The sequence below is a fragment of the Bradyrhizobium mercantei genome, assembly GCF_001982635.1.
In the GTDB taxonomy this organism is placed as follows: domain Bacteria; phylum Pseudomonadota; class Alphaproteobacteria; order Rhizobiales; family Xanthobacteraceae; genus Bradyrhizobium; species Bradyrhizobium mercantei.
This window is the reverse complement of record NZ_MKFI01000001.1, coordinates 1-228343: the sequence shown is the minus strand read 5'-3', so window position 1 is coordinate 228343 and position 228343 is coordinate 1. Positions and strand designations below refer to the sequence as shown.

Genomic DNA, 228343 nt, shown 5'->3' with positions numbered 1-228343 from the left:
GATCGCCACCGGCATCCTGTCGCTGGTCGGCGTCGCGGCCGTGATCAACTGGTTGATCGGCTTCGGCAAGCTCGAAGGCGTCGACTACACCGGCATGGCGCTGTTCGAGTGCGGCGTGGTCGGCCTCGTCGTCACCGGCCTGATCATCTGGATCACCGAGTACTACACCGGCACCGATTATCGCCCGGTGAAGTCGATCGCGGCGGCCTCCGTCACCGGTCACGGCACCAACGTGATCCAGGGCCTTGCGGTCTCGATGGAAGCGACCGCGCTGCCCGCGATCGTGATCATCGCCGGCATCCTGGTCACCTACAGCCTGGCCGGCCTGTTCGGCATCGCGATCGCGACTGCCACCATGCTGGCGCTGGCCGGCATGATCGTCGCGCTCGACGCCTTCGGCCCGGTCACCGACAACGCCGGCGGCATCGCCGAAATGGCGGGGCTGCCGAAGGAGGTGCGCAAGTCGACCGACGCGCTCGACGCGGTCGGCAACACCACCAAGGCGGTGACCAAGGGCTACGCGATCGGCTCAGCCGGTCTCGGCGCGCTGGTGCTGTTTGCGGCCTATAATCAGGACCTCAAATTCTTCATCAGCGACGCCAACGCCCATGCCTACTTCAAGGGCGTCAACCCGGACTTCTCCCTGAACAATCCTTACGTCGTGGTCGGCCTGCTGTTCGGCGGCCTGCTGCCGTATCTGTTCGGTGCGATGGGCATGACCGCGGTCGGCCGTGCAGCGGGCGCGATCGTCGAGGAGGTGCGTCGTCAGTTCCGCGAGAAGCCCGGCATCATGCAGGGCACCGACAAGCCGGACTACGGCAAGGCGGTCGACCTGCTGACGCGGGCGGCGATCAAGGAAATGATCATCCCCTCGCTGCTGCCGGTGCTGTCGCCGATCGTGGTCTACTTCCTGATCTACTTCATCGCGGGCGGCGGTGCGGTCGGCAAGTCGGCGGCGTTCTCCGCAGTCGGCGCCATGCTGCTCGGCGTCATCGTCACTGGCCTGTTCGTCGCGATCTCGATGACCTCGGGCGGCGGGGCGTGGGACAACGCCAAAAAGTACATCGAGGACGGCCATTATGGCGGCAAGGGCTCTGACGCCCACAAGTCCGCGGTGACCGGAGACACCGTCGGCGATCCCTACAAGGACACGGCGGGCCCGGCGGTGAACCCGATGATCAAGATCACCAACATCGTGGCGCTGCTGCTGTTGGCGATCCTGGCGCACTGAGCCGCGCGATAGGACTGAAACGAAACCCCCGCGGTGAGCGCCGCGGGGGTTTTGCTTTAGGGGGCGCGAAATATCGCAACGTCATTGCGAGCGGAGCGAAGCAATCCACCTCTCCACAAGCGGAGACATGGATTGCTTCGTCGCTGTCGCTCCTCGCAATGACGGTGGGCGCGCCGACGATATGCGACTAGAACCAGACGCGAACAACACGGAGATCAATCGATGTCGCTCTCATCCGCACGCAACTATGCGCTCCGCGCCTCCAAGTCGCAGGACCAGAAGGAGGCCATCGAGCTACTCTCGAAGGCGATCATGGAGCTGGCGATGTCGATTGAGGCAACCGACGCCAAGGTCAAGAAGATCAACAAGTCGTCGTAGCGTTGGTCGCAGCGCGCCGCAGATCGATTGTGACGACGGCCGTCACTTGACCTCCATCTGCAAGCCTTCCTTCTCGATGATGGCGGCGAACTTCTTCGTCTCGGCATCGACGAATTCGGAGAATTGCTGCGGCGTGCCGTAGTCGGCGCGCGCGCCCATGCCACTGATGTTCTTCCTGACGTCGTCGCGCTCCAGCATCGCCTTGATCTGGCGGTTCAGCTCGTCGACCACGGGCGCGGGCGCGGTCTTCGGCAGGAACACGCCGAACCAGGAGGCGACGTCGAACTTGGCGAGCTCCGGCGCGCCTTCGCGCATGGTCGGGAGGTTGGGCGCGAAGTCACTGCGGTCGGTCGTGGTGACGCAGAGCCCGTTCAGCTTGCCGTCCTGCACCTGCGGCAGCGACGGATAGAGATTGTCGAACAGGATCTGGATGTCACCGGCGAGCCCGGCCTGCAGTGCAGGGCCGGCACCGCGGAACGGCACATGCGTCATCTTCAGTCCGGTGAGTTGCAGGAACCAGGCGCCGGTGAGGTGAGGGCTCTGTCCGGTGCCGGACGAGCCGTAGGTCAGCTTGTCGGGGTTCTTCTTCAGATAGGCGATCAATTCGGGGATCGACTTGATGCCGGTCGATGGATGCGCCGAGACGATGTTCGGGATCCGGATCATGTTGGAGACCGCCTGCAACTGGTCGGCCTTGTAGGTCAGGTTGCGGAAGATGCTGTAGGCGATCGCGTTGGGGCCGGGATTGCCGATCAGGATGGTGTGGCCGTCGCCCTTGGCGCGTGTGACCTCAGCCGTGCCGATGGTGCCGCCGGCGCCGGAGCGATTCTCCACCACCACCGACTGGCCCCAGAGCGGCTGCAAATGTGCCGCCAGCAGCCGCCCCATGACGTCTGTCGATCCGCCGGCCGCCGCCGGCACGATGATCCGCACCGTCTCGGTCGGCCGCCAGTCGCCGGCCCCTAAGCTGGCGCGCGGCAGGATCGACGCAGCCGCCAATGCGGCTGTGCCCGACAATACCGTACGACGGGAAAATCTCTTGGCTCTCACGCGCTTACCCCCTGCTCAGGCTCTTGTTTGCGAGCGAGCCTAGGGGACCGCTTGCCCGTCGGGCAAGCGCGACAACTTGGCGCAGTTTCTTTCGCACTAAAAGCGCGATGCCTTGCGCGCGCTAGTTGAAGCTCAGCAGCTTGAAGAGCGGTGTCAGGTAGGACATTTCCTGGCCCGACGTCGGCGTGGTGCGGCTGACGAAGTCGAAGATCTTGCCGTCCTTCAGACCGTAATTGGCGAGCCGGCGCACCTGGCGGTTCTTGTCGAAATAGACCGCGATGACGCGCTGGTCGATCACCCGCTGATTCATGAAGGCGACCGGGCGCGAGGTCCGCTGCGAGATGTAATAGAACACCTCACCGTCCAGCGTTGCGACCGTTGAGGGTGTGCCGAGCACGATCAGCACCTGGTCCTGGCTCGCGCCGATCGGAATCTGCTCGAGCGCCCCGTCGGGCAGGATGTAGCCCTTCTGGAATTGTTCACCGGTGCAGCCGCCGAGTGCGGCGGTGCACACGAGGCCAACGACCGCGATGGCGCGGAAGCGCGAAAAGAACCCGCGCGCGGAAGCCGCGCGAGACTGTCTTGGAAGGGTGTGGTTCATCGGCGGATCTGATCCGTCCTCTTGCATCGGCCGGGGCATTGACGTACCGGGCAGCTCAATGGATTGCAATAATGCCGAGCTCCAACGGGCGACCCCTCAACAGGCGTCCCCGGGGGACCGGCAGCCGGAACCCGTCATGCTTTGGCCGTTCAATCACTTCAGAAAACCCCGGGTGCCCGCGCGCAGCACCATTGAGACCATCTATGGCATGATCGTGACGCAGGCGCGAGAACCGTTATTTTACCGTGACTTGAGCGTTCCGGACACGGTTAATGGCCGTTTTGACCTGCTTCTGATGCATCTGTGGCTGGTGCTGCGGCGACTCAAATCCGCACAGGGCGGCGCGGAGCTGTCGCAGGCGCTGTTCGATCATTTCTGCATCGATATGGACGACAATCTCCGCGAAATGGGGGTCGGCGACCTCACGGTGCCGAAGCGCATGCAGGCGTTCGGCGAGGCCTTCTACGGCCGCACCGCAGCCTATGATCTGGCGCTGACCGACGGCGAGGAGGCCTTGGCCCAGTCATTCTGCAAGAACATCCTCAATGGCCAGAACATCGACAAGGCCCGCGAGCTCGCCACCTATGCAAGGGAGGCGATGGCCGAGCTGGCGCGCGCCGATCTCGCGGCGCTGACCAAGGGCGCGTGGCGCTTTCCGGTGCCGCAGGCTGCGGGGAGTGCGGCATGAGCGGCGGCGGCACAGGACGGGGCGATGCAGTGCGCGACCCCTGGCGCGTGCTGATCAACGTCGCGCAAATCCCGGAGACCGGCCTGCATCGCGAAATCACCGCCGATGAGGCGGCGCGCAAGGCGATGGCCGAAGTCGCGGAGCTGCGCGACGTCATCTCCGCGCAGGCCGAGTTCGATCTGCAGCCCAAGCGCGACGGCAGCTACCACGTCACTGGCCGGGTCCGGGCAAGGATCGGGCAGACCTGCGTCGTGACGCTCGATCCGATCGAGAACGAGATCGACGAGCCGATCGATGTGGTGTTCGCGCCGCCCGAGCAGATCCCGCAAATGGCCGACCTGGTCGACGACGCCGAGGAGAGCGATGAGGAAACGCCGGACCCGCCGGAGCCGATCGTCGGCGGCTTCATCGATATCGGCCGGCTCGCCACCGATGCGCTGTTTCTCGGCATAGACCCCTATCCGCGCAAGGTGGATGCGGTCTTTGAGCGGGAGGTTGAAGCGCCTGATCCGGAAAATCATCCGTTTGCGGCGCTGAAGGCGCTGAAGGAAAAGCCTGACGGCAAGAAGCCCAAGAAGGGCAATTGAGGGGAGCTCTCGTCACATTTGCGGGGATGGCTCGCCTGCACCCCTGTGCGAACGGTGTCGGTGGCCACTTCAAATAAGTGTCACAATGCATTGAAATACAATGAATTTCCTGTATATTTTGATGTATTGCGTGACGGTTCGGCCACTGCCTCGTTTGTGGTCAAGAGGTTGTGTCGGACCGCGGACACGCTATTGTCGCGGCCCGGCCGGGACGCGAGTTGGTGTTCCGCCGCGCGCCGTTGACGGCGGTGACTTCAAGCTCGCGGTCTTCGTCTGAAGGGCTGTGGGAGAGCAGGCTTCCGGGACGTTCATGCCTCAAAAGGTTCGAATCGCGCTTGACGCCATGGGGGGCGATGTCGGCGCTTCCGTCGTCATTCCCGGCGCTGCGATTTCGTTGAGCCGTCATCCCGACAGTGAATTCCTGCTGGTCGGTGACCGTGCTCAGATCGAGCCGGAGCTCGCCAAGCATCCGGCGCTGAAGGCGGTATCGAAGGTGATCCATACCGACGTCGCGGTGAAGGGCGACGAGAAGCCGAGCCAGGCGCTGCGGCGGACCCGCCGGGCCTCGTCGATGTGGCTTGCGATCGACGCCGTGAAGCACGGCGAGGCCGACGTCGCGGTCTCCGCCGGCAATACCGGCGCGCTGATGGCGATGGGCGGCATCAATCTGCGGACGCTGCCCGGCGTCGACCGTCCGGCGCTCGCAGCGGTGTGGCCGACGCTGCGCGGCGACTCCGTCGTGCTCGACCTCGGCGCCACGATCGGGGGCGATGCCCGCCACCTGACGACGCTGGCCGTGATGGGCAGCGCCATGGCGAGCGTGCTGTTCAACCTCGAGCGGCCGACCGTCGGCCTGCTCAATATCGGGTCCGAGGAGATCAAGGGCCATGACGAGATCCGCGAGGCGGCCGGAATGCTCCGGGCGATGAACTCGACCCAGTTCAACTATATCGGCTTCGTCGAGGGCGACGGCATCGGCAAGGGGCTCGCCGACGTCATCGTGTCGGAAGGTTTCTGCGGCAACATTGCGCTCAAGGCCGCCGAGGGAACCGCGCGCCAGATGTTCGCGCTGTTGCGCGAGGCCATGTCGTCGAGCTGGCTGGCGCGGATCGGCTATTTGCTGGCCCGCGGCGCATTCCAGAAGCTGCGCGACAAGCTCGATCCCAACAAGGGCAATGGCGGCGTGCTGCTCGGCCTGAAGGGCGTCGTGGTCAAGAGCCACGGCGGCGCCAGCGCGGAAGGCTTTGCCTATGCGGTCGATGTTGGCTATGAGATGGCCCACTTCGATCTCCTCACCAAGATCAATCAGATGCTTAATCGCGACGGCAGTGCGCTGGTAAAGGCGCAGACCGCGCAGGAGGCTGTCTCGTGACTGCGATACGTTCGGTAGTGCTCGGCTGCGGCTCCTATCTGCCGGAGCGGGTTTTGACCAATGCCGAACTGGCCAGCCGGATCGACACGTCGGACGACTGGATCGTGCAGCGCACCGGCATCAGCGAGCGCCACATCGCCGCCGATGACGAGTTCACCTCGCATCTCGCGATCAACGCGGCGCGCGCCGCGCTCGCCGATGCCAAGATCGACGCGCAGTCGATCGACCTGATCGTGCTCGCGACCTCGACGCCGGACAACACCTTTCCGGCGACCGCGGTCGCGGTCCAGCACGGGCTCGGCATCAACCACGGCGTCGCCTTCGACCTGCAGGCGGTGTGCTCCGGCTTCGTCTTCGCGCTGACCACGGCGGACAATTTCCTGCGCGCCGGCCATCACAAGCGGGCGCTGGTGATCGGTGCCGAAACCTTCTCGCGCATCCTCGACTGGAACGACCGCGGCACCTGCGTGCTGTTCGGGGACGGCGCCGGCGCCGTCGTGCTGGAGGCGCAGCCGCAGTCCGGCACGACCGACGATCGCGGCGTGCTGACGACGCATCTGCGCTCCGACGGGCGCCACAAGTCGAAGCTGTTCGTCGATGGCGGTCCCGGCTCGACCCGGACGGTCGGCCATCTGCGGATGGAGGGCCGCGAGGTGTTCAAGCACGCCGTCGGCATGATCACCGACGTGATCGTCGATGCGTTCAACGCCACCGGCTTCACCGCCGAGGACATCAACTGGTTCATTCCGCACCAGGCCAACAAGCGAATCATCGATGCGTCGGCCCACAAGCTGCATATTGCGCCGCAGAAGGTGGTCCTGACGGTCGACAAGCACGGCAACACCTCGGCGGCCTCGATCCCGCTGGCGCTGGCGGTCGCCGTCAAGGATGGCCGCGTCAAGAAGGGCGATCTGGTGCTGTTCGAGGCGATGGGCGGCGGCTTCACCTGGGGCTCGGCGCTCGTGCGCTGGTAGCGCGTCGCCAAACAGTGCTGAAAGGTTGCTGGTATCTTTCCGGCGTCCAGATGCTGGTCGCTGTTGACCATTGCGCGCTAAGCTTTTAATTTCAGTCAAGAAATTGTTCGCCGAGAGTGCGGGGCAGGCGATGACCACGGGAACCGGAAAAACAGTTACGCGTGTCGATTTGTGTGAGGCGGTCTACCAAAAGGTGGGTCTGTCGCGCACCGAATCGTCGGCGTTTGTCGAGTTGGTGCTGAAGGAGATCACCGATTGCCTGGAAAAGGGCGAGACGGTGAAGCTGTCCTCGTTCGGCTCCTTCATGGTGCGCAAGAAGGGCCAGCGTATCGGCCGTAATCCGAAGACCGGCACCGAGGTGCCGATCTCGCCACGGCGTGTGATGGTGTTCAAGCCGTCGGCGATCCTGAAGCAGCGGATCAATGGCCACGTCGTCACCAACGGCGATGGCAGCAAGGCCGACTAAAGCGCGGTCGCGCTTTAGCTTGTTGTTTGAGCATGATCTTTTCGGAAAGCCGCTTCGCACTTTTCCGGGTCATGCTGTAGCGCGTTTTCAAGCGAAGTGGATACCCGGTTCGCGTGAAGAAAACGCGCCAAAACCAGCATCTGGAGCCCCGTTCCCATTCAATCGGAACGGACGAGGCTCCAGGCATTGAAGCCAGAGGAGCGGGCATTTGGACAAGGCGCCGGATGCGTTCCGTACCATCAGTGAAGTCGCAGACGAACTCGATATTCCCCAGCATGTGCTGAGGTTCTGGGAAACGCGCTTCGCACAGATCAAGCCGATGAAGCGCAGCGGCGGCCGCCGCTATTATCGCCCCGACGACGTCGACCTGCTCAAGGGCATCCGCCGGCTGCTCTACGGCGAGGGCTACACCATCCGCGGCGTGCAGCGGATCCTGAAAGAGCATGGCATCAAGTCGGTGCAGGGCATCGCCGACCAGACCGCGGCTGTCTCGTTCGGCGCGGTCGAGGAGGCGGTCGGCAACAGCATGGCCGAGCCCGATGATCTCGAGAGCAATGACGGCCTGGATTTCGACGGCGAGGAGGGCGACGGCGACGAGCAGGGCATCGACTACCGATTCGTCGATCCCGACGAGGATCCGATCCTGTCGACCTACAAGGCGCACGCCCAGCCGGGCAAGCCCCAGCCGGGCAAGGCGTCCGCTGCGGCGCCGGCGGTGCGGCCCTCCGTTCCATCGGCGGATCGCGAGCGGCTCGAACGCGCGCTGCAGGAGCTGGTGGCCTGCCGCCAGATGATCGACGCGGCGATGAAGGACGGCTGAGGCAAGGACCGGCCCGGCAGACCTGTCGAGGCAACCTGCCATCGGAACCAGCGTCCGGATTGCAGCCCTCAAAGGCCTGCTTTGCCTTGCGCGAACGCAGGATCGCAGCTAATGGAACGGCATCGGAGCGTGGCGCAGCCCGGTTAGCGCACTAGTCTGGGAGACTAGGGGTCGGAGGTTCAAATCCTCTCGCTCCGACCATCAGTTGGCCGGATTTCAGGGCATCCGGATTTCGGCAAGCGTAACGGATCGAGCAGCGTCTCCGCTGCTGATTTACCTCTCGCATCTGCACCCTTCAACGCCTCTGCGTCACCCGCCGCGGCGGCGATTTTCCAATTCTGCCGGCCGCGCGCACTTCAAGGAACTTCCGGCTCGTCGCGGCGCGCCGTGCGAACACGGCGGTAGTTCTACGGATTTGCTGGGCGTGCGCCGGATCAAGCCATTCCGACTGCCGAATCAAGGCTTTGGCGCCCGAATTTCTGCGAGGGCAGCAACCTTTGCTCCTGCGCGATGCGCGCGTGAGCGCCAGCCTCAATAGCTGGTTAACGATGACCGCGCATCCTCCGCCCGAACCTTCGGCGTCCGCGAGGCGGGACGTCGAGATCGGCTTCGATAGAGCGGTTGAAACGAGCGATGACATCCACAACCGGATTGCAGAGGGATCAGGACAGCGGGTCGCCGGCGCCCTACAGCACGCCGCCAACGCCCGTCGTCCTCCCCGATGAATCGATTGAGGCGCAGGCCGCGGTGAGCGGCTCCGGCTCGGGCGGCGTAGGTTCTGTCGTCGCGGAGACCTCCGGCGGGCTGACGATCAACCTGATCTTCGACGCCGCCGCGATGGCGGCGCCAGCCAGCTTCCGAGCAGGAGTCGAGCAGGCGGCAGCGCTTTTGAGTGCAGCGATCTCCGACAAGATCACGCTCAACTTCAACGTGGATTACAGCGGCACGGGTGGCGGCGCTGCAGCCGGTCCCGACAATGGACAGTGGCTCAGCTATTCGACGGTCAGGGCTGACCTGGTGAACAATGCGTCGGCGGGCGACAAGACCTTCAACGCGCTGCCGACCGGAACGTCGATCCAAGGTCAGTCTTCGGTTGCGGTGTGGAACGCGCAACTCAAGCTCTGGGGCGTGATCGGCGCGAACGACACGACGACCGACGACGGTAGTCTGACCTTTGCCACCGACATCAGTCCCGGCCTTCTGGTTGGCGTCGCGCTTCACGAACTCACCCACGCCATGGGCCGCGTGCCGTACGGACCACAACCGGATATTTTCGATTTCGACCGCTTCACCAGTACCGGCGTCCGATTGTTATCGGACAGTATTCCGACATCCGCGGCCTATTTCTCCCTGAACGAAGGCAGCACGAAGCTCGCGGACTACGGCCAGAACTCGGATCCGAGCGACTTCCTCAACAGCGGCGTGCAGGGTGCAAACGATCCCTTCAACGAATATTACACCGACAGCACGTTGCAGAAACTCACATCGATTGATCTGCAGCAGCTCGATGCCCTGGGGTTTCACCTGGTGGCAACATCGGCGCCGACGGTCGTCCAGACCACCAATATTGCGAGCCAGCTTGCGAATGGTCAGATCGACGTCTTGCAATACGGCTCCGGCAATCTGACCGGCTCTTCGCTCACTCCCCAGAGCTTCTGGAAAGTCCTTGGCGATGTTGATTTCGACTCGACCGGCAGCAGTCAATTCGTCACGCAGTCAAATGGCCAGGTCGACCTGCTTTGGTTTTCCGGAGGCAAGCTGTCTGCATCGCTCCTGCTTGCGGGCAGCTATTCGGACATCAAGGGCGCAGGTTTTTTCAGCGGACAGGCGAACCCCGGCTTCGTGACTCAGGTGAATGGCCAGATCGACTTTCTATGGTTCAATTCGTCAGGCCACCTGACCGCGAGCTATCTTACCAACCAATCGTTTTGGAATGTCGTCGCAGTTGGGGACGTCAATGGTGACGGCCATTCCGACGTGATCACCCAATCCGCCGCCGGCCAAATCGACATTCTGTACTTCGATCAAGGCAAGCTGATTGGGAGCAATCTGTTGCCGGGAAGCTACGATCCCGTTCATGACGTCAAGAGCATGACAGCCGGAGTAGCGGAACTAATAACCCAGAACAGCGCCGGTCAGGTCACCGAACTCGCGTTCGATGGCAATCACGTCACCCAGGTCGTGCCGGCTGGATATTCCGGGACTGCGTTGGTTCAAGCGGGCGCGGCATCCGATCAGTTCTTTGCCTCGGCCGCGCAGGTCCATGTGGTTCCCTCGGACCCGGCTCCGAATGCCGCAGCACTGGCGGTCTTCGACGGCACGACGTTGAATCTGCAACAGCCAGCCACGTTCAGCGGCCAGATGATCGGGTTCAGCGGAGATGGCGGTCAGGGGGCCGACAAGATCGACTTGCACGGCATCGATTTCAACACCGTCCATTCCAGCTTCGACGATACCTCCGGCGTGCTGTCAGTGAGCGATGGCTCGAGTATCGCCACGCTGCATTTCCTCGGAGGGTATGCGCAAGACAATTTCCAGTTCGCCAGTGACGGGAACGGAGGAACATTGGTTGTCGCGGCGGCGTCGGGTCAAGCCGGCAACCAGATCTCCAATGCGGCGGCGCAGGACACGTTCGTGTTCGCCGAAAACTTCGGCCAAGTCACACTCGCGAACTTCTCGCCCGCGACCGATACGCTGCATTTCAGCAAGAGCGTCTTTGCGGATCTCAACGCCCTGGTTGCCGCCACCCATGACGACGCGTCGGGCAACGCGGTCATCACCGATGCTGCCCATGACACGATCACGCTCCAGCATGTCACGACGGCGCAGTTGCTCGCGCACCAGAGCAGCTTCCAGATCGTCTAGAATCACACCCCCGAGTGCAAACGCGGTCCGGCGAGCCGCGTGCAGCGTCTGCTCCAGGGTTCCAGTTCGCCTCGTCCGGGCGGGGACCGAACGCGGTCGTTGTTTCAGGCCTCGGCTTCCATCGCGACGATCAGGCACGCCTTCTCGAGGCGGTTGGTGAGCATCGCCAGCTTGCCGGTGAACTCGGCCAGCTCCTGCTCGCTGAACTCCTCGAAGACGGTTTTCTTGAACGCCTTGTGCTGCTCGGCAAGGCCCGCCAGGTGCTTTCGGGTCTTGTCGGTCAGCGACAGGCGGACCACGCGCGCGTCGGCCGGAGAGGGTGCGCGCCGCAGCAGTTCCTTCTGCTCGAGCAGCTTGGACTGGGTGGTCACGAACGACGGATCGACGTGCAGCAGCTTCGACACCACGTTGATCGGCACCCCGTCATCCTTGTCGAGATCGGAGATCGCGATGAGAATCATCCATTGCGGACCGCTGACGCCAAGCGCCTTGCCCCAGAACTGACGGACCCGTTCCAAATGCGAATTGATGGACGAAATCTCGAGCGTGAATCGCTTGATGATGTCGAGATGTTCGATGGCGCGTTGGCGCGTCGTATCCTTCCTTGTCACTGACACAGCTTTCCTCTTCCCCAGGTGCCGACTCAGCTTTGCGCTGATTTATTTCTTGTTTCCCGCACCGCAGCGGTATTTTTCCCGTAAGCCATCAACGAACGCAAGTGAACGTAAAGTAATTATAACGGTCGTGTGACGATTAGACTATTTGGGGTGTGACAAGTTTTGCCCTGTGGGTAAAGGGCTTACGGGCAGCGTTGCCGGCGGGCCACAGTGTGGCCGCATTCGCATTCCTGACTTTATAAACTATTTTGATTGGCGAACTTGCCAATGCATATTGAACCCGGCGGTAGGGGAATCTCGATCGTCCCGTTGCGGTGATCGTTCAAGTCCGTCGCACACCACAGATTGATCTGAGGGTGCGGGGTTTGGGGAAAACGGTCTTGGACAATGCGGGAGGATCACGGGGCGCTCGCGGCCTCGGACTCTCCGCATATGAGCAACTTGGAGGTTTAATATGAATTCGGTGAAGAGCCTTATCCTGGGCTCGGCGGCTGCGCTGGTCGCGGTCGGCGGGGCGCAGGCGGCCGATCTTCCTGTCAAGGCCAAAGCGGTCGAGTACGTGAAGATCTGCTCACTTTATGGTCCGGGCTTCTACTACATCCCGGGTACCGATACCTGTATCAAGCTGGGCGGCTACCTGCGTGCTGACGTCGTCGTGAACGGCAACAGCGTGTACGGCCCGAACATCAACGGCGCCAGCGGTGCCAACAACCGTTTCACCAACGGCTACACTTGGCGTTCGCGTGAAGACTTCAACATCGATACGCGCACCGCGACCGAGTACGGCGTGGTCCGCACCTATTTCGACGCGGTGTTCACTTGGACCTCTGACACCTACGCCGGCCAGGGCAACGGCTCGACCATCTACTCGGCGATCGGTACCGCTTCGGCGCCGAACAACGCCAATGCCGGTGCAGTCGCGGCTGGTACCGTCGGCGTCTACTACGCCTTCATCCAGTTCGCCGGCTTCACCATGGGTAAGGCGGTCTCGCAGTTCGCTGCTCCCTGGAACGGTTATCCGGGCAACAACTACGACGGTCTCGTCGGTGGCGTGAACACCACCAACGGCATCAACCAGTTCACCTACACCGCGCAGTTCGGCAACGGCGTGTCGCTGGCTCTGTCGGCGCAGGACCAGGTTGCGTACATGCAGGCTGGCGTGAACAACCTCGCGGTTGGTGGTGCGTACGGTTCGAGCGACTACGCCGGCACGATCGCGCCGGACTTCGTCGCCGCGCTGAAGGTCGACCAGGCTTGGGGTATCTTCCAGGCGTCGGTCGCCGCGCATGACAACCACGCTGCCTACTACGGCGGCACCGAGTTGACCGGTCATCCCGACGACAAGTGGGGTTGGGCTGGTGCACTGGCCCTGTCGATCAAGAACATCCCGACCGGACCCGGTGACACCATCAACATCCAGGGCGTCTACACCGACGGTGCGACCCGCTACAACATCCAGGAACTGGCCAGCCAGGCCAGCTCGGTCGCCATCTACGGTGGCTCGAGCCTGCCGGGCGTCTATGGCAGCGTTGGCTTCGGCACGGCACCCGACACGGTGTTCGGTCTGAACGGTCAGCAGCAGTCGATCAAGACCTGGGGCTTCCGCGGTGCGTACACCCACAACTGGGATCCCTACTGGAACACCGGTATCTACGGTGCGTTCGCGTCGGTCATGTACAACGACACGGCTAAGTCGCTCATCTGCGGCGTTGGCGGCGTCGGTGGCACGTTCCGCACTGCCTTCGGTGGCGGCGCTGGCGTGACCAACTGCAACCCCGACTACAACATCTCGCAGATCGGCGTGATCACCCGTTGGACCCCGGTCAAGAACCTGACCTTCTCGGCCGACGTGACCTACGTCCACCTCGATCAGAAGTATGCCGGCACGATCACCACTTCGTCGGCTTCTATCGGCAAGCCGACCGCGACCTACGAGCTGAAGGATCAGGACACCGTCCAGATGCTCTTCCGCGCTCAGCGCAACTGGTAATACCGGTTGATCTGATCAAGATCCAAGAGAACCCCGGCAGGCAACTGCCGGGGTTTTTCTTTGGCAGAAATCAGTCGAAGAGGATGGGGGCGATTTCGTGCGAGGTGGATGCCGGTCGGCGTGACGACAACGCGTCATCGGATGCGAACGGCTGCCGCTGCGTCATTTCGGTCCACGCGAAGCGCGAAGACGAGCCATGCGATTCATTCGTCTGCAAACTTATTTACTTACCTGATCTACTAAACTATATACGGCGAAGCCAACACATTGCATGATGGCCCTTAGCTTGCTGCTAAGCCTCCCAAACCTCCGGCAATGCCCTGCCGGAGGTTTTTGATTCAAGGTCCGGAGCCTGCGCCGGTGCGCGAGACGCGCGGTCATCACGAATTGCCGCCCGCAGGCGGGCTCACACCGTCGAGTCGATTCGAGGCCGTCAAGATTTGACGGAATCAATCCGCAGTGCATTCTCGTCATTCATGGGACGCTTCAAGAACAGCCGCCTGGCTCGGATGAGCAGCGGCCATTATTGCTTGATACGGGATCTCGGGCTGGTGAAGGGCGGCAAGGGATTGCGGCACCATGAGGTGGTCGTCGACTTCTCGTGGCGCGGCCTGCTGAAGCTCGCCGTGAGCGTCTGCACCGGCGTCCTGCGACGGCGTGCGCCGGTGCGCATCGAGACCGCCGAGTAGCACCGGACCAAGCCTGCGACGCAAGCCTTACGTTCGCGAACAGGCGTTCGGGTTGGCTCGGCACCGTCACAGCCCACACGCGGCAACAGCGCGCTCTTCAACATCGCGGATCAGCGTGATCCGTCTGCACCGGCGCCGTCGCCCCGCTTCGACGCCGTGACCGCAGCGGCAAGAGACGCGGTCGACATTCCAGCCGCGATCGCCATCAGCGTTGTCGCGACCAATCTGTTCAGGACGTTCACGATCATCGTCTCCGATTGTCGATGTCGGATTGTTCGCTGTGCGGAATGAATTCGTTACGCCACCTGCGGCTCACTTGCGCGTGAGGAGTGGGCGCCGTTGCTGCGCGATAATTCGGTGATGTAGAGTGCCGCAGCCAAGCGGTTGGGACTGCGATCCATGTCCAACCGAAACGAAGAAGAAGCAGGGAAGGAACGGATCTCAGATGAAGGATTTTGCCGGAAAGATTGCCGTCATCACCGGTGGCGGCACGGGCATGGGCCGCGAGCTCGCACGGCAGCTCGTTGCCGAGGGATGCAATGTCGCGATGTGCGACGTCTCGGCCGAGGCGATGGCGGAGACCAAGCGGCTGTGCGAAGTCGAGAAGCTGCCGCAGGGCCTGCGCATCACCACTCACGTTGCCGACGTTTCGATCGAGGATCACTACAAGCGCTTCCGCGACGAACTGATCGAGCAGCAGGCGACCGACAAGATCCACCTGCTGTTCAACAATGCCGGCATCGGCGGTGGCGGCAGCCTGTTCACCAACACGCGCGAGCAGTGGGAGCGCACCTTCAACATCTGTTGGGGCGGCGTCTATCTCGGCGTCCGCACCTTCCTGCCGCTGCTGGTGAAGGCGGATGAAGCGCATATCGTCAACACCTCGAGCGTCAACGGCTTCTGGGCCTCGGTCGGCCTCGGCGTGTCGCACACCGCCTACAGCGCCGCGAAATTCGCCGTGAAGGGATTCACCGAGGCGATGATCAACGATCTCCGGCTCAACGCACCGCATGTGAAGTGCTCGGTCGTGATGCCCGGCCACATCGGCACCTCGATCGTGTCGAACTCGCGCAAGGTGCAGAACGGCGCCGATCAGCTCAATCCCGACGAGCTCAAGCAGGCGCGCCAGCGCCTGCAAGGGCAGGGCATCGACGTCGCCAAGATGTCGGATGCCGACATCCAGCAGCTCGCCCTCGATCGCGCCCGCATCTTCCACGACGAGGCGCCGACCACGGCTGCTGCCGCCGCCAAGATCATCCTCGACGGCGTGAAGGCCGATCGCTGGCGCATCCTGGTCGGCGACGATGCCCATCTGCTCGACGAGCACGTGCGCAAAGCGCCGGAACGGGCCTATACGCCCGAGTTCTATCAGGACATCGTGGCGGCGACCGGTTGGAAGGTCGGCTGATCACGCAGGAGCCGTCATGCTGAGGAGCGCGGAACGCGCGTCTCCAAGTATGCACGGCCCGGCTAGCGGCCGTCGATCCTTCGAGACGGCCGCGTTGCGGCCTCCTCAGGATGACGGGATCGGCGCTTCCAGTGTTGCTACTAAGCTACCCTCGCATCGCACGCTGGCGCGAACCGGCCTGATAGGCGAGGCGGTAATGCCCTGAGCAGTAGGGCATGCCGCCGAGCGGTGTGTTGCCGCAGAAGCAGAAATCATCGGCGCCCGGGCTGCTGATCGGCCAGCGGCAGCGCTGCTCGCTCAATTCGAACAGCGAGCAGCTGTTGGCGCTGACGATCGGCGTATCCTCGGGCTCTTGTTCGTAGACCGCTTGCAGCAAGCGAAGTTGCTGCTTTGCGGTCGCTCGTTGCGCGGCGTGCGCAGCGGATTTCTTGCGCCGGGCCCGGCGTTCGTCCGGCGTCGTGCGCGTGAGGTTCAGCCGCGACAGCTTGCCGATCACCGCATTGCGGCTGACGCCGATATTGACGGCGATGTCACGGCAGGAGAGGCCGGCTTCAAAATAGATCTTGAGTTGGTCGACGCGCTCCGGCGTCCAGGTCTCTTGGTTGACAATCATCTGACGGTTCCACGTTCTGTGTTGAACCGCCGCGCCGACGCGCGCGCCCCTTAAGTCTTGAGCATGATCTTCTCGGAAAACCGGTCTCCACTTTTCCGGATCATGCTCTTAGGGCGTGCGTCCGTTGTCGCGGATTGCAAGCAACCCGTCCTTGATGGCGAGTCGAATGCCTTCCTCGATCAGTGTCCGTGCAACGCCCGGGACGCTCGTGCCGTGGGTGCCCTGTCTCACCAGCTTCTCGAGATAACCAATGGTCGAGAGCGCCAGCGTGACCGGGACGCGGTCGGTTTCGGCCTTTTCCGTAGCCATGAAGAAACGCTTAACCCTGAACGCTTGTACTGAAAAGTATCTATTTAGAGTCTATTTAGGAATGATGCAGTCCGTCAAGCCGGGGACTGCAAAATGCGAGCGCCGCGCCGGAGGTCAATTCCGGCGCGGCGTCGCGGATAGATTATTTAGGTATATGAATGGGTTATGGTCGTAGCTCGACCTTGACCGGGAACTTCTTGAGAAGCCGCTCAGCCGTTTCCGCCTTGTCCGGAGGCGCTTTCACACTCAGGTACAGGCCGCGGGACGGATCGGTGATGGCGTCGACACTGACTTCGCCGGACAACCCCTCCAGCGCGAGCAGCTCGCGCGCGGCCTCGCCGGCGGCGATCTCGCGCAGCTTCGGCTTGAAGATCTTGCCGACCGGCGTGACCGGCATCTCCGGAATGACTTGCACCACGCGCGGGCGCGCCGGTGGCTCCAGAATGTTGTCCTGCACGAAGGCCGCGAGTGCCTGCGGATCGATCTGGACGCCGGGCTGTGCCGAGACGAACAGCATCGGCACTTCGCCCGCGTAGGTGTCTGGACGGCCGACGGCTGCGGCAAGCGCCACGCCCGGAAACGCCAGCGCAGCGTCCTCGATCGCGCGCGGGTCGATGTTGTGGCCGCCGCGGATGATGACGTCCTTGGCGCGGCCCATGATGTACACGAAGCCGTCGGCGTCGATCCGGCAGATGTCGCCGGTGCGCAGCCAGCCGTCGCGGAACGCTTCCTCGGTCTGCTTTTTGTCGACGTAGCCGGCGAACACCTGAGGCCCGCGCGTCAACAGTTCGCCGACCGGCGACGGCCACGGCCCGGTATGCAGTCTGCCGCCGTCGAGGATCGCAAGCTCGACCAGCGGATTGCGGGTGCCGACGCTCTCGGCGCGCGGCTTCACGCCGTGCACGTCATGGGTGATGGCGCCGGCGAGCTCGGTCATGCCGTAGAGTTGCTGGATGCAGACGCCGCCCCAGGTCGCAAGATAACGCCGCTCGATTTCCGGCGGGCAGATCGAGGCGCCGGTGGCGGTGACGCGCAGGCTCGAAATGTCGCTGTCGGCGACCGGGACGTCGGCCAACGCCCCGAGGATCGTCGGCACGTTGCCGGCGATGTTGATGCGGTATTGCTCGATGATCTGCCAGAAGTTTCGGACCAGCGCCGGATCGCGCGCACCGGCGGGGCCGGGGATGACCATTGTCGTGCCGGCCGCCAGGCAATTGGCCGTGGTGCAGAACAGGCCGCCGACATGGAACAGCGGCATCGTGATCATCGCGCGTTCGCCGCGGTGGAAATCGAGCGCCATGCGCGACGAGACGGTGGAGGCGACCATCGCGCGGTTGGTGAGCCGCGCCACCTTGGGATGACCTGTGGTGCCGCCGGTCGGCAGCATCACCGCGACACGGTCGGCCTCGCTCGTATCCCTGGACTTGCCGTAGTCGTCGCGCCAGGCGGGATCCGGGTGCAGCACTTGGCCGTCGAACGAAATGCTGCCGTCGAGCGGCACGATCACGATGCGCTTGAGCGACGGCACCTCGCGCTGCAGCCCCTCGACCCTCTCATAGAGCCCGCCCGGTGTGCCCGGCGGCGGCGCCAACAACAGTTTTGCGTTGATCGCATTGAGCTGGGCCACGATCGCATCGCGCGTGAACAGCAGATTGAGCGGTTCGGCGACGCCGCAGGCGGCCGCGCCGAAGATCGCCACCACGGTCGCCGGACAGGCCGGCAGCAGGATCGCCACTGCGTCATCCTTGCCGATGCCCTGGCCGCGAAAGTAGGTCTCGGCCGCCTTGATGGTGCCCATCAGCTGATCGTTCGAGAGCACGACCGGGTTCGGATCGAGCGGCGAGCGCAGATAGATCGCGGCTTCGGCGTCCGGCGCGGCCTGTGAGCCGCGGGCAATGAGATCGAGGATGCGCGGGCAGGCGGCGAGCGTCTCCTGCATCTCCTTGTCGCGCGCAGCCTCGTCGGCCGGCGAAAGCCTGTCCTTCAGCATATCCATCCCCGTCCATTTTTGTTCGTTGGGGCGGAGATTGTACCGAGCCGCGCTTGCGGAACACAAGTGCGGCTTATCGACCGCCGGTCAGCCGTGGACGACCGATTTGGCGATCATGCAGTGAATGCCCTTGGAGCCGTTGACCGTCTGCGTCACGCGCAGGTCGGCGGCCAGGCTGCACAGCGTGTAGGCGTCCTCGCGCGACAGATTGCGCTTCTCGCCGAGCAGCACGATCATGTCGCGCAGCGCCCGCACCACGCACTGGTCGAGATCGGGATCCATCGCCATGGTCATGTAGTGGTCCGCGGTCTCGGCGCGCGGATAGGCAAGCTTGAGATCCTTGCGCAGGGCGAGGCGGAAGCGGCCGGTGAGCGCAGTCTCGATCGCGGTGACGCAGACCTCGCCGTCGCCCTGCACGCCATGGCCGTCGCCGCAGGAGAACAGCGCGCCCGGTACGAACACCGGCAAATAGAGCTTGGCGCCGGCGCCGAGTTCCTTGTTGTCGAGGTTGCCGCCCATCGCGCGCGGGATCAGCGAGGAGATGCGGCCCCAGGCCGGCGGCGGCGAGACGCCCATCACGCCGAAGAACGGCTTCAGCGGCAAGTCGAGCCCCCAGGGCATGCGGCCGACCATGCGGGCGCGATCGAGCGGGATGTTGAGGATGCGGGTCTCGTGGAAATCGTCGGGCAGGGTGCCGGACAGCGGCTTGATCAGATTGTAACCCCAGTCCTGGCGAAGCTGGACGTCGAGGATATCGACCTCGAGCACGTCGCCGGGCTCGGCGCCGGCAACTGCGATCGGGCCGGTCAGGATGTGCCCGGGCACCATCCGCTCGCTCTTCGCATGGATGTCGTCGAGCTCGGGCGGGACATGGAATTTGCTGCGGTCGGGCACCACGTCGGCGCCGCCGCTGACGGTCTCGATCGTGACCTCGTCGCCACTGGCGACGGTGAGAACCGGCTTCAGCTTGGCTTCAAAGAAGCCCCAATGGCAGGTTTCGGGACTGGACTTCAGGTGATGATGGGTCATGTGACGTCTTTTGATTGGTTTCCCAGCAGCGTATGACGCTGTAGCAGAACTTCGCAGAGGCTTCCCTTGTTTTTTGTGCTCTCCAAGACGCTCGGCATCATGCTGCTGCCGGTTAATTTCCTGATCGGTCTCGGCGTGTTCGGCGGCGTGCTGTTGCTGACGCGGTTTGCCCGTCTCGGCCGCAGGTTGATGGTGGCCGCGCTGCTGCTGCTCGCGATCTGCGGCTTCTCGCCGCTCGGTAATGTCCTGATCGCCACACTGGAGCAGCGCTTCCCGCCATGGGATGCCTCGCGCGGCGCGCCCGACGGCATCATCGTGCTCGGCGGCTCGATCGATGCAGACCTTTCGGTCGCGCATGGCACGCCGGTGGTGCGCAGCGCGGCCGATCGCGTCATCGCGGCGGCCGCGCTCGCGCGCAGATATCCGAACGCGCGGCTCGTGTTCACCGGCGGCAGCGCCAACCTGATCTCGAACGATGCGCGCGAAGCCGACTATGCCGCCGAGATGTTCGAGAGTCTCGGGATTCCTAAATCGCGATTGACCATCGAACGGCGCTCGCGCAACACGGTGGAGAACGCCGAGTTCTCCAAGGCGCTGGTCGATCCGAAGCCGGGCGAGCGCTGGCTGCTCGTCACGTCGGCCTATCACATGCCGCGCTCGGTCGGGCTGTTCCGCAAGGCGGGATTCAATGTCGAGGCCTATCCGGTCGATTGGCGCGTCGGCGACGTGTTCAGCCCTGTGACGCTTGCGATCGAGGGCCTGTCGCGCACCGATCTCGGCACACGGGAGTGGATCGGGCTGGTGGCCTATCATCTGGCCTGCAAGACCGATGATCTGCTGCCGGGGCCGGCGCCGCGCTGAGGCGTAAGGCACTTGTCGCGTCGTCCGACCATTCCGGCTAACATGGGTGCAACAGGCGGCGCCAAGCCGCGACCACGGGAGTTCACGCCATGCAACAGCAGACACCGCCGGAACAGTTCGACCTCGGCGCGATCGTTTCCGATCTGAACAACCTGCTGCGGCTGAAGACCACGGTCATCGGCATCAAGATGTTCGCCCGCGTCGAGGAGATGGAGGCGATCCCGAAGATCCGCCGCCCGTCGGCGGTGCACACCACGGATCAGATCGTCAGCATGGCCTCGCGGCTCGGCTGGACCGTCGGCATCACCGGCGACGATCTGGTCGGCGCGCAATGCCGCGCGGTGATCGGTCTCGCACCACAGGACGAGAAGTGGCTGGCCGGCGAGAACTATGTCGGCGTCTGGCACGGCACGGCAGAAGACGCGCGCAAGCGCCAGGAGGCGCTCGACGTGGTGCCTTACGGCCAGTACCAGGCGATGGCGGTGAGCCCTTTGACCAGCGGCCGCCTCAATCCGCCCGACATCTGCCTCGTCTATGCGACGCCGGGCCAGATGATCATCCTGATCAACGGGCTCCAGTACACCGGCTACAAGAAGTTCGAGTGGGGCGTGGTCGGCGAAACCGCCTGCGCCGACTCGTGGGGGCGGGCGCTGAAGACCGGCGAGCCGAGCCTGTCGCTGCCGTGCTTCGCCGAGCGCCGTTATGGCGGCGTGCCCGACGAGGAGATGCTGATGGCGCTGCCGCCGGCCTATCTGGTGAAGGCGATCGCGGGCATGAAGCAGCTCGCCAAGAACGGCCTGCGCTACCCGATCGCGCCCTACGGCATCCAGGCCGACGTGCGCGCCGGCATGGGCGTATCCTACAAGAAGTAGGGGCCAGCGTCATTGCGAGGAGCGATAGCGACGATGCAATCCATCGCTCCGCACGCGCGGTGAAATGGATTGCTTCGCTTCGCTCGCAATGACAAAACGGGGCAATTTCGTTGTGTGGGAGCCTGATCCATGTCCTCGTCGAAACTCGATATCGTCGTCTACGGTGCGACCGGCTTCACCGGACAGCTGGTCGCCGAATATCTCGCGGCGCATTATGGCGACGGCAGCCTGAAATGGGCGATGGCCGGGCGCAGCAAGGACAAGCTCGCCTCGGTCCGTGACGCGATCGGCGCACCTGCCGATACGCCTTTGATCGTCGCCGATGCCAGCGATGCTGCATCGCTGAAGGCGATGCTGGCGCAGACCAAGTCCGTGATTTCGACGGTCGGTCCGTATCAGCTCTACGGCAACGAGCTGATCGCGGCCTGCGTGGAAAGCGGCACCGACTATTTCGATCTCTGCGGCGAGCCGGTCTGGATGCGGCAGATGATCGACAAGCACGAGGCGGCCGCAAAAGCCAGCGGCGCGCGCATCGTGTTCTCCTGCGGCTTCGACTCGGTGCCGTTCGAGCTTGGCGCCTTTTTCGTCCAGGAGGAGGCCAAGCGCGTGTTCGGCGCGCCGGCGCCGCGCGTCAAGGGCCGGGTGCGCGACATGCGCGGCACGCTGTCGGGCGGCACCGCGGCGAGCGCCAAGGCGACCTTCGATGCGGTCGCCAAGGACCTCAGCCTGGTTGCGATCCTCAACAATCCCTTCGCGCTGACGCCGGGCTTCGAGGGAGCGAAGCAGCCGCGCGGCAGCAAGCCGGCCTATGAGGAGGACCTGCACTCCTGGACCGCGCCGTTCATGATGGCGCTGATCAACACCCGCAACGTCCACCGCTCCAACATGCTGATGGGTTTTCCGTACGGGAAGGACTTCGTCTACGACGAGATGGTCCTGACCGGTCCGGGCGAGAAGGGCGAGGCCAATGCCAAGAAGGTGATGGCGCTGAATTCCGAGAAGACCGGTCCCAGCGCGCCGAAGCCCGGCGAGGGGCCGTCAAAGGAAGAGCGCGAGAACGGCCGCTACGATCTGCTCTATCTCGCGGTGGCGCCCGACGGCCGCATGGTCCGCGCCGGCATCAAGGGCGATCGTGATCCCGGCTACGGCTCAACCTCGAAGATGATCTCGGAATGCGCGATCTGCCTGTTGCGCGATACGCCCGACGTCGCCGCCGGCTTCTGGACGCCGGGAGCTGCGATGCAGGGTAGACTGATCAAGCGCCTGGTCGATCACGCCGGGCTCACCTTCGAGGTCGAGAAGTAGCTTTTCGCAGCCTTCCTCGGTGTCATCGCCCGGCTCGCCGCCTCCGCTAAAGCTTCGGCGCGCCGGGATGCGTGGCCACGTCGAAGCCTTGGCGAAGACGGGACCGGGCGATCCAGTATTCCAGAGACTGTTGTGCTTGAGCCGATAGGCCGCGGCGTACTGGATGCCCCGCTTTCGCGGGGCATGACAGTTCGGGCTACGCCGCCGCCCGCGGATTGTACGCGTACATAAAGTCCATGCCCTTGGACGACACCGGCAGCAGCAGCTTCAGCATGTGATCGCGCAGCCAGGCGCCGGTCGGGCTGAACTCTCGCTTGCTGTTACCGTTGCGGCGGGCGATCGCCACGATCTTCTCGGCGCGCGGGCGCCGCTCGTGCTCGAAGGCCTGAAACGTCATGCCGAGCTCCTGGCCGTCGCGCATCATGATGCCGAGCCGCAGCGCATCCTCCAGCGCGAGCGACGCGCCCTGGCCGGCATGCGGACTGGTGGCGTGTGCGGCGTCGCCGATCAGGAGCGTGCGCTTGCGCGACCAGGTCGGCAACGTCGCGACGTCGAGCGTGTCGGTCACCACGATGTTCTCGGCGGCCTCGATGATCTCGGGGATCGGCGCGTGCCAGCCGGCGTGGAAGTCACGCAGGTGCTGCTTGATCGCGTCCTGGCTTTGCAGGCGATAGGCGGCCGCGGTCATGCCGTGCGACGGCTGCGTGCTCCACCACATCGCACCCGTGTCCGGATCGGGGCTGCACAGCCCGTAGCCGAAGAAGCCGCTCTGCCCGAACGTGGTCTCGACCTTCCGGCCGATCGGCAGACGCTCGATCATGGCCCGCGGCACGAAGCCGCCGAAGCCGATCAGGCCGGTGTCGAACGGCGTCGGCCCGTCCGGGATCACGTGCCGCCGCACCGCCGAATGCACGCCGTCGGCGCCGATCACGAAATCGCCCTCGGCGGTGGTGCCGTCGTTGAAATAGGCAATGACCGGCTGGTCGCCGCGGTCCTCGATCTTCACCAGCTTCTTCTCGAAGAACACCGAGACGTTGGAGCCCCAGGCCTTGTCGATCAGCGTCTCGTTCAACGTCGCGCGGCACATGTTCACGGCAGGCTGTCCGAAGCGCTGCTGCATGTTCTGATTGAGCGAGCCGAGCTTCTTGCCGCCCTGCGAATAGAAGTCGAAGGATTCGGCGATCGAGCCATTGCGGATCAGTTCGTCGGCGAGGCCAAGCTCGGCCAGCACGTGCATGCCGTTGGGCGCGATCTGCAGGCCGCCGCCGATCCCGGTGGAATAGGGCCAGGCTTCATAGAGTTCGGCCTCGATGCCGGCGCGGGTCAGGAACATCGCGGTCACGGGACCTGCGATGCCGGCGCCAATGATCAGAGCTTTACGGGGACGTGAGGTCATGCCTTGCTCCATGCATCCGTGTGGGCTACGAAAGGTTAGTTGCTAATTATCTTAGCATATAAGATATTAGGCGAGTAAGATATAGGAGCCGCTTTGTCAAGTGCGAAGTCGCGCGATGCGCTGATGCAGGAACTCGAGGAGGCGATGCGCCGGTCGTCCGCGCAGGGCGTGATGTACGGCCAAGCCGTTGCGGAAGTTGCCGGAATCTCCAATTCCGACATGGAGTGCATGGACATCCTGCTGCTCGAAGGGCGGGTCACCGCCGGCCGTCTCGCCGAGGTAACCGGGCTGACCACAGGCGCCATCACGGGCGTGGTCGACAGGATGGAGAAGGCGGGTTACGTGCGCCGCGAGCGGGACGAGAGCGACCGCCGCAAGGTCTTCATCTCGGTGATCGAGGAAAAGGCCGCCGAGATCGGCAAGTTCTACGTGCCGATGCAGGAGGCGATGCTCAAGGTCTGGAGCGGCTACACCGAAGACGAGTTGCGGCTGCTGCTGCGCTTCGCCAATGACGGTTACAAGGGTGTGCTGGAGGCGACCAACGCGCTGAAGAGCGTGATCGACACGCCGCCCGAGCAGCGCGCCAAGCTCAAGATGCCGCCGAAGGCTCGCCGATGACTTCGGGCGAGGCCGCGCGGAAGCGCTCGGCCGCCGCGTACATGCCCCACATCGTGCCCAGCATCATCCAGAAATGCCGCCAATGGTCGGTATCGATGATGAAGCTCTCCCCGACGAAGCCGAGGAACGCCGAGAACACCGCGAGATAGCCGCGCTGCCAGGGCACGCGCGTGTACACGTAACGGAAGCCGATGATCGCGGTGACGAACACCAGCGCCGGATAGCACACCCCCGAGATCCAGCCGCCCGACATGAAGGCGTTGAGGTAGGAGTTGTGGGTGTCCTCGGGGAAGTAGGTGTGGAATTGCAGCGGCCCGATGCCGAACGGCAATTCCAGGGCCATCTGTGCGCCGAGGATGTGGCGGCCGAAGCGGCCGAAGCGGCCCTCGTCATAGCTCTGGTCGAAGCTCGCGCGCTGCTTGAACATGTCGGCGACCGAGCCGATCGAGAGCAGCACCGCGATCAGCGCCACGGCCAGGATCGCCGCGATCAGCGTCATCACGATGATGCGCGAGCGCTGCGCCTGCGAGCGGCTGGTGAACACCATCAGCGCCAGCATGAAGGCCGCGGTGATCACGAGGCCGCCCCAGGCGGCGCGGGAGAACGACAGCAGGATCGCCAGCGAGATGATGCCGAAGGCGATCGCATTGCGGAACGCCTTGCCGAAGCGGTCGGAGACCACGCTTTGCAGCGTGAACAGCGCCGGCAGGATCAGGAACGCGCCGAGCACGTTGGGATCCTTGAAGGTGCCGCGGGCGCGATCATACAGCGTCAGGAGATCGTAGCCGCCGGGCACCAGGTGGAAATAGCCGGCGATGCCCGCGAGCGAGGCGATCATGGCGCCGACGATCAGGCCGCGGCGCAGCATGTCGAGGCGGGCGTCGGTGTCCTCCGACATCACCATCGCGAAGAAGATGACGGTGATGGCCATGTACCAGGAGGTCAGGATCCAGTTCACCACCTCCGGCTTGTCGAGGAACGGCACCGCGCCGATGCTGTAGCCGACATTGAGCACGATCAGCGTGAACAGCAGCGGCATGAACACCAGCCGCATGCGCAGGCCGGTGGCGAAGAACAGCACGCAGGCGGTCAGCGTGACCAGTTCGTACGGGCTCGGTTCGATGAACACGATGGCGCCGGACGCGCCCGCCAGCCACACCAGCGCGCGCTGCAGCGCCAGCACGCCCGACGGTGCTGATGTCAGCGAATGGGACGTCCCGGCTGTCGCCGCATAGGCCATCGGATACTCACGCAACTCGGTACAAACACACGATAGACACTTCGTCATTGCGGGGAGTGAAGCGACGAAGCAATCCATCTATCCCGCGCTGCGACATGGATTGCTTCGCTGCGCTCGCAATGACAGCAGCGGACTCGGCTCTCAGTACGCGTTCTCGTTCTTGGTCAGCAGCGCGAGCGGCGTCTTGAGCAGGATGTAAAGGTCGAACAGCACCGACCAGTTCTCGATGTAATAGAGGTCGAACTCGACCCGCTTCTGGATCTTCTCGTCGGTGTCGACCTCGCCGCGCCAGCCGTTGATCTGGGCCCAGCCGGTGATGCCGGGCTTGACGCGGTGACGGGCGAAGTAACCGTCGACGGCCTCGTCGAACAGCTGGTTTTGCAGCTTGCCCTGCACGGCGTGCGGGCGCGGGCCGACCAGGGAGAGATTGCCCTTCAGCACCACATTGAACAGCTGCGGCAATTCGTCGAGCGAGGACTTTCGGATGAAGCGGCCGACGCGGGTGACGCGCGGATCGTTTTTGGTCACCACCTTGGAGGCGGTGGGATCGGCCTGGTGGTGGTAGAGCGAGCGGAATTTGTAGACGTCGATCCGCTCATTGTTGAAGCCGAAGCGCTTCTGGCGGAACAGCACCGGGCCGGGGCTGTCGAGCTTCACCGCGAGCGCCACCAGTCCCAGCACCGGCAGTGCGGCGAGCAAAGCGAGACCGCCGACCACGCGGTCGAACAGCCATTTCAGCACCAGATCCCAGTCGGTGATCGGCGCCTCGAACATGTCCAGCGTCGGCACCTTGCCGACATAGGAATAGGAGCGGGGATGGAAGCGCAGCTTGTTGGTATGGGCAGACAGGCGGATGTCGACCGGCAGCACCCAGAGCTTCTTCAGCATGCCCAGGATGCGGGCCTCCGCCGAGATCGGCAGCGCGAACAGCACGAGGTCGACGCGGGTGCGGCGGGCAAACTCGACAATGTCGTCGACCTTGCCGAGCTTCGGTGAGCCGGCGCAGGTGTCGATGGCGCGGTCGTCGTTGCGGTCGTCGAACACGCCGAGCAAATGGATGTCGGAATCATCCTCGGCTTTCAGCGCCTCGATCAGCTGTTCGCCGTTCTGGTCGGCGCCGACGATGATGGTGCGGCGGTCGAGCCGGCCGTCATGCGCCCAGGCGCGCACCATCGAGCGCAGCGCCAGCCGTTCGGCGATCAGCACCACCAGGCCGACACAGAAGAAGGACGACAGCCAGACCCGTGAGACTTCGCCGCCGAGCTTGACCAGGAACGAGACCCCGATGAACAGCAGGAACACAAAGGCCCATGACGAGATCATCCGCGTCATCTGGCGGAGCTGGCCGCGGAAGATCTGGACCTGATAGATGTCCGCGGCCTGGAAGCAGACCACTGCCACGGCCGACATGCCGAGGATGGATGAGATATATCCCCAATGGATGCTGCCGCCCGCGAGCGGCCTGACATAGGCGAGATAGAGCCCGACGCCGACCAAGCTGAGCAGCACGAAATCGGCGAGGCGAACCACGCCGGCGATCACGACCGGCGAGTAGGCGCCGCGAACTTTCTGATTGGTGACGGCGAGCGCGGCCGGCGACAGGCGGCGGCGGCGTTCGACCTGCGGCTGACCGGCCGTTGCAGACGTAGCCGCATTCAGCATCGAGCGTGCGTTAAACGGTTCCACGAGTCCACGTCCATTCCTGCGCATGCAGATGGGCATCCGCGCACAGCAGCGAAATTCCCCTGGACGTGACTTAAGGGGACAAATCGGAAGAAACGGTTACGTGTGCAAGAAGTGGTTAACGTTTGGCAAATGCGTCGCGATAGCCGGCCAGCACGCCCTCGACCATCGCGTTCTGCGAGAAATGCTCGGAAATCCGCTCGCGCAATTTCCCGGCGCGCGCCGCGGTCGCCGCGGGATTGTCGAGCGCGGCCTTGATGGCGTCGGCCATCGCCGCGGCATTGCTGGGCGCGAACAGCGCGTCGGTGTGGGTATCGAAGATCTCCGGGATGCCGCCGACATTGGCGGCGATCATCGGAACGCCGGCCGCGCCCGCCTCGATCACGACATAGGGCATCGAATCGCCGCGCGAGGGAACCACCAAGAGGCTGCCCTTGGAGAAGCCGAAGCGCGCCTTGACGTGACCGATGAAGCGGACGGCATCGCCGAGCGACAGCCGCTTCACCTGCTCCTTGAGCCGCTCGAACTCCTCGCCGTCGCCGCCGAGCGTCAGCGTCACCGGCTTGCCGTCGGCGCGCAGCTTGGCGACCGCGTCGATCAGGAGATCAGCGCCCTTGATGCGGCGGAACTCGCCGACATAGGCCACGTCGGTGGCGTCGTCGGCCTTGGGGACAGGTTCGAATTCCTCCGACGTGACCCCGTTGAACACGCAGCGCACGAGGCCTGCGGGCTTGCCCACGGTACGCTGATAGGTGTCGCGGGCAAAGGCGCTCTCGAACAGGAACAGGTCGGTGCTGTTCATCAGCGTGCGCTCGAGCTGGCTGTAGAAGCGGCCCTTCCAGGTGTCGAGCGGGTAGTGCAGGGAGCCGCCATGCGGCGTGTAGACCCGGATCACCTTGTTCGAGCGCCGCCGCAGCCGGACATACGCCCCCGCCTTGGCGCCATGGCCGTGCACGACATCGGGATTCAGCTTGCGGATCAGGCCGGCGATATGAGCCCAGACCATGAAGTCGGCGAAGCGCGGTTCGCGGCGAATGGCCACCCGGTGGACGCCGAGCTTGAGACGCGGCTCGATCTCGGCCAGCACCGCGTCGGCGCGCGCGCCGCCGGTCAGGCTGTCGGCGACGATGCCGACATGATGGCCGCGCTCGATCTGGCCGTTGGCGACATCGAGGATGTGGCGAATGATGCCGCCGACCGGAGCACGGACGACATGCAGGATGCGGAGCGGTTGGTCCTGATTTTGATCCTGCGCCATCGGTCAGAACCAGCGTTCGCCGACGAACACGGTGTCGCCGGGACCGATCGGGGTGCCCAGGGGCGCGATGAAGCGGCCCGCGCCGGACGCATCGGTGTGGGTGAGGGTGACCTGGTCGCGCTTGGCGCGCGGCGAGAAGCCACCGGCGATCGCCACTGCGCTCTCGACCGTCATGTTGGGCACATAGGGATATTGGCCGGGAGCCTGGACTTCACCGAGGATGAAGAACGGCCGGTAGGCCTCGATCTCGACCGCCACCGAAGGCTCGCGGATGAAGCCGTTGCGCAGCCGCGCGGTGATCTCGGCCGCAAGCCCGGCAGGCGTCCGGCCACGCGCCGGCACCGAGCCGATCAGCGGCATCGTGATCGCGCCGGCGGCGTCGATCGCATAGGAGTTGGTCAGGCCTTCCTGGCCATAGACCACGACGCGAAGCTTGTCGCCGGGGCCGAGATTATAGGCCTCGCGCGGCGGCGCGGGCTCGGCATAGGCGATCGGCCCGGCAAAGGAGGGTTGCCCATAGGCCATCGAATCGAGGGCCGGGTCGCCGCCGACCGGCGACGTCCGTCCCATGCAGCCCGACAGCGCGAGCGCAGCAATCAGACAAACGAGGGGAGCGCGCAGATCGCGCATGTGAGGAATCCCGCGACAATATCGGCCCCGATTAACGGCACTCATGGTTAACAAAGCATGACGGATCGGGTGGTGGCGGTCATGTCCGTCAACCGCGCCGATTAACCCAGCAGCAACCTTAATGGACTGTAATCGCCGCCATTGAAGTGGAATCGCGGCGTCCGCGGGAGTTCGTTATGCGTTTTGCATTCTGGCGTAGAGGCGAGGAAAAGGCCGTCGTGCAACGGGCGTTGCCGAAGTCTGCGCCCGTCGCCGACGAAGCTGTTGTGAAGCCGGCAGCGCCGAAACCCGCTTCCGAAAAGCCGGCGCGTCCAGCCGAGGCGGCGGATCTCGATCTGCATGTGCTCGGCCGCGCACTGGCGCGCAAGCGCGGCTGGATCATCGTGCCGACCGTGCTGGTGTTTGCCTTGTCGCTTGCCGCCGTCAACGTCGTCACGCCGCGTTACAAGTCGGAAGCGCGAATCCTGATCGACAATCGCGAGAACGCCTTCCTGCGCCCGAACGGCGAGCGCGATCTCGAGCGCAGCTCGCTCGACGCCGAGGCCGTGACGAGCCAGGTGCAGCTTCTGCTGTCGCGCGATCTCGCGCGTGACATCATCAAGAAGAACAAGCTCGCCGAACGTCCGGAGTTCGATCCGGTGCTACGCGGCTTTTCACCGTTGAAGTCGCTGCTGGCGCTGTTCGGCATCGGCCGTGACCCGTTCAGCCTGACGCCGGAAGAGCGGGTGCTCGATTCCTATTACGAGCGGTTCCAGGCCTACGCGGTCGACAAGTCGCGCGTCATGGTGATCGAATTCCAGTCGGAGGATCCCGAGCTTGCGGCACGCGTCGCCAACTCGATCGCCGACGGCTATCTCGTGCTGCAGCAGGCTGCGCGGCAGGACCAGGCCAAGTCCGCCAGCACATGGCTGCTCGGCGAGATCGACAAGCTGCGCACCAAGGTCGCGGACGCGGATTCGCGCGTCGAGGAATTCCGCTCGAAGTCGAGCCTGTTCGTCGGCACCAACAACATCCCGCTGTCGAATCAGCAGATGGGTGAATTGAACACCCAGCTCAACAATGCCCGCGCGCTGAAGGCGGATGCGGAGACCAAGGCGCGGCTGATCCGCGAGATGCTTCAGGGCGGCAAGCCGATCGAGGCTTCGGAAGTGCTCAATTCCGAGTTGATCCGGAGACTCGCCGAGCAGCGCGGCACGTTGCGCGCCCAGCTCGCCGAGCAGTCGTCGACCTTGCTCGACAACCATCCGCGCATCAAGGAATTGAAGGCGCAGATATCAGATCTCGACCGCCAATTGCGCGAGGAGGCGGGCAAGATCTCGCGCTCGCTCGATAACGACGCTCGTGTTGCCGATGGCCGCGTGCAGGCACTGCAGGCGAGCCTCGACCAGTCGAAGAAGCAGGCGTCGTCGAGCAACAGCCAGGACGTGCAGCTGCGCGGCCTGGAGCGTGAAGCCAAGGCGCAGCGCGACCTGCTCGAAGCCTATCTTGCGAAGTATCGCGAGGCGACGGCGCGCGAGAATATCGAGGCCGCGCCGACCGACGGCCGCATCATCTCGCGTGCCACGGTTTCCAACACGCCGGCCTACCCGAAGAAGCTGCCGATCGTGCTGATCGCGACGCTGGCGACGCTGCTGCTGTCATCCGGCATCATCATCACCGGTGAGCTGCTGCGGATCTCCGCGCCCGGCGCGGTGGGCCGTGCCTTCGCGCCGGCGGCTGCCGTCATCAGGCGCCGCGAGCCGGTCATGGAAACCGCAGCCATGGACGAGCCGGCACTGACGCTGCCGCCCGAACCCGCGCTCGCATCGCCGCTCGCACCCAGCCTGCCGCCGCAGCCTGAGCTGCCGCTGGGACCCGCAGTTGCGCAGGAGCCCGTCATCAGCGAGCCGCCGCAGCCTGCGCCCGCTGAGGCAGTCGACGAGATCGAAGAGGTCGCCGAACGCCTGGTCACAGCCGGCCCCGCCGCCCACAAGGTCACGGTCCTCGGCCCCGCCACCGGCGAGAGTGTCACGTGGACCGCGTTGACGCTCGCCCGTCTGATGGCGCGCCAGGCCAAGGTCGTGGTGGTCGATCTCGTCGCGTCCTCGCCGGTGCTGACGGCGGCGACCGTCGATCCCGCAGCACCCGGTCTCGCCGAATTGATGCAGGGCGAAGCGACGTTCGCGCAGATCATCACCAAGGATCGGCAGTCGCGGGTTCAGATCGTCAGCGCCGGACGCCCGGGCTTCGATCGCTCGCATCTGCAGTCGCCGCGGCTGGTGCTTGCGATCGACGCGCTGCTTCGGGTGTATGACCATGTGCTGCTCGACGCCGGCTCGGCCGTCGACCTGCCGGCCGAACTCTTGACGGCGAAGGCGCAGGCCGTCGTCGTGCCGGACGCCGCCATGGCGCAGGATGCCCGCCGTTCGATGGTCGATCAGCTCAGGGCCGTCGGCTTCTCCGAAGTGACGATGCTGAGCAAGCCGTGCGCGCCGTCGGAGACGGTCGCGCGGGGGCCGCGGGTGGTGGCGGCCTGAACCTGGTCACTGGAGCGCGACATAATTCATCGCGCTCCAGCTCTTCGTTTCCGCATGATCTTGTCGGAAACCGCTCCGCACTTTTCCGGATCGTGCTCTAGTGCGCCATCATCGGCTCGCGCATCGATCGCTCCAGGACCGGATCAATTCGCAGCCTGATCGTGACGAGGGCGCCGATCAATCCGACGACCGCGAGCAGCAGCAGGCCCGCGGTGAACCCACCGGTCAGATCCTTCAGATAACCCATCGCGAACGGGCCGGCGAAGCCTGAGAGATTGCCGAGCGAGTTGATCGCGGCAATGCCGGCCGCGGCGGAAGCACCGTTCAGGATGCTGGCCGGCATCGGCCAGAACATCGGCGGCACCGCCGACACGCCGATCTGCGCGAGGCAGAGCAGGCCGATGATCAGCACGGGACTGGAGACCAGTCCGGCAAGGCCGATGCCGACGGCGGCGAGCGTCAGTGCACCGGCGACATGGTATCGCCGCTCGCCGGTCTTGTCGGAATGGCGGCCGAGCAGCACCATGCCGACCGCGCCGAACACGAAGGGCAGGGCCGCGATCAGGCCGGTCTGGGTGTCGGTGACGCCAAACGCCTTGATGATGGTCGGCAGGAAGAACGCGACGCCGTAGCTCGCCGCGTTGAGGCAGAAGTAGACGAGGGCGCAGGCGAGGACCCGCGAGTCCGTGAGCGACTGCAAGACCGAGATGTGCTCCACGGCTTCCTTCTTCTGCCGCTCAATCTCGAGCGTGTTCTGGACCCATTTGATCTCGTCGGGCTGCAGCCAGCTCGCCTGACGCGGGAAGTCGGGCAGCATCGCCAGCACAGCGAAGCCGACCAGCACAGAGGGCAGCGCCTCGCAGATGAACAGCCACTGCCATCCCGTCAGACCGGCCCCCGACAAATTGAGCAGCAGGCCCGAGATCGGAGCCCCGATGATGCTCGAGATCGGGATCGCGAGCATGAACAGGCTGATGACGCGGGCGCGATAGATCGTCGGGAACCAGAGCGTCAGATAGAAGATGATTCCGGGGAAGAAGCCGGCCTCGCATGCGCCGAGCAGCAGGCGCAGGAAGTAGAAGATCCATTCGCTCGAGATGCCGCTCGCCGCGGACATCTGCGGGATGAACGCGAATGCCGCCGAGACGACGCCCCAGCTGATCATGATGCGGGCGATCCAGCGCCGCGCGCCGAACCGTTCCAGCAGGATGTTGGAGGGCACTTCGAAGAAGAAGTAGCCGACGAAGAACAGGCCCGCGCCGAGCCCGTAGGCGGCTTCGCTGAGGCCGAGCGCCGTGTTCATGTGCAGCTTGGCGAAGCCGACATTGACGCGGTCGAGATAGGCCACGAAGTAGCACAGGATGAGGAACGGAATCAGCCGCCGCATCATCTTCCCGATCGCGCGCTTCTCGACATCGTCGCTCATCGTTCCCATCCCTTCTGGCTTTTCGATTTGGCGCACGGTCACCGCGCTGTCCGGCGTGGTACATTGTACACCCGCAGCGGTCCGTCGCTCCGTCCTTGCAAGTCTGCTTGCAAGCCTTGCGTTCATTGTTGTGTAATTGACGGCCGCGTGACTAATGGCATTTGGGAATGGAGCCACGGCGAAACTGTCATGATGCACCGCGGTATGGCGGCGGGAACCCGAGTGTTTTCAGCGAGGTGGGTACCGGGTCGCGTGTAGAAGACGCGTCGAGACAAGAAGCTGGAGTTCTGTTCGTTCCGATTGAATCGGATCGGACGGCTCTTGCCGGGGCAGGATGGTGACGGGCCGTGATCAATAATCTGAAATTGCGCCAGTTGCGCCTGCTGGTCGCGCTCGACAGCGAGCGCAAGCTGCAGCTCGCCGCCGAGCGCCTCAACATCACCCAGTCTGCGGCATCCAAGATGCTGGCCGAGATCGAGGCGGTGGCGCGGGTTCCGTTGTTCGAACGGACCGCGCGCGGCGTCGAGCCGACGGCCTACGGCTCGATCCTGATCCGGGGCGGCCGCAGCGTGCTGGCCGACCTCGACCGGGTCACCAATGAATTCGCCGGTTACCGGTCCGGCGAGCTCGGCACCGTCTCGGTCGGAACGGTCGCCAAGCCCAGCATCGACCTCGTCGTCGATGTCATGCAGTATCTCGGCGAGAAGCTGCACCGGGTGAACATTTCGCTCGATGTCAGCACCAGCCCGCCGCTGGTTGCGCGTCTGCTCGCGCTCGAGCTCGACTTCGTCGTTGCGCGAATTCCCGTTGGCGTCGATCCCGGGCAGTTCGACTATCACGAGATCGGCGCCGAACAGGCCGGCCTGCTGGTTCGCGCCGAGCATCCGCTGGCCGGTCTCGACAGCGTCAATCTGGAAGACACCGTCGACCTGCAATGGATCGCGCAGCCGCGGGAATCCTTCATGCGCCAAGGGCTCGAGCGCCTGTTCCACAGCCGGGGCATTGCGCCGCCGCAGCGCATCATCAACACCGAGTCTTTCTTCGCGTCGCTCGGAATTGCGGCGGGGATCGACGCCGTCGTGCCGGTCCCGATGCTGGTGTTCGATCTGGTCGATCCGCAGCGCTTCAAGATGCTGCGCATCCGCGATCAGTTGATGCTCGAGAGCTACGGGCTGATCAAGCTGCGCAAGCGCGCACTGTCGCCGGCCGCGATGCTGGTGTTCGATGCGATGATGCGGTTTGGCGCAGCGAGCGGCCGCCCGGCGGCGGATGGCCCGCCCGCGTAACGTCGCCCGCGGTCGTTCTCAGCGGAACATGCTGCGCAGGTTCTGCGCGATCTCGAACAGCGCCGGATTCTGCTTCACGGCGCGCTTGGCGCGGCTGATCGCCGACAGCGCGCCGGCCGCTGGCTTGCCGCGCAGGCTTAGCGGAATGAAGCTGTCGACGATCACCTCGTCGTCCTTGCAGAACAGCCGCTTGTATTCGTCCGAGCCGATGCCGAGATCGAGCGCGCGGTAGTCCTCAGCCGCATGACGATCGATGATGTCGCGCATCAGGATCAGGCCGGGGCTGTGCTTGGAATTGGCCGACATCGTGTAGGTGTTGAACATCATCGAGAAGCGATGACCGTCGGATACGCCGGCGAAGATCGCGATCACTTCCTCGTCGCACTCCAGCGCGTGGATGTCGATCGCATAGCCCTTGCCGTCGGCGCGCGGCGCGAGGCAGGCGCTGCGGATGAATTGCTCGACGCCAGGCTCGGCGAACACGTTCGGCAGCTTCTGCTCGGCCATGCGCTGCGGCTTGACGCGGAAGAACCAGTCGAGCAGGCGACAGACGTCGGCGCTCTCGGCCGCGACGTGATAGCGGTAGCCGGGCAGCGCCTGCAGCTTGCGCTCCTTGCCCTTGAGACGGCGGCGGAACGAATTGCTGACCAGCGCCGCGGGCGCCATGCCGGGCTCGATGACAAGCAGCGGGCAGTCGTTGACCGAGGGCTGGTGCGGCAGCAATGCCAGCGGATTCGGCAGGTCCTGCCAGCGCAGCGGCTGCTGACACAGCACGAGCGCGTCGACGCGCGAGCGCTCCGCGATCGAGCCGGTCAGGGCCGCGATATCGGCCTCGGTTGCGTTGGCTGCGAAATCCTTGTCGCACAGCGCCATGTTGAAGGTCGCGTGCTTGCCGCCCATGAAGCTCGCGCAGGTCGCGCCCAGGCGGGATTCGACGGCGAGCGGCAACAGCAGCAGCGGCCGGCGTTCGCCGTCATGGGCGACGATGATGAAGGGCCGCAGGCCCTCGCGCTCGCCGACCTGGCTCTGCCAGCTGGCGAGAAAATCGAAGCGCTGATAGGGCGTGTAGCTGTGTTGCGGCGTCTCGAGGCTGCGCCACGTCGCCTCGGCCGCAGTGAGATCATGAAAGATGTCGACGCCGGCAACGCGGATTGCGTTCGGCCACGTTCGCGTCCCGGCCGTCTGGCCTTCGATTGCCGCCGCCATGGTCATCTCGGAACCCAAAATTTTTTAAGGTATTAATTTACAGTTCTCGGCTGCGGCCGACCTTCGCAGGGAAACGTCAACAGAGTAATAACAATGGTCCGGCGGGGGCTTGGCGGTGTGGGAACCGCCCGGACGGGACAAGGACGGGTAGGGGATTTTGGCGCCGGATAACCGGATTTTGCGGCGGGCGAAAGCGGAGCTCGCGTATTTCAGCGGCGCGTTCAGGCTGCGTGAGCGGGAGGCCGGTGGCGCCGGGGCGATCCTGCGCTTCGCGCGCGTTCGTCCGGCGCAGAGGGCGCGATTTCAGCCGCTGAAGTCGCAGGAGATCACACCGGCGTTCCTCGATCGCACGATCCGTGCGCTGAAGCGCTGGAACTACGACATCGTCGGGATCGACGAAGCCTGCCGCCGCGCGGTGACCATGCCCGGGCGCCGGCGCTTTGCCTGCCTGACCTTCGACGGCGCCAGCAAGGACATCGTCACGCAGGCCTATCCCGTGCTCTCAAGGCATGGCGTGCCCTTCACGCTCTACCTGCCGACGGCTTTCCCGGATGGCGTGGGCGTGGCGTGGTGGCTGGCGCTGGAAGACATCATCGCGCGCGAGACCCGCATCAGCCTGGTGGTCGACGGCAGGGAACGGCACTTCGCGATTTCAACCCTGTCGGACAAATACGAGCTGTTCGATTTCCTGTCCGGCTGGCTGCGCAAGCTGCCGCCGCCGGATCTGTTGTATGCGGTGAACGATCTCGGCCGACGCTATGCCGCCGATGCGGCGCAGCTGTCACGCAGCGCCTCGCTCGACTGGGCGGATCTGGCGAAGCTTGCCGCCGATCCGAACGTGACGTTCGGCAGCGCCACCGTGAACCACCCGGCGCTGTCGAGCCTCAGGGACGCCGCCGCGCAGCGCGAGATGGCGATGGGAAGGGCGGTGGTCGAGAGCGCGTTGCGGCGGCCGGTCAAGCATTTCGCGTACCCCTTCGGCGACCGCGACGCGTTCAGTCGCCCTCATGTGGTGATGGCCGAAGAGGCGGGCTTCGCCAGCGCGGTGTCGACCATTAGCGGGGTCGTCGAGGCGCAGGGGCGCACCAATCTGCACGCGCTGCCGCGCATCGCATGGGACGGCCGCGTTCGGTCGCTGCGAATGATGCGGGTGCTGCTGTCGGGCGTGATGTTCGCGCCGGTGCGGCCAACGCCGCACGCGCGACCAGAGCGGGATTTGGGTTAGGCGCGGTCGGGCCGCGACATCCAGGAGACGATCGGCATCGCCGGCAGCACCCAGCCGAGCCCCGCGACGACGTAGAAGATCGCCTGCAACAGCCCGGAATTGGCGAGCCACGGCGTCTGGGCCACCGTCATGCCGAGCAGCGACCACACCACCACCAGGATGAGCAGGAAGATGGTTCCGAGCAGTTTGCGGGTGCGTATGGCCATGGCGGATATGTGCAACTCGTGATCCAGAGCGTCTTCAGCGGCGCTTGCGCCGCGGGCGCGGCGGACTATAAGGGGCCCGAAAATCCAATCAAGTCAGGGCGAAATGGCCGGTATCTCCGCAAAGACATCGCAGCTCCGCGCCGTCCGGGTATGGCTGATCGCGGTTGCTGCCCTGATCGCGCTGATGGTGCTGGTCGGCGGCGCCACGCGGCTCACCGAGTCCGGCCTGTCGATCGTCGAATGGAAGCCGGTGACCGGCGCGTTGCCGCCGCTGACCGAGGCGCAATGGACGCAGGCCTTCGAAGGCTATCAGAAGATTCCGCAATATCGCGAGCTCAACGCCGGGATGACGCTCGCCGAGTTCAAGACGATCTTCTGGTGGGAGTGGAGCCATCGCCTGCTCGGCCGGGTGATCGGCGCCGCCTACCTGCTGCCGTTCCTGTATTTTCTGTGGCGCGGCGCGGTGAGCGGTGAGCTCGGGCGGCGGCTGTGGGTGATCTTCGGCCTCGGCGCGCTGCAGGGCGGCGTCGGCTGGTGGATGGTGGCGTCCGGCCTCTCCGAGCGCGTCGAGGTGTCGCAGTATCGGCTGGCGACGCATCTGGTGCTGGCGCTGCTGATCTTCGCCGCGATCGTCTGGACGCTGCGGCGCCTGACCGACCGCCCGTCCGTGATCGCGCCTCTCAGGCTCAAGATCACCAGCGCGGTGCTGCTCATGCTGACCTTCGTGCAGCTCTATTTCGGCGCGCTGGTCGCGGGCCTACGCGCGGGCAGGGTCTACAACACCTGGCCGGAGATCGACGGCGGCTTGATCCCGTCGGCCGACCGGCTGTGGTTCGAGACGCCGTGGTGGCGCAATCTGTTCGACAACACGCTGACGGTGCAGTTCGAGCATCGCATGACCGCGTATCTCTTGTTCGCGCTGGCGATCGCGCATGCGATCGATGCGGTGCGCGCACGTGCCGGCGGCGCTGTCATCGCAGGCGCCTGGTGGCTGGTTGCGGCGATCACGCTGCAGGCGACGCTCGGCATCCTGACGCTGCTGCATCAGGTGCCGATCGATCTCGCACTGACCCACCAGGCGGTCGCGATCGTCGTGCTGACGCTCGCGGTGCTGCAGGCCGAGCGCTTCGCCGCGCGCCGCACCGAACGGGACCAGCCGACCCTGGTTGCGGTCGGCCAGCCCGGTTGATTCCTCAACCCGGTTGATTGATCAACCTCTTTGATCGATCACGACAGATAGTCGAGCCCGATATCGAGCGCGGCCGAGCTGTGGGTGATCCAGCCGACCGAGATCAGGTCGACGCCGGTGGCGGCAATCGCCGCGGCGGTCGCAGCCGTGATGCGGCCGGAGGCTTCGGTGATCGCCTTGCCGCGCGCCATCTGAACCGCCTGGCCGAGCTGCTCGGTCGTCATGTTGTCGAGCAGCACCGCGTCGACGCCGAGCGCCAGCGCTTCCTCGAGCTGCGACAGCGTGTCGACCTCGACCTCGATCTTGACCATATGGCCGGCATTGGCCTTGGCGCGCTCGATCGCGGTGCGGATGCCGCCGGCGAGCGCGATATGGTTGTCCTTGATCAGCATCGCATCGTCGAGCCCGAAACGGTGATTGCCGCCGCCGCCGGCACGCACCGCATATTTCTCCAGCGCCCGCAGTCCGGGCGTAGTCTTGCGGATGTCGACGATTTGTGCGCGCGTGCCCGCGACCGCTTTCACCAGCGTGGCGGTCGCGGTCGCGACGCCGCTCAGATGGCAGAGGAAGTTGAGTGCGGTGCGCTCCGCGGTGAGCAGGCTGCGCGCCGGGCCGTCGATGATCGCGATGACTTCGTCGGGCTCGACCGTGCTGCCGTCGGGCCGCTCGGCGCGCAGCTCGATCGTTGGCGAAACCATCTGGAACGCGGTGCGCGCGACGTCGAGGCCTGCGATCACGCCAGGCTGTCGCGCCCGCATCACCAGCCGCGCCTGCTGGCCGGCCGGGACGATCGCGTCTGCCGTGATATCGCCGGCGCGGCCGAGATCCTCGCGCAGGGCGGTCTGCACGATCGGCTCGTAGAGCAGCGGCAACAGGGGATTGAGGGTCATGATAGGGCACTCCTGGCTGAAAGCTCGGATTCAACGATGTCGCGCGCGGCGGCGAGCGCCTCGGCACGGGTGAGCGAGGACGGTTCCGCCGACAAGGCGGTGTGCGGGAAATCAGTGCGGAAATGACCGCCCCGGCTTTCCTCACGCCTGTATGCGGAAACCGCGATCATCAGTCCGACCAGCGCCGGATCGGACACCGCGCTCTGGCTCCGCGCGAGCGGGTAGAGGCTGCGGATCGCGCGAGCGATGCCGTCGCGATCGCGCAGGACGCCGAGCCCCTGGGTGAGGATCGGACGCACGGCTGAAGGATCGGAAGCCTGAGGCATCGTGTCGTCGCGCAGCATCGCGCGCGGACCGGCGCTGACGCCTTCGATGCTCTCGGCGACCCAGCGTGCGCAGACGATCGCTTCCATCAGCGAGTTGCTGGCGAGCCGGTTGGCGCCGTGCAAGCCGGTGCGCGCTGCTTCGCCGCAGGCCCACAGGCCCTGCACCGTGCTGCGGCCGTAGCCGTCAACCGCGATGCCGCCCATGTGGTAGTGAACCGCGGGGCGGATCGGGATCGGATCACGGGCAGGATCGATGCCCGCCATCTTGCAGAACGCAGAGATTACGGGATAGCGCCGCGCGAAATCTGCGCCCGGATGCTTGCGCGCGTCGAGGAAGGTGCGATGCCCCGCGGCACGGTGACGCCACACCGCGCGTGCGACGATATCGCGCGGCGCGAGCTCGGCGCCGGGCTGATCGGCCATGAAGCGTTGGCCGGTCTCGTCGATCAGGAATGCGCCGTCGCCGCGGATCGCCTCGGTCAGCAGCGGCATCGGCCGCGACGGCCCGTCGAAGGCGGTCGGATGAAACTGGACGAACTCGATGTCCGACAGTTTGGCGCCGGCATCTGCGGCGAGCGCGAGCCCCTGGCCGAAACAGCCGCCCGGATTGGTGCTGTCGGCGAACAGCCCGCCGATGCCGCCGGTCGCGATCACGACGCGGTTGGTTGAGATCGTGAGCCGGCCGCGGTCGCTGGCTGCAAGCACGCCCCGGACCGCATTGTCCTCGACCAGCAGCCGGCGCGCCTCGACGCCTTCCAGCAGGGTGATCGATGGCGTCTTGCGGACCGCGGCGATCAGCGCGCGCATGATCTCGCGGCCGGTGCCGTCGCCGGTGGCGTGCACGATGCGATTGCAGCGATGCGCGGCCTCGAGCCCGAGGCGCCAGCTGCCGTCGGCGTGCCGGTCGAAAGCAACGCCGAGCTCGGCGAGATGCTCCACGGCGGCGGGCGCCGCGTGCACGATCCGGGATGCTGCCGCCGCATCGCAGAGGCCGGCGCCGGCCGCGAGCGTGTCGGCGAGATGGAGCGCAGGGCTGTCGTCAGCGCCAACAGGCGCGGCGAGGCCACCCTGCGCCCACATGCTGGAGGCTTCGGCGCCGAGCGGCGACTTCGACAGCAGCACGACCGGCTCGGGCGCGAGTTGCAGCGCGGTCATCAGCCCCGCGGCGCCGCCGCCGATGATGACCGGGCGGCCGTTGAGATCGGAGAGATCGATATTCATATCGCCAGCATCCTTTCCACGCTCTTGCGTGCGCGCTCGGCGATCGCAGGGTCGATCGTGACCTCGTGCTGGTTGGTCTCCAGCGCGTGGCGGATGTTCTTCAGCGTGATCCGCTTCATGTGCGGGCAGAGATTGCAGGGACGGACGAAGTCGACGTCGGGATTCCGTGCCGCGATGTTGTCGCTCATCGAGCATTCCGTCAGCAGCACGACACGCGGCGGACGCTTGGTCTCGACGAATGTCTGCATCGCAGCCGTCGACCCCGCAAAGTCCGATTCGGCGACGACGTCAGGCGGGCATTCGGGATGCGCCAGGATGGTGACGTCGGGATAATTTTCGCGCAGCTGGCGCACGTCATCGGCCGTGAACAGCTCGTGCACCTCGCAATGGCCCTTCCAGGCAATGATCTTCTTGCTGGTCTGCTTGGCGATATTCTGCGCCAGATATTCGTCCGGCAGCATGATGACGCGCTCGGCGTCGAGTGATTCAACCACCTTCAGCGCATTGCCCGAGGTGCAGCAGATGTCGGACTCCGCTTTGACCGCGGTTGAGGTGTTGACATAGGCGACGACCGGCGCGTCCGGGTAGCGCGCACGCATCAGGCGCACATCCTCCGCCGTGATGGAATCCGCCAGCGAGCAGCCGGCCTTCAGGTCGGGGATCAGGACGGTCTTGGCCGGATTGAGCAGCTTCGCCGTCTCCGCCATGAAGTGTACGCCGGCAAGCACGATGACGTCGGCGTCGACCTTGGTCGCTTCACGCGCGAGCAGGAGGCTGTCGCCGACGATGTCGGCGACGCCGTGGAATATCTCCGGCGTCTGGTAATTGTGCGCGAGCACCACCGCATTGCGGCGGCGCTTCAGCTCCAGGATCGCGTCGACGTCCTCGGCGAAGGTCGCCCATTCGAACGGCGGGATGACGCGTTTGACGCGCTCATAGAGCGGCGCGGTGCGGGTGAGCAGATCGGTATCGAGCAAGGCCATTTATACTCTCCATGAGCATAAGATGGCTTATACTTATCCTGAGCATAAGGCGTGTCAAGTGCGCGAAAGCGGAAGCTTGGTGCCGGCGACGGCCCGTTCGGCCAGCACGGCATGGCGGAAGCGGAACAGCTTGGCCGGCCGTCCGACGGTATCGGCGGCCATTGCGCCAGTCTCTTCAACGAGTTCCTGCTGCTCGATGAGGCGGCGGAAGTTCTGCTTGTGGACCAGCCGGCCTGCGAGTGCCTCAACACTGCGTTGCAGTTGCAGCAGGGTGAACTCGGCCGGCATCAGCTCGAATACCACCGGACGGTATTTGATCTTGGCGCGCAACCGCGCGATCCCGGTCGCCAGAATGCGGCGGTGATCCGCGGTCATCGGCTTGCCCGGCACGACCGGGGCCTCGCGACCGCGCGAGTGGTTGGCTTCCGGGATCAGCGAGGCCTCCCAGAGCAGCTCGTAGCGCTGCAACACCAGTTCTTCGTTCCAGTCGCGATCGTCGAGGCCGAAGGTGATCGCGCAGCGCTGCCAGCGTTCGCGTTGCAGCGTCGGTGATGACGCTGCCTTCGCCCATGCCTTCAGTTTCGGCGCGATCGACCTGGCAATGAAGCCAGGCGCACCGGCGCGATGATCCTCCCAGGGGAAGTAGTCGTACCAGCCGGACCAATGCGCCTCGAAACCTTCACCGACCTTGTCCTCGCGGGTCAGGCCGAGATAGCTGATCGAGACGCTGTGCGGCGACTTGGCGTCGCCGGACCGGCCGCGGTCGGCGAAGGTGTAGAGCTGCTCGACATAGCCGAGCGGATGGCCGGTCTGCGCCTCGACCCAGGCCCGCAGCGCGGTCTGCAGCGAGCGGTGGGTGAACTCGAACGGGCCGCTCGGCAGCGCGGAGCCGCCGGCGATGGTCATGATCTTTGGCGCGCCGTCGGTGACGGCGACCAGCACCGCGACGAGATCGGCGGTGACGGCATTTCCCGAAGCCGGTGCGCTGGATTTCTGCGGCGATCTGGCCACGCGATCGTCCCGGGCTAGCAGTAACCGTAGACGCCGCAGGCGTAGGGCAGGCGGTCCCAATAGGTCACATAGGCGCCGCCGTAATACGGGCCGAGATAGCTGTAGGAGCGATGGTCGCCGTAATAGCCCGGCAGCGCCGCCGATCCCGGCAGCAGTGGCTCGCCGGGCGGGAACACGATGTACGGCTCGGAATTGAGCGGGATCACCTCGGGCTCGACGACCACGAGCTGGCGGCCGCGCCGCACATAGGTCGGCGCTGTGATGGTGGTGCGGTAGACGTAGTGCCGGCGCGGCAGGCCCGCCGGCAGCTGGCGCGCAGCCTTCACGGTGGCGCTCTTCGGAGGGACGGGGCCGTCGGCAGCATCAGCAGGCGACATCGCAAACAGTGCGATCGCGAGCGGCAATATCCAGCGCAGCATCAATGGTCTCCCGAATCATCCGGAGCCTATCACTGCCACTTTAAGCCGGATTGAACGTTAACGAGAGGCCCGTCGGTATTAAGCGTTAACGGGGCCCGGCGCTTTGGACAAGTGGCCGGAGCGGTGCGGCCGCGCCGCTCCGGAACCAACCAACGCGGGATCAGGCGCGCAGCGCCTGGTCGAGGTCGGCGATCAGGTCTTCCTTGTCCTCGATGCCGATCGAGAGCCGCACCACCTCGGGCGCCGCGCCCGACTTCACCTTGGCGGCGTCGTCGAGCTGGCTGTGGGTGGTCGAGGCCGGGTGGATCACCAGCGAGCGGGTATCGCCGACATTGGCGAGATGCGAGAACAGCTTCAGGTTTGACACCAGATTGACGCCCGCGTCATAGCCGCCCTTGAGGCTGAAGGTGAACACCGCACCGGCGCCCTTCGGCGCATACTTGCGCTGCAGGGCGTTGTACCTGTCGCCGGGCAGGCCGGCATAGTTCACCGCCGAGACGGCGGGGTGGGTGGAGAGGAATTCCGCCACCGCCTTGGCGTTGTCGCAGTGCTTCTGCATGCGCAGCGGCAGCGTCTCGATGCCGGTGAGGATCATGAAGGCGTTGAACGGCGACAGCGCAGGGCCGAGGTCGCGCAGGCCGAGCACGCGGCAGGCGATCGCGAAGGCGAAATTGCCGAACGTCTCCTGGATCCGGATGCCGTGATATTCCGGTCGTGGCTCGCTCAGCATCGGATATTTGTTGTCCTTCGACCAGTCGAAGGTGCCGGCGTCGACGATGATGCCGCCGAGCGAGTTGCCGTGACCGCCGAGGAACTTGGTCAGCGAGTGCACGACGATGTCGGCACCGTGGTCGATCGGCTTGATCAGATAGGGCGAGGCCAGCGTGTTGTCGACGATCAGCGGCACGCCGGCCTTGCGCGCGACAGCCGCGATCGCCTCGATGTCGGTGATGCTGCCGGCGGGGTTGGCGATCGACTCGATGAAGATCGCCTTGGTGTGCGGCGTCACCGCGCGCTCGAAGCTTTCGATCTCGTCAGGATCGGCCCAGGCCACATTCCAGCCGAACGCCTTGAAGGCGTGGGTGAACTGGTTGATCGAGCCGCCGTACAGCTTGCGCGCGGCAATGATCTCGTCGCCGGGCTTCAGGAGCTGTTGCAGCACGACGAGCTGCGCGGCATGGCCGGAGGCAACGGCGAGTGCCGCGGTGCCGCCTTCGAGGGCCGCGACGCGCTCCTCGAGCACGGCGTTGGTCGGATTGCCGATGCGGGTGTAGATGTTGCCGAATGCTTGCAGGCCGAACAGTGAGGCAGCATGGTCGGCGTCGTTGAAGACGAATGACGTGGTCTGGTAGATCGGCGTCGCCCGCGCGCCGGTGGTGGGATCAGGCTGTGCGCCCGCATGCACGGCGAGGGTGGAAAATCCCGGAAGGCGATCGGTCATTCTCTGTATCCTGTTGTGGCCTGGTCGAAACGCGCGGCATGCTGATGGCGGCGGCGCCCGCCGTCAAGCCGCGTTGGTGCGCGCGCCGTGGTTTGAAACGGGCATGCTGCGCTTGACCGGATGATCGCGGCGAATATTCCGCTGAAACGTCAGGGCGTCTCGGTTTTGTTTTTCGCAGCGCGGTCGGATGCCGCAGTCTGGCCGCCGCCAAAGCTCGTGCGGTTGAGTGACAGCCGCATGCCCTGGGTCGGGATCGGCGCGCGCTTGGAGCTCAGGGTGCGCGAATTGACGCCCATCCAGGAGATCTCCGACGAGAGCCGGCCATACTCGATCTTCGGGCAGCGGTTCATCACCACCTTGAGGCCGGCGGCTTCCGCCTTCTCGGCCGCGGCATCGTCGCGTGCGCCAAGCTGCATCCAGATCACCTTCGGCAGCGGCGACAATTTCAGCGCTTCCTCGACGACGGGCAGGATGTGGCTCGAATTGCGGAAAATGTCGATCATGTCGATCGGGCGGCCGATGTCCGCAAGCGAAGCGACGAACGGCTTGCCCATCAGCTCCTTGCCGACATGGCCGGGATTGACCGGGATCATGTCGTAGCCGCGCTGCGCCAGATATTTGAAGGCAAAATAGCTCGGCCGCACGTTGACCGGCGAGGCGCCGACCATCGCGATCGATTTGACGTTGTTCAGGATGCTGCGGATGTAATTGTCGTCGTAGGCGTCGTGGTTCATTTTGCTCTTACTTATCTTGCCACTTCGGATCGCGTTTCTCGATGAAGGCGCCGATGCCTTCCTCGGCGTCGCGCGCCATCATGTTTTCGGTCATCACCTCCGCGGCGAAGCGGTAGGCGTCCGCGAGGTTCATCTCGGCCTGGCGATAGAACGCCTCCTTGCCGAGCTTGACGGTGTAGGCCGACTTCAGCGCGACCTTCTCGGCCAGCGCGATCGCGGCGTCGCGTTCGGTGCCTGCTGATACCACGCGGTTGACGAGACCGATGCTCTGCGCTGTTGCCGCGGAGACCGGTTCACCGGTCAGCAGCATCTCCATCGCCTGCTTGCGCGGCACGTTGCGCGACAACGCCACCATCGGCGTCGAGCAGAACAGTCCTATGTCGACGCCCGGCGTCGCAAACGCGGCCGCATCGGAGGCGACCGCGAGGTCGCAGCTTGCGACGAGCTGGCAGCCGGCTGCGGTCGCGATGCCCTGGACGGATGCGACCACCGGCTTCGGCAGGTGGACGATCGCCTGCATCATCGCGCTGCAGGCGTTCATGATCTGCGCAAAATAGGCCCGGCCGCGGTCGGCGTCGGTACGGCGTGCGGTCAGCTCCTTGAGATCGTGGCCGGCGCAGAACGCAGGCCCATTGGCGGCGAGCACAACGGCACGGATGCGCTTGTCAGCGCCGATATCGTTGAGCGCCGCGTGCAGCTCGCCGATCAGGCCCTCGGAGAGGCTGTTGCGCGCCGCCGGACGATTGAGCGTCAGCAGCGCGATACTGCCGACGGTCTCGCGCAGCAGGATCGGCTGCTGTTGCAGCGCTTCGGCACGGGCGGCTTGGGCGGACATGATGAAATTCCTCTATCGCGTCTGTGACAATTTAATGTAACAGGCAGGCTGAAGCGAGGGCAGGGACCGCATGGCGATTGCGAAAATGAGCGTGGCTGAGCTGGAGGAGTTCCTGCGCAAGGAATTTCCCCAGGCGTTCACCCACGACGACATCCGGATCGAAAGCGCCGACGGCGAGACGGCCCTGCTGCGCCAGCGCTTCAGCGAGCGCATGTTGCGCCCGGGCGGCACGGTGTCCGGACCGACCCTGATGGGGCTGGCGGATTTCGCGATGTATGTGGTGCTGCTGTCGGCGATCGGGCCGATCGGGCTTGCGGTCACCACCAACCTCAACATCAATTTCCTGCGCAAGGGCCAGCCGGGGCAGGACGTGCTCGCGGTGGCCAAGCTGCTCAAGCTCGGCAAGCGGCTTGCGGTCGGCGAGGTGAACCTGCTGTCCGGCACCTCGCCCGATCCGATCGCCCATGTCACGGCGACCTATTCCATTCCAAATCAATAGCGTTTTGTGAGGTATTATTGCACCATAATTACAAGTCATTGTTTCGGCTGATGTAATTACGCTGCGTCGACGTTGACGTGCGGCCGCGGCTTCTCTAGAAACCCACCCAGTTCGGCGCATACGGCGCCGATTTCTTTTTCACGGATTTCACACATGAGCACGTTCTCGGCCAAGCCCGCCGAAGTGACGAAGAAGTGGGTCGTGATCGACGCCAAGGGTCTGGTCGTCGGTCGTCTCGCCACCCTCGTCGCGATGCGCCTGCGCGGCAAACACCTGCCGACCTACACCCCGCATGTCGATTGCGGTGACAACGTCATCATCGTCAACGCCGCGCATGTGGTGCTGACCGGCCGCAAGCGCGACCAGAAGACCTATTACAAGCACACCGGCTTCATCGGTGGCATCAAGGAGCGCACCGCGAAGCAGATCCTCGAGGGTCGCTTCCCCGAGCGCGTCGTCGAGAAGGCGATCGAGCGCATGATCCCGCGCGGTCCGCTCGGCCGTATGCAGATGGGCAATCTGCGCGTCTATCCCGGTGCCGATCATCCGCATGAGGCCCAGAGCCCCGAGAAGGTCGATATCGCTTCCCTGAATCGCAAGAACACGAGGGCCGCATAATGTCCGATACGTTGCAGTCCCTCGATCAGCTTTCGCAGGTCAAGCCGGCGGCGCCCGATGCGCCGAAGTACGTCAAGAAGGTCGACAAGTACAACCGCGCTTACGCCACCGGCAAGCGCAAGGACGCGGTCGCCCGCGTCTGGGTCAAGCCCGGCTCGGGCAAGATCTCGGTCAACACCCGCGAGTTCGAAGTCTACTTCGCCCGCCCGGTGCTGCGCATGATGATCCAGCAGCCGCTGGTCGCTGCCGCCCGTAACGGCCAGTACGACGTGATCTGCACCGTCGCCGGCGGCGGTCTGTCCGGCCAGGCCGGTGCTGTCCGTCACGGCATCTCGAAGGCGCTGACCAATTTCGAGCCCGAGCTGCGCAGCGTCCTCAAGAAGGGCGGCTTCCTGACCCGCGACAGCCGCGCGGTCGAGCGCAAGAAGTACGGCAAGGCGAAGGCCCGCAAGTCCTTCCAGTTCTCGAAGCGCTAATTCGAGTTCTAAAATTCGCGGCAATTGCCGCGAGCATCGAGTTGCAGAGGGCGCCGCGAGGCGCCCTTTTTGCTGCGCTGAGCGGGGCGTGCTTCAGCGCGAATTAACGCAGTTTTTCATGAAAACTTGCGTGTGCGTGCAAACGAAATTGGAACTCGGGCCTTCTAGCGTGCGGGCTCGCACTGGCGCTGCATCACCGTATTTAATTGCGCCTGCGAACGTTGCATCACACCGGGCTGGGGTGACTTTATGTCGTTCGATCCATCGACGCTTTATTTGTTCGCCACCATGGTCGCGGGCATGCTCGGCGCCATGCTCTGGTTGTTCGGCAGGCAGGAGAAGATTGCCGCGCTGAAATGGTGGGGCACCGCCTATCTGCTCGGCGCGGCCTCGGTCGCACTCTGGACCGTCGGCAGCTCGACGCTCGATCCGATGGTCCTCTTGGGCCTCAATGCGATCGGCTTTGCTGCCTGCGGCATGGTCTGGAATGCCTCGCGGATTTTCCATGGCCGCAAGGCCAATCTGCCGGGCCTCGTGCTCGGGCCGATCGCGTGGATCGGTGCGGTGATGACGGTGGAGGATCCGGCGATGCGTCTGACCGTCGGCGCCGGGATCGTTGCGATCTATGCCGCGCTGACCGCCTCCGAGCTGTGGAGCGAGCGTCGCCGCGCGATGCAGCGGCGCTGGATCGCGATCGTGATCCCGGTCGCCCATGGCTGCGTCCTGATGCTGCCGATCCTGGTCGGCGACCTGCTGCGGCTGAACGGCCAGAATTTCATCAGCAGCTTCTGGGTCACGCTGTTCTCGATCGAGCTCGTGCTGTACGCGATCGGCACGGTGTTCGTGATCTTCATGATGGTGTCGGACCGCGCGGTGGCGGTGCACAAGACCGCTGCATCGATCGATCCGTTGAGCGGCATGCTCAATCGGCGCGGCTTCACCGAGGCCTGCATGCGGGTAATCGAGCGCGAGGCCACCGCCGGCCGGCCGGTCACCGTGATGATCTTCGATATCGATCACTTCAAGTCGATCAACGACCGCTTCGGTCATCCCGCGGGTGACGAGATCCTGAAGCTGTTCTCCGCTGTGGTGGTCAACAGTCTCAGGATCAGCGATCTGTCGGGCCGGATCGGCGGCGAGGAGTTCGCGGCGCTGCTGCCGTGCTCGCTGGAGGAAGGCGTGCTGGTCGCCGAGCGCGTGCGCGAGGCCTTCGAGAACAGCAACATCACCTGCGAGGACGGTGCGGTCGACACCACCGTCAGCATCGGCGTCGCCGGCGGTCCCGCCGGGACCGAGCTCGAGGTGCTGCTGGCCTCGGCCGACACCGCGCTCTACCAGGCCAAGCGCGGCGGTCGCAACCGCGTCGAGGCGGCGGAGGAATTGCCGCTCTCGCTGGAGAACTGGCGGCGCAAGACCGCGGGCCTGCCGGCCTCGGCGCGGCAGAAGCCGGTGACCGCCCGGGCTTGAGCGCGGTAACGACTGGTTAACCATTCGATCCGATGCTTTCGGGCATGGAGTCGATCCGTACCCGCAACCTGCAATCAGCCCTGATGTCGCTCGAAGCCGACGCGGTTTCGGCGCGCAGCGGCTTCGCCTGCCTGTTCTCGGACTCGCATGAATACGAGACCGCGCTGATCGCCGAACGGCGTGCGCAAGGGCGATACGAACCGCCGAGGAGCCGCTGGCCGGTCGTGATGCTGCTCGGCGTGATGCTGATGGTTGTCGGCTCGGTCCTGCTGTTGAACTGAACGGCTGCAATTTCGGCGGAGGAGGCGCCCGCGCGGGCGCCTTTTGCTTTTGTACCGGCTGGGCTAGAGACGGGGCCTTCACAAGGGAGGCCCAAGCCCCATGATCACGGAAATCGCACAGATCGACGTCAAGCCCGGCAGCGAGAAGGATTTTGAGGCGGCGGTGGCCAAGGCGCGCCCGCTGTTCCTGCGCGCCAAGGGCGGCAAGGGGTTCGAGCTGCACCGCTCGATCGAGAAGCCGTCGCGCTACCGGCTGGTGGCGAAGTGGGAGACGCTGGAGAACCACACCGTCGATTTCCGCGGCTCGGAGGATTTCACCGCCTGGCGCGCACTGGTCGGTCCGTATTTCGCGGCGGCCCCCGAGGTCGAGCACACCGAGACCGTGCTGACCACCTGAGGCTTGTTTAGGCTGCCTTTGCAGGCGCTTGGTTCACCGCCTTGAAGTGATCGATCATCACCTTGGCGATCGCCATCAGCGGCAGCGCCAGCGCCAGCCCCCAGATGCCGAACACGACGCCGAGCAGGATCTGGAACGCGAACAGCGTCGCCGGCGGGATGTCGAGCGCCTGACGCTGGATGATCGGCGTCAGCACGTAGCTTTCCAGCGCGTGGACGCCGAGGAACAGGACGAAGGCCGACAGCGCCGCGATCCACCCCGTCGCGAGGCTCGCCAGCACCACGATCAGCCCGCCGAGGATCGCGCCGACCGTCGGGATGAAGGCGAGCAGGCCGGCCTGGATGCCGAGAATGAACGAGCTCGGAATGCCGATGATGGCAAGGCCGATCCAGGTGACGAGGAACACCGCGGTCATGGTGATGATCTGCGCGATCAGCCAGCGCTCCAGCGTCTCGCCGATGCGGTCGACGATGATGGTCGCCTGCGCGTGCCATTTGGCCGGCGCGATGAACAGCAGCCCGGCGCGGTAGATGCTCGGCTGCGCCGCGAAGGCGAGCCCGAGAAACAGCACGATGAAGAAGTTGCCGACCACGCTGACGGTGCCGAGCAGCACCTTCAGCGTCTGGCTGATGATGGCGCCGCCGCTGGAGGCCAGCGCGCCGGCGCCGGGGATGCCATGCGATTGCGACGTTGACGGTGACGTCGTTGTGGGGGCCACGGCGGTGCCTTCGCCCTTTGCCTCGCCGGCGGCATTGGTGAAATCGAGATAGCTGGTGTCGACACCGTGCTGCTCGAGGAAGTCCTTGACGCTGCCGAGCTGCGATTTGATCGTGTTGCTCAGCACCGTGGCCTGCTGCGCGATGGTGGTGCCGCCGAGGAACACGATGCCGGACAGCAGTCCGGCCATCGCCAGGCAGACGATCGCAAGCCGCAACGCGTGAGGCAGCCCGGTCAGCCGGCCGAGCAGGGTGGTCATGGCGTTGAGGGCGACCCCGAGCAGCATGCCCGCGAACAGCAGGAACAGGGTCGCGGCAAATTGCCAGGCGAACATCAACAGGGCGGCGAACAGCACGATGCCGATGCCGCCGACGGCGATCGCCCACGCCAGGTCGTTGCGGGCCTGCAGGCGATTGTCTGCCGAATCTGTCACGGGTGATTCCCCCTTCGCGACGGTGTCCGGAGCAGTCTTTGGCGAAAATCCCGCCGGGATCAAGCTGCCGGGACCGTGCCGGTTTGCCGCTGAGGCGCCGATGGCGCCGCCATGGCACCCTGAATTGGCACCCGGCATGACCGCCGGCCATCTGGCCCGATTTGGGGGCTCCCGGGGCAGCGAATCTGTGCAGGACTGCAAGCCCCCCTGTGCAGATATAGACGGTTGATCCGGCGGGAACTCGAAGGCATGATCCTCTCCGCAACGTCGCAAACTTAGAAGAATCATTGCGCGAGACTTCAATAATGAGACGGCCCGTGGTCGGCGTGATCGGAAACGCCCATCGCATCGAAAATCGTTTCACAGTCCAGATGGTCGGGGAGCGCAACCTTCGCGCGGTTGCCGAGGTCTCGGGTGCGGTCCCCCTGATGTTCGCGGGCAGCCCCGAAATCACCGAGGTCGGCGCCCTGCTCGACGTGGTCGACGGCGTCGTGCTGACCGGGGCCCGGGCCAACGTTCATCCGACCCGCTTCAACACCGAACCTTGCGCCGCGCACGAGCCCTATGACATCCACCGCGACGACGTCGCGCTGGCGCTGTCGGAGGCCTGCGTCGCGCGCGGCGTGCCGATCTTCGGCATCTGCCGCGGTCTGCAGGAGATGAACGTCGCGTTCGGCGGCTCGCTGCATCCGGAGATCCGCGAGATTCCGGGCCGCATGAACCACCGGATGCCGCGGCTCGAGAACGGCGAGATCCATCCCGATCCGACCGTCGTGTTCGCCGACCGTCACGATGTCGCGCTGACGCCGGGCGGCGCGTTCGCAAAAATCCTTGGCTGCGAGACCATTCGCGTCAATTCGCTGCACGGGCAAGGCATCCTCGAGCCCGGCGAGCGCGTCGTGATCGAGGGCATCGCCGAGGACGGCACCATCGAGGCGATCCGCATTGCGGACGCCCCCGGCTTTGCGCTCGGCGTGCAGTGGCATGCCGAATATGATCCGCAGCGCAATCCGATCAACCGCGCGCTGTTCGAGGCCTTCGGCGACGCGCTGCGCGAGCGGCGGCGGGCGGCGTAGGGGGCGAACACCGCTGTCGTCCCTGCGAAAGCAGGGACCCATGCTCCGCGGCGGATGTTGTGAATGGGACTCGTCGTTCCGTCGCCACGCAACAAGCAGCTTAGGTGGTTGTGGGTCCGATGGCTACGCCGACCTTGCGACCCATCAAGCTGCGCATTTTCTCTTTAGCTATCGCGGAGCGACCATAACTCGCATCAACGCGCCGACCATGGCCATGGCGACGGTTGCGGGTTGTTGGCGCGCGGCCGCGCCGGGGGCGGCGCCGGCTTGCGCGTCTGGGCGACACTGCTCGACGGCCGCGGGCGCGGTATTGGCGGGCGTGGTATTGCTATGTCCGGGGTTGCCGTTGCTTGTTCAGGACTCACCTTCGGCTGTTCGGAGCTCACCTTTGGCTCTTCGGGCGCCACCTTTGGCACTGACGTGTTGGCAATGACACCGGCCAGTTGCTCCTGGCTTGCGTTGAGCCGGTCGGTGATCGCCTGGCTTTCGCGCGCCATCTGAGTCTGGCTTGCCTTGATCTGGTCGATGACAGCGTTGTTGCGCGTCAATTCCGCCTGACTCGCCTTGAGTTGGCTTGCTACGTCTTCATTGTCGCGGACCAATTGTTGTTGCCTCGCCTCAAGCTGTACGACCGCTTGCCTCAAGGCGGCGAGATCGCGCGCCATCGACGCGAGCTGCTGAGCCGGGTCGGACGAAGGTGCAGCGGCAGTCGGCGCAGCGTCCTTCGGTGTAGCGTCTTTCGGCGTGGTTTGCGCAACAGGTGAGGGGCCGGCGGGAGCCACCATCGGCGTCTCACCGGATGACGACCACCACCAGGCAGCGCCACCAATGGATGCTGCCAACAGAGAAACGATAACAGCAAGGTGGCGCCAATCGGCCAATCGATGAAACGTTGCCGGCCGCGCGCGAAACGCTTTCACGCCGGTCGGCGGGCCCGAAGGACTGAGTTCAGCTTCGCGCGCGAAATTCGAAAGCTGCTCTTCCAAGCTCGCGAGCCGCCCCTTCACGACCTCGTCGTCCAGCATGGAATCCATTTTGTGCTCCGCATCAAATGCGCCTCGCCCGCCATGAGAGCGGATCCGCTCTTCGGCGAGCTAACATTCAACGGCACGCAGGTGGGGTATTTGCAGCCTACCCGAAAATGAGCGTGCAGCCTGCACGTCACATCGGCTTTTTCCTATCAGCTCACACCTCCGGAACTGTCCGGGATTTTGGCCGAGATCTTGTTGGACCGCAATGATACGGGGTGGCTGCGCTTGAAGCGATGGCAGCGCTGCCTCCGGCCTATGCACCCCGCGGGCCCGAGAATCGGGGTCTGGTTCGGCGTCGTCAGGACAGCGCGACGGTCCGGTTCCGGACGGCGGCATTGAGAGCGCCGCCAAGCGCCAGAGAGACTGGGCCGGCCCCGCGGATGCGGGCATCGGGCACGCGCCGAAACTGTTCTTTCTCCGTACTAATACGGATACGAAAGTGGCGGATTGGGGCGCCGGACTCGGCTAAGCAACAGGGGCTAGCCACCGGATATTTTGCCCCGGCGCCGACGATCCTTTCCGATACTGATTTTCCTTTTCCATTTTCCGGTGCTGCCGACACGATGAGTTGGTCGTGATGAATTTGTCGGGCCGTCTGGCGATGGGAATGATGCTTCCCGTCGTCGCGCTGCTGTTTGCGCTGGGCTTCATCCATGGCGTCACCTGGCCGGGCGTTGCGCTCGCGGGCGGCGCGGTTGTGGTGGTGTTGATGACGGCTGAGCTGATTGCGAGATCGCTGTCCGGGAAGCCCGCCCAGCTGGTGCGGGCGGCGGAGGCGCTGTCGCGCGGCCAGCAGATGCCGATGGTGGTGGGGGGCAACGACGAGACGGCCCAGCTTTCCGCGACGCTTGCCGAGCTGTCGGCGCAACTGGGCAGCCGGCAGCATTTGCTGGAGAAGACCGTCGAGAGCATCCGCGATCCGGTGGTGGTCGCCGATGAGCACGGGATGGTCGTCATCGTCAACGCTGCGGCGCGGCGGCTGTACGGTGTCGAGCCCGGGTTTGACACCATCAGCGGCGTTCGCAGGTTCCAGAACTATTATGCCGACGGCACCACCGTGATGCCGATCCCCGACACGCCGATGGCGCGGGCGCTGCGCGGCCATGACGTCGACGATTTCGAGCTGATCGTAAAGCCCGACGGGCCGGAACCGGCTGTCTACCTCGTCGCCAACGCCCGGCCGCTGCGCGACGATGCCGGCAATCTGCGCGGCGCGGTCGCCGTGCTGCACGACGTCACCGCGCAACGGCGGGCGCATCAGGCGCTGGTCGAGAGCGAGCAGGTGGCGCAGGCGATCATCAGGACGGCGCTCGACGCCTTCGTCCAGACCGATCAGGACGGCATCATCCTCGACTGGAGCCCGCAGGCCGAGGCGCTGACCGGCTGGACGCGCTCGGAGGCGGTCGGCTATCGCGTGGTCGAGCTGGTATTCCCGGAGGAGCTCCGCGTCGCGCATCGCCAGCGCATCACCCGCTTCCTGCAGGAGGCCGGGGGCGGCGGCGGCATGGGCATGCGCTATGAAACCGCCTCCGTGCATCGCGACGGCCACCGGTTCCATGTCGAGGTGTCGCTCAATGCGCTGCGCCGCGGCGATGGCTGGATCATCAATTCCTTTGTCAGGGACGTCACCCAGCGCCGGATCGCCGAGGAGCAGCTGATCCAGGCGCAGAAGACGGAATCGCTCGGGCGGTTGACCGGCGGCATCGCACACGACTTCAACAACATGCTGACCGTGATCACCGGCACGATCGAGATCCTCGCCGACGGGGTCAAGGACAACCCGCAGCTCGCCGCGATCGCCAAGCTGATCAGCGATGCCGCGGATCGCGGCGCGCAGCTCACCTCGAGCCTTTTGGCCTTCGCGCGCAAGCAGCCGTTGCAGCCCGCCGAGACCGACGTCAATGACCTGGTCGGCGAGGTGGTGCGGCTGTTGTCGCAGACGCTGGGTTCGCAGACCGAGATCAGGACGGAGCTTGCCCGCAGCGCCTGGCTCGCCTTTGTCGACCGTAGCCAGCTCGGCGCGGCTCTGGTCAATCTTGGCATCAATGCGCGCGACGCCATGCCTGACGGCGGCACGCTGACGTTTGCGACCCGCAACATCCAGCTCGGGATTCCCGATGCGGTGGCGCATGGCGTCGAGCGCGCCGGCGACCATCTCGTGATCGAGGTGACCGACACCGGGACCGGGATTTCGCCGGCACATCTGGAGAAGATATTCGATCCGTTCTTCTCCACCAAGGAGGTCGGGCAGGGCACCGGGCTCGGGCTCAGCATGGTGTTCGGTTTCGTCAAGCAGAGCGGCGGCGGCATCGAGGTCAGGAGCGAGCAGGGGCGCGGCACCACATTCAGGATCTATCTGCCCAAGGCGGACGGCATCACGCAGCGCGCGGCCGAGGAGGACGATCTGCCGGTCAGGGGCGGCGACGAGACCATCCTCTGCGTCGAGGATGACCCTACGATCCGCGACTACGTCACCGGCCAGCTCGAAAGCCTCGGCTACAAGGTGCTGGTCGCGGCAAACGCGGATGCCGCGCTCGCGATCGTTGGCAGCGGCACCGCGTTCGATCTCCTGTTCACCGACATCGTGATGCCCGGCAGCATGAACGGCCGGCAATTGGCGGATACGCTGATGGCGGGACGGCCGTCGCTGCGGGTGCTGTTCACCTCGGGCTACAGCGACGGCGCGCTGCCGGCCCAGCAGGGACGTAGCGGTCATGGCATTCCGCTGCTGACCAAACCCTATCGGCGCGGCGAGCTGGCGCGGATGCTGCGGCGCTGCCTTGATCTTCAGGTCGATTTCCAGGGCGATCCGGTTCCGCAGCCATACTCCGTGCAGCCCGATCTCGAACGTTTCCTGCGCGAGAATCCCCCGGAAAAAAGCTAGGTTCGGGACGCGCTGACCGGCGCGACGGGCGTGGTGATCATCCCGCACCGCGATCCACAACAGCTGCGCAGCCGGCAAGCCCGCCGGGGAGAAGCCTGCAATGACCATCACGATTACCGCCTTCGAGCGGTCGCCCGACGGCGGCAAGGGACTGGCACGGGATACGCGGGTTCGATGGGCGCTTGAAGAGGTTGAGCAACCCTACGCGGTTCGCCTCCTTTCGTTTGCTGCGATGAAGGAGCCCGAGCATCTGGCGCTGCATCCGTTCGGCCAGATACCGACCTATCAAGAGGACGGTCTCGCTCTGTTCGAGACGGGTGCAATCGTGCTCCACCTCGCCGAGCGCCATGCCGGCTTGTTGCCTGATGACGCGCATGCCCGGGCGCGCGCGATTTCGTGGATGTTCGCTGCACTCAACACGGTTGAGCCGCCAATCCTCGAATTCGTAACTGCATGGTTGTTCGAGCGCGACAAGCCGTGGCACGAGGCACGCCTGCCACTGGTCAAGGATCGCGTCCGGCAGCGACTGGACCAGCTGTCGGTGCGTCTGGGCGGGGCCGATTGGCTCGATGGTGCATTCAGCGCGGGCGACCTGATGATGGTGTCGGTGCTGCTCCGGCTGAAGCCTTCGGGCATGCTCGAGGGGCATCCAGTCCTGGCTGCCTACGTCGCCCGCGGCGAAGCGCGGCCCGCGTACAAGCGGGCCTTCGCGGCTCAGTTGGCGGTCAATAATCCGCAAGCTGCCGGCTGATTGAGGGCAGCCCGTAGGATGATGGGTAAGCGATGCGAAACCCATCAACTTTTCGGCCGCGGCTCGTACCTTTGAGGATTGGATGATGGGTCGCGGCGTACCTGAATTCACGACAAAGGGGTGGCTAATGGGCGCAAGCCTTTTTGCATTCTTGCCGTTCGTAGCTGCAGTATTGCAGAGCCATCCGCTCGTTTAAGAATCCACCGGGCTCGCGTGCTGCCTGGACGCAATTCCGATAGCGCGCATCGCAATCGCATGACGCGGGGAGCTGAACTAGTTCTATCGAGGGCGATGGCGATGGCGATGGCGGGCCGTCTTTAGCAAGCGTAGAGCTGGTGGCGATCCCTAGCGGTGCAGAAATTACGACGAAAGCAATTGCAAGGCTCCGCGTCTTTGTCATGGTGAGTTCCTCAAATTTTCGCTAACCACTCATGTGGCATTGGCCAACAAACATCTGCTGCAACGAAGGTCATGACGGGCGGCTCTTGACTGTGAAGCGCGTCGCCTTCGCCGCTGCCCTCTCTTTCAGTTGTTGCATCCCTCTTGGGGCTTGCCTGGTCTGCAAGCTATGCGTCGCAGCTCCGTCACGAGATAGGTTCCGGCATCCTTCGAGGCTGCCTCCGGCGACATGCCGCCGCGTATTTTCTCGACTGTCTTACGAGCGACCTCGGTACAGATCGTCGCGACTGACTCATGAGCTACGCGAAACGGTAGCTTAGCTGCCATTTGCTCGCAGCCCTGTTCCATGGAAGCTTGGGCGGCGGCGACCGCTTCTTCATCGGCGCGGACGGCCGATAGGTTGACAACGAAGCCCATACACGACGCGGCTATTACGACAATGAGCTTCATTGAATGATCCCCGCAATCCGAAACCGGGTTACCCATAAAGCGGTTGTAGAATTGTATCATACCCTATTTGGGGTAGAACACGTTGTCCAGTTGCCCGACACAGGACGAGCGGAGACAAGACACCCGCCGAGGCCGGTAACATTGGCAGAAACCTTCAGCAAACTTTCCTGCTGCCCTCGCTGCGATCGTCAGGCATTCACAGATTGGCTCAACCGGACGATGAATTCCGCGGCATTGATGGAACGCCTCTTGAACAACTGAAATCTTTAAGTCAGCTTGCTTCGAACGGAAGATGTCTGCCGGAGATATGCCGGAGACCGGTCGACATGCGATGTCGCCGAGGTCATTACCGCAAAACCGATGCATGCCGAACATGGCCCAACCACACGACCACTTCGATGATCGGCTGTCGGGCCTGATCGACCATCTCTACGATGCCGCAATCGATGGTCGACTGTGGGCCGGGCTCGCCCCGAAAATCGCAGAAGCCTTCGACTCCCGCAGCGCGGTCCTGAAGTTGCACAATGGGCCGGATGTGCATCTGCTCGAATGCACGGAGAACATGATGGTACCGGACAGTCGCCGCGGGTGGGCGGAAGACTGGCACCGGCGGGATCTATGGCTACAACGAACCATTCCGTATGGACTGTCGACGATCGTGACCGACCATGACCTCGTGACCCCAGAGGAGCAGCTCAAAAGCGGCTTCTACCAGGAATGGCTGCGCGAGCTCGACATCTTCCATGTCGTCGGCACCGCTTTTTCCGCTGGGGACGACGCGATCGGCGTTCTCGGGATTCATCGCCCGAAAGGAGCGCAGCCCTACACGCGCGCTGATCAGCACAAGGCCACCATTTTCCTGCCACACCTTCGGCGCGCCCTTCAACTTGGCCGGCGCCTGTCCTCCATCGGGCATGCGGCGGCGTTGGCAACGCTGGATCGCCTGCATACAGGCGTGCTGGTCGTGGACCAGTCCTGCCGCGTTCTCCACGCCAATCCTATGGCCGAGGGCATCCTGCGTGTCGAAACAGTTGTCGGCATTCTGTCCGGTCGGCTGCACATCCGCTCGCCGGTCGTTCACGAGCAGCTTATCCATCTCGTCCGTGCCTGCATCAGGACGGCAGCCGGTCGGCCGGAGCAGCCGAAGACAGCTATGGCGATTCCTCGCGCGGATCGACTGCCCCTAACGCTGTCGGCTGCGCCGTTGCGTCCAACCGGTATCTTTTCCGCGTCCACCCCTTTTGCACTTGTTTTTCTAAGCGATCCGGAATTCCCGGCCATTTCGACCACCTGCTTGCGCGATTTGTTCGGCCTCACACGGACAGAAGCAGCCATCGCGGCCGACCTCGGCCGCGGCCTCTCGCTGGAACAAATCGCCGCCCGGCGGCGCATTGCGCTCCAGACTGCGCGCGCACACCTCAAGCAAATTTTCGTAAAGACAGACACCAACCGGCAAGCGGAGCTGACGGCACTTGTCACGCGTAGCGTGGCCGCTTTCCGGCCACAGCAGCCATCGTCGTCAGGTGGCTAGTGGAATAATGCGAACGCTCGCTGTGAACCGAGGGTCAAAGCCAAGTGCCGGGCATTACCAGCCGCAAGCCCTCGCGCAATGCGCGGTGAAGCTGGGTACGCGACGCTTCGTCGCCGCGAAAATTTTGGGTCGTCAGAGACACTTTCGGTTGCGATGAAGCTGGAAACAGGTGCCCGAATGTCCATGTCCCGTGACGACGATCTTAGGCAGAATTTTGCTACCGATGATCCTGCCCGGGATTTGGAGCGGTCATGCTACGCCGTCACTGACTCGCTCACTTATGATGAAAACGCCTTGTTCTTGTGTTTTAAAATCGAAACCATTGCCCAACTTCGCGGCGTGAAGGATTTCGACGCGCAAAAATTCGGCGTGGCGCTGTTCGAATGTTTCCGGCAGCCGGATATCAGAGATGAAATAGAAAGTTTGCAGTCGAGCCAGAAGCAGATTGCCATCGTTCGGGCTGAAAATCGGGAAACCGGCGTAGAGCCGCCGGATGCCATGACGGCAAAAATTCCCGCCTTTATTAGGCAAGGTCTGGCGAGACTCAGCTTATGCCTCGACCTCGTCTCTCAACGTCCTTCCTTGAGCCGGTTGCTTGATGACGAGTTTACCGGAGATTTGCACTGATGTTGCCGGCTCGGCGTGGTCGCCAGCCGCCGTCCGCCCGATGGGCGAACGGCGACCGTCCTTCCATTCCTCAAGCTGCCGGCGGCACCCCTGCTGGCGAGCCGGTCCGGAGCAGTGCCGGCAGCCGACCGGTTCCAGCGAGACGCCGCTGGGCGACTTCAGCCGAGGACGCCTTCGCGAACCGCCTCAAGCGCGGCGAAACTCATCAACTTTTCGGCTGCAGGGAGAGATGATGGGTATCGCTTCCGCCTTCGCTCTTCGAGCTACGGCGGACAAGTCGGTCCACCCACCCTACTGACTACAATCGGTTCGGCGAAGGAGAGCAGAGCGGTGCAGGATCACATCAAGATCGCGATCTTCGACGGCCACAATGACGCGGCCCAGCACCTCGTCGAGTACCGGGAAGATGGACGGGATTTCCTGGTGCGTTCGGAGGAAGGCCACCTCGATCTGCCGCGCGCCCGGGAAGGCGGCATGGTTGGCGGCCTGTTCGCGATGTACGCCAAGGCAGAACATCCGCGACAAGGCGATTTTTCGCGAACCGCCGATGGATACGAGGTGCGTCTCGCAGAGCCGATCGATGCGGCCTATGCGCGCCGCACGATCGATGCCCAGCTGAGCGGGCTGGAAGCCATGGTGGCCCGTGCCGGCGGAACAATCCGGTGGGCGACGACCGTGGAAGCGATCGCGGCCGCACGGCGGGACGCTGTGTTTGCGATCGTGCTGCACCTCGAGGGCGCCGAAGCGATCGACGCCGACCTCGATGGGCTGGCGCGGCTCTACGCCCGCGGGTTGCGTTCGCTCGGCCCGGTGTGGAGCCGGCCCAACATCTTCGGCCATGGCGTGCCGTTCGCCTATCCGCGCTCCCCGGACACCGGTCCCGGCCTGACCGACGCCGGGAAGGCGCTTGTGAAAGCCTGCAACGAACTCGGAATCATGGTCGACGCCGCCCATCTCAACGAGCGCGGCTTCTGGGATCTGGCGGCGATCAGCACCGCGCCCATCGTGGTCACCCACGCCTGCGCGCATGCGATATGTCCTGCGACCCGCAACCTGACCGACCGGCAGCTCGACGCCGTCAAGGCATCGGGCGGCGTCGTCGGTTTCAATTTCAGTGTGTCCGAGGTGCGCCCTGACGGGCACCGTGATCCGGACGCCCCGATCGAGACGGTCGCCAGCCATCTCGGCTACCTGGTCGAGCGGATGGGTGACGATCACGTCGCGCTGGGATCCGATTTCGATGGTGCGGTGATGCCGCGTCCGCTGAGGGACGCAAGCCATCTGCAGAATTTGATCCAGGCGTTGCGGGTGCGCGGCTTCGATGACGCCACGCTGCGCAAGATCGCTTTCGACAACTGGATGCGGGTGTTGCGCCAAAGCTGGCGGTCGTAGGATTGGTATCGCTTCGCTCCACCCACGCTCCGCGCTATCATCGCTCCCGCAACAATGGCGCGGCCGGTCAACGGCCCGATTTCAGGGAGTAGATGGATGCAGGACCGCAAATGGTCGAGGCGCGACTGGCTGAAGGTGACGGCGGCGACCGCGGCCGGCATGGCGTTCGCCGAACCGCTGCGCGCGGCGGCGCCGCCGGCGGAAGCCGTGACGCCGGAGCTGATCGCCGCGGCGAAGAAAGAGGGCAAGATCTCGTTCTACAGCGCGCTGGAGCTGAACACGGCCGAGCGCCTGGCGCGCGACTTCGAGCAGAAATATCCGGGCATCAGCGTTCGCGTCGAACGCTCCGGCGCCGAACGCATCTTCCAGCGCATCGCGCAGGAGCAGGGCAGCGGTATCCACGCCGTCGACGTCGCCAACTCGACCGATCCGGCGCATTACCTCGACTGGAAGAAGAACGACTGGCTCGCGGCCTACATCCCGGAAGACGTCGCAAAACATTTTCCGACCGACCAGATCGATCCTGACGGCACCTCGGCGACATCCTGCGCCTGGTTCGAGGTGATCGGCTACAACACCGAGCAGGTGAAGCGCGAGGAGGCGCCGAAGAGCTACGCCGATCTGCTCGATCCCAAGTGGCGCGGCAAGATCGTCAAGGGCCATCCGAGCTACTCCGGCGCGATCATGACTGCGACCTTCGTGCTGGCGCGCGATCTCGGCTGGCCGTATCTGGAGAAGCTTTCGCAGCAGCGGGTGATGCAGGTGCAATCGGCGGCCGATCCGCCGAAGAAGATCCTGCTCGGTGAGCGCGCCGTGATGGCCGACGGCAACGACTACAACCTCGTGCTCGCCAAGGATCAGGGCAAGCCGGTCGAGGTGGTCTATCCAGCCGAAGGTGCGCCGCTGATCATCGTGCCGAGCGGCATCTTCAAGAGCGCACCGAACCCGAATGCGGCGCGGCTGTTCCAGAGCTATTTCTTCAGCGCTGAAACCCAACAGATGCTGGCGGACGAATTCGCGCACCGCTCGTTCCACGGCAAGGTGATGGAGAAGGCCGGCCACGTGCCGCTCGACAAGCTGAAGATGCTGAAGGCCGATCCAGCCCAGGTGCAGGCACAGTCCGAGGAAATCAAGGCGCGCTACGCCAAGCTGTTCAGGGTGTAGGCGTTCGCCGAGTTAAGCCAATAGCGTCAATGCGAGCGAAGCGAAGCAATCCATCTCTCCGCGTGTGCGGATGCATGGATTGCTTCGTCGCGTCAGCGTCACTGGCCAGTGACGCATGCATCGCGAGCTCCTCGCAACAACGGGTTAGTGCTCGGACATCTTGGGCGGCGCGGCGAGCGGCTGAGGCTGGCTACCCTCCGACTTCCGCGCTGAGCAAGGGTCCGAACAGCTCCCATCTCTCGCCTTTCAGTCTTCTGAGCTGCATCTGCTTGATCGGCGCGAAATCGATTGAACTGGTGTTCATCGTGATTCCAGGCAACAGGTTGCTGGTCCGGAAGGCCTTCAGGTTGGCGGCTTGTTTCATCACGTTCGCTCGGGTGAGGTCGTCGCCACACTGCTTCAGCACCTGAACCAGCGTCTGGGCGGCATTGTAGCCTGTCATCACCAGGCTGTCGGCCCGATTGGCTTCCGGGAAATATTTGGAGAGATACTCGTCGAACGCCTTCATGCCGGGATCGTTCTTCCATTGCGGATCGAGCGGATCCATCAGGTAGGCGACTGAAATGATGTCTTGTGCATTCTCGAAGCCGGCCGGCTGGATCACGGCGCCGATCGAGGAGCCGACCGAGTTCAGGATGTGCAGCGGCTTCCAGCCGATCTCGGCCGCCTTCTTGATGGCCTGCGCGGCGAATTTCGGCGTGGCGATGTTGACGAAGACATCGGCATTCAGCGATTTCATCTTGACGATATGCGTGTCGATGGTCGGCTCGGCCACCTCATACGCGTCCTCGGTCACGATCATCGCCGCTGCCTTGTCGCCGAGACCGTCCTTCAGGCCCTTGAGATAGTCCTTGCCGTAGTCGTCGTTCTGGTAGAGCACCGCGATCCTGCCCGCCGGCTTTTCCTTCAGGATGTGTTTGGCGTAGATCCGTCCCTCGGCCTGATAGCTGGGCTGCCAGCCCATGGTCCACGGAAAACTCTGCGGATCGTTCCACTTGGTCGCGCCGGTCTGGATGAATAGCTGCGGCACCTTCTTCGTGTTCATGTACTTCTGAATGGCGCTGTTCGAGGCGGTGCCGAGCGCGGCGAAGATCAGCAAGACCTCGTCGCCTTCGACCAGCTTGCGCGCCTGCTCGACCGTTTTCGGCGGGCTGTAGCTGTCGTCGTATGTAATGAAATTGATCTTGCGGCCGTTGATCCCGCCTTCGGCATTGACCTTGCGGAAATAGGCTGCCTGGGCCCGGCCGTTGGTGCCGTAGGCCGACGCGGGGCCGCTGTAGGGCATGATATTGCCGATCTTGATTTCAGTATCGGTTGCACCGGTGTCGTATTTCTTCTGGGCAAAGGCGCTGTCCGCACAGACAGCGAGAATGATGATGGCGGTCGAAAGCGCCGCCATTCGTCGTGCGACGAAAGACATCTCGTTTCTCCCCATGCACAAATGAATGTGTCTGCTTTTATCGCAGGCCGCTTCCGGGTCCTTACGATCAGTGAACACCCGACCTCAGATGTTGTCGATTCCGAATTTCGCGCCTTGCGTGCGATGTCGCGCCACCCCGCCGGGTTTGTCAGCGTTACTGACCGTAGTCTTCCGGAAATCCCACTACGCTGCGTGCATCGTGCGCTGCGCGCGGTAGGCTTGCGGCGACAACAGCGTCAGCTTGCGGAAGGCCTTTCGAAAGCTGCTCTCGTCCTCGTAGCCGGTGGCGCGGGCGATCGCCTTGATCGGCTGCGCCGTCGTCTCCAGCAGCGTGCGGGCGTGCTCGACACGGCGCCGCATGATGAAGGCCTGCGGCGGCTCGTGGGTCAATTCACGGAAGCGGCGGTTCAGCGTGCGTTCGCTCAGGCCCAGCGCGTGCGCGAGACCGCGCACGGTGATCGGCGCCTTGCCGGTGCGGCGCACCAGCATGTCCGCCTTGATCAGCAGCGGATCCTGTCCGAGCATGTAGCCGAGCGGCATGAAGATCGCCTGCGTGCGCTGCGCGGTGTCGATCACGGCATAATCGGCGCAGACTTTCGCGACCTCCGCGCCCTCGACGAGCTCGATCAGCCGCAGCAAGAGATCGACCCATGACATCGGGCCGGCGGCGCAGACCAGGCGATCGGCCTGCGTGATGACGGCGTCGCTGGCGAGATCGATCCTGGGATGGCGGCGGCGCAGTTCGCTTTGCAGCCACCAGGTGATGGTGGCGCGGCGGCCGTCGAGCAGGCCGGCATTGGCGAGCAGCAGCACGCCGCTGCAGAAGGCGCCGATCAGCCGGCCGCTGGCATGTTGCTGGCGCAGCCAGGCGCCGGCGCGGTCGTATTGCGGCTGCAGACGCTCGGCGGTCAGATGATCGACCAGGCTGCCCGGCACGATGATCGCGTCAAATGCCGTCCGCTTGCTCACGGCGCCATCGACGGCGAGCAACTTTCCGCCGCCGGCGCGCACCGCCTTGCCATCGAGTGAGAGCGTTTGCCAGCTGAACCGCGCCTTGCCGCCGCGCAGCGCCATCACATGGTTGCCGAGCGTGAGGATGTCGGCAATGCCGGCGACCGCCGATTGCATGCAGCCTTCCAGCGCGAGGATCGCGAGCTTCATGAGACCTCCGGAGTTTGCCGTCATCCTATCCGATCGGCGAAGATCGGCGGTGGCAGATATTGCCCGATCTCTGTCTGATCGGCCACTGCCTGTTCGCGGCTCGCCGGTCCATCTTCGCTCCGTTGTCACACCCTCAGCAATGGAGAGAGACCATGCCTTACGTCACCATTTCCACCGTCCGCGGCATTTTCGATGTTGCGCAGAAGAAGGCGCTGCTCGAGCGCGTCACCGACCTCATGGTCGAGGTCGAAGGCCAGGGCGACCCGGACTTCCGGAGGAACGTCTGGGTCAAGATCGAGGAGGGCGAGCCGGCGAGCTGGTCGGTCGGCGGCATGATGCCGACGCCGGACATGATCGCGGGCAAGTTCGGGGCGCTCGATGCCGGCGGCCGGCGGGTCGCGAAGGTGAAGGCGTAACCGAGGCTTTCACCACATCGTCATTGCGAGCGAAGCGAAGCAATCCATCTCTCCGCAGGCGCGGACGCATGGATTGCTTCGTCGCTTCGCTCCTCGCAATGACGGATACCTCCAAAAACAAAAGGCGCTTCCGGTGGAAGCGCCTTTCGCATTTCGTCAGTGCTGCAAAGCTTACAGCGAGTAGTACATCTCGAACTCGACCGGATGCGGGGTCATTTCGAAACGCGCGACCTCGGTCATCTTCAGCTCGATATAGGCGTCGATGAAGTCGTCGTCGAACACGCCGCCGTTCTTGAGGAACGCGCGATCCTTGTCGAGGCTCTCGAGCGCCTCGCGCAGCGAGCCGCAGACGGTCGGGATCTGCTTCAGCTCTTCCTTCGGCAGGTCGTAGAGGTCCTTGTCCATCGCCGGACCCGGATCGATCTTGTTCTTGATGCCGTCGAGGCCGGCCATCAGCATCGCGGCGAAGCCGAGATAGGGGTTGGCCATCGGGTCGGGGAAACGCACCTCGACGCGCTTGGCCTTCGGGTTCGCGGTGTAGGGGATGCGGCAGGCCGCCGAACGGTTGCGCGCGGAGTAGGCGAGCAGCACCGGGGCCTCATAGCCCGGGACCAGACGCTTGTAGGAATTGGTCGACGGGTTGGTGAAGGCGTTGATCGCCTTGGCGTGCTTGATGACACCGCCGATGTAGTGCAGGCAGGTCTCCGACAGGTCGGCATACTTGTTGCCGGCGAAGGTCGGCTTGCCGTCCTTCCAGATCGACTGGTGGACGTGCATGCCCGAGCCGTTGTCGCCATAGACCGGCTTCGGCATGAAGGTGGCGGTCTTGCCGTAGATGTGCGCGACCTGGTGGATGCAGTACTTGTAGATCTGCATATGGTCGGCCATCAGCGTCAGCGTGTCGAACTTCATGCCGAGCTCGTGCTGGGCAGAGGCGACTTCATGGTGATGCTTCTCGACCTTGACGCCCATCTTGGCCATCGCGCCGAGCATCTCGGAGCGCATGTCCTGCACCGAGTCCTGCGGCGGCACCGGGAAGTAGCCGGCCTTGGTGCGGATGCGGTGACCGAGGTTGCCGCCCTCATATTCGGTCGAGGAGTTGATCGGCAGCTCGGAGGAGTCGAGGCGGAAGCCGGTGTTGTAGGGGTCGGCGGAGTAGCGCACGTCGTCGAACACGAAGAACTCGGCCTCGGGGCCGACGAACACGGTGTCGCCCACGCCCATCGACTTCACCATCGCCTCGGCCTTCTTGGCGATGCCGCGGGGGTCGCGGTTGTAGGGCTCGCCGGTGGTCGGCTCGAGCACGTCGCAGGTGATGACCATGGTGGTCTCGGCGAAGAACGGGTCGATCGTCGCGGTCACCGGGTCGGGCATCAGGCACATGTCGGATTCATTGATCGCCTTCCAGCCGGCGATCGACGAGCCGTCGAACATCGTTCCCTCGGCGAAGATGTCATCGTCGATCATGCTGACGTCGAAGGTGACGTGCTGCCACTTGCCGCGCGGATCGGTGAAGCGCAGGTCGACGTATTTGACGTCGTTGTCCTTGATCGATTTCAGGACGTCTTTGGCGGTCTTCATGAATACCCCTTATGATGTGCGGGTCGGTTTCCAGCGGAGAGCGACGTTATTCCCGCTTTTGGCGAGTTCGTGTGACTACTCAAACGAAATCAGGCTGCCGAAGCAGCCTTTTTTCTCTTTTGCCGTCAGAAATTCCGGATAGCACCGCCCTTAAATAGCGTCCAGCCCGGATTCGCCGGTCCGGATGCGGATGGCTTCCTCGATGTTGGAGACGAAGATCTTGCCGTCGCCGATCCGCCCGGTCTGGGCCGCGCGGCGGATCGCGTCGATCGCCTTCTCGACCAGGTCGTCGCCGATCACGATCTCGATCTTCACCTTGGGCAGGAAGTCGACGATGTATTCCGCACCGCGATAGAGCTCGGCGTGGCCCTTCTGGCGGCCAAATCCCTTGGCCTCGGTGACGGTGATGCCTTGCAGTCCGACTTCCTGGAGCGCTTCTTTCACCTCGTCGAGCTTGAAGGGCTTGATGATGGCTTCAATCTTCTTCACTGAGCGCCTCCCGGGCATTGCAGATTGCAGGGTCGAGTTCGATGCGCGTGGGGCGCAGTCTGGTTGGTCTTAAGCCTTCCGGCCGGTGGCCGGAAACACGCGCAATGGTCGCATCGAGCGGCCTTGTGCACGGCTTCCTCAAAAGCAGGGTCTATGCCAAGTTGTTAAGGTCCCCGATTTCGGAATGTTATCAGCCTTTTAACAGGCAATCGGCTGATATCGAACCACATGGGCTATGATATCCAAGCCCAACAAATAGGCAAATAGATCAATCTATATGCAAACGGCCAGTAGAAACCCTGCGAACGTCACAGGAATTGCCTCTCGAAAAGGCGAAGCGATTGAGGATTCGGCATGGACGTTCTGACCACCACCGAGATGGAGCGTGCCGACCGGCTGACCATCGCCGCCGGCACGCCGGGCTTCGCGCTGATGATGAGCGCCGGCCAGGCCGTCGCGGAAGCGGCGATGGACCTGGTCGAGGAGGGTCCGATCGTCGTGGTCGCCGGCCGCGGCAGCAATGGCGGTGACGGCTTTGTCGCCGCCGCCGAGCTCGCCGCGCGGGGCCGCGAGGTCTCGGTGATCCTGCTCTGCGAGCGCGACAGCCTGCAGGGCGACGCGGCGCTGGCGGCGAAGGGCTGGAAGTATCCGGTGCTGCCGTTCAACCCCCAGGCGCTCGGCAAGCCGGCGCTGATCATCGACGCGCTGTTCGGCGCCGGGCTCAACCGTCCGGTGAAGGGCGACCCGCTGGAGATGATTGCGGCGATCAATGCCAACGGTACGCCGGTGCTGGCGGTCGACCTGCCGAGCGGCATCAACGGCACCACGGGTGCTGTCTTGGGCGCGGCGGTGCAGGCGACCGAAACCGTCACGTTCTTCCGCAAGAAGCCCGCGCATCTCTTGCTGCCAGGGCGGATGTATTGCGGCCGGGTCCGCGTCGCCGATATCGGCATCGACGCGCAGGTGCTCGACGAGATCAAGCCGCTGACCGCGGAGAATGCGCCGGAAGCCTGGCGCTGGTCGTTTCCGGTGCCGCGGATCGACGGCCACAAATACGCGAGGGGCCACGCCGTCGTGGTCTCGGGTGATATCGCCTCGACCGGCGCGGCGCGGCTCGCCGCGCGCGCAGCGCTGCGCGCCGGTGCCGGTCTCGTGACGCTGGCCTCGCCGCGCGATGCGCTTGCTGTCAACGCGGCGGCGCTGACCGCGGTGATGGTGCGCGCGGTCGACAACCCGATCCAGTTCGCCGAGCTGCTCGACGACAAGCGCCTCAATGCCTGCGTGATCGGTCCCGGTGCCGGCGTCAGCGCACGTACCCGCGACTTCGTGCACACCGCGCTGTCGGCGCAGCGGCATCTGGTGCTGGACGCCGACGCATTGACGAGTTTTGCCGGTTCGCCCGACCGGCTTTTCGAGGCGATCAAGGCGAGCGACGGTCAGCAGGTGGTGCTCACCCCGCATGAGGGCGAGTTCCCGCGGCTGTTCAGCGACATCTCCAACAAGCATCCCGGCCGCTCCAAGCTCGAGCGCGTGCGTGCGGCGGCCGAGCGCTCCGGCGCGGTGGTGCTGCTGAAGGGCGCCGATACGGTGATCGCTTCTCCCGACGGCCGCGCCACCATCGCCGCCAACGCGCCGCCGTGGCTTGCCACGGCGGGCGCCGGCGACGTGCTGTCCGGCATCATCGCGGGCTTCCTGGCGCAGGGCGTCGCGGCCTTCGAGGCCGCCAGCATCGGCGTGTGGCTGCACGGTGAGGGCGGCAGCGAGGCGGGGCCCGGGCTGATCGCCGAGGATCTCACCGAAGTACTGCCGGCCGTGTTCCGCCGCCTCTACGATGAGTTCGGGATTGAGTATTAGGCCGCTCGCGCTCGCCGACATGGACGCTGCCGCGCGTGTGCATCGTGCGGCGTTCGACGATGCGCTGCCCTGGCTCGCCGGCCTGCACACGCCCGACGAAGACCGCTGGTTCTATCGCGAGCGGATGTTTGGATCGAACAGCTCTATGTGCTGCCGGCCGCGCAGGGGCACGGGATCGGCGGCGCGCTGCTCGCGACCGCGCAGCAGGGCGCGGACCGGCTGCAACTCTGGACATTTCAGCGCAACGCGCGGGCGCGTCGCTTCTACGAGGCGCGCGGCTTTGTGTCCGTCGAGGAAAACGACGGCAGCCGCAACGAGGAGAAGGAGCCGGATGTCCGCTATCTCTGGACGCGCGCGGCCGGCGGGCATTGATCGGGTAAGCTGAACAACTGGTTAGATATTTGCGTTTCTGCGATCGATCCGGCTGGCCTATAGGATCGGCTTCGTCGTCACCGAGCGTGGAACCGTCAGATGAACGCACCGAGCAACCTGCTTTCTTCAGCCTCGCGAACCGCCGCTCCGCCTTACGCTGGCGTCGACCCTGCGTCCTATCGCGCGGCCATGCGCCATCATGCCGGCGCCGTGACGATCCTGACCGCGGGCGGGCCAGGCGACCGGACCGGGATGACCGCGACATCGGTCTGCTCGCTGTCGGACACGCCGCCGCGGCTGATCGCCTGCGTCAACCGCTCGGCGAGTGCGCATGGGCTGATCCGGCGCACGGCGGCGTTCGGCGTCAACATGCTCCATGCCGACCAGGCGGAACTGGCAAACGTGTTCGCGGGCCGCCGCGGCATCGAGCGGGACGATCGTTTCGGCGACGGCGATGGCTGGCTGTCGCTTGCAACGGGCGCGCCGATCCTGAAGGCCGCGCTGATCGGGCTCGATTGCGAACTGATCGACGAGCATGCGCATGACACGCATTCGATCTTCGTCGGCGCGGTCCGCGCGATGCATCTGCGTGAGGGCGAGGCGCCGCTGGTCTATTTCGGCGGCGCATTCCGCGCGCTCGCTCCGGTGAGATGATCGACGTGAATGCAGCGGCTCAGGAGCGCGGCTTGAGGAACTTGTGAACCACTGACGTCAGCGCGCTCGCAGCCGGCGAGAATGATTGTCCGCGCAGCGAGACGATGCAGACGGTGCGCTCCAGCGTCGGATTGACGATCGGCAGCGCCTGCATCGTTTTCCTGACCGGTCGCGGCAGGGCCACCTTGGGCAGGATGCCGACGCCGAGGCCGGCGCCGGCCAGCGCGGCCAGCGTATAGCTGTGCTCGACCTCGAATTTGATCTTCATTTGCAGGTTGCGCACCGCGAGCGCGCGCTCCAGCATCGAGCGCAACGCCGCCGATTTGGAATTGAGCAGGATCGGGTAGGCGGACAATTCGGTGAGGTCGACTGCGCTGCGCTTGCGAAACGGAAACGCTTTTGTCGCCAGCGCATAGATCGGATCGTTGAACAGCGGCGCAAACTGAAACTCGGTCGAACCCTCCATCTCCGGCCCGATGCCGAAATCGGCCTCGCGGCGGCGCAGGCAGTCCAACATATCTTCCGCCGCAAGCTCGCGCAGATTGATGTTGATGCCGGGATAGCTCGCCTGGAAGGCATGCAGCGCCTGCGGCAGGATGGTCGCGGCAATGGTCGGCACACAGGCGAGCGACAGCGTGCCGCGCTGGATGTCGATCACCTCTCGGATCTCGCGCAAGCCGTTCTCCCATTCACCGAGCGCGCGCCGCGCATGGGTCAGCAGTTGCAGCCCCTCGGCGGTCAGCTCGACGCGCCGCGTGGTGCGGTGGAACAGGGCGGCGCCGACCTGGTCTTCCAGGAGCTTGATCTGCATGCTGACCGCGGATTGCGAGCGATTGAGCTGCTCGGAGGCCTGACGAAAGCTTTTGTTCTCGGCAACCGCGATGAACATGTGCAGCAGCTTGAAATTGATCTGCGACATCGATTGGCCTCTTGCGGCGATCCGCCGATTAATCGGAGGAACTGAACAGTTCTTAAGATAATCTCGTTAGAAAGATCAGTGCTGGACATCTAGCATGTTTGCGTTGGCCGCGGGAGACGATCCTGCGGCGCGATGCAGAAAAGATGCTCCAATGTCCTTCACCGTCACCAAGCCGCGCACGCGCCGCGTCCAGCGTTCCGAGCTCGCGGTTCCCGCGACCTCGACCCATTTCTTCGAACGCGCGGCCAGTGGCGCGGCCGATTTCATCTTTCTCGATCTGGAGGACGCGGTTGCGCCGCCGCGCAAGGTGGAGGCGCGCGAGCTCGCGATCGAGGCGCTGAACCGGATCGACTGGGGCAGCAAGACGCTGGCGGTGCGGATCAACGGCCTCGACACCGAATGGGCGCATCGCGACATCATCGAGATCGTCAGCCGCGCGCCGCGCCTCGACCTCGTCATGGTGCCGAAGGTCGGCACGCCTTTCGACGTCCGCTTCGTCGACGCATTGCTGACCGGCCTCGAACGCGAGTTCCCGCGGGCAAGGCCGCTCGGCATCGAGATCCTGATCGAGACCACGCTCGGCCTCGCCAATGTCGAGGACATCGTGCAGGCGTCGGAGCGGCTGGAGGCGGTCATCTTCGGCATCGGCGACTATTCGATCGACCTGCGCACCTGCGGCGAGGTCATCGGCGCCTCAGATCCGCGCTACGCTGTTCTCACCGATGCCGGCGAAAGCGGTACACGGCATGTGCACTGGAACGATCAGTGGCATTTCGCGCTCGCCCGCATCGCCAATGCCTGCCGCGCCCACGGCCTGCGGGCGATCGACGGCCCCTACGCCAATTTCGGCGACGCCGCGGGCTTTCGCGCCAGCGCTGCGCGGGCCGCCGCGCTCGGCTTCGAGGGCAAATGGGCGATCCATCCGTCGCAGCTCGAGACCGCGAACGAGGTGTTCTCACCGACGGCGCGGGAGATCGCCTGGGCACGCGAGATCACGGCGAAGATTCAATCCGCCAGTGCCGGCGGCGACGGGGCCTTCGGCCAGGACGGCGTGCTGATCGATCTCGCCGTGCTGAAGCGTGCGCAGGCGATCATCGACCGCCAAGAGGCGATCCTGGCCGTCGCGGGGAGGGAAGGAGCACGCGATGTCGCATGAGCCACCGCTGGCGGGCATTCGCGTGCTCGACATCGCGACCTTCGTGGCGGCGCCGTTCTGCGGCACGGTGCTGTCGGATTTTGGCGCCGAGGTGATCAAGATCGAGCAGCCGGGCTCCGGCGATCCGCTGCGCCGCTTCGGCACGCCGAGCGAATGCGGCGACACCTATGTCTGGCTCAGCGAGGCCCGCAACAAGAAGTCGGTCACGCTCGACCTGCGTAGTGCGCAGGGTGCTGCGCTGTTCCGCGAGCTGGTTCGCCAGTCCGACGTCGTGCTGGAGAATTTCCGGCCCGGCACGCTGGAAAAATGGGGCCTCGGCTTCGAGGCGCTCGCCGAGATCAACCCAAAGCTCGTGATGCTGCGCATCAGCGCCTACGGGCAGGATGGCCCACTGCGCGACAAGCCCGGCTTTGCCCGGATCGCGCACGGCTTCAGCGGGCTCGCCTATCTCGCCGGCGAGGCGGGACGGCAGCCGGTGATGCCGGGCTCGACCTCGCTTGCCGATTATATCTCGGGGCTTTGGGGCGCACTCGGCGTGCTGCTGGCGCTGCGTCATGCCGACGCCACCGGACACGGCCAGGTGGTCGACATCGGGCTCTATGAATCGGTGTTCCGGCTGCTCGACGAGATGGCGACTGTGTTTGCGAAGACCGGCTTCGTCCGCGAGCGGCTCGGCGCCGACACGGTCAACGTCGTGCCGCACAGCCACTACCAGACCGCCGACGGCAAATGGGTGGCGCTGGCCTGTTCGAGCGACAAGATGTTCGAGCGCCTGGCGCAGGCGATGCAGCGGCCGGAACTTGCGACCGATCCGCGCTATGCGGCGATGGCCGGCCGGCTCGAACGGCGCGAGGAGGTCAATGGCATGGTCGCCGCCTGGATCGGCTCCATGCCGCTCGAAACGGCGCTCGCGGAATGCGAGCGCTACGACGTGCCCTGCGGGCCGATCTACAGCATCGCGGACATCTTTGCCGACCCGCAATACCGCGCCCGGGGCAACATCGCCGAGGTGCCCTCGCGCGCCGGGCCGATCGCGGTGCCGAGCGCGATGCCAAAAATGTCCCGCACGCCGCCGCAGTTCAAACATGCCGGCGTGGCGCTCGGCGCTCACACCGACGAGATCCTGACCTCGCTTGCCGGCGCGACGGCGGCGGCGCTCGCCGCGCTGCGCAGCGACGGGGTGATCTGACATGAATCTATTCTTCCGCGGCCACGAAAGAACGACGCCATGACCAGGCAGATGAAACTGATCGGCTTCCTGCAAGCCCAGAATTGCTCGAACTATCCCGCCTCGTGGCGCCATCCGGACTCCAAGCCGAACTGGTTCTCCCGCGACTATTATCAGGAGATCGGCCGCACGCTGGAGCACGGCAAATTCCATCTCGCCTTTTTCGACGACCGGCTCGCGATCCCCGATCGCTTCGGTGACGATTTCCGCGAGACCATCCGTCACGGCGTGCGCGCGGCAAAGCTCGATCCGGTCTCGGTTGCATTGACGATGGGATTGGCGACCGAGCGGCTCGGCATCGGTGTGACCTATTCGACCACCTATTACGAACCGTTCCACGTCGCGCGCGTGTTCGCGACCATGGATTTGCTGCTGAACGGCCGCGCCGCCTGGAACGTGGTCACCTCCCTGAATGACTCCGAGGCCGCGAATTTCGGCGCCTCGCAGCATCTCAGCCACGATCTGCGCTACGACCGCGCCGATGAGTTCATGGAGGTCGTGCTCGGGCACTGGAACAGCTGGGAGGACGGCGCGGTCAGCTTCGACCGCGAGAGCGGGCTGTTCGCCGATCCGGCCAAGGTCCACCGGCTCGACCATCACGGGCAGTTCTTCCGCTCGCGCGGGCCGTTTACCGTGCCGCGCTCGCCGCAGGGGCATCCGGTGATCATCCAGGCCGGGCAGAGCGGCCGTGGCAAGACGTTCGCGGCACGCTGGGGCGAGCTGATCTTCGTGATCTATCCCAATCTCGACATTGCGAAGAAGCAATATGCCGATTTGAAGGGAACGCTCGCCAAGACGGGCAGGGACATCAGCATCGCGCCGGCGGTCTATCCGGTTGTCGCCGAGACCCAGGCCGAGGCCGAGGACAAATTCGCGACGATCAACGCCCTCGCCAAGCCGATCGACGCGCTGACGCTGCTGTCGGAGGTCTTGAACTACGACTTCGCGGCCAAGCCGATGGACGAGCCGTTCACGTCCGATGAGCTCGCCTCGATCAGCGGGCTGCAAGCGATCCGCGACCGCGTCATGAACCTCTGCGGCAAGCCCAATCCGACCCCGCGCGACTTCGTCCAGTTCAGCGGCCGGGGAACGCTCGCCGAGCTGCCGACCTTCGTCGGCTCGCCCAAGGCAGTCGCCGACCAGATGGAGCGCTGGTTCGCGGAAGGCGGCTGCGACGGCTTCGTCATCGCCGCCACCCATGTGCCCGGCACCTATCAGGACTTCGTGCGCCTCGTGGTGCCCGAGTTGCAACGCCGCGGCCTGTTCCAGCGCGAGTACCAGGGCGACACCCTGCGCGAAAATCTCGGTCTGCCGCGGCCGCAGGCCGTGCATGCAAGCGCCGACGAGGAGGCGCGCGTCTCGACCGGATAGAACGGCACAAAATTCGACGCAGACAACGATCAAAACAAAATCAAAATCAGGGAGGCTGAATTGACCACGACAGGCGTCAACGCGGGTGGGCGGCTCGACAGATTGCCGATCGCCGGATTTCACTACCGGATCTTCGCGCTGATCGGCGCCGGACTGTTCGTCGACGGCTTCGAGATCTTCCTCGCCGGCAGCATTCTTGGTGCGCTGGTGCAGTCCGGATATTCCGACCTCGCCCAGAATGCGCGCTTCATCTCCGCGACCTTTGTCGGAATGCTGATCGGCGCCTGGCTGGCGGGCGTTGCTGGAGACCGCTTTGGCCGCAAATTCGCCTACCAGGCCAACCTCCTGATCTTCGGCATCAGCGCGCTGGCGGCGACGCTTGCGCCGTCGATGAATTGGTTGATCGCGGCGCGCTTCGTGATGGGGCTCGGGCTCGGCGCCGAGATCGTCGTCGGCTATGTCGTGCTCAGCGAATTCATCCCGCCGCAGCAGCGCGGCCGCTGGGGCGCGGCGCTTGCGACCTGCACCAATGGCGCGCTGTTCGTCGCAACTCTGGTCGGCTGGGTCGTCATCCCGCATCTCGGCTGGCGCTGGATGTTCGCGCTGTGCGGCATCGGCGCGATGATCGTCTGGTTCCTGCGGCGCTCGCTGCCGGAATCGCCGCGCTGGCTCGAGACCCAGGGCAAGAGCGCGGAAGCGGAGGCCGTCCTGACGGCGATCGAGCAGGAGGTCGGCAAGGGCAGGACGCTGCCGGCTCCGGCCTATCAGCCCGCGCCGGTGCAGCCGGACGTCAGCTTCACGCGGCTGTTCTCGCGCGCGCTGATTGCGCGCACCGTCGTCGGCTGCGTGATCCTGATCGGGCTCAACACCGCGGTCTACGGCTTCATCGCCTGGATCCCGACCTTCTTCGTCAAGCAGGGCATCAACCTGTCGTCATCGCTCGGCTACACCATGCTGATGACGCTCGGCAGCCCGCTCGGCACGCTGTCGGGCATGTGGATCGGCGAGAAGATCGACCGCAAGCCGTCGCTGATCGTGCTGTCGCTCGCCGCCGCCGGGCTCGGGCTGATCTATCCGATGTTCATCAATCCCGTTGCGTTCGTCGTGATCGGCTTCCTGCTGGTCTTCACGGTGGCGGTGATGTTGGCACTGGCCTGGGGGCTCTATATCCCCGAGCTGTTCCCGACCGAGCTCCGGATGCGCGGGTCCGGCATCTGCAACACCGCGGGTCGCCTGATGTCGATCGTGACGCCGTTCATCGTGGTCGAGCTGTTCACCCGGTTCGGCGTCACCGGCGTCGTCTCTGTCGTGGCCGGGCTGCTGGTCGTGCAGGCGATCGCGGTTGCCGTGCTCGGCATCGAGACCCGCAAGCGGCCGCTGGAGGCATTGCGGCCGGAAGTGATGGACGGCGAGGCGTCGCCGGCGCAGGCGCGCGGCAAGCTGCATCCGAGCACCGGCGGGATCGCCGGAGGCGGGGAGTAGGCGTCGGGCCAGAGGCTCCGGTGGGAAACAGCCGCGTTACAGCGCCCGCACTGTGCTCAGATGCGGGCGTTCGGCGCTGACCTCAGGTCGATTTCATTCCGCTGCGGAAATCAGCGTGGTTTGGTTCACCCGGGTCTCGCCCTTGAGATTGTCGACGGTGACGTGCGTGTCGTACCAGGTCAGCCGTGGCCGCGCTCCGAACCGTTCGGTGAGCTCGGCGATCTTGGCTTCGGTAAACCAAGCCTCGGCCGCCTCTCGGCTCTCCCACAGATAGACGCCGCCGGTGCCGGCCTCGCCGTTGAGGTAGTCTTTGCGGATCAGCCCCTTTGTCGCGAGCTTTCGATAGATGGGGGCGGTGCCCATGCCGCCCCTGATGGCCTGTTCTTCAGTTCGCTTCGGAAGGTCGAATTGAACGACGACGATACACTGTGCCATCCCTGTTCTCCGATCTGAGTTCACACGGTGTCAGGTTCGCTCGGCGGCACGCCGATCGGGCTGAACACTACAGCATGCAGCCCGCGCTTGTCCCGGTCCGCGCCGAACTGCGTCCGGGCGTAGCCCTTGACATTTAAGACGACCGGTCATATTGAATGCTCAGGAGATCAGAGCATGGCAAGACCAAGCGTCCGGGAACAATTGATCGAGGCGGGGTTGCAGACCTTGCATCGGCATGGCTTCAACGGAACCGGCGTTCAGGACATCACGGATGCCGCCGGCGTGCCGAAGGGATCGTTCTACAATCACTTCGAGAGCAAGGAAGCTTTGGCGCTGGAGGCGCTGGAGCGGTACTGGCAGAACGGCGCCGCTCGGCGCGCGCAGCTGAGCGACGCAAGCGTCGACCCCGTGGAGCGGCTTCGTCGTTTTTTTCGTGGCTTGTCGGACCTTGCCATCCGTCAGAACTTCCAAACCGGATGCATGATTGGGAACTTCAGTGCGGAACTTTCCGTGCAGAGCAAGGAGGTCCGCGATCGCCTGGCCGAGATCTACGCTGCCTGGAGCCGCGCGATCGAATCCTGCGTGCGCGAGGCCGAGAAGGCCGGCCGCGTCCAGCCGCGCCTGCCTGCGGCGACCATTGCGACATTCCTGGTCAACTCCTGGGAGGGCGCAGTGCTGAGGTCCAAGGTCGAGCAGGACAAGTCGCCGTTCGATCAGTTCGAACGCGTGGTGTTCGCAAGCATCTTCACCTGAGCCATCGAGAGCCATGGGTATCAAAGAGCCGGCGGCATTAACTTGTCCCGCAGTTAAGATGACCGGTCATATTGGAGAGAGAATATGAAGCTTTCAACTCCGTTCCAGCTTGGAGCCTTTCGGCTCGCGCACCGCGTCGTGATGCCACCGTTGACCAGGATGCGCGCAGCCAACGGCGTGCCGTCGCCGCTCGCTGCGACCTATTATGGCCAGCGCGCGTCCGAAGGCGGGCTGATCATCGCCGAAGCGAGCCAGATCTCTCAGCAGGGGCAGGGCTACCCCCAGACGCCGGGAATTTACACTGCGGACCAGGTCGCTGCGTGGCGGAGCGTCGTGCAGGCGGTCAAGGGTCGCGGCGGGGTGATGTTCCTGCAATTGTGGCACGTGGGAAGGATATCGCACTCCTCGTTCCAGAAGGACGGAGGCCTTCCCGTTGCACCGTCCGCCATCCGACCGGCGGGCAATGCCTTCAAGAGCGATTTTCAGCGCGCGCCTTATGAGACGCCGCGCGCGCTCGAGTTGAACGAAATCGCGCAGATTGTCGCCGACTACCGCAAGGCCGCGGAGAATGCCAAGCAGGCCGGATTCGACGGCATCGAGATTCATGCGGCCAACGGCTATCTGCTTCAACAGTTTCTGGAGGACAAGACCAATCATCGCACCGACCGCTACGGCGGCTCGATCGAAAACCGCGCGCGGCTGCTCTTTGAAGTCCTCGATGCCGTCTCGGACGTATGGCCGACCAATCGCATCGGCGTTCGGCTGTCGCCGTTCAGCAGTGTCGGTGATGTCGCAGACAGTGACCCGATGGGTCTGTACACGCACGTGATCCAGGAGCTTGGCGCACGTCAAATTGGCTTCCTGCACCTGATCGAGGCGCGGGTGCGCGCCGGTCTGGTGGATCAGACCGACGACGCGGCACCGCAGTCCGTCGCCACGCTGCTGCGCCCGTTGTTCCCCGGGCCGTTCATCGTGTCGGGCGGCTTCACCGCCGCAACCGCGGAGCGGGCGCTCTCCGCCGGCACGGCTGACCTTGTCGCGTTCGGGCGCGCCTTCATCGCCAATCCCGATCTGCCGCGGCGTCTCGCGCTCGGCGCCCGGCTCAACGAGCCGGATCGATCAACGTTCTACGGCGGCACCGAGCGCGGCTACACGGACTATCCGAGCCTCGACGAGGTCGGCGTGTTCAGTGCTTGAGGCGGGAAAGGCACGACAGCAATGGACGCGGTGACACGGACCAATTTCGCCCAAATGATAGCCGCGTTGGAGCGTCAGGGATGAGCAGGGCAAGCGCTGGATCTCGCTCGAGGACGATGCCGTCGCTCCGGTCGACGAGCTCGTAATGTTGCCGCGCTTCGCCAGCGGCTATTAGGGGGAACGTCAATGAGGCTTTATGGCTTCGGGCCGGCAGCCAGCGCCCAGCGTGTTCGAATCTTTCTGGCCGAAAAGGGACTCGACGTCCCGATTGAACAATTGAACGTGCGCGACGACCATCAGTTCGCCGCAGCGTTCACCGCGAAGAATCCGTTCCATTGCGTGCCGTTTCTTGAACTGGACGATGGCACCGTGATTGCGGAGTCGGTTTCGATCTGCCGCTACTTTGAGGAACTGCATCCGGAGCCGGCGTTGTTCGGCCGCACGGCGGTGGAGCGCGCCATGATCGATATGTGGCTGCGGCGCTTCGAACTGGATGGCCTGGTCCCGATGGTGCACGCGGTGCGCAACCATGTGCCGATGTTCGCCGGCAAGGTCGTGCCGGGTACACGCACTGGTCTGCCGCAACTGCCGGCAATGGTGACCCGCGGCAAGGAAATGATGGAAATCTTGCTCGGCCGCATCGAGCCCCATATCGCCAGGAACGAATTCGTCGCCGGGCCGGAGTTCACCGTCGCCGACATTACCGGATTCTTCGCCGTGCGTTTGACGTACGCGTTGGAGATGGACATTGCCGCACGCTATCCGGCCGTCGCTGCCTGGTTCGCCAAGGTGTCGGCGCGCCCGACCTTCCAGCTCTAAGGAGATCACCATGAGCAAACCAGTTTGCATCGTCACCGGCGTCGGGCCCGAGCATGGCACCGGCGCCGAGATCGCCAAGCGTTTCAGCGAGGGCGGCTACCAGGTCGCCATGCTGGCCCGCAATGCCGATAACCTCGATGTGCTGGCTCGCAAATACGAGGACGCACGGGCCTACCCGTGTGACGTTGGCGATCTCGACGGCCTGATCAAGACCGTCGCGCGCATCAAGGTGGAGATGGGCGCGCCCAAGATCGTGGTTCACAACGCGTTGCGCGCGACCCGGGGCAGCATCCTTGCGATGGACCCGAACGATCTTGAAAGGAATTTCCGGGTCAACACCACGGCATTGCTGCATCTCGCTCGCGAGACGCTTCCAGCGATGCTGGAAGCGGGCGAGGGCGCGATCCTGGTGACCGGCAATACCTCGTCCATCCGGGGCAGGACCAATTGGGGCTTCTTCGCCTCGACCAAGGCGGCACAACGGATTCTCGCGGAATCGATGGCGCGTGAGTTCGGGCCCCGAGGCATTCACGTCGCCTATATCCTGATCGACGCCTCGATCGACACGCCGCGCACGCGCCCGGTGCTGGCGCCCGACAAGCCGGATGACTTCTTCGCCAAGCCTTCGGCGATCGCCGAAGAAATGTTCCGGGTTGCCCACCAGGACCGCTCCACGTGGTCGTTCCTCGTCGAACTGCGTCCGTTCGGCGAGGTCTGGTAGCCGCAGGGAGCGAAGCGAAGAGAAAGCGGCCGAGACAGCCCGACGCAACTCTTCCCCACGATACTTCCGGTGGACGCGTCGGGAGATGCGGGCTAAAGCCCGATAACATTCCCTCGGCACCGTGAATCTCGCTCGTGAGTGGCAGGCAGAACAATTTCTTCGCTCAGGCGCTGCAACAAGGCGCATTGGCGTTGCGGGCGCAGCAGTTTGCTCAGGCGGAGCAGATTGCGACAGGCATCCTGAAATCAAACCGCACGGACAGACACGCCGCGCTTCTGTTCGCGCATGCGCTGATGGGGCAGAATCGGGGCGGCGAGGCGATTGCCCCGCTCGAGCGGGTTGCGCGGCGCGGTGACGATGCCGAGGTTGAGACCTTGCTCGGCGCGCTGCTGTGCGGTGCCGGGCGGGTCACCGACGGGATCGCGCAGCTTCGGCGCACGGCGGCGCGCCGCCCGCCATATTTTCCCTCGTTTCAGGAACTCGCCGGGCAGCTCGCCAAGGCCGGTCAATACTACGAGGCGATCGGCGCGATCGAGGCGGGCCTCGCGCTGGCGCCTGACAGCGTCGATCTGAAGCTCGACCTCGGGCGCATGTTGCATAACGTCAATCAAATCGCGCGAGCCCTGAGTGTCTTGCAATCCGCACACGATGCTGCGCCGGGACGCCCCGATGTTCTTACCCAGCTCGGACGGGTTCTGATCGTTCACGGCGACTACGCCGCGGCCGCGGATGCGTTCCGCCGCGTGCTCGCGTTGTATCCGGACGATCGCTCGATCCGCGCCCATCTTGCGACGTCGCTCTTCGAGCAGGGTGAGCGCGACGCTGCCGAGGCCGCGCTGCGCGCTGTCATTCGTGGCCAGCCCCAGTTATTGGGACGCGCGGTCGTCGTCATGGCCTCGGGATCGCATGGCCGCTTCTTCTTCTCCCAGACTGATGCCGCGAAATTCCTCGGCGGACAATCAGGCTGAGCGCAGCGGACGAAATCTCGTCGCGCCTCAAGCCCTGAAGTTTCTGCGGTAGAGGTTGGGCTGCCGCCTGAGTTCGGTCCGCAGTTCGCCGACGCGCTTGGCGTCATCCTCGGTGAACGGCGATGCCTGCGCGGTCCAGTCGTCCCGCTTGACCGGAATACATTGCGCGATGGGCGTCCCCTTCGGGAGCACGCCTTTGAAATTCCGATCGTGCCAGTACGCCGGAAAGTGCACCCAATTGTCGGCATAGAGATCGGAATTGACCAGGCCGCTCAGCGTGGTGAATGGCAGGTCGAAGCGATTGACCGGATGCGTGAAGTAGACGGCGTAGCCTTCCGGGGCTTCGACGGTCCAAAGATTGTGAAATTTGAGAAAGAAGCGGCCCTCTTCGAACAGAGGCGTGCCCGTGACCTGACCCGGATCGTGGAAACCGATCGGCGAACGGGGAAATTCCGGCATGCCGCCCGGCGGCAGGTCCTGGTCCCAGGTGATCTGGCCGTCCTCCACTTTGAGATCGCAGACCAGCGGCAGCAGGAACCCGCAGGTCATCGCGTCGACGAATGGTGGGCAGCGCTTGATGGTATCCTCGTCGTGCAGGTTGATCGAGCTGAACGCCGTCGCCGGCATGGCCTTGAGCCAGTCGGGAACGCCCTGCGCCGCCGGGATCGGCCGCGGTATCAATCCCTCAAGCTCCGTTGGGCAACGGAATTTGAGCGTCAGCTTGTCGTTGGTGGCCATTGGGCGCTCCCGTGTCCTGATGGCCTACATGAATGCTTCGCGAAGGTGAAGCGGGCAGCCACCAGTCCGCCGCTAGCTCACGAGATACTTCGCAACTGCTGCCTCGTTCCATTCGATGCCGAGCCCGGGACCGCGCGCGGTCACTGCGCCGTCCGTGATCTCGGCGGGCTTTGCCAGGATCGCGCCGGCAAAGTCGAGGAATTCGAGCCAGTGCGCGGTCGGCGTCACCGCGAGCAGATGCGCGCTGACCTCGGCGAACAGATGGCTCGACATCGGGATCGAGGCGGCGTCGGCTTGTCCTGCGACCTGCATCCAGCCGGTGACGCCGCCGACCTTCATCACGTCGGGCATGATGAAGTCGGACGCGCCGGCTGCGATCGCTTCCGCAAAGCCGCGCGGAAACCACCAGTTCTCGCCGGCCTGGATCGGCGTCGGCGAGGTCTCGCGAACCTTGGCGTGTCCGGACAGGCTTTCCTGCGGCACCGGCTCCTCGATCCAGTGCAGATCGTAGGGCGCAAGGCGGGCGATGCGGCGCGTGGCCTCGGCCGGGTCGAGCGACTGGTTGAAGTCGATCATCAGCGCGACGTCGGGGCCGAGCAGGGCGCGCGCACCCTTCACGACACGCTCGTCATTGGCGGCATCACCGTCGCCGCCCTTGATCTTGATGCCGCGAAAGCCCTGGTCGAGCGAACGGCGCAGCGCGCGCTCGTCGGCAACGGGATCGACCACGCCGTAGCTGTCATAGGCCTTGATCGGCTTCACCGAGCCGCCGAGCAGTTCGACCAGCGGACGGCCGGCGAGCTGGCCGAGCACATCCCAATAGGCCATGTCGAGACCCGACACCGCCATGCCCACGAGCCCCTGCCATCCGAGCAGGCGAAACCTGGCGTCCATCGCCTTCATCAGGTCGAACGGCGCGACCGGCTTGCCGACGAGCTCGCGGCCGATCTCCTCGATCAGATGACAAAGCGGGTTAAGTGTGAGGTTGCTGTAGGCGAAGATGTAGCTGCGGCCGGTAACGCCTTGATCGGTCTCGACATCGATCAGGACCAGCGGGCCGGAATCGATCACGCCGAAGGCGTTCTTCACCGGACGCTTGAGCGGCACCACGACGCTTCGCGCCTTCACTCCGCGGATCGCTGCAACCGTCTGGCTCATGGGTGTTTCCTCTTCTTGTTATGGTTATTATTGCACACTGTACCATCGGACCAGGCGCGGCGCGGCCCAATCGGTCGCGACCTGCTCGATCAGATAGCGGCCCGGATATTCGGCGAGGAAGGCGATGCGCTGGGTCTGGCCCGGTTCGACCGCGAGCGTGTCGAGCCAGAACGGCTTCCAGCCGTCGTCGAGCTTGTCGAGCAGACGGAAGTGATGGCCATGCAGATGAAAAACGCTGGCGATCAGACCGCGGTTGGTCAGGGCCAGCACGACGGGCCGGCCGGCCTTGGCCTGAAAGGCCGGAGCCGTCGTCGGCTTGAAATCCGCCGGGCGGAACCATTCGGTCGGCGTGCCGAGCGGCAGATCGAATCTTGCCGCGCTTTTGAGATCGAGTTGGGCCGGCATGTCGTTGCCCGGGAGCGGCGGCGCCGGCGGGAACGGCGCGGGGCGGACTGGCGGTTCGTTCGAGACGATGAGCTTGCCGACCGGGCGGGCCTGCTTTCCGTCGTGGAGCAGGATCGCGAAGCTCGTTCCGGCTGGCCCGGCGGCATCGACGAAGACGTCGGTGCGGCCTCCCGGAGCCAGTACCAGCGCACCGTTGCGGGCCGCGAACGGTTCGGCCGGCTGGCCGTCGATCGCCATCACCCGAACGTCGAGATTCTCCAGCTTGACCGCCAGCACACTGCGTTGGCTGCCATTGATAAAGCGGAGTCTGAGGCGGGCGTTGGCCGGTGCCGAGACCTCGTATGAGGTTTTTCCGTTAATTGTATGAATCGGCGTCGAATCTTGTGGATCGCTTCCGGCCGGAATCGCGGTTCCATCCGGCCGCAGGCGCCACTCCTCGATCAGCAGGACCTCGTCGCGATCGACCGCAACCGGCGAGGCGCCGGTGACAATCAGCGGGCGCGGCCGTGCCGGCACCGTCCCGCCGTCGCCGAACAGCGGCTCGCACAGGAAGGTGCCGGCGTGCCGAAGCGGCAGCTGGAAGGTATCCTTTGCCCCGGCGGCAAGCGGCGCTCGCGAGGCCAGTGGCTCGGCGGCCGGGACACCGTCGAGCCCGCGGCAATCGAGCGCGGCCTGGACCGGCAGCTCGTTGCCAAACGTCACGTCCAGCACCTCGCCGCGCTTGAAGCGGAGGTCGCCGCTGCCGAGCGACCAGATGGGGGTTGCCGGCCCGTCAGGACGAAGCGAGATACGGTCGGTTTTGGCCTGGAGCGCGACCGCGGTCCGGCCTTGCGCCGAGCCGGTAGCCGGCCATGCGGGGCAAAGCGCGACCGCGGCACCGAGCGCGCCGATCAGGTCGCGCCGGGTGAGGGAAAATTCGGGACTTGCTAGGGGACTTGCCATCCGGCCGATGCGGACCATTTTCAAGTGTACCTGTCCAGTCGCGATCGGTCGCAGGGCGGGCTCTCAAGCGGCCATTTTTTTGCTGCGAACCGGTGGGCGCATGTTATAAGCCCGGCCGCCCGCGGCATCGCGGCCGGACTGGATGCTTTTCGCGCGGGCGTGGCGGAACTGGTAGACGCGCTGGATTTAGGTTCCAGTGACGAAAGTTGTGGGGGTTCGAGTCCCTCCGCCCGCACCAAGCGCTTACAGCGTTTGCATGACGAATTCTTGGAGAACCTTGGGCCCCGAAGGGGACGAGGGTTCGCCGAACCCACAGACGTCAGGCCGCAAGGCTTAAGCGTCGAACAGATTGAACACTGCCACGGCCGCTCGGGCCGCGGCAAAAGCGGAAGAAGATTGATACCATGCAGGTCACCGAGACCCTCAACGAGGGATTGAAGCACGAGTTCAAGATCAGCGTCCCGGCATCCGATCTCGATGCCAAGGCCGACGCCAAGCTGGTCGACCTCAAGGACAAGGTCCGTCTCAACGGCTTCCGCCCCGGCAAGGTGCCGGTGGCCCATCTGAAGAAGATCTACGGTCGCTCGGTGATGGCCGAGACCATCGACCAGACCATCAGCGACACCAACAAGCAGATCTTCGAGGATCGCGGCTTCCGCCTCGCCGGCGAACCGAAGATCACGATGCCGACCGAGAAGGACCAGGTCGAGGAATTGCTGTCGGGCAAGACCGACCTGACCTACACGGTCGCGATCGAAGTCGTGCCGCAGATCCAGCTCGCCGATTTCAAATCGTTCTCGGTCGAGAAGCCGGTGGTCGATGTGTCCGACGCCGACGTCGACGATGCCATCAAGCGCATCGCCGAAGGCAGCCGCCCTTACAACGCCAAGACCGAGGGGACGGCGGAGAAGGGTGACCGCGTCACCATCAGCTTCAAGGGCACCATCAACGGTGAAGCGTTCGACGGCGGTACCGGCGAGGGCATCCAGGTCGTGATCGGCGCCGGCCAGTTCATCCCGGGCTTCGAGGAGCAGCTGATCGGCATCGGCACCGGCGAGACCCGCACGCTGAAGGTCGGCTTCCCGAAGAACTATCTGAACGAGAAGCTCGCCGGCCAGCCGGCCGAGTTCGAGACCACCGCGACGCTGATCGAGGCGCCCGGTGAGACCACGATCGACGACGAGTTCGCCAAGACGCTCGGCCTCGAATCGCTCGACAAGCTGAAGGAAGCCGCCCGCGAGCGCCTGACCGCCGAGTTCGCCGGCGCGACCCGTCAGAAGGTCAAGCGCGCGCTGCTCGACCGGCTCGACGAGAGCCACAAATTCGAGGCGCCGCCGTCGCTTGTCGCCGAAGAGTTCAACCTGATGTGGAACTCGATCAAGGCCGAGATGGACTCCTCCGGCAAGACCTTCGCCGACGAGAACACCACCGAGGATGCGGCCAAGGAAGAGTACCAGAAGATCGCCGATCGCCGCGTCCGCCTCGGCCTCGTGCTGTCGGAGATCGGCGAGAAGAACAAGATCACGGTCACCGACGACGAGGTGTCGCGCGCCGTGATCGAGCGTGCGCGCCAGATGCCCGGCCGCGAGAAGGAAGTCTGGGACTACTACCGCAGCAACGCCCAGGCGCTGGCCCAGATCCGCGCCCCGATCTACGAGGACAAGGTCGTCGACTTCGTCCTCGAGCTCGCCACCGTGACCGAGAAGAAGGTCACCAAGGATGAGCTGTTCAAGGATGAAGACGCCGAGAAAACTGCCGCCTAATTCCGGCACCTCGCGTTAATGATGAACCGCGAAAGCACGCTTGGCGGGGGGCCCCGTCGCTAGGCGTGCGGAAGCGAATCAGCTTGAACTTCCGCGACCTGCCCAGATGGGTAGTGCGGCCAGGTGCCCGGTCTTGTCGGCCGGAAATTGGCCCATATCTGGGTTAAGCCTTGAGCCAGTAGCCTTAAGCAAAGTTCTGCATCACCCCTAACCCTTGGGTTCTTTCATGCGCGATCCCGTTGAAACCTACATGAACCTCGTGCCGATGGTCGTCGAGCAGACCAATCGCGGCGAACGCGCCTACGACATTTTCTCGCGCCTGCTGAAAGAGCGCATCATCTTCGTCACCGGTCCGGTGGAAGACGGCATGTCGACGCTGATCGTCGCGCAGCTGCTGTTCCTCGAGGCCGAGAATCCGAAGAAGGAAATCTCGATGTACATCAACTCGCCGGGTGGCGTGGTGACGTCGGGCCTTGCGATCTACGACACGATGCAGTTCATCCGCCCGCCGGTTTCGACGCTGTGCACGGGGCAGGCGGCCTCGATGGGCTCGCTGCTGCTGGCCGCCGGCGAGAAGGACATGCGCTTCACGCTGCCGAATTCCCGCATCATGGTGCACCAGCCCTCCGGCGGCTTCCAGGGCCAGGCCACCGACATCATGCTGCACGCGCAGGAGATCCTGAATCTCAAGAAGCGCCTCAACGAGATCTATGTGAAGCACACCGGCCAGACCTACAAGGCGATCGAGGACGCGCTCGAGCGCGACAAGTTCCTCACCGCCGAGGACGCCAAGGCGTTCGGCCTCGTCGACAAGGTCATCGACAAGCGTCCCGAGGATCCGGCCTCAGCGAAGGCCGCCTGATCCGGGCAGGCATTCCGGGGCGTCCTGTGATCTCCACATTGACGCCTCACATAACCGGCAAAGCAGGACGGCGGGGTACCCCGCAAGCGCATGAGCATGAGCGGAAAGTTCCGCTTTCGTGCTCATCGTCCGGCGTGGTAATCCCGCAACGTTCCGTGGATTTCGACGCGTATTCCACGTGCGATCGTGGAAAATCACGGTATTGTCACGGTCTTGAGCCGGGCATCCGATTAGCGAATTCTTGATAGTCGGGTGCCAGCATGGTTGGCTGTAATGCATCGGCTATGATCGCGGAGATTCGAATAAACCGTGATTGGTACGGTCAGTATTGCGTAGGGTCTTTTTTGGTACGGAATTTGCTCTATCTACCCAAGACCCCGGTTTTGTGCCGGATTGGGTCGATCTGGCAAACAAGATCGAACGGCGGACGGAGATAATGAATGAGTAAGGTCGGCACGAGCGACGCCAAGAACACGCTATACTGCTCGTTCTGCGGCAAGAGCCAGCATGAAGTTCGCAAGCTGATTGCCGGACCGACTGTCTTCATTTGCGACGAGTGTGTCGAACTCTGCATGGACATCATTCGCGAGGAGAACAAATCCTCGCTGGTGAAGTCGCGCGACGGCATTCCGACGCCGAAGGAAATCTGCAAGGTCCTGGACGACTACGTGATCGGCCAGAGCCATGCCAAGAAGGTGCTGTCGGTCGCCGTCCACAATCACTACAAGCGGCTTAACCATCAGACCAAGCACAACGACGTCGAACTGGCGAAGTCGAACATCCTGCTGATCGGTCCGACCGGTTCGGGCAAGACGCTGCTCGCGCAGACGCTGGCCCGCATCCTCGACGTTCCCTTCACCATGGCTGACGCGACGACGCTGACCGAGGCCGGCTACGTCGGTGAGGACGTCGAGAACATCATCCTGAAGCTGCTGCAGGCCGCCGACTACAACGTCGAGCGGGCGCAGCGCGGCATCGTCTACATCGACGAAATCGACAAGATCAGCCGCAAGTCGGACAATCCCTCGATCACCCGCGACGTGTCGGGCGAGGGCGTCCAGCAAGCGCTGCTGAAGATCATGGAAGGCACGGTGGCCTCGGTTCCGCCGCAGGGCGGCCGCAAGCATCCGCAGCAGGAGTTCCTGCAGGTGGATACCACCAACATCCTGTTCATCTGCGGTGGTGCGTTCTCGGGCCTCGAGAAGATCATCTCCGCGCGCGGCCGCTCGACCTCGATCGGCTTCGCGGCGCAGGTGCTCGCGCCGGAGGATCGCCGCACCGGCGAGATCTTCCGTCACGTCGAGCCGGAAGATCTGCTGAAGTACGGCCTGATCCCGGAATTCGTCGGCCGTCTGCCCGTGGTTGCGACGCTGGAAGACCTCGACGAGACCTCGCTGAAGAAGATCCTGACCGATCCGAAGAACGCGCTGGTGAAGCAGTACCAGCGGCTGTTCGAGATGGAGAACATCGAGCTGACCTTCGCCGACGAGGCGCTTGGCGCGGTCGCCCGCAAGGCGATCGAGCGCAAGACCGGTGCGCGCGGCCTGCGGTCGATCCTCGAGAGCATCCTGCTCGAGACCATGTTCGACCTCCCGGGCCTGGAAGGTGTCGAGGAAGTCGTGATCTCGCGCGAAGTCGTCGAGGGAACGGCGCGTCCGCTCTACATCTACGCGGATCGTTCCGACCGCGCCGTCGAGAGCAGCGCGAGCGCCTAAAGGCGGTCGTCTCGACCTGTCAAGATTGCACGGCTGCCGGGCGCTCCGGCGGCCGCGGTTGCGTAGCAACGGCGATCATTTTGGCATTGCAGTAAATGCCTGTTTAGCCTGAATTTCCGGGCACTTCTCAGACTTGACACCCCCCTGCCTGATAGCCACCTAATGCTATCGGCGAGGGATCTCATGCGTTGAGATTCGTCGCTTTTCGATGCGGAATAAGCGGCTGCTGACGGCAATCTTTTTCCGGATCACCAAGGCACCTTGTGGCGGTTGCGCAAGCAGGCGGACTGCGAGCAAGGGGGCAAAACAAAAGGATAAGGCCATGACGACCTCAAAACCCCGGCCAACGATCGTCCACGGCGAAAGCCACTCCTATCCGGTGTTGCCGCTCCGCGACATCGTCGTCTTCCCGCACATGATTGTGCCACTGTTCGTCGGCCGCGAGAAATCGATCCGCGCCCTCGAAGAGGTGATGAAGAACGACGCGCTGATCATGCTCGCGACGCAGAAGAACGCGTCCGATGATGATCCGGCTCCCGATTCAATTTACGAGACCGGTACGCTCGCCAGCGTGCTGCAGCTCCTGAAGCTGCCCGACGGCACCGTGAAGGTGCTGGTCGAGGGCCTCGAGCGCGCGCGCGTCGAAAAGTATTCCGACCGCAGCGAATATTACGAGGCGACCGCAGTCGCACTCGCCGACACTGACGCCAACTCGGTCGAGGCCGAGGCGCTGGCGCGGTCGGTCGTGTCCGACTTCGAAAGCTACGTGAAGCTGAACAAGAAGATCTCCGCCGAAGTCGTCGGCGTGGTTCAGGCGATCACCGATTTCGCCAAGCTCGGCGATACCGTTGCCTCGCATCTCGCGGTCAAGATTGCCGATCGGCAGGCGATCCTGGAGACGTTGTCCGTCACGCAGCGCCTGGAGAAGGTGCTGGGCCTGATGGAGAGCGAGATCTCGGTGTTGCAGGTCGAGAAGCGCATCCGCTCGCGCGTCAAGCGCCAGATGGAGAAGACCCAGCGCGAGTATTATCTGAATGAGCAGATGAAGGCGATCCAGAAGGAGCTCGGCGACGACGAAGGTCGCGACGAGCTGGCCGATCTGGAGGAGAAGATCTCCAAGACCAAGCTCTCCAAGGAAGCGCGTGAGAAGGCACAGCACGAGCTGAAGAAGCTGAGGCAGATGTCGCCGATGTCCGCGGAAGCGACCGTCGTGCGCAACTATCTGGATTGGCTGCTGTCGATCCCGTGGGGCAAGAAGTCCAAGGTCAAGAAGGACCTCGAGGCCGCGCAGGCGGTGCTGGACTCCGATCACTACGGGCTCGAGAAGGTCAAGGACCGTATCGTCGAGTACCTCGCGGTGCAGTCGCGCGCCAACAAGCTGACCGGACCGATCCTGTGCCTCGTCGGCCCTCCCGGCGTCGGCAAGACCTCGCTCGGCAAGTCGATCGCGAAGGCCACGGGGCGCGAGTTCGTGCGCGTGTCGCTCGGCGGCGTGCGTGACGAGGCCGAGATCCGCGGTCACCGCCGCACCTATATCGGCTCGATGCCCGGCAAGATCATCCAGTCGATGCGGAAGGCGAAGACCTCAAATCCGCTGTTCCTGCTGGACGAGATCGACAAGATGGGCGCCGATTTCCGCGGCGATCCGTCGTCGGCGCTGCTTGAGGTCCTGGACCCCGAGCAGAACTCGACCTTCAACGACCACTATCTGGAGGTCGACTACGACCTGTCCAACGTGATGTTCATCACGACCGCGAATACGCTGAATATTCCGGGCCCGCTGATGGACCGCATGGAGATCATCCGGATCGCCGGCTACACCGAGAACGAGAAGGTCGAGATCGCGCGCAAGCATCTGATCCCGAGCGCGATCTCCAAGCACGGTCTGGACTCCAAGGAATGGTCGATCGACGACGCGGCCTTGCTGTTGATGATCCGCCGCTACACCCGCGAAGCGGGCGTGCGTAACCTGGAGCGTGAGCTCTCCACACTCGCCCGCAAGGCGGTGAAGGAGCTGATGATCTCCAAGAAGAAGTCGGTGAAGGTCACCGAGGCGAATATCGAAGAGTTCCTCGGCGTTCCGAAGTATCGCTTCGGCGAGATCGACGACGAGGATCAGGTCGGTATCGTCACCGGCCTGGCCTGGACCGATGTTGGCGGCGAGCTGTTGACCATTGAAGGCGTCATGATGCCCGGCAAGGGCAAGATGACCGTCACGGGCAACCTGCGCGACGTGATGAAGGAATCGATCTCGGCGGCGGCGTCCTACGTCCGCTCGCGTGCGATCACCTACGGCATCGAGCCGCCGATGTTCGATCGGCGCGACATCCACGTTCACGTCCCGGAGGGCGCAACCCCGAAGGACGGTCCGTCCGCGGGTGTCGCGATGGCCACCGCGATCATCTCGGTGATGACCGGCATTCCGGTCCGCCACGATGTCGCGATGACCGGCGAGATCACGCTGCGTGGTCGCGTGCTGCCGATCGGCGGTCTGAAGGAGAAGCTGCTGGCTGCGGCGCGCGGCGGCATCAAGACGGTGCTGATCCCGGAGGACAACGCCAAGGATCTCACGGAGATTTCCGATGCGATCAAGGGCGGCATGGAGATCATTCCGGTCTCGCGGCTGGATGAGGTCGTTGCCAAGGCGCTGACCCGCGTGCCCGCGCCGATCGTCTGGGAAGAGGAGACCAGCAAGGTCGACGTCAAGCCGGACGCTTCGGATGAAGCCTCCGGCGGCCTGACGGCGCACTGAAGCGAGTTCTAACGGAAAATATTGAAACGGCGCCTTCGGGCGCCGTTTCTGTTTTGGTGGTTCGCAAAGGAGGCTAGCAGGGCGGGCCCTCGCGAAGAGGGCCGGGAGCTCCGTCAGATCTGGGCCCAGCCACCATCGACGCACAGCTCTGTGCCTGTGACGTAGGCCGAGTCATCGGAGGCGAGAAACAGGACGGCTGTCGCGATCTCGTCGACGGTGCCGCTGCGGTGCATTGGAATTTGGGCGTGCACCTGGATCTTGGTCTGCTCGATCATCTCCTCGCTCAATCCCACTTTGCGCGCTTGGTCGGTATCGATGTGGCCAGGCGCCATTGCATTCACCCGGATGCCCTTCTCGGTCAGTTCCGCGGTGAGCGACCGCGCCAGTGAGCGAATCGCCGCCTTGGTCGCCGAATAGACGCTGACATAGGGGCGGCCCTGTGTGCTCAGGGTGGACGTGTTCAGGATGATCGACCCGCCCGATGTCATCAGCGGCTGGAGCTTCTGCACCGTGAAGTAGGTGCCCTTGAAATTGGTGTCGACCGTGAAGTCGAACTCTTCTTCGGACATGTACTCGAACAGGTTCGGCCGCCCGCCGCCGGCATTCGCAAAGATGATATCGAGGTGGCCATGCTTCTTCGCGACGTGTTCGCGAAGCGCGTCGATATCGGACATCACCGACATATCGCTGCGGACGGCGTCAGCACCATGGCCGATGCTTTGAACCGCGGTGTCGAGCGTCGCCTGATCGCGGCCGGTGATGACGACCTTGGCGCCTTCGCGTGCGAACAGCCTGGCCGTCGCCAGTCCCATTCCTGAGTTGCCGCCTGTGATGACAGCGACCTTTCCGTCCAGTCTACCCATTTCCGTCTCCTGATTTCTTTCCCAAAGACACTCGCCGGCAACCTGCCGAAGGGCTGGAGCGACAGCGACGGGCCGGATATATGAAGCATTCTTCAGGTTTGGATTCGCATATGGGAAAGGCCTCACGACCAACGCTAAACCGCCGGAAATTGCCGCGTCAGGCCCGATCCGCGGTCACCGTGGACGTCATTTTCGAGGCGACCATTCAGGTTCTGCTGAGCGATGGTCCGATCCGCCTCAACACCACGCGCGTGGCGCGACGCGCGGGCGTTTCGGTGGGAACGCTTTACCAATATTTCCCGAACAAGCAGGCGCTGCTGTTCGCGGTGCTGGAACGACATCTGGCGGTGCTGGCTGACGCCATTGCGAAAGCGTGTGACGAGAACCGATGCGCGACAGTTGAGAAGATCGCCGAGACCGTGGTGAAGGCCTATCTGAACGCGAGGATGGCGCAAGCTGAAGTCTCTCCCGCGCTTGCCCTCGTCGCCATGGAGCTCGACGCGCGCGAGCTGATCGACGCGGCGCTCCGGCGGAGTGAAAAGGCGATCGAGACCATGCTGTCGACCGCCAGCGATAGCCGTTTCGTCGATCCGCGCGTGATCGCCCAGACCATCACAGCCGTGATCTACGGGACGGTGCCGGCATTCTGCCAGCGGGTGATGTCCCCGGCTGCACGTCGTGAGGCCGAAAAGCAGCTCACGATCATGTTTCGCTCCTATTTGATCGCGCAGCGGAGCAGCGCTGCCGAAGCCAGGCGGGCGACTACTCCTTCTTCTCGATGATGAAATTGCCGATCGCCCCGAGTGCCATCAGCACGCTGGTGCCGAGGAACACCGCGCGCATGCCGATGTGGCCGCCGATGAATCCGCCGGCGAGTGGGCCGATCACCTGGCCGGCATATTGTGCCGAGATCGAATAGCCCAGCATGCTGCCGGTGACCGCATCAGGCACGTTGTGGCGGATCACGCTGGCGATGCAGGGCAGCAGGCCGCCGAGCGCCAGCCCCATCAGGAAGCGCAGCGCGATCAGCTGCCAGCCGCTGACCACGAAGGCCTGCGGGATCAGCAGCAGCGCCGAGACCGCAAGGCAGACGGTGATGATCCGCCAGTGGCCGACACGATCGGCAAGCTTGCCGAGATGCGACGACGACAACAGGCTGCCGAAGGCCGCCGCCGACATCACGACACCGGCCACGAACGTCACCTGGGGCGCCTCGACCAGTTGCGCGACATAGACTGTGATGATCGGCTCGATCGACATGTTGGCGATCATCAGCAGCAGGCCGGTGCCCCACATTGCAATCACCGGGCGCTTGTCCGGAACCAGCGCCCAGCCGCCGCGCGCTTTGCTGCCTTTCGCGGTCTTCGGACGCGCGCCCTCGCGGATCAGAAACGTCGTGCCGAGGAAGGTGATGAAGATGACGCCACCGATCAGGAAGAAGGTCTCGCGGATGCCGATCAGTCCGGGCAGCACGCCGCCGATCAACGGGCCGACCAGGCTGCCGGCCATGATGCCGGCCGACAGCACGCCGATCGCCCAGCCGGAGCGCGCTTTCGGCGTCTGTGCCGCGACCAGCACGGTCGAGCCCGAGGCGTAGCCGCCGAGCAGGCCGGTCAACAGCCGCAGGCCGACCAGCTCGTAGACATTGTGCGCCATGCCGATCAGCGACATCGCGACCGCCATGCCGAGGCTCGCGCGGATCAGCATCAGCTTGCGGCCGTAACGATCCGCGAGCCGTCCCCACAGCGGCGCGGTCAGCGCGGCGCTGAAGAAGGTCGCGCCATAGGCGACACCCGACCATTGCACGATGGCGGCATGATCGGTCACGCCGAGCTGCTCGACATAGAGCGGCAGGAACGGCAGCAGCAGGGTCATCCCGATGATGGTCGTGAAGGAACCGATCACGCAGACGATCAGATTGCGCTTCCAGGGGCCGGCGTCGAGCAGGGCTTCGCGATCGACTTCGATGTTCATGTCAGCGCAGCCCGATGACGGCGAAGCCGCGCGCCCGCAGGCCGCGGCGATCCTCGTTCAGCGAACGGAGCAGCCGATCGCGGGTGTCGGTGATGTGATCGGCGGCCTCGCGCGCGGCAGAATCCGGATCCTTGGCCTTGATGAAGCCGAGGATTCGCCGGTGCTCGCGCCAGGCCTGCTCGCGCGAAGGTTCGGTCCACACTTCGAGCCAGCGCGCCCGCGACAGCCGGGTCATCGCGCCGGCGATCGCCTTGACGATGAAGGGATTGCCGGAGAGGCGCGCGATCTCGACATGGAAATCGGTGCCGACACGGTGCCATTCCTCGCGCGGCGCGCCGGACTGGCAGGCATCCAGCATCTCCTCGACGCCGGCGATGTCGGCCTCGCTGGCCCGCGCGCAGGCGAGGCGGACCGCCGTGGTCTCCAGCGGAATCCGAAACTCGGCCAGCGCCTCGAGCTCACCGAGGTCGATCGGCGCGACGATCCAGTTACGGCCGTCGCGGCGGACCAGCTCTTCGCCTTCGAGCCGCACCAGCGCGGCGCGGATCGGGGTGCGCGATCCCTCGAAGCGGCTCTCCAGCCAGCGTTCGGTCAGCCGCTCGCCGGGGCCAAGGTCGAGGGAGAGGATCATCTCCCGGAGCTGGTCGTGGATCTGAAGCATCTGCGACATGGGCAGGTCCCTGGCCGGTGCATGAAAGGGGGGCACCTTGAAAAGGTATCCCATTTCGGTATCCCAAGAAAGACCGGTTCGGGATACCAGGATTGCTCCGTGAGGGCGCCAGGCAGGCGGCTGGCCGATCAGAATGGAACAGGCCTCCGGGGGGCTGCTTTGTTTGACGGAATTGGGAGAGCGCAGCATGCAGATCGACGGGCAATGCCATTGCGGGGCCGTGACCTATCAAGCCGAGATCGATCCCGAGCGGGTTTCGATCTGCCATTGCACGGATTGCCAGGCGCTGACCGGTTCGCCCTACCGCGTCACGGTGATTTGCACCGCCGAGCAGGTCCGGCTGACCAATCGCGCGCCGAAAGTGTATGGCAAGCGCGGCGACAACGGCCGGATCCGTTTTCAGCATTTTTGCGGTGATTGCGGTTCCCCGTTGTTCACGAGCGGCGAGGACGGCGGTCCCGACGACTTTGGCATCCGCTGGGGAAGCATTCGCCAGCGCGGCCAATTGACCCCGCGACGTCAGGTGTGGTGCCGCTCCGCCGCGCCCTGGATCAGCGATCTCAAGGGATTGCCGGCGCGACCCATGGATTGAGGTTGACGGATTGAGGCTTTGCGGCCTTGCACCTCGGGGGCAGGCGAGGCTAAAGAGGCGCGCAGGTCAGGGCGGTTAGCTCAGCGGTAGAGCACTGGTTTTACACACCATTGGTCGGGAGTTCGATCCTCTCACCGCCCACCAGCCTTCGCCCTGCGGGCTACGGCTGGGCAAGCCAGCCTTTTGTGATCATCTCATCGCCTTGTTCGGAGCGCAGGGCGAAGGCTGTCACGCCGAAGCTCGAAGAGCGAAGGCGGACGGACGCAGCATCCGGCCCTATTGCTGAAGCATCCTGATTGTCGAGATCGGCCATTTGCCGATGTGCCCCGCGATCGAGATGCGCAAGCCGTGAGACTCGTCAAGAAACACGCCCTCGACGGTCCCCGCAGTTCCGTCGGTGAGAACCGCGGCTCGCCCGACAAGCTCCGCCTCCGCTTGCACATGCTCGCGCAAAATGGCGATGGCGCGGTGTTTCACGAGCTGCAAGGCGGCCTCTGGTTGAAGAGCCCTACACGGTAACGCCATTGCGCGGTCCTCTGTGAACGCGAGGAGAGGGCGCGATCCCGGCCGTGGGGTAGTAGATGGGGTGGTCGGGACCGCGCTTGCTCCGCGCTGGCGTGCCGAATGTCACGGGATATCCGACAGCGTGAAAGGTGCCGAAAGTCACGCGCTCAGGTTTGATGCCGACCGTGCTGCGATGCTATTCTGTCCGCCTAACCGGGAACTCGATGCATGCGCAAACTCGCCGCGATTTTTCTTCTTGCCATGATTGCCGGACCTGCGTTCGCGCAGTCGGATCACGTCCAGCGCTATCGCGAAGAGGTCGAGAAGTCGCCGGCCGATACGGCCAATGAGGCGCGGCAGCAGCGCGCCTATCAGCGCGCGCTGAGCGGCGTGCCGGACCAGAAGCCGACCGACCCCTGGGGCATTGCGCGCCCCAATGACGGGCAGGCCCCCAAGGCCGCCAAGACGACCCCGGCGCCGAAGCAGGCCAAGCCGACGAGTGCGGCCGCCAAATAATCCCCGAGCGCGGACCAGGTCGATGAAATACTACGTCTGCAAATTGACCGGACCGCGCCCGACCTTTCCGCAGGACATGACGCCGCAGGAAGCCGCGCTCATGCAGGCGCACGTCGCCTATTGCGGCGAATTGCTGCAAGCCGGCAAGGCGCTGATCTTCGGGCCGGTGGCCGATCCTGCCGGCGTCTGGGGTCTCGGCGTGCTGCAACTGGCTGACGATGCCGATCCGCAGGAGATCGTCGCCAACGATCCCGTCACCAAGGCCAATGCGGGATTCACCTATCAGGTCACGCCGATGTTGCGCGCTGCGACGCGCGAGACCTGTTAGGGTCGACCAAATTTCTCAACAAGGTTCGATCGCATGAACGCTGGTCACCCGCAAAACGCCGATCAGATTGCCTATTGGAACGGGCCGGGCGGTCAGCGCTGGGCGAGCCGGCAGGCCGCGCAGGACATCGTGCTGCAGCCGGTGCTCGATCTCCTGATCGATCGCGCCGCGCCGAAGGCCGGCGAGCGTGTGGTCGATGTCGGCTGCGGCAGCGGTGCCTCGGCGTTTGCGCTGGCGGCCAGGGTTGCGCCGGATGGTCGCGTGCTCGGCGTCGATGTCTCGGAGCCGATGCTGACGCGGGCGCGGCAGAGCGCGCCGCAGGGGTTACCGGTCGAGTTCGCATTGGCCGATGCGACGGTCTATCCGTTCGCACGCGAGAGCTTCGACTTGCTGGCCTCGCGCTTCGGCGTGATGTTCTTTGCCGATCCGGCGGCATCGTTCGCCAATCTGCACAAGGCGATGAAGCCGACGGGGCGTCTGGCTTTCGCATGCTGGCAGGAGCCGCGCGAAAATCCGTTCTTCATGGCGCCGTTGCAGGCGGTCTACAAGCACGTGCCGAAGCTGCCGCCGCTCGGTCCCGAGGATCCCGGTCCGTTCGCGTTTGCATCCGAAGCCCGGGTGAAGCGGATCCTGGGCGAGGCGGGCTTGTCCGGCATCGCTATGGAGCCGTGCAAGGTCGAGCTCGATGTCGCGACCGGGCGCGGCATCGACGCAGCGATCCAGGGCGCGCTCGAGATCGGGCCGGCCAGTCGTGCGCTGGAAGGCCACCCGGATGACGTGCGCGCCGCCGCGATCGCATCGATGCGCGAAGCGCTCATGCCCTTCGTCAAGGGCGACGCCGTGCTGCTGCCGGGCGCAATCTGGATCGTGACGGCGAAGGCCTGATCAGGCCCGCTCTTCCCAGATCATCGCCAGATGCACGATGGTCTGTACGGCCTTTTCCATGTCCTGCCGGCTGACCCATTCGAGCCGCGAATGGAATGCGTGCTCACCGGCGAAGATGTTCGGGCAGGGCAGTCCCATGAAGGACAGCCGCGAGCCATCGGTGCCGCCACGGATCGAGGTCTTCACCGGCGTCAGTCCCGCGCGCTCGATCGCCTCGATCGCGTAAGCGACGATCTGGGGGTGACGATCGATCACCTCCTTCATGTTGCGGTATTGCTGCTTGACCTCCATGCGATAGGTCGAGCGCGGATATCCCTTCATGACATCCTTCACGATCGCCTCGAGCAGCGCTTCCTTCTGCTTCAGCCCGGTCTCGGTGAAGTCGCGCACGATGAAGTCGATCCGCGCGTGCTCCAGCGCACCGGAGATCGCGACCGGATGCAGGAAACCTTCCTTGCCCTCGGTGGTCTCGGGCGAGCAGGTGTCCTTGGGCAGGCGGTCGACGATCGCAGCCGCGATCTTGATCGCGTGCTCCATCTTGCCTTTGGCAAAACCCGGATGGGTCGCGACGCCTTCGATGATGATGCTGGCGCCGTCGGCGGAGAAGGTCTCGTCCTCGATGTGGCCCGCGGTCTCGCCGTCCATGGTGTAGCCGAAGTCGGCGCCGAGCTTCCTGATGTCGACCTTGTCGACGCCGCGGCCGATCTCCTCGTCCGGCGTGAACAGGATCTTGATGGTGCCGTGCTTCACCTGCGGGTTAGCGACCAGGAAATGCGCGGCATCCATGATCTCGGCGAGGCCGGCCTTGTTGTCGGCGCCGAGCAGGGTGGTGCCGTCGGTCGTGATGATGTCGTTGCCGATCTGGTCGGCCAGCGCCTCGTGCTCGGCGGCGCGGATCACCTGCGAGGCGTCGGCGGGCAGCACGATGTCGCCGCCGGCATAGTTCTTCACGACCTGCGGCCTGACGTTCTTGCCGGTGCAGTCGGGCGAGGTGTCCATATGCGAGCAGAAGCAGATCACCGGCACCGTCTTGTCGGTGTTGGCCGGAATCGTCGCATAGACGTAGCCGTGCGGATCGAGATGCGCATCGGATACCCCCATCGCCTGCAACTCGTCGACCAGCAGGCGGCCGAGATTCTTCTGCTTCTCGGTGGAAGGCGTGGTGGGTGAATCCGGATCGGACTGGGTGTCGATCACGACATAGCGCAGGAAGCGCTCGGTGACGGTGTGCTTGAAGTCGAGAGCCGGTGCCAGCATGAAGACCGCACAAAGTAAGGAAAAGGAATAAGGCGCTTTGGCGAAGTTGGTTCGCGCAGGCAAACCGCGTCAAGGCGAGCTCGAAAGACAATTCTATAACAGAAAAGCGCCACTCCGGGGCCGCGTCACGAGCCGGAATGGCGCTTTGCCTTAACGGAAAGAGAAAGACCTAGACGGCTTCCTTCAGCTCCTTGGCTGCGCGGAAGGCGACCTTCTTGCTCGCCTTGATGTGGATCTGCTCGCCGGTTGCCGGGTTGCGGCCCATCCGGGCGGCGCGCTTGCGGACCTGGAGGATGCCGAGGCCGACGATCCTGATACGCTCGCCCTTCTTGAGGTGCTTGGTGATCCTCGTGACCATGTCGGTCAGGATCGCCTCGGCTTGCTTCTTGGACAGCTCCTGCTCTTCGGCGATGGCCGCCGCCAGGTGCTTCAGCGTGATCGTCGCCGGGGTCGCTGCTTTCTTCGCCATGTGTGGCCCTCCTCGTTGCTGAATGGCTGGATTGCTGCTTTCACGCGAATGGCGCGCCGTTCGCGTCGGGGAATGCGTCCGGAAAGGTCCTGAAACCGCCGGTTCTGGGAACGGGCAGCGCCGGGCCGGCCACAGGAAACCCAGACCTATCAGGCCTTATTCGATTCGGGGCTTTACTGACTACGCCGTTTCGCCTGAAAACAGGCGACAAGTCGCGCCGGCACCCGCAAGAACGCCCGTGCTGTGCAGGGATCCGCAACGCGCTTGACTATCCGGATGCGGCCCTTTATGCCCTCGGTCCTGCGCGGATCAATCCGATGATCGGCATCCGCGGGAGTAGCTCAGTTGGTTAGAGCGCCGCCCTGTCACGGCGGAGGCCGCGGGTTCGAGTCCCGTCTCTCGCGCCATCAATTTCAGCGCAAATTCAGCAGCTTACAGAGATGACCGGCTATCGCCGGAACCGCCAAGCGTCACGCGAGGCGGCGTCATGACGCGTTTAAATGCCCCTTGTTCGGACCAGGGCTCGTCGTCCAGTTCCAGCCACCTCATCCGGGCGCGCAAGCGACGATGGAAGACCGTCGCTATTCGCGTCGGCGGTGTTGCTCAGCACGTCGAGGCCATCGCCGGCGCGTAGCTTCGGGGACCATCGCAATCGCTACCGCATTTCGGACGGCCCGAAGGCAAGTTTCCGAACATCAGCTCGCAGCCAGATCCGCGCAGCCTGCGGCGATACGCAAAAGTCTCATTGTGATTCCCCGAGTAACAGTCACAGTAACCGCAACCATCGGATAAGATCGGCGCCGGCCACGGCGCGCTGATGATGGCGCCCCGAACGAGACGCGAAGAGCCCAACCAGGAAGGACGAGGAACGGAATGTCGGAGCAACCTATTCGGCGCGATGATTTGGTCCGCTATCTGCAGGCCAAGGCCCTCAGGCCTGCTTGCGAATGTTGTGGCAATCAAAACTACGATCTGTTCGATGAAACTCAGGTTGATCCGCCCGGGATGGACGGCTCTCCCGCGACCAAAGGCCGCCTGTCGCTGTTGGCATTCCTGTTTCCCGGCGTTCCCGATTTTTCGCGAGCCAAGACGCTCGATGTTTGCGCGATCTCCTGCACGAATTGCGGTCACGTGCGGCTGTTTTCGCGCGCGAAAGTTCTTCAGTGGATTAGCGCCAACCCATGATCCGATAGTGGGTTGGAAATAGAACTGGCTCGTGAGCCTTGCGGCCGTCGTCGGCGGGCGATTGCACGACGCCATTCTTCCGTTCGAGTTCGGAAAGGATGATAAACAGCCGCCACGATTTCCTGAGTGCGATTGCTGTTCAACTCGAACGTCCGTCGGTGTCACCTGACGATCGCAGTTGCTCGCATTGAGAGCAGGAACGACATCAGCGGTTCCATTGCTCCCTGGAACTCACGCGCTTTCGAGGTGTCTTAAAGTTGCCGGAGAAGCCGGAGACACTCTCAGCGAAGTTCAATTGACGCTAGCGCGGGCGAGGGCTGGTAGCGTGCACAACAAGGAGCAGTGCTGATGAACTGGAGCTTGTGGCTGAACGAATACTATAAGGACGCACTCGAAAAAACCAATGCCGCATGCGTACGAGGCGAGCCTGCGTACGAGGCGTTCAAATGGATCGACGATCCGTATCTGTGGAATGTGCTTCTCTGGAAGGAATATGACGGCTTTGAAGCGATCAAGGCCACCATTCCCGATCCGCCGGACGCCGGGACCCAGAAAAACTGGAGCGGTCGTTCCGGAATGGAGCTCGGTGCCGCAGTCGTCGAGACCTATCGTCTATTGCACGACAAGATCAGGCTTCATCTGGACAAGCCATTCGAAGACTGCGCCGTGTTGGACTATGGCTGCGGCTGGGGCAGCGTGCTCAGATATTTAATGAAGGATGTGCCGCTGCGCAATCTGCATGGATGTGACCCCCACAAGGGCATCATCCAAGTCGCGCAACGCTCCAACCCTCACGCCGACATCGTGCTGTCGGACAGCCTGCCAAGACATCTTCCGTTCAATCAGAAATTCGATGTGGCCTACGCGCTGTCGATCTGGACGCATCTGTCCCCGGTTGCGAGCGACGTTTGTTTAGCTGCGGTTCACGAGGCCCTGGAGGATCGTGGTCTGTTCCTGCTGACGGTGCGGCCACCGGCCTACGCATTCTATGAGCCGATTTCCAAATTGCCTGGCTGGGATCAGCAAAAGATCGCGGAAACGGTGCGGCGGGACGGCTTCTACTTCTATCCTCAAAGCTATCCGGTCGATGGCGAGATGACCTACGGCGAGACGATCATCACCAAACGGTATATCGAGCAGCATTGGACCGACCTGTTCGATCTGGTCGACGTCGGCATGAACGGGATTTCGCCGTATCAGAGCATTATCGTTCTTCGCAAGAAGGCGAGGCTGCACTAGGCCGCGAGGCCGACGACGTTGATGGGCTGCGCTGCCTGTTGCTGATGATGCGAGGCTTCCGCTTGCTGTTCGGGCGTCAGCCACCACAGCAGGAACAGCAGCGCGATTCCGTTCGACAAAAGGCCGGTCGTGAGCGGCACGTTCATGATGGCCTGAACGGCGATGCCTGACGATACCGCGATGAAGCGCGGTGACAGGTGCCGCGAGACCATCGATCCCAACGACAGGATCAGGCCGCACACCAGCGCCGAGATCGGCGCGAGCGCGAGACCGACCGATGCGATGCCTTCGGTGGCGAGGAAGGAGGCGTTGAAATTGCCGTCGCGATAGATCGCTCCGAGCGTCGGGCCGAGCTCGCCATACGGGCAGGCGGTCACATGTCGCAGGACGGTGATCTGGCAGAACCGGGTCAACTCGCGGTGCGCGAAGAAGTCGGCGTATTGATCGAGCGCCAGTGACGGGATTGCGAGGAAGCGCAGATTGATGGCGCTGAACAGCACGTAGTCGCTGTCGACGGTGAGAACGGCGAAGGCCGCGAGCCCGATGATCATCGGAACGAGAAATGCGAGCACCGTGGCCAGCCGCGGGGTGAACCGGCCAAACAGCCAGAACAGAAATGGCAGCCAGATAGGCAACAGCAGCACGGTCTTGTTGTTGACGACGGGATAGAAGCCGAGTGCAAACAGCAACACGCCGGTCGCCGCCAAACATCGCCGGCGCGATGCGAAATGCGCGAACAGATAGGGCAGCACCGCGCCGATCATGATCCCGGTGAGATAGTTGAGCAGCGCCGGCCGCACCACGGCGGTGCGGGCTGCGCCATAGGGATTGCCAAAATTGATCCCGTAAGAGATGTCGCCGATCAGCACGGCGAAGGACGTTGCCAGCAGCAGCAGCGCGACGCGCTTGATGGCCGCGTCCGACAGCCCGGGCCGCCAAACCGGGACGGTCTGGAACAGCAGGGGGATGATCGCTGCGGCCAGCGCGGCGATCATGGCCCAGCGCGCGACGGCGTGCGGGTAATCGAATGCGCTGAAGAAGCTGAGCCAGACGAAGCCGAACACGGCTGACAGCAGCGAGAAGCCCACCAGATAGCCGAAGCTGAATCGCCCCGCGACGAATACCGGGATGAAGACGACCATGATGGCGGTGCCAAGGACGGCGTGGGCGGTGATGCCGGATCGCCAGACATGCATCGCCGGGAATGCCTGCCCGCAGGCGATCATCGAGGCGATGCTGAGGACGAAGAACCCGAGGATCGTGCCCCCGACAATCAGGTCATCGCGCGTCATTGCATCGGCCCGTCCGAATCGAAAGCTGTGCGACAGCTAGCCAGCCGGTCCCGGACGACGCAAGTTAAGCAAAGTTAAGCGACGGCGCGCTCTGTGTTGTTATGTTTCCGCCGGGTGATCCGTCACCGCGGCGCCGTATTGAATTCACAATCGGCAACGCGCCGCCTTGATCAGGCAAAGAATGCGGCGACCGCGTTCAGGTCGGATTGCCCCGGGGCCTCGCCGCGCAAATTCGCGTCGATGATGCGGCGGCAGGCGTCGACTGTGTGGGTATCGCCCAATTCGTTGGCGGCCTCGAGGATCGACCAGACCGTATCCAGGGGAACGTCAGTCTGCATGGTCGCATTCGGATCTGACAGCATCGGCGGCGTCGGGGTTAGAATTCGAACAGGTCGCGGCCGCGCCGCGCCAGGATGTGCAGCTCCGCCACCGTTCCGCGCACCGCGTTGCAGCGGCGGCATTCGATGATGGTGTCGCCGGACGCGTGCGCCGGATCGGCGACCTTGATCGCCAGGCTGCCGCAATCCGTGCAGATGATCTTGAAGCCGCTCGAAATTACTTGCTGTTGCAAATTCATTTTGGCCTGCGCCTCTGTTGACGCCGACCTTAGCCGAACAATTTTTAAGACTGGGGTCGCGGAGCGGATTGCAATCGAGCGACCGCGTTAGGACGCGGTTAAGATTTCGCCGCCGCGGCGCGGCCCGGCAGATGCAGCGTCGGCCGGCCGAACCTGGCTGCCGCAGCGCGCACCGCCTCGCTTGCGTTGACGGTGATAATACCGGCGGCGTGGGCCCAGACCGCGAGGTCGGACGCGCTGTCGCCGGCGTAGATGAAGCCGCCGGGAAAGCTTTTGCGCAGCAGCGCGGCCTTGTTGGCGCCCTTGAGATTGTGTTCGCCGTCGGAGGCGAGCACCTGGTCGATCCAGGGCAGGCGCGATGCCAGCCTGTCCGCGAGCAGCGCGTCGGCCGCAGTCGCCAGCACGACGCGGCGGCCGCTGGTTTTCTCGCGCTCGGCCAGCGCGACGACGCCCTGATGCAGTTCGATCCGGCTCCACTCGATACGCTGGCGCAGCGCGAGCTGGCGCTTCAGCGCCGCGCGGCCGCGCGTCAGCCACGCCGCGCATGATGCGACGATCAGCGGATTGCGGCGCAGGATCGAGAAGAAGCTGAGATAGAGCAGGTCGCCCTTGATCAGCGTGCCATCGAGGTCGAGCACCAGCGGCAGCGACGCCGGCAGGCCGAGCAGCGCGGATGACCCGTCAGGGCGGGAAACGGTCTGCAGATTGTCGCCGCCGGTAAGGCGAGGTTCAGTCATTCGCGGCGCTCAGCCGGGTTGCGACCTTGCACACGTCGATCGCGCGCGCGCCGGTCTCGGTGGTCCTGCAATCGCCGTAGCCGAACCTGGCGGCAAAGGCCACACCGTCCTGGTCCGAGCTCGAGACGATCAGGACTTGCGGCGCGCCGTGATTGGTGGCGCGGAACCTGGCGACCGACGCGACGTCGGGTGCATCCTGCCAATCCGCCGTGGCGCGCATGAAATCGTGAGCCTCGACATATTGCAGAGGGAAGTAGCCGAAATAGCGCGTCGAGGGCAGCGGCGAGGACAGTCCGACGCCGCCGCCCGCAAGCGCTGCGGTCTGCGCGGCGTGCAGGGTCGGGCGGATGCGCCAGGCGAACAGATGGCTGTCGCGCCGGGCGATCAGGTCGGTATTGGCAAAGCTCTGGCCGGGATTTTCGCGGCCGGCGGCGAACTCGCTCTCCAGCGTCGGTGCCCAACTCTTGTAGGCGACGGCACGGACCGCGGTCTGTCCGATCAGGCCGGACAGTGCCGCAAGGCAGAGCGCGCGGGCCAGCGCCGGTGCCGGCTGGCGGCTGGCGATCGCGAGCACGATCGCGATCCCGCTGAAGGGGGCAAGGCGTTCCGACAGCAGCGCCGAGCCGGTCTTGAGATTGAGCAGCGACAGCGCCACCACGAGAACGAAGAAGACCGGCCACAGCAGGTCACCCGAACGGACGCGCCGCAGTGCGATGATGCTCGCGAGCGCAATGGCGCCAAGCATCGGGGCGAGCGCAATCACCTCCCACCAGGTGAAGGTGAAGAGATAGGTCGCCGCCATGATGCGGCGGACGATCTGGGCGATGCCGCCCTCGGTGCTGGCGGTCTCGCCGGCAATGTTCTGGTAGGCGAGCAGGAAGCTTGCGATCAAAAGCAGCACCGGCAGTGCTGCCGCCGCGGCCCACACGCCATCGCGCAGCAATCGCTGCGCGGCGGCCTTGATGCCCTGCCGCTCGAATGTCGCAACAGCGCGCGCGATGCCGTCGGCGGCAAGCAGCAGGCAGGCGGCGACGACGGAGGTGATGTGGGTGAGGTACAGCGCGGCCAGGAACAGCGCGGTCGCGATGAATGCGAGGATGTCGCGGCGCCCGTTGAGGCCGCGCCAGAAGCGCGCGAACAGCAAGAACAGCGGAATGCCGAGCGCGAAATTGTAGAAGCCCCAATGGATGAAGACGCCGAAGGCGATCGGCAGCAACAGCAAGGCCGGCAGCAGCGGCCGCTCGGTCTCGGCGCGGCTCACGGCGAAGGCCGCGACGATCCAGACCACGCCATAGAGGCTGAGGAACAGGCTGTTGGCGACGAGCGCATCGCCGGTCAGCCGGATCAGCGCGGCGAGCAGGAGATAGATCGCCGAGTTCGGCTCGATCCGCGGATTCCACTGATAGAACGCCGCCGCCGGCCCCTCGAGCGTGCCGCCCCAGCCGAAGCGGGCGATCAGGTCGGCCTGCGCCAGATGCACCGGCCCGTCCTGGGTCGGCACCAGCTTCACCAGCCAGATCGGGCCATCCAGCAGCACGAGCAGCGCGGCGAACACGAGCGCGACGGCGACGACGCCGACATTGGCTTTCGGCGTCTCGAACGGAGTTGCGATCGACATGGTCAGCGGATCCCGCCGAGACGGATCAGGTCCGAACTGGTGAGGCTGTTCAGCCAGGGCAGGTCGACGAAGGTCAGCACGCCGAACAGCGCCATGGTGACCGCGGCCGCAATCAGCATCGCCGGCTGCCGCATCAGTTCTTCCGGCCGTGCCGCTGCGGAGTCCGGGGTCAGCGCCAGCCGCATATAGGCCGCGAACAGCGCGATCAGCATCGGCACCACGACGAGATATTCGATGCGGTACTTCAGCAGGAAGATCGCCATCATGAAGGCAAAGCCCTGGGCGTAGACGAGACAGCTCGTGACCAGGCTCGAGTGGGTATAGACCGCGAAGGAGGGGCGGTACGCCGCGAGGTTGGCGGTGCCGCCGACCTCGACGATCGCACGATGCTCGGAGACCCGTTTTGCGGCCATCAGGAAGGCGCCGCCGAACCAGTAGGCGAGCAGGATCGACACCGGCGGCGCGATGCTTGGCACCACCGCGAACCAGCCGAACAGGAAGCGCAGCGGATTGTTGAGGGACTCGACGATGACGTCGACGAAGGCGCGGTCCTTGGCGCGGATCGGACGCACATTGTAGATCACGCCGAACACCGCGAACACGGTTGCGGTCGAGGCGAAGGCGTAACCCAGCCGGTTGGCGGCCCAGATGCCGACGGTGGTCAGCACAACATACTGTGCAAGCACGATGGTCGGCGACATCGCGGTCTGCACCGCGGGGCGCGCACGCTTGGTCGGGTGCATGGCGTCGAACGGGGCATCGAGCCATTCATTGATGGTGTAGTTGGCCGATGACAGCGCCATCGCCACGAACAGGCAGATGATGAGGCGTTCGGCGAGCGTCGCAAGCTCGATCGGCCCGGTCTGCGACATGATCAGTGCAAAGGCGACGCCGGGAATGATCAGCACATGCTTGATCCAGTGGTCGGGCCGGGCGATCGCAATGTAGTCGGTGATGCCGGCGGCCGGCTGGGCGTGGTTGGTGACGGACATCGCAATCCTCCAAACTCTGCCTGTCCCGCATCGGGGCGCGCGCGGGCTAGGACGGTTTGCGAGGGGCAGCGATCGTGCCGCATTGCGCGCAACGGCCGCCGGTCGAGGCGACCGGTCTGCAACGCGGTTAACGCTGGTAGCGGGGGAGGGACTTGTTGCGGTCTCCGGCGTGATCGACCGGTGTCCGGCTTGGTCAGGACCGCCGCTGCCATTTGCTCGCGGTGGTCGGCCGTTTCGCGGCCTGCGCCGGAATGGCACAGCTGTTTCAGTTCGGCTGCGCGCAACAAAAAAGCCGCCCCAAGGCGGCCGTTTTGTCTGCCGAAGCCTGAAAGCGTCTTAGCGGACCGTCGAGGTGCCCGAGGAGGTGATTGCGACCGGCTTGCCGGCCTTGATGACCTGGGTGGTCTGAGCGGTCTGGGTGAAATCCGCGTTGTTCCGCGCCGAGATGCCGAGAGCCGCAATCCCGATGGCCGCAACAAGGGCAACCACCACGATCTTGAGGTGGGTCGCGCGGTCAGCTGAATGGATCGAGTGGTTCATGGTCGCCTCCGGGCGTCTATGCGCCGTCTATGGCAGGTACTGGTAAGCCCCATCTGTTTCCGGATCGTTTCGTGAGTTCCCGGAAATGGTTTCGTGCCACGGGCCGATTGGTTTCACCGTGCCTTGCGTCACACAGGCGGAGGGCTAAAACAGATCCCAGGCGCCGACTGCGCTCGGGAGAAAAACAATAATGAAAACAATCAAGATGACCCGCCGGCGGGTGCTGGGAACCGGCTCGGCTGCTCTGGCCGCGACGATGTTTGGTAAGCCAGCTCTTGCCGCCGCTGAGTTCGACTTCAAGCTCGGCGTCAACACTCCGGAAACCCATCCGCTAACAATCCGTCTGGTCGAGGCCGCCAAGGCGGTCGGCACGCAGTCGTCCGGCCGGGTCAACATCACGGTGTTCGCCAACAGCCAGCTCGGCGGCGATCCGGAGATGCTGTCGCAGGTCCGGGCCGGCGGGATCGAGCTGTTGGCGGCGCCCAGCATGACGCTGTCGACGCTGGTGCCGCTGTCGGGGCTGCCCAGCATCGGCTTCGCCTTCCAGTCCTACGACCAGGTCTGGGCGGCGATGGACGGCGGCGTCGGCGACCTCGTGCGCGATGCGATCACCAAGACCGGCGTCGTGCCGCTGAGGAAAGTCTGGGACAACGGCTTCCGCCAGATCACCTCGTCGTCGAGCCGCCAGCTCAACAGCGTCGACGATCTCAAGGGTTTCAAGATCCGCGTGCCGGTGACGGCATTGCTGACCTCGCTGTTCTCGGGGCTCGGCGCGCTGCCGTCGAGCATCTCCTACAGCGAACTCTATTCGGCGCTGCAGACCCACATCGTCGAGGGCCAGGAGAACCCGCTGGCGCAGGTCTCGACCGGAAAGCTCTACGAGGTGCAGAAATACTGCGCGCTGTCGAACCATTGCTGGAGCGGCTACTGGATCCTCGGCAACCGCCGCGCGATGGCCGGCCTGCCGCCCGATCTGCTCGAGATCATCAACGCCGCATTCGACGCGGCCGCGGTGAAGGAGCGCGCCGACCTGGTCGAGATGGATCGCTCGTTGCAGGCCGAGCTCACCGAGAAGGGCATGACCTTCAACAAGCCCGATCCCGTGCAGTTCAGGGCCGCGCTGGTGAAAGCCGGCTTCTACACGCAGTGGCAGAAGACCTATGGCGCGGACGCCTGGGCGGCGCTGGAGAAATACACCGGCAAGCTGACGTAACGCGCGCAGATCGCCAACAGCAGTGCATCGGCCGATCGCGCGGGCAACGCGATGCGCGATCGGCATGCTTGCACAAGTATCCGGCAAATCCTCACACGAACGTGTCGCGCCGGCGCGAAGATATACGGGGACATCCTTTGTGGCGCAGAAGGCACACCGTCGCGCTTTCGGTTTCATTTTGGTTTTTTGTCATGCGGCAGGATGTCTCAGGAGATACAACCTCACGCTGAGATTTTCAGTGGCCGCGCAGCGCGCGGCCCAAGTTGGAATGCCATGCGCGTGCACGTTGCGGAACGCTTCCGTTATCCCCGTTTGCAACGGGTCGCGGTAACCCTTGCTCTGCTCGCCGCGTGCGGGACTGGCGCATACGCCCAGACGGTGCTGAACGCCAGCGACGGTGCGAGCCTCGTCACCGCGCTGACGACGATCGATAACAATCCGGGCATCAGCTACACGCTCAACATCACGAACAACATCACGCTGACCGCCGGGACGACGCTCCCGGTCATCAATTCGAGCAGCAGCGTGACCATCAACGGCGGCAACTTCACGCTCGACGGCGGCGGCGTGCAGCGCGGGCTCTTCGTCTACTCGGGTACTGTCGCAGTCAACAATCTGACGATCCAGAACGCCGTCGCCAAGGGCGGCAATGGCGGCAGCGGGCAGGATGGCGGCGGCGGCGGCGGCATGGGCGCCGGCGGCGCGCTGTTCGTCGCCAGCGGCGCCAACGTCACGGTGAGCAACGTTGCGCTCGCCAGCAACCAGGCCAATGGCGGCAACGGCGGCAATTATGGCTTGGGCGTCTCCGGCGGCGGAGGTGGCGGCGGCCTCGGCGGCAACGGAGGTAACGGCGGCAACGGCGGCGGCGGTGGCGGCGGCGGGCTTGGCCTCGGCGCCAATGGCGGGACCGGCGCGGCTAACCTCACAGGTGGCAACGGCGCCGCCGGCATCGCCGTCGGCGCTGCTGGCGGCGGATCAGGCGCCCCCGACTCCGGCGGTAGTGCCACGCCCGGCACAGGGGGGGTCAACGGGGGCGGCGGTGGCGGCGGGGCCCTGGGAATTAGCTTCTCTACTGGCGGCGGCGGCGGTGGAATCGGTGGTAGCGCTGGTACCAGCAGTGGAGGTCCGGCCGAGGGTGGCGGTGCTGGCGGCTTCGGCGGCGGTGGCGGCGGCAGTCTGAACAGCGCGGGCGGGGACGGCGGTTTCGGCGGCGGCGGCGGGAGCGTGCGCTGCTATCTCAACGCGGGCAAGGGCGGTTTTGGCGGCGGCGGCGGCGGCTCCAGTGGCAATGACGGCGGCAGTTGCGGAAATACCGGCGGTTTCGGCGCTGGCAATGGCGGCAACGATGCTCAAGGCGGCGCCGGCGGCGGGCTCGGCGCGGGCGGTGCCATTTTCGTGCAGGGCGGCGGAACGCTGACTGTTGCCGGTGCCTTCACCGTCAACGGCAGCAGCGTCAGCGGTGGCACCGGCGGTGTCGGCGCCGGCAATGGCTCCGCCTTCGGCGCGGGCATGTTCCTGCAGGGTAGCGGGACGCTGACCTTCAATCCTGCCGCCGGGCAGAACCAAACCGTCTCCGATGTCATCGCCGACCAGACCGGTAGCGGCGGCACCGGCGTCAATGCCGGCAGCTGGAGCCTCGCCAAGACCGGCGCCGGCACGCTGACACTGACGGCCGCAAATACTTACTCGGGCGGCACGACGGTCGGCGGCGGCTTGATCAACTTCAACGCCGCGAGCAATTTCGGCTCGGGCAACATCACGCTCAACGGCGGCGGCCTGCAATGGGCCAGCGGCAACACGACCGATATCTCGGGCCGGCTGAATGCGATCGGCTCCGGCGGTACGACGTTCGACTATAATGGCAATGCCGTGACGCTCGCGACGGCATTGACCGGCACGGGCGGCGTGACGGTCGCGAACTCAGGTAGCGGCGCTGCGCTGACATTGACGGCAGTGGAAAGCTATTCCGGCGCGACGACCATCAATTCCGGCGCGACGTTGGCGCTGTCGGGCGTCGGCAGCATCTCGAACTCGAGCGCCGTGACGGTCAATGGCACATTCGATATTTCGGCATCGTCGGCCGTCCTCAACAGGATCACGACGCTCGCCGGCGATGGATCGGTTGCGCTCGGCGGCAACGCATTGGTGATTACCGGCGGTTCAACGGAGTTTTCCGGCGCGATCAACGGCGCGGGCGCAGGGGGCCTCGAAATCGCCGGTGGTACGCAGACCCTGTCCGGTGTCAACGGCTACGTCAGCTTCACCCAGATCGATGCCGGCGCGACGCTGGCGCTCAAGGGAAACGGCTCGATCGCCAATTCGCTCGCGGTCGCGTTCTTCGCTCCCGGCGCAGGAATCAGCACATTCGACATTTCGCAGACCAACGGCGGTGCCAGCGTCGCCGGCCTGGTTGATCCGACCGGCCGCGGCGTCGTTTCACTCGGCGCCAAGACGCTGACCATCACCCACGCCACGGGTACTTACAACGGCGTTATCCAGGACGGCGGCATCGGTGGCGGCACCGGCGGCAATGTGACGATCGCTTATGGCGGTCTGGCGACCTTCGGTGGCGTCAACACCTATACCGGGTTGACCACGATCAACGCCGGCGGCGAACTCAATCTGGTCAGCGGTGGCAGCATCACGTCGTCGAAGTCCGTCATCAACGACGGCATCTTCGACATATCGGGTCGCGCCGGCGGCGCTTCGATCGCGAGCCTTTCCGGAGCCAGCACTGGCATCCTGAAGATCGGCGCCAACACGCTGACCCTCACCAACGCCAACGGAACGTTCGCCGGCGTCATCCAGGACGGCGGTGCGGGCGGTAGCGTGGCGATCAACGCTGGCAAGGAAATCCTGACCGGCATCAACACCTACACCGGCTCGACCACCGTCAACGGCGGCACGCTGGAAGTGGACGGCTCGATCGCCAGCTCGTCGAACGTGACGGTCAATTCCGGCGGCACCTTGAGCGGCACCGGCATCGTCGATCCCGCGACCACGACCATCATGAGCGCCGGTACATTGGCGCCCGGCAGCGCGGCCAACCCCACGGGCACGCTGACCATCACCGGCAATCTCGCCTTCCAGTCGGGTGCGATCTATCTGGTTCAGGTGACGCCGGCGGTTGCGGCGTCGACCAATGTCAGCGGGACGGCGACGCTCGGCGGCGCTACGGTCAATGCAGCGTTCGCCAACGGCAGCTACATCTCCAAGCAGTATACGATCCTGAACGCGGCTGGCGGCATATCCGGTACCTTCGGTGCGCTCGCCAACACCAATCTGCCGCAAAACTTCAGCGACACGCTGAGCTATGACGCCACCCACGCCTATCTCAATCTGACGCTGAACTTCGTGCCGCCACCGTCCGCGCCGAACTTTGGCGGCGGCCTCTCCCTCAACCAGCAGAACGTCGCCAACACGCTGGTCAACTATTTCAACACGACCGGCGGCATTCCGACGGTGTTCGGCACGCTCGCACCGGCAGGGCTGACGCAGGCGTCCGGCGAGCTCGCGACCGGCTCGCAGCAGACGACATTCGACGCCATGAACCTGTTCATGGGGCTGCTCACCGATCCCTTCATGAACCGGACCGGCGGAGCGGGAGGAATGCCGGGAGCGTCCGGCTATGCGGAGGAGGGCGAAGCGAGCGCCTATTCCGGAACGAAGAAAACCGATGCGTTCGCGATGTTCACCAAGGCACCGCCGGTGCCGTTCGTGCAGCGCTGGAGCGTCTGGGTCGCGGGCTTCGGCGGTTCGCAATCGACCAGCGGCAACGCCATTATCGGATCGAACAACACGACCAGCAGCGTTTTTGGCACTGCGGTCGGTGCCGATTACCTGTTCTCGCCGAACACCGTTGCGGGCTTTGCGATCGCTGGCGGCGGTACGAACTTCTCGGTCGTCAACAGCGGCAGCGGTCGATCCGATCTGTTCCAGGCGGGTGTCTATGTTCGCCACACCGAAGGGCCGGCCTATGTCTCGGGCGCGCTCGCCTATGGCTGGCAGGACATCACCACCAACCGCACCGTCACCGCGGCCGGCATTGATCAACTCCGCGCCGAGTTCAATGCGAACGCCTATTCGGGCAGGCTTGAAGGTGGCTATCGCTTTGTCGCACCATGGATCGGTGGCATCGGCATTACGCCCTACGCCGCGGGCCAGTTCACAAGCTTCGAACTGCCGGCCTACGCCGAGCGGATGATCTCGGGTCTACCGACCTTTGGGCTGACCTATGCCAGCAAGAGCGTGACCGACACCCGCAGCGAACTGGGTCTCCGCACCGACAAGTCCTTCCTGGTGCAGGACGGCGTCCTCACGCTGCGCACGCGGTTTGCCTGGGCGCATGACTACGATCCGAACCGCTCGGTCGCCGCGACCTTCCAGGCGCTGCCCGGCACCAGCTTTGTCGTTAACGGCGCCGCGCAGGCCAGCGACTCCGCACTGACCACGGCGTCGCTCGAGATGAATTGGCGCAACGGCTGGTCGGCTTCGGCAACATTCGAAGGCGAGTTCTCCAACGTCACCTCGAGCTACGCCGGCAAGGGCGTGGTGCGGTACCAGTGGTGAGGGAGAAACACGCCGGGAAGTCGATGTAACGACGAGCGGGACGGCTTTTTGATCACATCACCGTCCTCGTTGAGGCGTCAGCAGCCGGGTAAATCCATCGTCGCTCCAATCGTCGCTGCCGACGCCGTGCCGGACGAAGAACAGGCCCTGCGGATCGTATGTCTGCTTGACCCGCAGGAGCCGCGGATAGTTCTCACCCCAATAGGCCTGCTGCCAGTTCGATTCGAAGAAGCTGCTTTCCGCGAGATAGGCGCCGCCGTCCGGCGCCACCTTTCTCAGTTCACCGAACGCGTTGGCAATGGCTGCGGCATGCTTGCGCGCGTCGGCCAGGTCCGGCTCGTGGCCGCTCAAGCCCGGATAGGCCGGCGGGCCCTCGCTTGCGATGATGGCGAGCGCGAAGGCATCGATGACCGCCGGGTTCGTGGCGGTCTCCTTGGTGGCGGCGATTGCGCTCTGCGATCCGCCGGCCAATCCTTTCTGAAAGTGCAGCTCGACGGTCGAATGCCGTGCGGCCGCAAGCAGGGCCTCGACAAGCCGCGGGCGCTCGTCGTCGCGCAGCAGCGAGGCCGGGAGCCAGAGCGATTCAAAACCATGGATGAAATGCCCGGCTTCACTCAGATTGGCGGCCCAGAACACATTCTCTGCGGGCGCTCCGGGACGGTCATCGGACAGGATCGCCTGCGGAGCGCGCTCTCTGATGTAGGCGGCGTCCCAGCGGCGTGCCGCCGGACCGGTGCGGATCGATGGTGGGTGAACGAGGGTGAATTCGTCCCGTGCCTCGCTGACGAAGCCAATGAAGGGCTGCCACAGCTCGTCGGCCTGTGGCTTGGCAAGGCCCTGGAACGAAAGCTGGATCTCGAGCACATGGCTCGGCTTGATGTTGACGATCTCGCCCCAATGAGGGTTGTGCAGGCGCGCAGCGTAGAGATCGATGAACGCACCGACGAGCTTGCGGAATGACGCGCCTGAAGCGGCCTGGATCGTCATGTTGGCGAAGCCGAAGACGTCGGGCAGTTGATGGGTCCGCAACGTCACGCGGGTGACGACGCCAAAGGTGCCGCCACCGCCGCCGCGCAGGGCCCAGAACAGGTCGGCATGGTTGCGGGCATTTGCGATCCGCACGAGGCCGTCGGCGGTGACGATCTCGGCTTCGAGCAAGCTCGCTGCGGCCGTGCCGTAGGTCTTCGAGTAGCTGCCGAACCCGCCGCCCTGCACCAGACCTGCGACACCGACGGTTCCGCAGCCGCCGCCTTGCACGTAGCGGCCGCTTTTGGTCGTGACCTCATTGTAGACATGCATCCAGATCGCGCCGGCGCCGACGGTGACGGCCGGTTGTGGCGGATCTTCAGAACCTTGCGGGACGAAGCCGTCATGCAGCGTGATGTCGTTCATCGCGCGCGTCCAGATCATCAGCGAGTCCGGCGCACTCGACGTGCCGAGATAGCTGTGGCCGCCGCCCCTGATGACCAGCCGCAGATTGTTGTCGCGGGCGAAATTGACGGCCGCAACGACGTCGGCGGTGTTTCGCGCGGCGATGGCATAGACGCTTGGCTCCGATGTCCAGGCGTCGAGATAGCCCGTGGTCTGGGTCAGCGCCGCGTCGTCGCCGATGTAGTAGGGGTTCTTCAGCTCCTTGAACACATCGCGGCACGCCGGTCCGGACGGATTGTCCCGACACGCCGCCAGCGGCGACTCCACCTTGACGAGACGGCCCTCCGTTTGCTCGTTGAGCCGGTTCCAACTGGCGGCGGACGGCCACGCGGCATCCAAGGGGCGGGTTCGCCGCAACAGTTGGGCGGCATTGCTCGTACCTTGCGCCACGGCGGCCGGCCCCGGCGCGATCCAGTGCGCCAGCGGGGTCAGGGCCGCGCCGATCAGGAGGTCGCGACGATTCATCGGCGGGTCACCTGTCCGTGAGCAAGCCGGTTTTGCGGACGGTGGGGACCGTTCCCGGTCCTGTACCGCGCGACGACGGTCGCTCGCTCGTGATAAGGGTTTGGCTGCGTGACGAACCACAATTGGGCGCCCGACCTGGCCATCGGGGCAGGCGACCTCGCGAGTTGCAGCATCTACGCCATCCCAACATGTCCACGACACAGCCAGAGAATTCCATTGAACGCGGCATCGATCGGCGCGTCGAGCGGGGTTGGGACGAGCAAGCGGATTCCGGGGACGAAAATCGATCCGATGTGACGGCGATCCGATCGCGCGGGTCGGAGCGCGGCCCGATGCTGGTCTATGGCTGGGTGGCGCTGCTGATCGTGGCGAGCGGCGTGGTCAACGTCTTCTCCTCCGTGAACGAATTCAAACCGTCCGCGGGCTTCGCACCGCTGCGCATGCCGGTGCTGCTCGAGGTGACGAGCGCGATTGCCTGGATCCTGTTTCTGCCGCTGCTGCGAAACGGCATCGCCCCATTGCGCGTTGGCCGCCGACGCGTGATCGCCGTCACACTGGCCGGAGCGGCGACGCTGCTTTACGCGTTCGCCCATCTCGTCACCATGGTCGCTTTGCGCAAGCTGCTGCTGGGTGACGGCTATTCCTTCCACTGGGCCACGGCGTTTCCGCACGAGTTCCAGAAGGACGTGGTGTCGTCGCTGATGGTGGCCGTGGTGATCTGGCTGGTCGACCGCAGGACGCCGGTAATGCCGGCAACGCCGGCTCTGACGGCCGAGGCGCTCGTATCGCCGTCGCCGGAATCGTCTGTCGCCAGTCCTGCACTCTGGCTTCGGGACGGCGCCACGCGCTTTCGGGTCAACCCTCGCGAGATCGTGGCCGTGACGTCGGCCGGCAATTACGTCGAGTTCAGCCTTGCCGGCGGACGTCGCCTGATCCGCGGCACGCTGGCGCGCGAGGAAGATCGCCTCAGGCCGTTCGGTATTGTCCGCGTGCATCGGGCGCGACTGGTGAACCTGGCGCGGATCGTCGCGGTCGAGCAGCGCCCGGCGGGCGATTTCGTCCTGCACATGGACAATGGCGAAACCCTGGCCGGCAGCAAGCGCTACCGGGATGTGGTGGCGCCGTTCACCGGACGGTAGCGCAGGGGCGCGCTTACCTTCCACGTAATCGCGCGTGGGATCTCCCTTTGCGATGGTCGTGCATCGGCGGCGTTGTCGCCGATCGATCCGCAAAGGGAGACATGTGATGGCAAGCCGACCGCTTTATGCGACCACGAAGGACGGCACGAAACTGTTCGTGCAGGATTGGGGCTCGGGCCGGCCGGTGCTGCTGCTTGCCGCCTGGACGTTCAATTCCGGCATCTGGGGCAGCCAGATCGTGGCCTTGAATGCAAAAGGCTATCGCTGTGTCGCGCCTGACCGGCGCGGCCATGGCCGCTCCGACATGCCGATGACCGGATACGATCTCGACACGCTGACCGATGACGTCGCCGCCGTGATCGAGCAGCACGATCTCCGCGACGTCACCATCGTCGCGCATTCGATGGGATCGATCGAGGCGGTGAACTATCTGGCGCGGCATGGCGCAGGTCGCATTGCGCGGCTGGTGCTGGTGGCGCCGACCACGCCGTTTCTCGTCCAGACCGAGGACAACCCGGACGCGGTGCCGCGGGCGATGGTCGAGGCGCAGAATGCCGCGATCGCGCAGGACTTTGCGAAATGGATGGGCGAGAACGAGGCGCCGTTCTTCATGCCAGACACACCCGAAGCCACGCGCGCCTGGATCCGGGAGATGATGCTGAGCGTGCCGCTGCCGGTGGCGCTGGCCTGCCGCAAGACCATCTCCCTTGCCGATCTGCGCGCCGCGGCCAAAGCGATCGACCTCCCGACGCTGATCGTGCACGGCGACAGGGATGCCAGCGCGCCATTGGAGCTCACCGGCGCAAAAACGGCGGCCCTGATCAAGGGAAGCAAGCTCGCCGTCTACGAAGGCGCGCCGCACGCGTTGCCGCTGACGCACAGCGCGCGCTTGATGTCTGACCTGCTGGCCTTCATCGACTAGCTCGCGCGCGCGATATCTGACCGGATCCAGCGCGCCGCCCAGACGAACAGCAGCGCGCCGAGCGTCGTGGTCACCGCTGCCGACAGCAGCGAATAGCGCACCGCGTCGACGCCGTAGGTGCCCTTCAGCGCGTCGTTGATCATGCCGACGGCGAGGGGGCCGACACCCTGGCCAAAGCAGGTGGCGGTCAGCAGTACGATCGCCGAGGCCAATGCGCGCATACTGGGCTTTGCCACCGTCTGGGCGATCGCGAAGATCGGACCGAGATGGAAGCCGACCATGAACGAGGTCAGCGCCAGGGTTGCGACCATCAGCGTGAAGCTTTGCGTCAGCATGCACAGCGCGAACACCGGACCGGCGAGGCCGGACATGATCGCGGGCGCCCACAGCTTCCAGCGGTCGTCGCGGCGGCCGATCTGCGCCACCACGAGGCCGCCGATCAGCGTGCCCGCCATGCCGGCAAGCCCCTTGAAGGTGCCGGCATAGGTGCCGATCTCGGCGCTCGTGAGATGATGGATGCGGGCCAGGAACGGCGGGATCCACACCGCGGTGGCGTAGTTGGTGTAGGTCGTCAGGCAAAAGCCGACCAGCACGATGACGAAGCTCGGCTGCGATGCGAGGAAGCCCAATGTCGGCCCGATCGGCTCGGCCTTGAAGGTCTCGGCCATCGTACCGCGCGCAGGCTCCGAGATTGTCAGCCATAGCACGGCGGCGAGCGCGATGCCGGGCAGGCCGGCGGTGAAGAACGCCATCCGCCAGCCATAGTGCTGGTTGACATAGCCGCCGATGAAATAGCCGAGGAAGACGCCGAGATAGGTGCCGATCGCGTAGATCCCGAGCGCGCGGGGACGCTCGTTCTTGTCGAACAGATCAGCGATCATCGATTGCGAGGCCGGTGTGCCCGCGGATTCCCCGATGCCGACGCCGACCCGCGCCAGCGCCAGCGTCGTGACGCTGGAGGCAAGGCCGCAGAGATAGGTCATCGCGCTCCAGAACGCGAAGGCGATGGCGACGATGTTGCGGCGATTCAGACGGTCGGCCATCCGCGCGATGGGAATGCCGAGCAGCGAGTAGAACAGCACGAAGCCGAACCCGGCGAGCAGGCCCATCGTGGTGTCGCTGAGCAGGAACTCCTTCTTGATGGGCTCGATCAGCACGTTGAAGATCGTGCGGTCGAGGAAGTTGAGGGCGTAAATGATCGTGAGCAAGGCGAGCACGTAGTAGCGACGCGCGGCAGGCCTGGCGCCAACCTGCGTCTGCGCTGCCGCTTGCGGTGCGAGATCGACCATGCTTCCCCCGAATTGTCTTGTTGTTGTTTGCTTGCGTGCCGGCTCTACGCCTCGCGGATGTAATTCCCCGCTTCGAACTCGACCGGGCTCGTGTCGGCGTCGAACGACACGCCGATCGGGTCGCGGCCGGCGGCCAACGCCTCGAGCTGGTCAGAGAGCATCCGGCGGATCATCAGGATGCCGCGGTCGCTCTGGCCAAAGTGCTCTTCGGAATGGATCGTCACCGGTCCCTGGCCGACCTGCGCCTCGTAGTCGCCGGGGAATTGCTGGTGCTCTCGCTCGGTCATGTCCCACCAGAACTTGCCGTTGAATTTCGAGCGCATGCGTCCGATATCGCCCGCGTTCTTGACCCGGCCGGCGACATAGATCCGGAATGAGGTGTCGTCGATCGGCAGGGTCCAGCCGATCGATTCGACGCGGGCGAATTGCGCGACCCGCGGGTTGGGTACGATCCGCAGCGTGGGGAGGGCGGCCTCGCTGACGCGATAAAACACCTTGCCGTCGTCCTGCCTGCGGATCGAGCGCACTGCGACGCCGCGCGGCGACATCTCGAACTTCACCTCGGGGATCGAGGCCATCATGGTGGTGAATTGCGGTCCAGAGAACGAGCCGTGCAGCACCGGCACGTGGTAGGGGTCGACCACGTTCTCGAAATGCTGCAGCCAGTTGCAGGGGATCACCGCCGGGCCGCCGCCGCCGATCGAGGAATCGTCGGCCTCGACGAATTCGCCGTCGTCCATGGTCTCGAGGCACTCGTAGCGCGGCAGCACCGGCTTCTTATCGGCCGGGCCCATATAGGCGAAGATCAGGCCGTAGCGTTCCTGCACCGGATACCAGGGCTGGCGCACCTTGTCCTTGAACAGGCCGCCTTCGGGCTCGCAGGGTTGTTCGAGGCAGTGCCCCTCGGTGTCGAACTTCCAGCCGTGATAGCAGCAGCGGATGCCGTCGTCCTCGACCTTGCCGTAATAGAGTGTGGTGCCGCGATGGCAACAGCGCGCGTGCAGCAGGCCGGTCCGGCCATGCCTGTCGCGGAACAGGATCAGATCCTCACCGAGCGCACGGACTTTTCTGGGGATATCAGTGGCGTCGCTGGAGAGGCCGACCGGGTGCCAGTAGCGGCGCAGTAGCTCACCCATCGGCGTGCCGCGGGCGACCGAGGTGAGCTCGGTCCGGGTGGTGGACGGCTTCATCGCATAGGCCGTGCCGAGGTCGCGGTCCCGCTGGGTGATATTCATGTTGTTTCCTCCCGCCGCTGGTCTGGTGCCGGTGGCCGATCTATCGTTGATCAAGTCAACGGTATATCGATGACAATGTCAACGATATTGATAAGCTTGGCAGCGACCGGCTTTGTTGGCAGAGGTTGGCGATGACTGAGAAGCTCAGGACAGCGAAGGTGTTACCGCCGGCGGCGATTGCCGATGCCGAACTGGCGCCGGTCACGGCGATGATGTCGTCGCGGCTCATGGTGCTGGCGAACTTGCTGAGGCGCGGTGCGATGCTGCGCTACAAGCGCCTGACCGGACTGTCCTCGGTCGAGTTCGGCCTGGTGGTCTCGCTCGGCCGGCGCCCGCCGATGAGCGTGGTGCGGCTTGCCGAGGCGGTCGGCATGGACAAGGGGCAGATCAGCCGGGCGCTCGCCGAACTCGTGGCGCGCAAGCTGGTCGCCAAGGCGGCCAATCCGCGTGACAATCGTGAGACACTGATCTCGCTGACCAAGGCCGGCCTCGCTGCCCATGACGCCATCGTGGCCGGGGCGCAGGAGCGAAACCGGCGCCTGCTGGAACAGCTTGATCCACAGGAACTTGAGCTCTTGCTTGGACACATCGACCGGCTGACCGCTACGGCCGCCGAGATGCTCGCTGCCGAGCGGGAGCTGGGCTGATATGGGGAGAGCGCAGGGCTCCGGATGGCCGCCTCGGCGTTGCCCGAAGAGGCAAGCGCATCCGCCCGATGCGGCCAAGAGCCCGCCGGAAGGACGGTAAAAGCGTCAAAATAGCTTGTCTTGCGCCCCCTGTTGCGCTGCGCTAAAGCCTCAAGAACAATTCCAATCAACGAATCTGCGGCACGTCCGAAACCGCAGCAAGAAGGCCTCGCCGATGACCGGCATCCTGCAGAATTACCTCCCACTTGTGGTCTTTATCGGGGTCGCCAGCCTGATCGGTCTGGCGCTCCTGATCGCGCCGTTCCTGGTCGCGTTCCAGTCGCCTGATCCGGAAAAGCTGTCCGCCTATGAATGCGGATTCAACGCATTCGACGACGCCCGCATGAAGTTCGACGTCCGCTTCTATCTGGTGGCGATCCTCTTCATCATCTTCGATCTCGAAGTGGCGTTCCTGTTCCCGTGGGCCGTGGCGTTCGGAAAGCTCGGCGCCACCGGCTTCTGGTCGATGATGGTGTTCCTGGCCGTGCTGACGGTCGGGTTTGCATATGAATGGAAGAAAGGTGCGCTCGAATGGGATTGAGCCCCACCGCCGCATCCTCGCAGCCGGCCATCGCGCAGGCCCCGAGGGGCATTCTCGATCCGTCGACCGGCAAGCCGGTCGGCGCCAATGATCCGTTTTTCCTCGAGGTCAATCACGAGCTGTCCGACAAGGGCTTCTTCGTCGCCGCCGCCGATGACCTGATCACCTGGGCGCGCACCGGCTCGCTGATGTGGATGACCTTCGGCCTCGCCTGCTGCGCGGTCGAGATGATGCAGGTCTCGATGCCGCGCTACGACGTCGAGCGGTTTGGCTTCGCGCCGCGCGCTTCGCCGCGGCAGTCCGACGTGATGATCGTCGCGGGCACCTTGACCAACAAGATGGCGCCCGCGCTGCGCAAGGTCTACGACCAGATGCCGGAGCCGCGCTACGTCATCTCGATGGGCTCCTGCGCCAATGGTGGCGGCTACTACCACTACTCCTACTCGGTGGTGCGCGGTTGCGACCGCATCGTGCCGATCGACATCTACGTGCCGGGCTGCCCGCCCACGGCGGAGGCACTGCTTTACGGCGTGCTGCTGCTGCAGAAGAAGATCCGCCGTATCGGCACTATCGAACGCTAAGGTTTTTACGTCATGGACGACGGCAAGCTCGACGCCCTTGGGCAGACGATCGTGAGCGCGCTTCCCGGCGCCGCCACGGCGCACTCGGTCGCGTTCGATCAACTCACTATCGACGTCGAGATTGGCAGAATCGTGGACGTCGTCACTTTTCTGCGTGACGATGCCGGCTGCCGTTTCGTCAACATCACCGACGTGACCGCGGTCGACTATCCGAGCCGCGAGAAGCGCTTCGACGTCGTCTACCATCTGCTGTCGCCGACGCTGAATGTGCGCATCCGTTTGCGCGGTCAGGCCGACGAGACCTCGCAGGTGCCGTCGATCATCGGCGTGTTCCCGGGTGCCGACTGGTTCGAGCGCGAGACCTACGATCTCTACGGCGTGATCTTCACCGGCCATCCCGACATGCGCCGCCTGCTGACGGATTACGGCTTCGACGGCCATCCGCTGCGCAAGGATTTCCCGCTCACCGGCTTCGTCGAGGTTCGCTACGACGACCAGGAGAAGCGGGTGCTGTACGAGCCGGTCCGGCTCAACCAGGAATTCCGCAAGTTCGATTTCCTTTCGCCCTGGGAAGGCGCGGACTATCCGCTTCCCGGTGACGAGAAGGCCAAGGCGGAGCCGAAGCCATGAACGAGCAACCGCAAAATCTTCGCAACTTCACCATCAACTTCGGTCCGCAGCATCCGGCGGCGCACGGCGTGCTTCGCCTCGTGCTGGAGCTCGACGGCGAAGTCGTCGAGCGCGTCGATCCGCATATCGGCCTGCTTCACCGCGGCACCGAGAAGCTGATCGAGCACAAGACCTACCTGCAGGCGATTCCGTATTTCGACCGGCTCGACTACGTCGCGCCGATGAACCAGGAGCATGCGTTCTGCCTCGCGGCGGAAAAGCTGCTCGGCATCACCGTGCCGCGCCGCGGCCAGTTGATCCGCGTGCTGTATTGCGAGATCGGCCGCATCCTGTCGCATCTGCTCAACGTCACCACGCAGGCGATGGACGTCGGCGCGCTGACCCCGCCGCTTTGGGGCTTCGAAGAGCGCGAAAAGCTGATGGTGTTCTACGAGCGCGCCTCGGGCTCGCGCATGCACGCGGCGTTCTTCCGCGTCGGCGGCGTGCATCAGGACCTGCCGCCGAAGCTGATCGACGATATCGACGCGTGGTGCGATCCGTTCCTCAAGGTCGTCGACGACCTCGATCGGCTGCTCACCGGCAACCGCATCTTCAAGCAGCGCAATGTCGATATCGGCATCGTGCCGCTGAAGGAGGCCTGGGAGTGGGGCTTCTCCGGCGTCATGGTACGCGGCTCCGGCGCGGCCTGGGACCTGCGCAAGGCGCAGCCCTATGAGTGCTACGCCGAGATGGATTTCGACATTCCGATCGGCAAGAACGGCGACTGCTACGACCGCTACCTGATCCGCATGGAAGAGATGCGCCAGTCAGTGCGCATCATGAAGCAGTGCATCCAGAAGCTGAAGGCGGCCGACGGGCAGGGCCCGGTCGTGGTCGAGGACAACAAGATCGCGCCGCCGCGCCGTGGCGAGATGAAGCGTTCGATGGAAGCGCTGATCCATCACTTCAAGCTCTACACCGAAGGCGTCCACGTGCCGGCCGGCGAAGTCTACGCCGCGGTCGAGGCGCCGAAGGGCGAGTTCGGCGTCTATCTCGTCGCCGACGGCACCAACAAGCCCTACAAGTGCAAGATCCGCGCGCCGGGCTTCGCCCATCTGCAAGCGATGGATCACATCTGCAAGGGCCATCTCTTGGCCGACGTTTCCGCCATCCTTGGCTCGCTGGACATCGTGTTCGGCGAGGTCGACCGGTGATGATGTCCGCATCGGCACCGCGCGCTAATTGAGAGTTTGATCGATGTCCGTCCGCCGCCTTGCCCCGAAGGAATTGCAGCCCGCGAGCTTCACGTTCACGGACGAGAATTTGGCCTGGGCCAAGAAGCAGATCGAGAAGTATCCGCCGGGTCGTCAGGCTTCGGCTGCGATCGCAATCTTGTGGCGCGTGCAGGAGCAGCATGACGGCTGGGTCTCGGAAGCCGCGATCCGCGCCGTCGCCGACCTGCTCGAGATGCCGCATATCCGCATGCTCGAGATCGCGACCTTCTACACCATGTTCCAGCTTTCGCCGGTCGGCAAGAAGGCGCATGTGCAGGTCTGCGGCACCACGCCGTGCCGGCTGCGCGGCGCCGCCGACCTGATCGAGGTCTGCCAGCATCGCATCCATCACGATCCGTTCCAGCTGTCGAAGGACGGCAACTTCTCCTGGGAGGAGGTCGAGTGCCTCGGGGCCTGCGTGAACGCGCCGATGGTGCTGATCTGGAAGGACACGTATGAGGACCTGACCAAGGAAAGCTTCGGCAAGGTGCTCGACGGCTTTGCCGCCGGCAATCCGCCGAAGCCGGGTCCGCAGATCGACCGTCAGTTCTCGGCACCCGCAGGCGGGCCGACGACGCTGAAGGAAACCACCTGATGGGGGGCTTTCAGGTGCAGGCAACGGGGACGGGGAGGGGCGCAGCGATGAAGGCCTGGCGCACGATCGCGCTGCATACCGCCGTCGCGGCCGGCTTCATGTTCCTGCTGCAACGGTACGGCCTGAGCGCCACGCTGGAATCCAGCCTGTTGTGGGCCATCGTGTTCGGCGGCTGCGCCGCCGGGCTCGCGTACTCCCAAGCCAATCGGTGATGTTCGGAAAGTTTTTGTTATGCTCGACGACAAGGACCGCATCTTCAAGAACCTCTACGGCCTCCATGATTGGGGCCTCGAGGGCGCGCGCCGCCGAGGCGCCTGGGATGGCACCAAGGGGATCATCGACAAGGGCCGCGACTGGATCATCAACGAGATGAAGGCGTCGGGTCTGCGCGGCCGCGGCGGTGCGGGCTTCCCGACCGGCATGAAGTGGTCGTTCATGCCGAAGGAATCCAAGGACGGCCGTCCGAGCTATCTCGTCGTCAACGCCGACGAGTCCGAGCCCGGCACCTGCAAGGACCGCGAGATCATGCGGCACGATCCGCATCTCCTGGTCGAGGGCTGCCTGCTCGCGAGCTTCGCGATGGGCGCGCACGCCTGCTACATCTACGTCCGCGGCGAATTCATCCGCGAGCGCGAGCACCTGCAGGCTGCGATCGATCAGGCCTATGACGCCAAGCTGGTCGGCAAGGACAACATCAACGGCTGGCCGTTCGACATCTATGTCGCGCACGGCGCCGGCGCCTATATCTGCGGCGAGGAAACCGCGCTGCTCGAGAGCCTCGAGGGCAAGAAGGGCCAGCCGCGGCTGAAGCCGCCGTTCCCGGCCAATGTCGGTCTCTATGGCTGCCCGACCACCGTCAACAACGTCGAGTCGATCGCGGTCGCGCCCGACATCCTGCGCCGCGGCGCCGCCTGGTTCGCGGCTATCGGCCGGCCGAACAATGTCGGCACCAAGCTGTTCTGCGTCTCCGGTCACGTCGAGCGGCCCTGCAACGTCGAAGAGGCGATGGGGATTCCGTTCCGCGAACTGATCGAGAAGCACTGCGGCGGCATCCGCGGCGGCTGGGACAATCTGAAGGCCGTCATCCCCGGCGGCTCGTCGGTGCGCATGGTGCCGGCCGAGCAGATCATCGACACGCCGATGGATTTCGACAGTCTGAGCAAGCTGCGCTCGGGCCTCGGCACTGCGGCCGTGATCGTGATGGACAAGTCGACCGACCTGATCCGGGCGATCGCGCGCATCTCCTATTTCTACAAGCATGAGAGCTGCGGCCAGTGCACGCCGTGCCGCGAAGGCACGGGGTGGATGTGGCGCGTGCTGACCCGCATGGCCGATGGTCGCGCCCACAAGCGCGAGATCGACATGCTGCTGGAGGTCACCAAGCAGGTCGAAGGTCACACCATCTGCGCGCTCGGCGACGCTGCGGCGTGGCCGATCCAGGGTCTGATCGCGCATTTCCGTCACGAGATCGAAGAGCGCATCGATCAGTATTCGCACAAGGCCGATCTCGACGATCAGGGCGTTCGTGATCCCGTCCACATGGTCGCGGCGGAGTAGAGAAGAGACATGAGCAAGATCATCGTCGATGGCAAAGAGATCGATGTGCCGCCGGAGTACACGCTGTTGCAGGCGTGCGAGGCGGCCGGCGCCGAGATTCCGCGCTTCTGCTATCACGAGCGGCTGTCGATCGCCGGCAATTGCCGGATGTGCCTAGTCGAGGTGAAGGGCGGCCCGAAGCCGGTCGCGAGCTGCGCCTGGGCCGTGCGCGACTGCCGTCCGGGCCCGAAGGGCGAGCCGCCGGAGATCTCGACCCGTTCGCCGATGGTGAAGAAGGCGCGCGAAGGCGTGATGGAGTTCCTGCTGATCAACCATCCGCTGGACTGCCCGATCTGCGACCAGGGCGGCGAGTGCGATTTGCAGGACCAGGCGATGGGCTACGGTGTCGACACCAGCCGTTTCGCCGAGAACAAGCGCGCGGTCGAGGACAAGTATCTCGGCGCGCTGGTCAAGACCTCGATGAATCGCTGCATTCAGTGCACGCGCTGCGTCCGCTTCTCCGCCGAAGTCTGCGGCGCCCCGGAAATGGGTGCGACCGGCCGGGGCGAGGACATGGAGATCACCACCTATCTCGAGCAGGCGCTGAGCTCGGAGCTGCAGGGCAACCTCGTCGACATCTGCCCGGTCGGCGCGCTGACCTCGAAGCCTTATGCCTTTGCGGCGCGCCCCTGGGAGCTCGGCAAGACGCAGTCGGTCGACGTCATGGACGGCGTCGGATCTGCGATCCGCGTCGACACCCGCGGCCGCGAGGTGATGCGCATCCTGCCGCGCATCAACGAGGCGGTGAACGAGGAGTGGATCTCCGACAAGACCCGCCACGTCGTCGACGGCCTGCGCACGCAGCGCCTCGACCGGCCCTATGTGCGTGAGAACGGCCAGCTCAAGCCCGCGACCTGGCAGGAAGCCTTCGCCACGATCGCCGCCAAGGCCGGCCGCAGCGACGGCAAGCGGATCGGCGCGATCGCCGGCGATCTCGCCGCGGTCGATGAGATGTATGCGCTGAAGGAGCTGCTGGCTGCGTTCGGCTCGGTCAATCTGGCGGTGCAGGGCGGCGACGCGTTCGACGCCAAGGCCGGCCGCGGCTCCTACATCTTCAACCCGACCATTGCCGGCATCGACCAGGCCGACGCGATCCTGATCATCGGCTCGCATCCGCGCAAGGAAGCCGCGGTGTTGAACGCGCGGATCCGCAAGCGCTGGCGCACCGGCGGGCTCAAGGTCGGCATGATCGGCGCCAAGGCCGATTTCACCTATGAGCACGACTATCTCGGCGCCGGCACCGACACGCTCGCCGATCTCGTGGCTGGCAAGCACTCTTTCGCCGACGTGCTGAAGAACGCGCAGCACCCGATCATCCTGGTCGGCGCCGGCGCCTACAACAGGCACGATGGTGCTGCGGTGCTGGCGCAAGCCGCCAAGCTCGCCGTCGATGTCGGCGCGCTGAAGGACGGCTGGAACGGTTTTGCCGTGTTGCAGGACACCGCCTCCCGTGCCGGCGCGCTCGATATCGGCTTCTCGCCTTCGGCCGGTGGCCTGACCACGGCGCAGATGACGACCTTCGGCACGCTCGACGTGCTGTTCCTGCTCGGCGCCGACGAGATCAAGGCGCCGGACGGCACCTTCGTGGTCTATATCGGCACCCATGGCGACCAGGGCGCGCACCGCGCCGACGTGATCCTGCCGGGCGCGGCCTATACCGAGAAGTCCGGCATCTACGTCAACACCGAGGGCCGGGCGCAGATCGCCAACCGCGCTGCGTTCCCGCCGGGCGAAGCCCGCGAGGACTGGGCGATCATCCGCGCGCTGTCCGACGTGCTCGGCAAGAAGCTGCCGTTCGACTCGCTGCAGGCGCTGCGGCAGGCGATGTTCAAGACCTATCCGCATTTGATGCGGCTCGACCAGATCGAGGCGGGCAAGGCTGATGACGTGAAGGCGCTGGCGGGCAAGGGCGGCAGCGTCGACAAGGCAGCCTTCAGGCCGACCGTCGAGGACTTCTATCTGACCAACCCGATCGCGCGAGCCTCTGCCGTGATGGCGGAATGCTCGCGGCTGGCGTCGGGCCGAATGCTGACGGCAGCGGAGTGAGCGTGACCTGATGGCTGAATTCTTCGCAAGCTCGTTCTGGACCGGCTTCCTCTGGCCGCTGATCATCATGGTCGCGGAAAGCCTGTTGCTGCTCGTCGTGCTGCTGATCGCGATCGCCTACATCCTGCTCGCCGACCGCAAGATCTGGGCGGCGGTGCAGATCCGCCGTGGCCCCAACGTGGTCGGACCGTTCGGATTGCTGCAATCCTTCGCCGACCTCCTGAAGTTCGTGCTGAAGGAGCCGGTGATCCCGTCCGGCTCCAACAAGGCCGTGTTCCTGCTGGCGCCGCTGGTGTCGTGCATCCTGGCGCTGGCCGCCTGGGCCGTGATCCCGTTCGATCTCGGCTGGGTGATCTCCGACATCAATGTCGGCATTCTCTACATCTTCGCGATCTCGTCGCTGTCGATCTACGGCATCATCATGGCCGGCTGGTCGTCCAACTCGAAGTATCCGTTCCTGGCCGCGCTGCGCTCCGCGGCGCAGATGGTGTCCTATGAAGTCTCGATCGGCTTCGTCATCATCACCGTGCTGCTCTGCGTCGGCTCGCTGAACCTGTCGGCCGTGGTCGAGGCGCAGAACACCCGCGGGCTCGCGCATTTGATCGGCCTGCCGCAGCTCACCATCCTGAACTGGTATGTGTGGCCGCTGTTCCCGATGTTCGTCGTGTTCTACGTCTCGGCGCTGGCGGAAACCAACCGTCCGCCGTTCGACCTGGTCGAAGCCGAATCCGAGCTGGTCGCCGGCTTCATGACCGAGTACGGCTCGACCCCGTATCTGCTGTTCATGCTCGGTGAGTATGTCGCCATCACCACGATGTGCGCGCTGGCGTCGATCCTGTTCCTGGGCGGCTGGCTGCCGCCGGTCAATCTGCCGCCGTTCACCTGGATTCCGGGCATCGTCTGGTTCGCCCTGAAGGTGTTCTTCATGTTCTTCATGTTCGCGATGGCGAAGGCGATCGTGCCGCGCTACCGCTACGATCAACTGATGCGGCTCGGCTGGAAGGTGTTCCTGCCGTTGTCGCTGGCAATGGTGGTGATCGTGGCCGGCGTGCTGCAGTTCGCCGGCATCGCGCCGAAGTGAGGCCGTCATGAGTGTCAATGTCAACGCAACAGCCCGCTCGCTTCTGCTGTCGGAATTCGTCTCGGCGTTCTTCCTGGCGATGCGCTATTTCTTCCAGCCGAAGCCGACGCTGAACTATCCGTTCGAAAAGGGCCCGATCTCGCCGCGCTTCCGCGGCGAGCATGCGCTGCGCCGCTATCCGAACGGCGAGGAACGCTGCATCGCCTGCAAGCTGTGCGAGGCGATCTGCCCGGCGCAGGCGATCACGATCGAGGCCGGCCCGCGCCGCAACGACGGCACCCGCCGCACGGTGCGCTACGACATCGACATGGTGAAGTGCATCTATTGCGGTCTGTGCCAGGAGGCATGCCCGGTCGACGCCATCGTCGAGGGACCGAATTTCGAATTCGCGACCGAGACCCGCGAGGAACTCTACTATGACAAGGCGAAGCTGCTCGCCAATGGCGACCGCTGGGAGCGCGAGATTGCGAAGTCGATCGCGCTCGACGCGCCGTACCGGTGAGGTGAGGGCATGATCCTTCCGGCGCTGTTCTTCTATCTGTTTGCCGCGGTCTGCGTGGCTTCGGCGGTCATGGTGATTGTCTCGCGCAATCCCGTGCACTCCGTGCTGTTCCTGATCCTGGCCTTCGTCAACGCTTCGGGCCTGTTCATCCTGATGGGCGCCGAGTTCCTCGGGATGATGCTGATCGTGGTCTATGTCGGCGCCGTCGCGGTGCTGTTCCTGTTCGTGATCATGATGCTCGACGTCGATTTCGTCGAGCTGCGCGAGGGCTTCATCCAGTACCTGCCGGTCGGCATCGTGATCGGCGGTATCTTCCTGTTCGAGCTGCTGCTCGTCGTCGGTGCCTGGGTGATCAACCCGGCCGTGACCAAGACCATCACGGCGGCGATCCCGACCAACATCAGCAACACCGAGGCGCTCGGCCTCGTGCTCTATACGAAGTACATCCATTACTTCCAGCTCGCCGGTATGGTGCTGCTGGTCGCGATGATCGGCGCCATCGTGCTGACGCTGCGCCACAAGGCCAACGTCAAGCGGCAGAACATCAACGTGCAGAACGCGCGCACGCCCGAGATGGCGATGGCGATGCGCAAGGTGGCGTCGGGGCAGGGCCTGCAGGATGCCGATGCGGCGGAGTGGGTGAAATGACGATCGGGCTGGGGCACTATCTGGCAGTCGCCGCGATCCTGTTCACGCTCGGGATCCTCGGCATCTTCCTCAACCGCAAGAACATCATCATCATCCTGATGTCGATCGAGCTGATCCTGCTGTCGGTCAACATCAATTTGGTGGCGTTCTCGACCTTCCTCGGCGACATCGTCGGCCAGGTGTTCGCGCTGCTGGTGCTGACGGTCGCCGCTGCCGAGGCCGCGATCGGCCTCGCCGTGCTGGTGGTGTATTTCCGCAACCGCGGTTCGATCGCGGTTGAAGACGTCAATCTGATGAAGGGCTAGAGCAGTCATGGTTCAGGCAATCGTTTTCCTGCCGCTGCTCGGCGCCATCCTTGCGGGGATCATAGCGCTGACGGGCGCGCATGCGCGCTGCCCGAGCGGCGATACCGTCGATCATCATGACGATGCGCATGGCGACGCCCATGCGTCAGTGGCCCACGATGACCATGCTCATGATGACCATGGCCATGACGACCACCACGTCTCCGAACCGCCGGCGGCAGGTTCGCGGCTGGCCGAGCTGATCACAACGGGTCTGCTGTTCGTCTCGGCGGCGCTGTCCTGGTTCACGCTGGTCGATGTCGGCTTCATGCACCATGACGCCCGCGTCGTGCTGCTGCCCTGGATCACCTCGGGCGACCTGCAGGTGGCCTGGACGCTGCGGGTCGACACGCTGACCGCCGTGATGCTGGTCGTGGTCAACACCGTGTCGGCGCTCGTCCACCTCTACTCCATCGGCTACATGGACGAGGATCCGAACCGGCCGCGCTTCTTCGGCTATCTCTCGCTGTTCACCTTCGCGATGCTGATGCTGGTGACCGCGGACAACCTCGTGCAGCTGTTCTTCGGCTGGGAGGGCGTGGGTCTGGCGAGCTACCTGCTGATCGGGTTCTGGTACCAGAAGCCGTCGGCCAATGCGGCCGCGATCAAGGCCTTCGTGGTCAACCGCGTCGGTGATTTCGGCTTCGCGCTCGGCATCTTCGCGATCTTCGCGCTGGTCGGCTCGACCGATTTCGAGACCATCTTCCACGCGGCGCCGGGGCTGACCGCCAAGACCACCGACTTCTTCGGCTGGCAGGTGAATGCGCTGACGCTGACCTGCCTGCTGCTGTTCATGGGCGCGATGGGCAAATCGGCCCAGTTCCTGCTGCACACCTGGTTGCCGGACGCGATGGAAGGCCCGACCCCGGTGTCGGCGCTGATCCATGCCGCGACCATGGTCACCGCCGGCGTCTTCATGGTGGCGCGGCTGTCGCCGCTGTTCGAGCTGTCGCCAACCGCGCAGGCGGTGGTGATGTTCTTCGGCGCGACCACGGCGTTCTTCGCCGCGACGATCGGCCTGGTGCAGAACGACATCAAGCGCATCGTCGCGTACTCGACCTGCTCGCAGCTCGGCTACATGTTCGTGGCGATGGGAGCAGGGGCCTATTCGGTCGGCATGTTCCACCTGTTCACGCACGCCTTCTTCAAGGCGCTGCTGTTCCTGGGCTCCGGCTCGGTGATCTACGCGATGCATCACGAGCAGGACATCCGCAACATGGGCGGCCTGTGGCGCAAGATCCCGTACACCTTCGCGGTGATGTGCATCGGCACCCTGGCGCTGACCGGCTTCCCGCTGTTCGCCGGCTACTTCTCCAAGGACGCGATCATCGAGTCGGCCTACGCCGCGCACAACCCGTTCGCGACCTACGCCTATCTCTTGACGATCGTGGCCGCCGGCCTGACCTCGTTCTACTCCTGGCGTCTGATCTTCAAGACTTTCTTCGGCGAGCCGCACGACCAGAAGCATTACGAGGCTGCGCATGAGAGCCCGGTCTGGATGCTGGTGCCGATCGGCGTGCTCGCCGCCGGCTCGATCCTCGCAGGTCTGCCGTTCAAGGAAGTGTTCGCCAGCCCGCACGGCGTCGAGGAGTTCTTCCGCGAATCGGTGAAGATGAACCCGCACATCCTCGAAGACATGGAGCACATGCCGAGCTGGCTCGCGCCGCTGCCCACCGTGATGATGGCGCTCGGCCTGTTCGTCTCGTACATGTTCTACATCCGCAGGCCGTACCTGCCGGTCGAACTCGCCGAGCAGCAGCCGATGCTGTACCAGTTCCTGCTCAACAAATGGTACTTCGACGAGCTGTACGAGTGGATCTTCGTGCGTCCGGCCAAGTGGCTCGGCTACACGCTGTGGAAGAAGGGCGACGGCTTCATCATCGACGGCTTCGGTCCCGACGGCGTGTCGGCCCGCGTGCTCGACGTCACCCGCAACGTCGTAAAATTGCAGACCGGCTACCTCTATCACTACGCATTCGCGATGCTGATCGGGGCCGCCGGATTGATCACCTGGTTCATGTTCGGCTTGGGAGGCCAGTAAATGACAACCTGGCCCATCCTTTCGGTCACGACCTTCCTGCCGGCGGTCGGCGCCATGCTGGTTTACCTGCTGGCGCGGGGCGGTGACGAGACCGCGAGCCGCACGGCGCGCTGGATCGCGCTGTGGACCACGCTGATCACCTTCGCGGTGTCGCTGATCTTGGTGGCGCGCTTCGATCCGGCGAACACTGACTTCCAGTTCGTCGAGAAGGCGTCCTGGCTCGCTACCGGCATCACCTACCACATGGGCGTCGACGGCATTTCATTGCCGCTGCTCATCCTGACCACCGCGATCATGCCGCTCTGCATCATCGCGAGCTGGAGGTCGGTGACGCAGCGTGTCGGCGAATACATGATGGCGTTCCTGATCCTGGAAACGCTGATGATCGGCACCTTCTCGGCGCTCGACCTCGTGCTGTTCTACCTGTTCTTCGAGGGCGGCCTGATCCCGATGTTCCTGATCATCGGCGTCTGGGGCGGCCCGCGCCGGGTCTACGCGTCGTTCAAGTTCTTCCTCTACACGTTCCTCGGCTCGGTGCTGATGCTGCTCGCCATCATGGCGCTGTACTGGAACGCCGGCACGACCGACATCCCGACCCTGATGCACACCGCGGTGCCGCGCGGCATGCAGACCTGGGCGTGGATCGCCTTCTTCGCCTCGTTCGCGGTGAAGATGCCGATGTGGCCGGTGCACACCTGGCTGCCTGACGCGCACGTCGAGGCGCCGACGGCGGGCTCGGTGATCCTGGCCGCGATCCTGCTGAAGATGGGCGGCTACGGCTTCCTGCGCTTCTCGCTGCCGATGTTCCCGCTGGCCAGCCACGACTTCGCGCCGTTCGTGTTCGTGCTGTCGATCATCGCCATCATCTACACCTCGCTGGTGGCGATGATGCAGGAGGACATGAAGAAGCTGATCGCGTACTCGTCGGTCGCGCATATGGGCTTCGTCACCATGGGCATCTTCGCGGTGACTACCCAGGGCGTCGCCGGCGGCATGTTCCAGATGGTGTCGCACGGCATCGTCTCGGGCGCGTTATTCCTCTGCGTCGGCGTGGTCTACGACCGCATGCACACCCGCGAGATCGCGGCCTATGGCGGCCTCGTCAACCGGATGCCGCTCTATGCGATGACCTTCATGGTCTTCACCATGGCCAATGTCGGTCTGCCCGGCACGAGCGGTTTCGTCGGCGAGTTCATGACGCTGCTCGGCACCTTCAAGATCTCGCTGCCGACGGCGTTCTTCGCCACCACGGGCGTGATCCTGTCGGCCTGCTACGCGCTCTGGCTCTACCGCAAGGTGGTGTTCGGCGCGCTGGTCAAGCCGTCCTTGATGTCGATCAAGGACCTCACCTTCCGCGAATGCGTGACGCTGTTCCCGCTGATCGCGCTGACCATCCTGTTCGGCGTCTATCCGAAGCCGGTGCTCGACATGTCGGCGGCCTCGGTGCAGCAGCTCGTCAACAATTACCAAACCGCCGTGACTGCCGTGAAGGCAGCCGCGCTGACCGTCCAGTAAGGCCCTCGTCATGAGCTTTTCCAGTGCAGGTTATCAGTTGCAGCCGGTGCTGCCGGAGCTGGTGCTCGCGGTCGGCGCCATGGTGCTGTTGATGATCGGAGCCTATCGCGGGCAGGGGACGACGCGCCTCATCACCGCGCTCGCGGTGCTGCTGCTGGTCCTGACCGGTGTGCTGGAGCTCTGGCTGCCGGCCGGCAAGCTCGTGACCTTCGGCGGCAGCTTCATCGTCGACGATTTCGCCCGCTTCCTGAAGATCCTGGCGCTGATCGCATCCGCAGCGACGCTGATCCTGTCGACCGAGTATCTGTCGCAGCCGTCGAGCCGCAATTTCGAGTTCTCGATCCTGGTGCTGCTGTCGACGCTCGGCATGATGGTCTTGATCTCGGCCGGCGACCTGATCTCGCTCTATCTCGGCCTCGAGCTGATGAGCCTTGCGCTCTACGTCGTCGCCGCCAGCCAGCGTGACAACGCCAAGTCGAGCGAGGCCGGCCTGAAGTACTTCGTCCTCGGTGCGCTGTCGTCGGGCATGTTGCTCTACGGCGCCTCGCTGATCTACGGCTTCACCGGCACCGTGAGCTTCGCCGGCATCGCGGCCGCCGCGACCACCGGCAACATCGGCATCGTGTTCGGCCTGGTGTTCCTGCTCGCCGGCCTCTGCTTCAAGGTCTCGGCGGTGCCGTTCCACATGTGGACGCCCGACGTCTATGAGGGCGCGCCGACCCCTGTGACCGCCTTCTTCGCCTCCGCCCCGAAGGTCGCGGCGCTCGCCGTGTTCACCCGCGCGACGCTGACCGCGTTTCCGGGCATCGTGACGCAGTGGCAGCAGATCCTGGTGTTCGTGGCGATCGCCTCGATGGCGCTGGGCTCGTTCGCTGCGATCGGCCAGACCAACATCAAGCGGCTGATGGCCTATTCCTCGATCGGCCACATGGGCTTCGCGCTGGTCGGCCTGGCCTCCGGCACCGTCGAGGGCGCGCAGGGCGTCCTGATCTACATCGCGATCTACGTCGCGATGACGCTCGGCTCCTTCAGCATCATCCTGGCGATGAAGCGCAACGGCCAGCCGCTGGAGCAAATCAGCGATTTCGCCGGCCTGTCGCGCACCAACCCGCTAATCGCCTTCGTCTTCGCGATGCTGCTGTTCTCGCTGGCCGGTGTCCCGCCGCTCGCCGGCTTCTTCGGCAAATGGTACGTGTTCGTCGCCGCGATCAAGGCCAACCTGTTCACGCTCGCCGTGATCGGCGTGCTGACCAGCGTGGTGGGCGCGTTCTACTATCTGTCGATCGTCAAGGTGATGTATTTCGACCAGCCGCTCGGCAAGCTCGACCCGGTCCGCGTCGAACTGCGCACGGTGCTTGCGGTCGCCGGCATCTTCAACATCTTCTACTTCGCCTATCCGGGCCCGCTGGTAAGTGTGGCCACGGCGGCGGCGAAGTCGCTGTTCTAAAGCGCATGGTTCCGAAAACAGGATGCTGGCTTTCGGAACGGATCATGCGCATAAGTCCGACATGACCTTCACGCTCGGGCCCCGGGCCATTGCGGCGGGCACCAAGCTTGCCGCCTTCGATCAGATCGGCTCGACCAATGCCGAGGCGCTGTTGCGCGCCCGCGACGGCGAGCGGGGGCCGATGTGGTTCGTGACGCCAGAGCAGACCGCGGGCCGCGGCCGGCGCCAGCGGGTCTGGGTCGCGCCGCGCGGCAATCTCGCCAGCTCGATCCTCGAGGTGACCGACGTCCAGCCGGCGGTCGCCGCCACCCTCGGCTTTGCTGCCGGGCTGTCGCTCGAAGCCGCGCTGCAGAAGGTCTCGATCGAGGCGGCGCTGCGGCTCGGGCCGGACAGCCCGAAATTCACCCTGAAATGGCCGAACGACGTGCTGGCCAACGGCAAGAAGCTGTCGGGCATCCTGCTGGAGGCCGAGGCGGTCGGCAGCCGGCTCGCGGTCGTCGTCGGCATCGGCACCAACGTCATCGCCGCGCCCGAGGGGACGCCGACGCCGGCCGTGTCGCTTGCCGCGCTGGGCATCCAGATCGGCGCGGAAGAGCTGTTTGCCGCGCTGTCGGACGCCTGGGTCGAGTTTCGCGGCATCTGGGACGATGGCCGCGGCTTTCCGGAGATCCGCCGGCTGTGGCTGGAGCGTGCGGCCGGGCTCGGCGAGCCCGTCGCGGTCCAGACCGGCTCGGCGACCCTTGAAGGCACCTTCGATACCATCGACGACACCGGCTGCCTGATCGTTCGTACGGCGAACGGCGAACGGCTGCCGGTGACGGCCGGCGAGGTCTATTTCGGCAGCGCAGCCTCAGTGAGGGCGAACTGATGGCGCGACCCGACGAACTCACCTTTGCACCGCTCGGCGGCGTCGGCGAGATCGGCATGAACCTGTCGATCTATGGCCTCGGCAACCGCCACCAGCGCTCGTTCCTCGCGGTCGATCTCGGCGTCTCCTTCGGCGACGAGGAGCATCTGCCGGGCATCGACCTGATCATGCCCGACGTCCGCTTCCTCGAGAAGGAGCGCAACAACCTGATGGGCCTCGTGCTGACCCACGCCCATGAGGACCATTTCGGCGCCATCATCGACCTCTGGCCGAAGCTCGGCTGCAAGATCTACGCGACGCAATTCTCTGCGGCGCTGTTCGAGGCCAAATGCGCCGCCGAGCGCAATCCGCCGAAGATCCCGATCACGGTGATCCCGTCGGGCGGACGGGTCGATATCGGCCCGTTCAATGTCGAGTTCATCCCGGTCGCGCATTCGATTCCGGAATCGCACGCGCTGGCGATCAAGACCGATGTCGGCACCGTGCTGCACACCGGCGACTGGAAGATCGATCCGACCCCGGTGATCGGCCAGCCGACCGACGAGCGGCGGCTGCGCGAACTCGGCGACGAAGGCGTGCTGGCGCTGGTCGGCGATTCCACCAACGCGGTGCGCGACGGCCGTTCGCCCTCGGAGACCGAGGTTGCCGCCACCATCAAGAAGCTGGTCAAGGCGGCCAAGGGCCGTGTCGCGGTCACCACCTTCGCCTCCAACGTCGCCCGTGTGAGGGCGGTGGTGGACGCCGCCAACGCCGCCGATCGCGAGGTGGTGGTGGTCGGCCGCGCCATGGAGCGGGTGGTGCAGGTGGCGCGCGAATGCGGCTATCTCGACGGCTCGCACAAGTTCCGCAGTGCTGATTATTACGGCCATTTCCCGGCCGACAAGGTGCTGGCGCTGTGCACCGGCAGCCAGGGCGAACCGCGCGCCGCGCTGGCCCGGATCGCCAGTAACGACCATCCGCAGGTGACCCTGAACAAGGGCGACACCGTGATTTTCTCCTCCCGCACCATTCCCGGCAACGAGAAGGCGGTCGGCGGCATCATCAACGGGCTGGTGACGCAGGGCATCGAGATCATCACCGATCGCGAGCACCTGGTGCATGTTTCCGGCCATCCGCGCCGCGACGAGCTGCGCGACATGATCTCCTGGGTGCGGCCGCAGCTCCTGATCCCGGTGCATGGCGAGGCGCTGCATCTGGCCGAGCACGCCAAGCTGGCGCGCGCCGCCGGCGTCCCCAAGGTTTTGACCTGCCGCAACGGCGACCTCGTCAGGCTCGGGCCCGGCGAGCCCGGCATCGTCGGCGAAGTGCCGGCGGGCCGCCTCTACAAGGACGGAACCATCCTGGAGGATTCCAAGTCGCGCGCTGTGGTGGAGCGGCGGCGGATGGGCTTTGCCGGCTGCGCCTTCGTCGCCATCGCCATGACCGCGCAGGGCGAGCTCGTCGACGATCCCGAGGTTGATCTCGTCGGCATGCCGGAGAACAATGCGGCGGGCGAGCTGCTCGACGACATCGTGTTCGATGTGGTGGTATCGACGATCGAAGGCCTGCCGAAGCCGCGCCGGCGCGATCCGGATGCGCTCGGGGAATCCGTCCGCCGCGCGGTGCGGGCCGTGCTGAACGAGCAATGGGGCAAGAAGCCGATCTGCGTCGTGCACGTTCTGACGGTTTGATGTGCGGCTAAGGCATGATCCGGAAAAGTGCGAAGCGATTTTCCGAAAAGATCATGCTCAAACAAGGGAGAGACATATGTTGGGCCGGCTCAATCACGTCGCCATCGCAGTCAAGGACGCCAAGCAGGCCGCGAAGATCTACGGCACCGCCTTCAACGCCGAGATTTCCGATGCCGTGCCGCTGCCGGAGCACGGCGTCATCACCGTGTTCGTGACGCTGCCGAACACCAAGATCGAGTTCATCGAGCCGCTCGGCGAAGCCTCGCCGATCGCGAAATTCGTCGAGCGCAATGCCGACGGCGGCATCCACCATGTCTGCTACGACGTGCCCGACATCATTGCGGCCCGCGACCGCATGATCGCCGAGGGCGCCCGCGTGCTCGGCGACGGCCAGCCGAAGATCGGCGCGCACGGCAAGCCGGTGCTGTTCTTCCACCCGAAGGACTTTTCCGGCGCCCTGGTCGAGATCGAACAGGCCTGAGGCCGCAATGAGCTTTCAGATCTCGGCGTACCAGATCTCCACCGGGCTCGCGGTCTACTTCGTGCTTTGGTGGCTCGTGCTGTTCCTGACGCTGCCGTTCGGCATCCGTAGCCAGCACGAGGACGGCGTTGGTGCGCCCGGCACCGACCCCGGCGCGCCGATCCTGGCGCGGATGGGCCGCAAGCTGCTGTGGACCACGGTGATCTCGGCGGTGATCTTTACGATCGGGATGTGGGCCTATTACGCCGGCTATCTCTCGGTCGAGCGGCTGTCGCGGCTGATGGGGATGCCGGAGTTTCATAACTGACGCGGCGAAGTCGCTCGCATGAGCCGTCGGGTCGTGTGAACGATGCGGATGCCGGTCTGACCGACGAGCGCCGAGCTCAGCTTTGCTCCGGCCGGAACCACTCCGGTGACGGGCCGGAGATCGCTTCGATCTCGGGCACGAAGCTGCGATCGAGCGCCGCGACCAGCGTTGCAAGATTATCGGTAATCTGCGTCCACCGCTCGGCGCTGCCGATCGGAAACTGGCTCGGCAATTCAACGCCTCTCACGTCGCCGCGCACCGCGTGGCGCGACGCATGCAGCGGCAGCGTGGCCTTGAAGCCGTGCCCGTTCACCATGCCGATCACCTGCATGAAGGCCACCACCGAACTGTTCCAGCTGCCGACATCGACCTGGAGCCTGACCGTGAGATTGCCCGGCGTGCGCCGTTGCAGCCTGAACGAGCCGCTCTCGCCGCGGCAATCATAGCCGAGCGGCGCGAAGGCGCGAACCAGATCGGGTTTCTTGGGCCCGGTGCCCGGGCTTCCGTCAGGAGCTGTTGCGGCCAGGCCCTCGAGCTGAAGGGGCAGGTCGTGCGGCAAGGTATCGAGCAATTCGCTCATGCCGACCCGATAGGTTCGCACGACCGTGCGGATGGCCTCGTCCATCTCAGGAGACAGGCCGCCGGCGGGCGCGGCAGCTGCCGCCGCAGCGGCAGGCGCCGTGACCATCGGGACCTGCACCGTCTTGCGCACCTTGCCGCAGGCCGCGAGCAGGGCCGCGATCTCGTCTGGAGGCGCCGGCAACTTCTTGGCCTGCGGGTCGGCTTCCACGATCCGCAATGCGGCGAGCGACCGCTGCCGTCCGTTCACCCACCACTTGTCGTGCACGCTGATGCCTGGCGAGGTCGGGTGACCGGCGCCGATGTCGACGCCGGCGCGCATCAGGCCGCGCAGCGTCTGCAGGTCGGGCTGCGCGGGCAGCTGCGGACCGTCCGAAAACCCCGGCACCGAGAAGTGCAGGTCGATGGCGTGGCATGGAAACGACTTCGGAACGCCCGCCGCGATCTCCCGGAGGATCGCAAAGTCGATCGGCTCGACGGCGCCGCTCTCGGTTACGTTCGACATCCGGCGGACTTCCGCCTTGCCGGGCCCGACCGAGCCCGTGGTGCGCACGTGGCGCTCCAGTTCGGGCCAGCGTTTGATCAGCCTGGCGATGCTGGAAATGCGCTTTGTCCCAACGGCCGCCTGCACGGCGGCGATCTCTGCCGTGAGCGGCGGATCGGACAGCGTGAAGCGCACCGTCGGCTCGCCCAGACCGGCGCCAAGGAAGCCCGCGCGCACTTGTTCGACCATGTCGACAAGCGCGTCCTTGCGGCTGGCAGCAAATATCGAGAACACGGCGACGAGCATGGGAACGTCCTCCACTCGAAAATTGCATCGTGAATTCTGAAATAACGCGGGCGGGGTAGGGTCTGATCGATCCGTGGTTCGGGGACTTCGTCTGGGGCATTGCGGCGCGTCCCGTCGCCTGCGATTGTGGGCGTCGAACCGGGCCGTCAGCTCTTGCGGCAACGCGTCCGGAATAGCACAACGAGTGGCCCACAACGAGCGGCCAATGGCTCGGGCTTGAGTCTTGGGCTTGAGTCTTGGGCTTGAGTCTTGGGGAGGCGACCACGATGAACCTGCAGGCACAACCAGCCTCCGGGCAGAGCGGATATCGGATCCTGCGGGAAGCCGATCTGCGCGACTATCTCGCGGGCCTTCCTGCCATCGTCATGCAGCTCGGCGGGGCGCCTGCCGACTGGTCGATCAGCGAGGTCGGCGACGGCAATCTCAACCTCGTCTTCATCGTCAAGGGCCAAAGCGGCGGCATCGCCGTCAAGCAGGCGCTGCCTTACGTGCGGCTGGTCGGCGAGAGCTGGCCGCTGCCGCTCTCGCGGGCGCATTACGAACATCTGGCGCTGGTGCATCAGGCGCGGCTGGCCGCAAGCCTCGTGCCGGCTGTGCTGCATCACGACGCGCCGCTCGCGCTCACCGCGATGGAGCTGCTCGAGCCGCATATCATCATGCGCAAGGGCCTGATCGAGGCGGTGCGCTATCCGCGCTTCGTCGAGGACATCTCGACCTTCCTGGCACAGACGCTGTTCTTCTCGTCCGATCTCGCGCTGTCGGCCGCGGAGAAGAAGCAGGGGATCGCTGATTTCGCCGGCAACCATGCGCTCTGCAAGATCACCGAGGACCTGATCTTCACCGATCCCTATCGTATCGCCGAGCAGAACCGCTGGACCACTCCCTATCTCGACGCAACGGCGGCGGCTTATCGCGAGGACCTCGACCTCCATATCGCAATTAGCAGGCTGAAGCTGAAGTTCATGGCGAGCCCTGAGGCGCTGCTGCACGGCGACCTGCACACCGGTTCGATCATGGTCACCGACGGCGAGACCAAGGTGATCGACCCCGAATTCGCTTTCTATGGCCCGATGGGCTTCGATATCGGCGCCGTGATCGGCAATCTCCTGATGGCCTACCTGGCCGCCGCCGGCCACGAGCGCACGCCGGGCGAGCGCGCCTCATTCGAGGCTTGGCTGCTGGAAACCATCGAGGGTGTCTGGACCGAGTTCTCGCGCAAGTTTCTCGCGCTGTGGCGCAACGAGGCAAAGGGCGACGGCTATCCGGTGTCACTGTTCATGGGCGAGGCGGGCGCCGCGCGGCTGGAGGCGGAGCGGCAGGCCTACATGGCGCGGCTGTTCCAGGACACGGTCGGCTTCGCCGCGGCCAAGACCATCCGCCGCATCCTCGGCCTCGCGCACAACATCGATTTCGAGTGGATCGCCGACGAGAAGCAACGCGCGATCTGCGAGGCACGGGCCCTCAAGCTCGCGCGCAACATGATGCTGGAGGCGCCGTCCTATACGACGATCGGCGCAGTGACCTACGCCGCGCGCGAGTTGCGCCATTGGCAGCCGGATTTTGCCAGATGAACGGGACGTATCGCCAGTCGCGTACGTAAGCCGCTGCGGCACGGACTAGCTTTCGGCCGGACGCACGAAACAGAGAATTCCGGCCTCAGGCGTGAAACAGACCACGGCGCGGTTCGTCGGGTTGTCGGTTCTGTTGATGATCCTGTTCGGCGGGACCCGCAGCCAGAATGGGCGCGACAGCTTCCAGCGACCGTCGATCAACACCTCGTAGCCGTCCCGGTCCTGCCGGAACTCGACCGTTCGGCAATCCGCAATCGAGCAGCACGACGCACCGGTCCCCGGTTGCGTCAGGCTCTCAAACCATGGGGCAAGCGCGGGATTGGGGTTGTCGGGCGGTGCCGCACCCGCGGCCTGGCTGAGGGCAAGTCCGACTGCAACGGCGATGGTCCTGCCAATCCTGCCGCCTGTCTCCCGATTTGCCGTCCATGCTGACAAAGGCGTAACCCTCCGCTGTCCACCAGAGGATAGCGCCGGCTCGGTTGGACTGGTTGGAAATTTCGACGCAATTGCAGCGGGGCACAAGTCCGGCGTGGCCATGAGCGTCCGTTCGGCCCACCGGCCTCCATGTCCGCTTCAGGGGGTGCGAGCAGACGCGGGCTGGGAGGCGCACAACTTCCGCTCACGACCCAAGACGGAAGTAAGCGAGCCCGGTGGCGCCTTCGACCAGACGGTTTATCGTGCGACAAGCATCGCAAGCCGCGATGCAAGCAATTTTCCGATGAGTTTCATCGGGTATGTTTGATAGCCCGGTGCATCGCAAGGAATTTCTGTGTTGGCCAGGCGATACTTTGTTTGAGTCCGCATCTCGATGGGTGGGAGGTCGCCCTCAAAGCGCGCGCGATACATCGACACCCAGTGGCCGCGGCCGAACTTCAGAAACATGCCTGAGTTGCAGCAGGACGCCACGAACCGCTGCGTGGGTGCACTGTCCTTGATTTTGTAGCCGACCAATAGGTCTGCGCCGGACACGCAACTAAATCGGTCGTCGCGGTAGCTCAGATAAGCTGTCCCGCCGTCAGCATCGAGGACAGGTGCGGCATTCGGCAGCCTTTCGATCTCCTGGCCACCTGTCTGACAGTCGTCGCAATAGCACACCACACTCAAGATTGGCGCGCCAACGGCTCGGCACTGAACCTGGCGGCAAGCGCATGACGACATTCTGATCGTCTGATGTGACCTGGCCATCTGGAACTTTCCTGCTTCGTGCGCGGACCTTCTTGTCGCAAGTCTATTGTCAACGACATTTAACGTCAAACGAGCATCCGGATAGTAGAACATGCATTAATTGCATGGACAATCATCTCCGGACTCGGCCGTCATCCCGCGGCGTCCCCGGCTTGCCCTGCGCCCTCTGCAACAGGGAGCGCGAAACGAAATGTAGAACTCGGATAAATCACGTCGCGAGAATGCGAAACTGCGTCCCCGACCAAGCCTGTCATCGCCCGGCTCGACTGCGCAATCCATTACGCCGCGGCCTCTCGGCTGTCTCTGGAATACTGGATCACCCGCATGCGCGGGTGGTGACACCGCCTGTTTGACAGTTTGAATCGAGAACTATCCACATCGTCGTCCCTGCGAAAGCAGGGACCCATAACCACAGGCATTTATTGTTGAGCGATGTCTCGTTCACAACTTCCGCCGCGGGAGCATGGGTCCCGGCCTTCGCCGGGACGACGAGCGGAGAGAGCAGTGCGCTCGCCCTTGGTCGTGCTAATCCGCCGCCTGCTCGCGCAGCCGCTGCGCGTACACATTGATGATCAGCGCCGCCAGCAGGATCAGGCCGCGGATCAGGATCTTCAGGAAGCTGTCGATATTGACGTGGTCGAGGCCGTTGTTGAGCACGCCAAGCACGAACAGTCCGACGATGGTGTTGCCGATGCCGCCGCGGCCGCCGAACAGGCTGGTGCCGCCGACCACGACGGCGGCGATCGAGTCCAGGAGGTAGGTGTCGAACTCGTTCTGCTGCGCGCTGCCGAAATGCGCAACGCCGAGCATGCCGCCGATCCCCGAGCACACCGCCGAGATCACCATCACGCTGCCGAGGATGAGCTTGACGTTGAGGCCGGCAAATTCCGCGGCCTCGCGGTTGCCGCCGACCATGTAGACGTAGCGGCCGAAGCGCGTGTAGGTCAGCACCAGATGGCCGCCGAGCAGCATGATCGCTGCGACGATCACGATCCAGGGGATGCCGCCGATCGAACCCGAGCCGAGCGTCGTGATCAGGTCCGGCACCTTGTAGGCGATCTGGCCGCGCACCAAAAGCGCCGAGACGCCGGCTGCGATCTGCATCATGGCAAGCGTCATGATGAAAGAGGGGATGCCGATCATGGTCAGCCCCAGCGCATTGACGAGGCCGAGCAGGGCGCACAGCGCCAGCGCCAGCAGGATCGCGACGACACCCGGCATCGGGACGTTGGCGATGTTGACGTAGGATTCCTGCAACGTGAAATACGCCACCGCAATGCCGGTGACGTTGGCGATGCTGGCGATCGACAGGTCGATCTCGGCGCACAGGATCACGAAGGTGAGGCCGACGGCGATGATGCCGGTGACCGACACTTGCGTCAGGATGTTGCCGACATTGTCGATGGTCGCAAACGACGGGCTCGCGATCGCGAAGAAGCCGCTGAGGAAGATCAGCGTCAGGAACGGCGCGATATTGCGCATCTGCGACCGCAGGAAGGACGCCAGCCCGCGCGGCCGCTTGTGATCCGCAGGTGCCGTCGCGCTGTCACTGCTTGCCATTATGTCTCTCCATCAAGCCCGATGACACGGTCATCGCGCTTTCTTGATTTGTTTGTGCATGATCTTATCGGAAAACCGCTTCGCACTTTTCCGGGTCATGCACTACGCAGCCTCGAGCAGCCGATCCTTGCTGACCGCCTCGCCGGCAAATTCGCGCACCACCGCGCCGCGCTTGAGCACCAGGATCCGGTCGGCCAGCGACAACACCGTCTCCGGCTCGGTCGACAGTACGATGATCGCCAGCCCCTTGGCACGGAGATCGCGCACGATGTTGATCACGTCGTTCTTAGCGCCGACATCCATGCCGCGGGTCGGCTCGCACAGCACCAGCACGCGCGGCGGGTAGGCGAGCCATTTCGCCAGCGCGACCTTCTGCTGGTTGCCGCCGGACAGCATGCCGAGATCGAGGCCGACCACCGGCGGCCTGATCTGCAACTGCTCGACCTGACGCTGGGCGATCGCGCGCTCGCGCACCGGCTTGAGCAGCAGCGCCGAGATCCGATCGAGGATCGAGATCGAGATGTTCTTGTAGACCGGTTCCTGATGGAACAGCATGGCGCGGCGGCTTTCCGGCACCAGCGCGACCCCGGCGCGCCGGGCCGCCGCGGTGCTGCGGAAGGTCCTGGCGGCGCCATCGACCGCGAGCGTGCCGCCGTCCGGCCGGAGCTTGCCGAACAGGATCCGCGACAGCTCCAATTGCCCGCAGCCCATGAAGCCGTAGATGCCGAGCACTTCGCCGGAGCGGGCCTCGAACGAGACGTCCTGCAGGCTGCGGCGAAGCGAGAGCTGATCGACCTTCAGCACCGCCGGGCCGGCGCCGGATTGCGGCAGCATCAAATCATCGGTGTAGCTGTGCTCCAGCGCCTCGCCGCCGCGGCCGATCATGGCCTCGATCAGCGCCCCCTTGGTGGTGTCGGCGGATGCGGTCTCGGCGATCTTCCGCCCGTTGCGGAACACGGTGACCACGTTGGAGACCCGCAGGATGTCCTCGATGAAATGCGAGATGAAGACGATGCTGGTACCTTCGTCGCGGAGCTTGTGCAACGTCGCGAACAGGCGTTCGACCTCGGGCGGGGAGAGGGCAGAGGTCGGCTCGTCCAGGATGATGATGCGCGCGCCGGAGAACAGCACGCGGGCGATCTCGATCAGCTGCTGCAGGCCGATCGGCAGGTCGCCGAGCCGCGTCATCGGATCGACGTCGATGCCGAAGCGGGCGAGCTGCTCGCCGGCCTCGCGCGCCATCCGCCGCCATTGCACGAAGCCGAGGCGGTTGGTCGGCTGGTTACCGAGAAAGACGTTCTCGGCGACGGTGAGGTCAGGCGCGACACTGAGCTCCTGATGCACCATGCCGATGCCCGCGGCATGCGCGTCGCGGGTGGAGCGGAACCGGGTCTCCTTGCCGTCGAGCATGAAGCGGCCGGAGAACTCGGGATGCACGCCGGCGATGATCTTCATCAGCGTGCTTTTGCCGGCGCCGTTCTCGCCGACGAGACCATGGATCTCGCCGGCGTGAAGCGCGAAGTCGACCCCACGAAGGGCTTCGACACCGCCGAAGGCCTTCGTGATCTGGTTCAACTCGAGGATCGGGGAGCGTCCCTGCGACATGCGGCCCGCTCAGATCAGGAAGTGATCCTCCATCCATTGCATGCCGGCGGCGTTGGCCTTGGTCACGACGGGACCGTCGGTCACGACGTTCTTCGGAATGCCCTGGCCGCTCTTCTCGCCGCCGACCACGGCGGCAACGCCCGCGACGATCGCACCGCCATGGATGCGACAGGACGGGTTGCGCACGGTTGCGAACATGCGGCCTTCGCTGACCGCCTGGATCGCCGGCGGCATGGCGTCGACGCCGCCGATCAGGATGTTGGTGCGGTTGCGCGCCTTCATGATGTTGTAGGCCGCGAGCGCCATGTCGTCATTGTGGAAGAACGCCGCGTCGATCTGCGAATATTTCGTCAGATAGGTTTCCCAGAGCCGGGCGGTCTTGGAGACGTCCCAATCGGCGGGCTGGGTGTCCAGTACCTCGATGTTCGGGAACTGCTTCACGACCGAGTTGAAGCCCTTGGCGCGGCCCTGCGCGCCGGTGTGGCCGAGCGCGCCCTGGGTCATGATGACCTTGCCCTTGCCGCCGATCGCGTTGCACAGCGCCTGGGTCACCGAGGCGCCCATGAACTCGTTGTCGGGTGCGAGGAACGAGTGGACGTTGATCTGATCGAGCGGCGCAATCAGCGTATCCATGTCGATGACAGGCGTGCCGGCGTCGATCATCTTCTGCACCGGCTGGGTCAGCGTGCCGATGCCGAACGCCTGGATCGCGACGAAGTCCCATTTCTGCGACGCCATGTTGTCGATCGCGGCGCGCTGCTTGACGGCGTCGAGCTGGCCGTCGAACCAGGTCACCTCGACGTTGAACAGCTTGCCCCAGAACTCGGCGGCCTGTTTGCCCTGCGCGCACCACGTCGCCTGCAGGCCGGCGTTGGAGAATGCGGCCTTCAGCGGCTTTTCCGAACGTCCCATTTCGGCTGCGAGCGCGGACGTCGTCATGCCCATTCCGCCGAACAGGCCGGCCGCAGCTCCACCTGCCGCCGCCATTTGCAGAAGGTCGCGCCGCGTCGTCGACGCCTTGTCCATCCCCTTGTCGGTGCCTGGCATTGTTTGCTCCCTCTTCGTTTTTCTGACCGTCGGCGTCAGTTGCACGCGCCGCGGATAAAGGGAGTGTGTCACAATCGGAACGGTGACGCTACGCCCTCTCGTCCACGAGATGTTTCTGCTGCAGCACGATGGCCTCGATGTCGCGGAGCAGCTTGTGCCACGCAGCATCGATCTCGGCCGACCATTGCTCGCCGAGAAGTTCACGCAAGCAATCCGCGATCACCGCGAAGAATGCCACGAACAGTTCGCGCGGCGTGCCGTAGGCGTCGTGCGAAGACACTTCCGATTCGATCAGGCGAAAATGTCCGCGCCGTTCGCCGGCGAAATCGAGGATGGCTTCGATCGCGAGCTGTAGCATCGAGCCTTTCACCGGTTCGCTGCCTTCGGTGCGAAACATCGCTCTCGTCTCGGGATACGCGCGATGCAGATGTTGATAGACGAGCGGCGTCAGATCATCGCAACGCGCGGCTGCGAGTTCAAAGCTCTGTTCGATTGGATTGGACGATGACGTCATAGCGGTTTGCGATCATCACATAAAAAAAGAGCAGGGCTCCAAGCCCTGCTCTAAAAATTGTGTCGACCCTATTTGCCCCAAAAATTCGATTTGATCTTGATTGATGGGGTGACGCTGCTTGTGCGCGTCGGGCTCCTCCCGAGACTTGGACCACCAGGACACACCTCGCGGCTGGCCTGAGCCCGAATTGGTAGACCATCTTTCCAGGCTTGTCATCATTTTCGGCAACGATTGTTCAATTTTCGAGCAATTTGCGAAATGATTGGGATGGCGCCACCGCCGGTTGCGAAAGTCGCCCGAAAACACGTGACGGGGTAAGGGGATACGACGGCTTTCGGAGAGGGCGTGACGCAAGTGCCACGCCCGGTCATTTCCGTCAGCCGGAAGAAACCGGGCGCGTCCGCGATCTCGACTTCCGACGCCCATGGTGGTTAGTTCCGTGGCGGATGGGTTTTGCGATGCGCCGGCGGCTGAAGAATTTTCTGCCCATAGTCCTGGTTGCCCTGCTGGTGCAGATTTTTGCACCGATCGGGGCCTGCTGGGCGGCGAGCCTTGCCGCGTCGGACCCGCTCGCGGCGGCCACCATCTGCCACGGCGATACCGGTTCGGGAACCGGGCAGGGCGACCAGACCGGTCACGATGCCCACGACGGCTGTTGCTCGGCGTGCAGCGTGCTGCAGACCGGTGCGCCCGTTGATAACCCGCAAGTTGCGGCGCAGGCCGTCGAACGGCTGCCGAGCCGGATCGCCTGGCTTGATTTTGCCGCCGAGTTCGATCGTTCGCCGGCTGGCCTCGCCGCACAGGCTCGCGCGCCACCGCTGTTTTCCTGACGACGATGTCGCTGCCGGCGCATGTCCTGCGCTGGCGAGTGCCCTTGAACAAGCCGGCCGGAGAGCCGGTGTCAGGATTCATCCATGTTTCGGTTTCACCCGTGGGGTGGGGCAAGTGCGCTGATACTGGGCGCGGTCCTTTCCACCATGACGTCTTGGGCGAAGGCCCAGACGGTACTGCCTTCCGTCAACGTCGAAGCGCCCCGGACGGCGACGCGCGCCAAGCCCGCGGCGGCCAAGCCTCGCGTTCGTGCGGCATCGGTTCGGCGACCGCCCAAGCCGCGCGCGGCGCCGTCGGTGGCTGCGGACGCAGCGCGCGGCGCGAAGCCGGCGGAGACGGCCGGAGCGGCCCGCGACGGTTTGAACCGGGCGCCCACAGGCCAGACCCAGACGACCATCGATCGCAGCCAGTTCGACAATCGGCCGGCTTTTTCCGTCGCCGACGTGCTGCGGGACAGTCCCGGCATCTCGATCAAGCAGGGCAACGGCCCGCGTGACTTCGGCATCTCGATCCGCGGGTCGAACGCCCGCAATGGCTTTGGTATCCGCAACCTCGTCATCTTCGATGACGGTTTCCCGGTCACCCAGCCGGACGGCCTGTCGCGCAGCGACCTGATCGATCCGCATGCCTATGGCGCGATCGATGTGGTCCGCGGGCCGTCATCGGCGCTGTACGGCAATTACGCGACCGGTGGCGCGTTGAATTTCCGCACCCGGCCCGGCGGTACGATCGATGGCGTGGAGTACGGCGTCGATGGTGGCAGCTTCGGTTATCTGAATAACTATCTTGCCGCAGGCAGGAAGGTCGGCAATTTCGAGGGCTCGCTGTTCGCAAGCGACAGCCGCGGCGACGGCTATATCGGCAACAGCTGGTTCAATACCCAGACGGTCAATTTCCTCGGCACCCTGCAAGTCACGCCGGATGACCGATTTACGGTGAAGCTGATCAACAACGACCTGTCGGCGCGGCTGCCGATCCGCTCGTCGCTCAATCAATTCTATCAGAACCCGTTCCAGCAAGGCTGCGCGACCGGAGCGACGGCTGCGCCGGGATGCGGAACCGTGACCTTGTTCAACAACGGTTTCAATTCGGCGGCGGGGACCGAGAAGGAAACCGCGGTGCAGGCGGGCCTCGGGCGCGACGACCGCCGCACCATCGTCGGCGGCCGCTGGGAGCACGATTTCGACAACCAGACCACCTGGCGCAACCAGTTCGTGTTCGACGACCGCAACATCAACCAGCCGACGGGCTCGACGAGCGCGATCGGCGACTTCCCGTCCTACAACTACATGAGCGACATCGTCAGACGCGGCGACATCTTCGGGATGGATTCGACAGCCTATTTCGGCGGCTTCTACAATACGCTCACGGCTTCGAGCGACACCCGCAATGTGATGCCGGGCGGCAATGCCACGCTCGGAAGCCTGTCCAGCAATCTGCTCAGCACGACGACGAATTACGGCCTTCGCGCGCGCGAGGAACTAAGGCTCACGCCGGCGTTGACGGCCATTGCCGGCATCGGCTGGGAGACCACCAGTCTCACCGGGCGAAACACTGCCTATACCTACACCGGCGCGGCCGGGGCGACGACCACCGCGATCACGACGGCGGACCGGCAATTCCAGAACACCGCGCCCGAGCTCGCCTTGCTCTACCGCCTGAACAGCGAGTGGCAACTTCGCGGACGGGTGGCAACGGGATACGGCACGCCGCAAGTGAGCAATCTCTTCATCCTGCCGAGCGGGGCGTCCGGCAACAACACCCAGCTGCGGACCCAGAAGAACCTCGGCTACGACGTCGGCGCCGACTGGACGCCGAACAACGCGGTCAAGGTGAGCGTCACCGGGTTCTACGAGTTCTTCAAGGACGAGCTGGTTTCGCAGGCAACGCCGCTCGCGGGCATCTCGTATACGTTCAACGCGCCGCGATCGGAACATCGCGGTGTCGAACTGGCCGCCGACTGGAAGTTCCTGCCGGGCTGGCGCGTCTCGGCGGCCTACACCTATCTCGACGAGGTCTACACGGAATACACCGAGAACATCACCAATGGCGCGGTGTTCAGCTTCAATCGCGCCGGCAACAAGATTCCCGGCATCTCGCCGAACGAACTGACGACCCGATTGGGCTACGACCAATTGTCGGGTCCATTCCAGGGCCTCGGCGCGTTCGTCGAAGTCCAGTGGAAGGACGGCTTCTACATGGACAATGCCAATCTCCTGAAGGCACCCGGCTATGAGCTCGTCAACCTCAACCTGCACTACAAGACGGATCTGATCTCCGACTACTTCAAGACGCTGAACCTGTATTTCGAGGTGCGGAACGTGTTCGATCGAACCTACATCGCCTCCGCGAACAACATCGCGAACTCGGTGACGGCAGCGGGCGTTCAAAATCCTGCGAGCATACTGGCGAACACGACCGGTTCGATCTATGCCGGATCGCCGCGCGCGTTCGTGGCGGGCATGAAGATCGCGTTCAAATGAGGAGCGCATCGATGACTTCTCGCAAATCAGCTGGTTGGATCGTGCTCGCGACAGCCATGCTCGCGGCCTTGCCGAACCTCGCCAAGGCGCAGATGAGTCACCAGCACGCCTCGGAAGCGGCGTGCGAGGACACCGCCCTGCGTTGCGCGACCAAGGTCACGCCCGCCTTCGCGCCGGACGGGACGCTATGGCTGACGTGGATGGCCGGAGGTCAGATCTCGGTCGCGAGCTCGAAGGACCAGGGCAAGAGCTTCTCCACGCTGGTCCAGGTGACCCGGGATCGGCTCAACCTGGATTGGGGGCCGGACGCGCGGCCGAAGCTTGCGATCGACGCCAAGGGGGACATCGCGCTGGCCTTCTCGATCTTTCGTGATCAGGCCTTCAACGGCCAGGTGCTGACCACGCGATCGACCGATGGCGGGCGCAGCTTTGATCCGCCGAAGCCGATCACCGCGAACAATGAGAGCCAGCGGTTCGAGGCGATCGGCTTCGATCCCGCCGGCGCCGTGTTTGCGGTCTGGCTCGACAAGCGCAACCGCGTCCCGGCGCAGCAGCGCGGCGAGAAGTATGACGGGGCCGGGCTGTTCTTTGCGTCGTCGAAGGACGGCGGCGCGACCTATTCCGATGCGCGGCTTGCTGCCGACAACACCTGCGAGTGCTGCCGTCTCGCCCTGGCGTTCGACGGCGCAGGCCATCCGGTGGTGGTGTTTCGCAACATCTTCGAAGGCGGCGTGCGCGACCATGCGATCGTGACGTTCACCGATCTGGCCACTCCGGGTGAGGTGCATCGGGTGAGCCGCGACGACTGGCAGATCGCGGCATGCCCGCATCATGGTCCCAGCCTGACGATTTCGTCCGAAGGAACCTATCACGTGACGTGGTACACGAACGGCAAGGCGCGCAAGGGATTGTTCTACGCACGCTCGCGCGATGGCGGCAAAACCTTCTCCGATCCGCTTCCCATTGGTCAGTTGAATCGAAGCCCGTCAAGGCCGCAGGTCATCGCAGGCCCACACGGGCTCGTGATGGCCTGGAAGGAATTCGATGGGCAGAAGACCTCGATCAATCTGATGACGTCTCACGACGACGGCGCGACCTGGTCGAAGCCCGTCGTGATCGCCGACACCACCGACAGCTCCGACCATCCGTTGCTCGTGACCGACCGCCGGCAAACCTACCTGTCCTGGATGACGAAGGCCGACGGCTACCATTTCCAAGCAATCGAGGGCGAACCATGAAACGCCACTTCCTCGCTGCGCTGATCCTGCTTGCAACGCTGCCGTCCGGACTCGCGGCGGAAGCGGGCACGCCAAAGCCGTTTGAACGCGGCAGCTGGCAAAAGCTGCTGCACGCGCATGCCGGCCATCCGACCCTGGTGCATTTTTGGGGAGTGACCTGCGGGCCCTGCAAGGTCGAGCTGCCGCAGCTCGGCCGCTTCATGAAGGATCACCCGGATATCGACGTCGTGACGATCAGCGCGGATCTGGTTCCGAACCTGCCGGAGGCGACCCGATCGATGCTGGATGGCGCGGGCCTCGCGTCGGCCGAGAACTGGATGTTCGGCGATGGCTTCGCCGAACGCCTGAGATTTGAGATCGATCCGGCCTGGCAGGGCGATATCCCGCGAACCATGCTGATTGCCCGCGACGGGACCATCACGACGATCGAAGGATCGGCCGAAATCGCCGATCTGGACAAATGGTCTGCCACCCAGGCCGCAGCAAGCCGATAACACGACGACTTCAACCTGAAAGGAATCCGTCGCCATGAAGACGCTCTCCCGTATCCTCGCTCTCGCCGCGCTGACCGCAGCACTCGCGACCACATCCGCGCGCGCCGAGGACGTCAAGGCCGGCGACCTGGTGATCACGCAGACATGGACGCGCGCGACGCCGAACGGTGCCAAGATCGGCGGCGGCTATCTGACGATCGAGAACAAGGGCACGACGCCCGACCGGCTGGTGTCGGGGGCCGCTGACGTCGCGGGCAAGGTCGAAGTGCACGAGATGTCGATGGACAACGGCGTGATGAAGATGCGCGCGCTCGACAAGGGACTGACCATCGAGCCCGGCAAGACCGTGAAGCTCGCGCCCGGCGGCTATCATTTGATGATGTTCGACCTGAAGGCGCCGCTGAAGCAGGGCGACAAGGTGCCGGTCACGCTCGAGTTCGAGAAGGCCGGCAAGGTCACGGTCTCGCTGGACGTGCAGGCGGTCGGTGCGCAGGCGCCGGGCGGCGGCGATCATTCCGGCCATGGCGACCATTCCGGTCACATGGACATGAAGAAGATGTGAGGAAGCCATGAAGGTACGCGCGCTCCTCATTGCCACGGCGGCGCTGTTCGCAGCGCAGCCTGCGGTCGCCCATATCACGCTTGAAGGAAAGCAGGCGCCGGTCGGATCCTACTACAAGGCGGTGTTCGCCGTGCCGCATGGCTGCGCGGGATCGGCGACGATCAAGATCCGCGTGCAGATTCCGGAAGGTGTAATCGGGGTGAAGCCGATGCCGAAGCCCGGCTGGACGCTCGACACGGTCACCGGCAAATACGCCGCCCAATACGACTATCACGGCGCCAAGCTGTCCGAGGGCGTGAAGGAAGTCGCCTGGAGTGGTGGTAAGCTCGCGGATCAGAACTACGACGAGTTCGTGATGCAGACCTTTCTCACCGATACGTTGAAACCCAACACCACGCTGTATTTCCCTGTCGTGCAGGAGTGCGAACAGGGCGTCGGCCGCTGGATCGATATCCCACCCGAAGGGCAGGGCGGCGGGCACGACCATGGCAGCAAGACGCCGGCGCCCGGCGTCAAGCTGCTGCCGAAGCCGTAAACCCGTGCGGCCCGTCGCAAGTCTTGTCGTCAAAAGTCTTGTCGTCAAAAGGCTTGCCGCGCTGTTGTCAGCGCTGGTGCTGGCGCTGTGCCTTGCGACCGCGGCCCAGGCGCATGCCGTCCTGATCGGCGCCGAACCGGCGGACGGCAGCGTGGTGGCGGAGGCACCGAAGATGGTCGTGCTCCGCTTCAACGAAGCGGTGGCACCGACCGCGGTCAGCCTGCTCGATGCGGCCGGCAAGCCGCGCGACGTCGCGATCCGTGCCGTCGATCAATCGCTGATGGTGATGCTGCCGGCTGGCCTGCCACAGGGCACGCAGGTGGTCAGCTATCGCGTGGTGTCGCAGGACGGTCATCCGGTTGCGGGGTCGCTGCTGTTCTCGATCGGCGTCGTCACCGGCTCGGCGGCACCGTCCGGCGACGGCGTGCTCCATGCGCTGATCTGGCTGGCGCGGCTTGGGCTCTATCTGGGTCTGTTTGCCGGCGTCGGCGGCGTGTTCTTCGCCGCCTGGATCGGGCAGGGCCCGGCCGGCGAACGGCTGATCATATGGTCGCTGAAGATCGGCCTCGTCGGCGCAATCGCCTCGCTTGGCTTGCAGGGCGTCGACCTCCTGAACTTGCCGCTCGCGGGCCTTCTGACATGGGCGGCGTGGGCCAGTGCCGCCGGCACCAGCCTGTTTCCGGCCCTGCTGCTCGCGATCGCCGCGATGTTGATCGCCGCGTTTGCCTGGCGGAGTCCATCGTTCGGCGCAGCCTTCACCCGCACCGCGATCGCCATGATCTGCGTCGGGCTGTCGTTTGCGGTCAGCGGCCACGCCGCCACCGCCTCGCCGCAATGGCTGACGCGGACCGCGCTGTTCATCCATGGCGTCGGCCTCGCCTTCTGGATGGGGGCGCTGGCACCGCTCGCGGTGCTGGCCTGGCAGCGCAAGGAGCCGCTGTTGCGGGTGCTGCGGCGCTTTTCGATGATCGCGGTGCCGGTCGTCGGATTGATCGCCTTGTCGGGGCTCGCGCTCGCCGTCGTCCAGCTCGAAAGTTTCGGCGCGCTGATCGACACCGAATACGGCAACATTCTCGTTGCGAAACTCGTGCTGGTGGCGCTGCTGCTCGGCTTCGCCGCGCTGAACCGTTGGGTGTTCACGCCGGCCATCGCGCGCGAGTTTCACCGGACACGGCCGCTGCAACGCTCGATCGCGCTCGAATTCGTGCTCATGATCGCCATCCTCGGCCTCGTCGCGCTCTGGCGCTTCACGCCGCCGCCGCGCGTGCTGGCGATGTCGGAGGATGTTCCGCTCGCGGTCCACATCCATACCGATGCCGCGATGTTCCAGGTGCTGATCGCGCCGGGCAAGGTTGGGCAGAACGACTTCGTGCTGCAGCTGATGAATGGCGATGCCAGCCCGTTTGCGGCCAAGGAGGCGACGCTGACGCTGAGCCTGCCCGAGCGTGGCGTTGAGCCGATGGAACGCGCTGCCGCGCTCGGTCCCGACGGCTATTGGCACGTGCGCAAGGTGCCGTTGACGGTCCCGGGCCGCTGGCACATGCAGATCGACGCCCTGGTGACCGATTTCAAGAAAGTGACGCTGGAAGACGATTTCGAGGTCAGGTAAACGCTCGATCAGCGCGCTGGACAGGTCGGTGGGACGCAATTCGCTGCAATGGCCGAAATTCGCCTGATTTGAAGGGTTTTTGATCTGAAGCGGCCTTGTGTTTTCACACCCGATCCGGTTTCACTGCAGCTCTTCCCACGCTTTCCTGATTCCCGAGTAACGCCATGCGATTGTCGCGGTTTTTCCTGCCCATCCTGAAAGAAAATCCGAAAGAGGCGGAGATCGTCTCGCATCGGCTGATGCTGCGTGCGGGCATGATGCGGCAGGAGGCGGCCGGCATTTATGCCTGGCTGCCGCTCGGCTTCCGGGTGCTGAAGAAGATCGAGCAGATCGTGCGCGAGGAGCAGGACCGCGCCGGTGCGCTCGAACTCTTGATGCCGACGCTGCAACTCGCCGATCTCTGGCGCGAAAGCGGCCGCTACGACGCCTACGGTCCGGAGATGCTGCGCATCCTCGATCGGCACAAGCGCGAGCTGCTATACGGACCGACCAACGAGGAAATGATCACGGAGATCTTCCGCTCCTACGTCAAGTCCTATAAGAACCTGCCGCTCAACCTCTACCACATCCAGTGGAAGTTCCGCGACGAGCAGCGTCCGCGCTTCGGCGTGATGCGCGGCCGCGAATTCCTGATGAAGGACGCCTATTCGTTCGACCTCGACGAGGCCGGCGCGCGGCGCTCCTACAACAAGATGTTCGTGGCCTATCTGCGCACCTTTGCGCGGATGGGCCTGAAGGCGATCCCGATGCGGGCCGAGACCGGCCCGATCGGCGGCGATCTCAGCCACGAATTCATCGTACTCGCGGAGACCGGCGAGTCCGGCGTCTACATCAACCGCGATGTGCTGGACCTGCCGGTGCCCGGCGAGGACGTCGATTATGACGGCGACCTCACGCCGATCATCAAGCAATGGACCTCGGTCTATGCCGCGACCGAGGACGTTCACGAGGCTGCGCGCTTCGAGCAGGAAGTGCCCGAGGCGAAGCGGCTGAACACCCGCGGTATCGAGGTCGGCCAGATCTTCTACTTCGGCACCAAATACTCCGACACCATGAAGGCAATGGTGGCGGGGCCCGATGGTGTCGACACGCCGATCCATGGCGGCTCCTACGGCGTCGGCGTGTCGCGGCTGGTCGGCGCGATCATCGAGGCTTGCCATGATGATGCCGGCATCAAGTGGCCCGAGGCCGTCGCGCCGTTCCGCGCCGCGATCCTCAACCTCAAGCAGGGCGATGCCGCGGTCGATGGCGCCTGCGAGCAGCTCTACCGTGAGCTCTCGGCGAAGGGCGTCGACGTGCTCTACGACGACACCGATCAGCGTGCCGGCGCCAAGTTCGCCGCGGCCGATCTGATCGGCATCCCCTGGCAGATTCTGGTCGGACCGAAGGGGCTGGCGGAAGGTAAGGTCGAGGTGAAGCGCCGCAGCGACGGTTCACGCGACAATATGAGCCCGGCCGACGTGGTCGCGAAGCTCGCGGGTTAAAGTTTATTCACGCCGCGCGATCGGCGGGGTAATCCGGCCACATTTGGCCCGAATCATGGGATTATCGAGAGATGGATGAGACCATGAACGAGCCAGTCCGTACCCCGCCTTTTGCGCCATTCGAATGGCTGCTGTCCGGACGCTATCTGCGCGCGCGCCGCAAGGAAGGGTTCATTTCGGTCATCGCCGGCTTTTCGTTCCTCGGCATCATGCTCGGCGTCGCCACGCTGATCGTGGTGATGGCGGTCATGAACGGCTTCCGCAAGGAATTGCTCGACAAGATCCTCGGTCTCAACGGGCATCTTCTGGTGCAGCCGCTGGAATCGCCGCTGACCGACTGGAAGGACGTCGCCGATCGCATCAGCCAGGTCCAGGGCATCCGGCTCGCTGCGCCTGTCGTCGACGGGCAGGGGCTCGGATCATCGCCGTTCAACGCCGCCGGCGTCTTCATCCGTGGCATCCGCGCCGACGATCTCAACAACCTCACCTCGATCGCCAAGAACATCAAGCAGGGCTCGCTCGAGGGTTTTGACGAGGGGCAGGGGGTCGCGATCGGCCGCAGGCTGGCCGATCAGCTCTCGCTGCATGCCGGTGACATGATCACGCTGGTCTCGCCGAAGGGCGCGGTGACGCCGATGGGCACCACGCCGCGCATCAAGCCGTACAAGATCACCGCGGTGTTCGAGATCGGCATGTCGGAATACGACTCGACTTTCGTGTTCATGCCGCTGACCGAGGCGCAGGCCTATTTCAACCGCAACAACGACGTGTCCTCGATCGAGGTGTTCACCACCAATCCGGACAAGATCGAGACCTACCGCAAGCTGGTGACGGAGGCCGCCGGCAGGCCGGTCTTCCTGGTCGACTGGCGGCAGCGCAACTCGACCTTCTTCAACGCGCTGCAGGTCGAACGCAACGTGATGTTCCTGATCCTGACCATGATCGTGCTGGTCGCGGCGCTCAACATCGTTTCAGGTCTGATCATGCTGGTGAAGGACAAGGGGCAGGACATCGCGATCCTGCGCACGATGGGGGCCTCGCAGGGCTCGATCATGCGAATCTTTCTGATCACCGGCGCCTCGATCGGTGTGGTTGGAACGCTGACCGGCTTTGCGGTCGGCATGCTGATCTGCCTGAACATCGAATCGATCAGGCAGTTCCTGTCATGGCTCACCAACACCGAGCTGTTCTCGCCGGAGCTGTACTTCCTCTCCAAGCTGCCGGCTGAGGTCGATTTCGGCGAGACGCTGGCCGTCGTGATCATGGCGCTGACGCTGTCTTTCCTGGCGACGCTCTACCCGTCGTGGCGCGCCGCGCGCCTCGATCCGGTCGATGCGCTCCGGTACGAGTAAGGAGCGCACATGGCGGAGGGGGCGGAAGACGTACCGGTCGTCTATCTTCATGACATCAAGCGGGAATACCGGCAGGGCGAAGCGACGCTGACGGTTCTCAACGGCGCCAAGCTTGCGCTGTGGCCAGGTCAGTCGGTGGCACTGGTGGCGCCGTCGGGATCGGGCAAGTCGACCTTGCTGCACATCGCGGGTCTGCTGGAGAGCCCCGATGACGGCGAGGTCTATGTCGCGGGCACCCCGACCTCACAGATGTCCGATGTCGACCGCACGCAGATTCGCCGTTCCGATATCGGCTTCGTCTATCAATCGCATCGGCTGCTGCCGGAGTTTTCGGCGCTCGAGAACGTCATGCTGCCGCAGATGATTCGTGGCCTCAAGCGCTCCGAGACCGTGAAACGGTCGACCGAGATCCTGTCCTATCTCGGGCTCGGCGATCGCGTCACCCATCGTCCGGCCGAACTCTCGGGCGGAGAACAGCAGCGCGTAGCGATCGCGCGCGCGGTTGCCAACGCTCCGCGGGTGCTGCTGGCGGACGAGCCGACCGGCAATCTCGATCCGGGCACGGCCGATCACGTCTTCAACGCGCTGATGCAACTGGTCAAGGCGACCCGCGTCGCCATGCTGATCGCGACCCACAATCTCGATCTCGCCGCCCGGATGGATCGCCGGGTGTCGCTCGCGAACGGACAAATCGTCGAGCTCGAATAGTGCGTTATCGCGCGAAGCGGCTGCCGGCTTGCGTGAAGAACGCGCGCTAACGCCAAGACTCTAAGCCGTTTTTCCGCTCAGCTTCAACTGGAACGGAAAGGCTGTCTCCCTCAATGGGCCGGTCGGGACCGTCTATTATACGCCCTCGGCAGACGGTCGACCGGCGGCCCGGCATAATAGGGGTTGTTGATGCAGATTGCGGGCAGGCCGGACGCCGTGGCCTGGCACTGCGCCAGCGACGTGTAGCCGCAGTCGGTATCTTCTCCGCCCCAACGGTAGTTGGTTTTGCAGACCGGCGAGGTCGAGTCGTATTTCTGCGCGCTCGCTGGTGCGACCGCCGCAGTACCCAGAGCCAACAGGGCCAGAATCAGGCCGCGCATCAGGATCTCCCGTCGACCAGGCGCCTGCGACGCTCATGCTGAGCATGCGCGTGAATAGGCGGCTGTGCGGGTGTGCATCAACTCACATTCCCGCGCCCGTTTCTGCCGGATCGGCGGTCAGTGGATGAACAGGTCGAAGAAGCTGTCACCGCGCTCCCGCGCGGGCGTATGAAGATACGAACGCGGGTCGTTGTCGCCGGCATAATAGGGGTTGGCGATGCAGGTCTGCCCGATGCCCGATGCGGTGGCGAGGCATGCCTGATAGGACGGATAGGAGCAGTTGCTCAGACCGGGATAGCGGTCGCCCTGAATGCAGAACGGGTAGCGCACGCCGACGGCATGCGCCGGTGCAGGACCCAGCGTTGCGAATGCGACCACCGACGCCGCAGCAAGAATCATCGTCCGCATGTGCATTCCTTATGACTCGCGAAGATTTCGATCTCGGCGACGATCCAAATCGGACAAGCCGGTTCCGGTCAACACGATCTTGCGCGCGGCTTCTGGACGCGGATTTGAATTGTGAAAATTATGCGGCAGCTATGTGGCAAAAGTTCCAAGAAGTGCCTGTAATACAGTATTAACTTCAAATTTGAGCGAAGTCGTTTGGGCCTGCCTGTTGCAGCGAAGTTACAGCAATTCCGACGAGGGCTGCTATGACGGTGTCTCGCGGCCTTGGGGGCCTGTAGAAAAAGTTGGAACGGGAAAATGAAAAAGATTTTGCTTGTCACCGCCAGCATGATTGCGCTCAGCGCGACGGCTGCCTCCGCGGCTGACCTCGCGGCTCGCCCTTACACCAAGGCTCCGCCGCCGATCGTCGCGACTGTTTATGATTGGACCGGCTTCTACATCGGTATCAACGGTGGTTGGGCCCAGAGCCACGACAACCGTTCGGTCGATGGCTTCGGCCAGGCCGGCAGCTACGATGCCAACGGCGGCACCGTCGGTGGTCAGGTCGGCTACCGCTGGCAGACCGGTGGTTGGGTGTTCGGTCTCGAAGCTCAGGGCAACTGGGCTGACCTGACCGGCAGCGCTTCGAACAATTTCGTCGCGGGCGGCGTTGTCCGTTCGAAGACCGATGCGTTCGGCCTGTTCACCGGCCAGATCGGCTACGCCTGGAACAACGTCCTGCTCTACGCCAAGGGCGGTGCTGCGGTCACCGATCGCAACTACCAGTTCCTGGCTCCCGGCGGCGTGCTGGCGTCCCAGACCGGCTACGACACCCGTTGGAGCCCGACGGTTGGTGTTGGCCTCGAATTCGCCTTCGCCCAGGGCTGGTCGCTCGGCGTCGAGTACAACCACATCTTCGAAGACACGCATGGCGCGACCTTCGTGACCCCGGCCGGCGTTGCCGTGACCGGCTTCCACACCGGTGGCGACACCGACATGGTCCTCGGCCGTCTGAACTACAAGTTCGGTGGTCCGATCATCGCGCGTTACTGATCGCTCGCTTAATTCAAGCGGCATCGAAAACCCCGGGCTTCGGCCCGGGGTTTTTTGTTGGCTTGACGGATTGACCGCCGGCGCGGCGCGCGGTTCGTTTTGAGGGTGGGGGTTTTCGACCAGCCGTCGACGTCACATATTCGAGCCATGACGGAACCGCGCCTGATCTCCGAACTGACCTGCCCATCCTGCGGCCATGTGTCTGCCGAGACCATGCCGATCGACGCCTGCCAGTTCTTCTACGACTGCAAGGGATGTGGCACCCGGCTGAAGCCGAAAGCGGGCGATTGCTGCGTCTACTGCTCATACGGAAGCGTCCCGTGCCCGCCGATGCAGGCCGGGAAATGTTGCGGGTGAACAGCGGAAGCTCTGCGCTGCTGGAGGCGGATGAGCGCCCAGCTGGCCCGACACCTCGCCGGTCGCGCCATTAACTATCGACCTCAGTTTCCAAGGCGGCCCGCTGGCCGTTGCTTGACTCCAAGAACAAAAAAGGAACAATGTTCTTCATACGTTCCAGTTCAGGGAGAGCGGCCATGTTGAAGATTTTCGTGCAGGAAGCTGCGGCGCTGGCATCGATCACGCTGTTCGTCGGGATGATCGCGGTTTGGGCTCAGCTGATCACCCAGTTCTGAAAATGTGCGCGCGGGGACAGGGGCATAGCTTGTCCCTGGTGACCTCTCCCATGCCCCCTGGGGAAAAGCGGGAGGACCTGCCGCCACGTCGCGTTCGGCGTGGACTTGGCAGGGGCAAGGCCCCACGATGGGGATGCGAGTCGGGTCTGACGCTTCCGAGTTCCGGCCTTGGCGCTCGCTCCATCCCTGACTTCAAGAGATCCCGTAAGCAGCCATGCCGAATGCCGGATTCGTTCATCTTCACGTTCATTCCGCCTATTCGCTGCTGAAGGGCTCGATCAAGATCGCCAAGCTCGGCGAACTCGCCAAGGCCGACCGCCAGCCGGCGCTCGCGCTCACCGATACCGACAACATGTTCGGGGCGCTGGAATTCTCCGACAAGATGGCCGGCTACGGCATCCAGCCGATCGTCGGCTGCGAGGTTGCGGTGGATTTCGGCGACGTCGACCCGAATACGCGGAGCATCCTGGCGACGACCGGACCTGCCCGAATCGTGCTGCTGGCGGCACGCGAGCGCGGGTACCAGAACCTGATGCGGCTGAACTCGCGGGCGTTCCTGGAGACGCCGGTCAACCAGACGCCACACATCAAGCTCGACTGGCTCACCGACGCCGCCGACGATCTGATCGCACTGACCGGCGGCCCCGACGGGCCGATTGCGCTCGCGCTGCGTGCCGAGCAGGCGGCGCTGGCCGCCACCCGCTGCGAACGTCTGGCCGGCCTGTTCGGCGATCGGCTCTACATCGAATTGCAGCGCCACGGCATCGACAAGGAGCGCCGCACCGAGGGCGGCCTGATCGATCTTGCCTACAGCAAGGGCCTGCCGCTGGTTGCGACCAACGAGCCGTATTTCGCCAGCAGTGACGACTACGAATCGCATGACGCGCTGCTGTGCATCGCCGGCGGCCATCTGATCGCCGAGACCAACCGCGAGCAGCTGACCCCGGATCACCGCTTCAAGACCCGCGCGGAAATGGCGGTGCTGTTCGCCGACATTCCGGAGGCGCTGGCCTCGACGGTGGAGATCGCCGAGCGCTGCTCGTTCCGGCCGAAGACCCGCAAGCCGATCCTGCCGTTCTTCACCGTCGGTGCCGCGCAGAGTTCCGATGCTGCCGCCGACGAGGCCGCCGAGCTGAAGCGCCAGGCCGAGGAGGGGCTCGCGAATCGTCTCCGGGTGCATGGTCTCTCGCCGGGCATGACCGAAGAGGACTACAGCAAGCGGCTGGCCTTCGAGCTCGACGTCATCACCCGCATGAAATACGCGGGCTACTTCCTGATCGTGTCGGACTTCATCAAATGGGCGAAGGCGCAGGGCATTCCGGTCGGACCGGGCCGCGGCTCCGGCGCGGGTTCGCTGGTCGCCTGGGTGCTCACCATCACCGACCTCGATCCGATGCGGTTTGCGCTGCTGTTCGAGCGCTTCCTCAATCCGGAACGCGTCTCGATGCCGGACTTCGACATCGACTTCTGCCAGGACCGCCGCGGCGAGGTGATCCAGTACGTGCAGGAGCGCTACGGCCGCGACCAGGTGGCGCAGATCATCACCTTCGGTACGCTGCAGGCGCGCGGCGTGCTGCGCGACGTCGGGCGCGTGCTGCAGATGCCGTACGGGCAGGTCGACAAGCTGACCAAGCTGGTGCCGCAGAATCCCGCGGCTCCGGTGACGCTGGCGCAGGCGATCGAGGGCGAGCCCAAGCTGCAGGCGTTCCGCGACGAGGATCCGGTGGTGGCGCGTGCGTTCGACATCGCGCAGCGTCTCGAGGGCCTGACCCGCCACGCCTCGACCCACGCCGCAGGTATCGTGATCGGTGACCGGCCGCTGAGCGAGCTGGTGCCGATGTACCGCGATCCGAAATCCGACATGCCGGTCACCCAGTTCAACATGAAATGGGTCGAGCCGGCCGGCCTCGTGAAATTCGACTTCCTCGGCCTGAAAACGCTGACGGTGCTCGACGTCGCGGTCAAGCTGCTGAAGCAGCGCGACGTCCATGTCGATCTCGCGACGCTGCCGATCGACGATGCGCCGAGCTACCAGATGCTGGCGCGGGGCGATGTGGTCGGCGTGTTCCAGGTGGAAAGCCAGGGCATGCGGCGGGCGCTGATCGATATGCGGCCGGACCGCTTCGAGGACATCATCGCGCTGGTGGCGTTGTATCGCCCGGGCCCGATGGCGAACATCCCGACCTATTGCGCGCGCAAGCACGGCGATGAGGAATCGGAATATCTGCATCCGATCCTGGAGCCGATCCTGAAGGAGACCTTCGGCGTCATCATCTATCAGGAACAGGTGATGCAGATCGCGCAGCAGATGGCGGGCTATTCGCTCGGCCAGGCCGACCTGCTGCGTCGCGCGATGGGCAAGAAGATCCGCGCCGAGATGGACAAGCAGCGCGACATCTTCGTCGCCGGCGCGATGAAGAACGGCGTGGGCAAGGGCCAGGCCGAGACGATCTTCGAGCTGCTCGCCAAATTCGCCGACTACGGCTTCAACAAGAGCCACGCGGCGGCCTATGCGCTGGTGTCGTACCACACCGCCTACATGAAGGCGCATTATCCGGTCGAGTTCCTCGCGGCGTCGATGACGCTCGAACTCAACAACACCGACAAGCTGTCCGAATTCCGTTCCGAGGCGCAGCGGCTCGGCATCAAGGTCGAGGCGCCCAACATCAATCGCTCCGGCCCGACCTTCGAGGTCAGCGGCAACACGATCTATTACGCGCTCGCCGCGCTGAAGGGCGTCGGCATCCAGGCCGTGGAGCAGATCATCGCCGAGCGCGACAAGGGCGGCGTCTTCACTTCGCTGGCCGATTTCGCCGCGCGGGTCAGCCCGCGCGCGGTCAACAAGCGGATCATCGAGAGCCTTGCGGCGGCCGGCGCATTCGACACGCTCGACCCGAACCGGGCGCGCGTGTTCGCCGGCGCGGATGCGATCCTCGCCGCCTGCCAGCGCAGCCATGAGGCAGCGACCTCGGGCCAGAACGACATGTTCGGCAGCGCGCCGGACGCGCCCAGCATCATCCTGCCGCAGGTCGAGCCCTGGCTGCCGGCGGACCGCTTGCGGCGTGAATATGATGCGATCGGCTTCTTCCTGTCGGGCCATCCGCTCGACGATTACGCCACCGCGCTGAAGCGGCTGCGGGTGCAGTCCTGGGCGGAATTCTCGCGCGCGGTGAAGACCGGCGCGACGGCAGGCAAGGTCGCGGCAACGGTGGTGTCGCGCATGGAGCGGCGCACCAAGACCGGCAACAAGATGGGCATCATGGGCCTGTCGGACCCGACCGGCCATTTCGAGGCGGTGCTGTTCTCGGAGGGCCTCGCGCAATACCGCGACGTGCTCGAGCCGGGGGCGGCCGTGCTGCTGCAGCTCGGCGCCGAGCTGCAGGGTGAGGACGTGCGGGCGAGGGTGCTGCACGCCGAGCCGCTGGATCACGCCGCGGCCAAGACGCAAAAGGGTCTGCGCATCTTTGTGCGCGACACCAAGCCGCTGGATTCGATCGCCCGCCGGCTCAACATGCCGGACGCCGCACCCGCGCCGGGTGGCGCTGCAAAGCCGCCGGCGGTCAAGCCCGCGCCGGCAGCTGCGCCGCCGGCAGGTGCAGCCGACGGCGACGTCTCGCTGGTGATGATGCTGGACCTCGAAACCGAGGTGGAGATGAAGCTGCCCGGCCGCTACAAGGTTTCGCCGCAGATCGCCGGGGCGATCAAGGCGGTCGCGGGCGTGGTCGACGTGCAGACGCTGTAGGGGCAGGGCGATCGCATTCGGCTTCTAAAGGGGCGATGTTTCGCTGCGCCCGCGAGGAGTGGGTTGTAATTTCGGAATATTGGAAATGTGGCGGTGATTTGCCCGACGGGTCAAGCTGCTCGTCGCCGCCGGCTCCCTTTGCATGGGGTTGTTTTTCGATATTTTGGCCGCGCGCACCCGCGATAGGCCTTGGGACGCCAAACAGGGCCGTTTCGGCACCATTTGGGCCTGTCCGGCCGGTGTAACCGGCCGTATTTCCTTGCTTCTGGCGCAAATCGCGCTATATAGCGCGCCATCTCACACGGAAACATGGCTCTCAAAGGCCGTCCGGTGGCAGCCGGGCCATTCAGGCTCGTCTGCTCACACGTTTCCGGAGGAACCAACCGGAGAATTAGACCTATGTCGCTGCCCGATTTTTCTATGCGTCAGTTGCTTGAAGCTGGCGTTCACTTTGGCCACCAGGCCCACCGCTGGAACCCGAAGATGCAGGATTACATCTTCGGCGCCCGCAACAACATCCACATCATCGACCTCGCGCAGACCGTGCCGATGCTGCACCGTGCCTTGCAGGCGGTCAGCGATACCGTCGCCAAGGGCGGCCGCATCCTGTTCGTCGGCACCAAGCGGTCGGCCCAGGACGGCGTTGCCGATGCTGCCAAGCGTTCGGCGCAGTACTTCGTCAACTCGCGCTGGCTCGGCGGCACGCTGACCAACTGGAAGACGATCTCGGCCTCGATCAAGCGCCTGCGTCATCTCGACGACGTGCTGTCGTCGGGTGAAGCCAACTCCTACACCAAGAAGGAGCGGCTGACATTGCAGCGCGAGCGCGACAAGCTCGACCGTTCGCTCGGCGGCATCAAGGACATGGGCGGTCTTCCCGACATGATCTTCGTGATCGACACCAACAAGGAAGACATCGCGATCCAGGAAGCCCAGCGGCTCAACATCCCGGTCGCCGCGATCGTCGACACCAATTCGGACCCGAAGGGCATCACCTATGTGGTGCCGGGCAATGACGACGCCGGCCGCGCAATCTCGCTGTATTGCGACCTCGTGGCGCGCGCCGCGATCGACGGCATCTCGCGCGCTCAGGGCGAGTCCGGAATCGATATCGGTGCGTCGACTGCGCCGATGCAGGAAGACCTCCCGGCGGCTGCGCCGTCCGGCTTCCAGGGCCTGGCTGGTCCGCGCGGCACTGCCGACAACCTCAAGAAGCTCACCGGCGTGTCCGGTGCGATCGAGAAGAAGCTCAACGACCTCGGCATCTTCCACTACTGGCAGCTCGCCGAGCTCGACCACGACACCGCGCACAAGATCGGCGAAGAAGTCGGTCTGCCGAGCCGTGCCGACGCCTGGGTCGCCCAGGCCAAGACGCTCGCCGAGGCGGAATAAACGCTACGCGGCGTGGCCGGGGTCTGCCCGGCCGCCGCTTCTATTCCACGAACAACGATCTCCCTGTCGCAGACTGCGGCGCCATCGGGCGCCGCGGTTTCTGTACAGGCAAGAAGGACATTGAACGATGGCAGCGATCACAGCAGCGATGGTCAAGGAGCTCCGCGAGTCGACCGGCGCGGGCATGATGGATTGCAAGGCGGCGCTGACCGAGAACAGCGGCGACATGCAGGCCGCGCAGGATTGGCTGCGCAAGAAGGGCCTCTCCAAGGCCGCCAAGAAGGCCGGCCGTGTCGCGGCCGAGGGCCTGATCGGCGCGCTGACCTCGGGCAACAAGGGCGTGCTCGTCGAGGTCAACTCGGAGACTGACTTCGTTGCGCGCAACGAGCAGTTCCAGGGCCTGGTCAAGATGATCGCCCAGGTCGCGCTGCACAACGGTGCCGACGTCGAGAAGATCAAGGCCGTCAAGGTCGGCGACGTCACCGTCGAGACCGCGATCTCGGACGCCATCGCGACCATCGGCGAGAACATGACGCTGCGCCGCGCCACCTCGCTGGAGGTGAGCAAGGGTGTGGTGTCGAGCTACGTCCACAACGCCGTCGTCGAGGGCGCCGGCAAGATCGGCGTGATCGTGGCGCTGGAGTCCGCCGGCAAGACCGACGAACTCGCCGTGCTCGGCCGCCAGCTCGCCATGCACGTCGCGGCGGCGAAGCCGCTGGCGCTCGACCCGGCCGGGCTCGATCCCGAGACCGTCAAGCGCGAGAAGGACGTGCTGGCCGACAAGTACCGCCAGCAGGGCAAGCCCGAGAACGTCATCGAGAAGATCGTCGATTCGGGCCTGAAGACCTACTACAAGGAGGTCTGCCTCCTCGATCAGGCCTTCATCCACGACAGCGGCAAGTCGGTTGCCCAGGCGGTGAAGGAAGCTGAGGGTAAGGTCGGCGGGCCGATCAAAATCGCTGGCTTTGTGAACTATGCTCTCGGTGAGGGAATCGAGAAGCAGGAAAGCGACTTCGCCGCCGAAGTCGCGGCCGCCAGCGGCAAGAAGTAGCCGCTGACACCAGGCCCCCGGCGCTTTGCGCCGGAGGTCCGCCTGCGCGGGATAAGAAAGCGATCGCATCATGGCTGAGCCGATCTATCGTCGCGTGGTGATCAAGCTGTCCGGCGAATATCTGGCCGGCTCCCACGGGTTCGGTATCGATCAACCGACGGTCGATCGCGTCGCCGACGACCTGATCGCGGCCCGCAAGCTCGGCATCGAGGTCGCCGTCGTGATCGGCGGCGGCAACATCGTCCGCGGCGTCGAGGTCTCCTCGCGCGGCGTGTCCCGGCCGACCGGCGATACCATGGGCATGCTCGCCACCATGATGAACTGCCTCGCGCTCGAGGCGGCGATCGAGCGCAAGGGGACCCCGGCGCGGACCCTGTCGGCATTCGTGATGCCGGAGATCTCCGAGCTGTTCACCCGTAGTGCGACGCACAAATATCTTGCCGAGGGCCGCATCGTCCTGCTCGGCGGTGGAACCGGCAATCCGTTCTTCACCACCGACACCACCGCCGTGCTGCGCGCGGCCGAGATCGGCGCGCAGGCGGTGCTGAAAGCCACCAATGTCGACGGCGTCTACAGCGCCGATCCGAAGAAGGACCCCAAAGCCAAGCGCTTCGACCGCCTGACCCATTCGCAGGCGATTGAGGGCGGCTACAAGGTCATGGACGCGACCGCTTTCGCGCTTGCCCGCGAGACGTCGCTGCCTATCATCGTGTTCTCGATCGCGGAGCCCGGTTCGATCGGTGCGATTCTGCGCGGTACCGGACACGGCACGGTCGTCGCCGGCTGATTGCCGCGCCTCCGGGACTTTGGACCCGAGGGCGTCGACAGCCGGTTTCTAGTGAAAGGGAGAACGTCATGGCCGCACCTGGTTTTGACATCAACGACGTGAAGCGCCGCATGCAGGGCGCCACACAATCGCTCAAGCACGAGCTCGGCGGTCTGCGTACCGGCCGCGCGGCGGCCTCCATGCTGGAGCCGGTCCAGGTCGAGGCTTACGGCTCGCATATGCCGCTCAACCAGGTTGCGACCATCAGCGTGCCCGAGCCGCGCCTGCTCTCGGTGCAGGTCTGGGACAAGACGATGGTGAAGGCGGTTGAAAAGGCGATCGTCGATTCCAATCTCGGCCTGTCGCCGGCGACCGAAGGTCAGGTGCTGCGGCTGCGCATTCCCGAGCTCAACGAGGAGCGCCGCAAGGAGCTCGTCAAGGTCGCGCACAAATACGCCGAAGCGGCCAAGGTCGCGGTGCGCCATGTCCGCCGCGACGGCCTCGACGTGATCAAGAAGCTCGAGAAGAATCACGAGATCTCCGAGGACGATCAGGAGCGCCTGTCGAACGAGGTGCAGAAGGCGACCGACGGCATGATCGTCGAAATCGATCAGCTGCTTGCCGCCAAGGAAAAGGAAATCCTGACGGTCTGAGACGGTACAGGAACAGCCGATGTCGAACGCCGCCGCCCCAGCAGCTGACGGACCGGATCGCTCCGGCAGTCCGTTGCATGTGGCGATCATCATGGACGGCAACGGGCGCTGGGCCGCTTCGCGCGGGCTGCCGCGCGTCGAGGGCCATCGCCGCGGCGTCGAGGCGCTCCGCCGCGTGGTCCGTGCCGCCAATGAGCTCGGCATCCTTTATCTCACGATCTTTTCGTTCAGCTCGGAGAACTGGTCGCGGCCCGCCACCGAGATCGGCGATCTGTTCGGCCTGCTGCGCCGCTTCATCCGCAACGATCTGGCGACGCTGCATCGCGACGGGGTTCGGGTGCGCGTGATCGGCGAGCGCGACGGGCTTGATGCCGATATCTGCGCGCTGCTCAACGAAGCCGAGGAGCTGACCAGGAACAACGACAAGCTCAACCTCGTTGTTGCTTTCAACTATGGTTCGCGGGCGGAGATCGCTGCCGCGGCGCGGCGGCTTGCGCGCGAGGTCGCCGACGGCAAACGCGACGCAGGCTCGATCGATGCCGACACACTCGGTCAGTATCTCGATGCCCCGGATATTCCGGATCCTGATCTGATCATCCGCACCAGCGGCGAGCAGCGTCTGTCGAACTTCCTGATGTGGCAGGCCGCCTACAGCGAATTGGTGTTCGTGCCGATTCACTGGCCGGATTTCGACAAGGCGGCGCTCGAAGGCGCGATTGCGGAATACGGCAAGCGCGAGCGCCGGTTCGGCGGCCTCGCCGCGAAAACCGGCTCGTGACCGAGGGCGAAGCCGCGTCGGCGGCAGCAAGCGAGCAGCCGCAGGCAGCAAGCGAGCAGGGGTCGCGCAACCTCGTGATGCGCGTGGTTGCGGCGCTGGTGCTGGCGCCGGTGGCGATTGCGCTGGCCTATATGGGCGGCATCGCCTGGTCGCTCCTGGTGACGTTGGCGGCGATCGGTCTGTTTGCGGAATGGCTCGCTGTCACCGGGCTCGGACGCGAACTCCGTGTTGTGGTGCCCGGCGTGATCGCGCTGCTCGTCGCCGGACTTTGCCTGATGGCCGGCCGCATCGATGCGGCCCTGGTTGTCCTCGTGATCGGCGTGGTCGTCGTGGCGCTGACGTCGGGCGCGCAGCGCAACTGGGCGATTGCGGGATTGCTCTATGCGGCAGGGGCCGAGATTGCGTCGGTCGTGCTGCGCCTCGATCCGGCGAAGGGCTTTGCCGCATTGATGTTCGTGTTGCTGGTCGTATGGGTCACCGATATCGGAGGCTATTTCGCGGGCCGCAGCATCGGCGGGCCGAAGCTCTGGGTGCGCGTCAGTCCGAAGAAGACATGGGCTGGTGCGGCCGGCGGCTTCGTGGCGAGCCTGCTCGTTGCGGCCGGCTTTGCCGCCTTCGAGATCGGGACGACCGGGCCGCTGCTCCTGCTCGGAGCCGTGTTGTCGGTGGTCTCGCAGCTCGGCGATCTCTTCGAATCCGCGGTGAAGCGGCGGTTCGGAGTGAAGGATTCGAGCCACATCATTCCCGGCCATGGCGGCCTTCTGGACCGCCTGGACGGATTTGTCGCGGCCGTCATTGTGGCGGCGATTTTCGGCTTTCTCCGCGGCGGCGCCGATGGCGTCGGGCGCGGTCTTATGGTTTGGTGATGAGATGAGCGCAGTTCCGTTGCGTAACAACAAGGCCGTGGCGGCGTCCGCCGTGCGGACCGTGACCGTCCTCGGTGCCACCGGCTCGATCGGCGACAGCACGATGGATCTGCTGCGCGGCACGCGCGACCGTTACCGGGTCGAGGCGCTGACCGCGAACAGCAATGTCGAAGGGCTCGCCAAGCTCGCCAAGGAGTTCGGGGCGCGGTTCGCTGCCATTGCCGATCCGGCGAAGCTTCCGGAGCTGAAGGACGCGCTGGCCGGAACCCGGATCGAATGCGGGGCCGGGGACAGCGCGATCATCGAGGCGGCGGCGCGGCCGGCGGATTGGGTGATGGCGGCGGTCAGCGGCGCGGCCGGACTGAAGCCCGCGCTTGCCGCGGTCGATCGCGGCGCCACCGTCGCGCTCGCCAACAAGGAATGCCTGGTCTGTGCCGGCGATATCTTCATGGAGCGGGCCAAGAAGGCCGGCGCCTGCATCCTGCCGGCAGACTCCGAGCACAATGCGCTGTTCCAGGCGCTGGCGTCGGGCAATCGCGAGGAACTGACGCGGGTGATCATCACCGCGTCCGGCGGGCCGTTCCGCACCTGGGCTCCGGCGGATATTGAGCAGGCGACGCTGGAACAGGCGCTGAAGCATCCCAACTGGAGCATGGGGCAGAAGATCACGATCGATTCCGCGTCGATGATGAACAAGGGCCTCGAGGTGATCGAGGCGTCCTATCTGTTCGCCTTGGCGCCCGACGAGATCGACGTGCTGGTGCATCCGCAGTCGATCATCCACGGCATGGTCGAATTCTCCGACCGCTCGGTGGTGGCCCAGCTCGGCACCCCCGACATGCGGATCCCGATCGCGCATTGCCTCGGCTGGCCGGACCGCGTCGTCGGCCCGTCCGCCAAGCTCGATCTCGCGAAGATCGGACAGCTCACCTTCGAGGCGCCGGACTTCGAGCGCTTCCCCGGGTTGCGGCTGGCCTATGAGGCGCTGCGGATGGGGCGCGGCGCGACGACGGTCTACAATGCCGCGAACGAGATCGCGGTTGCCGCGTTTATAGCCGGCAAGATCAAGTTCGGTGCCATTGCGCGGCTGGTCGAAGCGACGATGAACGATTGGATCAGGTCCGGGAATCAGCCACCACTGCACTCGGCGGACGATGCGATTTCCGTTGACCATATCGCTCGAAATAAAGCTGCCGCCCTATTGCCTCAAATTGCCTTAAAGGCAACCTAGAGGGTCGGGGACGGAGCCTCATGGCTCTTGTCGAGGGGAGTTCGAATGCCCGAGTATTTTCTTCATAGTATCAATGCGTTGAGCCATGGGCTCCTCGGTTATATTGTTCCCTTTCTCTTCGTCCTGACCATCGTTGTCTTCTTTCACGAGCTCGGCCACTTTCTGGTTGCGCGCTGGGCTGGCGTGAAGGTTTTGACGTTCTCGCTGGGCTTTGGGCCGGAGCTCGCCGGCTTCAACGACCGCCACGGCACGCGCTGGAAGATCTCGGCGATCCCGCTCGGCGGCTACGTCAAATTCTTCGGTGACGACAGCGAGGCCTCGACGCCGTCGACCGAATCGCTCGCGGCCATGACGGCGGAGGAGCGTGAAGGCAGCTTCCATCACAAGTCGGTCGGCAAGCGCACGGCTATCGTCGCGGCCGGGCCGATCGCCAATTTCATCCTCGGCGCGCTGATTTTCGCGGGCATGGCGCTCTATTACGGCAAGCCGAGCACGATCGCCCGGGTCGACGGCCTGGTCGCCGAAAGCGTCGCCGCGAACGCCGGCTTCAAGGTCGGTGACGTCGTCGTGGAGATCGACGGCAGCGCGATCCAGAGCTTCGCGGACATGCAGCGGATCGTAGCTTCGAATGCTGGTTCAGAGCTTGGGTTCAAGGTGAAGCGGGATGGCGCGGTTGTCGCGCTCAAGGCGACGCCGGCGCTGAAGGAGGTCAAGGATCCCTTCGGCAATGCCCACCGAATCGGCGTGCTCGGGATCGAGCACAAGGCCCAGGTCGGCGAGGCCACCAGCGCCTCGGTCGGGGTGCTGGAAGCCCTGAAGATCGGCGTCGAGCAGGTCTGGTACATCATCGCCAGTACGCTCAAGTTCCTGGGGTCGCTGTTCGTTGGAACCGGAAATCCGGGAGAGGTGAGCGGGGTCATCGGAATCGCCAAGCTGTCCGGGCAGGCCGCCAGCGCCGGGTTCCAGTTTGTCATCAACCTTTGCGCCATCCTTTCGGTGTCGATAGGCCTGCTGAACCTGTTTCCGATCCCGCTTTTGGATGGCGGGCACCTGCTGTTCTACAGCGCGGAGGCGCTCCGCGGCCGCCCGCTTTCGGAGCGGACGCAAGAGGTGGGTTTCCGAATCGGGCTGGGTTTGGTTCTGATGCTGATGGTGTTTGCGACGTATAACGACATCCTCAGGATCGCCGGGTCCTGAAACAGGGCTTTTCTGTGGCGTTGCCGATGGGCAACGTCTTGGTATGAAAATGGAAATGTTCAGCTGTAGTAAGTTTGCCCCCTTGGCAAATTTGGTTACAAGCTGAGCGGCAGGTTGGGAATCTGTCGGGTCGTTGGGGAACGATCTGGCACCGTTAAGATAAGGGCGCGTTGCGCATGATGTTTGGAATGCGAGTGAGGGGGGGGCTGTTCGCCGCCTTGGTCATGTTCGCCGCGCCGGTGGTTGCCACCTTGGCGACCGTTGCTGTGTCTGCGCCTGCGTATGCGCAGACCGTTGATTCGATCACGGTGGAGGGGAATCGCCGCGTCGAACTCGAAACCATCCGTTCCTACTTCCATCCCGGTCCGGGCGGTCGGCTGGGTCAGGCCCAGATCGACGACGGTCTGAAGGCGCTGATCGAGACCGGCCTGTTCCAGGACGTCCACATTGACCAGCGGGGCGGGCGCCTCGTCGTGGTCGTGGTCGAGAATCCGGTGATCGGCCGCGTTGCCTTCGAGGGCAACAAGAAGGTCAAGGACGAGCAGCTCACCGCTGAAGTCCAGTCCAAGCCGCGCGGCACCTTCTCGCGCCCGATGGTCCAGTCGGATGCCCTGCGCATCGCCGAAATCTACCGTCGTTCCGGCCGCTACGATGTGCGGGTCAATCCGCAGATCATCGAGCAGCCGAACAACCGCGTCGACCTGATCTTCGAGGTCAATGAAGGCGTGAAGACCGGCGTGCGGTCGATCGAGTTCATCGGCAACAATGCCTATTCGGCGTCCCGTCTGCGCGACGTCATCAAGACCCGCGAATCGAACATCCTGAGCTTCCTCGGCGGTAACGACGTCTACGACCCCGACCGGGTCGAGGCCGATCGCGATCTGCTGCGCCGCTTCTACCTCAAGAACGGCTATGCCGACGTCCAGGTGGTGGCTGCGCTGACCGAATACGATCCCGACAAGAAGGGCTTCCTGGTTACCTTCAAGATCGAAGAGGGCCAGCAGTACCGCGTCGCGGCCGTCAACTACACCTCGTCGATCAACACGCTCGACCCGAACGCACTGCGCTCGTTCTCGCGCGTCAATGTCGGCTCGCTCTACAACGCCGAGGCGCTGGAGAAGTCGGTCGAAGAGATGCAGATCGAGGCGTCACGCCGCGGCTACGCGTTCGCGGTGGTCCGGCCGCGCGGCGATCGCAATTTCGACAATCATACCGTCTCGATCACCTTCGCGATCGACGAAGGTCCGCGCACCTACATCGAGCGCATCAATATCCGCGGCAACAGCCGCACCCGCGACTACGTGATCCGCCGCGAATTCGATATCTCGGAAGGCGACGCCTACAACCGTGCGCTGGTCGACCGCGCCGAGCGCCGGCTGAAGAACCTCGACTTCTTCAAGACGGTGAAGATCACCACGGAACCGGGCTCCTCCAGCGATCGCGTCATCCTGATCGTCGATCTCGAGGAGAAGTCGACCGGCGACTTCTCGGTGTCGGGTGGCTATTCGACCACCGACGGCGCGCTGGCCGAAGTCAGCGTCTCCGAGCGCAACCTGCTCGGCCGCGGCCTGTTCGCCAAGGCGTCGGTGACCTACGGCCAGTACGCCCGCGGCTACTCGCTGTCGTTCGTCGAGCCCTATCTGCTCGACTACCGCGTCGCGCTCGGCCTCGATTTCTACCAGCGCCAGCAGCTGTCCAACAGCTACATCGCCTACGGCACCAAGACGCTCGGCTTCAGCCCGCGCCTCGGCTTCAGTCTGCGGGAAGATCTGTCGCTGCAGCTGCGCTACTCGATCTATCAGCAGGAAATCACCCTGCCGTCGACGCTGGCCAACTGTAACATGAACACCAGCAACGGCCTGCTGGCGTTCAACCCGTCGCCGGCCTGGGTGCAGTCGAACGGTGCGGCGGCCGCGAACGCGCTCGGTGCGACCGACTCGTCGGGCATCGGCCTGTGGTGCTACAGCGATGGCGAAGCCTCGCTGCCGGTCCGCAAGGAGCTGGCTGCCGGTCGGACCCTCACCTCGGCGCTGGGCTACACGCTCAACTACAATACGCTCGACAACAACAAGAACCCGACTGACGGTCTGATCATCGACTTCAAGCAGGATTTCGCCGGTGTCGGCGGCGACGTCAGCTACATCAAGAGCGCGATCGACGCGAAGTACTACACCCCGCTGGTGTCGGACATCGTCGGCGTGATCCATGCTCAGGGCGGCATCCTGAACAAGCTGGGCAGCGACGAGCTGCGCATGCTGGATCACTTCCAGATGGGCCCGAACCTTGTCCGCGGCTTCGCGCCGAACGGCATCGGTCCGCGTGACATCAACCCCTACGGTACGCAGGACGCGATCGGCGGCACCAAGTACTGGGGCGTGTCGGCGGAATTGCAGATGCCGTTCTGGTTCCTGCCGAAGGAAGTCGGGCTCAAGGGCGCGGTCTATGCCGACGCCGGCGGCCTGTACGACTACCAGGGTCCGACCTCGTGGGCGGCGACGGGCGAAGTCAACACGCCCGGCTGTATCAAGCCGACGCAGGCTCCGTCTCCGGGCACCTGCCTTGGCCTGCAGTTTGACGACAGCAAGGTTGTCCGTACCTCGGTCGGTGTCGGTCTGATCTGGCAGTCGCCGTTTGGTCCGCTGCGCTTCGACTACGCGGTGCCGTTGACCAAGGGTGCGTATGACCGCGTGCAAGAATTCCGGTTTGGCGGCGGTACGACTTTCTAATACCGCTGCTCGACCGGACTGCGACGGATGGAATGGCGCAGCCGATCTTCTTCAAGAGTCCTCCTTCGTCATCGCTGGCTGAAATTGCCGCGCTGACGAAGGCGCAACTGGTCGACCCCGAAAGGGGCGCGCTTCAGATCAGGGGGCTGGCCTCGCTCGACGAGGCCGGTCCGATGCATCTCGCGTTTTTCGACAATCTCAAATATGCCGACCAGCTCGCCGCGACCAAGGCCGGTGCGTGCCTGGTCAGCGCGCGCTTCGAGGCGCAGGTGCCGAAGGGCACGGCGGTGCTGCGGGCCGCGAAGCCGTTCTTCGCCTTCGTCGAGCTCGCCCGTGAATGGCATGCCGATGCACTGCGGCCGCAATCCTGGTTCGGTACCGAGGGCATCGCGCCATCGGCGATCATCGACCCGACCGCGCGTCTCGAGGACGGCGTCATCGTCGATCCGCTGGTAGTGATCGGCCCGCGGGTCGAGATCGGCGCGGGCACCATCATCGGCGCTGGTGCCGTGATCGGCGCCGACGTCAAGATCGGCCGCGACTGCAATGTCGGCGCCAAGACCACCATTCAGTTCGCCCTGATCGGCAACAATGTGCTGATCCACCCCGCCTGCAATATCGGCCAGGACGGCTACGGCTTCATTTTCTTCGGGCCGAAGGGCCATGTGAAGGTGCCGCAGACCGGCCGCGTGGTGATCCAGAACGATGTCGAGGTCGGCGCCGCCTCGACCATCGACCGCGGTTCCCTGCGCGACACGGTGATCGGCGAGGGCACCAAAATCGACAACCAGGTCCAGATCGGCCACAATGTGATCATCGGCCGGCACTGCCTGTTGGCGGCCCAGATCGGGCTCGCCGGCAGCCTGACCATCGGCGACAATGTCGCGCTCGGCGCCAAGGTAGGGATCAACAACCACCTCAAGATCGGCGACGGCGCCCAGGTGACGGCGATGAGTGCAGTCAAGGACGACATCCCGGCCAACGGTCGCTGGGGCGGGCATTTCGCCAAGCCGACCAAGCAGTGGTTCAGGGAAATTATCGCCGTGGAGCGCCTGGTGCGCGACAACGAAGCCAAAGGCAAGGAACAGGAGTGATGGAGGAGGCACCGGTCAAATTCGAGCTCGTGGATATCAACGATATCCTGAAGACGCTCCCGCATCGCTTTCCGATGTTGCTGATCGACCGGGTGATCAATATCCGCACCGATTACAGCGGTATCGGCATCAAGAACGTCACCTTCAACGAGCCGCCGTTCCAGGGACATTTCCCGGATCGCCCGGTTTACCCCGGCGTCATGATGATCGAGGCGATGGCGCAGACCGCCGGCGTGATCGGCATCAAGTCGGTCGAAGGCACCGAGAAGCCGCGCGCCGTGTACTTCCTCACCATCGACAAGTGCAAGTTCAGGAAGCCGGTGATGCCGGGCGACACCATCGAGTACCACATGCGCTCGCTCGGCCGCCGCAAGACGATGTGGTGGTTTCACGGCGACGCCAAGGTCAACGGCCAGGTCGTTGCCGAGGCCGATGTCGGTGCGATGCTGACGGACTAACTGACGATCGCCTCAGGACGTTCGACAGGCGTACCGGCCGTCCGCGCCTGCGATCCGCAACACGCGGTTGAGATAGATGCCCATCGACGGCGCGATCATCAGCGCGTCGAAGGTCTCGGCAGGCACGCCGCAATAGTGCTGGTAGCTGCCTCTGACCGCGACCAGCAGCCTGCGTTCGCCTGCGCTGTAGCAGACCCGCTGGACGATCGTGTCGTTTGCAACAGGCCGTCATGATACGTCACTGGACAGGGCGGGCAAAGTCGCGCTAACGACCGCCCAAATCGACAGCATTGCGCCTTGATAGCACCTTGGCGCCATTAACGAATTCCGGATCGAAACTTCATGAGCATGATCGACCCCACTGCGCGGATTGCGGATGGCGCTGTGATCGGGGCCGGCACCGAAATCGGTCCGTACTGCATCATCGGCCCCAACGTCGTGCTCGGCGAAAACTGCAAGCTGATCGCGCATGTCACGATCAGCGGGCACACCAGGATCGGCGCCGGTTGCGTCATCTCGCCGTTTGCCGCGCTCGGCGGGCCGCCGCAGGATCTGAGCTATCGCGGCGAGCCGACCCGTCTCGAGGTCGGCGAAGCCTGCACGATCCGCGAGGGCGTGACGATGAACGTCGGCACGATCAAGGGCGGCGGACTCACGCGTGTCGGCGATCGCGGCTTCTTCATGAACAACAGCCATGTCGGCCATGACTGCATGGTCGGCAACGGCGTGATCTTCGCGACCTCGGCGACGCTGGGCGGCCACTGCGAGATCGGCGACTTCGTCTATATCGGCGGCCTGTCGGCGGTGCATCAGTTCACCCGCGTCGGCTCGCAGGTGATGATCGGCGGCGTCTGCGGCGTGCGCGGCGACATCATCCCGTTCGGATTGGCCAACGGTCAGTACGCGGTCCTCGAAGGGCTCAACATCATCGGCATGCGGCGGCGCCAGTTCACCAAGGCGCGGCTGGCCGTGGTGCGCGCGTTTTATCAGAAGCTGTTCCACGGCCCCGGCATCTTCGCCGAGCGACTGGCGTCGGTACAGCCGCTGGCTGGCGAGGATCCCGCGATCGCGGAAATCCTCGCCTTCATCGAGGGCGGCAAGCTCCGGCCGCTCTGCCTTCCCGCCGATAGCAACTGAGCAGGGGATGGCCGCCAGCATGATGTCAGCGGCTCCCTCGCTTTCCTCGCCGGTCGGCGTGATCGCCGGCGGCGGCGCCATGCCGTTCGCGGTCGCCGATCAGCTCGCCGCGCGTGGTATCACGCCGGTGCTGTTTGCGCTGCGCGGCGCCTGCGATCCGGCGCGCGCGCAGCGCTTTCGTCACCGCTGGATCTCGGTCGGCCAGCTCGGGCGGGCGACCCGGCTGTTCCGCGACGAAGGCTGCCGCGACCTGATCTTCATCGGCACGCTGGTGCGTCCCGCGCTGTCGGAGATCCGGCTCGACTGGGGCACGCTGCGGCTGCTCGGCCATGTCGTGCGCGCGTTTCGCGGCGGCGACGATCATCTGCTGTCGAGTGTCGGCCGCATTCTCGAGCAGCAGGGATTCCGCATGGTCGGGATCAAGGACGTCGCGCCCGACCTCCTGATGCCGGAGGGCACCGTGACGCGTACGACGCCGGACAGCGCTGCGCTGGCCGATATCGCGCGCGGGCGCGGCGTGCTCGATGCGCTCGGCCCGTTCGACATCGGCCAGGCCGCGGTGGTGATCGACGGCCACGTGGTTGCGGTCGAGGACATCGAGGGCACCGATGGCCTGTTGGCGCGCGTGGCGCGGCTGCGCGCCGAGGGCCGCATTCGTACCAAGGCCGGCCGCGGCGTGCTGGTGAAGGCGCCGAAGAGCCAGCAGGATCTGCGCTTCGATCTGCCGACCATCGGCCCACGGACGGTCGAGGGTGCGGCGGCGGCCGGCATCGCCGGGATCGCCGTGATCGCCGGCAACACGCTGGCCGCCGACCCGCAGGCCCTGATCGAGGTCGCGGATGCCAAAGGGCTGTTTGTCATCGGATTGGCCGGCTGATGCAGGCGCACAGTCCCAGCGCGGTGCGCAAGATCTTCCTGATCGCGACCGAGGAGTCCGGCGATCGTCTCGGCGCGGCGCTGATGCAGGTGCTGCGCGCGCGGCTCGGCGAGGCCGTGCAGTTTTCCGGCGTCGGTGGCCGGGCGATGACCGGCGAGGGCATCGCGCCGCTGTTCCCGATCGAGGAGCTCTCGATCATGGGCTTTGCCGCCGTCGTGAAGCAATTGCCGAAGATTTTGCAATTGATCCGACGCACCGCCGATGCCGTGCTCGCCGATCCGCCTGACATGCTCGTCATCATCGACAGCCCTGACTTCACGCATCGCGTCGCCCGCCGCGTTCGCGCGCGCAATCCAAATATTCCGATCATCGATTACGTGTCGCCGTCGGTCTGGGCCTGGCGGCCGGGCAGGGCGCGCGCGATGCGAAGCTATGTCGATCACGTGCTCGCGCTGCTGCCGTTCGAACCGGAGGAATATCGCAAGCTGCAAGGACCACCATGCAGCTATGTCGGCCATCCCCTGACCGAGCAGCTCGCCTCGCTGCGGCCGAACGAGGAGGAGCAGAAGCGGCGCGACGCGCAGCCGCCGGTCTTGCTGGTGCTACCCGGAAGCCGGCGCAGCGAGATCAGGCATCATCTGGCGCTGTTCGGCGCGGCGCTCGGCCAGCTCAACAAGCAGACCCCGTTCGAGCTCGTGCTTCCGACCATGCCGCATCTCGAGGCGATGGTGCGCGAAGGAATCGCGTCGTGGCCGGTCGCGCCGCGGCTCGCGATCGGCGAGACCGAAAAACGCGCCGCGTTCCGCGTCGCGCGCGCCGCGCTCGCCAAGTCAGGCACGGTGACGTTGGAGCTCGCGCTGTCAGGCATTCCGATGGTGACGGCCTATCGCGTCGGCGCCGCCGAGGCCTTCATCCTGCGCCGCGCGATCCGGGTGTCGTCGGTGATCCTCGCCAATCTCGTGATCGGAAGCGATATCATTCCCGAGTTCCTGCAGGAGAACTGCACGCCGGACAAGCTCGCGCTGGCGCTGCATGACGTACTCGCCGATACGCCCGACCGTCTGCGGCAGCTCGTGGCGTTCGCCACGATGGATGGGAAGATGTCGACCGGCGACCAGCCGCCGAGCGTCCGCGCCGCCGACATCGTGCTGGCGGAGATGGCCCGGCGTTCGGCCTAGCCAATCGATCATGCCCGCGTTCCAGCGGCGGCATACGACCGCAACGGTTCCGCTTTCCTCAAATATTTAGATTGCGCTAATATTAGTGTAGTCTAATATTGATCGGAGCTTGCCCATGAAGATCGACCCCGTTGCCTATGCCGGAGCCATTGTTCGCGAGGTCGCCGTCCGGGAGCACGACGGCAAGCCGGCGCGGGCGGTGATTGCGACCCGCAGCTACGACACCGACATCGCCGACCTCTGGGATGTGTTGACCAATGCTGAGCGCATACCGCGTTGGTTCCTGCCCATCTCGGGCGACCTGAGGCTCGGCGGCCGCTATCAGTTCCAGGGCCAGGCGGGCGGTGAAATCACGACGTGCGAGCCGCCGCGCCGGCTTGCGGTGACCTGGGAGGCGATGGGCACCGTCAGCTGGGTCACCGTGACCCTTGCCGGCGACAGCGCGGGTGGCACGCGGCTCGAGCTGGAGCATCTTTCCCTGATCGAGGGAGATTTCTGGGATCGCTACGGACCGGGCGCAGTCGGTGTCGGCTGGGATCTCGCCTTGATCGGGCTGGCGCTCTACATCGCCGCGGGGCCGGGTGCTCAGTTCGATCGCGCGGCCGCGGCGGCGTGGCCCGGCTCCGAGGACGGCAGGGATTTCATCCGCCGCAGCAGCGCGGATTGGTGCAGGGCTTCGATCAAGGCGGGCACGGACGAGGCGGCGGCGCGCCGGGCCGAGGCCAACACCACGGCGTTCTATTGCGGCGAGCCTGAGCCGGGCGGAGGCTAGCGCACCGTGGACGCCTTCGACATCCTCGGCGACCCCGTTCGCCGGCGCATCCTGGAACTGCTGGCGACCGGCGAGCATAGCTCCGGCGACGTCGTCGCCGTCGTGCAGCGCGAATTCGGCATCACCCAATCTGCGGTCTCGCAGCAGCTGCGGATCCTGCGCGACGCCGGTTTCGCATCGGTGCGCGCCGACGGCACGCGCCGCATCTATGCCGTGGAGCCGGGGCGGCTGCGCGAGGTCGATGACTGGCTCGACCGCTTCAGGGCGTTCTGGCTGCCGCGCCTCGATGCGCTCGCAACCGAGGTCGCGCGCGGCAAACGAAAACGGCGCCGTCAGGAATGACGGCGCCGTCCCGGATTCGCCTAACGGCGAAGCTTACTTGCGCTTGTCGATCGTCACATAGTCGCGGCGCGCGACGCCGGTGTAGAGCTGGCGCGGACGGCCGATCTTCTGCTGCGGATCCTCGATCATCTCGCTCCACTGGCTGATCCAGCCGACGGTGCGGGCGACCGCGAACAGCACGGTGAACATCGAGGTCGGGAAGCCCATCGCCTTCAGCGTGATGCCCGAATAGAAGTCGACGTTCGGGTAGAGCTTGCGGTCGATGAAATAGGGATCGCTGAGCGCGATTTTCTCGAGCTCGAGCGCGACCTTCAGCATCGGGTCATCGCCGTGGCCGGTCTCGGCCAGCACCGCGTGACACATCTTCTGCATGATCTTGGCGCGCGGATCATAGTTCTTGTAGACGCGATGACCGAAGCCCATCAGGCGGACTTCGCTGTTCTTGTCCTTCACCTTCGCGATGAACTCGGGGATCTTGTCGACCGTTCCGATCGAGGACAGCATCGCGAGCGCCGCTTCATTGGCGCCGCCATGCGCCGGGCCCCACAGGCAGGCGATGCCGGCCGCGATGCAGGCGAACGGGTTGGCGCCCGAGGAGCCGGCGATACGCACCGTCGAGGTCGACGCGTTCTGCTCGTGGTCGGCATGCAAGATGAAGATCTTGTCGAGCGCGTCGGCGAGCACCGGGTTGATCTTGTAGTCCTCGCACGGCACCGCGAAGCACATCTGCAGGAAGTTCTCGGCGAAGGAGAGCGAGTTCTTCGGATACACGAAGGGCTGGCCGATGGTGTATTTGTAGGCCATCGCAGCCAGCGTCGGCACCTTCGCGATCATCCGCATCGAGGCGATCATGCGCTGCTTCGGATCGTTGATGTCGGTGGAGTCGTGGTAGAACGCGGCGAGCGCGCCGACGGCTGCAACCATGATCGCCATCGGATGAGCGTCGCGGCGGAAGCCCTGGAAGAAGCGGGCCATCTGCTCGTGCACCATCGTGTGATGGATCACGCGATGATCGAAGTCCTTCTTCTGCGCCGGGGTCGGAAGCTCCCCGTAGAGCAGCAGATAGCAGGTCTCGAGAAAGTCGCCGTGCTCGGCGAGCTGTTCGATCGGATAGCCGCGGTATTCGAGGACGCCGGCGTCGCCGTCGATATAGGTGATCTTCGACTGGCAGCTGCCGGTCGAAGTGAAGCCCGGGTCGTAGGTGAACACCCCGGCCTGGCCGTAGAGCTTGGCGATGTCGATGACATCAGGCCCAACCGTGCCGCTCAGGATCGGGAAATCGTAGTTCTTGTTGCCGATGGTGAGTGTGGCTGTCTTGCTGGATTTTGCGTCCATCGTGATATCCCCGATGAATTCGTTGCGAAAACCGACCATGCCCAGTCGCTAAATTGCGGCCCATGGCCGGGCGGAACGGCTTGTTGAGAAAGCGTCCGGGATTGGGTAGCTCATTGCCATGTGCGCTGCAAGATGGACCCTGGAGGGGGTCCATGCAGGATTACGCCGCCTGATCGCCGAGACGGGCCAGACACTCCTGGCGTCCCAGGACGGCCAGCACATCGAAGATGCCCGGCGACGTTGTGCGTCCTGTCAGCGCCACCCGCAGCGGCTGGGCGACGGCGCCGAGTTTCAGATTGTTCTGCTCGGCGAAATTCCGCATGGCGGTCTCGGTGGTTTCCGCCGTCCAGTCGTTCACGGCCTCGAGCGCGGTGCGCAGGCGGCCGATCAACGCGCGGGTTTCCGGCGTGAGCAGCGCCGCCGCCTTCGGATCGAGCTCGAGCGGCCGATCGGCGAAGATGAAGTAGGCCCCCGCGATCAGCTCGATCAGCGTCTTGGCGCGCTCCTTCAGGCTCGGCATCGCCCGCAGCAATTGCGCGCGGGTGGTGTCATTCAGCTTGGCCTTCAGCGCAGCGCCTTCAGGAACATAATCCAGCACGCTCTCGAACTGTGTCACGAGGGATTGATCGTCGCTCTGCCGGATATAGTGGCCGTTGAGGTTCTCCAGCTTGGCGAAATCGAACCGCGCGGCCGAACGGCCGATGCCCGGGAGGTCGAACGCGTCGATCATCTCCTGGGTCGAGAAGATCTCCTGGTCGCCATGGCTCCAGCCGAGCCGGACGAGGTAGTTGCGCAGGGCGGCCGGCAGATAGCCCAGCGCGCGGTAGGCATCGACGCCGAGCGCGCCATGGCGCTTCGACAGTTTCGAGCCGTCGGGACCATGGATCAGCGGAATGTGGGACATGCTCGGCAGCTCCCACTCCAGCGCGTCGTAGATCTGCTTCTGACGCGCGGCGTTGATCAGATGGTCGTCGCCGCGGATAATGTGGGTGACGCCCATATCGTGGTCGTCGACCACGACGGCGAGCATGTAGGTCGGGGTGCCGTCGCCGCGCAGCAGGACGAGGTCGTCGAGGTTCTCGTTCTGCCAGACCACGCGGCCCTGGACCTGGTCCTCGATGACGGTCTCGCCGGTCTGGGGTGCCTTCAGGCGGATCGTCGGCTTGATGCCATCAGGGGCCGTCGCCGGATCGCGGTCACGCCACATGCCGTCATAGAGGCGGGTGCGGCCCTCGGCGCGCGCCTTCTCGCGCATCGCGGTGAGCTCCTCCGGCGTGGCGTAGCAGTAATAGGCCCGCCCGGCGGCAAGCAGGCCCTCGGCGACCTCGCGATGGCGGGCGGCGCGGCTGAACTGGTAGATGACGTCGCCGTCCCAATCGAGCTCGAGCCATTTCAGGCCGTCCAGGATGGCGTCGATCGCCTCCTTGGTGGAGCGTTCGCGGTCGGTGTCCTCGATCCGGAGCAGCATCTTGCCGCCGAGCTTCCTGGCATAGAGCCAGTTGAACAGCGCGGTGCGGGCGCCTCCGATATGGAGGAAGCCGGTCGGTGAGGGGGCGAAGCGGGTAACGACGGGATTGGTCATGATCGAGCGAGACGTATGCGTGGACGGCGGTGGTGTATAGCAGGAACCGGACATAACTAAAGCCTCGGCTGACCTTTTGCCCGCCAAACCAGACTTGAAACCAGGCCACAAACCAGACCTTGGCCGGACGGCGCGAATTTGGCAGAAGGTTGGGCTTGATCCTCCAGGGAACCCTTTGATGACGACTGACACGACGGCAGAGGCAGGGCGCGACTTCATCCGCGACATCGTCCAGGCCGATCTCTCCTCCCACAAGCACAACCGGATCGTGACCCGCTTCCCGCCGGAGCCGAACGGCTACCTGCATATCGGTCACGCCAAGTCGATCGCCCTGAATTTCGGCATCGCGCAGGAGTTCGGCGGCCAGTGCAATTTGCGCTTCGACGACACCAATCCGACCAAGGAGGAGCAGGAGTATATCGACTCCATCCAGGCGGACGTGCATTGGCTCGGCTACGACTGGGGCAAGAACCTCTTCTATGCGTCGGATTATTTCGAGCGCCTGTATGATTGGGCCGAGGGCCTGATCAAGGCGGGCTATGCCTATGTCGACGACCAGTCGCAGGAGGAGATCAGGCTGTCCCGCGGCACGCTGACCGAGCCCGGCAAGAACTCGCCGTTCCGCGACCGCTCGGTCGAGGAGAACCTCGACCTGTTCCGCCGCATGAAGGCTGGCGAGTTCTCGAACGGTGCCCGCGTGCTGCGCGCCAAGATCGATATGGCGTCCGGCAACATCAACCTGCGCGATCCGGTGCTGTACCGCATCCTGCACGCCCACCATCCGCGCACCGGCGACAAATGGTCGATCTATCCGAGCTACGACTATGCGCACGGCCAGTCGGACGCCATCGAGGGCATCACCCATTCGATCTGCACGCTGGAGTTCGAGGATCACCGTCCGCTCTATGAGTGGCTGCTCGACAAGCTGCCGGTGCCGTCGAAACCGCGCCAGTACGAAATGGCGCGGCTGAACCTGACCTACACGCTGCTGTCCAAGCGCGTGCTGACGCAGCTCGTCCGTGACGGCCATGTCTCGGGCTGGGACGATCCGCGGATGCCGACCGTCGCAGGGCTGAAGCGGCGCGGCGTGCCGCCGGCCGCGGTGCGCGAATTCATCAAGCGCATCGGCGTCGCCAAGGCCAACAGCGTGGTCGATGTCGGCATGCTCGAATTCTGCATCCGCGAGGAGCTGAACCGCACCGCGCTGCGCCGCATGGCGGTGCTGCGCCCGCTCAAGGTCGTCATCGAGAACTATCCGGAAGGGCAGGTCGAAGAGATCGAGGCGATCAACCATCCCGACAATCCGGAAGCCGGCACGCGCAAGATCGCGTTCGGCCGCGAGCTTTATATCGAGCGCGACGACTTTATGGAGAATCCGCCGAAGAAGTTCTTCCGCCTCTCGCCCGGCAATGAAGTGCGGCTGCGTTATGCCTATTTCGTCAAGTGCACCGGCGTGATCAAGGACGATTCCGGCGAGATCACAGAGCTGCGCGCGACCTACGATCCCGCAACCAAGGGCGGCAACGCGCCCGACGGCCGCAAGGTGAAGGCGACGATGCACTGGTTGCCGGCGGCGCAGTCGAAGCCGGCCGAAATCCGCATCTACAATCAGCTGTTCGCCAACCCGAGCCCGAACGCCGCCGATTTCGCCGCCGACCTCAACCCGCAGTCGCTGGAAGTGCTGAGCGACGCGCGGGTCGAGCCCGCAATCGCCGAGGGCAATTCGCCCGACGCGATGCAGTTCGAGCGCCAGGGCTATTTCGTGCGCGACGCAGATTCGACGCCGGACAAGCTCGTGTTCAACCGCACCATCGGCCTGCGCGACACCTTCGCCAAGGAAGTCGGCGGCAAGGGTTAGGCAAGGACTAGGGTCCATTGCGACAACAGACGGAGGCGATCGATGCCTGATGCAGCCGACGAGATCGCCTCCGCCATTATCGCCCAATGGTCTGCGGGTTTCGGCAAGCTCGATGCGGATGCGCTTGCCGCGCTCTATTCGAAGCATGCATTCTTCTTCGGCTCGAACCCAACGCTGTATCGCGGCCGTGATGGCGTCAAAGCCTACTTCAACGGCCTGCCGCGCTGGCGCGCGCCGCGGGTTCAGTTCAGCGATGTCAGGGCGGAGCGCGTGAACGACGGCCTCGTCAACATGGCTGCTATCGCGTCGTTCTTCCTCGACGGCGATGCGCCTTCGCTCGTCGTCAAGATCACCTGGGTGATCGCGCGCGAGGACGGCGACTGGAAGATCGCCTGCCACCACGTCTCGTCGCAGACGCCATTGATCTAGGCGCCGCCTGGGCGCCCGCGCCCAACCGTCCCCGCAGCTCACAGCCTTCGGTTGCGTGTTTCGGTTCCGTTCCGCTAGTCGGGTGGCTGCGGCATCCGCTAGCCTGCTGCCCGGCAGGGATCGCAAGCGGAATGGCGGAGCAGGGCATCACGCCGGGCGGCAAACGCGGCTACGCGGGGACGTGGCCGCCGCGCGCGGCTATCCCGGCCGGCGGCTATGTCCCGGTGCGCGTCAGCATCTGGGGGCCGTTCGTCGAGACGTTGCGGCAGTGGGTGCGCGCGGAGGCGGGCGCGGGCCGGCTATTGCCGTGGGTGCCGGTGGCGTTCGGCACCGGCATTGCGTTCTATTTCGCGGCCGAGCACGAGCCGGTGCTGTCGGTCGCGGCGGCAGTCGCAATTATGCTCTGCCTGCTGGCTCTGCTGCTACGGCGGCGGCGCGCGTTTCCCGCCGTCGTGATGCTGGCCGCGGTCGCCGCGGGCTTTGCGATGGCGACATGGAAGACGGCGCGGGTTGCGCACGGCGTGCTGGCGCGGCCGATATTTTCGGTAACGCTGACCGGCTTTGTCGAGACACGCGACATCCGTGAGAAGACCGACCGCTTCGTGCTGCGCGTCGTTTCGATGGAGAGCCAGCGCGAGGTGCCAAAACTCGAGCGTGTCAGGCTCTCGGTGAAGAAGGGGACCGCGCCCGAGGTCGGCAGTTTCGTCGAATTGAAGGCGCGGCTGATGCCGCCGCTCGGGCCGCAGCGCCCGGGCTCCTATGATTTCGGCCGCGACCTGTATTTCCAGGGTATCGGTGCCTCCGGATTCGCAATGGGCGCAGTCAAGACCCGGGAGCCGCCGGCGACCGGCGGCTTCGCGCTGCGCTACGCCGCCTTCATGCAAGGCCTGCGCGATGCCATCGACGCGCGCATTCGCACCACGCTCGACGGCGATCAGCGCGCGATCGCGACCGCACTGCTCACCGGCCGGCGCGATGCGATCACGACGCCGGTCAACGACGCGATGTTCATCTCGGGGCTCGGCCATGTGCTGTCGATCTCCGGCTACCACATGGCCGTGGTGGCGGGCGTCGTGTTCTTCACGATCCGCGCGCTGCTTGCGCTGTTCCCGGCGCTGACGGCGGGGCACCCGATCAAGAAATGGGCGGCGGCGGCCGCACTCGTTGCCGCGGCCTTCTATCTAATGCTGTCGGGAGCCGAGGTCGCGACGCAGCGATCGTTCTTCATGACGGCCGTGGTGCTGATCGCTGTCATCGTCGACCGCCGCGCGATCACCTTCCGCACGCTGGCGGTGGCGGCGCTGATCGTGCTTGCGATCGCGCCGGAAGCGCTGGTGCATCCGAGTTTTCAAATGTCCTTCGCCGCGACGCTCGGGCTGGTGGCGCTGGTGCAGATCGGGCTGCCGAATCTGCTGGCGTCGCCCGACCATTCGGTGACTGCTCGCGTCGCGTTGTGGGGCGGGCGTGAGCTCATGGTGCTGATGCTGGCTTCGCTGGTGGCGGGGCTCGCGACGACGCCCTATGCCGCGTTCCATTTCCACCGCGTCACGCCCTACGGGCTGCTCGCGAACCTCGCGGCGATGCCGGTGGTGTCGGCGGTGGTGATGCCGGCCGGCCTGCTCGGGCTCGTCGCGATGCCGTTCGGCTTCGACGGCGTGTTCTGGGCGATCATGGGGTTCGGCATCGACTGGATGATCCTGGTGACGCAATGGGTCGCCGCGCTCCCCGGCGCGGTCGGCCGGATGGCGGCCTTCGGTACCGGGCCGCTGATCGTGGCGAGCGCCGGTATCATCCTGCTCGGGCTGTTGCGCTCGCCGCTGCGCTGGTCGGGCGCCGTGCTGCTGGTGGTGGCATCGGTCTGGGCGCTGCTTGTGCCGCAGCCGGACGTGCTGGTCTCCGCCGACGGGCGCAACGTCGCGGTGCGCGGCGGCGACGTGCGGCTGCATCTGATGCACAGCGCGAAGGATGTCTTCCTCGTCAAGGAGTGGCTGGCCGCCGACGCCGATGCGCGGACGGCGACCGATGCGTCGCTCGGCGAGGGTGTCTCCTGCGATCCCGGCGGCTGCGTGACGCAAGGGCTCGGCGGCGCCTTCGTCGCGCTGGCGATACGGCCGGAAGCGCTGGCCGAGGATTGCGAGCGCGCGGCGCTGATCGTGACGGCGCGGCCAGCGCCGAAGGACTGCGCCGCCTCCGTGATCGACGCCGAGCGGTTGCGGCGCCATGGCGCGCTGGTGCTGCGGCGGATCAGGGGCGGTTATGCCATCGATGCGGTGAAGCCCGGCGGGATCGACCGGCCGTGGTCGCCGGCAGTTCCCGGCGACGGCGAGAGCGAGACCACGCTGCGCGTGCCCGCCAGCGCGCCGCGGCCCACGGTCGATGCGACGCCGGCCGAGAGCGATCTGCAGGGCGAGGATTAGCCGGGATCGAGCGAGGTGCCGGAGGGCAGCTCGAACAGGCCGAGATGGTACTCGTCGGAATCGGGGCCGCTGTCGGGCTTCTTGACGAGGGTGAAGACCGCCTCGGGAAATTGCTCCCAGACCTTCAGGTCGTCAGCCGTGACCGTCAGCCAGCCGAACCGAAACATGTAGCGGCCCGGTTCCGTGACGCGTCCAGCTTTTTGCCATGTGACCTTATCGACCACTGCGCCGGTTTCCGTGAGTGCACGTCCTCCGTGCACGATAATGCGGCAAGCCGCTCGGCGACGCAAATATCCATATGCGCCCCGGAACCCGACGTCCGGGGTCGCTCGAAATCGCTTAGGTCACGCGCCGCCGAACGGTTCATTTCCGCGGCGACGATGCGTTCAACCCAAAAACAGCGATGCGAATGCAGAGGGCCGCCGCTCCACAACCTTCGGCTTCTGCTCGACCGGCGGATGCAGTGCCGGCAATTGCAGCACGCTGACGCGCTGACCCTCCACGAGCTGGGTCACCAGCACATGGCTGCCGTCGGGGAATTCGACCGCGTCGTGATGGCGATCGGGCACGTCGGGCTCGACTTCGTTGAATACGCCGACGCGATAATTCAGCGTCTTGGTCCAGATCCAGCGGCTGTCGTAGCGAACGTTCTCGGCGAAAGCGAGCTCGGTGCCCGGCAGCATACAGACCGCGACGGTGGGATCGTTCTCCGAAGCAAAGCCGCGGGTCGACGTGCCGCGGAAAGTCGTGGTGATCAGCGTCTCTCCGACAAGGGCGGGGCGCGATGCCACGGCGTGCAGACTATAGTCACACATCGGATGGCTCCTCATTGAGGTAGCGACCCGTGCCTCTCCTTGAGGCATAGGCCTCTACCAGAGTGGACGATAGCGAACGAGTGTCAGCTCGTTTCTGGGCGATTGTACGACTGGCCGGAGCGCGCCTCAATCACAAACACGCGACGCTGCGTGAGAGGTATCGGAGCGCATCGGGTCAGGCCGTACGTTACGCTATCTTCCAAGGAACGATCCGACGTGTTGCTCGTTCCTCGCCGCCGCAAGTATTTGCAGATCAGTATTTGCGATAGAGCCCGATCAGCTTGCCCTGGATGCGGACCCGGTTCGGCGGCAGGATGCGCACTTCATAGGCAGTGTTGGCCGGCTCCAGCGCGATCGATGCACCGCGGCGGCGGAAGCGCTTCAGGGTGGCCTCCTCCTCGTCGATCAGCGCCACCACGATGTCGCCGGTGTTGGCGACGTCGTTGCGCTGGATCAGCGCCATGTCGCCGTCGAGGATGCCGGCATCGACCATCGAGTCGCCGCGCACTTCCAGCGCGTAATGCTCGCCGGAGCCGAGCATGTCGGGCGGTACGCTGATGGTGTGGCTGCGGGTCTGCAGCGCCTCGATCGGCGTACCGGCGGCGATCCGGCCCATCACGGGCACCGCGACCGGACGGTTGCCGTCGTCCTCGGCGATCGGCGGCGTGCTGGTGCGCTTGCCGAGGGTGCCTTCGATGACGCTCGGCGTGAAGCCGCGGCGGCCGTTGCCGCCGCCGGCCGACAGCTCGGGCAGCTTGATGACTTCGATGGCGCGGGCGCGGTTGGGCAAACGGCGGATGAAGCCGCGCTCCTCCAGCGCAGTGATCAGGCGGTGGATACCGGACTTCGAGCGCAGGTCGAGCGCATCCTTCATCTCGTCGAAGGAGGGCGGTACGCCGGCCTCTTTCAGACGTTCATTGATGAAACGCAGAAGTTCGTACTGTTTGCGCGTGAGCATCTCGAGTATTCCCCCGGTTGATAGCGTCGTTCGATTCCGAGACTCTTCAGTGGGGCCTGCAGGCCGGGCCTGACCTCAGGAGCATTGTGCTTGTTGCAAGCGCTCCCTGGCGGCCTCCCGTTTGTAGACACCAGTACTCGAAACAAATCATGAACGGACACTATATGTTCGATATGTGTTCCGCAACCACTTAATTTCAGGTGAACGTTTCAGGCAACGCACAATGAGCGGGCCGCGAAAGCCTCACTCGGGCAGCATCAGGATCTCGCATGCAGAGCCTTTGACGGCGGCAGGCGCAAACGGCGGGCGCACGAGAAGTGCCCGTGCCGCAGCGAGATTCCCGAGCAGCGAGGAGTCCTGCTGCATCACGGGCGTTGCGATCAGCGTGCCGTCCTCGCGCTCCTCGAGACGCGCGCGCAGATAGTCCTCGCGCTGGTCGTTGGCGGCGAGGTCGCGGCCGAGCAGGGCGCTCGCGCGGACATGATGGACCGCATTTCGGCCGCTCAGCGAGCGAATCAACGGCACCAGAAACAGGAAGGCGCAGACATAGGAGGACACCGGATTGCCGGGCAGGCCGATCACCCGCATCGCCCCCAAACGGCCGTGCATCATCGGCTTGCCGGGCCGCATCGCGATCCGCCAGAACGCCATCTCGACGCCCTCGGCCTCCAGTGACCGCTTGACCAGATCGTGGTCACCGACCGAGGCGCCGCCGGTGGTGATCAGAATGTCGGCACCGGTCTCGCGCGCCCGGCGGATGCCGGCCGTGGTCGCCTCCATTGTGTCGGCGGCAATCCCGAGATCGACGGTCTCGGCGCCTTCGGCGCGCGCCAGCGCGCGCAGCGCATAGCCGTTGGAATAGACGATCTGGCCCGGGCCGGGCTCCGAGCCCGGCATCACCAACTCGTCGCCGGTCGCGAGCACCGCAACCTTCGGGCGGCGGCGCACCGCGAGCTCCGGATAGTTCATGGCGGCCGCCAGCGACAGCGCGCGGTCGGAGAGGCGGCTGCCGGCGGCGAGCAGCACGTCGCCCTCGCGGAAGTCGACCCCGGCGGGGCGGATGTGCCGTCCGGCGGCAGCTAGCTCGGTGATCGTGATGAGGTCGCCCTCGGTCCTGGTGTCCTCCTGGATGATGACGGCGTCGGCGCCATCGGGGATTACGCCGCCGGTGAAGATCCGCACCGCTTCACCGGCGCCGACCGTGCGCTCGAACGGCCGGCCGGCGGCGACCTCGCCGATCACCCTGAGCCTGGCCTTCAGATCGGCCGCATCGGCGGCACGCACGGCATAGCCGTCCATCGCCGACATCGGCTGCGGCGGCTGGGTGCGGCGCGCGGCGAGGTCGCGCGCCAGGGTGCGGTGGTAGGCGGCATCGAGCGCGACCATCTCCTCCGGCAGCGGTGTGGCGCCGGCAAGGACGGCGGACAGGGCATCGGCAACCGGCATCAGGGCCACGCTCAGAGCTCCTTCATTCCAGGATTCAAGTCCCGGCGTTCAAATACCAAGTGCAGTGAGAGCCCTTGCCACGTCATCCGTCGACGTCACGTGGATGGCATGAAGGCCGCGCGCCCGCGCACCTTCGATATTGGCGGCCAAATCGTCGAAGAACAGGATCCGCGACGCCGGCACGCCGATCGCTTCTACCACATGATCGTAGGCCTCGGCGTCGGGTTTCCGGAAGCCGATGCTCGAGGACAGGAAGACGGTCCGGAAATGGCTGAGCAGCTCGGCATGGATGACCGAGAAATGTGCGACGTGGGCCGGATTGGTGTTCGAGAAGGCGTACAGCGGCATCCGCTCCGCGGCGGCCGCGAGCAGCGGGGCGATGCCCGGCATCTCGCCGGTGAAGATCGCGTTCCAGCCTTCGAGGAACTGGGCGTCGGTGATGTCGATGCCGAGCGTCCGGCGCAGGTTTTCGAAGAACGCCGCATCGTCGATCCGGCCGATCTCGTGATGCTTGAAGCTGTCGTCGACGACGAAGCGCGTGGCGAGCTCGGCCGGCGCGCAGCCGGCATGCTGCGCCCAGTGCGCCATCACCTTCTCGAAGTCGATGTCGAGCACGACGCGGCCGATATCGAACAGCAGCACGTCGACGGAGTCGGGGGAGAGTTGTGAGGTCATTGCGTGAACCGTGTACGAGAATTGCGGGCAGGCGGCAATGTCCCCGATTTGTGCGGCAGGCATGCGACGGGCGTTGGGCGCGCCGTCGTCGCTGCACGCACGGTGTCATCGCCCACGCATGCGGCTGATCCGGTGTGTGAGTCCACGGCTCTTCCCGCTTGTCGTCCCGGCGAAGGCCGGGACCCATACGCCGTGGCGGATGTTGGTGAAGGGGCTCGTCGTTCCGACATCGTGTAACAATTTGCCTTTGGGGTAATGGGTCCTGGCGTTCGCCAGGACGACGCGGGGGATGGTTCTCGATTCAAGACGTCAAACACAAGGTGTCATCGCCCGCGCAATTGCGCACGGGAGCCGGGACCCATACTCCGCGGCGGGTGTGGTGAACGGGACTCGTCGTTCCAGCATCGCTCACCAATAGCTGTTTGTGGTTATGGGTCCCTGCTTTCGCAGGGACGACAGCGAGGATGTGGCGCGGCCTGTGAGTCATACGCTCGCATTCTCGCGACATGAATCGTCCGAGCTTTGCATCTCGTTTCGCCGCTCTAAAATCAGAGGGCGCAGGGAAAGCCGGGTGCCGATCGCACCCATGGGCCCCGTGCAAAAGGTAGAAAGCACGGGGGGTAGGACCACAGGTGTAACCGGAGCAATCCGGCTTTCCCTGCGCGATGGGCTACGGCTTATACGTGCTCTCCCCGGCGAGACTGGGCTTTGTTGTCACCGCTCTCTGCAAAGCGCTACGCGCTTTGCAGAGAGGACACCTACCATTAGGGCGTCAGGCCTGCACGACTTCGCCGTCCGCCTTGCGCGCTCTCGTCAGTACCACGCTCGGCGTCCACCGCATCTCGACCCGCGTTCGTGACGACCGCGAAGCGCCCTCGTGTCGGGCGAGACTTCGGATTTATAGCATTGAGTTGTTATTCTGATAAAGCGAAATATTTTTGCCGCGGGGGCTTGCGCCGCCGGGCAGATCGGTGATTGGGCCATTCAGACGTTTGGCGCACCAGGCGAGTGGGTGCCTTGCCGGGCCGGCCGCCTACATCCTGGAAAGTGCCAGGCCGAGATAAGCGATCAGCGCGCCGGTGCTGAGGATGATGACGACCAGCGCCTGCTCTGAGCGTGCCTGCAAGGTTTTCCGGGTCACGGCGATGACGCTCCATCTTCGAAATCATCCACTCCAACTAACGCGGGTTAGTATCCGTTCCTGTTCCTGTTCGGGAACATTCACGAATGTCCGCCGGTTCCAGGCCAGAAATGCGCAACGCCGCCCGCGTTGAAATACGAACGGACGGCGTTGGTTCTAGCCCCAGGAGGGATGGCAAAATCCTGACCTGTACGGATACGGATGAGGGAGCAATAAGGTTCACGTCGTTGCCCCGTATGATTCCGGTCATCCGAAGGAGCGCAGCAAACTATCGGCGCAAGGTCTAGGATCGGGTGACTGAGTTGCTCTGGCCCCAGCGTGAAACCCCCTCGCTGGGGTCCTTTGTTTGGGCCGCGGCGATCTCGAAGGATGACGGCTTGCGTCGCCAGCTTGCGGCGCCGCGAGGGCTCACCCTTCGCCCAGGTCGATCTGCGTCAGGATGCCTTGCCGGAGCGCGAGGCGGACCAGCTCGATATCGCTGCTGACGCCGAGCTTGTCCTTGATCATGGAATGCAGATTCGCGACCGTCTTGGGGCTGAGGTGCAGCGTCCCGGCGATCTCGTCGGTGGTCCTCTCCGCGAGCAGCATGCGCAGCACCTCGAACTCCCGCGCGGTCAGGAGGTCGGCGGCGGCACGCTCGCCGGCGAGGTGGCTGAGCGCGAGCTCGTGGTCGATGTCCGGGCTGATCGCGATCTTGCCCGCCAGGGCATCGATCACGGCATGCAGCAGCGTCTCCGGCGGGCTGGTCTTGGTGACGTAGCCGCTCGCGCCGGCACGGATCGCCTGCACGGCAAAGGCCGCGTTCTGGTGCATGGTGAACACCAGGATCTTTGCGCGCTTGTCCCACTGCCTGAGGCGCCGGATGGCCTCGATGCCGCCGATGCCGGGCATCGATAGATCCATGATGACGAGGTCGGGCCCGGTCTCCTTGTAGAGGCGATAGGCCTCGACGCCGTCGGAGGCTTCGGCGATGACCGAGAGGCCCGGCTGCTTTTGCAGCATCGAGCGATAGCCCTCCCGAACGACGGCGTGGTCGTCAACCAGCAGGATGGTTCGCGCTGTATCGCTCATGCCGCGCGTTCCACGGGCGCGGCGTCCGCGCCGGCTGCGACGGGAACGGTGACGCGGAGCGACGAGCCGTCGGGCCGTCCGGACTTGAAGCTCAACCGCCCGCCGAGCGCGGCGACCCGCTCGCGCATGCCGAGCAGGCCCATGCCGGATTTGACCTGACGATCACCTTCGGGATCCCCGGGCCGGCCGTCATCGTCGATCGTGAGCACGATGTCGCTGTCGCCGCCCGAAGCCGCCTCGCGCATCTGGAGCCGCAGCATGACGCGCGTGGCGCCGGCATGTTTGGCCGCGTTGGTGAGCGCCTCCTGAACGATGCGGTAGAGATTGGCGCTGACGGAGGAGGGGATGTGCTCGAATGATCCCGATAGGGCGATCTCGAACCGTGGCTGCCCGCGGCTGCGACCGTTCCAGCCGGCGATCAGGCCCTCGAGGCTCGCCGCAAGTCCGAGTTCGTCGACATCGGGCGGGCGCAGCCTGAAGAGCGTGCCGCGCAGCGTCTCCATCATGTCGGTCGCCGTCCGCGCGATGCCGTCGCATTCGGCGAGCAGAGGCGGGCAATCCTGGGCCGCGGTCAGGCGCGCGGAGGCGGCGAGCGCACGGATCGCGGCCAGCGATTGTCCGAACTCGTCATGCAGCTCGCGCGCGAGATGCGCCCGCTCCTCGTCCTGCACCAGGATCAGCTTCTGCGTCAGCGCGTTGCGGTCGGAGAGTGCGGTGGCCAGGCGCTCGGCGAGCTGGTTGAAGACATCGCCGATCGCCGACAATTCGGCGAGATCGAACGGCGGCAGGCGCGCGGCGAGATCGCCTGCGGCGATCCGCTCGAGCCCGTCGCGGATCTGCCGCGTCGGCCGCAGCGCGCGCGCCAGCGCCGCATAGACCAGGCCACAGAGCAGCGGCAGCGTCATCATCAGCACGGCCATCAGCCGGCCGGCGTCGTGCCAGGCTTCGGCCGTCAGCACGGCCGGATCGACCCAGACCACGGCCTCGCCGATCGCCTGGCCGCGCGAAACCACCGGTCGCACGGTCTCGCGGCCGGGATCGAACAGGCGGCGATAAAGTGCCGCAAAGGCCTGCGGCGGCGCGGCGGTGTCGGTCTGCGCGCCGCCGCAGAAGCGCTGGCTGATCTCGCCGCCGGTGCTGCGAAATGCCAGGCACAGTCCGGGCGCCATGACCGAGGCGGCAACGCCCTCGAGATCGGGGAATTCGGAGCGCGCATTGTTCAGCCACTGGATCTTGCTCTGCTGCAGCTCCAGCGTCCTGGCGGCGACATCGGCAACGGCATCGATCCTGGCATGCACGGCGCGGTCGGCCTCGATCAGGAAGTAGCCGGAGATCGCGGCAAAGCAGAGCATCGACACGGCAGCCACCCGCAATGTCAGCCGCAGTTTCAGATCGCTTCCGGACCAATTCCACATTGGCGTATCCTCGAGGTCGCAGACGAGCCTCGGCACCCGGTCGCGGGCAGGGCCGTCGTGCCCATTAAACGGCAGAACGGCAGCGTCGAGAAGCACCGCCATGGGCTTTCGCCGGGCGCGGAGTGCGGTCGTGAAATTTTCCCGGCACCGCCCGGGAGACGCTCCGCTGCGGCGCGGAGGCCAGCCGGCTTACACAGTGATCGAGCCGCCCGCAGCAGCACCTGAAAGGTCTCGATCATGCGCCAGTCCCGCCTCGTCTTGCATGCCCTCGCGTTGCTCGGCCTTCTGGCCGGGCCTTGTCTGCTCCGTGCCGAGACCGGTACAGCGGCGGCGTCGCCGCTCAGCGTCAGCATCGATGATTTCAGTTATCTCGATACCTCGGGCGAGGTCGTCGATCAGACCGCCGCGCACCAGAGGCGGCTGGATACGCTGATGCAGAAGCTGCGCGCCGATGTCGCCGCGGAGCAGCGCTATCGCCTGGTCCCATCGACGGCGGCCGCGGGCGAGGCCCGGATCAAGGTGATCGGCGGCGTGCAGAAGATGAGCACGCTGATCCAGTGGGCCAAGGTGGCGGTGATCGATGTCGGTGCGAACCAGGTGCTGTACGAGAAGCTCTACACGTTTCGCGGCGACACTGACGAAGCCTGGGACCATGCGCGGATGTTCGTGTCGCGCGAGGTGCGCGCCGCCCTTGCGGCCGCGCTGCCGCCGGCGCCGACTGCAGCCTCGGCGCCGATCGGGCTTGCAGTGTTCGAGTTCGAACTCGAGGATGCCACGGCGGCACCGGCGTCCGGCCTTGCCGGCGCCGATGCGGCCACTCTGGCCGACGTGACCAAAGGCGTGCGTGACCAGCTTGCGCAGTCGGGCCGCTATCGTCTGGTCGACACCGGCGGCGTGACCACGGAGGCGGTCAAGGCGCGTGCGCTGCGCGACTGCGACGGCTGCGAGGCCGCGATTGCGCAGCAGCTCGGCGCGGACCAAGCGCTGATCGGCGTGATCAGGCGGGTCAGCCGCACCGAATACACGGTCGGCTTCCAGGTGCGCGACGCCCGCAGCGGTGCGGTGGCCTCGCGCGGCGACAGCGGCTTGCGGATGGGGGCCGATTATTCCTGGACCCGCGGCGCGGTCCGCCTGGTCGGCGATCATCTGCTCGAGGGCGGGGTGCAGCGATAGCGCGTTCGGCGCGCAACGGGCGAACCATAGCAAAGCGCGATAGCTGCTAGACACGCCGTCGTCTATCGCCGGGCTCACCTGTGGGTTATCACGTCGGCTGATCACCGCACAGGAGCCGCCGATGCGCTTGCCCGCCGTCCTTTTCGCTTTCACGCTCGCCGCGAGCCCCGTGGCGGCAGAGGAGCTGTCGGGCACGCTGCAGAAGATCAAGGAGACCAGGAAGATCACGCTCGGCTTCCAGGAGGCTTCCGTTCCCTTCAGCTACCTCGACGACAACGCGCGGCCGATCGGCTTTGCGCTCGATATCTGCCTTGAGATCGTCGATGCGGTGAAGAAGGAAATAGGCACGCCCGACATCGCGGTCGACTATCTGCCGGTGACCTCGTCGAACCGCATCCCGCTGATGGTCAACGGCACGATCGATCTGCACTGCTCGGCGACCACCAACAGCGCCGAGCGCCAGAAGCAGGTGACCTTCACCAATTCGCACTTCCTGAGCGCAACGCGGTTCGCCGCCAAGAAGGCGTCCAACATCAACACCATCGACGACCTCAAGGGGAAGTCGGTCACCGCCGTTGCCGGTTCGGTGAACCTGACGCAGCTCGTCAAGGTCAATACCGAGCGCAAGCTCGGCATCAACGTTCTCCCGGCCAAGGACCAGGCCGAGGCGTTTCTGATGCTGGACACCGACCGCGCCCAGGCCTACGCGCTCGACGACGTGCAGCTCGCGGTCGCTATCGCGCGGTCGAAGGAGCCTTCGCTCTACATGATCAGCGAAGAGGCCCTCTCGAAGGCAGAGCCGTTCGGCATCATGCTGCGCCGGGAGGACGCGCCGTTCAAGGCGCTCGCCGACCGTGCCACGGCGGAGCTCTACAAGAGCCCGGCGATCGAGGTCATGTACAAGAAGTGGCTGGAAGCGCCGACCCCGCCGAAGGGCATCAATTACAACGTCCCGATGTCGCCGGCGCTGCGCAATGCGTTCAAGAATCCGAGCTCGAGCTACGATCCCGACGTGTATGAGGTCGCGAAGTAGCGCAAGAGACGAGCGAGTAGCCCGCATGAGCGAAGCGACATGCGGGGGAATGCTGACCCGACGCGCGTCCGTGCTACCACGACGGGTGCAGAGACAATCCGCCAGAGAGGCTCGCCATGAAGCTATTCTGCGCGCCCGGGACATTGTCCCTGCTGCCGCGTATCGTGTTTCTCGAGGCCGGGCTGGCGTTCACGGCCGTCAAGATCGACGAGCACACCAAAGCCATCGAAGGCGGCGGCGACTATCGGACGGTGAATCCGCTCGGCTACGTGCCGGCGCTGCTGTTCGACGACGGCACCTTGCTGACTGAAGGGGCCGCCATCGTTCAATACATCGCCGATCAGGTCCCCTCCAGACGGCTGGCGCCGCCCAACGGCACGATCGAGCGCGCCAAGCTGCAGGCGTGGCTCAACTTCTTTTCCAGCGAGATGCACAAGGGCGCCTATGGACCGCTCTTCCACAAGGGGATTTCGGAGCAATCCAAGGAGATGTTTCGTGATCGGCTTCGCGCGCGCTACGCGCACCTCGATCGGCACCTTGCGGATTGCGAGTACCTGATGGGAGGCGACTTCACGGTTGCGGACGCGAACTCTTTCGCGATCACGGACTGGGCGCCGCGCGTCGGCTTTGATCTTTCCCCTTACCCGCACGTCCTCGCCCACCATGCGCGCATCGGCCGTCGTCCGGCGGTCCAAGCTGCGATGGAAGCCGAAGGGCCGATACCGAACACGTAGCCTGTAGCCCGCATAAGCGATAGCGACATGCGGGTGCCAACGGTGGCGAGCCGACGGAGTGGTCCCGGATATCGCTTCGCTCATCCGGCTACGCTTGTTTGTTGATGGATAAGGATTCCCGCGTGACGTGCGCAATCTTTGGAACGGCCTTTCGCGCGCGAAGCCAAAAACGAAATAGCATCTCATATACTTCGGCAGATTTTCTCCTAAGCTTGCGGCGTTGTGACTGCTGATCGGGAGCAAGCCGTTGACCGCGCCATTTGTTCTTTCTCGACGCTCCGCGCTCGGCGTGCTCGCCGGAAGCCTGTTCGCGGGCGGTGTGCGCGCGGAAACCGGGGCGGGCGGGGGCGCCGACCTCAGTGGCGTCACGCTGCGCGTTGCGTATTACAAGGGCGGCTGGCGGCCGCTGCTGCAGGCGGCCGGCGAGGACAAGACGCCCTACCGGATCGAATGGAGGGAGCTCAACAACGGCGTGCTCCACATCGAGGCATTGAACGGCGATGCGCTCGACATCGGGTCGGGCAGCGAGATTCCTGCGATGTTCGCCGCGCGCCAGAACGCCAAGGTGCGCTTCATCGCCGTCACCCATGAGGATCTCAACATCCAGGTCACGGTGGCCGCGAAGGATGCGCCGATCCATTCGATCGCCGACCTCAAGGGCAAGCGCGTCGGCTATGTGCGCGCGACGACCGCGCATTATTTTCTCGCGAAGCAGCTCGAGGAGGCCGGGATCGGGTTTGGCGATATCGAGGCGATCAATCTCACGCCGTCGGACGGCTATTCGGCATTCGCCTCCGGCAAGCTCGATGCCTGGGCGATCTACGGCTACAACGGGCAGCTCGCGATCGCCAAGCAGGGCGCGCGCCTGCTGAAGACCGGCGTCGGTTATCTCTCGGGCAATTTCCCGATCTACGCCAATCCGAAGGCGGTCGACGATCCGCTGCGCCACGCCGGCGTGAGCGATTTCCTGCTGCGGATCCAGCGCGCCTATGCATTCGCCAACAGGAATTTCCCACTCTATGCGGCCGCGCAGGTGGCGGAAACCCATCTGCCGTTGCAGGACATCCTTGACCAGTTCGCGCGTCGCAGCGACGACTTCTCGCTCGCCGGCGTGACGCCTGATGTGCCGGAGACGCATCAGAAGGTCGCCGACACCTTCCTCAAGCTCGGCGTGCTCGACGCGCGCACGGAGGTCGGAAAATTCTGGGACACGAGTTTCAACGACGCGATCGCCGCGGGCGCGGCCAGCCTCGCGCGGACATGACGGCCGTCATGCGAATGTAGCCCATATGGGCTAGGCGATGCCCAAGCAGCGCGCGCGGTTCCAGGAGATCGCGTCACACAGCACACGGATGACAAAAGTTCCGGCACCGCCGCGGCCGGCTCTGCCGTGCTGCCATGCAGACTGGAAAGGTTGCAGGCCACGCCAAGACCGTACCATGATGAGGCCGGCTCGACTCGAATGCGGGTCTGGCCGACGACGCCGGCAGCGGTGCCGGGGCCATACATTCTGCTTGCAGCTGATTTCTCTCGTTGATGGCGATTGCTGTTGGGAGCTGACATTGAATCACGACGCATTGGCCAAGCTCACCGTCACCATCATCGTCCTGGTCGCGCTGCTGGTGTGGCGTGTCGCCGACCAGAAGAGATCGATTGAATGCGGAACAAACTGCCCGACCGATGTATCGGCGAGCCGCAAGTCCGCGCAATAGGATTGCGCAGCTCCAGAAATCGCTGATCGATTTTGCCGTAGTGCTGCGTGCATGGCGCGGCCGCGGAGCTCTATCGGGCATCGCGCGCTGCGTATATCGTCGGGCCAACACCAAGATCGGCCCGGCTTGCCGGGTACCGACGTCAGATGAGGAAACGAATGTCCGACAGACTGCTGTTTTCGCCGATGACCATCCGCGGCGTCATGCTGAAGAACCGCATCGTGGTGCCGCCGATGCACCAGTATTCCGCCGAGCAGGGCTTTCCGACCGATTGGCATCTGATGAACGCCGGCAAGTTCGCCGCCGGCGGCGCCGGGCTCGTGATCGTCGAATCGACCAAGGTCGAGCGGCGCGGCTGCGGCACGATCGGCGATCTCGGCATCTGGGATGACAAGTTCATCGCGCCGCTCGGCCGCCTCGCGGGCTTCATCAAGCAGCAGAATGCGGTGGCCGGCATCCAGCTCGGCCATTCCGGCCGCAAGGCGCGCGCGAGCAGGCCCTGGGAGGGCGACCGCCCGCTGGAGCGCAGCGCCGAGATCGAGGATTGGGATGCCTGGACGCCGGTGGCGCCGAGCGCGATCGCCCATAGCGAGCGCTGGCCGGTGCCGCGGGCGCTCGAGACCCACGAGGTGAAGGACCTCGTCGCGGCCTGGGGACAGGCGGCGCGGCGTGCGCACCTGGCCGGGTTCGAGGTGCTCGAGCTGCACGGCGCCCATGGCTATCTCGTGCACGAATTCCTCTCGGGGCGCTCGAACCAGCGCAGCGACGCCTATGGCGGCTCGGAAGCCAACCGGATGCGGTTCCTGATCGAGGTGACCGAGGCGGTGCGTGCGCATTGGCCGGATCACAAGCCGCTGTTCGTGCGGCTGTCGGTCGAGGACAATGCCGGCTGGGGTCCGGAGCAGAGCGCTCGGCTGGCGACGATCCTGAAGGCGAAGGGCGTCGACGTGATCGATTGCTCGTCGGGCGGAATCAGCGAGATGGCGCCGATTCTGGGCAAGGAAATCAAATACAACTATCAGGTGCCGCTGGCGGAATATGTCCGCTCCCATGCCGATATCATGACCATGGCGGTCGGCCTGATCATCCACGGAGACCAGGCTGAGCAAATCCTGCGTGATAAACAAGCAGATTTGATCGCGGTCGGCCGGGAAATCCTCAATAACCCCAACTGGCCGATGGATGCGGCATTGAAACTCGGGGTCGAAGGGCCATTTCGCAATGTTCCACCGCAGTTCGGCTATTGGCTGGGCACGCGGGCCAAGCGCGGATTCGGGACCCAGCCGTCGACCTGGCAGAACGGCCTGCTGGAGGCTGGGCCAGAGGCCGACCGGGGGCAGACTTGAGGTTGAATTGGCGATGATCAGGGCATCGTGACAGGACCGTAATGGTCCGGTGACGAGGCGGCCTTGATCCGACCAAAAAGCCGTTGTGTGGTGCCCCGCGTCGGGGTGGGGCCGAATGTTGCGAAACGTTGCCGGCCGAAAGCGAAGGGATCACGGATAATGCGCAAACATGTTGGCTTCTTCCTCGGGACGGTCGCGGGCGCGTGTCTCACCCTGCTCGTGGCCTCGCCGCAGGGGGCGCATCTGTTCGCCGTCGCCAATGCCGCCGCGCATTCCGACAACAGCAACACCTATTCGCAGCTCAATCTGTTCGGCGAGGTGTTCGAGAAGGTCAAGAGCGACTACGTCGAGAAGCCCGAGGACTCCAAGCTCGTCGAAGGCGCCATCAACGGCATGATCTCCTCGCTCGATCCGCACTCTCGTTACATGAACGAGAAGGGCTGGACGGAGATGCAGGAGACCACGCATGGCGAGTTCGGCGGACTCGGCATCGAGGTCACGATGGAAGACGGCTTCGTCAAGGTGGTGGCGCCGATCGACGACACGCCGGCCTCGCGCGCCGGCATCATGTCGGGCGACGTGATCACCTCGATCGACGATGACCAGATCCAGGGCATGACGCTCGACCAGGCCGTCAACAAGATGAAGGGCGCGCCCAACAGCTCGATCCGGCTGAAGATCATCCGCAAGGACGCCGACAAGCCGATCGAGCTCTCGATCACCCGCGAGATCATCCGCGTCCGCCCGGTGAAGTGTCACGTCGAGGGCGGCGACATCGGCTATATCCGCATCACCTCGTTCAACGAACAGACCACCGAGGGCCTGCGCAAGGCGATCGGCGAGATCCAGAAGCAGGTCCCGCAGGACAAGCTCGTCGGCTATGTCGTCGACCTCCGCAACAACCCGGGCGGCCTGCTCGACCAGGCGGTCTCCGTGACCTCGACCCTGATGCAGCGGGGCGAGGTGGTCTCGACCCGCGGCCGCAATCCGGAAGAGACCCAGCGCTTCACCGCCCATGGCGGCGACATGACCAAGGGCAAGCCGCTCGTCGTGCTGATCAATGGCGGCTCGGCCTCGGCCTCCGAGATCGTCGCCGGCGCGCTGCACGACCACAAGCGCGCGACCCTGATCGGCACCCGCTCGTTCGGCAAGGGCTCGGTGCAGACCATCATTCCGCTCGGCACCGGCAATGGCGCGCTGGCGCTGACCACGGCGCGCTACTTCACGCCGTCCGGCCATTCGATCCAGGCGCTCGGCATCAAGCCCGACATCGAGGTGCTGCAGGACGTGCCCGACGAGTTCAAGACCCGCTCCGAGATCATGAGCGAGGCCAAGATGCGCGGGCATCTCGCGGCTGAAGGCGCCGAGCAGACCGGCTCGCAGTCCTACGTCCCGCCGGACGAGAAGAACGACAAGGCGTTGGCTGCGGCGCTCAACCAGTTGCGCGGCGTCACCGTGAACGCCGACGCCAAGAACGCCGATACCAAGGCAGCGCAGAAGCGGCCGGTGCCGAACTAGGCGCCGACATATCGGTAGTCATGGTCGGGCTTGACCCGGCCATCCACGCTTTTCCTGGCGTGGAACCAGAGACGTGGATGCCCGGGACATCAGCGCGAAGACGCGCTTCGCGCTTTTGCCCGGGCATGACGAGTGATCAGTCATCCAGCTTCCGAATTCACGCCGCGCCGGCGACCGGCTTGCGCCGGCGCGTGGTGCTCGCACCGACGGCGGGCCCCTGACGGTGCCCGGCCAGCAGCGCGCGGATTTGCGCCGCCGGCGCCGGCGCGCTGAAAAGATAGCCCTGCATTTCCGAACAGCCGAGCTCGCGCAGCAATTGCTGCTGCTGCGTGGTCTCGACGCCTTCCGCCGTCGTCGTCATGCTGCGCTCGGCGGCGATGTTGACCACGGCCTCGACGATGCCGGCCGAGCCGTGCGGCTCGGCGATGTCGGTGACGAAGCAGCGGTCGATCTTGATCTTGTCGAACGGGAAGCGCTTCAGATAGCTCAGCGACGAATAGCCGGTGCCGAAATCGTCGAGCGCGATCCGGATGCCGATGGCGCGGAGCTGGTGCAGTGCGGCCAGCGCCGTCTCGTCGTCGCGGATCAGCACGGCCTCGGTGATCTCGAGCTCGAGCCGGCTCGCCGACAGCCCCGATGCCGCGAGCGCCGCGATCACCTTGAGCGCCAGCGTGCCGCTGCGGAACTGGACCGGCGAGACGTTGACCGCGAGCCTGACATGGTCGGGCCAGTTCACGGCCTCCTTGCAGGCGGTCATCAGCACCCACTCGCCGAGCTGGTTGATCAGGCCGGTCTCCTCGGCGATCGGCACGAAGTCGGCCGGAGAAATCATGCCGCGCAACGGATGGCGCCAGCGCACCAGCGCCTCGCAGCCGGTGATCGCGTTGCTGCGCAGGTCGACGCAAGGCTGGTAATACACTTCGAGCCCGCTGCCGGCCGAGATCGTCTGCCGCAACTCCATCTCGAGCTCGCGGCGGGCGCGGGCGTCCGCATCCATCGAAGGCTCGAAGAAGCGCGACGTGCGGCGGCCGGCCGACTTCGCCGCATACATCGCAAGGTCGGCGTTCTTCATAATCTGGTCGAGATCGGTGCCGTCCTTCGGCGCCAGCGCGATGCCGATGCTGGCGTCGGTCGTGACCTGGTGGCCGAGGCACTGATAGGGCGAGCGGATCACCTCGTAGATGCGCGCGACGAGGTCGGTGACCTCGAACTCGCTCTTCACGTCGGTCTGCACGATGGCGAATTCGTCGCCGCCGAGCCGGGCGACGAAATCGCCGTCGCCGATCACGCCGCTCAGGGTCCTGGCAACCGATTTCAGCAGTTCGTCGCCGACCATGTGGCCGAGCGAGTCGTTGACGCCCTTGAACTCGTCGATGTCGATATAGAGCACCGCCAACTGGCTGTCTGACGTGACATGCGGCAGCTCGCGCTTGATCTCCTCGTGGAACAGCGCGCGGTTCGGCAGGTCGGTGAGCGCATCGTAGTGGGCAAGATGCGTGATGCGCTCCTCGGCGCGGCGGCGCTCGGTGACGTCCTCGTGGGTCGCAAGCCAGCCGCCATCGGCCAGCGGCTCGTTGACGACCTGGATCGAGCGCCCGTCGGGCGTCGTGATCACCATGGTGTTGCGGATGCCGACGTCGCGCAGCACGAGGTTGACGTAGCGTTCGACGTCGCCCTGGAACGAGCCGGTCTGGTGACGATGCACGATGACGTCGCGGAAGCTGCAGCCCGGCCGGATGACGTCGCCGGACAATCCGTACATCTCGATGTAGCGCTTGTTGCAGATCACGAGAAGCTGCGTGGCGTCGAACAGCAACAGCCCCTGCGTCATGTTGTTGACGGCGGTATCGAGCCGGAGCTTCTCCAGCGTCAGGCGCTGCTGCTGGGCGCGATGCTGCTGCACCAGCTTGCGCACCACGAGCGTCAGCAGGATCGCGATCGCCAGCACGGAGATGCTGGTTATCGCGATCAGGATGCCGATCTGCTCGCGCCAGGTGGTGAGAGCCGCTTCCGTCGTGGTCGTCGCCACGACGACGATCGGGAATTTGGTCAGCGCCCGCGACGACACCAGGCGATCCTTGCCGTCGACCGGGCTGGTCAGCCGCGAAGTGCTCTGCGGCAGCTCGAACACCTGCTGCTGGTTGGCCGGGCCGGTGCGGAAATTCTTCCCGATCAGCTCCTCGACATGGGGATAGCGCGCCAGCAGGGTGCCGTCGCGATGGTGCATCGAGATCGCGGCGCCTTCGCCGAGCGCAACGGTGGAGAAGAATTTCTCGAAGGTCGCCGGCTCAATGCCGCGGCCGACCACGCCGAGGAACTCGCCATGCGGCCCGGTAACCTTGCGGACGATGACGGTGGTCCAGCCGCCATTGACGCGGCTGACCACCGGCGCGACCAGCATGTCGGGCGAGTAGGGGCTCGATTTGAAGATCTGGAAGTAGGTGCGGTCGGCGATATTGACTTGCGGCAGCGGCCAGGCGCCCGAGCTGTTGATCAGCACGCCGTCGGCGTCGAACACGTTGAGGCTGCCGACATTGGACAGCGCCTCCATCTTGGACTTCAGCATCGCATGGATGTCGGCGGCCGACATCCGGCGCCTGTAATTCTCCGCCGTCGCGATCCCGTTGTCGCGCATGAACGCGATCAGGTCGCGCTGGACGACCTCGAGATCGTCGAGCTGCTGGTCGAAATGCCGCGCCAGCAGCAGCACGGTGTTCTCGAGCTCACGCTCGCTGTTATGCAAGGCGCGCTCGCGGAAATTCTCGGCCATCAACGTGGCGCCGATCGCGATCGCGGCCATCAGCACGGCGCCGCCAAGGATCAGCCAGCGGATCGGACCGCTGCCGATCACCGAGGTGAGCTTGAACGAGGCGCTGCCGTTTGGATTCATTTGAAGCAATCGTATCCCCGCGTTTCACCCGGAGGTAGGTTTGATGCACCTCCGGCCCGCGAAAGTCGTATCCAATCGAAATGGAGCAGGGGTTAGCGAGGTTGGTTAACGAAACGTTACGGATGTGCGCGAATGGCCATCCCGCGCATCGCTCACCGATCACTCGCCGGCGCGGTAGTGCCCGGACTTGCCGCCGATCTTCTCGATCAGGTGAATGCCTTCGATGCGCACGCCGCGCTCGACCGCCTTGATCATGTCGTAGATCGTCAGGCAGGCGACCGAAACCGCGGTCAGCGCCTCCATCTCGACACCGGTCGGCCCGGTCACCTTGACGCTGGCGCGGACGATGCAGCCGGGCAGCTTGCGGTCGGTCGTAATATCGATCGTGACCTTGGTCAGCGCCAGCGGATGGCAGAGCGGGATCAATTCCGAGGTCCGTTTCGCCGCCATGATACCGGCGATCCGCGCGGTCGCCAGCACGTCGCCCTTCTTGGCCTGACCCGTTTCGATCAGTGCGAGCGTGGCCTTGCTCATCAGGACGCGGCCTTCGGCAACGGCAGTCCGCTCGGTCGCGGGCTTGGCCGAGACGTCGACCATGCGCGCGTCGCCCTTGGCGTCGATATGGGTGAGGGCGGTGCCGGGGCCGCCGGCTGGCTCGGCTTTGGTCTCGGCTCTGGTCTTGGCTTTGGACTTCCGCGCCATCGCGTCAGCGCGTGCCGGTGGCGCGCGGTGCGCCCTGCCGCGTCAGCAAGGCGCGGGTGGCCGCAGTGACGTCCTGCTGGCGCATCAGGCTCTCGCCGACCAGGAAGGTCGACATCCCGACGCGCTCGAGGCGGGCGAGATCGTCAGGCGTGAAGATGCCGCTCTCGCCGACCATCAGGCGGTCGCGCGGGATCAGCGGCGCCAGCGCCTCGCTGGTCGCGAGCGTGGTCTCGAAGGTACGCAGATTGCGGTTGTTGACGCCGATCATCGGCGAGCGAAGGTTCAGGGCGCGCTCGAGCTCGGCGCGGTCGTGGATCTCGATCAGCACGTCCATGCCGTAGCCGAGGGCTGCGTCCTCGATCTCCTTTGCCGCCACGTCGTCGAGCGCGGCCATGATGATCAGGATGCAGTCGGCGCCGTGGGCGCGTGCCTCCGCCACCTGGTAGGTGTCGAACATGAAATCCTTGCGCAGCACCGGCAGGTTGGTCGCCGCGCGGGCCGCGACCATGAAGTCGAGATGGCCCTGGAACGACGGCGCATCGGTCAGCACCGACAGGCACGCCGCGCCGCCGGCCTCATAGGCTTTCGCGAGGACGGGCGGATCGAAGTCGGCGCGGATCAGCCCCTTCGAAGGCGAGGCCTTCTTGACTTCCGCGATCAGCGCGAACTCGCCGCGTGCATGCTTGTCCTTCAGCGCGCGGACGAAGCCGCGCGAGGCTGAAGCCGCTTTGGCCTGCGCCTCGACCTCGGCGAGCGGACGCGCGCGCTTCGCGGCAGCGATCTCCTCGCGCTTATAGGTCTCGATCTTGGTCAGGATGTCGGACATCGCTGGATTCTCAACCGTTGGACACTGCGACCAGATGCTTCAGCCGCGCGGCAGCCGCGCCGCTATCGAGCGACTGGGTGCCGATCGCAACGCCTTCCTTCAGATCCTTGGCGCGGCCGGCCACGATCAGGGCCGCGGCGGCGTTGAGCAGGGCGACATCGCGATAGGCGCTCGGCTTGCCCTGAAGCACGCCGGAGAGCGCGATCGCGTTGGCATCGGCATCGCCGCCCTTCAGCGCCTCGCCGCCGACGCGGCCGAGGCCGGCATCTTCCGGTGTCACCTCGGAGGTCCTGATCTCGCCGTTCTCCAGCGTCGCGATGAAGGTCGGGCCGGTGAGGGTGATCTCGTCGAGGCCGTCGGAGCCGTGCACGACCCAGACCTTGTCGGAGCCGAGGTTCTTCAGCACCTGCGCCAGCGGCTGCACCCATTGCCGCGAGAACACGCCGACCATCTGCCGCTTGACGCCGGCCGGGTTCGACAGCGGGCCGAGCAGGTTGAAGATGGTGCGGGTGGCGAGCTCGACCCGGGTCGGGCCGACATTCTTCATCGCCGGATGATGCGCGGGCGCGAACATGAAGCCGATGCCGGCCTCCGAGACGCAGCGTCCGACCTGCGCCGGCGTCAGGTCGATCTTGACGCCGAGCGCGGCCAGCACGTCGGCCGAACCCGAGCGCGACGACAGCGCGCGGTTGCCATGCTTGGCAACGGGCACACCGGCGCCGGCCACGATGAAGGCGGCGCAGGTCGAGACGTTGACCGAGCCGGAGCCGTCGCCGCCGGTGCCGACGATGTCGACAGCCTCCGCCGGCGCCTTCACCGGCAGCATCTTGCCGCGCATCGCGCTCACCGCGCCGGTGATCTCCTCGACGGTCTCGCCGCGCACCCGCAGCGCCATCAACAGTCCGCCCATCTGCGAGGGCGTGGCTTCACCCGACATCATGCTGTCGAAGGCGGACGCCGCCTCGTCACGCGTCAGCGTGGCGCCGGTGGCGACTTTTCCGATGATCGATTTCAGGTCGTCCATTCGCGGGCTCAGGGTCTGTTGTTGGAGCGGTCCGGGCAGCGCGTCGCGCTGACCAGATCATGCTCAATTATTTGCGCCTGTCACCTGTGCGAAGGCTGCCTGGTTGACGGTCACACCGATGTCGGTCTCGATCTTGGTGACATACTGCGCGACCTGCTCGTCGCTCAACGAGCGCCGCAGCGCCTCGGTGAGCTGCTTGACCTCGCTGGAGGCAAAGTCGATCGGGGGCACCGTCACGTCGGTGACGCGGAAGACGACCCACTGGCTGCCGCCGGCAGCCGACGTCTGTCCGTCGCCGTCCTTGGCGGTGCGGAATGCGGCCGCGATCACGCCGGCCGGCACGTTGGGCAGCGTGGCCTCGCGGCGGAAGTTCGCCGCGGTCTCGACCTTAACGCCGGCCGCTGCAGCCTCGTCGGCGAGCTTGGCGCCGCTGTCGAGCTTCTGGACGATCTCGGTCGCCTTGGCGCGCAGCTTGGCGGAGATCTGGTCCTCGCGCCACTTGGCTTCGACCTGGTCGCGGACCTCGTCGAGGGTGCGCTCGCGCGACGGCGTGATGCCGAGCACGTCGTACCAGACATAGCCGTTGTTAAATTGGATCGGGTCGTTGTCGACGCCGACGTCGCTGTTAAAGGCCTGCGACACCACGTCGAGGCCGCGCGGGATGTTGGATGCGACCTGGCCGTTCGGCAGACGCCCCGAGCGATCGACCGCGTCGATCGTGATTGGGGTCAGCTTCAGCTTCTGCGCCGCCTCGATGACGCTGGAGCCGCCGCCGCGCTCGTCTTCCATCTTGTCGCGCAGCTCGGCGACCTTGGTGCGGGCGCGCTCGGAGGCGATCTCGTTCTTCACCTGCTGCGCGAGGCTCTCATACGTTGGAGTGTTGCCGGGCTCGATCTTGCCGACCTTGACCAGCGCGACGCCGAAGCGGCCCTGGACCGGCTGGCTGACTTCGCCTGCGGGCAGCGAGAACGCAGCATCGCCGACCGCCGGATCGAGGATCGCCGACTTCGCGACCAGGCCGAGATTGACGTCGGCCAGATTGAGGTTGCGCTCCTTGGCGATGTCGTCGAACGAGGTGCCCGAGGTGATGCGCGCGCGGGCCGCCTGCGCCTCACCGGCGTCCGGAAACACGATCTGCGAGACTTCGCGCTTTTCCGGCGTGCTGAGCCGGTCCTTGCGCTCGTCGAACAGCTTCCTGGCGTCGGCGTCCGACACCGTTTCCCACTTGCCGATTTCCTCGGGCGTGATCGCGACGAAGGCGATCTTGCGGTATTCGGGCGCGCGGAACTGGACCTTGTGGTCCTCGAAATAGGCGGCGAGCGCCTCGGGCGAGGGCGCATCGATGGTGCCGGCCTGCGCGGCGCCGAGCGTGACGTAGTCGATCGAGCGTTGCTCGTTCTGGAAACGGGTCAGCGCCTCGACCATCGATTTGGTCGGCTCGATCCCGGACGAAACCGTGCCGGCGATCTGCCGGCGCAGACCGACACGGCGCTGCTCGGCGATGTAGCGGCCCTCGGTATAGCCGAAGTTGCGGATCACGGACTGGAAGCGCTGCGGATCGAACTGGTTGTTGAGGCCCTTGAAGTTCGGATCGTTGTAGATCGTGCGCAGCACCTCGGCGTCGGACTGGTTGAGGCCCATGCGGCGCGCTTCCTCGTCCAGTGCGGCTTCCGCGAGCGTCTGCTGCAGCACCTGACGGTCAATGCCGAAGGCGCGCGCCTGGTCAGGCGTCAGCGGACGGCCGAACTGGCGGCCAAGCTGCTGCAACCGGTCGGTATAGGTCTGGCGGAACTGCTCGGCCGAAATCTCGGTTCCACCGACCTTGGCGAAGGTCGACTGGCCAAATCCCTTGAAAATGTCGGCAATGCCCCAAATTCCGAAACTGACGATCAAAACGCCCATCACAACGGCCATAATCGTCTTGCCGAGCCAGTTTGATGAGGCTTTCCGCATTCCTCGAAGCATGGGTCCAACTTGTTTTGCAGGTGGGGAACCGGGTCGTGCCCAAGTGGGAGTTAAAAGTCGAGACTTTTGTCCCGCAGCAGGGCGTCACCGAATTGAAAACGCTTATAAAGTGGCGGAAGCGCCCCCGCAACCATGGGTGAGGGGACGGATTGAAGCGGTGATGCGCCGCGCGCCATGGCGAAGGCGGTGTCTGGAAGTCGCAGCCGACCTCTGATAGCGCAGGGGACGCTTGAACGATGGGAAATCCGATATGACCGACGCCATCCGGCCGCTGATCGCCGGCAACTGGAAAATGAACGGCCTGAAATCCTCCTTTGTCGAGTTCGACGCGATGCTGGCTGGGGCCGGCGATGTCGCCGGAAAGGCCGATCTGCTGGTCTGTCCGCCCGCGACCTTGGTCGGGGCCTTTGCCGACAGGGCGCGCGGCTCGAAGGTTGCCGTCGGCGCCCAGGATTGCCATCCGAAGGCGTCGGGCGCCCACACCGGCGACCTCTCGGCGGAAATGTTCAAAGACCTCGGTGCGGTCGCCATCATTGTCGGCCACTCCGAGCGGCGTGCCGACCATGGCGAGACCGACGCCTTGATTCGCCAGAAGGCGGAGGCCGTCTGGCGCGCGGGACTGACCGCGATCGTCTGCATCGGCGAGACCCGCGAGCAGCGCGACGCCGGCAAGACGCTCGATGTCTGCGGCAGCCAGCTTGCGGGCTCGCTGCCCGACGGCTCGACCGCGGCCAACCTGGTGGTGGCCTATGAGCCGGTCTGGGCGATCGGCACCGGGCTCACCCCGACGGCTGGGGATGTCGAGGAAGTTCATCGGTTTATCCGGGGTCAGCTCACCGATCGCTTCAAGGGCGAGGGAAACCGGATCAGGATCCTCTATGGCGGCTCGGTGAAGCCGTCGAACGCCGCCGAGCTGATGGCAGTTGCCAACGTCAACGGCGCACTGGTCGGCGGCGCCAGCCTGAAGGCCTCGGATTTCTTGGCGATCGCGGCGGGTTGCTAGGCGACCGACGCTCACCGCGCTGGTTCTCTCACCGTCACCCTGAGGAGGCCGCGAAGCGGCCGTCTCGAAGGGTAGACGGCCACGAGCCGGGCCGTGCATCCTTCGAGACGCGCTACGCGCTCCTCAGGATGACGGGATTGGCAGCGAAGTTGGTGCGACGGAATCAAGTGGCGGCCGCTGCCGCCGCGCCGATCCGCTTCCAGTAGATCATCGTCCCGGTGAGGCCGCCATGCGGCTTCAGCGCGTAGTCCGGGATGATGCCGCTGAGCTGAAAGCCGGATCGCTCGTAGAGCGGTGCGGCACCCTCGTCGACCGCGGTGTCGAGCACCAGCAGTGTGCGGCCATGCGCGATCGCAAGCTGCTCGGCGGCGCGCAGCAATGCGGTCGCGACGCCGCGATGGCGGTGGCTGAGGCGCGTCATCATCTTGGCGATCTCGGCGCGGTGCGGCTGGTTCGGCGGCAGCTTGAGCAGCAGCGTCACGGTGCCGATCAGATCATTGCCGTCGAACGCGCCGAGCACGATGCGCTCGCCACGCGCGGCTGCGCCAAGTGAGTCCTGCCAGAACGCTTCGGCGTCGTCACGCGATAGCGGATGCATGAAGCTGACGGAGCCGCCGCTGGCGACGGTCTCGATCAACAGCTCGCTGAGCGCGCTGCAAATCTCAGGCGCATCCTCGAGCGGTGTGATGGCAAACTGCGGCATGCGTCAGCTCCGGGCCAGGGTGACCACATAGGTGCACGCGGTACTGGTTTCGTTGGCGAAGGTCGTTTCCGCCGGCGGGCCGAAGCCGAGGCAATCTCCGGCCGCGAGCACGTGGCGCGTGCCGCCTTCGGTGATGACGAGGCTGCCGCTCAAGACCCAGACCAGTTGGCGGATATGGGCATAGGACGAGGCGGGCAGGGTCACGGTCTGCCTGGACGGCAGCTCGACCCGCACCAGCTCGACCGGATGATCGGGACGGCTGAACACCTGGCGGCGCAGATAGCCGGTTTCGGGATCGCGCCAGACCGGCTGCGCGGCGGCGCGCGACAGCCGTTCGGCCTGGCCCTCGGCGCGCAGCATCAGGCCGGCCAGCGTGAGGTCGAAGGCCGAGGCGAGCCGCACCAGCACCACCGCGGTCGGGCTCACCTCGGCGCGTTCGATCTTGCTGATCGTCGCCTTCGAGACGCCCGAGCGTTCGGCTAGCTCGGCCAGCGACCAGCTCCGGCCGTCGCGTTCGAGCCGGATCCGCTGCGCCAGACGCTGGCTCAGATCGTCTATCAAAGTATCCATACGTCTATTATAGTAGAAATGACCGGTTCCGATCAAGGCGCGGGCGCGCGCAATCGGGACTGCTTGTGATCATTGCGGCTGCGACTATCTCGGGGGTGACAATGCCCGGTGCAATCGTGTAACAGGGCGCGACTTCACGAAACCCGCAAAGCCGATAGCGCCGTTTGTCTGGCCGCTTGGCGGCTTGTGACGGAAGGCTTGCGATGCAGACTGTCGTTATCATTATTCATCTCATGATCGTTGCCGTCATGATCGGCGCGGTGCTGCTGCAGAAGTCCGAAGGCGGCGGCCTCGGCATGGGCGGAGGCGCCGGCTTCATGTCGAGCCGCGGCACCGCGAATTTGCTGACGCGGACCACGGCGATTCTCGCGGTCGGCTTCTTCGTGACCAGCCTGTTCCTGTCCTGGTACGCGGGCTACGACCGCAAGCCGAGCTCGATCATCGGCACCGGCGCTCCGGCGCAGACCCAGCCGGCCGGCGGCACGCCGATGAATGCGCCGACCTCGGGCGGCATCCTCGATTCGCTGAAGAAAGCCGACGAGCAGCAGGCGCCGCAGGCCCCGAGCGGCCCGCAGGCGCCACGGTCGCAATAAAGCAGGGTGGCCATGCAGGATGGCCCGCTGGCATCCTGCATCCAAAACCCCCATTAATGCTCTGAAATCGCTCTCAGTTTAACGTAACCCACAGCCCGGTGATTTGTTTGCCGGGAACGGCCGATTCGTTTTGCGAATCGCCGGAAGCGGATTAAAGGTAAAGTCCCATGGCGCGGTACATATTCATCACCGGCGGCGTGGTCTCCTCGCTCGGAAAAGGTCTGGCATCAGCGGCGCTCGGCGCTCTGCTGCAGGCCCGAGGCTACAAGGTCCGCCTTCGCAAGCTCGATCCCTATCTCAACCTCGATCCAGGAACGATGTCGCCGTATCAGCACGGCGAAGTATTCGTGACCGACGACGGCGCCGAGACCGATCTCGATCTCGGCCATTACGAGCGTTTCACCGGTCGTCCGGCCACCAAGGCCGACAACATCACGACCGGGCGCATCTACCAGGACATCATCACCAAGGAGCGCCGCGGCGATTATCTCGGCGCCACCATCCAGGTGGTCCCGCACGTCACCAACGCGATCAAGGAATTCGTGCTGTCGGGCAACGACGAGTACGATTTCGTGCTGGTGGAGATCGGCGGCACCGTCGGTGACATCGAGGGCCTGCCGTTCTTCGAGGCGATCCGCCAGCTCAAGAACGAGCTGCCGCGCGATCACGCGGTCTACATTCACCTGACACTTCTGCCGTACATTCCAAGTGCCGGCGAACTCAAGACAAAGCCGACGCAGCATTCGGTGAAGGAGCTGCGCTCGATCGGCATCCAGCCGGACATCCTGCTGTGCCGCACCGACCGCGAAATCCCCAAGGAAGAACGGCGCAAGCTCGGCCTGTTCTGTAACGTGCGCGAGAGCGCGGTGATCGAGGCGCGCGACGTCGACAACATCTACGCGGTGCCGGAGGCCTATCACGCGGCCGGTCTCGACGACGAGGTGCTGGCCGCGTTCGGCATCACGGCGAAGATCCCGCCGGCGCTGCAGAGCTGGAACGTGATCAACGAGCGCGTCCGCAATCCGGAAGGTGCGGTGACGATCGCGATTGTCGGCAAGTACACCGGCATGAAGGACGCGTACAAATCGCTGATCGAGGCGCTCTCCCATGGCGGCATCGCCAACAAGGTGAAGGTCAATCTCGACTGGATCGAGAGCGAGGTGTTCGAGAACGAGGACCCGGCGCCGTTCCTGGAGCACGTCAACGGCATCCTGGTGCCCGGCGGCTTCGGCCAGCGCGGCGCCGAGGGCAAGATCCGCGCGGCGCAGTTCGCGCGCGAGCGCGACGTGCCGTATTTCGGCATCTGCTTCGGCATGCAGATGGCCGTCATCGAGGCGGCCCGCAATCTGGTCGGCATCGAGGAGGCCAACTCGACCGAGTTCGGTCCGACCAATGAGCCGCTGGTCGGCCTGATGACCGAATGGCTGCGCGGCAATGAGCTCGAGAAGCGTTCGCAGAGCGGCGATCTCGGCGGCACGATGCGGCTCGGCGCCTATCCCGCGGCGCTCAACCGCGGCAGCCGGGTCTCGCAGGTCTATGGCGGCGCGACCGAGATCTCCGAGCGGCACCGCCATCGCTACGAGGTCAACACAGCCTACAAGGATCGCCTCGAGCAGCACGGCCTGCGCTTCTCCGGCATGTCGCCCGACGGCGTGCTGCCGGAGATCGTCGAATACGAGGACCATCCCTGGTTCATCGGGGTCCAGTTTCATCCGGAGCTGAAGTCGCGGCCGTTCGAGCCGCATCCGCTGTTTGCGTCCTTCATCGAGGCGGCGGCGAAGCAAAGCCGGCTGATGTAACAGCGGTCAGCTGCGCCGTCACACGACAGCGCAGTCCTCGCTGGCGCGGCGTTCCTTCTTGATCGGTAAAACGTCAGCGCCGGCCGCCGGCGCGGCGTCACGCGTGATCAGCCTGTATTGCGGGCGTCGCGTCAGCCGGTAGACCGCAGCGGGTGGCACGTTCATGATCGCGCGATCGACCAGGGTGGCGCGCAAGCCGAGCCGGTCGAGGATCGGCCGCCGTATCGGGCAGCGCATGCCGTAGGTGAATTGATAGAACGCGGCGCCGGGACGCATATAGCTGAACGCTCCGCCGACGATCGCCATCACCTTGCGCGGCGACATGTTGAGCAGCGGCAATCCGCTGACCACGGCGCCGACCGGCGCGCCGTCGTAGAGCCGTTCCGAGGCCAGCCGCGCGGCGTCCATCCACAGCACGCGCGCGCCGGGAAAGCGGAGCTGCAACAGCCGCATGAAATCCGAACCGTATTCGATCAGCGTGAGATCCTGCTGGCGCACGCCGCGCTTCAACAGCTGATAGGTGAAGGCGCCCGTGCCCGGACCGAGCTCGAGCACCGGGCCGGTGTCGGCGCTGATGTCGCGTGTGATCAGTTCGGCGAGCGCGGCGCCCGACGGCGCGATGGCACCGACGCGGCCGGGGGCTGCCATCCACGCGGTGAAGAAAGACAGGAGATCGTGTGACATTGGGCTTCCCAACAAAGTGTCATGCCGCTTCGACTCGATTGCGAAGCGTGACGCTTGGTTTGCGGGAGCCGCATTGCGACAACATTGCGCGATGTTGCGCGAGTTACGAAACGAACGGCGCCGGCGGTAATGTGAGACGGAAGCATGCGCCGCCCTTCGGTCCGTCGAGCACGGAGACGTGACCGCCATGCAGCCGTGCGATCTCGCGCACCATGTTGAGGCCGAGGCCGGCGCCGCGGTCGAGCGGCGCGAGCCGGTAGAACGGATCGAAGATCCGCGCGCGCTCGTCCTGAGGAATGCCGTCGCCTTCATCGATGACATCGATCGTCGCGGCGCTGCCGACATGAATCATGATGGTGCCGCGGCGGCCGCCATGCTGGATGGCGTTCTGCACGAGATTGGTGAGCGCCCGCTCCAGCGCGGCACGGTCGCCCAGCGTTTCGACCCGTTCGATTGCGGCATCGAGCGAGAGTTCGTAGCCGGCCGCGATCGCCAGCGGCGCGAGGTCGGCGGCGACGTTGCGTGCGACCGCGACGAGATCGACGCGCCCGTACGGATTGCGGCACTGGTCGAAGCGCTGGATGTCGAGCAACTGCTCGGCCAAGGTCGCAAGCCGCGCCGAATCCTCGAGCAGGCGGGTCTTCTCAGGGCCTGGCGGAAGCGATTCCAGCCGCGTGTTGAGGATCGCGATCGGGGTGCGCAATTCGTGCGCCGCGTCGGCGACGAAGCGCTGATGCCGGGAATAGCCGTCGTCGAGCCGCTTCAGCGCATCGTTGATTGCAGTCACCAGCGGCGCCACTTCGAGCGGCAGATGATCCGCCGAGAGCCGGCTGCCGCGCTGGCGGAAATCGATCCGGCGCGCTTCGTCGGCGGTGGTGTCGATGCCGGCAAAGGCGCGCCGCACCACCATCGGCGTCGCCACGAAGGTCGCTGCCGCCATCAGCAGCAGGCCGGGCAGTGCGACGGCGAGGAACGCGAATGTGGTGGCGAGCGCCGTCTTGGCGCTGGACATCGGCCCCTGCGTGGCGGTGAGCACCTGGACCGGACCGGCGTCGGAAGTGACGCGCTTCATCCGCGCCGGCGGCTTGCGCGGATCGTCCTCGAACATCTGCCAGCCGAGCCGCGCCTGGCTGATCTGGTCGAGCGCGCCGCCGATCCCCGAAAATTCCGGCGGGACCGTGCCTTCCGCCAGCGAATGTCCTTGGCGGTCGCGTACCAGGAACCAGAGGTCGGGCGTGTTGTCGCGAAGCTGCTTCAGCTCCGCCGTCGGGCGCAGCACCAGATCACCCTGCGGGTCACGTGCGACTGCGCGTTGCACGATGTCGATGACATGATCCTCATCGCGCGGAACGATCAGGAAGCCGGTGGCACACAGCGCGCCGATCAGGCAAAGGATCAGCATCGCCAGCAGCAGCGCCTGCATCGCGACCAGGCGCCAGCTCAGTTGCGAGCGCAGGCAATAGTGCTCGGCCTGTTCGCTCATGATGTCTGTTTCAGCAGGTAGCCGACGCCGCGGATGCTGTGGATCTCGACACCGGCATCCGCGTCGGCAAGCTTGCGCCTGAGCCGCGAGACGTGGGCGTCGAGCGCGTTCGACTGGATCTCGTCCTCGAAATTGTAGACGGCTTCCTCCAGCGTCGCGCGCAGCACGGTGCGGCCCATGCGGCGCAGCAGCGTCTCCAGCACCAGGAGCTCGCGCCGCGGCAGGTCGAGCGGGCGGCCGTCGACGCTGGCCTCGCGATGGCTGCAATCGAAGGCCACGCGGCCGGCCTTGATGATCTCGAGCTGCAGGCCGGCGGGGCGGCGCAGCACCGCGCGCAGCCGCGCCAGCAGCTCCTCGACCGCGAACGGCTTGGCCAGATAGTCGTCGGCGCCGCTGTCGAGACCGGTGATGCGATCGGCGAGGTCGCCGCGCGCGGTCAGCACGATGATCGGGACGCCGTCCGCCTTGGCACGCAATTTCGGGATCAGCGTGAGCCCATCGCCGTCGGGAAGCTGGCGGTCGAGCAGGACCGCGCCATGCACGTCGGCGGAGATTGCTTCCTCGGCCTCGGCAAGGTTCGGCACATGGTCGACGACCATGTCGTAGCCCTTCAGCGCCTGCGACAGCGCCGCCGCCATTTCGGCCTCATCTTCGACCAGCAATATCCGCATGCCGCAAATCCGGGTTTCAAACCGCTGGTTCTAGGGGCAGCAACATTGCAGCAACATTGCGGGGGCCACACCCACAATGTGCGGTACCAAGGTATGGTATGGCCAGTAAGCAATCCCGGTTCGTTGCCGGGATCAGTGGGCGGCCGCGCCTCCGGCGGCAGGCTTGGCTGAGGTCGTCGCGCCCAGCTTCTTCAGGCGGTCGAGCTCGAACGCGGCGCAGTCGTTCTCGATATAGTTGATCACGCCGATATCGCGTGTCTTCTGGAAGGAGGCCTGCGCCTGCCTGATGTCGCCGAGCGCGAGGTTGCGCAGGCCGATATAGAAATAGGCTTCGGCCAGTGCCATCTGGCGCTCGTCGCCGGCCTTTTTCTCGAGCGATTTGAGCAGCTCGTCCGGCGACATCAAGCCGGCCAGCATGGCGAGGCCGGCACGCGGCCATTCACCTTGCGCTTCCGCTCCGGCGCGCTTGACCATGTCGTCGGGCACCGGCTTGCCGAGGCGGCCGTAGGTCGCAATCAGCCACATGTCGCTGTAGATCCGGGCTTCCCGGTCGCCGAGTTCGCTCGCCTTGGCGAAGTCCTCGATGGCCTCCTGCATCCGGCCGGCATAGACCTGCGCTACTCCGCGCCAGCGGAATGAGATGCCGATGCCGTCGGCGCCGCCGCCCAGCGCGATCGCGTTGGAGTAGTCGGTCACGCTCTTGTCGAACTGTCCCGCCCGAAAATAGACGCTGGCGCGGCAGGTCAGCATGTTCGCGGCGGCCGGAGCGAGGCGCACGGCGGTGTTGACGTCCTGCAACGCCTCGTCGACGCGGTCGAGGTCCGCCTTGGCATGACCGCGCAGGCAATAGCCGTTGGCCAGATCGCTGCCGGAGAGCTTGCCGCCATCGATGATCTCGGTCGTCTTCTTGATGGTCTCCTCGTGCTGCTGCTGCAGACGGTGCGTGATATCTGCCTTGGCGGCATCATTGTTGAACATCGCCTTGTTGACCGCAAAGGCGTTGCCGATTGCCTTGTTGAGCGAACGCAGGTCCTCGGCATAGCCGGAATAGTCCGCCGGCTCGACCGACGGCTGCAGCGTTTTCAGCTCGACGGTTTTCCTCGCATTGCTGCCGCGAAAATATTCGGTGACCGTGGCGTTGAAATACTTGTTGGAGACGGTGTGCTCGCGCGGGTCGATGCTGATGCTGACCTGTTCGGGAAAGCTCATCTCGAAACTGTATTTGCCGTGGAACGGGAAGCCTGGAATCCGCAGCGGCGTGGTGCGGTTCGCCGATTGCGAAGCGATCAGGACATTCTGCATATTGTCCAGCGCGTAGCCGACGACCCAGCTCCCTTCCGCCTCCGTTGCGAGCTTGGGAATCCTGTAGTGCGCCGAGATCGAGAGCTCGTTCTTCACGATGTCGTTCTGCACGGCCGGTTCGCCGACCAGCGTCGCGCCGGGATAGCGGCGTTCCAGGGCGTCACGGACGAACCTGGTGACCTGCTCGTGCGTCGCCCGTTCAAGCACGACGCGCAGTTGCTCGGCGCCAAGCCCGCGCCAGACGCGCCGGACGTCGAGCTGGCCCTCTGCGCCGAACTTGGCCAGCGTGGCGCGTTCGGTGATCTCGTCTCCGACGATATCGCCGGTGTCGGCAGGAATGCGCGAGACGGAATCGGTCTCGCGCGCCACGACGAGGACCTGGACCCCGCCATGCGCCTGGCCGGCGCGGTCGAGCTCGCCATGCTGTCCGAGCCGCGTCGGATCGAGGAAATAGGGCTTGCCGCCGACCATGGCTTCGACGATGGCATGATCGAAGAACTGCGGGCTGGGCAGCGTCTTCTCCAGTCCGCCATGGCGTCCGATCTGCAACAGCACGGGCTGGCTCTTGATGCCGAGTTCGCGGAGCAGAGTGACGAGCAGCAGCGACTTGTCCTTGCAGTCGCCGTAGCGGCGCCGCAGCACCTCGTCGGGCAAGGTTGGCCGGTGCGAGTTCTCGCCGAGCGCGACCGAGAAATGCCGGATCTGGGATTGCACAAATTCGAGCGCGGCCATGGCGCGGGCCGGCTCCGACGGCAACGCCTTGATGCGCTTCACGACGTCCCGAAACTCGCCGTCCTGTGGCGCGGTCGCCGCGAACAGGTTGCTGGCCCATGCAGAGACGTCGCTCCAGTTCGCAAACTCGGAGAACTGCACGAAGCGGAGCCCGAAGTAATCGGGCGGAGCCATCGTCTCTCCGGGAAATCCGGGCAATGGCTGCTGGTCGAAGCTGACGCGTCGCATGCCGTCGCGTACGGTTTCGGTTGGCAGGAGAGGAGGCAGCGCCCGGTCGCCGACCACGCGCCAGGCGATCGATCGGTCGGTTGGATAATTCAGCACGACCCGCCGACGCAGGGTCGGCGCGCCCTGGTCCCACGGCGACAACCCGAAGGCCTTGCCGCCGAACACCGGATTTTGACCCGAGCTCGTATAGGCAATCTCGATCGTATCGCCGACGCGCAGGTCGTCGATCAGGATGGAGGCGGTCACCCGGCCGCTATAGACGCCGCGCTCGAGATCCTGCTCGCGTTGCAGGAAGCGGATGTTGGACGTCTGGGTCCGATCGAACTGCTCCTGCCCGCGATAGATGCGGATTGCATGAAGCTGGACATGTTCATATTCGGGGGCGAATGCGATCGAAAGGCGTCCGGCTGCCGTAAGCGCCGCGGCATCGTTGATCTGCGTCACGCGCCGGACGTGGAGCGCGGGAACCTTTCCGAGCAGGTACTGACTGTCGGCGAGACGGACCACCACCGGCAATGACGCGGTCTTGGCGAGCTCCGGGATCGGCAGTTGCTCGACCCAGGCCGGCAGCTGATCGCCCAGGGTAAACGCGTCCTTGCCGAGCTGGACCTCCTTGAGGCGGTTATCCGTCGCCTGTTGAGCGGTGGCGCCATGACATCCCAAAAGACATCCGAGTGCAGCCACCAGCAACAAGCCGGCGCGCAACCATCTCAAGAGATACATTCGCCACCTCTTTCACTTATGGGTTGTATAGATGATGGCGGTCCGCCCGGCAATTATTGCAAGCGGCCAAGTTTGTCAGTGAGGTGAAGCGGGCGTGAAGATGCGCGGCGCGTGCGGACGGGCCATGCCGGAGGCGAGGGGCTGGGCCACGCCATTTTGGCTTGGCCGTTTTGACTTGGTCCGGGTTTGTTGTCAGAACTTGCGCGCTTTCGCGAACAAGATCTGAAAGGATCGCCAATGATCTACGAGACCCGCGTCTACCGCTGCCTGCCGGGACGGCTGCCGGCGCTGCTGAAACGGTTCGAGACCATCACGTTGAAGCTCTGGGACAAGCACGGCATCAGGCAGGCCGGCTTCTTCACGACGCTGGTCGGCGAATCCAACCAGGAACTGACCTATCTGTTGGCCTGGGAGTCGCTCGCCGAGCGCGAGCAGAAGTGGACCGCGTTCGCGACCGATCCGGAATGGATCGCCGCGCGCGCCAAGACCGAGGAGGACGGCCAGATCGTTCTCAACATCGTCAACCAGCTTTTGGTGCCGACCGCGTTCTCGTCGGTGAAGTGAGGCGGTGGATAAGGCGCACATGTGACGCATAGAACCCTCCGGCAGTCCTGCCGGAGGGTTTGTTTTTCCTGATTTGAACGGCCTCCCGTCAAAGGGAGATCGGTGCCTTTCACCCCCTTCCGCGTTGGCGAGGCCGAGCGTACGTTGGGATGGGGTGCTGCAACGGAGATGAGCCGACACACGGGAGAAAGCCAAATGACCCGATCAAATGCGATGATCATTCGCAAAGCCTACGAGGACTTTGCACAGGGAAACGTCCCTGCAGTCTTTGCAGCCTTCGATCCGAGCATCACCTGGCACGTTCCCGGTCATAGTCCATTGTCGGGCGACTACGCCGGGCACGACCAGGTCGGCAGCTTCTTTCAACGCACGATGGAGCTTTCCGGCGGCATGTTTGGCGTTGACGTGCAGAACGTATTGGCCGATGGCGATCTCGTCGTTGTTTTGGCCACCGTGAACGCTCAGAGGAACGGGATCTCCGAGTCCTTTCCAGAGGTGCATGTTTGGCAAATGAAGGATGGAAGGGCGATCGAGTTCCGGGAATATCAAGGCGACGAGCGCCGAGAGGATCGCTTCTGGTCCTGAAGCCGATAGTTTGGCCGGGCGCTCCTATTGCGCGCAGCCGGAGGTCTGGTCGCCCTCGCGGACCATCGGCTTGCCGTTGATGAAGACGCCATGGCTGCCTGAGGTCGTCTTGCCGCCGCAATGGGTGCGGTCGCCCATCACCACCGCCGGCTTGCCGTTGATCAGGACGTTGGGCACGCCCTCAACCAGCGGGCCGCCATTGCTGGTGGTGTCGCCGCTGCGCGCTGCCGGCTTGTCGTTGACCGTGACACCGTTGGCGCCGCTGGTGACGACTCCGGGCTGGCTGCTGGTTTGGCCGTAGGTGACGCCTGACATTGCCGACAGGGCGGCCACGGCTACGATTACAAGCAAAGGGCGCATGTCGTTCCTCATGGGAATCTGTTCCGCGCCAGTCTAGAGCCTTTTCCGTTCCGATTGAATCGGAACGGAGCTCTGGATTTATTGTTTTGACGCGTTTTCTTCACGCGAACCGGTACCCACTTCGCTCGAAAACCCTCTATAGGGGCGGTTAGGGCAGGATTGTGATAGCACGGCGCACCCACGGCGTCAGCGCAACCCCCTCATCGTGCGGGATGGCTTGATCCCTCCCGCGCGGGATTGCATGGTCGCCCCAAAAGGATGCAGCATTTTGACCAATCAGAATTCCGCGCAGGCCGCCGCGCCGATCGTTGCCGTCGGATCGGCCAAATTCGGCAATGCCTTGCCCATGTCGATCATTGCAGGTCCCTGCCAGCTCGAGAGCCGCGCGCATGCGCTGGAAGTCGCCTCCGCGCTGAAGGAGATCGCGGCCCGGCTCAAAATCGGTCTGGTGTACAAGACCTCGTTCGACAAGGCGAACCGCACCAGCGCGTCGGCCGCGCGCGGCATCGGACTGACGCAGGCGCTACCGATCTTCGCCGAGATCCGTTCCTCGCTCGGGCTGCCCGTGCTGACTGACGTGCATGAGCCTGACCAGTGCGCCGAGGCGGCGCAGGCGGTCGACGTGTTGCAGATTCCGGCCTTCCTGTGCCGGCAGACCGATCTCCTGCGGGCCGCGGCTGCGACCGGCAAGGTGGTCAACGTCAAGAAGGGCCAGTTCCTGGCGCCGTGGGATATGACGAACGTGGTCAGCAAGATCACCGGCGCCGGCAACGCCAATGTGCTGGTCACCGAGCGCGGTGCGTCGTTCGGCTACAACACGCTGGTGTCAGACATGCGCGCGCTGCCGATCCTTGCGCGCACCATCGGCGCACCTGTCATCTTCGATGCCACCCATTCGGTGCAGCAGCCGGGCGGCAAGGGCACCTCGTCAGGCGGCGAGCGTGAATTCGTGCCGGTGCTGGCGCGCGCGGCGGTCGCGGTCGGCGTCGCCGGCGTGTTCATCGAGACCCATCCCGATCCGGATCACGCGCCGTCCGACGGCCCCAATATGGTGCCGCTCCGTGACTTCGAAGCCCTCGTCAAGCGGCTGATGGCCTTCGACGCGCTGGCCAAGACGGCAGCCTGACGGGTAACGACGACATGACCGCAACCAGCGGCATGCCGCCGGCCCTCAACGTCATCACGCTGGCGACCTTCGCGGCAAGCCTGTCGGTGCGCGCGCTCGATCCGGTGCTGCCGCATGTCGCTGATGATTTCGGCGTCAGCATTGCGACCGCGGCGAGCTTTGCCGCGGTGTTCGCCTTCACCTTTGCCGCGGTCCAGCCGGCGATCGGGGCCGCCGCCGATCTGTTCGGCAAGGCGCGGCTGATGACGATCTGCCTCGGGCTGCTCGGCGTCGCCAACATCCTCGGCGCGCTCTCAACCTCGTTTCCAATGCTGTTCGTGACCCGCGTCCTTGCCGGCATCGGCTCGGGCGGCGTGTTTCCGGTGGCGCTGTCGCTGACCAGCGATCTCGTCGGCCCGGACAAGCGGCAGCTCGCGATCGGGCGAACGCTGGCGGGCTCGATGACCGGCAATCTGCTTGGAGCTACGGCCTCCGGCCTGATCGGCGATTTCCTCGGCTGGCGCGGCGTGCTCGCGGTGCTCGGCGGCCTCGTCATCATCGTGGCGCTGGCGGTTGCGGCCGGCTTCCGCGGCGCGGAGCTGAACCGTCCGCCGCGCACCAGCCTGAAGGCGCTGCGCCATGGCTATCGCACCATCTTCACCAACCCGAACGCGCGCATCTGCTACTCGGCCGTCTTCATCGAAGGCTGCTGCGTGCTCGGGCTGTTTCCCTTCGTCGCCTCGTTCCTGTTCGAGCTCGGCGAAACCTCGCTGTCGATCGCCGGCATCGTGATCGCGGGCTTTGCGATCGGCGGATTGCTCTACACGCTGACGGTGTCGCGCCTGCTGCCATGGATCGGGGTGCGGGGCATGATGATCGTCGGCGCAACGCTGGTCGGAATCCAGCTCGTCGGCGTCGCCTTTGGGCCGCACTGGAAATTGCAGATGGCGGGCCTGCTGGTGATGGGCCTCGGCTTCTACATGATCCACGGCTGCCTGCAGGTGTTCGCCAGCGAGCTATCGGTCGAGGCGCGCGCCACCGCGCTGTCGCTGCACTCGTTCTTCTTCTTTATGGGCCAGACCGTCGGCCCGATCGCCTATGGTTTTGGGCTGCAACATGCCGGCAAGACCGCGACGCTGGTCTCGGCCGCTGCCGTGATGGTCGTGCTCGGATTTATCTGTGCGCGATTTTTGAAGCAGACGCGCCCGGCGGACGCCGCCGCGCGGCCGGACGTCGAACCGTAGCGATCGCCCGTCCAGCCAAGCGCCAATCACGTTAGGACGCTGCCTGCCGGTCCGCGTGGCGATCGGACTAATCGGAAGGCGATTGGCCGGTCGAGCGGCCCAGGAAATCGAGCAACGCCTCGATGCAACGTTCGGGCTCGTCGTGTTGGACCCAATGTGTCGCATCTCCCAGATAGACTGCCTGGCTGCTTTCACACAGGAGTAGACTGGCCTCGGCCAGAGCACGTACGGCGAAGGCGTCACGCTCGCCCCAAATCAAAAGGACAGGTGGCCTGATCCGTAATTTCGCGCTAGCCGGCAAGTCCTTGCGCCATAGGGCGCGATACCAATTGAGCATGCCGGTGAGCGCGCCGGGCGCACGCCACGCCGCGCGATAGCGGTCCAGCGCTGCCGCCGTGACAGTGTCGGGTCGCGCACGCTGACGGACGGCGTCGGCCAGAGCCTTGAAGCGTCTCAGGCGAAGCAGCGCCTCTGGCAACCGCGGCAGCTGGAAGAACCGCACATACTGGCTTTTGCGGCGCTGCTCAGGGTGGGACTGCATCGCCTCGCGCCAGACGGACGGGTGCGGCGCACTCAGCGCGACGAACTGTTCCAGGCGCTCGGCATGACAGGTCGCGATCCACCAGCCAACAGCTGCTCCCCAGTCATGACCCACAATCGCGAAACGACGTCGTTCAAAATGGTCGGCAAGGCCGAGAACATCGCGGGCGAGCGAGTTGAGATCGTACGCCGCGACGTTTGACGGCTTGTCGCTCAGATTGTAGCCGCGCTGGTCGGGTGCCAGGACGCGATAACCCGCCGCTGCAAGCGGCTCGAAATAGCGTTGCCAAGCCTCCCAGTACTCTGGAAAGCCGTGCAGCAAGATGACCAGGCGGCCATGCTTCGGACCCGCCTCGGCCACATGGAGCCGCACGCCATTTACGTCGATGTGCGAAAGTTCAACGTCCATTGCGCATTCTCAGCGAGTGCGAGCTGCTCAAACGACTCGACCGTCAATCGTTGAACGAGAATGCCGCGCACCACGGCCACACCGGATCCTGTGGCCTCAGCGTTTGCCGGCGTTGCGTCCCGTCAACTCATGACCATACATATCTGTATGGACATTATTGAATGCGTTGGCGCGGGTCAATACACTTGTGTATGGTGGCCCGGCATGGGGCATCGTCAACTGTCGCGCGCCCGATTGCCGTTGAAGGCAGCTAGCCCCGCCCGCGATACGTCGCGACGCCCTGATCGGGAACCCAGAGGCCCTTCGGCAGGCGCCCGGTCTGGAAGAACACGTCGATCGGGATGCCGCCGCGCGGATACCAGTAGCCGCCGATGCGCAGCCATTTCGGCTTGATCTCGTCAGTGATCCGCTTGCCGATCATGACCGTGCAGTCCTCATGGAATGCGCCATGATTGCGGAAGCTCGCGGCGAACAGTTTCAGCGACTTGGATTCCAGGAGCCAGCGGCCCGGCACATAGTCGATCACCAGATGGGCGAAATCCGGTTGACCCGTCACCGGGCAGATCGAGGTGAATTCCGGCACCGTGAAGCGCACCAGATAATCGGTACCAGCCTGCGGGTTGGGCACGCGGTCGAGCTGCGCCTTTTCCGGCGCGTCGGGCCATTCCACCGCACGGCCGAGTTGCAGGCCCGGGGAGGTCGTTGATTTGCTGGATTTCTTCGCCATGAGGGGTCTCCGTGGGGTCCTCATAGAGCATGATCCGGAAAAGTGGAAACCGGTTTTCCTGCAAAACAACCCCATGCAAAGGG

Annotated in this window: 212 protein-coding genes, 4 tRNA genes and 1 pseudogene (1 of these 217 cut by a window edge); 132 read left to right on the top strand and 85 right to left on the bottom strand. The window is 64.8% G+C overall.

The genetic code is table 11. The features are described from left to right. Positions 1-1231, top strand: partial view of a sodium-translocating pyrophosphatase gene (locus BI327_RS01065; protein ID WP_076857883.1) — the 3' portion only. Its footprint begins 890 nt before the window's first position; the window shows 1231 of its 2121 coding nt (coding positions 891-2121); the start codon falls outside the window, past its left edge; the stop codon is at positions 1229-1231. Between the two features lie 222 nt (positions 1232-1453). Beyond that, on the top strand, positions 1454-1609 hold the full coding sequence (locus BI327_RS42575; RefSeq protein WP_167350400.1) for a hypothetical protein: 156 nt from the start codon (positions 1454-1456) through the stop codon (positions 1607-1609). A gap of 42 nt (positions 1610-1651) precedes the next feature. Here the strand turns inward: BI327_RS42575 and BI327_RS01060 are convergent, their stop codons facing one another. After that, complete coding sequence (locus BI327_RS01060) at positions 1652-2659, bottom strand: Bug family tripartite tricarboxylate transporter substrate binding protein (RefSeq protein ID WP_076857882.1); 1008 nt, start codon at positions 2657-2659, stop codon at positions 1652-1654. 121 nt (positions 2660-2780) lie between these two features. Beyond that, entirely contained in the window at positions 2781-3260 is a 480-nt protein-coding gene (locus BI327_RS01055) for an outer membrane protein assembly factor BamE (protein WP_076859097.1), read from the bottom strand. A 136-nt stretch (positions 3261-3396) separates the two neighbouring features. On the opposite strand from BI327_RS01055, the gene BI327_RS01050 reads away from it, so the two are divergent. The 8 genes from BI327_RS01050 to BI327_RS43015 all read left to right on the top strand — a co-directional run bounded on the left by BI327_RS01050 (position 3397) and on the right by BI327_RS43015 (position 11032). After that, positions 3397-3948: a ubiquinol-cytochrome C chaperone family protein gene (locus BI327_RS01050; RefSeq protein WP_076857880.1), complete on the top strand. Its 552-nt coding sequence runs from the start codon at positions 3397-3399 to the stop codon at positions 3946-3948. Continuing rightward, positions 3945-4535, top strand: coding sequence for a YceD family protein (locus BI327_RS01045; protein ID WP_076857878.1), 591 nt, complete (start codon positions 3945-3947; stop codon positions 4533-4535). Before BI327_RS01050 ends, BI327_RS01045 begins: the two co-directional genes overlap by 4 nt. Positions 4536-4845: 310 nt before the next feature. Further along, a complete protein-coding gene (gene plsX / locus BI327_RS01040) occupies positions 4846-5907 on the top strand; it encodes a phosphate acyltransferase PlsX (RefSeq protein ID WP_076857876.1) in 1062 nt (353 codons plus the stop codon). After that, positions 5904-6881, top strand: a complete 978-nt coding sequence (locus BI327_RS01035) for a beta-ketoacyl-ACP synthase III (protein ID WP_076857874.1) — start codon at positions 5904-5906, stop codon at positions 6879-6881. Before plsX ends, BI327_RS01035 begins: the two co-directional genes overlap by 4 nt. A gap of 130 nt (positions 6882-7011) precedes the next feature. Then, complete coding sequence (locus tag BI327_RS01030; RefSeq protein WP_035631661.1) at positions 7012-7347, top strand: integration host factor subunit alpha; 336 nt, start codon at positions 7012-7014, stop codon at positions 7345-7347. Positions 7348-7555: 208 nt separating this feature from the next. Beyond that, the gene (locus BI327_RS01025; RefSeq protein ID WP_076857872.1) at positions 7556-8167 is read left to right on the top strand and encodes a MerR family transcriptional regulator; all 612 of its coding nucleotides are present in this window, start codon (positions 7556-7558) and stop codon (positions 8165-8167) included. Between the two features lie 123 nt (positions 8168-8290). Next, positions 8291-8368: transfer RNA gene (locus tag BI327_RS01020), tRNA-Pro, on the top strand. 432 nt (positions 8369-8800) lie between these two features. Continuing rightward, positions 8801-11032, top strand: coding sequence for an NF038122 family metalloprotease (locus BI327_RS43015; RefSeq protein ID WP_245334676.1), 2232 nt, complete (start codon positions 8801-8803; stop codon positions 11030-11032). 104 nt (positions 11033-11136) lie between these two features. Here BI327_RS43015 and BI327_RS01010 read toward each other — a convergent pair whose 3' ends face one another. Beyond that, a complete protein-coding gene (locus BI327_RS01010; RefSeq protein ID WP_076857870.1) occupies positions 11137-11649 on the bottom strand; it encodes a MarR family winged helix-turn-helix transcriptional regulator in 513 nt (170 codons plus the stop codon). Between the two features lie 454 nt (positions 11650-12103). Here BI327_RS01010 and BI327_RS01005 point away from each other — a divergent pair, with 454 nt between their 5' ends. The 3 genes from BI327_RS01005 to BI327_RS00995 all read left to right on the top strand — a co-directional run bounded on the left by BI327_RS01005 (position 12104) and on the right by BI327_RS00995 (position 15736). Beyond that, on the top strand, positions 12104-13639 hold the full coding sequence (locus tag BI327_RS01005; protein ID WP_076857868.1) for a porin: 1536 nt from the start codon (positions 12104-12106) through the stop codon (positions 13637-13639). Positions 13640-14148: 509 nt separating this feature from the next. Beyond that, positions 14149-14328 (top strand): hypothetical protein, encoded by a 180-nt coding sequence (locus BI327_RS01000; protein ID WP_076859096.1) that lies wholly within the window; start codon positions 14149-14151, stop codon positions 14326-14328. Between the two features lie 445 nt (positions 14329-14773). Beyond that, the gene (locus tag BI327_RS00995; protein ID WP_076857866.1) at positions 14774-15736 is read left to right on the top strand and encodes an SDR family oxidoreductase; all 963 of its coding nucleotides are present in this window, start codon (positions 14774-14776) and stop codon (positions 15734-15736) included. 145 nt (positions 15737-15881) lie between these two features. Here the strand turns inward: BI327_RS00995 and BI327_RS00990 are convergent, their stop codons facing one another. The 4 genes from BI327_RS00990 to BI327_RS00975 form a co-directional block, all read right to left on the bottom strand. Continuing rightward, positions 15882-16349, bottom strand: coding sequence for a GcrA family cell cycle regulator (locus tag BI327_RS00990; RefSeq protein ID WP_076857864.1), 468 nt, complete (start codon positions 16347-16349; stop codon positions 15882-15884). A 108-nt stretch (positions 16350-16457) separates the two neighbouring features. Beyond that, positions 16458-16658 carry a hypothetical protein gene (locus tag BI327_RS00985; protein ID WP_016844973.1) on the bottom strand — a complete coding sequence of 67 codons (201 nt, stop codon included), beginning with the start codon at positions 16656-16658 and terminating at the stop codon, positions 16458-16460. A gap of 163 nt (positions 16659-16821) precedes the next feature. Further along, positions 16822-18648 (bottom strand): AMP-binding protein, encoded by a 1827-nt coding sequence (locus BI327_RS00980; protein ID WP_245334674.1) that lies wholly within the window; start codon positions 18646-18648, stop codon positions 16822-16824. An 87-nt stretch (positions 18649-18735) separates the two neighbouring features. After that, the gene (locus BI327_RS00975) at positions 18736-19677 is read right to left on the bottom strand and encodes an acetamidase/formamidase family protein (protein WP_076857860.1); all 942 of its coding nucleotides are present in this window, start codon (positions 19675-19677) and stop codon (positions 18736-18738) included. A 66-nt stretch (positions 19678-19743) separates the two neighbouring features. Between BI327_RS00975 and BI327_RS00970 the strand changes: the two genes are divergently transcribed. The 3 genes from BI327_RS00970 (at position 19744) to BI327_RS00960 (ending at position 22715) form a co-directional block, all read left to right on the top strand. After that, positions 19744-20538 (top strand): YdcF family protein, encoded by a 795-nt coding sequence (locus tag BI327_RS00970; RefSeq protein WP_089025347.1) that lies wholly within the window; start codon positions 19744-19746, stop codon positions 20536-20538. Between the two features lie 89 nt (positions 20539-20627). Next, positions 20628-21410, top strand: coding sequence for a DUF169 domain-containing protein (locus tag BI327_RS00965; RefSeq protein ID WP_076857858.1), 783 nt, complete (start codon positions 20628-20630; stop codon positions 21408-21410). Between the two features lie 129 nt (positions 21411-21539). Next, entirely contained in the window at positions 21540-22715 is a 1176-nt protein-coding gene (locus tag BI327_RS00960) for a saccharopine dehydrogenase family protein (RefSeq protein WP_076857856.1), read from the top strand. 196 nt (positions 22716-22911) lie between these two features. Here BI327_RS00960 and BI327_RS00955 read toward each other — a convergent pair whose 3' ends face one another. Continuing rightward, entirely contained in the window at positions 22912-24111 is a 1200-nt protein-coding gene (locus BI327_RS00955) for an FAD-dependent oxidoreductase (RefSeq protein ID WP_076859094.1), read from the bottom strand. A 123-nt stretch (positions 24112-24234) separates the two neighbouring features. Between BI327_RS00955 and BI327_RS00950 the strand changes: the two genes are divergently transcribed. Continuing rightward, positions 24235-24729, top strand: a complete 495-nt coding sequence (locus BI327_RS00950) for a MarR family winged helix-turn-helix transcriptional regulator (RefSeq protein WP_174683031.1) — start codon at positions 24235-24237, stop codon at positions 24727-24729. On the opposite strand, the gene BI327_RS00945 is transcribed toward BI327_RS00950, so the two are convergent. The 4 genes from BI327_RS00945 to BI327_RS00930 form a co-directional block, all read right to left on the bottom strand. After that, positions 24701-25969 carry an O-antigen ligase family protein gene (locus BI327_RS00945; protein ID WP_076857854.1) on the bottom strand — a complete coding sequence of 423 codons (1269 nt, stop codon included), beginning with the start codon at positions 25967-25969 and terminating at the stop codon, positions 24701-24703. The two genes, BI327_RS00950 and BI327_RS00945, sit on opposite strands and share 29 nt — an antisense overlap. A gap of 141 nt (positions 25970-26110) precedes the next feature. Beyond that, positions 26111-27655 carry an undecaprenyl-phosphate glucose phosphotransferase gene (locus BI327_RS00940; protein WP_076857852.1) on the bottom strand — a complete coding sequence of 515 codons (1545 nt, stop codon included), beginning with the start codon at positions 27653-27655 and terminating at the stop codon, positions 26111-26113. Between the two features lie 115 nt (positions 27656-27770). Then, positions 27771-28910 carry a glycosyltransferase family 4 protein gene (locus BI327_RS00935; protein WP_076857850.1) on the bottom strand — a complete coding sequence of 380 codons (1140 nt, stop codon included), beginning with the start codon at positions 28908-28910 and terminating at the stop codon, positions 27771-27773. Positions 28911-28913: 3 nt separating this feature from the next. Then, the gene (locus tag BI327_RS00930) at positions 28914-29540 is read right to left on the bottom strand and encodes a polysaccharide biosynthesis/export family protein (protein ID WP_076857848.1); all 627 of its coding nucleotides are present in this window, start codon (positions 29538-29540) and stop codon (positions 28914-28916) included. 176 nt (positions 29541-29716) lie between these two features. On the opposite strand from BI327_RS00930, the gene BI327_RS00925 reads away from it, so the two are divergent. Then, a complete protein-coding gene (locus tag BI327_RS00925; protein ID WP_076857846.1) occupies positions 29717-32056 on the top strand; it encodes a GumC family protein in 2340 nt (779 codons plus the stop codon). Between the two features lie 97 nt (positions 32057-32153). Here BI327_RS00925 and BI327_RS00920 read toward each other — a convergent pair whose 3' ends face one another. After that, the gene (locus BI327_RS00920; protein WP_076857844.1) at positions 32154-33491 is read right to left on the bottom strand and encodes an MFS transporter; all 1338 of its coding nucleotides are present in this window, start codon (positions 33489-33491) and stop codon (positions 32154-32156) included. Positions 33492-33829: 338 nt separating this feature from the next. Between BI327_RS00920 and BI327_RS00915 the strand changes: the two genes are divergently transcribed. Next, a complete protein-coding gene (locus tag BI327_RS00915; RefSeq protein ID WP_076857843.1) occupies positions 33830-34768 on the top strand; it encodes a LysR family transcriptional regulator in 939 nt (312 codons plus the stop codon). Between the two features lie 18 nt (positions 34769-34786). Here BI327_RS00915 and BI327_RS00910 read toward each other — a convergent pair whose 3' ends face one another. After that, positions 34787-35980 carry a GNAT family N-acetyltransferase gene (locus tag BI327_RS00910; protein ID WP_076857842.1) on the bottom strand — a complete coding sequence of 398 codons (1194 nt, stop codon included), beginning with the start codon at positions 35978-35980 and terminating at the stop codon, positions 34787-34789. Between the two features lie 151 nt (positions 35981-36131). Between BI327_RS00910 and BI327_RS00905 the strand changes: the two genes are divergently transcribed. Next, complete coding sequence (locus tag BI327_RS00905) at positions 36132-37199, top strand: polysaccharide deacetylase family protein (RefSeq protein WP_076857840.1); 1068 nt, start codon at positions 36132-36134, stop codon at positions 37197-37199. On the opposite strand, the gene BI327_RS00900 is transcribed toward BI327_RS00905, so the two are convergent. Next, positions 37196-37405 (bottom strand): DUF2842 domain-containing protein, encoded by a 210-nt coding sequence (locus BI327_RS00900; protein ID WP_076857838.1) that lies wholly within the window; start codon positions 37403-37405, stop codon positions 37196-37198. The two genes, BI327_RS00905 and BI327_RS00900, sit on opposite strands and share 4 nt — an antisense overlap. Positions 37406-37508: 103 nt before the next feature. On the opposite strand from BI327_RS00900, the gene BI327_RS00895 reads away from it, so the two are divergent. Continuing rightward, positions 37509-38594 carry a COX15/CtaA family protein gene (locus tag BI327_RS00895; protein ID WP_076857836.1) on the top strand — a complete coding sequence of 362 codons (1086 nt, stop codon included), beginning with the start codon at positions 37509-37511 and terminating at the stop codon, positions 38592-38594. A gap of 38 nt (positions 38595-38632) precedes the next feature. Here the strand turns inward: BI327_RS00895 and nadC are convergent, their stop codons facing one another. From nadC to BI327_RS00855, 8 genes are all read right to left on the bottom strand, one after another. Next, positions 38633-39484, bottom strand: coding sequence for a carboxylating nicotinate-nucleotide diphosphorylase (gene nadC, locus BI327_RS00890; RefSeq protein WP_076857834.1), 852 nt, complete (start codon positions 39482-39484; stop codon positions 38633-38635). Then, complete coding sequence (locus BI327_RS00885) at positions 39481-41031, bottom strand: L-aspartate oxidase (RefSeq protein WP_076857832.1); 1551 nt, start codon at positions 41029-41031, stop codon at positions 39481-39483. Before BI327_RS00885 ends, nadC begins: the two co-directional genes overlap by 4 nt. Continuing rightward, positions 41028-42014 (bottom strand): quinolinate synthase NadA, encoded by a 987-nt coding sequence (gene nadA / locus BI327_RS00880; RefSeq protein WP_076857830.1) that lies wholly within the window; start codon positions 42012-42014, stop codon positions 41028-41030. Before nadA ends, BI327_RS00885 begins: the two co-directional genes overlap by 4 nt. Positions 42015-42068: 54 nt before the next feature. Then, on the bottom strand, positions 42069-43025 hold the full coding sequence (locus BI327_RS00875; RefSeq protein ID WP_076857828.1) for an NUDIX hydrolase: 957 nt from the start codon (positions 43023-43025) through the stop codon (positions 42069-42071). 14 nt (positions 43026-43039) lie between these two features. Next, entirely contained in the window at positions 43040-43444 is a 405-nt protein-coding gene (locus tag BI327_RS00870) for a hypothetical protein (protein WP_076857826.1), read from the bottom strand. A 160-nt stretch (positions 43445-43604) separates the two neighbouring features. Then, positions 43605-44885: an O-acetylhomoserine aminocarboxypropyltransferase gene (locus BI327_RS00865; RefSeq protein ID WP_076857824.1), complete on the bottom strand. Its 1281-nt coding sequence runs from the start codon at positions 44883-44885 to the stop codon at positions 43605-43607. A 149-nt stretch (positions 44886-45034) separates the two neighbouring features. After that, positions 45035-45619, bottom strand: coding sequence for a CoA-binding protein (locus BI327_RS00860; protein WP_076857823.1), 585 nt, complete (start codon positions 45617-45619; stop codon positions 45035-45037). A 7-nt stretch (positions 45620-45626) separates the two neighbouring features. Further along, entirely contained in the window at positions 45627-46454 is an 828-nt protein-coding gene (locus tag BI327_RS00855; RefSeq protein ID WP_076857821.1) for an enoyl-CoA hydratase, read from the bottom strand. 70 nt (positions 46455-46524) lie between these two features. On the opposite strand from BI327_RS00855, the gene BI327_RS00850 reads away from it, so the two are divergent. The 6 genes from BI327_RS00850 (at position 46525) to BI327_RS00825 (ending at position 50192) form a co-directional block, all read left to right on the top strand. Then, entirely contained in the window at positions 46525-46953 is a 429-nt protein-coding gene (locus tag BI327_RS00850; protein ID WP_076857819.1) for a PaaI family thioesterase, read from the top strand. 153 nt (positions 46954-47106) lie between these two features. Further along, entirely contained in the window at positions 47107-47571 is a 465-nt protein-coding gene (gene rplM / locus BI327_RS00845; protein WP_016840522.1) for a 50S ribosomal protein L13, read from the top strand. Next, positions 47571-48047 carry a 30S ribosomal protein S9 gene (gene rpsI, locus BI327_RS00840; protein ID WP_076857817.1) on the top strand — a complete coding sequence of 159 codons (477 nt, stop codon included), beginning with the start codon at positions 47571-47573 and terminating at the stop codon, positions 48045-48047. The genes rplM and rpsI overlap by 1 nt, the downstream gene beginning before the upstream one ends. A gap of 249 nt (positions 48048-48296) precedes the next feature. Further along, positions 48297-49514, top strand: coding sequence for a GGDEF domain-containing protein (locus BI327_RS00835; RefSeq protein WP_076857815.1), 1218 nt, complete (start codon positions 48297-48299; stop codon positions 49512-49514). A 44-nt stretch (positions 49515-49558) separates the two neighbouring features. After that, entirely contained in the window at positions 49559-49795 is a 237-nt protein-coding gene (locus tag BI327_RS00830) for a hypothetical protein (RefSeq protein WP_076857813.1), read from the top strand. Between the two features lie 100 nt (positions 49796-49895). Then, positions 49896-50192, top strand: a complete 297-nt coding sequence (locus BI327_RS00825; RefSeq protein ID WP_076857811.1) for an antibiotic biosynthesis monooxygenase family protein — start codon at positions 49896-49898, stop codon at positions 50190-50192. A 7-nt stretch (positions 50193-50199) separates the two neighbouring features. Here BI327_RS00825 and BI327_RS00820 read toward each other — a convergent pair whose 3' ends face one another. Next, a complete protein-coding gene (locus BI327_RS00820; protein ID WP_076857809.1) occupies positions 50200-51342 on the bottom strand; it encodes an AI-2E family transporter in 1143 nt (380 codons plus the stop codon). Between the two features lie 305 nt (positions 51343-51647). On the opposite strand from BI327_RS00820, the gene BI327_RS00815 reads away from it, so the two are divergent. Continuing rightward, complete coding sequence (locus tag BI327_RS00815; RefSeq protein WP_076857807.1) at positions 51648-52418, top strand: gamma-glutamyl-gamma-aminobutyrate hydrolase family protein; 771 nt, start codon at positions 51648-51650, stop codon at positions 52416-52418. Between the two features lie 194 nt (positions 52419-52612). Here the strand turns inward: BI327_RS00815 and BI327_RS00810 are convergent, their stop codons facing one another. Continuing rightward, entirely contained in the window at positions 52613-53452 is an 840-nt protein-coding gene (locus BI327_RS00810) for a hypothetical protein (RefSeq protein WP_076857806.1), read from the bottom strand. A gap of 295 nt (positions 53453-53747) precedes the next feature. Beyond that, positions 53748-54104: a hypothetical protein gene (locus tag BI327_RS42175; protein WP_159450391.1), complete on the bottom strand. Its 357-nt coding sequence runs from the start codon at positions 54102-54104 to the stop codon at positions 53748-53750. On the opposite strand from BI327_RS42175, the gene BI327_RS00805 reads away from it, so the two are divergent. Together BI327_RS00805 and BI327_RS00800 are read left to right on the top strand one after the other, a co-directional pair. Then, positions 54057-56333, top strand: a complete 2277-nt coding sequence (locus BI327_RS00805) for a PAS domain S-box protein (protein WP_159450390.1) — start codon at positions 54057-54059, stop codon at positions 56331-56333. The two genes, BI327_RS42175 and BI327_RS00805, sit on opposite strands and share 48 nt — an antisense overlap. Positions 56334-56433: 100 nt before the next feature. Beyond that, on the top strand, positions 56434-57084 hold the full coding sequence (locus tag BI327_RS00800; protein ID WP_076857801.1) for a glutathione S-transferase family protein: 651 nt from the start codon (positions 56434-56436) through the stop codon (positions 57082-57084). Positions 57085-57609: 525 nt separating this feature from the next. Here the strand turns inward: BI327_RS00800 and BI327_RS00795 are convergent. Further along, positions 57610-57933 carry a hypothetical protein gene (locus BI327_RS00795; protein WP_143271505.1) on the bottom strand — a complete coding sequence of 108 codons (324 nt, stop codon included), beginning with the start codon at positions 57931-57933 and terminating at the stop codon, positions 57610-57612. Positions 57934-58297: 364 nt separating this feature from the next. Here BI327_RS00795 and BI327_RS00790 point away from each other — a divergent pair, with 364 nt between their 5' ends. The 4 genes from BI327_RS00790 to BI327_RS00775 all read left to right on the top strand — a co-directional run bounded on the left by BI327_RS00790 (position 58298) and on the right by BI327_RS00775 (position 62647). Next, the gene (locus BI327_RS00790; protein ID WP_210191168.1) at positions 58298-59464 is read left to right on the top strand and encodes a helix-turn-helix transcriptional regulator; all 1167 of its coding nucleotides are present in this window, start codon (positions 58298-58300) and stop codon (positions 59462-59464) included. A 78-nt stretch (positions 59465-59542) separates the two neighbouring features. Beyond that, complete coding sequence (locus tag BI327_RS00785) at positions 59543-60091, top strand: hypothetical protein (protein WP_143271504.1); 549 nt, start codon at positions 59543-59545, stop codon at positions 60089-60091. A gap of 330 nt (positions 60092-60421) precedes the next feature. Continuing rightward, positions 60422-61483, top strand: coding sequence for a dipeptidase (locus BI327_RS00780; RefSeq protein ID WP_076857796.1), 1062 nt, complete (start codon positions 60422-60424; stop codon positions 61481-61483). A 96-nt stretch (positions 61484-61579) separates the two neighbouring features. Next, positions 61580-62647, top strand: coding sequence for an ABC transporter substrate-binding protein (locus tag BI327_RS00775; protein ID WP_076857794.1), 1068 nt, complete (start codon positions 61580-61582; stop codon positions 62645-62647). 190 nt (positions 62648-62837) lie between these two features. Here the strand turns inward: BI327_RS00775 and BI327_RS00770 are convergent, their stop codons facing one another. Next, positions 62838-64067 (bottom strand): ABC transporter substrate-binding protein, encoded by a 1230-nt coding sequence (locus BI327_RS00770; RefSeq protein WP_076857792.1) that lies wholly within the window; start codon positions 64065-64067, stop codon positions 62838-62840. Positions 64068-64250: 183 nt separating this feature from the next. Next, on the bottom strand, positions 64251-65228 hold the full coding sequence (locus BI327_RS00765) for a GlxA family transcriptional regulator (protein WP_076857790.1): 978 nt from the start codon (positions 65226-65228) through the stop codon (positions 64251-64253). Between the two features lie 152 nt (positions 65229-65380). Here BI327_RS00765 and BI327_RS00760 point away from each other — a divergent pair, with 152 nt between their 5' ends. After that, positions 65381-65644: a tautomerase family protein gene (locus tag BI327_RS00760; protein ID WP_076857788.1), complete on the top strand. Its 264-nt coding sequence runs from the start codon at positions 65381-65383 to the stop codon at positions 65642-65644. A 171-nt stretch (positions 65645-65815) separates the two neighbouring features. On the opposite strand, the gene glnA is transcribed toward BI327_RS00760, so the two are convergent. Together glnA and BI327_RS00750 are read right to left on the bottom strand one after the other, a co-directional pair. Beyond that, a complete protein-coding gene (gene glnA, locus BI327_RS00755) occupies positions 65816-67225 on the bottom strand; it encodes a type I glutamate--ammonia ligase (protein WP_076857787.1) in 1410 nt (469 codons plus the stop codon). A gap of 150 nt (positions 67226-67375) precedes the next feature. Beyond that, positions 67376-67714: a P-II family nitrogen regulator gene (locus tag BI327_RS00750; RefSeq protein ID WP_011441447.1), complete on the bottom strand. Its 339-nt coding sequence runs from the start codon at positions 67712-67714 to the stop codon at positions 67376-67378. Positions 67715-68068: 354 nt separating this feature from the next. Between BI327_RS00750 and BI327_RS00745 the strand changes: the two genes are divergently transcribed. The 3 genes and pseudogenes from BI327_RS00745 (at position 68069) to BI327_RS00735 (ending at position 70594) form a co-directional block, all read left to right on the top strand. After that, a complete protein-coding gene (locus BI327_RS00745; RefSeq protein WP_076857785.1) occupies positions 68069-69568 on the top strand; it encodes a bifunctional ADP-dependent NAD(P)H-hydrate dehydratase/NAD(P)H-hydrate epimerase in 1500 nt (499 codons plus the stop codon). Next, positions 69546-69940: pseudogene (locus tag BI327_RS00740) on the top strand (GNAT family N-acetyltransferase). Before BI327_RS00745 ends, BI327_RS00740 begins: the two are co-directional and overlap by 23 nt. A 99-nt stretch (positions 69941-70039) precedes the next feature. Beyond that, the gene (locus BI327_RS00735; RefSeq protein ID WP_083741877.1) at positions 70040-70594 is read left to right on the top strand and encodes a flavin reductase family protein; all 555 of its coding nucleotides are present in this window, start codon (positions 70040-70042) and stop codon (positions 70592-70594) included. Between the two features lie 19 nt (positions 70595-70613). On the opposite strand, the gene BI327_RS00730 is transcribed toward BI327_RS00735, so the two are convergent. After that, positions 70614-71513 carry a LysR family transcriptional regulator gene (locus BI327_RS00730; RefSeq protein WP_076857783.1) on the bottom strand — a complete coding sequence of 300 codons (900 nt, stop codon included), beginning with the start codon at positions 71511-71513 and terminating at the stop codon, positions 70614-70616. Positions 71514-71664: 151 nt separating this feature from the next. On the opposite strand from BI327_RS00730, the gene BI327_RS00725 reads away from it, so the two are divergent. The 4 genes from BI327_RS00725 to BI327_RS00710 are packed head-to-tail and all read left to right on the top strand — an operon-like array spanning position 71665 to position 76750. Beyond that, a complete protein-coding gene (locus tag BI327_RS00725) occupies positions 71665-72669 on the top strand; it encodes an HpcH/HpaI aldolase/citrate lyase family protein (RefSeq protein WP_076857781.1) in 1005 nt (334 codons plus the stop codon). Next, positions 72659-73858 carry a CaiB/BaiF CoA transferase family protein gene (locus tag BI327_RS00720; protein WP_076857779.1) on the top strand — a complete coding sequence of 400 codons (1200 nt, stop codon included), beginning with the start codon at positions 72659-72661 and terminating at the stop codon, positions 73856-73858. Before BI327_RS00725 ends, BI327_RS00720 begins: the two co-directional genes overlap by 11 nt. Positions 73859-73897: 39 nt before the next feature. Then, complete coding sequence (locus tag BI327_RS00715) at positions 73898-75268, top strand: LLM class flavin-dependent oxidoreductase (RefSeq protein ID WP_076857776.1); 1371 nt, start codon at positions 73898-73900, stop codon at positions 75266-75268. Positions 75269-75328: 60 nt separating this feature from the next. Beyond that, the gene (locus BI327_RS00710) at positions 75329-76750 is read left to right on the top strand and encodes an MFS transporter (RefSeq protein WP_174683023.1); all 1422 of its coding nucleotides are present in this window, start codon (positions 75329-75331) and stop codon (positions 76748-76750) included. A gap of 93 nt (positions 76751-76843) precedes the next feature. Here the strand turns inward: BI327_RS00710 and BI327_RS00705 are convergent, their stop codons facing one another. After that, positions 76844-77185 (bottom strand): hypothetical protein, encoded by a 342-nt coding sequence (locus BI327_RS00705; protein ID WP_076857772.1) that lies wholly within the window; start codon positions 77183-77185, stop codon positions 76844-76846. 174 nt (positions 77186-77359) lie between these two features. On the opposite strand from BI327_RS00705, the gene BI327_RS00700 reads away from it, so the two are divergent. From BI327_RS00700 to BI327_RS00680, 5 genes are all read left to right on the top strand, one after another. Further along, complete coding sequence (locus BI327_RS00700; protein WP_076857771.1) at positions 77360-77938, top strand: TetR/AcrR family transcriptional regulator; 579 nt, start codon at positions 77360-77362, stop codon at positions 77936-77938. Positions 77939-78022: 84 nt separating this feature from the next. Next, the gene (locus BI327_RS00695; protein WP_076857769.1) at positions 78023-79135 is read left to right on the top strand and encodes an alkene reductase; all 1113 of its coding nucleotides are present in this window, start codon (positions 78023-78025) and stop codon (positions 79133-79135) included. 186 nt (positions 79136-79321) lie between these two features. Further along, on the top strand, positions 79322-79954 hold the full coding sequence (locus BI327_RS00690) for a glutathione S-transferase family protein (protein ID WP_076857767.1): 633 nt from the start codon (positions 79322-79324) through the stop codon (positions 79952-79954). A 10-nt stretch (positions 79955-79964) separates the two neighbouring features. Then, positions 79965-80675, top strand: a complete 711-nt coding sequence (locus BI327_RS00685) for an SDR family NAD(P)-dependent oxidoreductase (protein ID WP_076857766.1) — start codon at positions 79965-79967, stop codon at positions 80673-80675. A 185-nt stretch (positions 80676-80860) separates the two neighbouring features. Continuing rightward, positions 80861-81643 carry a tetratricopeptide repeat protein gene (locus BI327_RS00680; protein WP_076859090.1) on the top strand — a complete coding sequence of 261 codons (783 nt, stop codon included), beginning with the start codon at positions 80861-80863 and terminating at the stop codon, positions 81641-81643. 27 nt (positions 81644-81670) lie between these two features. Here BI327_RS00680 and BI327_RS00675 read toward each other — a convergent pair whose 3' ends face one another. The 3 genes from BI327_RS00675 to BI327_RS00665 form a co-directional block, all read right to left on the bottom strand. Then, positions 81671-82381 (bottom strand): hypothetical protein, encoded by a 711-nt coding sequence (locus BI327_RS00675; RefSeq protein ID WP_076857764.1) that lies wholly within the window; start codon positions 82379-82381, stop codon positions 81671-81673. Positions 82382-82453: 72 nt separating this feature from the next. Beyond that, the gene (locus tag BI327_RS00670; protein ID WP_076857762.1) at positions 82454-83539 is read right to left on the bottom strand and encodes an enolase C-terminal domain-like protein; all 1086 of its coding nucleotides are present in this window, start codon (positions 83537-83539) and stop codon (positions 82454-82456) included. 27 nt (positions 83540-83566) lie between these two features. Beyond that, positions 83567-84904 (bottom strand): multicopper oxidase family protein, encoded by a 1338-nt coding sequence (locus BI327_RS00665; protein ID WP_076857760.1) that lies wholly within the window; start codon positions 84902-84904, stop codon positions 83567-83569. A 135-nt stretch (positions 84905-85039) separates the two neighbouring features. Between BI327_RS00665 and BI327_RS00660 the strand changes: the two genes are divergently transcribed. From BI327_RS00660 to lon, 5 genes are all read left to right on the top strand, one after another. Further along, positions 85040-85124, top strand: a tRNA-Leu gene (locus BI327_RS00660). Between the two features lie 166 nt (positions 85125-85290). Beyond that, positions 85291-86649 (top strand): trigger factor, encoded by a 1359-nt coding sequence (gene tig / locus BI327_RS00655; RefSeq protein ID WP_076857757.1) that lies wholly within the window; start codon positions 85291-85293, stop codon positions 86647-86649. A gap of 226 nt (positions 86650-86875) precedes the next feature. Next, on the top strand, positions 86876-87511 hold the full coding sequence (locus BI327_RS00650) for an ATP-dependent Clp protease proteolytic subunit (protein ID WP_076857756.1): 636 nt from the start codon (positions 86876-86878) through the stop codon (positions 87509-87511). A 440-nt stretch (positions 87512-87951) separates the two neighbouring features. Further along, positions 87952-89226 (top strand): ATP-dependent Clp protease ATP-binding subunit ClpX, encoded by a 1275-nt coding sequence (clpX, locus tag BI327_RS00645; protein WP_018271869.1) that lies wholly within the window; start codon positions 87952-87954, stop codon positions 89224-89226. Positions 89227-89548: 322 nt separating this feature from the next. Next, entirely contained in the window at positions 89549-91978 is a 2430-nt protein-coding gene (gene lon / locus BI327_RS00640; RefSeq protein ID WP_076857755.1) for an endopeptidase La, read from the top strand. Between the two features lie 113 nt (positions 91979-92091). On the opposite strand, the gene BI327_RS00635 is transcribed toward lon, so the two are convergent. After that, the gene (locus tag BI327_RS00635; RefSeq protein WP_076857753.1) at positions 92092-92841 is read right to left on the bottom strand and encodes an SDR family oxidoreductase; all 750 of its coding nucleotides are present in this window, start codon (positions 92839-92841) and stop codon (positions 92092-92094) included. 179 nt (positions 92842-93020) lie between these two features. Between BI327_RS00635 and BI327_RS00630 the strand changes: the two genes are divergently transcribed. Continuing rightward, positions 93021-93623 (top strand): TetR/AcrR family transcriptional regulator, encoded by a 603-nt coding sequence (locus BI327_RS00630; protein WP_245334673.1) that lies wholly within the window; start codon positions 93021-93023, stop codon positions 93621-93623. Here the strand turns inward: BI327_RS00630 and BI327_RS00625 are convergent. Beyond that, positions 93604-94815, bottom strand: a complete 1212-nt coding sequence (locus tag BI327_RS00625) for an MFS transporter (RefSeq protein WP_076857749.1) — start codon at positions 94813-94815, stop codon at positions 93604-93606. The genes BI327_RS00630 and BI327_RS00625 overlap by 20 nt on opposite strands. 1 nt (position 94816) lies before the next feature. Beyond that, complete coding sequence (locus tag BI327_RS00620) at positions 94817-95485, bottom strand: GntR family transcriptional regulator (RefSeq protein ID WP_076857748.1); 669 nt, start codon at positions 95483-95485, stop codon at positions 94817-94819. Between the two features lie 187 nt (positions 95486-95672). Between BI327_RS00620 and BI327_RS00615 the strand changes: the two genes are divergently transcribed. After that, positions 95673-96077 carry a GFA family protein gene (locus tag BI327_RS00615; RefSeq protein WP_076857746.1) on the top strand — a complete coding sequence of 135 codons (405 nt, stop codon included), beginning with the start codon at positions 95673-95675 and terminating at the stop codon, positions 96075-96077. Between the two features lie 69 nt (positions 96078-96146). Beyond that, positions 96147-96221 (top strand) — tRNA-Val (locus tag BI327_RS00610). A 132-nt stretch (positions 96222-96353) separates the two neighbouring features. Here the strand turns inward: BI327_RS00610 and BI327_RS00605 are convergent. Next, entirely contained in the window at positions 96354-96563 is a 210-nt protein-coding gene (locus tag BI327_RS00605) for a photosystem reaction center subunit H (protein ID WP_083741955.1), read from the bottom strand. Positions 96564-96809: 246 nt separating this feature from the next. Here BI327_RS00605 and BI327_RS00600 point away from each other — a divergent pair, with 246 nt between their 5' ends. From BI327_RS00600 to BI327_RS00590, 3 genes are read left to right on the top strand one after another with little or no spacing between them, the layout of a single operon-like run. Beyond that, on the top strand, positions 96810-97097 hold the full coding sequence (locus BI327_RS00600) for a hypothetical protein (RefSeq protein ID WP_076857742.1): 288 nt from the start codon (positions 96810-96812) through the stop codon (positions 97095-97097). 22 nt (positions 97098-97119) lie between these two features. Continuing rightward, complete coding sequence (locus BI327_RS00595; RefSeq protein WP_076857740.1) at positions 97120-97425, top strand: YciI family protein; 306 nt, start codon at positions 97120-97122, stop codon at positions 97423-97425. Positions 97426-97458: 33 nt separating this feature from the next. Then, on the top strand, positions 97459-98310 hold the full coding sequence (locus BI327_RS00590; protein ID WP_076857739.1) for a class I SAM-dependent methyltransferase: 852 nt from the start codon (positions 97459-97461) through the stop codon (positions 98308-98310). On the opposite strand, the gene pepT is transcribed toward BI327_RS00590, so the two are convergent. Together pepT and BI327_RS00580 are read right to left on the bottom strand one after the other, a co-directional pair. After that, complete coding sequence (pepT, locus tag BI327_RS00585) at positions 98311-99567, bottom strand: peptidase T (protein WP_076857737.1); 1257 nt, start codon at positions 99565-99567, stop codon at positions 98311-98313. A gap of 169 nt (positions 99568-99736) precedes the next feature. Continuing rightward, the gene (locus BI327_RS00580) at positions 99737-100060 is read right to left on the bottom strand and encodes an HU family DNA-binding protein (protein WP_224924859.1); all 324 of its coding nucleotides are present in this window, start codon (positions 100058-100060) and stop codon (positions 99737-99739) included. Between the two features lie 306 nt (positions 100061-100366). Here BI327_RS00580 and BI327_RS00575 point away from each other — a divergent pair. The 3 genes from BI327_RS00575 (at position 100367) to BI327_RS00570 (ending at position 102460) form a co-directional block, all read left to right on the top strand. Then, a tRNA-Asp gene (locus BI327_RS00575) sits at positions 100367-100443 on the top strand. Between the two features lie 466 nt (positions 100444-100909). After that, positions 100910-101221, top strand: a complete 312-nt coding sequence (locus BI327_RS41435; protein WP_143271503.1) for a hypothetical protein — start codon at positions 100910-100912, stop codon at positions 101219-101221. Between the two features lie 348 nt (positions 101222-101569). Continuing rightward, complete coding sequence (locus BI327_RS00570) at positions 101570-102460, top strand: class I SAM-dependent methyltransferase (protein ID WP_076857735.1); 891 nt, start codon at positions 101570-101572, stop codon at positions 102458-102460. Here the strand turns inward: BI327_RS00570 and BI327_RS00565 are convergent. The 7 genes from BI327_RS00565 to BI327_RS00535 all read right to left on the bottom strand — a co-directional run bounded on the left by BI327_RS00565 (position 102457) and on the right by BI327_RS00535 (position 108216). After that, entirely contained in the window at positions 102457-103752 is a 1296-nt protein-coding gene (locus tag BI327_RS00565; protein ID WP_076857733.1) for a hypothetical protein, read from the bottom strand. The two genes, BI327_RS00570 and BI327_RS00565, sit on opposite strands and share 4 nt — an antisense overlap. Positions 103753-103922: 170 nt before the next feature. Next, the gene (locus tag BI327_RS00560) at positions 103923-104114 is read right to left on the bottom strand and encodes a hypothetical protein (RefSeq protein WP_076857731.1); all 192 of its coding nucleotides are present in this window, start codon (positions 104112-104114) and stop codon (positions 103923-103925) included. A gap of 14 nt (positions 104115-104128) precedes the next feature. Further along, complete coding sequence (locus BI327_RS00555; protein ID WP_076857729.1) at positions 104129-104329, bottom strand: hypothetical protein; 201 nt, start codon at positions 104327-104329, stop codon at positions 104129-104131. A gap of 98 nt (positions 104330-104427) precedes the next feature. Next, the gene (locus BI327_RS00550; protein WP_076857728.1) at positions 104428-105066 is read right to left on the bottom strand and encodes a haloacid dehalogenase-like hydrolase; all 639 of its coding nucleotides are present in this window, start codon (positions 105064-105066) and stop codon (positions 104428-104430) included. After that, positions 105059-106684: a hypothetical protein gene (locus BI327_RS00545; RefSeq protein WP_076857727.1), complete on the bottom strand. Its 1626-nt coding sequence runs from the start codon at positions 106682-106684 to the stop codon at positions 105059-105061. Before BI327_RS00545 ends, BI327_RS00550 begins: the two co-directional genes overlap by 8 nt. Before the next feature lie 2 nt (positions 106685-106686). After that, complete coding sequence (locus BI327_RS00540) at positions 106687-107676, bottom strand: UbiA family prenyltransferase (protein ID WP_076857725.1); 990 nt, start codon at positions 107674-107676, stop codon at positions 106687-106689. A gap of 336 nt (positions 107677-108012) precedes the next feature. Then, positions 108013-108216 (bottom strand): hypothetical protein, encoded by a 204-nt coding sequence (locus tag BI327_RS00535; RefSeq protein ID WP_016847743.1) that lies wholly within the window; start codon positions 108214-108216, stop codon positions 108013-108015. A 256-nt stretch (positions 108217-108472) separates the two neighbouring features. Between BI327_RS00535 and BI327_RS00530 the strand changes: the two genes are divergently transcribed. Further along, positions 108473-109429, top strand: a complete 957-nt coding sequence (locus BI327_RS00530; protein ID WP_083741954.1) for a TRAP transporter substrate-binding protein — start codon at positions 108473-108475, stop codon at positions 109427-109429. Between the two features lie 378 nt (positions 109430-109807). Next, the gene (locus tag BI327_RS00525; protein WP_283807762.1) at positions 109808-113998 is read left to right on the top strand and encodes an autotransporter domain-containing protein; all 4191 of its coding nucleotides are present in this window, start codon (positions 109808-109810) and stop codon (positions 113996-113998) included. Positions 113999-114055: 57 nt separating this feature from the next. Here BI327_RS00525 and BI327_RS00520 read toward each other — a convergent pair whose 3' ends face one another. After that, positions 114056-115894: an FAD-binding oxidoreductase gene (locus BI327_RS00520; RefSeq protein ID WP_076857723.1), complete on the bottom strand. Its 1839-nt coding sequence runs from the start codon at positions 115892-115894 to the stop codon at positions 114056-114058. A 188-nt stretch (positions 115895-116082) separates the two neighbouring features. On the opposite strand from BI327_RS00520, the gene BI327_RS00515 reads away from it, so the two are divergent. Both BI327_RS00515 and BI327_RS00510 read left to right on the top strand, forming a co-directional pair. Further along, positions 116083-117033 (top strand): LytTR family DNA-binding domain-containing protein, encoded by a 951-nt coding sequence (locus BI327_RS00515; RefSeq protein WP_076857721.1) that lies wholly within the window; start codon positions 116083-116085, stop codon positions 117031-117033. Positions 117034-117139: 106 nt separating this feature from the next. Next, on the top strand, positions 117140-117955 hold the full coding sequence (locus BI327_RS00510) for an alpha/beta fold hydrolase (protein ID WP_076857720.1): 816 nt from the start codon (positions 117140-117142) through the stop codon (positions 117953-117955). Here the strand turns inward: BI327_RS00510 and BI327_RS00505 are convergent. Together BI327_RS00505 and BI327_RS00500 are read right to left on the bottom strand one after the other, a co-directional pair. Next, a complete protein-coding gene (locus BI327_RS00505; RefSeq protein WP_076857718.1) occupies positions 117952-119244 on the bottom strand; it encodes a spinster family MFS transporter in 1293 nt (430 codons plus the stop codon). The two genes, BI327_RS00510 and BI327_RS00505, sit on opposite strands and share 4 nt — an antisense overlap. Before the next feature lie 44 nt (positions 119245-119288). Further along, positions 119289-120479 carry an aromatic ring-hydroxylating dioxygenase subunit alpha gene (locus BI327_RS00500; RefSeq protein WP_076857717.1) on the bottom strand — a complete coding sequence of 397 codons (1191 nt, stop codon included), beginning with the start codon at positions 120477-120479 and terminating at the stop codon, positions 119289-119291. Between the two features lie 131 nt (positions 120480-120610). Between BI327_RS00500 and BI327_RS00495 the strand changes: the two genes are divergently transcribed. The 20 genes from BI327_RS00495 (at position 120611) to BI327_RS00400 (ending at position 139311) form a co-directional block, all read left to right on the top strand. Beyond that, positions 120611-121126, top strand: coding sequence for a MarR family winged helix-turn-helix transcriptional regulator (locus tag BI327_RS00495; RefSeq protein ID WP_076857715.1), 516 nt, complete (start codon positions 120611-120613; stop codon positions 121124-121126). 214 nt (positions 121127-121340) lie between these two features. After that, complete coding sequence (locus BI327_RS00490) at positions 121341-121706, top strand: NADH-quinone oxidoreductase subunit A (RefSeq protein WP_018271860.1); 366 nt, start codon at positions 121341-121343, stop codon at positions 121704-121706. After that, entirely contained in the window at positions 121697-122287 is a 591-nt protein-coding gene (locus BI327_RS00485; RefSeq protein ID WP_050402390.1) for a NuoB/complex I 20 kDa subunit family protein, read from the top strand. Before BI327_RS00490 ends, BI327_RS00485 begins: the two co-directional genes overlap by 10 nt. 12 nt (positions 122288-122299) lie before the next feature. Next, the gene (locus tag BI327_RS00480; RefSeq protein ID WP_076857713.1) at positions 122300-122917 is read left to right on the top strand and encodes an NADH-quinone oxidoreductase subunit C; all 618 of its coding nucleotides are present in this window, start codon (positions 122300-122302) and stop codon (positions 122915-122917) included. Beyond that, positions 122914-124110: an NADH-quinone oxidoreductase subunit D gene (locus BI327_RS00475; RefSeq protein WP_076857711.1), complete on the top strand. Its 1197-nt coding sequence runs from the start codon at positions 122914-122916 to the stop codon at positions 124108-124110. The genes BI327_RS00480 and BI327_RS00475 overlap by 4 nt, the downstream gene beginning before the upstream one ends. 43 nt (positions 124111-124153) lie before the next feature. Beyond that, complete coding sequence (gene nuoE, locus BI327_RS00470) at positions 124154-124765, top strand: NADH-quinone oxidoreductase subunit NuoE (protein ID WP_016847752.1); 612 nt, start codon at positions 124154-124156, stop codon at positions 124763-124765. Then, complete coding sequence (locus BI327_RS00465; protein ID WP_076857708.1) at positions 124765-124977, top strand: hypothetical protein; 213 nt, start codon at positions 124765-124767, stop codon at positions 124975-124977. The genes nuoE and BI327_RS00465 overlap by 1 nt, the downstream gene beginning before the upstream one ends. Positions 124978-124996: 19 nt before the next feature. Beyond that, positions 124997-126322 (top strand): NADH-quinone oxidoreductase subunit NuoF, encoded by a 1326-nt coding sequence (gene nuoF / locus BI327_RS00460; protein ID WP_076857706.1) that lies wholly within the window; start codon positions 124997-124999, stop codon positions 126320-126322. A 9-nt stretch (positions 126323-126331) separates the two neighbouring features. Further along, positions 126332-128407, top strand: coding sequence for an NADH-quinone oxidoreductase subunit NuoG (gene nuoG / locus BI327_RS00455; protein ID WP_076857704.1), 2076 nt, complete (start codon positions 126332-126334; stop codon positions 128405-128407). A gap of 10 nt (positions 128408-128417) precedes the next feature. Then, a complete protein-coding gene (gene nuoH, locus BI327_RS00450; RefSeq protein WP_076857702.1) occupies positions 128418-129488 on the top strand; it encodes an NADH-quinone oxidoreductase subunit NuoH in 1071 nt (356 codons plus the stop codon). A gap of 7 nt (positions 129489-129495) precedes the next feature. Further along, on the top strand, positions 129496-129990 hold the full coding sequence (nuoI, locus tag BI327_RS00445; protein ID WP_018271854.1) for an NADH-quinone oxidoreductase subunit NuoI: 495 nt from the start codon (positions 129496-129498) through the stop codon (positions 129988-129990). Positions 129991-129999: 9 nt separating this feature from the next. Beyond that, positions 130000-130638, top strand: coding sequence for an NADH-quinone oxidoreductase subunit J (locus BI327_RS00440; RefSeq protein ID WP_076857701.1), 639 nt, complete (start codon positions 130000-130002; stop codon positions 130636-130638). Beyond that, positions 130635-130943 (top strand): NADH-quinone oxidoreductase subunit NuoK, encoded by a 309-nt coding sequence (nuoK, locus tag BI327_RS00435; RefSeq protein WP_076857700.1) that lies wholly within the window; start codon positions 130635-130637, stop codon positions 130941-130943. Before BI327_RS00440 ends, nuoK begins: the two co-directional genes overlap by 4 nt. A gap of 7 nt (positions 130944-130950) precedes the next feature. Then, a complete protein-coding gene (nuoL, locus tag BI327_RS00430) occupies positions 130951-133023 on the top strand; it encodes an NADH-quinone oxidoreductase subunit L (protein ID WP_076857699.1) in 2073 nt (690 codons plus the stop codon). Beyond that, the gene (locus BI327_RS00425; RefSeq protein WP_076857698.1) at positions 133024-134538 is read left to right on the top strand and encodes an NADH-quinone oxidoreductase subunit M; all 1515 of its coding nucleotides are present in this window, start codon (positions 133024-133026) and stop codon (positions 134536-134538) included. 10 nt (positions 134539-134548) lie between these two features. Further along, positions 134549-135985, top strand: a complete 1437-nt coding sequence (gene nuoN, locus BI327_RS00420; protein ID WP_076857697.1) for an NADH-quinone oxidoreductase subunit NuoN — start codon at positions 134549-134551, stop codon at positions 135983-135985. Between the two features lie 61 nt (positions 135986-136046). Continuing rightward, positions 136047-136853: a biotin--[acetyl-CoA-carboxylase] ligase gene (locus tag BI327_RS00415; protein WP_076859087.1), complete on the top strand. Its 807-nt coding sequence runs from the start codon at positions 136047-136049 to the stop codon at positions 136851-136853. Then, complete coding sequence (locus tag BI327_RS00410) at positions 136853-138523, top strand: ribonuclease J (protein ID WP_076857696.1); 1671 nt, start codon at positions 136853-136855, stop codon at positions 138521-138523. Before BI327_RS00415 ends, BI327_RS00410 begins: the two co-directional genes overlap by 1 nt. 76 nt (positions 138524-138599) lie before the next feature. Further along, complete coding sequence (mce, locus tag BI327_RS00405; protein ID WP_016841811.1) at positions 138600-139004, top strand: methylmalonyl-CoA epimerase; 405 nt, start codon at positions 138600-138602, stop codon at positions 139002-139004. Positions 139005-139011: 7 nt separating this feature from the next. Then, entirely contained in the window at positions 139012-139311 is a 300-nt protein-coding gene (locus BI327_RS00400) for a DUF1467 family protein (RefSeq protein WP_076857695.1), read from the top strand. 76 nt (positions 139312-139387) lie between these two features. Here the strand turns inward: BI327_RS00400 and BI327_RS00395 are convergent, their stop codons facing one another. Next, positions 139388-140680 carry a hypothetical protein gene (locus tag BI327_RS00395; RefSeq protein ID WP_076857694.1) on the bottom strand — a complete coding sequence of 431 codons (1293 nt, stop codon included), beginning with the start codon at positions 140678-140680 and terminating at the stop codon, positions 139388-139390. A 266-nt stretch (positions 140681-140946) separates the two neighbouring features. Here BI327_RS00395 and mtnK point away from each other — a divergent pair, with 266 nt between their 5' ends. Beyond that, positions 140947-142251, top strand: a complete 1305-nt coding sequence (mtnK, locus tag BI327_RS00390; protein WP_076857693.1) for an S-methyl-5-thioribose kinase — start codon at positions 140947-140949, stop codon at positions 142249-142251. 45 nt (positions 142252-142296) lie between these two features. Here the strand turns inward: mtnK and BI327_RS00385 are convergent, their stop codons facing one another. The 6 genes from BI327_RS00385 to BI327_RS00360 form a co-directional block, all read right to left on the bottom strand. Further along, entirely contained in the window at positions 142297-142686 is a 390-nt protein-coding gene (locus BI327_RS00385) for a hypothetical protein (RefSeq protein ID WP_245334672.1), read from the bottom strand. Between the two features lie 237 nt (positions 142687-142923). Beyond that, positions 142924-143529, bottom strand: a complete 606-nt coding sequence (locus BI327_RS00380) for a GFA family protein (RefSeq protein ID WP_245334671.1) — start codon at positions 143527-143529, stop codon at positions 142924-142926. Between the two features lie 432 nt (positions 143530-143961). Further along, complete coding sequence (locus tag BI327_RS00375; RefSeq protein WP_076857692.1) at positions 143962-144996, bottom strand: ABC transporter permease; 1035 nt, start codon at positions 144994-144996, stop codon at positions 143962-143964. Between the two features lie 102 nt (positions 144997-145098). Next, positions 145099-146601, bottom strand: coding sequence for a sugar ABC transporter ATP-binding protein (locus BI327_RS00370; RefSeq protein ID WP_076857691.1), 1503 nt, complete (start codon positions 146599-146601; stop codon positions 145099-145101). Between the two features lie 9 nt (positions 146602-146610). Then, on the bottom strand, positions 146611-147648 hold the full coding sequence (locus BI327_RS00365; RefSeq protein WP_076857690.1) for a sugar ABC transporter substrate-binding protein: 1038 nt from the start codon (positions 147646-147648) through the stop codon (positions 146611-146613). A gap of 88 nt (positions 147649-147736) precedes the next feature. Further along, the gene (locus BI327_RS00360; RefSeq protein WP_076857689.1) at positions 147737-148162 is read right to left on the bottom strand and encodes a globin; all 426 of its coding nucleotides are present in this window, start codon (positions 148160-148162) and stop codon (positions 147737-147739) included. 446 nt (positions 148163-148608) lie between these two features. Between BI327_RS00360 and BI327_RS00355 the strand changes: the two genes are divergently transcribed. The 10 genes from BI327_RS00355 to BI327_RS00310 all read left to right on the top strand — a co-directional run bounded on the left by BI327_RS00355 (position 148609) and on the right by BI327_RS00310 (position 159458). Then, on the top strand, positions 148609-148992 hold the full coding sequence (locus BI327_RS00355; RefSeq protein ID WP_076857688.1) for a DUF2946 domain-containing protein: 384 nt from the start codon (positions 148609-148611) through the stop codon (positions 148990-148992). 84 nt (positions 148993-149076) lie between these two features. Continuing rightward, complete coding sequence (locus BI327_RS00350; RefSeq protein ID WP_076857687.1) at positions 149077-151476, top strand: TonB-dependent receptor family protein; 2400 nt, start codon at positions 149077-149079, stop codon at positions 151474-151476. 11 nt (positions 151477-151487) lie between these two features. Continuing rightward, complete coding sequence (locus tag BI327_RS00345) at positions 151488-152714, top strand: sialidase family protein (RefSeq protein ID WP_076857686.1); 1227 nt, start codon at positions 151488-151490, stop codon at positions 152712-152714. After that, positions 152711-153208: a TlpA family protein disulfide reductase gene (locus BI327_RS00340; RefSeq protein WP_076857685.1), complete on the top strand. Its 498-nt coding sequence runs from the start codon at positions 152711-152713 to the stop codon at positions 153206-153208. The genes BI327_RS00345 and BI327_RS00340 overlap by 4 nt, the downstream gene beginning before the upstream one ends. A 34-nt stretch (positions 153209-153242) precedes the next feature. Further along, entirely contained in the window at positions 153243-153770 is a 528-nt protein-coding gene (locus BI327_RS00335; protein ID WP_076857684.1) for a copper chaperone PCu(A)C, read from the top strand. A 7-nt stretch (positions 153771-153777) separates the two neighbouring features. Beyond that, positions 153778-154305: a YcnI family copper-binding membrane protein gene (locus BI327_RS00330; protein ID WP_076857683.1), complete on the top strand. Its 528-nt coding sequence runs from the start codon at positions 153778-153780 to the stop codon at positions 154303-154305. Between the two features lie 4 nt (positions 154306-154309). Beyond that, a complete protein-coding gene (locus BI327_RS00325; protein ID WP_076857682.1) occupies positions 154310-155914 on the top strand; it encodes a copper resistance CopC/CopD family protein in 1605 nt (534 codons plus the stop codon). 164 nt (positions 155915-156078) lie between these two features. After that, positions 156079-157398 (top strand): proline--tRNA ligase, encoded by a 1320-nt coding sequence (proS, locus tag BI327_RS00320; protein WP_076857681.1) that lies wholly within the window; start codon positions 156079-156081, stop codon positions 157396-157398. A 71-nt stretch (positions 157399-157469) separates the two neighbouring features. Continuing rightward, a complete protein-coding gene (locus tag BI327_RS00315; protein WP_076857680.1) occupies positions 157470-158750 on the top strand; it encodes a lipoprotein-releasing ABC transporter permease subunit in 1281 nt (426 codons plus the stop codon). A gap of 9 nt (positions 158751-158759) precedes the next feature. Next, positions 158760-159458: an ABC transporter ATP-binding protein gene (locus BI327_RS00310; protein ID WP_076857679.1), complete on the top strand. Its 699-nt coding sequence runs from the start codon at positions 158760-158762 to the stop codon at positions 159456-159458. A 110-nt stretch (positions 159459-159568) separates the two neighbouring features. Here the strand turns inward: BI327_RS00310 and BI327_RS00305 are convergent, their stop codons facing one another. Continuing rightward, a complete protein-coding gene (locus BI327_RS00305) occupies positions 159569-159838 on the bottom strand; it encodes a DUF3551 domain-containing protein (RefSeq protein WP_076857678.1) in 270 nt (89 codons plus the stop codon). A gap of 117 nt (positions 159839-159955) precedes the next feature. After that, on the bottom strand, positions 159956-160246 hold the full coding sequence (locus BI327_RS00300) for a DUF3551 domain-containing protein (protein WP_167386834.1): 291 nt from the start codon (positions 160244-160246) through the stop codon (positions 159956-159958). A 297-nt stretch (positions 160247-160543) separates the two neighbouring features. Here BI327_RS00300 and BI327_RS00295 point away from each other — a divergent pair, with 297 nt between their 5' ends. From BI327_RS00295 to fabZ, 14 genes are all read left to right on the top strand, one after another. Then, complete coding sequence (locus tag BI327_RS00295; protein ID WP_076857676.1) at positions 160544-161278, top strand: outer membrane protein; 735 nt, start codon at positions 160544-160546, stop codon at positions 161276-161278. Positions 161279-161425: 147 nt separating this feature from the next. Next, positions 161426-161635 (top strand): GDCCVxC domain-containing (seleno)protein, encoded by a 210-nt coding sequence (locus BI327_RS43010; RefSeq protein WP_076857675.1) that lies wholly within the window; start codon positions 161426-161428, stop codon positions 161633-161635. A 489-nt stretch (positions 161636-162124) separates the two neighbouring features. Further along, positions 162125-165652 (top strand): DNA polymerase III subunit alpha, encoded by a 3528-nt coding sequence (dnaE, locus tag BI327_RS00285; protein WP_076857674.1) that lies wholly within the window; start codon positions 162125-162127, stop codon positions 165650-165652. A gap of 399 nt (positions 165653-166051) precedes the next feature. Beyond that, on the top strand, positions 166052-167044 hold the full coding sequence (locus BI327_RS00280) for a 30S ribosomal protein S2 (protein ID WP_076857673.1): 993 nt from the start codon (positions 166052-166054) through the stop codon (positions 167042-167044). 127 nt (positions 167045-167171) lie between these two features. Then, a complete protein-coding gene (tsf, locus tag BI327_RS00275) occupies positions 167172-168095 on the top strand; it encodes a translation elongation factor Ts (RefSeq protein WP_076857672.1) in 924 nt (307 codons plus the stop codon). 70 nt (positions 168096-168165) lie between these two features. After that, positions 168166-168882: a UMP kinase gene (pyrH, locus tag BI327_RS00270; RefSeq protein ID WP_038385104.1), complete on the top strand. Its 717-nt coding sequence runs from the start codon at positions 168166-168168 to the stop codon at positions 168880-168882. Positions 168883-168950: 68 nt separating this feature from the next. Next, positions 168951-169514 carry a ribosome recycling factor gene (frr, locus tag BI327_RS00265; RefSeq protein WP_024583513.1) on the top strand — a complete coding sequence of 188 codons (564 nt, stop codon included), beginning with the start codon at positions 168951-168953 and terminating at the stop codon, positions 169512-169514. Between the two features lie 19 nt (positions 169515-169533). Continuing rightward, entirely contained in the window at positions 169534-170292 is a 759-nt protein-coding gene (locus tag BI327_RS00260) for an isoprenyl transferase (RefSeq protein ID WP_076857671.1), read from the top strand. Beyond that, on the top strand, positions 170289-171158 hold the full coding sequence (locus BI327_RS00255) for a phosphatidate cytidylyltransferase (RefSeq protein WP_083741876.1): 870 nt from the start codon (positions 170289-170291) through the stop codon (positions 171156-171158). The genes BI327_RS00260 and BI327_RS00255 overlap by 4 nt, the downstream gene beginning before the upstream one ends. A 4-nt stretch (positions 171159-171162) precedes the next feature. Then, complete coding sequence (gene dxr, locus BI327_RS00250) at positions 171163-172389, top strand: 1-deoxy-D-xylulose-5-phosphate reductoisomerase (RefSeq protein WP_076859083.1); 1227 nt, start codon at positions 171163-171165, stop codon at positions 172387-172389. A 45-nt stretch (positions 172390-172434) separates the two neighbouring features. Next, entirely contained in the window at positions 172435-173586 is a 1152-nt protein-coding gene (gene rseP, locus BI327_RS00245; RefSeq protein ID WP_076857670.1) for an RIP metalloprotease RseP, read from the top strand. Between the two features lie 176 nt (positions 173587-173762). After that, on the top strand, positions 173763-176312 hold the full coding sequence (gene bamA / locus BI327_RS00240; RefSeq protein ID WP_076857669.1) for an outer membrane protein assembly factor BamA: 2550 nt from the start codon (positions 173763-173765) through the stop codon (positions 176310-176312). A gap of 32 nt (positions 176313-176344) precedes the next feature. After that, positions 176345-177406: a UDP-3-O-(3-hydroxymyristoyl)glucosamine N-acyltransferase gene (lpxD, locus tag BI327_RS00235; protein ID WP_076857668.1), complete on the top strand. Its 1062-nt coding sequence runs from the start codon at positions 176345-176347 to the stop codon at positions 177404-177406. Then, entirely contained in the window at positions 177406-177864 is a 459-nt protein-coding gene (gene fabZ, locus BI327_RS00230; protein ID WP_076857667.1) for a 3-hydroxyacyl-ACP dehydratase FabZ, read from the top strand. The genes lpxD and fabZ overlap by 1 nt, the downstream gene beginning before the upstream one ends. A gap of 12 nt (positions 177865-177876) precedes the next feature. Here the strand turns inward: fabZ and BI327_RS00225 are convergent, their stop codons facing one another. Then, entirely contained in the window at positions 177877-178071 is a 195-nt protein-coding gene (locus BI327_RS00225; protein WP_083741875.1) for a KTSC domain-containing protein, read from the bottom strand. A gap of 135 nt (positions 178072-178206) precedes the next feature. Here BI327_RS00225 and lpxA point away from each other — a divergent pair, with 135 nt between their 5' ends. From lpxA to BI327_RS00200, 5 genes are all read left to right on the top strand, one after another. Next, positions 178207-179001, top strand: coding sequence for an acyl-ACP--UDP-N-acetylglucosamine O-acyltransferase (lpxA, locus tag BI327_RS00220; protein ID WP_076857666.1), 795 nt, complete (start codon positions 178207-178209; stop codon positions 178999-179001). A 19-nt stretch (positions 179002-179020) separates the two neighbouring features. Continuing rightward, a complete protein-coding gene (locus BI327_RS00215) occupies positions 179021-179878 on the top strand; it encodes an LpxI family protein (RefSeq protein WP_076859082.1) in 858 nt (285 codons plus the stop codon). Then, positions 179878-181056 carry a lipid-A-disaccharide synthase gene (gene lpxB / locus BI327_RS00210; protein ID WP_076857665.1) on the top strand — a complete coding sequence of 393 codons (1179 nt, stop codon included), beginning with the start codon at positions 179878-179880 and terminating at the stop codon, positions 181054-181056. Before BI327_RS00215 ends, lpxB begins: the two co-directional genes overlap by 1 nt. 115 nt (positions 181057-181171) lie before the next feature. Further along, a complete protein-coding gene (locus BI327_RS00205; protein ID WP_076857664.1) occupies positions 181172-181828 on the top strand; it encodes an SRPBCC family protein in 657 nt (218 codons plus the stop codon). A gap of 6 nt (positions 181829-181834) precedes the next feature. Then, the gene (locus BI327_RS00200; protein WP_076857663.1) at positions 181835-182170 is read left to right on the top strand and encodes an ArsR/SmtB family transcription factor; all 336 of its coding nucleotides are present in this window, start codon (positions 181835-181837) and stop codon (positions 182168-182170) included. Positions 182171-182203: 33 nt separating this feature from the next. Here the strand turns inward: BI327_RS00200 and gltA are convergent, their stop codons facing one another. Beyond that, positions 182204-183505, bottom strand: a complete 1302-nt coding sequence (gene gltA, locus BI327_RS00195; RefSeq protein WP_076859081.1) for a citrate synthase — start codon at positions 183503-183505, stop codon at positions 182204-182206. Between the two features lie 160 nt (positions 183506-183665). Next, on the bottom strand, positions 183666-185087 hold the full coding sequence (gene gltX, locus BI327_RS00190) for a glutamate--tRNA ligase (protein ID WP_076857662.1): 1422 nt from the start codon (positions 185085-185087) through the stop codon (positions 183666-183668). A 178-nt stretch (positions 185088-185265) separates the two neighbouring features. Here gltX and BI327_RS00185 point away from each other — a divergent pair, with 178 nt between their 5' ends. The 3 genes from BI327_RS00185 (at position 185266) to BI327_RS00175 (ending at position 189791) form a co-directional block, all read left to right on the top strand. After that, a complete protein-coding gene (locus BI327_RS00185) occupies positions 185266-186945 on the top strand; it encodes a glutamine--tRNA ligase/YqeY domain fusion protein (protein WP_076857661.1) in 1680 nt (559 codons plus the stop codon). A gap of 42 nt (positions 186946-186987) precedes the next feature. After that, on the top strand, positions 186988-187374 hold the full coding sequence (locus BI327_RS00180) for a YybH family protein (protein ID WP_076857660.1): 387 nt from the start codon (positions 186988-186990) through the stop codon (positions 187372-187374). Positions 187375-187505: 131 nt separating this feature from the next. Further along, complete coding sequence (locus BI327_RS00175; protein ID WP_076857659.1) at positions 187506-189791, top strand: ComEC/Rec2 family competence protein; 2286 nt, start codon at positions 187506-187508, stop codon at positions 189789-189791. Here BI327_RS00175 and BI327_RS00170 read toward each other — a convergent pair. The 7 genes from BI327_RS00170 to BI327_RS00140 form a co-directional block, all read right to left on the bottom strand. Then, complete coding sequence (locus tag BI327_RS00170; RefSeq protein WP_076857658.1) at positions 189788-190015, bottom strand: hypothetical protein; 228 nt, start codon at positions 190013-190015, stop codon at positions 189788-189790. The genes BI327_RS00175 and BI327_RS00170 overlap by 4 nt on opposite strands. A 162-nt stretch (positions 190016-190177) precedes the next feature. Further along, positions 190178-190606 (bottom strand): hypothetical protein, encoded by a 429-nt coding sequence (locus tag BI327_RS00165; RefSeq protein ID WP_076857657.1) that lies wholly within the window; start codon positions 190604-190606, stop codon positions 190178-190180. Positions 190607-190859: 253 nt separating this feature from the next. Then, positions 190860-191564 carry a transcriptional repressor LexA gene (gene lexA / locus BI327_RS00160; protein WP_076857656.1) on the bottom strand — a complete coding sequence of 235 codons (705 nt, stop codon included), beginning with the start codon at positions 191562-191564 and terminating at the stop codon, positions 190860-190862. 243 nt (positions 191565-191807) lie between these two features. Further along, the gene (locus tag BI327_RS00155; protein ID WP_076857655.1) at positions 191808-193019 is read right to left on the bottom strand and encodes a molybdopterin molybdotransferase MoeA; all 1212 of its coding nucleotides are present in this window, start codon (positions 193017-193019) and stop codon (positions 191808-191810) included. A 39-nt stretch (positions 193020-193058) separates the two neighbouring features. Next, positions 193059-193685, bottom strand: a complete 627-nt coding sequence (locus BI327_RS00150; protein ID WP_076857654.1) for an HAD family hydrolase — start codon at positions 193683-193685, stop codon at positions 193059-193061. A 1549-nt stretch (positions 193686-195234) separates the two neighbouring features. Further along, positions 195235-195897, bottom strand: a complete 663-nt coding sequence (locus tag BI327_RS00145; RefSeq protein WP_076857653.1) for a response regulator transcription factor — start codon at positions 195895-195897, stop codon at positions 195235-195237. After that, positions 195894-197312 carry a sensor histidine kinase gene (locus BI327_RS00140; RefSeq protein WP_076859080.1) on the bottom strand — a complete coding sequence of 473 codons (1419 nt, stop codon included), beginning with the start codon at positions 197310-197312 and terminating at the stop codon, positions 195894-195896. The genes BI327_RS00145 and BI327_RS00140 overlap by 4 nt, the downstream gene beginning before the upstream one ends. A gap of 237 nt (positions 197313-197549) precedes the next feature. On the opposite strand from BI327_RS00140, the gene BI327_RS00135 reads away from it, so the two are divergent. The 7 genes from BI327_RS00135 to BI327_RS00110 all read left to right on the top strand — a co-directional run bounded on the left by BI327_RS00135 (position 197550) and on the right by BI327_RS00110 (position 204828). Continuing rightward, positions 197550-198485, top strand: a complete 936-nt coding sequence (locus tag BI327_RS00135; RefSeq protein ID WP_076857652.1) for a DUF3280 domain-containing protein — start codon at positions 197550-197552, stop codon at positions 198483-198485. A gap of 121 nt (positions 198486-198606) precedes the next feature. Then, complete coding sequence (locus BI327_RS00130; protein ID WP_076857651.1) at positions 198607-199518, top strand: amino acid ABC transporter substrate-binding protein; 912 nt, start codon at positions 198607-198609, stop codon at positions 199516-199518. 116 nt (positions 199519-199634) lie between these two features. After that, positions 199635-200252: a glutathione transferase GstA gene (gstA, locus tag BI327_RS00125; RefSeq protein WP_076857650.1), complete on the top strand. Its 618-nt coding sequence runs from the start codon at positions 199635-199637 to the stop codon at positions 200250-200252. A 247-nt stretch (positions 200253-200499) separates the two neighbouring features. Then, positions 200500-201516 carry an ABC transporter substrate-binding protein gene (locus tag BI327_RS00120; protein WP_245334669.1) on the top strand — a complete coding sequence of 339 codons (1017 nt, stop codon included), beginning with the start codon at positions 200500-200502 and terminating at the stop codon, positions 201514-201516. Between the two features lie 298 nt (positions 201517-201814). Then, positions 201815-201964 (top strand): hypothetical protein, encoded by a 150-nt coding sequence (locus BI327_RS42170; protein WP_159450389.1) that lies wholly within the window; start codon positions 201815-201817, stop codon positions 201962-201964. Between the two features lie 158 nt (positions 201965-202122). Then, positions 202123-203310 carry an NADH:flavin oxidoreductase/NADH oxidase gene (locus BI327_RS00115; RefSeq protein WP_076857648.1) on the top strand — a complete coding sequence of 396 codons (1188 nt, stop codon included), beginning with the start codon at positions 202123-202125 and terminating at the stop codon, positions 203308-203310. A gap of 159 nt (positions 203311-203469) precedes the next feature. Further along, entirely contained in the window at positions 203470-204828 is a 1359-nt protein-coding gene (locus tag BI327_RS00110) for a S41 family peptidase (RefSeq protein WP_076857647.1), read from the top strand. Between the two features lie 157 nt (positions 204829-204985). Here BI327_RS00110 and BI327_RS00105 read toward each other — a convergent pair whose 3' ends face one another. The 5 genes from BI327_RS00105 to BI327_RS00085 form a co-directional block, all read right to left on the bottom strand. Then, the gene (locus BI327_RS00105) at positions 204986-207718 is read right to left on the bottom strand and encodes a bifunctional diguanylate cyclase/phosphodiesterase (protein ID WP_076857646.1); all 2733 of its coding nucleotides are present in this window, start codon (positions 207716-207718) and stop codon (positions 204986-204988) included. 159 nt (positions 207719-207877) lie between these two features. Next, the gene (gene moaC, locus BI327_RS00100) at positions 207878-208420 is read right to left on the bottom strand and encodes a cyclic pyranopterin monophosphate synthase MoaC (protein ID WP_076857645.1); all 543 of its coding nucleotides are present in this window, start codon (positions 208418-208420) and stop codon (positions 207878-207880) included. A gap of 4 nt (positions 208421-208424) precedes the next feature. Next, positions 208425-209246, bottom strand: coding sequence for an indole-3-glycerol phosphate synthase TrpC (trpC, locus tag BI327_RS00095; protein ID WP_076857644.1), 822 nt, complete (start codon positions 209244-209246; stop codon positions 208425-208427). A gap of 10 nt (positions 209247-209256) precedes the next feature. Then, positions 209257-210270: an anthranilate phosphoribosyltransferase gene (gene trpD, locus BI327_RS00090; RefSeq protein WP_076857643.1), complete on the bottom strand. Its 1014-nt coding sequence runs from the start codon at positions 210268-210270 to the stop codon at positions 209257-209259. 63 nt (positions 210271-210333) lie between these two features. Continuing rightward, complete coding sequence (locus BI327_RS00085; RefSeq protein ID WP_076857642.1) at positions 210334-212235, bottom strand: peptidylprolyl isomerase; 1902 nt, start codon at positions 212233-212235, stop codon at positions 210334-210336. A 250-nt stretch (positions 212236-212485) separates the two neighbouring features. On the opposite strand from BI327_RS00085, the gene tpiA reads away from it, so the two are divergent. Then, positions 212486-213238 carry a triose-phosphate isomerase gene (tpiA, locus tag BI327_RS00080; RefSeq protein ID WP_076857641.1) on the top strand — a complete coding sequence of 251 codons (753 nt, stop codon included), beginning with the start codon at positions 212486-212488 and terminating at the stop codon, positions 213236-213238. A gap of 163 nt (positions 213239-213401) precedes the next feature. On the opposite strand, the gene BI327_RS00075 is transcribed toward tpiA, so the two are convergent. Together BI327_RS00075 and BI327_RS00070 are read right to left on the bottom strand one after the other, a co-directional pair. Further along, positions 213402-213941: a GNAT family N-acetyltransferase gene (locus tag BI327_RS00075; protein ID WP_076857640.1), complete on the bottom strand. Its 540-nt coding sequence runs from the start codon at positions 213939-213941 to the stop codon at positions 213402-213404. A 3-nt stretch (positions 213942-213944) separates the two neighbouring features. Further along, positions 213945-214511 carry a helix-turn-helix domain-containing protein gene (locus BI327_RS00070; RefSeq protein WP_076857639.1) on the bottom strand — a complete coding sequence of 189 codons (567 nt, stop codon included), beginning with the start codon at positions 214509-214511 and terminating at the stop codon, positions 213945-213947. Between the two features lie 203 nt (positions 214512-214714). Here BI327_RS00070 and secG point away from each other — a divergent pair, with 203 nt between their 5' ends. Together secG and BI327_RS00060 are read left to right on the top strand one after the other, a co-directional pair. Beyond that, a complete protein-coding gene (secG, locus tag BI327_RS00065; RefSeq protein ID WP_076857638.1) occupies positions 214715-215104 on the top strand; it encodes a preprotein translocase subunit SecG in 390 nt (129 codons plus the stop codon). A 167-nt stretch (positions 215105-215271) separates the two neighbouring features. Further along, positions 215272-216903 (top strand): CTP synthase, encoded by a 1632-nt coding sequence (locus BI327_RS00060; RefSeq protein ID WP_076857637.1) that lies wholly within the window; start codon positions 215272-215274, stop codon positions 216901-216903. An 18-nt stretch (positions 216904-216921) separates the two neighbouring features. Here the strand turns inward: BI327_RS00060 and BI327_RS00055 are convergent, their stop codons facing one another. The 4 genes from BI327_RS00055 to BI327_RS00040 form a co-directional block, all read right to left on the bottom strand. Next, complete coding sequence (locus BI327_RS00055) at positions 216922-217587, bottom strand: class I SAM-dependent methyltransferase (protein WP_076857636.1); 666 nt, start codon at positions 217585-217587, stop codon at positions 216922-216924. Between the two features lie 103 nt (positions 217588-217690). Beyond that, entirely contained in the window at positions 217691-219070 is a 1380-nt protein-coding gene (locus BI327_RS00050; RefSeq protein WP_076857635.1) for a sensor histidine kinase, read from the bottom strand. After that, positions 219067-219741, bottom strand: a complete 675-nt coding sequence (locus BI327_RS00045) for a response regulator transcription factor (RefSeq protein WP_076857634.1) — start codon at positions 219739-219741, stop codon at positions 219067-219069. Before BI327_RS00045 ends, BI327_RS00050 begins: the two co-directional genes overlap by 4 nt. A 132-nt stretch (positions 219742-219873) precedes the next feature. Next, positions 219874-222726 carry a DUF3857 domain-containing protein gene (locus BI327_RS00040; protein WP_076857633.1) on the bottom strand — a complete coding sequence of 951 codons (2853 nt, stop codon included), beginning with the start codon at positions 222724-222726 and terminating at the stop codon, positions 219874-219876. 237 nt (positions 222727-222963) lie between these two features. Here BI327_RS00040 and BI327_RS00035 point away from each other — a divergent pair, with 237 nt between their 5' ends. Both BI327_RS00035 and BI327_RS00030 read left to right on the top strand, forming a co-directional pair. Beyond that, entirely contained in the window at positions 222964-223290 is a 327-nt protein-coding gene (locus tag BI327_RS00035) for an NIPSNAP family protein (protein ID WP_076857632.1), read from the top strand. A gap of 195 nt (positions 223291-223485) precedes the next feature. Continuing rightward, positions 223486-223875, top strand: coding sequence for a nuclear transport factor 2 family protein (locus BI327_RS00030; RefSeq protein ID WP_159450388.1), 390 nt, complete (start codon positions 223486-223488; stop codon positions 223873-223875). Positions 223876-223899: 24 nt separating this feature from the next. On the opposite strand, the gene BI327_RS00025 is transcribed toward BI327_RS00030, so the two are convergent. Beyond that, positions 223900-224235: a PAAR domain-containing protein gene (locus BI327_RS00025; RefSeq protein ID WP_076859079.1), complete on the bottom strand. Its 336-nt coding sequence runs from the start codon at positions 224233-224235 to the stop codon at positions 223900-223902. A gap of 268 nt (positions 224236-224503) precedes the next feature. Here BI327_RS00025 and kdsA point away from each other — a divergent pair, with 268 nt between their 5' ends. Both kdsA and BI327_RS00015 read left to right on the top strand, forming a co-directional pair. Then, complete coding sequence (gene kdsA, locus BI327_RS00020; protein ID WP_245334668.1) at positions 224504-225361, top strand: 3-deoxy-8-phosphooctulonate synthase; 858 nt, start codon at positions 224504-224506, stop codon at positions 225359-225361. A 14-nt stretch (positions 225362-225375) separates the two neighbouring features. Continuing rightward, positions 225376-226584: an MFS transporter gene (locus BI327_RS00015; protein WP_076857629.1), complete on the top strand. Its 1209-nt coding sequence runs from the start codon at positions 225376-225378 to the stop codon at positions 226582-226584. A 67-nt stretch (positions 226585-226651) separates the two neighbouring features. Here BI327_RS00015 and BI327_RS00010 read toward each other — a convergent pair whose 3' ends face one another. Together BI327_RS00010 and queF are read right to left on the bottom strand one after the other, a co-directional pair. Continuing rightward, positions 226652-227533, bottom strand: a complete 882-nt coding sequence (locus BI327_RS00010; RefSeq protein ID WP_076857628.1) for an alpha/beta fold hydrolase — start codon at positions 227531-227533, stop codon at positions 226652-226654. Positions 227534-227783: 250 nt separating this feature from the next. Then, positions 227784-228260 carry a preQ(1) synthase gene (gene queF / locus BI327_RS00005; protein ID WP_076857627.1) on the bottom strand — a complete coding sequence of 159 codons (477 nt, stop codon included), beginning with the start codon at positions 228258-228260 and terminating at the stop codon, positions 227784-227786. Positions 228261-228343: the final 83 nt, after the last annotated feature.

Excerpts from the sequence above, each read along its gene's own strand:
- BI327_RS00855 (WP_076857821.1), bottom strand. The coding sequence starts at position 46,454 with ATGTCCGCCCAAGCCGCCCGTGCCGAAGCGCTGCAACAGCAGCCGATC.
- BI327_RS00500 (WP_076857717.1), bottom strand. The coding sequence starts at position 120,479 with ATGAATATCACCCAGCGGGACCGCGACCTCGGCACGGCCTATGCGATG.
- BI327_RS00175 (WP_076857659.1), top strand. The coding sequence starts at position 187,506 with ATGGCGGAGCAGGGCATCACGCCGGGCGGCAAACGCGGCTACGCGGGG.
- BI327_RS00785 (WP_143271504.1), top strand. The coding sequence starts at position 59,543 with ATGCGCGGTGAAGCTGGGTACGCGACGCTTCGTCGCCGCGAAAATTTT.
- BI327_RS00260 (WP_076857671.1), top strand. The coding sequence starts at position 169,534 with ATGTCGAACGCCGCCGCCCCAGCAGCTGACGGACCGGATCGCTCCGGC.
- BI327_RS42575 (WP_167350400.1), top strand. The coding sequence starts at position 1,454 with ATGTCGCTCTCATCCGCACGCAACTATGCGCTCCGCGCCTCCAAGTCG.
- BI327_RS00705 (WP_076857772.1), bottom strand. The coding sequence starts at position 77,185 with ATGGCACAGTGTATCGTCGTCGTTCAATTCGACCTTCCGAAGCGAACT.
- BI327_RS00825 (WP_076857811.1), top strand. The coding sequence starts at position 49,896 with ATGATCACGGAAATCGCACAGATCGACGTCAAGCCCGGCAGCGAGAAG.
- BI327_RS00995 (WP_076857866.1), top strand. The coding sequence starts at position 14,774 with ATGAAGGATTTTGCCGGAAAGATTGCCGTCATCACCGGTGGCGGCACG.
- rplM (WP_016840522.1), top strand. The coding sequence starts at position 47,107 with ATGAGCACGTTCTCGGCCAAGCCCGCCGAAGTGACGAAGAAGTGGGTC.
- BI327_RS00975 (WP_076857860.1), bottom strand. The coding sequence starts at position 19,677 with ATGACCCATCATCACCTGAAGTCCAGTCCCGAAACCTGCCATTGGGGC.
- BI327_RS00085 (WP_076857642.1), bottom strand. The coding sequence starts at position 212,235 with ATGCTTCGAGGAATGCGGAAAGCCTCATCAAACTGGCTCGGCAAGACG.
- BI327_RS00955 (WP_076859094.1), bottom strand. The coding sequence starts at position 24,111 with ATGACCTCACGTCCCCGTAAAGCTCTGATCATTGGCGCCGGCATCGCA.
- BI327_RS00770 (WP_076857792.1), bottom strand. The coding sequence starts at position 64,067 with ATGTCTTTCGTCGCACGACGAATGGCGGCGCTTTCGACCGCCATCATC.
- dxr (WP_076859083.1), top strand. The coding sequence starts at position 171,163 with ATGAGCGCAGTTCCGTTGCGTAACAACAAGGCCGTGGCGGCGTCCGCC.
- BI327_RS00795 (WP_143271505.1), bottom strand. The coding sequence starts at position 57,933 with ATGAAGCTCATTGTCGTAATAGCCGCGTCGTGTATGGGCTTCGTTGTC.
- BI327_RS00475 (WP_076857711.1), top strand. The coding sequence starts at position 122,914 with ATGAACGAGCAACCGCAAAATCTTCGCAACTTCACCATCAACTTCGGT.
- BI327_RS00965 (WP_076857858.1), top strand. The coding sequence starts at position 20,628 with ATGCAACAGCAGACACCGCCGGAACAGTTCGACCTCGGCGCGATCGTT.
- BI327_RS00485 (WP_050402390.1), top strand. The coding sequence starts at position 121,697 with ATGGGATTGAGCCCCACCGCCGCATCCTCGCAGCCGGCCATCGCGCAG.
- BI327_RS00565 (WP_076857733.1), bottom strand. The coding sequence starts at position 103,752 with ATGACGCGCGATGACCTGATTGTCGGGGGCACGATCCTCGGGTTCTTC.
- BI327_RS00345 (WP_076857686.1), top strand. The coding sequence starts at position 151,488 with ATGACTTCTCGCAAATCAGCTGGTTGGATCGTGCTCGCGACAGCCATG.
- pyrH (WP_038385104.1), top strand. The coding sequence starts at position 168,166 with ATGGCTGAGCCGATCTATCGTCGCGTGGTGATCAAGCTGTCCGGCGAA.
- nuoI (WP_018271854.1), top strand. The coding sequence starts at position 129,496 with ATGAGTGTCAATGTCAACGCAACAGCCCGCTCGCTTCTGCTGTCGGAA.
- BI327_RS00040 (WP_076857633.1), bottom strand. The coding sequence starts at position 222,726 with ATGTATCTCTTGAGATGGTTGCGCGCCGGCTTGTTGCTGGTGGCTGCA.
- BI327_RS00925 (WP_076857846.1), top strand. The coding sequence starts at position 29,717 with ATGCGTTTTGCATTCTGGCGTAGAGGCGAGGAAAAGGCCGTCGTGCAA.
- BI327_RS00215 (WP_076859082.1), top strand. The coding sequence starts at position 179,021 with ATGATGTCAGCGGCTCCCTCGCTTTCCTCGCCGGTCGGCGTGATCGCC.
- BI327_RS43010 (WP_076857675.1), top strand. The coding sequence starts at position 161,426 with ATGACGGAACCGCGCCTGATCTCCGAACTGACCTGCCCATCCTGCGGC.
- BI327_RS00185 (WP_076857661.1), top strand. The coding sequence starts at position 185,266 with ATGACGACTGACACGACGGCAGAGGCAGGGCGCGACTTCATCCGCGAC.
- BI327_RS00885 (WP_076857832.1), bottom strand. The coding sequence starts at position 41,031 with ATGAATATCGATCTCTCCGATCTCAACGGCCGCCCGGTCATCATCGGC.
- nadA (WP_076857830.1), bottom strand. The coding sequence starts at position 42,014 with ATGGCCTTGCTCGATACCGATCTGCTCACCCGCACCGCGCCGCTCTAT.
- tpiA (WP_076857641.1), top strand. The coding sequence starts at position 212,486 with ATGACCGACGCCATCCGGCCGCTGATCGCCGGCAACTGGAAAATGAAC.
- BI327_RS00515 (WP_076857721.1), top strand. The coding sequence starts at position 116,083 with ATGTCCACGACACAGCCAGAGAATTCCATTGAACGCGGCATCGATCGG.
- BI327_RS00930 (WP_076857848.1), bottom strand. The coding sequence starts at position 29,540 with ATGCGCGATCTGCGCGCTCCCCTCGTTTGTCTGATTGCTGCGCTCGCG.
- BI327_RS00315 (WP_076857680.1), top strand. The coding sequence starts at position 157,470 with ATGGATGAGACCATGAACGAGCCAGTCCGTACCCCGCCTTTTGCGCCA.
- BI327_RS00695 (WP_076857769.1), top strand. The coding sequence starts at position 78,023 with ATGAAGCTTTCAACTCCGTTCCAGCTTGGAGCCTTTCGGCTCGCGCAC.
- rseP (WP_076857670.1), top strand. The coding sequence starts at position 172,435 with ATGCCCGAGTATTTTCTTCATAGTATCAATGCGTTGAGCCATGGGCTC.
- pepT (WP_076857737.1), bottom strand. The coding sequence starts at position 99,567 with ATGCTGGCACCGGCTCTCGACTTCAAGCACACCGTCACCGAGCGCTTC.
- BI327_RS00380 (WP_245334671.1), bottom strand. The coding sequence starts at position 143,529 with ATGTTCTACTATCCGGATGCTCGTTTGACGTTAAATGTCGTTGACAAT.
- BI327_RS00055 (WP_076857636.1), bottom strand. The coding sequence starts at position 217,587 with ATGTCACACGATCTCCTGTCTTTCTTCACCGCGTGGATGGCAGCCCCC.
- BI327_RS01055 (WP_076859097.1), bottom strand. The coding sequence starts at position 3,260 with ATGAACCACACCCTTCCAAGACAGTCTCGCGCGGCTTCCGCGCGCGGG.
- BI327_RS00900 (WP_076857838.1), bottom strand. The coding sequence starts at position 37,405 with ATGGCCATACGCACCCGCAAACTGCTCGGAACCATCTTCCTGCTCATC.
- BI327_RS00440 (WP_076857701.1), top strand. The coding sequence starts at position 130,000 with ATGATCCTTCCGGCGCTGTTCTTCTATCTGTTTGCCGCGGTCTGCGTG.
- lpxD (WP_076857668.1), top strand. The coding sequence starts at position 176,345 with ATGGCGCAGCCGATCTTCTTCAAGAGTCCTCCTTCGTCATCGCTGGCT.
- BI327_RS01050 (WP_076857880.1), top strand. The coding sequence starts at position 3,397 with ATGCTTTGGCCGTTCAATCACTTCAGAAAACCCCGGGTGCCCGCGCGC.
- BI327_RS00495 (WP_076857715.1), top strand. The coding sequence starts at position 120,611 with ATGACTGAGAAGCTCAGGACAGCGAAGGTGTTACCGCCGGCGGCGATT.
- BI327_RS00300 (WP_167386834.1), bottom strand. The coding sequence starts at position 160,246 with ATGCGGACGATGATTCTTGCTGCGGCGTCGGTGGTCGCATTCGCAACG.
- proS (WP_076857681.1), top strand. The coding sequence starts at position 156,079 with ATGCGATTGTCGCGGTTTTTCCTGCCCATCCTGAAAGAAAATCCGAAA.
- BI327_RS00355 (WP_076857688.1), top strand. The coding sequence starts at position 148,609 with ATGGGTTTTGCGATGCGCCGGCGGCTGAAGAATTTTCTGCCCATAGTC.
- BI327_RS00590 (WP_076857739.1), top strand. The coding sequence starts at position 97,459 with ATGAACGCTGGTCACCCGCAAAACGCCGATCAGATTGCCTATTGGAAC.
- dnaE (WP_076857674.1), top strand. The coding sequence starts at position 162,125 with ATGCCGAATGCCGGATTCGTTCATCTTCACGTTCATTCCGCCTATTCG.
- BI327_RS00070 (WP_076857639.1), bottom strand. The coding sequence starts at position 214,511 with ATGGATACTTTGATAGACGATCTGAGCCAGCGTCTGGCGCAGCGGATC.
- BI327_RS00425 (WP_076857698.1), top strand. The coding sequence starts at position 133,024 with ATGACAACCTGGCCCATCCTTTCGGTCACGACCTTCCTGCCGGCGGTC.
- gltX (WP_076857662.1), bottom strand. The coding sequence starts at position 185,087 with ATGACCAATCCCGTCGTTACCCGCTTCGCCCCCTCACCGACCGGCTTC.
- BI327_RS00030 (WP_159450388.1), top strand. The coding sequence starts at position 223,486 with ATGACCCGATCAAATGCGATGATCATTCGCAAAGCCTACGAGGACTTT.
- plsX (WP_076857876.1), top strand. The coding sequence starts at position 4,846 with ATGCCTCAAAAGGTTCGAATCGCGCTTGACGCCATGGGGGGCGATGTC.
- nuoH (WP_076857702.1), top strand. The coding sequence starts at position 128,418 with ATGGCTGAATTCTTCGCAAGCTCGTTCTGGACCGGCTTCCTCTGGCCG.
- tsf (WP_076857672.1), top strand. The coding sequence starts at position 167,172 with ATGGCAGCGATCACAGCAGCGATGGTCAAGGAGCTCCGCGAGTCGACC.
- BI327_RS00370 (WP_076857691.1), bottom strand. The coding sequence starts at position 146,601 with ATGTCGCAGGGACGCTCCCCGATCCTCGAGTTGAACCAGATCACGAAG.
- BI327_RS00165 (WP_076857657.1), bottom strand. The coding sequence starts at position 190,606 with ATGTGTGACTATAGTCTGCACGCCGTGGCATCGCGCCCCGCCCTTGTC.
- BI327_RS00295 (WP_076857676.1), top strand. The coding sequence starts at position 160,544 with ATGAAAAAGATTTTGCTTGTCACCGCCAGCATGATTGCGCTCAGCGCG.
- BI327_RS00980 (WP_245334674.1), bottom strand. The coding sequence starts at position 18,648 with ATGCTGAAGGACAGGCTTTCGCCGGCCGACGAGGCTGCGCGCGACAAG.
- BI327_RS00305 (WP_076857678.1), bottom strand. The coding sequence starts at position 159,838 with ATGCGCGGCCTGATTCTGGCCCTGTTGGCTCTGGGTACTGCGGCGGTC.
- BI327_RS00115 (WP_076857648.1), top strand. The coding sequence starts at position 202,123 with ATGTCCGACAGACTGCTGTTTTCGCCGATGACCATCCGCGGCGTCATG.
- BI327_RS00865 (WP_076857824.1), bottom strand. The coding sequence starts at position 44,885 with ATGACCGATCGCCTTCCGGGATTTTCCACCCTCGCCGTGCATGCGGGC.
- lexA (WP_076857656.1), bottom strand. The coding sequence starts at position 191,564 with ATGCTCACGCGCAAACAGTACGAACTTCTGCGTTTCATCAATGAACGT.
- BI327_RS00950 (WP_174683031.1), top strand. The coding sequence starts at position 24,235 with ATGCAGGAACTCGAGGAGGCGATGCGCCGGTCGTCCGCGCAGGGCGTG.
- BI327_RS42175 (WP_159450391.1), bottom strand. The coding sequence starts at position 54,104 with ATGGATGAAGCCCAGCGCAAACAGCAGCGCGACGACGGGAAGCATCAT.
- BI327_RS00395 (WP_076857694.1), bottom strand. The coding sequence starts at position 140,680 with ATGCTCGTCGCCGTGTTCTCGATATTTGCTGCCAGCCGCAAGGACGCG.
- BI327_RS00635 (WP_076857753.1), bottom strand. The coding sequence starts at position 92,841 with ATGGGTAGACTGGACGGAAAGGTCGCTGTCATCACAGGCGGCAACTCA.
- BI327_RS00335 (WP_076857684.1), top strand. The coding sequence starts at position 153,243 with ATGAAGACGCTCTCCCGTATCCTCGCTCTCGCCGCGCTGACCGCAGCA.
- BI327_RS00760 (WP_076857788.1), top strand. The coding sequence starts at position 65,381 with ATGCCTTACGTCACCATTTCCACCGTCCGCGGCATTTTCGATGTTGCG.
- BI327_RS00625 (WP_076857749.1), bottom strand. The coding sequence starts at position 94,815 with ATGAACATCGAAGTCGATCGCGAAGCCCTGCTCGACGCCGGCCCCTGG.
- moaC (WP_076857645.1), bottom strand. The coding sequence starts at position 208,420 with ATGGCGCGGAAGTCCAAAGCCAAGACCAGAGCCGAGACCAAAGCCGAG.
- BI327_RS00960 (WP_076857856.1), top strand. The coding sequence starts at position 21,540 with ATGTCCTCGTCGAAACTCGATATCGTCGTCTACGGTGCGACCGGCTTC.
- mce (WP_016841811.1), top strand. The coding sequence starts at position 138,600 with ATGTTGGGCCGGCTCAATCACGTCGCCATCGCAGTCAAGGACGCCAAG.
- BI327_RS00815 (WP_076857807.1), top strand. The coding sequence starts at position 51,648 with ATGAGACGGCCCGTGGTCGGCGTGATCGGAAACGCCCATCGCATCGAA.
- BI327_RS01030 (WP_035631661.1), top strand. The coding sequence starts at position 7,012 with ATGACCACGGGAACCGGAAAAACAGTTACGCGTGTCGATTTGTGTGAG.
- BI327_RS00775 (WP_076857794.1), top strand. The coding sequence starts at position 61,580 with ATGCAGGACCGCAAATGGTCGAGGCGCGACTGGCTGAAGGTGACGGCG.
- nuoN (WP_076857697.1), top strand. The coding sequence starts at position 134,549 with ATGAGCTTTTCCAGTGCAGGTTATCAGTTGCAGCCGGTGCTGCCGGAG.
- BI327_RS00700 (WP_076857771.1), top strand. The coding sequence starts at position 77,360 with ATGGCAAGACCAAGCGTCCGGGAACAATTGATCGAGGCGGGGTTGCAG.
- BI327_RS00050 (WP_076857635.1), bottom strand. The coding sequence starts at position 219,070 with ATGAGCGAACAGGCCGAGCACTATTGCCTGCGCTCGCAACTGAGCTGG.
- BI327_RS00790 (WP_210191168.1), top strand. The coding sequence starts at position 58,298 with ATGCCGAACATGGCCCAACCACACGACCACTTCGATGATCGGCTGTCG.
- BI327_RS00180 (WP_076857660.1), top strand. The coding sequence starts at position 186,988 with ATGCCTGATGCAGCCGACGAGATCGCCTCCGCCATTATCGCCCAATGG.
- BI327_RS00505 (WP_076857718.1), bottom strand. The coding sequence starts at position 119,244 with ATGGTCGATCTCGCACCGCAAGCGGCAGCGCAGACGCAGGTTGGCGCC.
- BI327_RS00140 (WP_076859080.1), bottom strand. The coding sequence starts at position 197,312 with ATGTGGAATTGGTCCGGAAGCGATCTGAAACTGCGGCTGACATTGCGG.
- BI327_RS00765 (WP_076857790.1), bottom strand. The coding sequence starts at position 65,228 with ATGAAGCTCGCGATCCTCGCGCTGGAAGGCTGCATGCAATCGGCGGTC.
- BI327_RS00330 (WP_076857683.1), top strand. The coding sequence starts at position 153,778 with ATGAAGGTACGCGCGCTCCTCATTGCCACGGCGGCGCTGTTCGCAGCG.
- BI327_RS41435 (WP_143271503.1), top strand. The coding sequence starts at position 100,910 with ATGTCGGAGCAACCTATTCGGCGCGATGATTTGGTCCGCTATCTGCAG.
- lpxB (WP_076857665.1), top strand. The coding sequence starts at position 179,878 with ATGCAGGCGCACAGTCCCAGCGCGGTGCGCAAGATCTTCCTGATCGCG.
- BI327_RS00690 (WP_076857767.1), top strand. The coding sequence starts at position 79,322 with ATGAGGCTTTATGGCTTCGGGCCGGCAGCCAGCGCCCAGCGTGTTCGA.
- BI327_RS00520 (WP_076857723.1), bottom strand. The coding sequence starts at position 115,894 with ATGAATCGTCGCGACCTCCTGATCGGCGCGGCCCTGACCCCGCTGGCG.
- BI327_RS00800 (WP_076857801.1), top strand. The coding sequence starts at position 56,434 with ATGACCATCACGATTACCGCCTTCGAGCGGTCGCCCGACGGCGGCAAG.
- BI327_RS00600 (WP_076857742.1), top strand. The coding sequence starts at position 96,810 with ATGCGCAAACTCGCCGCGATTTTTCTTCTTGCCATGATTGCCGGACCT.
- BI327_RS00670 (WP_076857762.1), bottom strand. The coding sequence starts at position 83,539 with ATGAGCCAGACGGTTGCAGCGATCCGCGGAGTGAAGGCGCGAAGCGTC.
- queF (WP_076857627.1), bottom strand. The coding sequence starts at position 228,260 with ATGGCGAAGAAATCCAGCAAATCAACGACCTCCCCGGGCCTGCAACTC.
- BI327_RS00595 (WP_076857740.1), top strand. The coding sequence starts at position 97,120 with ATGAAATACTACGTCTGCAAATTGACCGGACCGCGCCCGACCTTTCCG.
- BI327_RS00150 (WP_076857654.1), bottom strand. The coding sequence starts at position 193,685 with ATGACCTCACAACTCTCCCCCGACTCCGTCGACGTGCTGCTGTTCGAT.
- clpX (WP_018271869.1), top strand. The coding sequence starts at position 87,952 with ATGAGTAAGGTCGGCACGAGCGACGCCAAGAACACGCTATACTGCTCG.
- lon (WP_076857755.1), top strand. The coding sequence starts at position 89,549 with ATGACGACCTCAAAACCCCGGCCAACGATCGTCCACGGCGAAAGCCAC.
- BI327_RS00745 (WP_076857785.1), top strand. The coding sequence starts at position 68,069 with ATGGACGTTCTGACCACCACCGAGATGGAGCGTGCCGACCGGCTGACC.
- BI327_RS00665 (WP_076857760.1), bottom strand. The coding sequence starts at position 84,904 with ATGGTCCGCATCGGCCGGATGGCAAGTCCCCTAGCAAGTCCCGAATTT.
- secG (WP_076857638.1), top strand. The coding sequence starts at position 214,715 with ATGCAGACTGTCGTTATCATTATTCATCTCATGATCGTTGCCGTCATG.
- BI327_RS00550 (WP_076857728.1), bottom strand. The coding sequence starts at position 105,066 with ATGACTGAACCTCGCCTTACCGGCGGCGACAATCTGCAGACCGTTTCC.
- rpsI (WP_076857817.1), top strand. The coding sequence starts at position 47,571 with ATGTCCGATACGTTGCAGTCCCTCGATCAGCTTTCGCAGGTCAAGCCG.
- frr (WP_024583513.1), top strand. The coding sequence starts at position 168,951 with ATGGCCGCACCTGGTTTTGACATCAACGACGTGAAGCGCCGCATGCAG.
- BI327_RS00805 (WP_159450390.1), top strand. The coding sequence starts at position 54,057 with ATGATGCTTCCCGTCGTCGCGCTGCTGTTTGCGCTGGGCTTCATCCAT.
- BI327_RS00035 (WP_076857632.1), top strand. The coding sequence starts at position 222,964 with ATGATCTACGAGACCCGCGTCTACCGCTGCCTGCCGGGACGGCTGCCG.
- BI327_RS43015 (WP_245334676.1), top strand. The coding sequence starts at position 8,801 with ATGACATCCACAACCGGATTGCAGAGGGATCAGGACAGCGGGTCGCCG.
- BI327_RS00715 (WP_076857776.1), top strand. The coding sequence starts at position 73,898 with ATGACCAGGCAGATGAAACTGATCGGCTTCCTGCAAGCCCAGAATTGC.
- BI327_RS00620 (WP_076857748.1), bottom strand. The coding sequence starts at position 95,485 with ATGTCGCAGATGCTTCAGATCCACGACCAGCTCCGGGAGATGATCCTC.
- BI327_RS00010 (WP_076857628.1), bottom strand. The coding sequence starts at position 227,533 with ATGGACGTTGAACTTTCGCACATCGACGTAAATGGCGTGCGGCTCCAT.
- nuoK (WP_076857700.1), top strand. The coding sequence starts at position 130,635 with ATGACGATCGGGCTGGGGCACTATCTGGCAGTCGCCGCGATCCTGTTC.
- BI327_RS01005 (WP_076857868.1), top strand. The coding sequence starts at position 12,104 with ATGAATTCGGTGAAGAGCCTTATCCTGGGCTCGGCGGCTGCGCTGGTC.
- BI327_RS00570 (WP_076857735.1), top strand. The coding sequence starts at position 101,570 with ATGAACTGGAGCTTGTGGCTGAACGAATACTATAAGGACGCACTCGAA.
- BI327_RS00075 (WP_076857640.1), bottom strand. The coding sequence starts at position 213,941 with ATGCCGCAGTTTGCCATCACACCGCTCGAGGATGCGCCTGAGATTTGC.
- BI327_RS00945 (WP_076857854.1), bottom strand. The coding sequence starts at position 25,969 with ATGGCCTATGCGGCGACAGCCGGGACGTCCCATTCGCTGACATCAGCA.
- BI327_RS00045 (WP_076857634.1), bottom strand. The coding sequence starts at position 219,741 with ATGCGGATATTGCTGGTCGAAGATGAGGCCGAAATGGCGGCGGCGCTG.
- BI327_RS00990 (WP_076857864.1), bottom strand. The coding sequence starts at position 16,349 with ATGATTGTCAACCAAGAGACCTGGACGCCGGAGCGCGTCGACCAACTC.
- BI327_RS00535 (WP_016847743.1), bottom strand. The coding sequence starts at position 108,216 with ATGAACCACTCGATCCATTCAGCTGACCGCGCGACCCACCTCAAGATC.
- BI327_RS00850 (WP_076857819.1), top strand. The coding sequence starts at position 46,525 with ATGGCGATTGCGAAAATGAGCGTGGCTGAGCTGGAGGAGTTCCTGCGC.
- BI327_RS00685 (WP_076857766.1), top strand. The coding sequence starts at position 79,965 with ATGAGCAAACCAGTTTGCATCGTCACCGGCGTCGGGCCCGAGCATGGC.
- BI327_RS00350 (WP_076857687.1), top strand. The coding sequence starts at position 149,077 with ATGTTTCGGTTTCACCCGTGGGGTGGGGCAAGTGCGCTGATACTGGGC.
- glnA (WP_076857787.1), bottom strand. The coding sequence starts at position 67,225 with ATGAAGACCGCCAAAGACGTCCTGAAATCGATCAAGGACAACGACGTC.
- BI327_RS01000 (WP_076859096.1), top strand. The coding sequence starts at position 14,149 with ATGAGCAGCGGCCATTATTGCTTGATACGGGATCTCGGGCTGGTGAAG.
- bamA (WP_076857669.1), top strand. The coding sequence starts at position 173,763 with ATGATGTTTGGAATGCGAGTGAGGGGGGGGCTGTTCGCCGCCTTGGTC.
- lpxA (WP_076857666.1), top strand. The coding sequence starts at position 178,207 with ATGAGCATGATCGACCCCACTGCGCGGATTGCGGATGGCGCTGTGATC.
- BI327_RS00205 (WP_076857664.1), top strand. The coding sequence starts at position 181,172 with ATGAAGATCGACCCCGTTGCCTATGCCGGAGCCATTGTTCGCGAGGTC.
- BI327_RS00015 (WP_076857629.1), top strand. The coding sequence starts at position 225,376 with ATGACCGCAACCAGCGGCATGCCGCCGGCCCTCAACGTCATCACGCTG.
- gstA (WP_076857650.1), top strand. The coding sequence starts at position 199,635 with ATGAAGCTATTCTGCGCGCCCGGGACATTGTCCCTGCTGCCGCGTATC.
- BI327_RS00375 (WP_076857692.1), bottom strand. The coding sequence starts at position 144,996 with ATGGCAAGCAGTGACAGCGCGACGGCACCTGCGGATCACAAGCGGCCG.
- trpC (WP_076857644.1), bottom strand. The coding sequence starts at position 209,246 with ATGTCCGACATCCTGACCAAGATCGAGACCTATAAGCGCGAGGAGATC.
- BI327_RS00830 (WP_076857813.1), top strand. The coding sequence starts at position 49,559 with ATGGAGTCGATCCGTACCCGCAACCTGCAATCAGCCCTGATGTCGCTC.
- BI327_RS00720 (WP_076857779.1), top strand. The coding sequence starts at position 72,659 with ATGTCGCATGAGCCACCGCTGGCGGGCATTCGCGTGCTCGACATCGCG.
- BI327_RS00410 (WP_076857696.1), top strand. The coding sequence starts at position 136,853 with ATGGCGCGACCCGACGAACTCACCTTTGCACCGCTCGGCGGCGTCGGC.
- BI327_RS00730 (WP_076857783.1), bottom strand. The coding sequence starts at position 71,513 with ATGTCGCAGATCAATTTCAAGCTGCTGCACATGTTCATCGCGGTTGCC.
- BI327_RS00365 (WP_076857690.1), bottom strand. The coding sequence starts at position 147,648 with ATGCCAGGCACCGACAAGGGGATGGACAAGGCGTCGACGACGCGGCGC.
- BI327_RS00340 (WP_076857685.1), top strand. The coding sequence starts at position 152,711 with ATGAAACGCCACTTCCTCGCTGCGCTGATCCTGCTTGCAACGCTGCCG.
- BI327_RS00810 (WP_076857806.1), bottom strand. The coding sequence starts at position 53,452 with ATGGATTCCATGCTGGACGACGAGGTCGTGAAGGGGCGGCTCGCGAGC.
- BI327_RS00415 (WP_076859087.1), top strand. The coding sequence starts at position 136,047 with ATGACCTTCACGCTCGGGCCCCGGGCCATTGCGGCGGGCACCAAGCTT.
- BI327_RS00135 (WP_076857652.1), top strand. The coding sequence starts at position 197,550 with ATGCGCCAGTCCCGCCTCGTCTTGCATGCCCTCGCGTTGCTCGGCCTT.
- BI327_RS00675 (WP_076857764.1), bottom strand. The coding sequence starts at position 82,381 with ATGGCCACCAACGACAAGCTGACGCTCAAATTCCGTTGCCCAACGGAG.
- BI327_RS00555 (WP_076857729.1), bottom strand. The coding sequence starts at position 104,329 with ATGAATTTGCAACAGCAAGTAATTTCGAGCGGCTTCAAGATCATCTGC.
- BI327_RS00860 (WP_076857823.1), bottom strand. The coding sequence starts at position 45,619 with ATGAACCACGACGCCTACGACGACAATTACATCCGCAGCATCCTGAAC.
- BI327_RS00510 (WP_076857720.1), top strand. The coding sequence starts at position 117,140 with ATGGCAAGCCGACCGCTTTATGCGACCACGAAGGACGGCACGAAACTG.
- trpD (WP_076857643.1), bottom strand. The coding sequence starts at position 210,270 with ATGGACGACCTGAAATCGATCATCGGAAAAGTCGCCACCGGCGCCACG.
- nadC (WP_076857834.1), bottom strand. The coding sequence starts at position 39,484 with ATGACCCTCAATCCCCTGTTGCCGCTGCTCTACGAGCCGATCGTGCAG.
- BI327_RS00545 (WP_076857727.1), bottom strand. The coding sequence starts at position 106,684 with ATGTCGATCGCAACTCCGTTCGAGACGCCGAAAGCCAATGTCGGCGTC.
- BI327_RS00490 (WP_018271860.1), top strand. The coding sequence starts at position 121,341 with ATGACCGGCATCCTGCAGAATTACCTCCCACTTGTGGTCTTTATCGGG.
- BI327_RS00025 (WP_076859079.1), bottom strand. The coding sequence starts at position 224,235 with ATGCGCCCTTTGCTTGTAATCGTAGCCGTGGCCGCCCTGTCGGCAATG.
- BI327_RS00650 (WP_076857756.1), top strand. The coding sequence starts at position 86,876 with ATGCGCGATCCCGTTGAAACCTACATGAACCTCGTGCCGATGGTCGTC.
- nuoL (WP_076857699.1), top strand. The coding sequence starts at position 130,951 with ATGGTTCAGGCAATCGTTTTCCTGCCGCTGCTCGGCGCCATCCTTGCG.
- BI327_RS00895 (WP_076857836.1), top strand. The coding sequence starts at position 37,509 with ATGGCCGGTATCTCCGCAAAGACATCGCAGCTCCGCGCCGTCCGGGTA.
- BI327_RS00130 (WP_076857651.1), top strand. The coding sequence starts at position 198,607 with ATGCGCTTGCCCGCCGTCCTTTTCGCTTTCACGCTCGCCGCGAGCCCC.
- BI327_RS00280 (WP_076857673.1), top strand. The coding sequence starts at position 166,052 with ATGTCGCTGCCCGATTTTTCTATGCGTCAGTTGCTTGAAGCTGGCGTT.
- BI327_RS00110 (WP_076857647.1), top strand. The coding sequence starts at position 203,470 with ATGCGCAAACATGTTGGCTTCTTCCTCGGGACGGTCGCGGGCGCGTGT.
- BI327_RS00935 (WP_076857850.1), bottom strand. The coding sequence starts at position 28,910 with ATGGCGCAGGATCAAAATCAGGACCAACCGCTCCGCATCCTGCATGTC.
- BI327_RS00530 (WP_083741954.1), top strand. The coding sequence starts at position 108,473 with ATGTTTGGTAAGCCAGCTCTTGCCGCCGCTGAGTTCGACTTCAAGCTC.
- BI327_RS00310 (WP_076857679.1), top strand. The coding sequence starts at position 158,760 with ATGGCGGAGGGGGCGGAAGACGTACCGGTCGTCTATCTTCATGACATC.
- BI327_RS00615 (WP_076857746.1), top strand. The coding sequence starts at position 95,673 with ATGCAGATCGACGGGCAATGCCATTGCGGGGCCGTGACCTATCAAGCC.
- BI327_RS00145 (WP_076857653.1), bottom strand. The coding sequence starts at position 195,897 with ATGAGCGATACAGCGCGAACCATCCTGCTGGTTGACGACCACGCCGTC.
- BI327_RS00985 (WP_016844973.1), bottom strand. The coding sequence starts at position 16,658 with ATGGCTACGGAAAAGGCCGAAACCGACCGCGTCCCGGTCACGCTGGCG.
- nuoE (WP_016847752.1), top strand. The coding sequence starts at position 124,154 with ATGTCCGTCCGCCGCCTTGCCCCGAAGGAATTGCAGCCCGCGAGCTTC.
- BI327_RS00910 (WP_076857842.1), bottom strand. The coding sequence starts at position 35,980 with ATGACCATGGCGGCGGCAATCGAAGGCCAGACGGCCGGGACGCGAACG.
- BI327_RS00465 (WP_076857708.1), top strand. The coding sequence starts at position 124,765 with ATGGGGGGCTTTCAGGTGCAGGCAACGGGGACGGGGAGGGGCGCAGCG.
- BI327_RS00735 (WP_083741877.1), top strand. The coding sequence starts at position 70,040 with ATGAACGCACCGAGCAACCTGCTTTCTTCAGCCTCGCGAACCGCCGCT.
- BI327_RS00870 (WP_076857826.1), bottom strand. The coding sequence starts at position 43,444 with ATGCTGCGCTGGATATTGCCGCTCGCGATCGCACTGTTTGCGATGTCG.
- BI327_RS00400 (WP_076857695.1), top strand. The coding sequence starts at position 139,012 with ATGAGCTTTCAGATCTCGGCGTACCAGATCTCCACCGGGCTCGCGGTC.
- BI327_RS00060 (WP_076857637.1), top strand. The coding sequence starts at position 215,272 with ATGGCGCGGTACATATTCATCACCGGCGGCGTGGTCTCCTCGCTCGGA.
- BI327_RS00920 (WP_076857844.1), bottom strand. The coding sequence starts at position 33,491 with ATGGGAACGATGAGCGACGATGTCGAGAAGCGCGCGATCGGGAAGATG.
- BI327_RS00360 (WP_076857689.1), bottom strand. The coding sequence starts at position 148,162 with ATGACGTCATCGTCCAATCCAATCGAACAGAGCTTTGAACTCGCAGCC.
- nuoG (WP_076857704.1), top strand. The coding sequence starts at position 126,332 with ATGAGCAAGATCATCGTCGATGGCAAAGAGATCGATGTGCCGCCGGAG.
- BI327_RS00725 (WP_076857781.1), top strand. The coding sequence starts at position 71,665 with ATGTCCTTCACCGTCACCAAGCCGCGCACGCGCCGCGTCCAGCGTTCC.
- BI327_RS01045 (WP_076857878.1), top strand. The coding sequence starts at position 3,945 with ATGAGCGGCGGCGGCACAGGACGGGGCGATGCAGTGCGCGACCCCTGG.
- BI327_RS00560 (WP_076857731.1), bottom strand. The coding sequence starts at position 104,114 with ATGCTGTCAGATCCGAATGCGACCATGCAGACTGACGTTCCCCTGGAT.
- tig (WP_076857757.1), top strand. The coding sequence starts at position 85,291 with ATGCAGGTCACCGAGACCCTCAACGAGGGATTGAAGCACGAGTTCAAG.
- nuoF (WP_076857706.1), top strand. The coding sequence starts at position 124,997 with ATGCTCGACGACAAGGACCGCATCTTCAAGAACCTCTACGGCCTCCAT.
- fabZ (WP_076857667.1), top strand. The coding sequence starts at position 177,406 with ATGGAGGAGGCACCGGTCAAATTCGAGCTCGTGGATATCAACGATATC.
- BI327_RS00480 (WP_076857713.1), top strand. The coding sequence starts at position 122,300 with ATGGACGACGGCAAGCTCGACGCCCTTGGGCAGACGATCGTGAGCGCG.
- BI327_RS00835 (WP_076857815.1), top strand. The coding sequence starts at position 48,297 with ATGTCGTTCGATCCATCGACGCTTTATTTGTTCGCCACCATGGTCGCG.
- mtnK (WP_076857693.1), top strand. The coding sequence starts at position 140,947 with ATGAACCTGCAGGCACAACCAGCCTCCGGGCAGAGCGGATATCGGATC.
- gltA (WP_076859081.1), bottom strand. The coding sequence starts at position 183,505 with ATGGACGCAAAATCCAGCAAGACAGCCACACTCACCATCGGCAACAAG.
- BI327_RS00105 (WP_076857646.1), bottom strand. The coding sequence starts at position 207,718 with ATGAATCCAAACGGCAGCGCCTCGTTCAAGCTCACCTCGGTGATCGGC.
- BI327_RS00540 (WP_076857725.1), bottom strand. The coding sequence starts at position 107,676 with ATGTCCGTCACCAACCACGCCCAGCCGGCCGCCGGCATCACCGACTAC.